Consider the following 230686-nt stretch of genomic DNA (forward strand, 5'->3'; position numbering starts at 1 on the left):
CGCTCGTAAATAACCTCCAACTGTTTCATCTCGGGAATGCCAAAAACTTTGTTTTCCAATCCGTGTTTAAAAATTTCAAAGGATTTTTTAAGCTCTCCGGCTTCCACAGTGCCCAATTCCTCATACGAAAAACTGCTGAGCCCTATTTCCAATTTTTCAAGATGTGTAAGTAGTTCGCGTGTTCCCAAGTTTACTTCTTTAACTAGTTAATACCTTTAAAAATCAGGAATAGAGGTAGCCATACCAATTTATTGTTCTGTAGTCACGGGTTTTTGTTGTCAAATTGCTTTATTTGTAGGTGTAAATAGCGAACCATGAAATATTTCTATATACTATGCAGCATCGCCTTATTTGTGGCCTGCGCTCAAAAAAAAGAGAATAAAACTGAAACTTTGGAAGAGAAAGCCCAACGAATCCATGATTCGGTCATTACCATAGACACGCATGTTGACATTAATGTGAACAATTTCACTGACAGTATCAACTATACCCAAAATCTCAATACCCAAGTAAACCTGCCCAAGATGGAAGAAGGTGGATTGGATGTGGCCTGGTTTATTGTGTATACGGGTCAGGATACACTAAGTGCCGAGGGGTATGCCGCTGCTTCCGAAAATGCAATTGCCAAGTTTGAGGCCATCCACAAACTTTGTGAGGAATTTGCGCCAGACCAAATTGAATTGGCATTGACCTCTGATGATGTGAGACGAATTACGGCTGCCGGCAAAAAAGTGGCCATGATTGGGGTTGAAAATGCGTATCCTTTGGGAGAAGACCTTTCAAAAATTGAAGAGTATCAAAAGCGTGGTGCCCGCTACATGTCGTTGGCACACAATGGGCATAGTCAATTTTCAGACTCCAATACCGGTGAAAAGGACAGCATTTGGCTACATAATGGTTTGAGCGAATTGGGAAAGCAAGCCGTAGCTGAAATGAACCGTGTCGGCATCATGATAGACATCTCCCACCCATCCAAGGAAGCCATGTTGCAAATGGTTGAGCTATCAAAAGTTCCCATTATTGCCTCACATTCCTCGGCCAGAGCGCTTTGTGACCATAGCAGAAATTTGGATGATGAGCAGCTACTATTGCTCAAGGAAAATGGTGGTGTGGTGCAGACTGTAGCCTTCACTTCGTATTTGAACACAGAAAAGGACGAGGCACGTTCAGCCTATATGAAAAGTATTTATGAAGAAGCCGCTGATTCGTTAGGCCTGAATTGGTACGAGCGCTCACAGTTTGGTTCCCTAACCAAGGAACAGCAAGATGAATTCATGGAAAATTATCCAAAAGTCACACAATTGGGGGATAAAATGGCGGCTACAAGAGCAGATGCCCCCCCCCCAGCCGTTAATGTATCCGATTTAGTGGACCATATCGATTATATGGTTAAATTAATAGGTATTGACCATGTGGGCATCAGCTCTGACTTTGATGGTGGTGGAGGTATTGAGGGTTGGTCTGATGCCTCTGAAACCTTCAACGTGACCTTGGAACTGATAAAACGTGGGTATACTGAGGAAGAAATCGCAAAGCTGTGGGGCGGAAACCTGCTAAGGGTTTTGGATGAAGTGCAGGCCTATGCCGCTTCACAAAATTAGGATTTAGCCTCTTCCTCCTTTTCTTTTTTGGCCAAACGGTCCTTAACAAATTCTATCTTGGTTTTGCCATGTGGTTTGGGATTGCCTTTATCATCTAGGTTAACCATGATTATGTTATCCACGGTAACAATGCTCTCATGGGTCATCTTGTTCCGTACCTCACAATTCAAGGAAATTGAAGTGACCCCAAATTTGATTACATCAATTCCAATTTCAATCACATCACCTTCTCTGGCGGTGCTCATGAAATTGATTTCGGACATATATTTGGTAACCACTTTTTTATTTTCCAACTGTATAATGCTGTACAGGGCTGCTTCTTCATCTATCCAAGCCAACACCTTTCCACCGAACAAAGTGCCGTTGGCATTTAAATCTTCAGGTTTTACCCATTTTCTTGTATGAAATCTCATTTTTTGTATTTGGGATTTTAGACAAAATTATATCAAAACATTCTTTAATTGTCTAGTTTTCATCAATTAACAAAAAGATTTAGATTATGATAAAAATTGTTAATCATAAAATAAAGTTTTCTTAATTGAAAGCCCTAAAAAAAATAATCCCGATAAATTCAAGTGTCAAATCAAACGAACCATTATGATGAAAACAATTACGGAATATTATTCGGATCCGGATTTTACGGTTTTAAAGGTGCCCCATTGGAGGGCCAATTACTACAAATTTTTATCTGTTTCACTTTGGGGAGCTATCCCAAGTAACCTTCAAAGAAGACTGTCTTCTTGGTACAGTTCCTTGTACGACAAGCCATTTTCCAAAAGAATTATTAAGCCCTATATCCGTCTGAATTATTCAGACAAGGATTATCTCTCTAAATTTAAACCCCCTCATGGGAAAAAGGATTTTGAAAGTTTTCAAGATTTCTTCATTAGGGAATTCAAAGAACTTCCAAAATATAAAAGCACCCATGTTTGGCCTTGCGAAGGTTTGTTGTGTGAGGAGCGGAAAATCAAAGACCTAAAATTGGTGAAGGTTAAGTCGGATGTACGTTCCGTAGCTACCGTTTTTGGACTAAATGACTCGGACATCCCGGAGAATTACACGTTTACGAATGTTTTTTTACACAATAAGAACTACCATCGAATCCATGCGCCTGTGAGCGGCACTATTACCAGAATTCAGCATATTCCAGGAGATTTGTTGGTATTGCGTCCATGGATTTACAAAGAAAATCCTTCGCTTCCTGCCTTTAGAAATGAGCGCTTCAACATTGACATTACTGATAACACCAACAAAGTTTGGCATTTGTCCATAGTTGGTGGCCCGGCAGTGGGCACCATTGAATTGGCCCATGGAGTAGCCGTAGGAAAAACTGTTCGCAAATTACAGGAGCTGTCTTTGTTCTATCTAGGCTCTACCTGCTGTATGGCTGCACCTACTGCCCCACGATACCATGAGGCAAATACGTTTGTGGAAATGGGAACTCCCTATTAAAAAAGCGTACCTGTACCAGATTGCCCCGATGTTTTAGGGATTTTTAGATGGGTATCCATAGCATGGTTGAGTTTTTTAATAAAATAAGCCGACAGCAATGGAGATTCCAACTCCATGTTTTGGTGCACAAAGAAATGGATGTTCTTCAATCCCATCCCTTTCCACGAAACCAATCGATGCACCCAATCCTCCAAACGTGGATAATCCGATTGGTGGTTGGCACCAACATAACGAATAAAGGCTTCATTGTTGGTCAATCGCATATGCATAAGGTCACGCTGCCCCGCCGTGTCCACCAAAACGTTGGCAATGTTGTTTTCTTCCAATAAATGATAAAGTTCTTGGGCCACTTGTTCATCGGTGAACCAATCTGTATGACGAAACTCCATGGCCAAAGGAAACTCTTTGGGCCAATATTCCACAAACCGCACTACCCTATCCCAATTTTTGGGACCAAAGTTGTTGTGCATCTGTAAAAAGATGGTGCCCAATTTTTCTTTTAAGAGCGATGTGACCTCCAAATAACGATCTGCTACTTCGTAGACCTTGTCATTAAGGCGACGCAAATGACTTACTTCATTGGTCATTTTGGTAAAGAACTTGAAGTCTTCAGGCGTCTTGTCGTACCATTTTTCATAGGTATCCGGTGGAAAGATGCGGTAAAAGGTTGCGTTCAACTCAATACAATTGAACTGTGAGGAATAGTAGGTCAGTTCATCCTTGGTTCCCCGGGGATAGAAGTTCTTCAAATCTTGTCGGTTCCATTTGGCACAGCCCACGAAGACTTTGGTTTCGCCTCCTTCTTTGTTTTTGGACAGTACCACTGGCGTATCTGGGTGGTCCGGTGGAATGGTAAAATCGATGAGCTCAGGATGGTCTACTTTGCCGAATTTCATGAAAGATGATTTAGAACCTTAAAAGTATAAAAATGCAATTATTGCCGCTATTTCCATAGCTTCTATCTTAAAAATCGGTAGAAAATCTCTACATTCAAGGGTATAACAAAACGACTAAAAGCAATATGAAAGGTGTTCTTCAAATTGTAAATAGCATTGCCTTTGTGTTGATGGTTTTTGTCAATTACCTATCGAATACAGGAGTAATAAACAATACAACCATTGGCGAAGTTTCCAATGGCTTAACCTCCCTCTTTACCCCTGCAGGGTATGCATTTTCCATTTGGGGACTTATTTATTTGCTGCTATTGGGTTTTATCGTGTATCAGGGCAGAAGTTTATTCACCACCGTTCGTGATGATGGTTTTATACACAAGATTGGGTGGAGCTTTGCCTTTTCCTGTATGGCAAATATTGCTTGGGTATTTTGTTGGTTGTACGGGTACACAGGTCTTTCCTGCGTATTCATTTTTCTATTGCTCATTTCACTTTTAAAGGTTGTACTGGACAATTCCATGGAATTATGGGACGCACCCATTAGTGTCATCGCATTTTTATGGTGGCCTTTTGTTTTTTATTCCGGTTGGGTAACTGTGGCATGCATTGCAAACGTCTCAGCATATTTGGTTAAGATAGGTTGGGATGGTTTTGGAATTTCCGAAGAGAACTGGACCCTAATTATGATTGTTGTTGCATTGGTGATAAATCTGCTTGTAACCTGGAAACGAAATATGCGCGAATTCGCCTTGGTAGGAGCTTGGGCCTTGGCAGCAATTGCCTATGCCAATTATGAACAACATCAAAACATTGTTTATACAGCTGGAGTGGCCGCATTGATACTAGTAATAAGTTCCAGTATTCATGGATACTTGAATAGAGATACCAACCCATTGATCAAATGTATGGAGTATAGAAACGGAAAAGCGAATAGATAAAATTAAAAACACATAGTATAAATACAACTATACAAAACCCCTAGTTTTTTTCAGGTTTATCTGCAACCGGATTTTACAGAGTTTATTTAACTTACCATCACTTCCCCCAGTTAACAAAACATATTCAGTATGGCCATATTTCTTATAGCGGTAGGCGTGATTTTTTTGGTATTGGTTTATAAAAATGTAAAAGCAGGGTTGGATAAAGATTGGTTGATATGGACTTTGGCCACTATTGGCATATTGGTTGGCGTTCTTTATCTATCCAATTATATCGACTGCGAAATGAACAACAGCGGTTACTGTGGCATGATTCCGACCATGATTTGGATGTATGCGGCCCCCGTAACGTTATGCTTGATGCAACTCCTTTATTTGAAAAAAGATAGAGCTTAAATTAGGATTGGCTTACAGTTCCCTAATCTTTATATCCCTGAACCATACCTCAAAATACCAATCCTGTAAAGCTATTTTCCCTTGGGTGGCTCTGCCAAATTCAGGATAATTTGCAAAGTGGGTATTCTTTATTTTTTCGGGCCATTCTGACGATGTAAAATCTTGGGTTGCGGTACGAACACCGTTCAGATAAAATTCTACTTTTCCATCCATTTGTTTGATGCGGGTACGGTTCCATTCCCCGTCATTGGTAATTGCCTCGTTTTCTTGCGGGGAAAACCCGTACAAACATCCAGATTTTTTTACCGCAACGTCAGAATCCATATGATCGGGGTCCAAAATTTGATATTCGGGTCCGGTCTGATAGGCCGTGCCCACTTCGGGCTTTTCTTGAACATTGATAAAAATCCCACTATTACCCCGGTTACCAATTTTCCACTCCAAAATCAACTCATAGTTTTCATAGACCTTTTCTGTGAGTAAATCCTCATTGTTCTGGGTCTCAATCTGAGGGTTGCGGTGAAGAGTTCCATCACTGACCTCCCAGACAGAGGGGGCACCAGCATTGTAAACATGCCATCCGTTCAAGGTTTTGCCATCAAACAACAACTCCCACCCCTGCTCTTTTTCAATGTCATATAAGGTATTATGGCTTTCGCTTGCTTCTGCCACTTTTTTGGTATGCCATTCTGTGGCTTTTTCTTTTGCATTCTGATTTTTACAGGAAAAAATAAAAGGGATAAGGCACAACAGGCCAACAAATTTTATGTGCATGATGTTTGTTTACGTATAAGCTCTAAAAATACTTAAATAAAATTTTTAGGGCCTAAATTTAATAAAGCAGGTTGGTAGTCTTGTTTATAACATCGTTAAAAACTATTGGCTGCATTAAAAATGCACCATTTTTGATTATGTAATTTTAATAAAACTTACAGCCATGGATTCACGATCCAAAAGTCTTTTGGAGATTCGTCCGGACATTTTAAAAGCACACTTTAATAACCAAATGGGTTTTGATGAACATTTTCAGAACAAAACCTTGCGTCCCGTAATTAAGATGCAAAACTTTTTATTGATTGAGGTTTTTCGGAACTACATCAATAAACACAAAGGGGTTTTTTACGGACTTACTTTGGAAAAACGCATGGATTATATTGAGCGGGCCATTCAAAAGGATATCAAATTTCGGAATTCCTTAAAAGGCATGATTATTGGCCAATTCACAGTGGAAGAATATCAAGACTATATTCAGAACTCTTCCGCTTTGAACAAACGCATGATGAACATGGTCATTGAACGGTTGAAGGACCAAGTACAATTGCTGGACAAGGAAGAAGTTCTGTTATAATAATGATTCGCCGTTCAGATTGGTGGTCAAAATATCGCTCATCAAATCAAAATAAGGTCTAATGGCACGGTAGGATTTGTCTACCTCTTGAAGAAAGGTGTCTGAAAGAACCTCTTTGTCCGAAAAGTTTCGAATAAAAATAAATTGCTTTTTTCGTATTAAATCAATATCGGGGTGCTCTTTATCAAAGCCTTTCGGTGCAGTCTTTACGGCATCACCAGCCAATTCACCCCATATGGCCTTGAAGGACTTCTCGCCAATGATCTCACGAAATTCAGAAGCGTCCATTTCCAATTCTTTTCGAATACGAAATAAATCCTCTTTGTTGGGGTCCCAAAAACCTGTGGCCAAAAAAGAATCGCCTGGCGTAAGATGGATGTAGTATCCACCTCGTAAATGGGCACCCAAACGCGCAAATGAAGCCGCCAAATGGGTTTTATAAGGTGTTTTATCCTTTGAAAACCGAACATCACGATAAATGCGGAACATTTTCATTTTTTCAATCTCATCATGGTGACTCAGGTTATTCTTGACGCTTTCAAAAAAAGATTTTACAGATTTCTCATGCTCCTTGAAAGTGGGTTTGTGCTGCTCAAACCATTCTTTGTTATTATTTTTGGAAAGTTCTTTTAAGAAATTAAATGCATCTTTTGAGATAATGGAATTGCTCACGGCCTTATATGATAATATGTTATTTTTAAACTAAAGTTAGCCTTTTATCGGAGTGTATGGTAAGGATTTGTCTAATTTTAGGACAATAAATCTAATATGGACAAGGAAAAAATAATTTCTGAGTTGAATAGGCACAAGAAGTTGCCTTATCTCGATTTCAGATTAAAACAGGAGACCGAAGACTTTACGGATACCCTTTTTTATACCCTTTTTGATGCCAATACGCCAGTTGCCGTTAACCTGGAAATGTTGGAGAAAAAGTTTAATACCCTCCTCGATATGGCCTGTTGGGATTTGGAGCGCCCTAGTACCGAGTTTTGGGATGGGTACGTAACCACATTACCCGGAATTTTGGAAAAGCTCAACCTGGATGCTGAGGCCATATTAAATTGTGATCCAGCATCTTTGTCCATTCAAGAGATTTATATGGCATATCCCGGTTTTTATGCTATTGCCATTTATAGATTGGCCCATGAACTTTATGCGCAGGATGTGCCCTTGATTCCACGGCTCATGACTGAATATGCGCATAGACAGACCGGTGTGGATATAAATCCGGGTGCCACCATTGGCAAGTCTTTCTTTATCGATCACGCAACTGGTGTGGTCATTGGCGAAACAGCAGTCATACATGATAACGTAAAAATCTATCAAGGGGTTACCTTGGGGGCATTGTATGTGGCCAAAAATCTGCAGAAGACCAAACGGCACCCCACCATAATGTCTAACGTAACCATATATGCCAACGCCACTATTTTAGGAGGAGATACGGTGATTGGTGAAAACTCGGTAATAGGAGGAAATGCATGGCTTACTTCCTCGGTACCCGCCAATTCAACAGTTTATCACACACCAGAAATTAAAATCAAGACAACACCAAATGTCTAAAAGCATACTTGACCTCATTGGAAACACCCCCATGGTGGAATCCAAAGTATTGAATACGAATCCCAATGTAAAATTGTTTTTTAAGCTGGAAGGAAACAATCCCGGAGGGAGTGTCAAGGACCGACCAGCCTTTAACATGATTAAAAGTGGTCTGGAACGAGGCGATTTCTCCAAAGATTCCAAATTAATTGAAGCCACTAGTGGTAATACAGGCATTGCACTAGCTATGATCGCTGGGCTATATGGTCTGGATATTGAATTGGTCATGCCCGAAAACTCAACAAAAGAACGCGTGCAGACCATGCGTGCCTACGGTGCCAAAGTAACCTTGACCCCTTCTGATGTTGGGATTGAAGGTGCCCGGGATTACGCCGAGGCCAAAGTGAGGAATGAAGGCTATACAATGTTGAACCAATTTGCCAACAATGACAATTGGATGGCCCATTACAAAACTACCGGACCAGAAATATGGAGAGACACCGATAAAGAATTAACCCATTTTGTATCCAGTATGGGCACCACCGGGACCATTATGGGTACATCAACTTTTTTGAAAGAAAAGGACCCATCTGTTCAAATTGTTGGGGTGCAGCCCACAGACGACTCCCGGATTCCTGGGATTAGAAAGTGGCCTGAAGAGTACTTGCCCAAAATCTTTGATCGAAAAAAGGTGGACACCATAATGGAGGTGAGTGAAGATGATGCCATAGCCATGGCCAAAAGATTGGCCAAGGAAGAAGGAATTTTTGCTGGTATGAGTAGTGGCGGTGCGGCCACAGTAGCGCTACGACTTGCCGAAAGCATGGAAAGCGGGGTCATTGTTTCCATTGTATGCGACCGGGGTGATCGCTACCTATCTTCGGATTTGTTCGATTAGAGTTATTGCTTCAATTCCATTTTCATGCCTTCCCAATAAGCTTCAAATTCATTGAGGTTGTTGTGGTTTCCATTGGGAATGGTGTATATTTTTTTATCGGTTTGTGGAATGGCATCGAACAATTTCTTTCCAGAATCATAGGAAACAACTGCGTCTTCGGTACCATGAAAAATACGAATGGGGCATTGGACTTCCTTGATAAATTGATACGAAGGCATCTTATAACGCAGCAGTTGTTTGAGTGGTAAAAAAGGAAATCTTGCCTTGGCAACATCCAACAAGCTATAAAAAGGAGTTTCCAACAATAGCTTATTACAGTTGTTTTTTGAAGCCAATTGGGTGGCAATACCTGTTCCTAGAGATCTTCCGTAAATAACAATGTCATTTGGGGCATATTTGTCTCCAAGATAGTTATAGAAGAGTTGGGCATCTTGGTACAAGGCTTCTTCACTGATTTCTCCAGTACTTTTTCCATAATTTCGGTAATCCATCACCAAAACATCATGGCCCATTTCCACAAAGGGTTGTACAATCCTCCCCCATCTTGATAAATCCCCCGCATTTCCGTGAAAATATAGAATTACCCCTTTGGGGTCTTCAACGTGAAAATGAAGTGCATTCAGGTTGGCTCCATCATCCGTTTTAAGGAAGATTTCATCAAAATCAGCTTGGAATGTGTAGGTATATTCCTGAGACAATTTTGTGGGCAAAAAAATCAATTTTTCTTGAAAAAAATATGCCATTGATAGAAGTAGGATAAAAGCAAAGCCCGCTAAAATACCAAACCGTTTAAGCTTTTGCATTGGCATGCTTTGATGAATGTTTGACATTGATGCTGGACCCCTCCAGATTAACCTTGGTGGGTCTGCTGGTGATAATCTCTCCTAGCATTTTGTGGTAGGACTCAAACGTATTTAGGTCTTTGTGTCCTCCTCCTATCACCGTATATAATGTAGTTGATTCTGGCTTTATTTTGGACAGTTTTACACTGGTTTTATAAGGAATAAGCCGGTCATCCGTTCCATGAATAATGTGGATGGGACAATTCACATACCTTAACCACTTGTATGTGGGCATTGGAAATTTTATCAGCAATGAAAGTGGCATAAAAGGGATAAACTTCTTGGCCACTTTGCTCAAGCTGTAATACGGTGCATCAAGAATAAGCATTCTTGGATTGTTCATGGAAGCCAATTTCGCAGCAAAGCCTGAGCCCATGGAACGACCGTATAAAATGATGTATTTTTCTGCCACCTGTTCTTTTATTTTATCGTACACCACTTGCATATCACGTTTTATGGCTTTTTGGGTTCTACGTCCCGTGCTTTTTCCAAAGCCACGGTAATCCACCATGATTACGTCGTAACCATGCCGGGTAAAGTCCACGGCAAATTTTCCCCAACCCTTAATACTTTTTGAATTGCCTTTCAAATAAAAAACAACCCCCTTGGGTTTCTGTGACTTGAACCTGAGGCCATTGATTGTGGCGCCATCCCGAGTTTCAATGTTGTACTCTTCAATTTCTTGGTTATCATAATGGAATTGAAAATCCTTGGACAATTTTTCAGGTTTGAACAAAAAATAATCTTGGAGATAAAACAACAAAACGCTCAACAAAATGTATATGCCAAGGATGACCAAAACGATGTAGAGCCAGTTTTGCATGGAAATTGAATTTATCCAAAATACAAAAAATACGAATACCCAAACCTTATGATCTTATGAATCAACCCTTTGAATACACCAATAGGTAAAAATCATGTCAGTTGTCTCAGAAAATCTTGATTTTATATCAGATTTTTCTGATTGTCCGGTTATACTAGCTCTTCATCGATTTGTTTAATTAATACCACGCAAAATCACGTCCTTTATATAGTATTTTGATTGTCCTAAATCTTGATTTATTATGAATACACTTGCACAAATCTTTAATTGGAAAAGGGCTATAATCGCCAGTGTAGTGGTACTTTTTTTACTTATAGTCTTTAACTTTTACGGTATTTACACCCATAAATTTTATTTCACTAATCCGAAAAACTTTTTGTTTCCTCTACTGACCACAGCTCATTTTCTATATCTGTATGTGTTATGGTTTAAAATATCGGAAGATGAACTTCCAGACCCAAAAATGAGGAATATTGAGTATGCACTTTACGCCATCTTGATCGTATATTGTTTCAAAATATATGAATCGGCTATGATGTTGGCCTCTTTGTCGACATTTACGGAGCATGTTATTCCTCCTACTTTTAAACCTATCGGAATAATAGCATTGAGTCTTTATTCGTTGCTACCTATTTTGACCTTTTACACTTTTTGGTTAAGGAAACGATATGTAGGAACCTATAATTTTGAAAATTATAACAACAACTTGAATATCTGGCAGTAAGCCTATAATCCTCTTATATAACTTCCGTACAGGTCTTTAAACTGAATCCCTTTGGTAAAACGATGCTTGCTCAGTTTTTTGTGGGCCACCAATCCCCAGAGTAAGAGTTCTTTCATAAAATAGGAATCTTCTTTTGAAACTGAGGGCTGATACTCTTTTAGAAGATTATTAAGTGGTCCTACCGAATCCAACTTGGATTTATAGTCATCATCCGAATCATCATCTAAAAGATCAAAACCTTCGCCGTCGAAAAACCAATGTATTAATTCATCGTACTCGGTTTCGGCTTCCTTTCGCTGTAGTTTGTCTATTTTGGGGAAATAATTCGGAAAAAGGGATTTTATGGCATCCTCAATCAAGGTTTCGGCTACAAAACCAGCGCCCTCCTGCTCCCCTTCATATACCAATTCAATTTTACCGGTGACGGAAGGAATCACACCCATAAAATCGCTCAAACGGACTGCTGTTTTCGTATCCCCTGAATGAACCGCCCTACGCTCTGCTGTACTTAGTAAATTTTCAAAAGCGGTGATGCTCATCCGAGCACTCACCCCACTTTTGGCGTCTACATATTCGCTGTTACGCGCCTCAAAACTGATTTGCTCCAATACATCCATAGCGATTTCTGGAACATAAATAGTATCTGATTGGCGCTGGTCCAATTGGGCTTCTTGTTTGGTGATTTTCTTGGCGATTTCTATGCTTTCTGGATAGTGGGTCAGAATTTGGGAGCCAATCCTATCTTTCAATGGCGTTACTATACTGCCCCGGTTAGTGTAATCCTCCGGATTTGCCGTAAACACAAATTGAAGGTCCAGTGGAAGTCGCAATTTAAATCCACGGATTTGAATATCTCCTTCCTGCAGAATGTTGAACAAGGCCACTTGAATCCGGGCCTGAAGGTCGGGCAACTCATTGATGACAAAAATGCAACGGTTCGCTCTCGGAATCATTCCAAAGTGAATTACCCGGTCATCCGCATACGATAGTTTAAGGTTTGCGGCTTTGATAGGATCCACGTCACCAATCAAGTCGGCCACAGTAACATCTGGCGTAGCTAGTTTTTCGTAGAACCGTTCGTTTCGGTGAATCCAATCGATTGGGGTTTTATCCCCTTTTTCTTTAATAAGTTCTATGGCATATCTACTGATGGGTTTCAATGGGTCATCATGCACCTCCGAACCCTCCACAATGGGCATCCATTCGTCCAACAATTGAACCATCAATCGCGCCAAACGGGTCTTGGCCTGTCCGCGTAGACCAAGAAGATTAATATTATGCCGGGAAAGAATTGCGCGTTCCAATTCTGGAATTACGGAATTTTCATAACCCCAAACGCCTTCAAAAACTTCTTCTCCTTTTGAAATTTTGTTCAGGAGATTTTCACGGAGCTCATCTTTGATACTTTTGGTTTGATACCCTGCTGATTTTAATTCTCCTAAGGTCCTTATTTTGGTATGATCCAATTTCATATAGTATTTTATCCTTTGATTCTTCGTTTTCTGTTCTGTTCGTAATCTTCAAAAATCATTTCGCCCAATCCCTTCAATCCCGTATAAAAGGCCTTGCCTTTGTTAGCTTGGGTGAATTCACGCACAAACTGCATCAAATAGGGGTCTTCCGCAATCATAAAAGTAGTGATGGGAATATGCAACTTGCGGGCCTGCTGGGCCATTGCATAGCATTTTTCTACAATGTACTCGTCCAAGCCCACACTATTTTTATAATAATCCCCGTTGGGAAGCCGCAAACAAGAGGGCTTACCGTCCGTAATCATAAAAATCTGCTTATTGGTGTTCCGTTTTCTGCGGAGCATATCCATGGCCAATTGCAATCCGGCCACGGTGTTGGTGTGGTACGGCCCGACTTTCAAATACGGTAAATCCTTTATGGGAATCGGCCAGGCATCGTTACCAAACACTAAAATTTCCAGAGTATCTTTTGGGTAGCGCGTGGTGATTAATTCAGCAAGGGCCATAGCCACTTTTTTAGCTGGCGTGATTCGGTCTTCGCCATACAAAATCATGCTGTGGCTGATATCAATCATCAACACCGTACTCATTTGGGCTTTGTAATGGGTATCTTCCACCACCAAATCATCCTCATTCAACGAAAAACTGTCCAAACCATGATTGACTTGGGCATTTCGCAGACTTTCGGTCATAGAAATACTTTCCAAGGAATCCCCAAAACGGTATTCCCTGAAATCCCCGGTATGCTCATCGCCCCTACCCGATTTTCCAGTGCGGTGATTTCCGGCACCACTTCGCTTCAATTTTCCAAAGATTTGTTCGAGAGCACGTTGCCGCAACATTCGCTCCAGTTTCGCGGTAATGGAGAGATTTCCTTGTCCTCTGCCCTCTTCATCACCTTCCTCGCCTTCACCAGCTTCGCGATCGTCCATATCAAACTCTTCACGAATGAATCCTTTTGCCTTCAAATCTTCGATAAAGTCATCAATAGTGTAGTCCTCATCGGTGAGTTCGTATTCTTTGTCCAGCTCACGCAGCCAATCCAAAGCTTCCTCAACATCACCGGAGGTATGTGTAATCAATTCTTGAAAAATCTCGAAGAGTTTTTCAAACGGGGTTTGGTCTGGGGCTTCGTAGGTAGTAAATCGAAACCCTTTTCTTGTATTCATAGCCATTACATAAAATTACGGTATTTCCGTGTAACGACTAGGCCTTTAAAAAAAACTTAACGCTCTTGTTTAATGGCGTTTTTGGAGCACTTGGGCGATATCATCCAATGTATACCCTTTAGCTTGCAACAAAATAAGATAGTGGAAAAGCAAATCGGCACTTTCATTTAGAAATAATTCCTCGTTGTCATCTTTAGCTTCGATAACGGTTTCCACCGCTTCTTCTCCTACTTTCTGGGCTATTTTATTAATACCTTTTCGGAACAATGAAGCGACATAACTATCTGGATTTTCCATGTCGTTTTTTCGTGAAGTGATGATGTCCTCCAAAGCGGATAGAAAACCATAGTCTTGAACATTTTTCTCGGCCCAACAGGTATCATCTCCCTTATGGCAAGTAGGCCCAACTGGATTTACAGTAACCAACAGCGTGTCATTATCGCAATCCACTTTAATGTCCACCAAGTTTAGAAAGTTGCCACTTTCCTCACCTTTGGTCCACAATCGCTGTTTGGTTCGACTATAAAAAGTGACTTTTTGGGTTTTTTGGGTTACCTCTAGGGCCTCTTGGTTCATATACCCCAGCATCAATACATTTTTTGTCTGCGCATCTTGAATAATGGCCGGCACTAGATTGTCTGGGTTTTTGTTGAAGTCTATTTTCATTTTTTAAATTCTAACAGGAATTCCCTCTTCCTTCAGTTCGTTCTTTAAATCGTTTATTTCAATCTCCTTAAAATGAAAAACGCTAGCGGCTAGCGCAGCATCAGCTTTTCCATTTTTAAAAGTGTCCGTAAAATGCGAAACACTTCCAGCACCCCCCGATGCAATCACAGGAATGTTGACCAAATCTGACAATTTGGCCAGTGCATCATTGGCAAAGCCGTTTTTGGTACCATCATGGTCCATGGAAGTGAACAATATTTCTCCGGCTCCCCGTTCTTCCACTTCTTTGGCCCAATCAAACAAATCAATTTCTGTGGGAACTTTGCCTCCCACCAAATGGACTTTCCAGCTTCCGTTGACTTGTTTGGCATCTATCGCTACTACAATACATTGGGACCCGAATTTGGCCACCAATTCATTGATAAGTTCAGGTCGTTTCACTGCCGATGAGTTGATGGAAACTTTATCGGCCCCATTTTTCAAAAGGATATCCACATCTTCCACAGAGGATATTCCACCACCTACAGTAAATGGAATATTGATGGTTTCGGCCACATGGTAGACCAATTCCGCCAGTGTTTTCCGTTTTTCTTCTGTAGCTGAAATATCCAAGAAGACCAATTCATCCGCACCTTCTTTTGCATAGATGGCTGCCAATTCCACAGGGTCGCCGGCATCCCTTAGGTCAACAAAGTTGACGCCTTTTACGGTTCTTCCGTCTTTAATGTCCAAGCAAGGTATGATTCGTTTTGTGAGCATAGTTTTTATTCGTCACCCTGAACTCGATTCAGGATTTTCAGTAAATTATTTATATCATTTGTATTTCAGCACGATACTTTATTGATGTGTCGTCACCCTGAACTTGTTTCAGGGTCCCATCAACTTTTTTTATTCATGATGTGATTCCGAAACGAATTCGGAATGACGTAGGACCTTATTTTGCCTATCGTCGCCCTGAATTAGTTTCAGGGTCGCACTTTTTAATAATCCAATGTTTCTAAGGTTGGATTTTGTTCCTTGATTAAATTAACTTTCCAATCATGATGCCAGTTTTTCAATTGTTTTTCTCTTGCAATGGCTTGGTCGATATCTGAAAAAATTTCAAAATACACCAAATCCATAAGATTGTACTTTTTGGTAAATTTTGAGCCCCTTCCTTCAAAATGTTCCACGATTCTTTTTGATAAATCAGCAGTGACTCCAATATAAAATGTTGTTCTGTACTTGTTGGTCATTATGTATACAAAACTTTGTTTCATCACTTCCTTACGTCACCCTGAACTCGATTCAGGGGTCGCATTTAAATTATTTTCTTTAAGATGTGATTCCGAAACGAGTTCGGAATGACGTCATTATTCATTTTTTGCATTAAGATTTACACCTTCATAGAAGCCTAAATCCTGATTGTTCAAGAGTTTTGTCCAAAGTGCTATTTGACCTGTATGGTAAGATAGGTGCTCCGTAACATGGATAATATTGGCCACTCCTGAAAAATGAAACCCCTGTACCGACCTTTTTCTCAACAATTCCTCCAAAGGAGCTTCGTAAAAAGCTCTTTTGGCCTCATCAATGGTATCGCTTAATTTTTGAATCAGTTCTTCTTTGGAATACCCTGAGGTGGCAGAGAATTCATCATCGCGTTTACGGTTGTCCTCCAAGTTTTGAATGGAAGCGATTCCATATTGGGTGATGTTGCCGCACAAGTGCAATATCAAATTCCCAATACTGTTTGCTGATTCATTCGGTTTTTGCCAAATGGCTTTTTCTGGAAGTTGGTCCAAACAGATTTTGATCATGCGAAGACTTTCATTCATGCGATAACCCGCATTCCAAACCAGTTCTTCCTGTAGTTCTCTTTCTTTATCCATTAGCCAGGATGTATTGTTCCAATTGTTTTAAACTGATTCTGTTTTCATAAATGGCCTTGCCAATTATAGTACCTTCACAACCTATTTCAGCAAGTTTGGGAAGTTCATCAAACGTAGAAATGCCTCCGCTAGCAACCAAATTGATGCCGATGGTTTCCACATCTTCCACTCCACTGCCTGTAACCAAAGTTTCATGCTTCATGGTCTTGGATAGGATTTTTTTATAGAGGTCAAAAGAGGGTCCTTCCAACATCCCATCCTTGCTGATGTCTGTACAAATCACATATTGGATACCCTTCTTTTGATAGGATTGGATAAAGGGAACCAATTCTTGATTGGATTCTTCCTGCCAACCGGATACGGCCACTTTCTCATTTTGCGCATCGGCACCCAGAATAATTTTGTTGGAACCGTAGGTTTCCAACCAACCCAAAAACGTTTCCTTGTCCTTTACGGCGATGCTACCGCCGGTAATCTGACTGGCACCACTTTCAAAGGCAATATGCAGGTCTTCATCGGATTTTAATCCCCCACCAAAGTCAACTTTCAAGTTTGTTTGAGATGCAATGGTTTCCAGTACTTTATGATTGACAATATGTTTGGACTTGGCACCATCCAAATCCACTACATGTAAATATTGAATACCGTGTGCCTCAAACTCTTTGGCAACCTCCAATGGATTCTCATTGTATATTTTTTTGGTGCCATAATCCCCTTTGGATAGGCGAACACACTTTCCTTCAATAATATCTATGGCGGGTATCAATCTCATGCTAATCGTATTTTGCTTTGTCCATTGCCATCCACATTTCAGAATCCCCAACTTTTGAAAAGCCAAGTGGTGCATATAATCCATGGGCATCCTTGGTTTTCAAAGCCACTGTAAAAACGCTTTTAATATCTGGATGTTCTAAAATATGTTTCACTAACATTTTCCCCAATCCTTTTCCTTTGTACGGTTCAAAAATCAGCACATCCATAATATAAGCAAAAACCACCTTGTCAGTGAGTGCTCTAGCAAATCCAACTTGCTCATCTCCTTGCGTGTACAATCCAAAACACAAGCAACTCTCAATGGTAGTTGTGGTCAATTCCAAAGTACGATACCCGCCCCAATAGGTGTTTTTAACCTGTTGGTGGATTTTAGGGATGTCTAATTTATTCTTATCTGTTGAAATGTAATAGTCCATCAAATCACCGTTAAAAAATTCTTTAGTATTTCACTGCCTACATCACTGCTTTTCTCTGGGTGAAACTGCACCCCAAAAAAATTATCTTTTTGCAATGCAGCACTATAGATCAGACCATAATCTGATGTGGCTATCGTTTCCACATCCAGCGGCGCATAAAAACTGTGTACCAAATAAATATAGGATTTGTCTGGGATTCCTTTGAATAAATCAGTTTTTATGCCGGTAATTTGATTCCATCCGATTTGAGGCACTTTCACCGTTTTCGGAAATTTCACCACATCCAAATCAAAGATTCCAAGTCCCAAAGTATTTCCTTCTTCTGACGATTTACACATTAATTGCATTCCCAGGCAAATGCCCAAAACCGGTTGTTTTAACTGGGGAATGATTTTATCCAAACCACTGGCCCGTAATTTGGCCATGGCAGAACTCGCTTCTCCAACTCCTGGAAAAATAACCTTGTCGGCATTCTGTATCTCCATTACATCATGACTCAAAACGGCCTCAAAGCCCAATCGTTTAATGGCAAATTTGATGCTTTGGATATTTCCGGCACCGTAATCGATGATTACTATTTTCATTTTCTTCTAATTCGATTGTCATTTCGAGCAAAGCGAGAAATCTAGATTCCTCAGTCGCAAGCTCTTCCAAAATGACAACGGTTTTATAACATACCCTTTGTTGACGGTAGAACCATTTTCTCCGCATCCCGTTTTACCGCCATTTTAATGGACTTGGCAAAGGCTTTGAATATGGCCTCGATTTTATGGTGTTCGTTGGTGCCTTCAGCCTTTATATTCAAATTGGCTTTGGCACCATCAGTAAAGGATTTGAAGAAATGATGAAACATCTCCGTAGGCATATCTCCAACTTTTTCCCGATTAAAATCTGCATCCCAAACAAGCCAGTTTCGTCCTCCAAAATCTAGGGCCACTTGGGCTAAACAATCATCCATGGGTAAGCAGAAACCATAGCGTTCAATACCGAGCTTGTTTCCGAGTGCTTTTGAAAACACTTCGCCCAATGCAATGGCCGTATCCTCAATCGTGTGGTGTTCGTCCACTTCCAAATCACCATCCACTTTTATGGTCAAATCCATTTGACCATGACGTGCCAATTGGTCCAACATATGATCAAAGAAAGCCAGACCAGTTTGTATGTCACTTTTCCCGGTTCCGTCCAAATTCAGCTTGATTTGAATATCCGTCTCATTGGTCTTTCTGGATATTTCAGCGATTCGGTTTTCGAGCTTCAAAAACTCATAGATCTTTTCCCAATCATTGCTTTCCAAGGCAATGTATGCATCCAACTCTTCCCGTTTTACGGTAATTTCCCCGGTCCCCAAATGGGTTTCATCATTGATGAAAATACCTTTGGCTCCCAAGTTTTTGGCCAATTCCACATCCGTTAGACGATCCCCGATTACAAAGGAATTCGCTAAGTCATATTCCTCGGAAAAATAAGCGGTAAGCAAACCTGTACCTGGTTTTCGGGTATTGGCATTGTCTTTTGGAAAAGTTCGGTCGATGAAGACTTCCTCAAAAACAACCCCTTCGTTTTCAAAGGATTTTAGGATAAAATTATGCACGGGCCAAAAGGTTTCCTCAGGGAAAATATCAGTGCCCAAACCATCTTGATTGGTAATCATCACCAATTCATAATCCAACTCCTTCGCAATTTTCCCTAAATACGTAAAGGCCTTTGGATAAAAAATCATTTTCTCAAAAGCATCAATCTGTTCATCCACGGTTTCCTTGATGATGGTCCCATCACGGTCAATAAAAAGCACTTTCTTGCCCATTATCCCAATTGTTTTAAAATGGCTATCAGTTTTTTGTTTTCTACTGGAGTCCCCACGGTGAACCGCAAGGTGTTTGCGCAAAGTGGTTGAGTACTTCGGTTCCTCACCACCACATGCCGCTCCAATAGTTCGTTGTATCGTTTGTTGGCATCATCCACTTTGGCCAAGACAAAGTTGGCGTCCGTTGGATAGATTTCCTGTACGAATTTCATACTTTTCAACGCCTCAATTAACGCATCCCGTTCTTGTAAAATCTGCGTCACCTCTTTTTCAACAGCCTCCTGATTCTTTACCCGTTTCAAGGCCTGTTGCTGTGTAAGCTGATTTACATTGTAGGGTGGTTTGATTTTATTCAAGATAGAGATGGTATCTTCCGATGCATAGCAAATCCCTAACCGTATCCCTGCCATACCATAGGCTTTGGAAAGGGTTTGGGTAACCATCAGGTTTGGATATTTCTTCAAACCAGAGAGCCAACTCTCCTGTTCCGAAAAATCAATATAGGCCTCATCAATGACAACCAATCCATTGAAATTCTCTATCAATTCCTGTACTTTTCCCCTAGAAAATGCATTCCCGGTGGGATTGTTAGGTGAGCAAAGGAACAGCAGCTTGGTATTTTTGTCCACTGCTTTTAGGATTTCAGAAACATTGGGCTCAAAATCCGAAGTCAGCAATACCTCCCTATTTTCAACCGCATTGATTCCTGATAGTACTTTGTACATACCATAGGTTGGTGGTAGGGTAATAATGTTGTCCTGATTCGGTTCGCAGAACGCCCTGAATATCAAATCCAACACTTCATCACTCCCATTCCCAAGCAGCATATTCGCTTCTGAAACTCGTTTTTGTTCGGCCAAAACGGATTTTAAACTACGCTGATACGGGTCTGGGTATCGGTTTACTCCATTTTCAAACGGATTCTCATTGGCATCCAAAAATAGCATTTCAGAGCCATCGGAAACGTATTCGTCCCGAGCGGAGGAGTACGGACTTAATTTTTTGACGCTTTCCCTTGTTAGGGTTTCTATGTTGAATATTTTATCCATTCTTGGAGGTTTTCCCGAAAGCTTTCGGGACTCGACCTGACATTTAATTATTTTTTAAACTGTTTAAGCGAAGCGTAACAGCGTTCTTATGAGCCTGTAAACCTTCTGCTTCCGCCATTAATTCAATCGCGTTGCCAATTTTGCACATGCCCTCTTCTGATATTTTTTGAAAAGTCATACTTTTCATAAAACTGTCCAGATTCACTCCGCTGTACTGCTTGGCATAGCCGTTGGTGGGCAAGGTGTGATTGGTGCCCGAGGCATAATCGCCAGCACTTTCCGGAGTATAGTTTCCAATGAACACCGACCCTGCATTTTGAATATTTTTCAAATAGAAATCCTCATTCTCCACGCAAACTATAAAGTGCTCAGGACCATATTCATTGATAAGGTCAATGGCCGTTTCATCATTCTCCACTACTATTAATTTGCTGTTGGCGATAGATTTTTGTGCGATTTCTTTTCGAGGTAAAACGCTAAGCTGTTCTTCTAGTTCCTTTTCAACAGAAGTAATCAATTTTTCTGAGGTGGAAACTAAAATAACCTGACTGTCCGTGCCGTGCTCTGCCTGACTCAATAAATCCGACGCCACAAAAGCGGGATTTGCCGTATCATCAGCCACAACCAAAAGTTCACTGGGCCCTGCGGGCATATCGATGGCCACATTGTGCTTGGTAGCCAATTGCTTAGCAACGGTTACGTATTGATTGCCCGGTCCAAAGATTTTATACACTTGCGGAATAGATTCCGTGCCAAACGTCATGGCAGCTATGGCCTGAATCCCCCCGACCTTAAAAATCTGCGTCACTCCACACAGGTTGGCAGCGTAGAGAATAGTAGGATTCACTTCCCCATCCTTATTTGGAGGGGTACACAGGACAATTTCCTGACATCCAGCAATCTTTGCAGGTACAGCCAGCATCAAAATTGTGGAGAATAAGGGGGCGGTTCCCCCAGGAATATAAAGTCCCACTTTTTGAATGGGCCTTTTTTCCTGCCAGCACTGTACGCCTTGCATCGTCTCCACTTCAATTCTAGCAGTTTTTTGGGCCGCATGGAATGCTTCAATATTGGTTTTGGCCAATGAAATCGCCTGCTTTAATTCTTCTGAAACCGAATCAGAGGCTTTGTTGATTTCTTCCTCGCTTACTAAAAATGAACTCAGCTTGGCTTTATCAAATTGCTCCGTATATTTTTTGACAACCGTATCTCCACCATTTTTAACTTCTTTAAAAATGGTGTTTACGGTCTGCTCAATATCCGCTACCGTTTGGGTAGGACGTTGAAGCAATTGTTCCCAACTGTTTTTATCTGGATTGACTATTTTATTCATCCTGCAATCGTTTGATCATGTGATAGCCCAATGGTTCATACCCATGGCTTTCCCAGAATTTCTTTCCTCTTGTATTTTTAGCATAGCAGTTGACCTCCGCCGTTGCACATCCTATTTCACGGGCATATTTGGCCAAGAAATCCATCATCAATTTTCCAATGCCCTTGCCCTGGTATTTAGGATCTATGATCACATTGTCCGCTTCTACATGTTTTCCGGCATAGAGCTTGTTCAATGCCCAGACCCCACAGATTCCGATGAGCTGCCCTTCATCGTATACACCAATGCATTTGTATCCCATGGGAATCATTTCGGTCAATCGATTTTCCAAAGTTTCCATTGAAAATTTTCCCTCGTTCAGCGTGTAAGCCAAAGGCAGGATACTTTTTAGATTTTCAGCGGGAATCCATGCTATGGTAAATTGCGTTTCCATGCACACTATTTTACATAACCATTTTTTCAATGGGACATACCAAAATTCCCTCAGCACCAGCCTCTTTCAAAGCATCAATAACCTCCCAAAACGTATCGCGTTTAATAACGGAGTGCACTGAACTCCAACCCTCTTCGGCCAAGGGCAACACGGTGGGGCTTCGCATTCCGGGAAGAAGGGAAATGATTTCATCCAATTTATCGTTCGGTGCATTCAAAAGCACATATTTATTTTGTCTGGCTTGCAGAACCGATTTAATTCGGAACTGCATCTTTTTCAGGATTTCTTTTCGCTCTTCAGAAATTAAGGGAGATACCGCTAGAACGGCTTCACTTTTTAAAATGACTTCAACCTCTTTTAGGTTGTTTTTGAACAAAGTACTTCCACTGGAAACAATATCGCAGATACCATCCGCTAAACCAATATTGGGGGCGATTTCCACTGAACCATTGATAATGTGCAAATCTGCCGTCACTCCTTTTGATTTTAGGTATTGCAGCACCGTATTGGGATAGGATGTGGCAATTTTTTTACCTTCAAAATCCTTTACAGAATTGTATTTTACGGTTTTGGGAATAGCCAAGGAAACCTTGCATTTTGAGAAATTCAGTTTCTCGGCAATGGAAATATCCTGACCTTTTTCAATCAAAACATTTTCGCCTATGATGGCGATGTCCACCACCCCATCTCTAAGATATTGGGGAATGTCTCCATTTCGCAAGTAAAAAACCTCCAATGGAAAGTTCATGGCCGTGGCCTTGAGCTGATCTTTGCCATTGTCGATACTAATACCGCAATCTTTAAGGATTTGGAGCGAATCTTCGTTTAATCGCCCACTTTTTTGAACCGCAATCCGAATTTTTGTCATGCCTTTTTTAAAAATTTAGTCCGGAAACCAAAACGGACTTAAAAACAAAACCCGTTTGATTTCTCAAACGGGTTAGAATATATTTTGGGATACAACAATACATTTCTATCTCGCTTGAGAGCAAGTATAAAAATGGTGATGATGTACGTTTTTGTTTCTCATTTCAGCCCAAAAATAGGATATATTTTTTTATCAAAAAAGCCTTATTTAGTTATTTCCCAAAATTAAGGGCAATCCATCTTGGCCAGAACCAACCACCACCACTTTAGCATTGGGCGATTCTGAAAGCTTTAAGGTGGCATCGATACCCTTGTCTTGAAGGATTTTATCCGTTAGGGAAGCACTAAGGATTCGGTTGGCGTCCGCCTTACCTTGCGCTTCAATACGCACTTTTTCAGCTTCTTTCTCGGCGGTGACCAATCGGAACTCGTACTCCAAAGATTCTTGTTCCTGTCGCAATTTACGTTCAATGGCGTCCTTAATGGTTGGTGGCAGGGTTACATCCCTCACCAACACTTCGTTCAACTGAATGTATTGGTCATCCACAATTTTTTGGGTCTCCTCAAATATTTCCTGCTGAATAGCGTCCCGTTTACTGGAATAGAGCTGCTCTGGGGTATAGCGTCCAACAACACTACGTGCGGCAGACCGAATGGCAGGGAGCAGAACCCGTTCAATATACTGCTCACTTTTTTCTTGATGCAACTTGCCAAGTTGGTCGTATTTGGGCTGAAACCACACTGAAGCCTCCAACTTAATATCCAATCCATTGGATGAGAGTACGTTCATTTTTTCTAGGCGTTCTTGTTGGCGAACCTCATAAATGTAAACGCGGTTCCAAGGGGCCACTAAATGAAAACCTTCACCCAGCGGTGGTTCATCGGTGACCACACCTCCTCCGAAATATTTGTACAAAACGCCGGCTTCACCCGAACCTATGGTTACGGTAGACCTCGACATAAATATGATGAGTACAATAATACCCGCTATGGCAGGCAATGCAATTTTTGGTAATCTGTCCATATATATAGTTTATATTAATCCGTTATATTTTCTGATAAACCATTCCGCGGTAAGAGTAAGAACAATCAGTCCCAATAAAATACGGAAATCTATTAAAGATACAACATTTTGACGGCTCTTTTGAACCGGAAGGTAGCGTTGCGAGGTTGATAGTTGATTCACAAGTTCGTCCAACGTATCTGGATAGTACAATTGTCCATTTGTTTTCTCTGCCAAGCGTTGTAATTTATTATGATTGGATGAGATAAGCTGTTTTTCTGGATTGAAATCCAAAATTTTAAAGGAACCGGAACGCTTCAGATTTTCCCCTGAAACGGTAACTGTAAATTGATACTCTCCTGCTTCCAAATCGCTCAGGTCCACTTCATAAAAGTTGCCTTTGAGCAACATCGGAGATTCCCGATTAAAATTGTTGTTTTTATTTTCAATTGCGATACTGATGTTGGCGCTTGGGTCAAACTGGTAGCTTTCATCAAAATAGGAAGCTCGTATTCGCGCCATGCTGGCATTATCGTAGACCAAGTCAAACTCCAGTTCCAATCGACTGCGTTGGTCGCTACTGCCCAGGTAAACCATAAGGTTGCCCATGAGTTCATCAAAATTGCTGAAAGACTCGGTATTGCGATAGGTCTGTGCGCGCCACCTCCAAATATTTTCACCAAAAAGAGCTGCTTCCCGCTGTTTCCCTTGGCTCAATACAGCAAATAGGGGTTGGTTCAAATCTACACCTCTTATCTGTTGATACAGAAGCGTCTCTCCATTTTTCAACAGGTCGATGTTTCCTAAATTTCCTTGTAATGGAGGAAAATCATCCACATTAAAATTTCCAAGACCAAAAATGCCAAAGGCATTGTTGAGTCTCGGCAGAATATCTTCGGACTGATTAACGCTTTCTTTTGCAAAACTCTGCTGGGTTCGATTTAAAAAATTCCAATCCGTTTTAGAACCCGTGATGGTAAAAATGCTTTTTCCCGAATTGGCAACATAATCATAAACCCCTCTGAAATTTCGTGTAGGCTGATACAAAATCAGGATATCGGCATCCTCCAAATCCGATATTGAAACATTTGGTTTTATGATACTCACGGAACGTTGTTGATTGGCCTCAATGGATTTTTTCAGCGCACCAATATCAGGGTGAAGGATATCTGAAACTATGATCACATTGGTTTTTTCATCAATGACTTCAATGGCAGTTTCCTTGCTGTTGTTGACACGATTTTTCTCATTTTCCAAGGCCTCTACCTCAATTTTCAGGGTCTTTACCCCTACACTTTGGGCTTCAATTAGGGTATTGAGGGTTTGGCTATTTTTGGATGCGTCAAAATTTAAGCGTTGTTGATGTACTCGGGTTCCATCCAAGCGAATGGAAACCGTTTTGGAAACAGGGAGTGAACCCCGATATAGAATGGTGGCCTCCACGGGAAACTGGTTTCGTAGAAAGGCGTAGGTGTTCGTATTGACCAATCCCACGGAAATATCTTCGTACGCTGTGGTGTCTCCAACCACTACTGGATTAACCGATAAATTCGTCCCAAGGTTGATATATTCATAATCCCGACCAAGAGTTTGATTTCCATCAGAAAACAAGACAACGGCGTTGGTGCCGTTTACAAAAATCTCATCAACGGTGGAGAGTGCGTTGGAAATATCTGTATTCTGTTGATCGAAATTGAGTGAATCCGTGGCCTGTACATTTGTGCCAAAGGCATATTGATGTATGGAAAACCGCTCATTCAAATCTTCATTGGTGGCAAGCTGGTTTACCAATTCGGATATAGGTGATGCAGTTTGGGCATCTTGCATGGAGGATGAATCATCCACCAATACGATGAGATTGGCCTTTTCCAAATAATAATCCCGATTGATGAATTTTGGGTTTATCAGCAATAATAACGCACAGAATAATGTAGTGAACCGCAATGCGGCCAGCACAAATTTTAGTGAACCCTTTCGAGTATTTTTATAGAAATACTGATAAAAAACAACAGTGAGCGCGGTAATCGCTGCAAGAATAATAAGGAGTACCGTGCTGAAATCCATCCACTACTACGTTAACATACCACCGTCCACGTTGAGCACTTGTCCGGTAACATAATCCGATAGGTCTGAAGCCAAATACAAGCATGCATTGGCCACATCTTCAGGACTTCCACCCCTTTTCAATGGAATGGCATCTCGCCAACCCTGAACGGTTTTCTCATCCAATTTATCGGTCATCTCGGTTTCAATAAAGCCGGGTGCAATGGCGTTGCAACGAATGTTTCGTGAGCCCAATTCCAACGCTACGGATTTGGTAAAGCCAATCATTCCCGCTTTGGAAGCGGCATAGTTGGTCTGTCCCGCATTTCCTTTTACCCCAACCACACTACTCATGTTAATGATGGACCCTTTTCGTTGTTTCAGCATGGTACGCTGAACGGCTTTGGTCATATTAAAAACGGATTTCAGATTGATTTCGATAACGGTATCAAAATCCTCTTCTCCCATTCGCATCAACAAATTGTCTTTGGTGATTCCCGCATTGTTGATCAACACATCAATTCTTCCGTCAAAATCTTCCAAAACTTGGGCCACCAACTTTTCAGCTTCATCATAACTGGCCGCATTGCTTTTGTAGGCTTTGGCAATAACACCCATGGCAGTCAATTCTTTTTCCAATTCCAAAGCTGGTGCTTCACTGGAACTGAAGGTAAAAGCCACATTGGCGCCATGTTTTGCGAAAACTTCGGCAATTCCCTTGCCTATTCCCCTACTTGCTCCTGTTATGATTACGTTTTTGCCTTCCAAAAGTTTCATGATGATGGTGTTTGAATGGTTATTAACCAAATATAGTTGTTGTTTTATGTTTTTAAAGAAAAAAATCCCGCATAAAACGGGATTTAGAATAGTTTTAACGGTTGATTATCCAACCACTTCTTTCACTTTAACGCCAATTTCTGCAGGCGAATCCACTACGTGGATACCGCATTCGCGCATGATTCTTTTCTTGGCTTGGGCTGTATCATCACTGCCACCAACAATGGCTCCAGCGTGACCCATGGTACGACCTGCAGGAGCAGTTTCACCAGCGATAAACCCAACGATGGGTTTTTTGCTGCCACTTTCCTTGTACCATTTTGCAGCATCAGCTTCCAATTGACCACCAATTTCCCCGATCATAACCACACATTCGGTTTCTGGGTCATTGATCAACAATTGCACGGCTTGTTTGGTAGTGGTTCCGATAATGGGATCACCACCAATTCCAATCGCCGTAGTAATGCCCAAACCTTGGCGAACTACTTGGTCGGCCGCTTCGTAGGTCAATGTTCCTGACTTTGAAACAATACCGACATTTCCTTTTTTAAAGACAAATCCGGGCATGATACCTACTTTGGCTTCTTCAGGGGTGATTACACCAGGGCAGTTTGGACCTACCAACGTGCAGTCTTTTCCTTTGATGTAGTCGTTGGCTTTCACCATATCAGCAACAGGAATACCTTCGGTGATGGTAATGATCACCTTGATTCCAGCATCAGCAGCTTCCATAATGGCATCCGCAGCAAACGCGGGTGGAACAAAAATAATTGTGGTGTCAGCACCAACTTCTTGCACTGCTTCTGCAACGGTGTTGAAAACGGGTTTTCCCAAATGTTCTTGACCACCTTTACCGGGCGTTACTCCACCAACTACATTGGTTCCGTATTCTATCATTTGTTCGGCATGAAAAGTTCCTTCACTACCAGTAAAACCTTGTACAATTATTTTTGAATCTTTGTTTACTAAGACGCTCATATATTTAACTTAATTAGGTGCAAAAATAAGATTTGATTGTGGTTTTGTCTATTGATTTTTAATTCTTTTTCAATTTTTCGAGGATTTCCGGAATCTTCTTTACATGTGCCATCTGCTTTAGTTTTTCCCTAGCCTCTTCAGCAGGGCTTCCAAAATAGGTGGTATGGCCTTCCAACGATTTGGCCACTCCAGATTGAGCGAGAATCACAGCTTTAGTTCCGATAGTGGCACCACTGGTAATCCCAACTTGCCCCCACATGGTAACCTCATCTTCAACAACCACACAGCCTGCAATTCCTACGTGCGAAGCAATCAAACATTTTTTGCCAATAACCGTATCGTGCCCAACTTGAATCTGATTATCCAATTTAGACCCTTCTTTAATGGTGGTATCACCCGTAACCCCACGGTCAATGGTACATGAGGCACCAATGTCCACGTTATCCTCAATCACAACCCTTCCCCCGGAAAGGAGCTTGTCAAATCCTTCTGGTCTGTTTTTATAATAAAAGGCATCGCCCCCAAGCACGGTGCCCGCATGGATGGTAACATGATTCCCAATGATGCAATTATCATAGATGGTAACATTGGGATGAATCACACAATTCTTCCCAATTTTCACGTGATTACCTATAAAAACGTTCGGTTGAATGATGGTTCCCTTTCCAATTTCAGCCGTGTCCGAGATGGACGCACTTGCTGTTTGAAAGGGTTTAAAATGTTGCGTCAACTTGTTGAAATCCCGAAAAGGATCATCGGAAATCAATAAAGCTTTTCCTTCCGGGCAGTCCACTTTTTTGTTGATAAGCACCACCGTAGCTTTGGATTGAAGGGCTTTATCGTAATACTTGGGATGGTCTACAAATACAATATCACCCTCTTCCACTACGTGGATTTCATTCATTCCAAAAACAGGAAAAATAGCGTCACCTACGAACTCAGCTCCGATGATGTCTGAAATTTCTTTTAAGGTATGGGCTTTAGGGAATTTCATTCCGTACTATTCTTTAGCACGTTCCATGTACGCTCCTTTTTCCGTATCAATCTTGATTTTGTCTCCTTCATTGATAAACAAGGGAACATTGATACGGGCACCGGTCTCCACAGTGGCGGGTTTGGTAGCGTTTGTTGCTGTATTTCCTTTTACACCGGGCTCGGTATGGGTCACTTCCAAAATAACACTGGCGGGCATTTCAACAGAAAGGGGCATGTTGTCCTCTGCATTGAAGATGATGGTCACAACCTCTCCTTCCTTTAATAGGTCAGGCGCATCCAATGCATCTTTTTGCAAAGCAATTTGGTTGTAATCGTCCGTATTCATAAAATGAAAGGTTTCCCCTTCTGGATATAAATATTGATAGGATCGCGTTTCTACGCGTACGTCATCAATCTTGTGACCCGCTGAAAACGTGTTGTCGATTACCTTACCAGTGGTTACACTTTTTAATTTGGTACGGACAAAGGCTGGTCCTTTACCCGGTTTTACGTGAAGAAACTCCACAATTTTGAATATGTCATGGTTGTATCGTATGCACAACCCTTTTCGAATATCAGACGTGCTTGCCATAAATTTAATTTGAACTAAAATAACCTTTCATAATTCCTCGTTGCGAATCGCGGATAAACTGAAGTATCTCATCGCGTTCGGGGGTGGCTTCCATTTCAGCTTCTATGATAGATGCCGCTTGGGAATTATTATAATTTTGTTGATATAGTATTCTGTATATATTTTGAATCTCCCGGATTTTGTCGGCTTCAAAACCTCGCCTCCGCAATCCAATGGAATTGATTCCCACATAAGAAAGAGGCTCACGGGCAGCCTTTACAAACGGTGGAACATCTTTACGCACCAAAGAACCTCCTGTTACAAAAGCATGATTTCCGATGGAAACAAACTGATGCACGGCGACCATACCTGCCAAAACTACATTTTGACCAATGGTAACATGACCTGCCAGAGTGGAGTTATTACTGAAAATACAACCATCCCCAACAATACAGTCGTGGGCCACGTGACAGTAGGCCATAATCAGACAGTTATTTCCGATTACAGTTTTCATTCGGTCTGAAGTACCTTTATTAATAGTAGCACACTCCCGAATGGTGGTGTTATCCCCAATTTGAACCGTGGTATCCTCACCTTGATACTTTAAATCTTGAGGCATGGCTGAAATAATGGCGCCGGGGAAAATGTTACAATTTTTTCCGATGCGCGCACCCTCCATGATGGTGACATTTGAGCCAATCCAGGTCCCTTCCCCGATAGTCACATTATTGTGAATGGTGGTAAAGGGCTCTATTACCACATTTTTGGCGATTTTGGCTCCGGGGTGTACATATGCTAAGGGTTGGTTCATTACGACTCGGTGTTTTTGGTTTTAACAATCTGCGCCATCAATTCCGCTTCTGAAACCAACCTACCATTAGCGTAAGCATAGGCTTGCATATGGCAAATTCCCCTTCGAATGGGTGAAATTAAATCGCATTTAAATATTAAGGTGTCCCCTGGTACTACTTGCTGTTTAAACTTTACATTATCAATCTTCATAAAGAAAGTCAAGTAGTTTTCGGGGTCGGGAACGGTGCTCAATACTAAAATTCCGCCCGTCTGCGCCATGGCTTCAACCTGCAGCACTCCTGGCATAACCGGTGCGCCTGGAAAGTGCCCCACAAAAAAAGGTTCGTTCATGGTCACATTCTTTACACCGACCACATGGGTATCTGAAAGTTCCAAAATCTTATCCACCAATAAAAAAGGGGAACGATGCGGCAACATATTCATAATTTGAGTGACATCCATCAAAGGTGTTTGATGCAAATCATAGGTTGGAACCTTGTTGCGCTTTTCTATCTTAATGATTTTGGAAAGCTTCTTAGCAAACTGAGTATTTACAAAGTGTCCCGGTTTGTTGGCGATGACCTTACCACGGATTCGGGTGCCGGCCAAAGCCAAGTCCCCTACCACATCCAATAATTTGTGTCGTGCCGCTTCATTGGGGTAATGAAGGGTAAGATTATCCAATATTCCATTGGGCTTAACGGAAAGCTTCTTTTTGTTGAAGGCCTTTTCCAATTTTTTCATGGTGGACTCCGAAATCTCTTTGTCCACGTATACAATGGCGTTGTTCAGGTCCCCTCCTTTGATCAAACCATGTTCCAAAAGCATTTCCAATTCATGTAGAAAGCTAAAGGTACGGGCATCGGCAATTTCCTTTTTAAAATCGGACATCCGTTCCAAAGTAGCATTTTGGGTGCCCAAAACCTTTGTGCCAAAATCCACCATGGTCGTAACCTGGTAATGATCAGATGGGATTACGGTGATTTCGCTGCCTGTGGTCTCATCTTTATAGGAGATGACATCCTTTACAATGTATTCTTCACGCTCTTGGTCCTGCTCCACTATCCCGGCTTCTTCCAAAGCCTTTACAAAAAACTTGGAGGAGCCATCCATGATGGGAGGTTCCGGAGAATCCAACTCTATCAGCACATTGTCAATATCCAGCCCCACCAAAGCGGCCAAAACATGTTCTGAAGTTTGGATTTTTACCCCATTCTTTTCCAAATTGGTACCCCGTTGGGTATTGACCACGTAGTTGGCATCGGCCTCAATAATGGGCTCGCCTTCCAAATCTACCCGTTTAAAAGCAAAACCGTGGTTTTCTTTCGCGGGAACGAAACTCATGGTAACATTCTCGCCGGTATGTAACCCTACCCCTTGCAAGGTTACTGTTTTTTCTATAGTACGTTGCTTGTTGCTAGTTTTGTTCACCTTCAACTTTTTTAGCTATGTTGGAGATTTGATTTACCAATTTTGGTAAATTTTTAAAGTGTACGTATGATTTATTGAAGTCGCCATAGTTTAATGCAGGTGATCCTTGAAGCACCTCATCGTCCTTAACGTTCCTTCCAATTCCTGATTGCGCTTGAATCTTGACCCGGTCACCGATGGTAATATGCCCTACAATGCCCACTTGTCCGCCAATTAGGCAATTTTTACCAATCTTGGTAGATCCAGCGATTCCCGTTTGCGCTGCAATAGCAGTATGTTCACCAATTTCAACATTGTGGGCAATCTGAATTTGATTATCCAGCTTAACCCCTCTTCTTAGTATTGTAGATCCCAAGGTGGCGCGATCAATTGTGGTTCCCGCTCCTACATCTACATTATCTTCTAAAATTACGTTGCCTGTTTGGGGCACTTTGCTGTATTCCCCATTGGCATTTGGAGTGAAACCGAAACCATCGGCCCCTATGATCACTCCGCTGTGAATGGTGCAGTTGTTACCAATGATGGATTCAGAATATATCTTGGCCCCAGCAAAAATAATTACCTCATCGCCAATGGTTACGTTATCCCCAATGTATACATTAGGGTACACTTTTACGTTTTTTCCAATCTTCACATTTTCACCCAAATACGAAAAAGCTCCCAAATAAAACCCTTCCCCGTAGTTTGCATTTTCAGAAATAAATGTAGGACTTTCAATCCCTACCTTATTGTTCTTTACTTGGTTGTAATATTCCAATAATTTGGAAAATGATTTGTAGGCATCATCCACTTTAATCAATGTGGTTGACAAGGATTGTTCTGGAATAAAATCTTTATTTACAATGGTGATGGATGCCTTTGTGGAGTAAATGTAAGAGGTGTACTTTGGATTGGCCAAGAAGGTCAATGAACCTTTTTCGCCTTCCTCAATCTTGGATAATTTATGAACAGCGATTTGAGGATTTCCCTCAACTTCCCCCTCTAGGATTCCGGCAATTTGGGTGGCTGTAAATTTCATTTGTGCAAAAGTAACAAAATTTGTCAAACGGCTTCCTTGGGGTAGCAGCTATAATATTTGGTCACGGTCGTGGACAATGCTTTTAAACTGAGTTGGTCAGATTCTTTGAGCACATCGGTTATTTTTCCATTCTTTTTGAGAATGTTAATGGCTTGTTGTTCTTCACTATAAGCCTTGTTCGAAATTTCTCCCTGGAACACAAAATTGGAGGCATCTTCTGGTGAAAGGTCGTACTTTTGAATGATTTCCTGTAATTTTTTGTCCATTTTTTGCGGGTCGGCGGGTCGCTTTTTTATTTTGATGTGCAAGAGTTTTCTATTAAGCAACATCCGGCACATTTTAGAAAGCACAAAGTCGGTATGGAATTGCCATGATTTTATTGCCCCCAAAATATCCACATCGTCCAATTGGGAGAAAATTGAAAGGACTTCAGCATCAAAATCAATCTTGCCGTTCTGTTTCAGGAAAAACAATAGCGGTTGGCTTCCTTCAAGCTGACTTCCTTCAGATAAAATCTTACGGGCCCGCTGCATTATCCTAACCAGCAATTGCTCCGCTACCAATCCCGTTTTGTGCAAATACACTTGCCAGTACATGAACCGCCGGGCCATCAAAAATTTCTCTACCGCATAAATACCTTTTTCTTCCACCACAAGATTGCCATCAACTACATTGAGCATGGAAATAAGCCGTTCAGAATTGATGTTGCCTTCAGTTACCCCGGTATAAAAACTATCCCGTTTTAAATAATCCATACGGTCCATATCCAGTTGACTGGATACCAATTGATTCATAAACGGTTTGGGATAATCTCCTTTAAAAATGGAAATTGCGGCGTCCAACTGACCACCAAACTCAGTATTGAGTTCTTCCATAAATTTGAGGGAAAGGGATTCATGGCTCAAATCTTTTGCCACAAAGCCTTCCAGGGCGTGAGAAAATGGGCCGTGGCCAATATCATGCAGCAAAATGGCACAAAGTAGCCCCGTCTCCTCCTCATCCGAAAAGAAAACGCCCTTCAATTTTAAGACTTGAATGGCCCTGTCCATTAAATGCATACTCCCCAATGCATGGTGAAAGCGGGTATGATGGGCGCCGGGGTATACGAGATAAGACATTCCCATTTGGGAAATTCGGCGTAGCCGTTGAAAGTAAGAATGCCCTATCAGCTTAAAAATAAGTTCATTTGGAGTTCCAATAAAACCGTAAATTGGATCGTTAAAAAAGTTAAGCTTGTTGGTTTTTACCAAGGAAGTTTGTTTTTATGCCACAAAGATAACTACTATATGAACAAGATTACAATTCTTTGGGTTGATGATGAAATTGACCTCTTAAAACCGCACATTCTTTTTCTGGAGAGCAAAAATTACAATGTAGTTACCAGCCAAAGTGGGCAAGATGCGCTGGAGGAGTTGCGGAATTCTTTTTTTGATATTGTTTTTTTGGATGAAAATATGCCTGGGATATCAGGTCTTGAAACCCTGAATGAGATAAAAAAATTCGACGCCTCCGTACCAGTTGTGATGATTACCAAGAGCGAGGAAGAATACATAATGGATGAGGCCATTGGATCTAAGATTGCCGATTACTTGATTAAACCAGTGAATCCCAATCAAATATTGTTGTCCCTGAAAAAGAGTTTGGACAACTCCAGATTGGTTTCAGAAAAGACCACCTCCAGCTATCAACAAGAGTTCCGAAAAATAGCCATGGACCTTTCCATGGTGAACAGTTGTCAAGAATGGTCCGAGCTCTATAAAAAACTGATTTATTGGGAGCTTCAATTGGAGGAGATTGAGGATTCAGGTATGTTTGAGATTTTGGAATCGCAAAAAGTGGAGGCCAATTCGCAGTTTAGCAAGTTTGTGGACAAAAATTATAAAAATTGGTTCAAGGGTGGCGATGCTCCCATTATGTCACACACTTTATTTAGGAGTAAGGTACAACCCGAATTGGAGGGGAACAAAACCCTATTGGTGGTCATAGATAATCTGCGGTACGATCAATGGCTTGCTTTTGAAGAAACACTGTCCATACACTATAAAAAGAAACAAGAAAGTGCTTACTTCAGCATTCTTCCCACAGCCACGCAATATGCACGGAATGCTATTTTTTCGGGGTTGATGCCCCTGGATATGGAAAAACAATACCCAGACTGGTGGAAGAATGATACCGATGATGGTGGTAAAAATTTATTCGAAGCTGATTTTTTAGGTGCTCAATTAAAGCGCCTGGGGTTAAACCTAAAATGGGAATACCACAAAATCAGCAACTTGAAGCAGGGAAAGCAACTTGCGCAAAACTTTAGATCGCAAAAAGATAATGACCTTACAGTTGTTGTCTACAACTTTGTGGATATGCTTTCCCATTCCAAAACAGAAATGGAAGTGGTAAAGGAGTTGGCTTCCAATGATAAGGCGTATCGTTCACTTACGTTGAGCTGGTTTAAGAACTCGCCGCTATTGGAAATCATTCAGCAAGCGCAAAGCCTGGGAATGAAACTCATTTTGACCACAGATCATGGAACCATCAATGTAAAGCAGCCCTCCAAGGTTATCGGCGATCGGGAGACCAGTCTCAATCTGCGGTATAAAACCGGACGCAGTCTTACCTATGAAGATAAGGATGTGCTGGCGTCTAAAAATCCACAGGATATTCACCTGCCGAACATAAATTTGAGCAGCAGCTATATTTTTGCCAAAAACGATTTATTTTTTGCTTACCCCAATAATTTCAATCATTATGTGAGCTACTACAGAAATACGTATCAACATGGTGGCGTTTCTTTGGAAGAAATGATAGTTCCTTTCGTAGTTTTGGACGCAAAATAGTACAACCTTGAAAAAAATATTCCAATTAGATCAGCTTCAAGAAGTGGCCAAGACCCTTATTAAAGAAGCTCGTGGCAAACAATTATGCTTTTACGGAGAAATGGGAGCGGGCAAAACCACTTTGATCAAAGCATTGGTCAAAGAATTGGGTGCTGTAGATAGTGGAAGCAGTCCAACTTTTGGCCTTGTTAACGAATATCATAGTTCAGAAGGAAAATTATTGGCCTATCATTTTGATTTTTATCGGTTGGAAGATGAAACCGAAGCCTTGGATATGGGACTGGATGACTATCTAAACTCCAATGCTTGGATTTTTATGGAATGGCCAGAAAAAATTAAGTCGTTCTTACCTGAAGATGTTGTATCCGTTTTCCTGCAGTTTATCGACGAAAAGACGCGTTCAATCGAGTTAAATATTCGTTAAAGGGCTTTCCTGCTATCTTCATCTCATTGATTTGTAAAATTGTGTTGAATCGATAAAATGTTGGTTTTAAACGTTAAAATGCAAATTTTGTCGACAAAACGTATTGCAAGTTGAAATATTTTCCTACATTTGTGATGTAGATGAATTCATTTATTAACCAAAAACTCTTTTACGATGAACACTAAAAAAGTTTTTTTTGGATTGCTTGCCGTTTCTTTTTTGGCAATGACTGCGGTTTCAACTGGTACTATCGACATTGATAAGGACCAAACCGTTAGCGTTAAGAAAAAAGACATTCCAAAGCAATAGGAAACAAAAAGTTATTCTTTTTAGACCCCTTTTTATAAGGGGTTTTTTTATACAATAAAAGCTCGCATCTGTAGTTATACATGTATGCGCAGCAAGAAAAAAGTAAGAAAACGATTTATCATTGAGGGGCTTATTACTTTGCTAATAGCACTTTCGCCCATCATGTTCTATTCCTATAAGTACATGCCCAATGATACTGAAACACTGAATTTTGTGTTGTTCACGGTAAAGGCAAATGAGTTCGCCGATGCACGAACAGCCATGTGGTTCTACCTTATTAAGCTCATTCCTTTAATGCTATTGATCATATGGTTCGTCACCAATAAACAGTGGTGGTACCATGCCATTTTGATTCCAATTTCCATGTTCAGCTTTCAATTGTACAGCCAAATCTTTGAACGTAGCGCCGAGGTTGATGAGAACGAGGTATTTTATGTAATTGCAGTGACCATGGTTGTGGTGCCCATTGTGTACTTCATTAGATTGAAGCTGGTTGATAAACACGTTCACGGTATTGATTTGGATGCCATGGACACCGAACTTCAAATTCTTAAAGAAAAAGAAGAGCTTCGAAAAGAGCGAGAGAAACTCGAAGAACGCCAGAAGACCCTTTCAAAAAAAGTGTAAATTTGTTTCCTTACCTTGATGTGGTATTGTGAACAGATTTACTGCGTATGAACCAACCCTCATCCCCGTTTAGCAAACAACAGCTATTACCCCAGGAAGAAACCTTAGAAGTCCTTAAGCAAAAGGGTGAACTTTTTATTGGTATTCCCAAGGAAAACCAATACCAAGAAAAACGGGTATGCCTTACACCAGATGCCGTGAATGCCATTACCGCACATGGACACCGGGTGTTGGTAGAATCTGGTGCCGGAGATGGGGCCAATTTTTCAGACCTTGACTATACCAATGCTGGAGCCCAAATAACCCGGGATGTAAAAAAGGTTTTCTCCTGCCCTATCATTCTTAAAGTGGAACCCCCTTCCCTAACGGAGATTGATTTATTAAATCCACAGACTATCATCATTTCTGCATTGCAGATAAAAACACAGCGTAAGGAATATTTTGAAATTATGGCCAAAAAAAGACTGACGGCCATCGCTTTTGAATATATCCGGGATGAGGACGGTAATTATCCGGCCGTGCGATCTTTAAGTGAGATTGCCGGGATTTCCTCCATACTAATCGCCTCCGAACTTATGGCCACTAGCAGCAAAGGTAATGGACTTATGTTCGGGAACATCAGTGGCGTTCCTCCTGTGGAAGTGGTTATTATTGGTGCAGGAACCGTTGGTGAGTTTGCAGCACGTTCTGCACTTGGCCTTGGGGCCAATATTAAGGTGTTCGACAATTCCATCAGTAAATTGCGAAGTTTGCAAACGAATCTCAATCGTACTATTTATACATCCACTATTCAGCCAAAAAATCTAATCAAAGCGTTAAAGCGATGCGATGTTGCCATCGGCGCTACGCGAGGGAAAGATCGTTCCCCAGTGGTAGTTTCCAGTTCCATGGTGGAAAATATGAAGAAAGGGGCCGTGATCATAGATGTGAGTATTGATATGGGCGGGTGTTTTGAAACCTCAGAGGTTACCAGCCATAACAAACCAACCATTGACAAATTTGGGGTTGTACACTATGGAGTGCCCAATATCCCTTCACGCTACCCCCGAACTTCTTCCATATCCATCAGTAACATTTTCACGCCCTATCTTTTAAAAATTGGCGAAGAAGGTGGTCTGGAACATTCCCTTCGCTTTGATAAAGGCTTGCGCAACGGGCTTTATATGTATCATGGCATTTTGACCAATAAATCCGTTGGCGACTGGTTTGGATTGAATTACAACGATATTAATTTCCTTATTTTTTAATTGAATGGCATTTTTACGGCGTTTGGGATGGTACTTGGTTGGATTGTCCATTGGAATTGTTTTTTTGGTGTTCTTTTTGAAGAAAAAATCTGGGGAAGAAGGGATTGAGTTCTGCTATTTCCCAAACTGCAGAGTCTTAAAAGATATGCGCTCCAAGCCATTGACCTTTGCTGAAGACTTCCCTGAAAAATATAGGGACACCCTTTTGATTCAATCTTTTTTAACTGATGGTGATGTGGATTTTGGAAGAAGTGACACAGAATCCCAGCCTTGTAAAACATACTTCATCTCACTTCCTCACAACGGAAAGGAACTATTGTTAAGGACACAAAACTGCGGGGACAAGATGGTTGCCGAAAATGTTGAGTCCAATTAAGAATCCAACTTCCTGCGCTTCCGCTCTTTCTGTATCAAAGCTAATTCCCGGGAAGTCTGCCCTGCAACCGAAGTGTTTTCCTCCGCCCTTCTAATCAAGTAGGGCATTACATCGCGAACAGGACCATACGGCACATATTTAACGGCATTGTAGCCGTGAGCCGCCAAATTATAAGTAATATGGTCACTCATGCCAAAAAGTTGCCCGAACCAAATATGGTCATCTGAAGGATCTAGGTTTCTTTCCTGCATGAGGCTTATCAATTTTAAAGAGCTTTCCTCATTATGGGTGCCAGCAAAAATGGCAATATGCTCTAAGTGTTCCATACTATAGGTCACCGCCGCATCGAAATTCGCATCGGTCTCCTTTTTGTTTTTGCAAATGGGACTTGTATATCCTTTCTCTTGAGCCCTTTCATTTTCCTTTTCCATATAGGCTCCACGGACTACTTTGGCTCCAATCTTAAAGTTTTCTTCGCTGGCAATTTTATGAAGTTTCTTTAGATAGTCCATCCGGTCCCACCGGTACATCTGAAATGTATTGTAAACAATGGCTTTTTCTTTGTTGTATTTTCGCATCATCTGCAACGCCAAATCATCAGCCGCATCCTGCATCCAGCTCTCTTCGGCATCAATTAATAGGGCAACCTCAAGGTCATGGGCCTTTTTGCACACCTTTTCATATCGATTAACAAGACGACCCCATTCTGCGGACTCACTTTCAGTTAGTTCTACGCCGGCACTTACCTTTTCGTACAATTTAAAACGTCCAAAACCCGAAGGTTTGAACACCGCAAATGGAATGGCATCTTTCTCCTTTACAAAATCCAAGATTTCCAGGGTCTTTTCCAGTGCTGAATCAAACTGGTTGTCCACCTCCTTGCCCTCAGCAGAATAATCTAAAATGGAATAAACACCTTTGGTATACATGTTGTCTATTACCGAAAGACAGTCTTCTTCACTGACTCCCCCGCAAAAATGATCAAAGACCGTAGCTCTTATCAAACCTTCCACGGGAAGATGTGCCTTAATGGCAAAATTCGTCATGGCGGTTCCAATTTTCACCAAGGGTTCGTTGGCAATCATTTTAAACAAAAAATAGGCCCGCTCCAACTGAGAGTCGGTTTTTAGCTCAAAAGCTATTGCAGTATTCTCAAAATTTGGTTGCATTTTTAGAAATCCATTAAAGAACCAAATATAAGTACGTATTCCATATCCATATCTATAAAAATAGTCTTTATTTAGTGGTCTAATTTGAAGTATGGAGTCTATAATATCACAATCCTACGAAGTTCATTTTGGAGATTTGGCCAAAGCTGCTCTAAAACAGCATATTGCAAAAAGTGATTATTCCAAGGTGTTTGTTTTGGTGGATGAAAACACCAAAAAATATTGTCTTCCATTTTTTAAAATGGAAATACTGGACCACCCTGTCAACGCAGTTTTTGAGATTGAATCTGGCGAGAATAACAAGAATATAGATACTTGTGTTAAAGTTTGGGAGCTGCTTTCCAATGAAGATGGGGACCGAAAGAGCCTTTTGATCAATTTAGGCGGCGGAGTACTCACAGATTTGGGTGGATTTGTGGCATCAACCTTCAAAAGGGGTATTGACTTCATTAACATCCCTACAACCTTGCTGTCCATCGTGGATGCTTCGGTTGGCGGTAAAACAGGGGTTGATTTAGGCGTATTGAAGAACCAGATTGGGGTGATTAACCAACCGGTAATGGTATTGGTATTCACTGAATTTTTAAAGACACTTGAACCCAGACAATTGGTAAGTGGTTATGCCGAAATGCTGAAACACGGGCTCATTTCGGATCAGGAATATTGGACCCAGCTGAAGGAGGGCGAAAAGTTTACCGATTCTGAACATATTCAAAAATCCATTGCCATTAAAAATAAGGTGGTTCTGGAAGATCCAACGGAAAAAGGATTACGAAAAATTTTGAATTTTGGGCATACTCTGGGCCATGCCATAGAATCCTACTGTTTGGACAATCCTGAGAAAAAAACTCTCCTCCATGGTGAAGCCATTGCCGTGGGAATGATTTTGGAAGGATATCTTTCACATGAGCTAAAGGGTCTTTCCAAACTTTCACTGGAAGAAATAAAAACCACTTTCTTGCACCACTTTGAGCGGGTTGATTTTACGGATGAAGACATAGAATCCATTCTTAAACTGCTCAAGTTTGATAAGAAAAACACTCATGGCGATATTAATTTTGTGCTGTTGCATTCTATTGGGGAAGCGGTTTCTGATGTAAAAGTTCCAGAGGAATTATTTGAAAAAGCATTTGCATACTACAAGGAATAACGGCTTCATATACTATTTTTTTACGTTTACAACTCTTTGAACACTACCTGTTTAAAAAGTAATAGTTTCAGGATAGGAATTTAAACCTAGCCATTATGAAACGTATTTTGATAGACTACAAGAAGCTGGACCACACTGTTGCAGCAGTTTTGATTGATTCCTACCCCTACGGGTACGGCGATGATGACATCATCACCCTTAAAAAACCTGACGGTGAAATCATAGAAGCTGTTGAAGTGAAAACAGAAGACACCATTTATCTGGTGAAAATCAGTAAGAGCCTTTCCAACTTCATTGCCAATTTTGAGGAAACCATTGAACGTGAATTGGACAAAGATCTAGAAAAGGAAACCGTTTTGGATGCGGATGAAACCTCATACAACGAATCGGATTTTGAGGCAGACCCTGATTCTGATCCAGAAAACGAAAGCTTATACTAGAAAACTACGCTACAAATACCTTTTACGGATAATGTTAACGTGATGGGCTTGATGACCTGAAATAATAAAGCCCAGTGCCCTAACACTCATGCGGGAGCCGCTGGCAACCCCTACACGTTTTAATACATCCTTATCAAAGGAATTGTATAAACAAAGTGTGGATTCCCGAATGGCGCTGTATTCCTTAACAAGGCTGGCCTTGGTCCTTGATGCAGCATTGGAGTGCGGAACATATTCATCTTGATCAAAACCTGGAAATGGTGTCTGGTCATTTCGTGCAAAGCACAATGCCCTGTATTGAAAAACACGCTCTGCATCCATAATATGCAATAAGACTTCAGCCAAGGTCCATTTACCTTCGCCATACGCATAGCCCAACTTGCTCTCTGGAATTTCTTCCAAAAGAGTAATGAGTTCATCCTTGCCCCTAGTTAATTCTTGAATCAGGTCTACATCACCCAAAGCCAATAAATAGGTATGGTAGAAAGGATTGTATTCAGAAGATGGTAACTCTGAACGCAACATACTATGTAAAATTGGGTTACAACTCGTTGAAAATGGTATGCATCAATCGTTTCTTATCGTTGATGCTTTCTTCCAATGAAATCATGGTTTCGGTCCTGCTGATACCATCAATATCATCTATCTTAAAAATAATATTCTTGGCATGTGTGGTATCCCTTGCACGAATCTTGCAGAAAATATTGAATTTTCCAGTGGTGATATGGGCTACCGTTACATAGGGTATTTGATTAAGACGCTCCAGCACAAACTTGGTCTGGTGCGTTTTTTCCAAGAAAATGCCTACATAAGCAATGAAAGAGTAACCAAGTTTAACATAATCCAAGGTTAGTGAAGAACCTTTTATGATTCCAGACTCTTCCATTTTCTTTACCCTAACGTGAACCGTACCAGCTGAAATCAACAGCTTTTTGGCTATGTCGGTGAATGGTGTACGCGTATTATCAATCAACATATCCAATATCTGGTGGTCGATTTCGTCTAGTTTTACTTTGTTCATTACGTTGAAATTTTCAGCAAAATTAGTTAAATAAGAAAATTAATGTAATAAAAATGGTTTTTTTTTAAATAAAACGCAAGAGCTTGACAAAAATAGTTGATCATTCCTCAGCTTGAAGGATTAAATCATACAGTTCTTTATTGGATTTTAGAGCATCAAAATCCTTGGAATCAGTACATTCAATAGTTCGGTGTCCAAAAAAACCGTCAAGTTTTTTAATATCGATGATTTCCGGTTTAAAACGAATGAGGTTATTTTCCAATAGTTCTTTGAACCGAATGCCAATAGTCAGCCCTTCCCCTATTTTAGGGTTTGCGAGGTGAGGGTCTTTGATCAAAATATCATAAAATAGCTTTCCATTGGCCGGGATATTAAAATAATCTCCTGTAGTAAAACGATCCACGGAGTCTGTGGCAATGGTTTTCAACGCCTCAATCAATGCCAAAAAAATAAATTCCCGTGTGCGTTCCCTCTCATAATCGTTGTGATAATGTCCAGCTTCGAACAATACCGTTGGAACGCCCAACATTTGAAAAGTATCGCCAACGCAATTATCATTAAAACCATCATCATACCGTCCTACCTGTCCCGGAATCTTTTCTTGGAGCATGGCATTCATGGCAGCGATGAGCTTCATGGCCTTTATTCGCGTTGGGGTTATGTCTCGGGCAGCATTATTGGATGGCGACAAGAAAGATACCGTAGCAGGCTTTTCCACTTGACCAGCACTGAATAAGGTCCGTTGTCCATGAAGGTTGAAGCAATAATCTGGTTTAAAATTATCAAACAATTTTCGGAGTGCAACGCTTTCGGGCTGCGTACGTTGTTTGGCATCTCGGTTTAAATCCACTTCATTGGCATTGACACGTGTATAGGCTTTTGCCCCATCTGGATTGAGAATGGGGACCACCATAAGTGTGCACTTATTCAAAATGGTTTTAGCCAAAACCTCATCGGAACGTAAAAAATTGGTCATGTCCCAAACCGCTTTAGTGGTGGTGGATTCGTTTCCATGCATTTGAGACCACATTAGAATTCGGTTGGTACCATTTCCTAAGGTAAAAGCCCGAATTGGTACCTTTTGTACAGATTCTCCAATTACTGAAGTTGACGCTAAGGGCAGTTTGGCAAAACATCCATGCAACATATCGTCTATAATGTACCTATTGATAATAGAGGTTTCTTTGAATCCTTTATGGTTGACCATTATTGCTATTCTTCTTTTGAGACTACAAATGTAATCTTTGATATGGTTACAATTGTATCTCCTTCAACATGAATTTTGGATACAAGTTTAAACAGCGGCATGTCGCTGTTTCGAAGATTCTGATACAAATGTGACTGATAGACATTAATTGGCATATAACCACCTTGTTAAGAGGTTTTTATACTGTTGTATGTTAACTATATGTTTAATCTTGGATTAGACTGTACACTTTCTTTTTGCCTGATTTGAGATATTGCCTTAATTTTGAACAATCATAATTTACAAATGTGAACAAAGGTATTGTAACAAGGATTAAAACAATCATTGAGCATTATGACATCAGTGTTTCAGCTTTTGCTGAGAGTATTGGCGTGCAACGCTCCAGCATCTCCCATCTCTTAAATGGACGAAACAAACCCAGCTTGGATTTTGTTTTAAAATTGACAGATGCGTATCCTGAAGTAGATTTGTATTGGTTGCTTCAAGGAAGAGGTGAATTTCCCTCTGATGAATCCAAAGAAGTGGAAAGCTCCCCCTCTCCAATATTGGAAAATAAACTGGAAAAGACTGATACCTCCAAGGAAGAACCTGCCAATTCCATATCAAGACCGATAAAAGAAAAAGATGAACCCGATAAAATTGTATTTTTTTATCCGGATGGAACTTTTACCGCATTCAAATCAAAAAATGATTGATGCTTTTACCATCTTTCCGTTACTTTGTTGTTATGGTAAAACAATTTCTTTTCGTAATATTGGCAGTTCTTATTTTTTCCTGCAAAAAGCCCCCAGAGCGTAACTGTACAGACTTTAAAACCGGTAAATTTTCTTTTACGGCCGTAGTAAATGGTGAAGAAAAAGAAACCACATTTTATAGAACATTGGAAGCAGAGGTGGATTATTTTGAAGGAAAGCGCGATACTTCTTCAGTGCGTTGGATCAATGATTGTGAATATGTACTGAAGAACATACATCCAAAAAATAAGTCTGAGGAAAAATCAATCCACATTAAAATATTGACTACCACAGATTCTTCGTACACATTTGAATACGGTGCTATTGGCGATAACCGGAAATTCAAAGGAACCGCTTACAAAATAGCTGACTGATCGGGGTTTATTTGAGCCTCAAACAAGAGAATTTAACTGCTTTATCAATTGGGTCTTTGATAAATCAATTCAGGGTGGGACTCTTTATATTCCTTAAAGAGCTTTTGTTGTTGTTTTACCGTCATGGTGCTGCCATCGTGGCTCCATCCTGGAGGGCCAAAGATGTACATGAGCTTATGGGATAGTTTATCCACCTTTTTTACATCGTTCCAAATATCCTTGAATTCATGTGTTAGAATAACCATGGGGTTATATGAATTTGGAGAATGAATGACCCCATATTTCACATCGATGTCATCATCAAGCTCTTTCCATGTCCCGAACATTTTATCAAAGATATTCAAGAATCCACCGTGGTTTTTATCTAAATACTCCACATTTTGGGCATGGTGTACCTGATGCATAGTGTGGGTATTGAAAATCTTTTCCAAGAATCCCAATTTTGGAACATATTGGGAGTGTAACTGAAATTGCCACAAGGCTTCAATCCCCAAGCATACCACTACCATTTCCGGGGGAAACCCAATAGCCACCATCCAAGCATAAAAGAAAGGTTTGTACAAAATGGTGAACCATCCGTTCCGGATTGCTGTCCCTAAATTAAAATTGTCCGAAGAGTGGTGTACAATGTGGGCGGCCCAAAGTAAGCGGATTTCATGATTGGCTCTGTGAAACCAATAGTAGGTGAAATCATCCGCCAATTGGCAGAGCAACCAAACGTACCAAGCATATCCGAAGGATTCGTACCCAAGAAAATTTTGTCTGACACCATCAACCATGGGATTGCAGAGTTCATATACCGTCTCAAAAAAGAGAATGGCAAACGCAACTTTGAACAAAGGACCCAAAATGGCGGATCCAATCCCCATAAAACCGCTAGCAGCTAAATCCTTCCATTCGTAGAGGTGATCATCTCCATGTGTTTTGCTGTAGGTAAGCTCGAATAGTATGAAGGCAATAAAAACTGGTACGCCATAGACCAGCGGGTTTGTAAAATCCATAAAGAGGTTTTAAGAAATGTGGTTTTGGTGTGTGTAACACAATTGCGACAAAATAGGCAGAAAAAGCATTAAAACAAAGAGGTTTGGTCAGAACCTTCATCTTTTGATTCAATATCAGTATTGGGAACATCTATACTTTCTTCATCAATAACTTCCATATCTTCCGCTGTTTGTTCTTCAGGCTCCTCAAATGGCAAGGAATCCAATACATTTATATTTTTTACTTTTTCTGCAGTTAGCTGATTTCCAATGGCTTTTATGCCTTTTATGCTGATAAAGTCTTCAACATCAACTTCCATGTTGGGCTTTGCGTCTTTGCCTCGTGGTTTTATGAATTCAATTTCTAGGACCGGTCGCCAATCGGTAGATACCAATTCCATAAATGATTTTGGGTGCTCCGAAATCACCAATTCTTCCTTATTTGGGTTTTCCACCAAAAAGCGCTTGAGGTAATAACGCTCTTTTTCGCCTTCATAATGTACCACGGAAATCGGTTTCTTTGGATTCCATTTCTCCAACACGATCATATCTTCATTGAAACGGGTCAATAAATCCGGCGCAATGGTTTTTACAATTCCTTTCTGGTCAATTACCAACAAGAGGTCGTCACCTTTGAATTCACCAAGCAACTCTCCCCTTCCATCCACATTGAGTCGGTTTACCACATCATCAAACCAAATTCTTCTAGGCTTTAATGTGGAGACACCCTTTTCTTTGAGTTCGATGCGCTTCACGGTATATTTGGTAACCAGATTTCCTTTTGAAGCTCTTCCTTTAATGAGGACATCTGCAAAATCCAAATCCCATTTTAATTTTTTGATGCTACCCGATTGACGTAGCAAAACGGTAACAACCTCAGCTTCACCATTGGGATTGGCGGAAAAATATAGTACTTCAGCCGAAGCTTTGTCACCAGCAAGCGGGTAGATTTTATCCCGGGTGATACTGGTTACATTAAATCGCTTTATGTAGCTTGGACCGCCCTTGCCGTCCTTATAAATCATATTATAAACGGTACGCTTGTCCTTTTTCTTAAAAACGGCAACGTGGATGATATTTTTTCCAACAAACACCTTGGAATCCACTTTGGTCACCATCATTTCCCCTTTTTGGGTAAACACGATGATGTCATCTATGTCGCTGCAATCCGTAACGTATTCGTCCCGTTTGAGAGAGGTTCCAATAAAACCTTCCTCACGGTTGACATAAAGTTTGGTATTACGAATAACCACTTTGGTCGCCTCGATGTCATCAAAAATTCGGATTTCGGATTTTCGCTCCCTGCCTGCGCCATATTTCTTTTTAAGTTCCTTAAAATAGTCAATGGCAAACTCCACCAAATGTGCTAAATGATGTTTGGTCTGGGCGATTCTTTCATCCAAACTTTCAATGAGTTGCTGTGCTTTTTCTAAATCAAACTTTGAAATTCGTTTGATACGGATTTCCGTTAGACGTACAATATCTTCTTCGGTAACGGCACGCTTTAGGTTTTGGGTGAAGGGTTTCAAACCTTTATCGATGGCCGCGATGACACCTTCCCAAGTTTCCTCTTCCTCAATATCGCGGTAGATTCTGTTCTCGATGAAAATCCGCTCCAATGAAGCAAAGTGCCATTGTTCTTCCAATTCCCCCAATTGAATCTCCAATTCAGCCTTTAGCAATTCCACTGTATTGTCCGTGGAGCGTTGCAACATTTCGGTCACGCCAATAAACAAGGGCTTATTGTCTTCAATGATACAACCCAATGGCGAAATTGACGATTCGCAGGCCGTAAAGGCATACAAGGCATCAATGGTTTTGTCCGGTGAAATGTTGGGGGGCAGATGTACCAAAATCTCAACTTCGGCGGCCGTATTGTCCTCTATTTTTTTGATTTTTATCTTGCCTTTATCATTGGCCTTAAGAATGGAATCAATTAAAGAAGAGGTGTTGGTTCCGTAAGGTATTTCATTGATTACAAGAGTGTTCTTGTCCAGTGTTGAAATCTTTGCTCTAACTCGCACCTTTCCACCACGTAGACCATCATTGTAATTGGTGACATCAATGATTCCTGCCGTAGGAAAATCGGGATACAGTTTAAAACGTTGTCCCTTTAAATGCTTGATGGAAGCATCTATCAGTTCAATAAAATTGTGCGGCAATATTTTGGTGGACAATCCAACGGCAATACCTTCCGCACCTTGGGCAAGCAATAATGGAAATTTTACCGGTAAATTTACAGGCTCCTTTTTTCTTCCATCATAGGACAGTTGCCACTCTGTTATCTTGGGACTAAAGACCACTTCCAAACCAAATTTGGAAAGTCGTGCCTCTATGTAACGGGGTGCTGCTGCGCCATCACCGGTTAGAATATTCCCCCAGTTTCCTTGGGTATCTATCAGAAGGTCTTTTTGCCCAATCTGTACCATGGCATCGGCAATACTGGCATCACCATGTGGATGGTACTGCATAGTATGCCCAACTACGTTGGCCACTTTATTATAACGACCGTCATCCAATTCCTTGAGCGAGTGCATGATTCTTCGCTGTACCGGCTTGAATCCGTCTTCAATAGCGGGAACGGCCCGCTCCAAAATCACGTAGGAAGCGTAGTCTAAAAACCAATCCTTGTACATCCCTGTTACCTTGACCAGGCTGTCTTGGGAATTGTCTTGGTTTTCCAAACCTTCATCATTCAGTTCTTCGTTCTCTTCCATCTAGAAGGGCGTGCATTTAATAGGTTTATAGTTGGTTTTCCTCAACCAAATCAAGTTCAACTTTAAGGTTATTTATGATAAATTCTTGTCGGTCTGGAGTATTTTTTCCCATATAGAACTGCAAAAGACTATCTATGCTCATGGCCTTGTCCAACATTACGGGTTCCAATCGAATATCATCTCCGATAAAATGTTGGAACTCATCTGGAGAAATCTCACCCAATCCCTTAAAACGGGTTATCTCTGGCTTTCCTGTCAACTTTTCAATGGCATTGCGCTTCTCCTCCTCGCTGTAACAATAAATGGTTTCTTTTTTATTGCGCACTCTAAAGAGTGGAGTTTGAAGAATGTACAAGTGGTTCTCCTTGATTAATTCTGGGAAAAATTGAAGGAAAAAGGTAATCAGCAATAATCTGATGTGCATTCCGTCCACATCGGCATCGGTAGCGATTACAATATTATTGTACCGCAAATCTTCCATGGATTCCTCAATGTTCAGCGCTGCTTGAAGCAGGTTGAATTCCTCATTTTCGTACACAATCTTTTTGGACATACCGTAGGAATTCAACGGTTTTCCTCGAAGACTGAAAACGGCCTGTGTATTTACGTCACGTGACTTTGTAATTGACCCGGATGCGGAATCTCCCTCCGTAATAAAAAGGGTGGTTTCCAACCGTCGGTCATTTTTCATGTCCTGCAGATGCACTCGACAATCTCGTAATTTTTTATTGTGAAGGCTTGCTTTCTTAGCCCGTTCCCTTGCCAATTTTCGGATGCCGGAAAGTTCTTTTCGTTCTTTTTCGGCTTGAACAATTTTGCGTTGAAGCGCTTCGGCGGTTTTTGGATTTTTGTGTAGGTAATTGTCCAGTTGGGTACCCACAAAATCATTGATGTAGGTACGGACCGTGGGCAGGTTCCCGCCCATATCCGTAGAGCCCAACTTGGTCTTGGTCTGGCTCTCAAAAACAGGCTCCATCACTTTAATTGAGATGGCAGAAATAATTGATTTTCTTACATCTGAAGCATCATAGTTTTTTCCGTAGAAATCGCGAATGGTCTTTACCACAGCTTCCCGAAAAGCAGATTGATGCGTTCCGCCCTGCGTGGTATGTTGCCCATTTACAAAGGAATGGTACTCTTCACTGTATTGGGTTTTACTGTGGGTCATGGCGACCTCAATGTCATCCCCTTTTAAATGGATAATGGGATATAAAAAATCCTCCTCATTATTATTGTCCTCCAACAAATCCTTCAATCCATTCTCTGAATGGAATTTTTCACCATTAAATACAATGGTCAACCCTGGATTGAGGTAAACATAGTTTTTGAGCATGCGTTCCACATACTCATTGCGGTATTTGTATTTTTTGAAAATGGACTCGTCGGGAATGAAACTCACCTTGGTTCCCCTTCGTCTCGATGTTTCCTCCAGCAATTCTTCGTTAGTGAGGTTGCCGGTTTCAAATTCTGCGGATTTGGATTGCCCATCCCGTGTGGACTCCACCCGGAAATAAGTGGACAGTGCATTTACGGCCTTGGTTCCTACTCCATTTAATCCTACCGATTTTTTAAAGGCTCGTGTATCGTACTTACCGCCGGTGTTCATTTTGGAGACCACGTCCACCACTTTTCCCAGTGGGATACCTCGACCAAAATCACGCACATGAACGGTATTATCCTTAATATTGATTTCGATGGTCTTCCCGGCGCCCATGACAAATTCATCGATACAGTTGTCAATGACTTCTTTGAGGAGGATGTAAATACCATCATCTGCCGAAGAACCATCGCCCAATTTTCCAATGTACATCCCTGGACGCATACGAATATGCTCCTTCCAATCCAGGGAACGAATGTTATCCTCGGTATACTGGGTTTGTGACATGAGTTAAGGGTTAATCCTTGCAATATAAAATTTCGGAGCAAAAATAAAAGTATTGGTGGCAGAAAGTAATCAACAAAGAAAAGGGTGTGATTGTTAATAGCAATCACCGCAAGGCCTTTCTTTTTCTGTTGAGCGAGAGATAGGTCACCCCAAAAATCACTATCAGCATTCCGAATAATTGCCAATAGGTGAGTTTTTCAGCCAGAAAAATATAAGCCAATAAAATGGTGGATACAGGTCCCAAACTCCCCAAAATGGAAAAGTTGGAAGCGCCCAGTCGTTCAATGGAAGCGGAAACCAGAAATGAGGGAATCAACGTAGCAAAAATGGCCATTGCAAAGCCGTAGCCATACACCGGTAACGGATACTTGAACAAGTCCCAATCGCCAGAAAATATATAATGAATCAGAATGCAAATGGTGGAAACAATCATGGCGTAGCAGGTAAATCGAAGTACCCCAAACTTTGGAATCAACCAACCGCTGCCCACCAAATACGAAGCATACGTAATGGCGCTTAGCAAAACCAAAAAGCCGCCGATCAAAGCTTCATTTCCTACAATTTCCAATTCGTTCCAAAAAGTAACAACCACACCAATATAGGTAATGACGATAGCCGTAGTTTGCACTTTGGTGATTCTCTCCCTAAAAAACAACCAACTCAAAAACACGACAATTGTAGGATAGACGAATAAAATGATACGTTCCAACCCCGCTTTGATGTAGTTGAGTCCCAAGAAGTCAAAATAGCTGGCCGAATAGTAACCTACAAAACCAAAGGCGACCAACCACAAATAATCCTTGGTTTTTATGTCAACAGAAGGACGCTTCTTTCGGATAATAAATAAGATGAGAATATAAAAAGGAAGCGACAGGAACATGCGGAACATGAGCAGGTCCAAAGTCTCCACCTGATATTGGTAGGCCAATTTTACCATGACCGCCTTTGAGGAGAACAGCACTACCCCAAGGATACCGTATAAAATTCCCAAGCCTTTTGTTGACATGGGATAAAGCTACATTAAGGTATATTTAATAATTTCTGGAGAATGATAAGATTACAATGCCCAGAGGCTAGACATTAAACCTAAAATGCATCACATCACCGTCTTTAACGATGTACTCCTTGCCTTCTACCCGCATACGGCCGGCTTCTTTTACTTTGGCCTCGCTACCGTATTTAATGTAGTCGTCATAGGCGATGACCTCGGCGCGGATAAATCCTTTTTCAAAATCGGTGTGGATAACGCCAGCTGCCTGCGGTGCCGTGGCCCCTACGGGAATGGTCCACGCACGGACTTCCTTAACTCCGGCGGTGAAATAGGTTTCCAAATCCAATAATTTGTACGCACCTCGAATCAATTTGGCAGAACCGGGCTCTGAAAGTCCTAAATCTTCCAAAAACAACTGACGTTCTTCGTAAGTTTCCAATTCGGTGATATCGGCTTCGGTACCTACCGCCAAAAAGATGACTTCGGCATTTTCGTTGGCCACAGCTTCTTTTACTTTTTCAACATAGGCATTTCCGCTAGCTGCCGCTTCTTCATCCACATTACAGACGTACATCACGGGTTTGTCGGTAATTAATTGCATGGGTTTTACATACTCGGCTCTGTCATCGTCACTAAATGGTATGGCACGTACTGAAGTTCCAGCTTCCAAACCTTCTTTTAAGGCATTCAGCACAGCCTCTTCTTTTTGGGCTTCTTTATTTCCGGTTTTGGCGGCACGTTTTACCTTGTCTAATTTTTTCTCAACGCTTTCCAAATCCTTTAGCTGGAGTTCCATATCAATGGTCTCTTTATCCCGAATAGGATTCACAGAACCATCAACGTGTACAATATTGTCATTGTCAAAACAACGTAGCACATGAAGAATGGCATCGGTTTCCCGGATATTTCCCAAAAACTGGTTGCCAAGCCCCTCTCCTTTGCTGGCACCCTTTACCAAACCGGCAATGTCAACAATCTCAACCGTGGCGGGAACCACACGTTCTGGATTGACCAACTCCTCTAACTTTTCCAAACGGGAATCAGGTACGTTTACCACCCCAATATTGGGTTCGATGGTGCAAAAAGGGAAATTGGCACTTTGTGCTTTCGCATTGGATAGACAGTTGAACAAGGTCGATTTTCCTACATTGGGCAATCCTACAATACCGGCTTTCATTGGCTTTTTCTTTAGGTCTCAGCTATCAGATTTCAGACATCTGAAGTCTGAGGTCTGAATTCCGGCTGCAAATATAAGTTGAAGTTTTGTTTTGGAAGTCTAAAATCCTTGAATCAAAAGATAGAGCCCAATAATAAACACAGCGGCAATACCTAGAATCGCGATCAGGGAAAGAATACAGCCCAACTGTTTCCAAAAACCATTGTATGCTTTTTCTTTTTTCATAAAAAAACCCCGACAACACGTTCGGGGCTAAAATATTGAATTTTTTATTGCTTTATCCGTCTGGGTGCATAAACTTCTGCTTGCCCAATAAGACTTCTTCACTCTCCACATGATCCTCATCGGGAACGCAACAATCCACGGGACAAACCGCGGCACATTGAGGCTCTTCATGGAAGCCCATACATTCTGTACATTTATCGGGAGCGATATAGTAAATTTCATCGCTAATGGGCTCCTGAACATCATCTGCATTCACAGCCTTTCCGCTGGGCAATACCACATCACCCGTCAATGAAGTACCATCACTATATCTCCATTCATCCGCTCCTTCATAAATTGCGGTGTTTGGGCATTCTGGCTCACAAGCACCACAGTTTATACATTCATCAGTTATGATAATCGCCATAATTTTCTTTTTCTATTGTGCCGAATTATATCAGCATGCTTACTTTTGGCAAAAATAAACCCTACCAAATTAGTATACAAATATAATGACCGTACATCTCCCAATATTGGAAGCTTTTGTTAAACTTGGAAATTATCTAACGGATTTTTGTGAAAATTCTTATGAAAAACCCTCCGATACCCATTCAAAATTTGAGATGGTCATTACCCAAGCCCAACACCAGAATGGGTGGTTTACCCGCGAAAACATTCTTTTTGCACTAAAACAGTGGGGGGATTTATTGACTGAAGAACACCTTACAGCTTGGCTGTCCGAATATACGCTTAAATACGAAGAATCTCCAAAGACCATCGGTATTGTAATGGCAGGAAATATTCCTATGGTGGGATTCCATGATTTTCTATGCGTTTTATGTTCCGGAAACAAGGTTTTGGCCAAGCTTTCTTCCAATGACAAGGTTTTACTGCCCTTCCTTGCCCAATATCTCATAAAGCAAGAGCCGTTATTGGCAGAGCGGATTGAATTCACTGAAGGAAAACTGGAAGGTTTTGATGCAGTCATTGCAACGGGAAGTAACAACACTAGTCGTTATTTTGAATACTATTTTGGAAAAAAGCCCAATATCATTCGCAAGAACAGGAATTCCGTGGCGGTGCTTGCTGGTGATGAGACCCAGGAAGAACTACAGGCTCTGGGCGAAGATATTTTTAGGTATTATGGATTGGGTTGCCGGAATGTTTCCAAAATCTATGTGCCATCTGACTACGATTTTGAACCGTTCTTTACTGCAATTTTTAAGTTCAGTGATATCATCAACCAACACAAGTACGCCAATAATTACGACTACAACAAGGCCGTATATTTAATGAGCAATTTTCAAATTCGGGATAACGGGTTTTTAATTTTGAAAGAAGATGAAGGTTTTGTTTCTCCTATTGCGGCGCTCTTTTACTCCTATTATGAATCGGAAGAAGCATTACGTAAATATCTTACGGAAAATGAGTTGCAAATCCAATGTGTGGTTTCAAAACAAAAAAACACGGATGATGTTCCCTTTGGAGAAACACAGAAGCCCAATCTCAACGACTACGCCGATGGGGTGGACACCCTGGAGTTTTTACTCGAACTTTAGGATAGAACCTTTGGTTTGAATCGTTTTTAGATCCAAGTTTTTTTAAGACCTTTATCCGCTCAAACCTAGCAAATGAAAAAGCACAATTTTAGCCCCGGCCCCTGTATTTTACCCCAAGAGGTAATGCAAAAGGCCTCTGAAGCCGTTCTGGAATTGGACGGTATTGGTTTATCACTCATTGAAATATCTCACCGAAGCAAGGAATTTGTAGCCATTATGGAGAAGGCACGCTCCCTTGCTCTTGAACTTTTGGGATTGGAGGGAAAAGGATATCAGGCCGTTTTTCTTCAAGGTGGAGCCAGTATGCAGTTTTTAATGGCCGCGTACAATCTTTTGGAGAAAAAAGCTGGGTATGTAAACACCGGAACGTGGAGCCAAAAAGCAATTAAGGAAGCCCGATTGTTCGGTGAGATTGTAGAAGTGGCCTCATCGCAAGAGCAAAACTTCAACCATATTCCAAAAGGGTACAAGGTACCTTCTGATTTGGATTATCTACACCTTACCTCCAACAACACCATTTTTGGAACGCAGATTAGAGAATTTCCAGAAACGGATGTACCGTTGGTGTGCGATATGAGCTCTGATATTTTCTCAAGACAGCTCGATTTTTCCAAATTTGATTTGATTTATGCCGGAGCCCAAAAAAATATGGGCCCAGCGGGAACTACATTGGTGGTGGTCAAGGAAGATATTTTGGGTAAGGTTTCACGAAAGATTCCGTCCATGTTGGATTATTCCGTTCACGTGAGTAAAGACAGTATGTTCAACACACCTCCGGTCTTTGCCGTGTATGTTTCCATGCTCACCATGCAGTGGCTGAAAGATTTGGGAGGAATTTCCGCTATTGAGGAAATCAACGAGCGTAAAGCCAATCTTATTTATTCAGAAATTGAATTGAATCCAGTTTTTTCCGGTTATGCTGCCAAAGAAGACCGTTCCATAATGAACGCCACATTCAACATCACTGATGATGCACTCAAAGATACGTTTGATGAAATGTGCAAAGAGGCTGGTATCAGCGGCATCAATGGTCACAGGTCTGTTGGCGGATATCGTGCTTCCATGTACAATGCACTACCAGTTGAAAGTGTTGGGGTTTTGGTGGATATTATGAGTGAACTGGAAAAGAAAGGATAGGTTTGTTGTCAGTTATCAGTTATCAGTTATCAGTTATCAGATGTCAGAAGGCTGATTTCTGATTTCAGTTGACGCCCTATATTATTTTTAGACCGAAAACTTATGAAAGTTGTATTAGCAAACGACGGATTAGCCCAATTGGGGATTGATGCTCTGGAAAAAGCTGGCTATGAAGTAATCACTACTCGGGTGGCCCAAGAGCAGCTGGTCAATTTCATCAATAAAAGCAACGTTGATGCATTGTTGGTAAGAAGTGCTACCGAAGTTAAAAAAAAGTTGATCGATGCTTGTCCAAAACTTAAATTGATAGGTCGTGGCGGCGTGGGTTTGGATAATATAGATGTGGATTATGCAAAATCCAAGGGAATCCATGTCATCCATACACCTGATGCATCCGCAGAATCTGTAACTGAATTGGTTTTTGCGCATTTGCTAACGGGCGTTCGGTTTTTACACAGTGCTAATCGAGATATGCCCCTTGAAGGTGATAGCCAATTCAAGCAATTGAAGAAAAGCTATGCCAACGGGAGAGAATTGAAGGGGAAAACTTTGGGCATCATTGGTTTTGGCACCATAGGACAAGCCACTGCTAAAATGGCCCTGTCACTAGGGATGAAAGTTTTGTTGAATGACCATCATGTGGAAAAGGAAACACTGACCGTTTCATTTTTTGATGGGCAATCAGTGGAATTCAAATTGGTGAACAGTGATTTAAAAACAGTACTCCAAGATTCCGACTTTATTAGTTTGCATGTCCCAGCACAAAACGGATATGTAATCGGCAAAAAGGAGTTGGCCCAGATGAAACAAGGTGCAGGAATCATCAATACCTCCCGTGGGGGTGTTTTGGATGAAGTAGCCCTAGTGGACGCATTGGATAACAATAAAATTGCGTTTGCGGGCTTGGATGTGTATGAATCAGAACCAACACCAGAGATCAAAATATTAATGCATCCCAAAATATCGCTTACGCCCCACATTGGAGCATCCACTCTAGAAGCCCAAGAACGTATAGGTCTGGAATTGGCCGACCAGGTTATTAAACTGCTAAAATAGATCGGTTGTAAGGGGAATAGGGTCACTTTTTTGTACATTGCCCTTCTAACCTTAACACTATTCGCATATGTCTGGATTAATGGATTTACTCAATAGCCCTGTGGGCAGACAACTAGTAAGCGGTGTTTCCAATCAAACGGGTGCACCTGAAAACAAAACAGCAGAAGTTCTGAGCATGGCCATGCCTCTTTTAATGGGAGCCATGAAAAAGAATGCTTCTACTCCAGGAGGGGCTGAAGGACTTATGAATGCACTTTCCTCTAAACATGATGGTAGCATTTTAAACGACCTAGGTGGTCTTTTTGGAGGTGGGGTTGATAAAGCTGTGATGGATGATGGAGCAGGAATTTTGGGTCATGTTTTTGGCTCCAAGCAGCCGCAAGTGGAAAACGCATTAAGCAGTAAATCTGGAATTGATGCCGGGAGTATTTCCCAAATACTTAAAATAGCCGCCCCCATTCTTTTGGGATATTTAGGGCAACAAACCCGTCAACAAAAAGTGTCAAATCCAGATGCGTTGAGTGGACTTCTTGGCGGACTAATGGGTGGAACCAAAACCGCAAACAAACAACAATCACTCATTGAGACATTTTTGGATTCTGATGGTGACGGCAGCGTTATCGATGATCTTGCAGGAATGGTTTTAAATGGTGGAGGTCGGAAAAAAAGTGGTCTCGGTGGTGTTCTGGGCGGGCTTTTTGGAAAATAACCATTCATTGAACCTTAACGTTATTTAACAAAGCCATTTGAAAATTCAAATGGCTTTTTTCGTATCTTAAATTCATGAAAAAGAGAATTTTACCCTTACTGATAGTCTTTTCGCTTTTGCTCTCATGCACAGCACAAAAGGAGGTTTTAGACATTTCAAAAGAGGAACAAGCTGCTTTTAATTCCGATGATGGACAGCAAGTGGAAATCAAAGATGAAGAAACCGAGTATGAGATTATCATCATTGACCCTGGCTTTTTTACCTGGTTGAACAGCATCGCCAGGCCAGAGGGGTATTATTCCCAAAGTTTTTTGGAAAACAGGAATGCCATTATGGTGACCAACTGGAATATAAGAGCAACGCAACCGCTCATATACAACCCTGACCTGTACCAAATGCCCATCAACTACGATCAAAACATCGACTATGGTTACGAAGTAAATTACAAACTCTATAATTACTTCATTTATTTCCAGAGAAAATACAATCAACGATTGGGTCCTTTTATCCCTAGAATATAATAGTGTAATTTTGCATCGGAATACTTTAACCAATGCAGAAAATAAAAAAGCGCTGGGAAATCTCTAAAAACTGGCAACTCATACATCCCTTCTTGGGCGCGGTCATGGTTATAGCCACTTCATATATGTTTGCCCGAAGACTGTTGCACCTATTTCAATTCAACAATACTGTTTGGGAATGGGTTTTGGTTCCCGTAATCGGTATAGCCCTTTATTTTCTCCTTATCCGGTTTTTTATGTGGTGTTTTAAAAAGCTGGAAAACAAATGGAAGGTCGCCCATAAATGGGAAATGATTGCCATTTTCATCGTCTTTGCCATCACGGGAAGTCTTTCTGGAAAATTGGCCGCCCCCCTCACCGAATGGATTGGCCTGGGAAGAAATACTGTCAATGGCTTTGTGTATTGGACCGCCAGAATTCTCTTAATATTTCCTATTTACCAAGTTATTTTGATTGTTGTCGGATGGTTGTTTGGGCAATACAAGTTCTTTTGGGCATTTGAGCAAAAGATGCTGAAACGCATGGGACTAGGCTTCCTATTTCGGTAGTTTATGGTTTTCTTAACACTGCGCTTTTCTGCAAATTGATTAGATTTGTGCTTCAATTTGTAGAATGAAGAGATTTGTTGGACTTCTTGTGATTCTAACCCTGATGTTGGTCAAGGTGTCCGCTTTTCATATCTATTCCCACCAAGATTGTGATTCCGATACCATTGAAAACTGTAATGATTGCTATTTGGCACTGGTCAGTCAAGCTTCAGATTTTGAAGCCCCAGAGGATATACAAGTAGTTGAAATCCTAGATTTTACAGATAACGGACAACAATTAAGTATTGTTGAACAATTCAATGGCCAGTCTTGTAATTTATTCTATTTCTCAAGGCCTCCCCCACACCATAAGGCCTAAGTACACCGCCCCGCAGTTTCCATAGGGAAAAATAGACCTTTAACTTTTATTTTTTGATAATGAAAGCACTGCTTTTTATAAGCTTCGTGATGATGTCGCATCTTTTTATGGTTGCCCAAGATTGCAATGCAACTTTAAAAGGCCAAGTGGTTGACTATCACAGCAAAATTGAACTCAACAACGCTAGTATTTTAATCGTCGAAAGCTCAAGAATGGCCACTACCGATTCATCTGGAATGTTTTCAATTGTGAATCTTTGCCCAGGAAAATATTTGATTGAAGTTTCGCATCCAGAGTGCACCACTGTACTAATGGATGTCGAGATACGTGGAACCACAAACCTTGATATTAAGCTGGAACATCATCTAGAGGAATTAGATGAGGTGAACGTTGTTGGTGATGCCATCAAAAACAAAACAAAGACCGCACAAGAAGAGCAGTTAAAGTTAAAGACCCTAGAGCTGTATAGCGCAGGAAATTTAGGCGACGCCCTAAAAGAGTTGGGTGGAGTATCATCACTGAATACGGGCGCCAATATAGTAAAGCCCACCATTCATGGACTCACTGGAAGTCGGGTTCTTATCCTAAATGACGGTGTTCGGATGCAGGACATGGAATGGGGTGCGGAGCATGCGCCAAATATCGACATCAATTCAGCAGGCTCCATTTCATTAATCAAGGGAGCATCAGCGTTACAATATGGTGGGGACGCCATTGGAGGGGTTATTATTATGGAACAAGCAAGGGTTCCCGCTAAGGACACCCTGTTCGGAAAAACGCAAGTGACCGGAATGTCAAATGGCAGGGGTGGAAATTTCAATTCTGAGTTGACCCGCGCTTTTGGTGGAGGATGGTTTGTTAAGGCCCAAGGTTCTTACAAACGCTTGGGAGACCATGAAGCACCAGATTATATATTGTCCAACACTGGAATACAGGAAATGGGTGCGTCCCTAAAATTCGGGAAAAATGAGTTTACCTGGGGATGGGATGCCAGATATTCGTATTTCGATACAGAAATTGCCGTTTTAAGAGCTTCACACATTGGCAATGTGGATGATTTGATACGCAGTATCAATAGCGGGGAGCCTTCAGTTATTAGGCCGTTTACATATGATTTACAAAACCCACGACAAAAAGTGAAGCACCATTTGGGTAAGCTTCGATATTACAAACGTTTTGAAGGACTTGGAAAATGGAACCTTCAATATGATTTCCAAAAAAATAGAAGGTTTGAATTTGATATTCGGCGTGGAGAAAGTGATGATCGCGCTTCCATTGATTTGGACTTGACCACTCATACCCTATCCACCGATTTCACATGGGATGCCAAACAAGAATACAACATTCAAGCGGGCCTATTGGCAAGGTACCAAGATAATTTTGCAAACCCTGAAACTGGGGTAAGACGGCTGATTCCAGATTACAACAAATATGATTTAGGCGCCTTTATTACGGGTGAATACAAAGCAACCGACAGATTACTGGTTGAGGCGGGCTTCCGTTATGATTTTACTAGGGTTGATGCAAAAAAGTTCTATAGAACCAGCAGATGGGAAGAACGAGGATATGATACAGAATTCCAAGATTTGATTATTGAAGATCGTGGCACTGACTTGTTGGTGAATCCAGTTTTTGACTATCACAATTTTTCGGCAACCACAGGATTGAGCTATTTTTTGGTGGACGGGTCCAACCTCAAGTTTAACTACGCACTGGCCCAGAGAGCCCCAAATCCATCTGAATTGTTCAGTGACGGACTACACCACTCAGCAGCACGGATAGAGCTTGGAGATTTGCGAATAGATAGTGAAACCTCACATAAATTTACCACTACGTACCACAAAGAATTTAAACATTGGGGCCTAACCATTGAACCGTATGTCAATTGGATTTCAGATTTTATCCTTTTGGAGCCCGCTGATGTAGAATTTACAATAAGAGGGGCTTTTCCAGTGTGGGAATATAGGCAAACTGATGCCAGACTTTTGGGATTGGACGTTAATGCCCATACCGATTGGACAAACAATCTAAGAACGGACCACAGCTTTTCACTGGTTAAGGGAAAAGATGTTGAAAACGAATCCGCCTTGATCAACATACCTGCGGCCAACTTTAGAAACAGAATCACCTACACCAAGACAGACTGGAACAACTTTGAGGTCTTTTTGACCAGTACGTATGTTTTTGAACAAAATGAAACCCCTGAAAACATTTTTGTTTTTTCACCGGAACAACAAGAAGAGGTGCTTCTGGAGATCAATACTGCCCCAGGAGCATACCATCTTTTGAGCTTGGGCTCACAAATGGAGTTCTCATTGGGAGGCAAAACCCGATTGACCACTGCCTTGAACATAACAAACCTTTTGGACACCAATTACAGGGACTATTTGAACAGACAGCGGTTTTTTGCTGATGATCTTGGGAGAAATTTCAGCCTACAACTAAAATTGAATTATTAACCTTTTATATACTAAATCTTAAAATTGATTACATCATGAAAACTATCAAAATTTTATCACTACTATTTGCAACAGGTCTTTTTATGGCTTCATGCTCCAATGACGATGAAACTCCTGAGGAAGTTAATGAGGAAGAAACCATAACCACAATGACAGTAGCTTTAATTCCTCAGGGTGGTGGTGCAAACGTTACTTTCGTATCCAGGGATTTGGACGGGGACGGTCCCGATGCACCCGTAATTACACCAGATGATATTGTTCTTGCCACAAATACAACTTATAGCGGTACTGTAAGCTTGCTGAATGAGACTGAAACTCCTTCGGAAAATGTAAATGAGGAAATTGAAGCGGAGGCCGATGAACACCAATTCATTTTTACTACTGGTGGTGGTTTAAATGCTAGTACGGCTTATGCTGACGAAGAATCTGACTACGTATCTGGTGAAACAGGGGAAAATTTTACCACCAACAACCCTGTTGGAATCCTCTTTACATTGACCACTACGGATGCAAGCACTGGAACATTCACGGTAACTCTTAGACATGAGCCAACAAAACCCAATGATGGAACTTTGGCAGGAGCAGGCGGTGAAACAGACATTACACAAACATTTGACGTGACCATAGAGTAATTTTTAATAATGGTTCATTAGCGTGCGTAGAAAAAAGAAACATAATGCCCTTGATCTAAGGCATACTGTACTAAGGGTATTGCTGGCAGCCATTTGGTTGTCGCAATTCCCTTTTTATGCGCACCACATCATTACCAATCATTCGGATAACCATACCGAAAACACGAATAATACCACAAAAAAGCAGGTCCATACGGGCACAACCAGTTGCGACCTTTGCACCCACTTTATATCCAAAATTGGACACATTGAATTCAGTATTGGATACCCTTTTTATTTTATCCCTTTTTTATTTATTACTATTAGATTCGAGGACTTACACCCTTCTTCAATAGCGCTAGGGCATTTTCTCAGAGGCCCTCCTACCCCACACTTGTAATTCCTTTTTTACATTTTTTGACCTATAGGTCAAAACCGGTTACCATTTGATAATCACTCAAACCTGTTTTGAGGTGTTTTTGTATATCTAACTCAAAGTATAATCTCATGATTAATACCAATAATCTAACCAAGCAATATGGTGAGCATGTTGCATTGGACCAATTGAACTTAAACATTCAACAAGGAGAAATCTATTGTTTGCTCGGTGCTAACGGCGCAGGAAAAACAACTACCATAAACTTACTACTGGGCTTTGTTCAACCCACTTCGGGTAGTGCGTTCATAAACCAATTGAACGTACAGGAGAATCCGAAAGCCACCAAACAGTTTTTGGCCTATATCCCGGAAAATTTAATGCTATATCCCAACCTCACTGCATTGGAAAACCTGGATTATTTCTCGGGCATTGCCGGGAAAAAATTATCGCAATCCGCTTTAAAAGAATTTTTGGAAGAATCTGGGTTACAATCGGAAGCCATCAACAGACGCATCTCAACCTTTTCAAAAGGTATGCGTCAAAAAGTGGGTATTGCTATTGCTTTGGCCAAAGATGCCAAGGTTTTGTTATTGGATGAGCCTACTTCAGGTCTAGATCCCAAGGCCAGTAATGAATTCGGACTGTTACTGCAAAATCTGCGAAAAAAAGGTGTTGCTACGCTAATGGCAACCCATGACCTTTTTAGGGCCAAGGAAATCGGAACCCATATCGGTATTATGAAAGATGGGCGATTGAAGCAGGAGTTCGTAGTAGAAGATATTTCCCTTAATCAGCTTGAGGATGTTTATCTGGATACAATGAACTACAAAGAAGTAACAGTATGATCTCCAAGACTTTTTTAAAAGAGACCAAAGAGTTGTTTCGGGAAGGCCGTGTTCGAATTTCATTGTTCATTGTGCTTTTGCTCTTGGGAATGGCGGTTTGGATAAGCGCTCTCCAATACAAAAATGTGAATGAACAATATGCTGCAGCCAAAACTACCGAGCGTGCCATTTGGGACAATCAGGGCGAAAAAAATCCACATTCTGCAGCACATTATGGCACGTATGCGTTTAAGCCTAAATATCCATTGTCTTTGGTGGACCAAGGCGTGGATAAATATGCAGGAACCTCCATTTTTTTAGAAGCCCATAACCGAAACGAGGCTCAGTTCAGTGCGGCGGCAGACCAAACAGGTTTGGCACGTTTTGGAGATTTGACCCCTGACTTTATTCTGCTGTTCATCATCCCCTTGCTCATTATTCTGTTGGGATATAACAGCTTTACCAAAGAGCGGGAAATGGGAACACTGACACTCCTTAAAAGTCAGGGTATTTCTCGTTGGAAATGGTTGTTGGGAAAATGGACAGCTCTCTTTACACCCATTTTTGTAATTACTACCGTGCTCTTTTTTGTAGCAGGTTTGGTTTTAGGCAATCTCAACGATTTTGGTGTATTCAATTGGAGTGCATTGTTGACGATGATGTTGGTTTACCTAGGGTACTACATCATTTTCATCAATATTGTGTTGTTGATATCATCATTGGCCAAGAAATCTGGTATTTCCTTAGTGATTTCATTAAGTGTTTGGATAATTACCTGTTTGGCGGCACCAAAAGCAGCCAGTAACATTGCGGAAAGCAAACACCCCTATCCAACACGTCAAGAATTTGCAGCCAATGTATTGAAAGACAAGGAAGATGGATTGGATGGGCACAACCCGTGGAGCAAAGAAGCTAAAATTTTAGAAGCACAGGTTTTAAAGGAGTATGGGGTTGACAGCCTTCATCAATTGCCCTTCAATTTTGATGCATATCGTATGCAAAAAGGAGAGGAACACGAAGCTGAGGTTTATTTAAAACACTATAACCATCTCAAAAACCAATATGCAAATCAATCTAAAGTATACCAAAGTTTAGCATTTATTTCTCCATTTCTACCTACACGATTTTTAAGCATGGCCATCGCTAATACGGACTACACAACCCATTGGGATTTTGCGGATGCTGCTGAAACCTATCGAGTGGCCACACAGAAATTTTTGAATGACAATTTCGCTGAAAATTCTTCCTATGGCGATTGGAGTTATCAGGCTGATGCCAGTGTTTGGAAAGATTTGCCCGTATTTGAATACGATCCACCCAATCTGGATACTATTCTTGGCAACAATGCATCAAACTTAAGCCTTTTAGGTATTTGGCTCCTAGCATCCTTTGCATTTTTATCGTTCACCTCTAAAACTGTCTAACCATGTTATCCTATAATTTTAAATATGAACTTAAAATGTTGCTCCGTAGTCGGTGGATTCAATTGTTGAGCATCATTTTGGTGTTGTTGTTCGGCTTTGCCACCTATAACGGCTCCCAAAAAGTAGAGAAACGTAAAAAGGACATTGCTGCTGCTCAAAAGGAGGTAAAGGATGATGATGTAAAAATGCTAAAACTGTTGGATTCAGTTGAACGAGGCTTGGAAGTGAGCGCTTCCAGTTGGACCATCCCTACCAGTCCCATGGCCGTAGGCAATTATCATCCAAGAGTTGCGGCAATGGAACCCCAGCCCCTGGCCTTTTTAGCAACCGGACAGGCAGACCTGTTTACGCATTACGTAAAACCAAAAGTGAGTGGTGATGATTTTGCCCTCAATTTTACGGAAATGACCAGCCCGGTACAGTTACTCTTTGGTAGTTTTGATTTGGCTTTCGTCTTTGTATATCTCCTGCCCCTGCTGATCATTGCCTTTTCGTACAATATTCTTTCTTCTGAAAAAGAGAGCGGCTCACTTAGATTGTTGGCAGCACAGCCCATTGGACTTCGGCTTTGGTTGCTGCAAAAAATGGGATTACGTTTTTTTTGGTTAGCTGTTATTGTGGTATTGGCACTGACTATCGCCTTTTTGGCCATAGGAATGAATCCCTTTGGACAATTCCAATCGTTTGTGGGACTGTTGGGACTGATACAGGCCTATATGCTTTTCTGGTTTGCTATTGCCTTTTTAGTGAATTTGATGGTGGGCAGCTCAGCTAAAAATGCAGTTGCATTGCTTGGACTTTGGGTGGTCTTTGTATTGTTGGTGCCCTCTGTACTCAACCAATTGGGCAATACGCTTTACCCCATGCCCTCCAGGACTCTTATGATCAATGAAATGCGTATCCTAAAAGCAGAAGCCACCAAAAAACAGGATGAAATTCTGGATAATTTCCTTCGAGACCATCCTGAATATGCTATCAACGATTCTACACAAAGACGCGGTTTTTACCACCGATACATGGCATCGCAAAAACTGCTGAAAGAAGAATTGGGGCCCGTAGTCAACACCTATGAGGAGCAATTACAACGACAACAGGATTGGATAGGTGCACTCAAATGGATTTCTCCCGCTATCATTATTCAAGAATCCCTCAATAAAATGGCAGGGACATCTACTCAAGATTATGAAAGCTATAGAAAACAGGTAGTTGCTTTTGCGGGTAAATGGAGAGAACATTTTATGCCCTTTTTATACAACAATGTTGAATTTTCCCAAGAAGATTATCCATCATTACCACGATTTCAATATCAACCCCTCAGCCAAAGGAACGTGCCAAGTAACATTCTTATGCTGTTGGTAATTTCAATGGTGATGATTGGGTTTGGCTTTGTAATGACTGGATCAAAAAAGGAAAAAGGAATATTGACCAACTAGAATTGGGCATAAATCAAAAACAACAGTTACTTATGAAAATAAAAAATCCATCTTACGATATCATCGCACTATCCAGTTCATTGATCTGTGCCATTCACTGCGCTGCAGTACCAATTGTCCTATCCTTCTCCTCGCTGGCGAGTCTCCATTTTTTGCACCACCCCCTAATTGAGTGGTCATTTATTTTAATTGGGATAGTTTTTGTCTTTGTTTCCCTATGGCCAAGCTACAAAAAGGTGCACCATAGCTCTAGGCCCCTATCGCTTGTGGCCCTTGGTTTTGGACTCATTGCCTTGGGCAGACTCGACTTCAATGAAATTTGGGAGGTTTTGAATACGGTTTCAGGGGCCATCTTGGTTTCTGCTGCCCATTATGTGAATTGGAAATTGTTGCGATCCGTGAAAGAACATGAACACTGAGAAATCACACAAATTCAATCGATTGAAAACTGGATGTATCAGCAAATGAACAAAAAAATACAGAATACATGAAAAAATTACCGGTTACTGTGCTCAGTGGTTTTCTTGGCGCAGGTAAGACCACCTTGCTCAACCACATATTACACAACAAAGAAGGCTTAAAAGTGGCCGTTATCGTAAACGATATGAGCGAGGTCAACATTGATGCCCAACTGGTGGAAAACGAGAACACCCTTTCTCGAACCGATGAAAAATTGGTGGAAATGAGCAATGGCTGTATCTGCTGTACACTTCGGGAAGATCTAATGATTGAAGTGGAACGATTGGCCTCGCAGAACCGATTCGATTATCTATTGATTGAAAGCACAGGCATAAGTGAGCCCATTCCAGTGGCCCAGACCTTTACGTTTGAAAGTGAGGATGGCAAAATTGACCTTAGCCGATTCAGTTACATAGACACCATGGTCACTGTGGTGGATGCATTCAACTTTCTGAAGGATTTTTCAAGTTCTGACTATCTGACCACACGTGAACTCACAGATATTGAAGGAGATAACAGAACCATTGTAAACCTGCTCACCGACCAAGTGGAATTTGCCAATGTCATTATCCTGAACAAGGTTGATTTAGTGACCGAAGAGCAACTAAAGGAGCTATATGCCATTCTCCAAAAATTGAACCCCGAAGCCCGTATCATTCCAGCCAAGGAAAGCAACGTTCCGCTTAATGAGGTAATCCACACCAATCTCTTTGACTATGAAAAAGCAGAAGCTTCTGCAGGCTGGATCAAGGAACTGAACAATGAGCATGTCCCGGAGACTGAGGAATATGGTATTGGATCAATAACCTTTAAAAGTAAGAGACCCTTTCATGCAGAGCGTTTCTTAAGCTTTGTCAACGAACAATTTCCACAAAACATTATCCGTAGCAAGGGGCTGTTCTGGTTGGCCTCTAGACCTAAACAGGCGTTGGTCTGGAGTTCTGCCGGTGGATCGTGCAAAGTAGATGCCGCCGGAGTTTGGTGGGCCTCCATGCCCTTTGGAGACCGAATCAGTCATTCAGCTTTTGTTCAAAATCAAGAGTATATAGAATCCATGTGGGATTCCACCTTTGGGGACCGAAAAATTGAGCTGGTATTCATAGGCCAATATTTAGAAAAGGACAAAATCAGAAAGGAACTGAACAATTGCCTCCTTACAGATACAGAGGTTGAATTATGGAAAAACGGTTTGCTGGAAGAGGAGGATCAATGGCCCATTCCAATTTATAGTTAATAACGTGTATGATACGAACCAACAATCTAGCTTTCAAATATGACCGAAACGGTGCGGGTTTCAATTTTCCCGATATTTCACTGGGACCTAAGGAAAACCTGCTGATTCTGGGGAAATCTGGTATTGGTAAAACCACGCTGTTGCACTTGTTAGCAGGACTTCTATCCCCTATTGATGGTTCCATAGAGATTGACGGAATCCCCACCCAAACACTTTCAAATAGGGGGTTGGATAGATTCCGTGGTCAAAACATTGGCCTCGTATTCCAAAAAAGCCATGCTATTCGGTCATTGAGTGTTACGGAGAATCTGCAGGCACGCCTTTTCTTTGCCAAAAAGGCCATTTCCCGCACGGTTATTCCCGATTTGCTTGAACATCTGGACCTTACAGACTGTAAAAACCAAAAAATCGCTACGCTCAGTGAGGGGCAGCTTCAACGATTGGGCATTGCCATGTCCGTTGTCCACCAGCCCAAAATTATACTGGCCGATGAGCCCACTTCCAGTCTGGATGATGAGAACTGTAATAGTGTGATGGAACTTTTAATCCATCAAGCCAAGGCCAACAATGCTAATCTTATTGTCATTACCCATGACCATCGGATAAAACCATTATTCACCAATACATTGATGTTATGAATATTTGGCATATCAGCATTAAAAATTTCCGGAATAAACCTTTATATACCTTTCTGAGTATCCTTATTCTTTCCGTCAGTATAGCCCTGCTTCTAGCAATACAACAGTTAGATACGACCTTTAAGCACCAACTGGATTCTAATTTGGGAGATATTGATATGGTGGTGGGCGCCAAAGGTAGCCCATTACAATTGGTACTCGCATCAGTACTCCATATAGACAACCCCACAGGAAACATTTCTTTTGCTGAAGCCAAGGCCCTGACAAGAAATCCCTTGATTGAAAAAGCGGTCCCCATCTCCTATGGAGATAATTACAAAGGATACAGAATTGTGGGCACCAATGATGACTTTCCTGCCTTTTACAATGCAAGTTTACAAGAAGGAAGAACCCCTGAAAAGCCTATGGAAATGGTTCTCGGAGTCACTGTTGCAGAACGGTTGGACCTTAAAATAGGCGATACGTTTTTAAGTTCCCATGGCTTGGCGGAAACAGGAGGTCATGAGCATGCGGAACCCCTAACCGTTGTGGGCATTTACAAACCTACCCACAAAGTACTGGACCGTTTAATTGTTACAGGCTTGGAAACCATTTGGGACGTCCACCACCATGAAGAAGAGACAAGTTCAGAAGCAGTTGGTACAAACGACCATCCTGAAGAGGTTGAAAACCACCATGACGATGAAAATGAAGCACATCGACACGATGAAACAGAATCCCACCTGGAAGAAGTGGAAGACCATCATCATGAGGAAGAAAGTGAAAAAGAAATTACCTCAATGTTGGTTTCGTTCAGAAACCCTGTTGCTCTTTTAACCATACCTCGAACCATCAATGAGAACACCAACATGCAGGCCGCGCTTCCAAAATTTGAACTGGAGCGTTTATACCAATTTACTGGGGTCGGGGTAAAAACCGTCACATGGATAGCCTACATAATTTTGGTCATTTCCAGCATTACCATCTTCATAAGCTTATATAGAATGGTGCGTGACCATGCTTTTGATTTGGCCCTACTTCGCACCTATGGAGCCAACACCTTTCAATTGGTGAAAATGGTGGCCTACGAAGGTTTCATGATTGCTGCCGCTGCTTTCATCATTGGGGTATTACTATCGCAAATAGGAGTTTACCTCATTTTTGAATTGATCATGGACCAATACAAACAAAAAATGCCTTTGGGGATGGCCTACCAAGAAGTTTTAAAAACTGGAGGAGTGGTATTGCTCATGGTGATTTTATCCATTGCCTTAGCCATAGCACCCATCATAAAAATGAACATATCAAAAATATTGGGCCATGAAAAATAATATCCTAGTTGTCTTTTGTCTGTTGCTCTCACTTTCTTGTTTTGCACAAAAGCAGATTACGTGGAACGACTTGGCCAGGATAACCTACACCGAAAAATTCTTCCCAAGCTATGATGCCTATTTTCTTTACCCCGAATTTGCGACGGATATAAAGTCCTTGGAAGGAAAAAAAGTTTCACTTGTAGGGTATTTTTTTGAACATAGACCCAAGCGGAAAACTGTTCATTCTCTCCAAGAACCCAATGGCATCCTGCTTTTTTTGTGGCATGGGCGGTCCGGAAACCGCAGTTGAACTACAGTTTGACTCCAAACCCGACTTTAAGACCGATGACGTCCTCCATGTGACTGGCACCCTTAAACTCAACGCCGACGACGTACAACATTTTAATTACATCCTAACCGATTGTGAGGCACAACTCATGAAATAAACCAAAAAATATATAAAGTGAAAAGAAGAAACTTTTTTAGAAATGGAACCTTGGGGGCAATAGGGGCTTCCCTCTTTACCCCTTTTGAATCTATCAGGGCATCCGATTTTGAGAGTAGTTGGAAGCGAAAAAAAGCAAAAAACATCATCATGCTCGTCAGTGATGGCATGAGTACCGGCACCCTAAATATGGCCGATCTGTACCTTTCCCGAAAAACTGGAAAGGGAAGTAGCTGGCTGAATCTCTATCGGGAAAATAAAGTATCCCGTGCCCTTATGGATATGGCATCGGCCAGCTCCATTGTTACGGATTCCGCTGCTGCCAGCTCTTCCTGGGGCGGTGGAGCCCGAATAAACAATGGTGGTTTGAACATGGGCGTCAATGGCGAACTCCATCTTCCCATTTGGCAAAAATTCAAAGCGGTTGGGAAAAAAACCGGCTGCGTCACCACGGTTCCCATTACCCATGCCACCCCTGCTGGGTTTTGCATCAATCAAAAATCCAGAAATGACCAAGCTTCCATCGCTGAAAAATATCTGGAGCACGGTTTTGATGTTTTAATGGGCGGTGGTAACGAATACTTTTCTCCAGATAAACGAAAAGACAAAAAGGACATGTATACTGCCTTCGCCAACAAAGGGTATGCTGTAGTCCATAATCGCAACGAAATGCTATCAGTACCTACAAACAACAAAGTTTTAGGGGTTTTTACGGATAGCGGCCTTCCCTTTACCAAAGACAGAGAGAACAATAAGGAGCTTCTAGAAAGTACGCCCAGCTTGGCCGAAATGACGCAAAAAGCCATTGAGATCCTGAAAGATGTTCAAAAAGGTTTTGTACTTCAGGTTGAGGCTGGTAAAGTGGACTGGGCCGCCCATGCCAATGACATTGCGGGACTCCTCTATGACCAGGTTGCCTTTGATGAAGCTGTTCAAGTAGCCATGGATTTTGCAGAAAAAGACGAGGAAACCCTGGTGATTATCACCACGGACCATGGCAATGCCAATCCCGGCGTCATTTCCGGAAACGATGCCAATGACAACTTCGATTCCATCCAAAAATACAAGCATACCAATGAATGGATTTTGAATGGAATTGGTAAGGAAACATCAGTCAACGGTGTAAAGGAACGTGTGGAATATGCCAATGGTTTTTCACTGACGGATGAAGAGGCAAAAACGCTTTTGTCCTACTACGATAGCTTACAGCCTGAAGAAGGGTTGTACAATCCAAGGAGATTGCCTTTTGGGGCATTGGCGGAAATCCAAAAGCAGCACAATTCCGTTGGATGGATCAGTATGCAACACTCGGCAGATTACGTTGAATTGGCCATGTATGGCCCCGGAAGTCAATCATTGAAACCCTTTATCAAAAATACGGAACTACATTATTTTATGCTGGAAGCAGCGGAGGTGGATAATACTTTTTGAAGCTAACCCAACTATCATCAATCATTATGAAATCAAAACTAGCTGTACTCAAAATTATCTTCTACCCTATTCTATTTTTATGGTCCGTGGGCCCTCTTTTTTCTCAAGAGGAGACTGCTAATTTTCCGCCACCAGAAAATCCCGTGAGCATTTCAGCGACCAGAGCCACCGGAAATTTGACCATTGACGGACGATTGGAAGAAGACGATTGGAATCGAGCAGAACCAGTCACGAATTTTTTTCGCGTGGAACCCGTTCAAGGCGGTCCAATAAAGAATCCTACCACGGTACGTGTGCTGTATGATGACAAAAATCTTTATTTCGGGATTTTCGCAGCAGATTCTATGGGCAAAAAAGGGGTGCGAATGCAAGATTTAAGACGTGACTTTGACAATGGGGACAATGATGTCTTTGGTATTCAAATTGATGCACAAAACACGAAACAGTATGCAGTTTCCTTTCAAACAACGCCTTATGGTAACCAATTGGATTTACAGAGTTTCAACGACAATAACAGGGATGAGGACTGGAATGCCTTGTGGCGGGTACGCGCGCAAAGAATGGATGATGGTTATTATGCTGAATTTGCCATCCCCTTTAAATCCATTCGGTATGACAAACCCAAGGAAGGTGTTCCGGTATCCTGGGGAATCACCTTCTATCGTTTGGCCCGAAAGGATTTTGAAAAAACGGTTTTTCCAGCCATTCCACAATCTTTTTCAGAAAATAGAATGGTTTATGCTGCCAAGCTTACCGGTCTTGAGGTGCCTCCTCCATCAGCCAATATTCGGGTTGAGCCGTATGCCCTTTACCAATACGATGAGAATAAAACCGGGAGTACAGTAACAGATAAATTGAGTGACCCAAAAATTGGGGGCGATGTCAAATGGGCCATTAATCCCAATGCTGTATTGGATTTAACCATCAATACCGACTTTGCCCAAGCTGATGTAGACCGAGCCGTGAACAACTTGGAGCGATTCAACATCTTTTTTCCCGAGCGCCGACAATTCTTTTTGGAAAACTCAGGCATTTGGGCGGGTGCAAGCAATTTTAGGGTTCGTCCATTTTTTAGCCGTACCATTGGGCTTTCCAATGCGTTTAATGCTACACCAGCGCCTTTGGATATTGGGGCGCGTTATACTGACCGGGATGAGAATAGAACAATTGCTGCCTTAGCTGTGAGACAACGAGAGACGGATGATAGTCCAGGGAGTACTTTTGGGGTTGCTCGGTATACTAAAAATTATGGCAAGGAAAACAATATTGGCGCCATGATAACGTACCGGAGAGATGATTCCATGGGTGTCTTGGGATTGGAAAATCAAGATAATACCACAATCTCCATAGATGGATTGATTCGTCCAAAACCAGATGTCACATTGACCTACCTGTTTTCCACATCCTTGGATAGTGAGACAGGGAATACAGGCTTTTCGGGAAGGATATCGGCTACTTCACGTACCAATGCCTACTATATGGGTTATATTTCCGATATAGTCAGTTCGGACTATACGCCTGGGATGGGGTTTGTTTTTCAAAAGGATGTTGTAACCCACAGTCCTGGAGGGTATGCCATTGTAAGGCCAAAGTGGCTGCCCTTTGTTCGACGTTGGGACCCAGGGGTCTTCTTTAATTATTTTCATGATTTTGAGGATTTTGGGAACTTCCAACAGGCCAATCTTTACATTTTTCCCATCTATACCTGGTTTAAGGACAATAGTTTTGTTGAGGCCTCATTTACCCCCACTTGGCAGAACATTAATTTTGATTTTGCCCCCTTGGGTTTGCAAATTGAAGAAGGGAATTACAACTATACCCGATATACACTTAAATACAATTCCGACCAATCTAAAAAACTTTCTGCCTCTTTTGGGTACGATTTTGGGAATTTCTATAACGGTACTCGAAATACGGCAACTGCTGGTCTGCGTTATGCACCACTTCCCCATATTTCGTTTACTGCAGATTATGAGCATAACAATATTAATGGTTTGGGGATTCTTCAAGAGGATTTGGATACAGAACTGTATACGGGAAGTCTACGTTTGGCCTTAAACCCAAGAGTACAGCTATCTACCTTTTATCAGTATAACAGTTTTGGTGAACAAGGCCGATGGAATGTACGCTTTAGTTGGGAGTACATGCCATTATCTTTCATCTATTTGGTGTTCAATGACACCCATACCAATATTTTTGACCCTGTACAGCAGAGTACCCAATTTATCAGTAAAATTACCTTGTTAAAACAGTTCTAAAAAAGCCGCAATATGTGCGGCTTTTAGATTTGTTTTGGAATGCACCATGGATTATTCAGGGGTCATGGTTTTCATACTATCAATTTTGGCCATGATGGCACCATGCTCTTCTTGCATCATCTCATGCTCTTTCTCCATATTTTGATGTTCTTGCATCAATTGTTCATGCATGGTCATCATTTCATTGATTTGAGCTTCCATTTCAGCTGCTGATTTTTCGCCAAAATCTGCTTTTAAGTCTTTATGTGCCTCAATAATTTCATCATGTCCTTTTAGCATGGCATCATGTTGCGCCAATATGGTTTCATGCCTAGCCATATCTTCGAGCATCATGGAGTCTTTTACTTCCATATTGTCCAACATTGCTTTGTATTCTGCATGTTTCTGTGACATGCTCTCGTGCACCGATTTAAACTCGGTATGTGTTTGGGCAATGCTATCGTGTTGAAGTTGCAGCTTGTCAAATTTTTCAGCAAGGGCTTGCTTTTCGGTATTACAGCTTACGATAAAGAGTGTAAGCGCTAAAGTGTAGAATATCGTTTTCATTTTTTTAGTTTTTCTAAAGTTTGAGAAAAAAAACGATATCCTATGACTGAAATACGATTTTGTTTGATGCAATCAAATCAAAAAACAATACATCTACACTATTTATTTCCCTTTAGAAGATAGGTATATATCCAAGTAAGTGTAAAAGTTGGGATGATGTCCAAACCCGGAATCAATTCTTCGGCAAAGGCAATCAAACCAGCCGCTTGCCCTACTCTACCTTTGTAGAGGCGGGTCATGAGCCATCCGGCTATTGGCGCCCAGATAACATCAGAAAACTCTCCTATGCCCGGAATCATAAAAGAAAGCATTCCTATACCATCCAACAACAATCCCAAAAAGAGGTTACGAAACTTTAGGTCTTTCTCTTCTGCCATTCAGGAAAATTAGGAAATCCGCATGAAATGGGAAAATCCTTAGGATAAATCGGAACTGATAAGCTTTAAAAACTCGTTACGGGTCTCAATTTTTTCAAACTGGCCTCTAAATCCCGAGGTTGTGGTCACGGAGTTTTGCTTTTGTACCCCACGCATCATCATGCACATATGGGCCGCTTCAATAACAACGGCCACACCTTTTGGCTTTAGGGTGGAATTGATACACTCCAAAATATCGTGCGTCAAACGTTCCTGCACTTGCAATCTTCGGGCATATACGTCCACTATACGGGGTATTTTGCTCAATCCCACTATATGTCCATTGGGGATATAAGCAATGTGCGCTTTTCCAAAAAAGGGCAACATATGGTGTTCGCATAGAGAGTACACCTCAATATCCTTAATGATCACCATGTCATCATATTCCTCGGCAAACATGGCGCCCTTCAGGATTTCCTCCGCGTTCTGTTTGTAGCCTTGCGTAAGAAACAACATCGCCTTTGCTGCGCGTTCTGGGGTTTTTATTAACCCTTCACGAGTGACATCTTCTCCAATATCATCAACAATTTTAGAGAAATGCTCCTTGACCTCGTTGGTAATTTCAATATTATACTCTTCCAGATTTCGATAGGGTGACATATTAATTTGTGGTATTTAACTTCTTTGAAAAATAAGTGTTCAGTTTCTTGATTTTTGGGTCGATAATGAATTGACAATACGGTTGTTGCCGATGATCATTGTAATAATTCTGATGTTCCTCTTCGGCCACATAGAAGGGCTTTTCTTCTGAAATGGCCGTTACAATAGGCGCCCCAAAGATGCCTTCTTTTTCCAAAAGGGCAATATATTCCTCCGCTTGTTCTTTCTGCTGAGCGGATGTATAAAAAATTTCGCTTCGGTATTGGGTGCCCACATCATTGCCTTGTCGGTTCAATGTGGTGGGGTCATGTGTGGTAAAAAACACTTCCAACAACTCAACATACGACACCTTTAGAGGGTCAAATGTAATTTTAATCGCTTCAGCATGTCCTGTCCTGCCTGTACAGATTTCCCGGTATGCCGGGTTCTTAATGCTGCCTCCCGTGTAGCCAGAAAGTACTTCCATTACCCCATTGAGCCGCTGAAAAACAGCTTCGGTACACCAAAAACAACCGCCAGCAAATAGGGCGGTTTCCATGTGTAATTTATTTTGTTCATTCATTATGCATCAAAGTTAAACAAAGTATTTGATTCTACCATTTAATTCGAATACTAATTCGTTGGCAAATAGTCGTAACACCATTGGAAAACTTATTTGAAAGACCCATCTTTGCTCACTGAGCAGTAATCCGTATTTTCACCACGAGAAGCATTTTCATGATAAAGGCAACGAATATTCAAAAAAACTACGGAGACCTTAAGGTCTTAAAAGGGGTCGACCTGGAGATTCAAAAGGGTGAAGTAGTTTCCATTGTTGGGGCATCTGGAGCAGGTAAAACCACCTTGCTACAAATTTTGGGTACGTTGGATTCGCCCACAAACCTTAGTGAAAGTAGTTTGTTCATCAATGATACCAATGTTACTGCATTGAATGATACGAATCTGGCCAGATTTCGAAACGAGCATATTGGTTTTATTTTTCAATTTCATCAATTATTGCCAGAGTTTACGGCCTTGGAAAATGTCTGCATCCCTGCTTTCATTAAAAAAACACCTAAGGATGAAGCTGAAAAACGTGCCAAGGAACTCTTGGATTTCTTGGGGCTTCAAGACCGCTATCACCATAAACCCAATGCTTTGTCCGGCGGAGAACAGCAGCGTGTGGCCGTGGCCCGTTCGCTTATGAACAGTCCATCCATAGTTTTGGCCGATGAACCCAGTGGAAACCTTGATTCAGAAAGCGCGGACAATTTGCACCAACTATTTTTTAAACTTCGTGATGAATTTGGGCAAACCTTTGTGTTGGTGACCCACAATTTAGAATTGGCTGATATGGCCGACCGAAAATTGACCATGGTTGATGGCCTTATCGTTTCCTAAAGCGTATGACCCAATCGGAATTAAAGGATTTTTTGGATGAAAAAGTGGAGCAGTACAACCATCCACGCTTTTTGGAGGATGATCCGCTTCAGGTTCCGCACCTGTTTTCCAAAAAGGAAGATATAGAAAATGAGAAAGATTGATTTTAATGAGTACAAGAAAGAATTATTAGAAGCTGGTATCCCGGAAAGTGAAATTTATGATTTTCAGGATAATCCTGTCTCCTCTTTTTATCAAAGATATTTTGATTGGTGTGTAGACAACATAAATGAATATAGTCAAATATTTGAAGTTAAGCCTTCATATTTTTACTTCTGGGATAGTCACATTATAAATGCTAGAGCAGGAAAAGGCAGAAACGTATACAGAATTAAATTCTCAAAATCCTATTTGGAAGCCTTGTATAAAAAATTAGGAAGAAAAGGACAATTTTTTGATAAAACAGATTGGGTAGCATTTCATAATTTACAGAAAATAACACCAGATAGCCTCGAATTTTTAATGTTTCAGGCTTCAACGATTTTTACATTTTACCACGAATTTGCTCATATCGTCCAGTATAAAGATAAAGACTTTACAATGAGTGAACATCCATCTAATGACAAATTTTCTTTTGAGAAACATATTTTTGAATATGATGCCGACCTAAATGGAAGTCAATTTGTAAGTGTATATTTTCAACAGTTTTTTCAAGAACAAATACCGAGGAAAGACCAGACACCAAATAACTACAAGAGATTAATGTATCTGGGGATTTCAAGCATAGTAATTACCCAACTATTATTTTTGTATGGAGGAATTTATCCTTTCCAACCTGATAAGGTTAACACAGATTTCTACACAAAGCGGCATTCTCACCCGCATACTTATGTAAGAGCAAAATATATTATCGAGCACTATGTAGGAGTTGCTAAAGCCAATGGAGTCCAAATTGATTTTGGTGACACAACACGCAATGTAACAGTAATCTGTAATGAGTTTTTTAAGGATTCCGGAATTTTCAGAGATTTCATAAAAGGTTTTCAAGATAATTTTGATGAAATAAATAGATACAGCTTAGAACTATACCTAGGTCAGAAACAAAATCATTCCTGCATAAAACATAAAATAGGTCTATTTGGGTTTAAATCATGAAATTAAGAGACTCAGAACTCAAGGATTTTTTGGATGAAAAAGTGGAGCAGTACAACCATCCCCGCTTTTTGGAGAATGATCCGCTTCAGGTTCCGCACCTGTTTTCCAAAAAGGAAGATATAGAAATCAGTGGATTTTTAACGGCGACCATTGCTTGGGGCAACCGGAAGAGCATTATCAACAATGCTAGAAAATTGTTGGGACTTTTAGATCATGCTCCTTATGACTTTGTACTGAACCACACGCCAGATGATCTGGAAAAGTTGGCTCCGTTTGTCCATCGTACGTTCAATGGATTGGATTTGCAGTATTTTTTGGTCAGTTTAAAAAACATTTATGAAAACCATGGCGGACTGGAGGCGGTTTTCAGTAAAAATCAGGAAAGCGACTCCTTGCAGCCTGCCATTTCCAAGTTCAAGGAAGTATTTTTTGAGCTTCCCCATTTGCCCAGGACCACAAAGCATATTTCGGACCCCAACAAAGGTTCTGCGGCCAAGCGCATCAATATGTTTTTGCGATGGATGGTTCGGGACAACAATACGGGGGTGGACTTTGGTATTTGGAAAAGCCTGAATCCCGCCCAGCTCTCCTGCCCTTTGGATGTGCATTCGGGCAATGTAGCCCGGAAACTAAAATTGCTCAAACGCAAACAGAACGATGCCAAAGCATTGTTGGAATTGGACAAAAAATTGCGAAAACTGGATTCTACTGACCCGGTGAAATATGATTTTGCCCTCTTTGGTCTTGGGGTGTTTGAAAAATTTTAATTTAGAATCCAGATTTTTCAAAATTCTTGGCTTAAGTGTACTTTTACCAAGGCAATAAATAATGGAATCAACTCGAAAGTCACCATATTACCCTGATATACCGCTTTTTTTGGTGCTCATTCCCTTTATTAGTGCCTTTAATTACTATCTCACCTACACGGATGTAAAATTGAATTGGTGGTTTGTTTTTACCTACACCATAGACACACTCACGGGATATGCCGCATGGCTTGCCGTTAGAAAAATCATTCTCTGGCTCGATAAAAAAATAGCGTATACCCAATTTGCGAAACGTGTCATTGTACAATTTCTACTCACCACTTTCGCTGGTCTTTTCACCATTAGTTTTTTGACGGAGCTCTCAAGCCTTATTGTAAAAGGAAAATGGGCCCATCCCAGTTTTTATGACTATGACCTGTTCATTATTGCCATTTGGTTCTTTTTTATCAATGCCATTTATGTGATGATTCATTATTACCACCAATGGCAAGGTACTGAGCAAAAAGTGTTACAGGAAAAACAAAAGTTGCAAACCGGCTTTTTGGCGAAAGAAGGTAAAAATGAGACACAGGTGCCTTTTGAAAACATTTTGGGGTTTTCCGTGGAAAGTGAATATGTGGTTTTGTATACTTCGGATGGAAAGCAATACTTTTTGGACACCCCTCTTGAAAAAATTGCTGATGAACTCCCATCCAGTTTGTTTTTTAGGCTCAATCGGCAGTTTATTATCCACCGAAACCAAGTTAACGGGTTTACCAAACTTGAAAATGGCAAAATCAGTGTTTCGCTTTTAGAAAATGACATGCTCCCATCAGAAATCCCGGTAAGCCGCACCAAAGCTCCTACATTTAAACGTTGGTTTCGGACATAGGGCTGACATTTCAACCTAAATTTTACTACATTTTAGGGATAAAGCCTTCTTTTTGCTTGAATCTAGATGTACTTCGCTCCTACTTTTGGGTCAACAAATCAATCAAAAATGAGAACAACAATTATAGCTCTTTTTTTGTGCGCGATAGTGATTCAATCTTCATGGTCACAGGCTAATGATGGGAACCATAGAAACTTTCCATTGATCATCAGTATTGAATTTCATTCCCTGTCGCTTCCCTTTAAAAACAAAAAAAACCTTTTCAAGAACATCGGGATTGGGTTGGGAACCGAGGTCAGCCACAACGGTAATCGAAATTGGGTACAGCAATTCAAAATGACCTGGTATGGCAACAAGTCTGTTGGCGGCGGACTATTGTTGCATACCCAAGCCGTGTGGCGGCCCGATGTGGTCAACGATGCGTTTTCCGAAATTAAACTCGGAGTAGGCTATCTCTACGCCAAACGCCCCAAGGAAGGCTACAGGCCCACAAAAAGTGGCTGGAAGAGCGCAGGAAAAAAAGGAAAGGGAATGTTGGTGATACCCGTTGGAATAGGACTGGGATACGATACCTATGATGCGGGCACCTATGTTTCTCCTTTCGCCAATTATCAGTTTTTATTGGCCACCAATTATAATGAGAGTATGCCAGTGGTTCCATTTACTTTGTTGGAATTTGGAAGCCGCATACATTTTTAATCCTTCAAAACCGAACAGCATGAAACAGATAATCATACTTGCTTTCTTATCATTTGGATGTTCCTTCGGGTGGTCCCAGATTGACTCGAATCCAAATCATCCCAAAGGCCAAGAAGTTTCCCCTATTTTAAAATCCTTAGCAGAAAATGGATGTCCCGGAGTCAGTTTGGCCCTATTGGACAGCGATGGATGGTGGTTGCAAAGTGAGGGGTTTTCCAACATAGAGGCACAACAAAAAATGGAAAATACCTTTTTACATTATTTGCAAAGTGTGTCCAAAACCTATATGGCCGTCGCCACACTACAGCTTTTTGAAGAAGGGAAATTACAACTGGACGATCCCATTGACCAATATTTGGCCCCAGAAGTATCAGAAATGATTGACAGGGCAAATGAAATTACCATTAAAATGTTGTTGAACCACACTTCGGGAATTCCAGAATACAACTTTCATCCAGCATATGCGAGCACTTTGCTACAACATCCTGAAACTGCTTTTACAGCGAAGGACTATATCAAGTTTATCGATGGAAAAAAACTGACCTTCGAGCCAGGGAGCCAATATTCATACAGAAATACAAATTATGTTTTGCTTGCATTGATAGCTGATTCAATTACAGGGGACCATGGTGTGTATATTAAAGAAAATATATTTAAACCTTTAGGTTTACAGCATACCTATTACCGTATTTCAGATGAAAAATTAAACGGTGAAACACTCTCAAGTAGCTACTGGGACCGTTACAGTGATGGGATTTTGGAAAACATATCCCATATCCAGAAACAAAATGTGACCTATATGGTGGGTGATGATGGCATAGTCACCACCCCCAAAGAAGCCATTCTATTCTTAAAAGGATTGTTGGAAGGCAAATTACTCAAGGAATCCACCCTAAAATTGATGATGACTTGGGTGAACAATTGGGAAGACAGACCTGTCTACGGACTTGGATTGGGCCACGGCAATATTCTTGGACATCCTTTTTATGGCCACTCCGGAGGTGGAATTGGCGCAGGTTGTGAGCTGCGCTATTCTCCAGAAACCAATCGCTATATGTTCATTGCCATTAATATTGGAACGGTTACCTATAGCCCTTTGCATATTCCACTGGAAGAACTGCGAAACCAACTTTTTTTGGCCATGGTTGAATAAAAACTTTCAAAAAAAGAAAAAGCTTGCCAGTTAAAACCAGCAAGCTTTTCCTGTTTTGTTCGTTATTTTACAAATGGATAGGTCTGCCCTAAAATAGTAATGGTAGAATTGGCATAGTTTATTTTGATGTCCTTAAAATCAGCAATATCAACATCTAAAATTCCTGATTCAATATTTCGGGGAAGCAGCACAAAATGTAAGGATTCTTCAACGGTCAGCGCATAATCGAGGCCTGTGGAACTGATTCCGTTTTGCGAACCATCCAACAGATATTCATCGTCCCAAATATTTAAGGGTGTATCTTTTCCTTCTATCCATGTTCTGGTGGAATTTTCTTGGTATTCAATCACAGAACCATCTTGCTTTGTGATTTTTCCATCGGCAATGGCAACACTATACTCCAAAAATCCATCTTCGTTTTCACCCAAATTCGTTACAAGGTGTGTTCCCTCAACTTTGTAATCGTTGTGGTAATAGTCGGTAAAAGTCGCTGTGTGAATACTGCCAGATTCTCTATACCAATTGGTGGAAACAATGGTGATTTTTCCTTTTCGAGTTACACCATCCACTCCTAAAACCCCTGTTTTAAAATCAACGGTTATGGTTTTGGGAAAGGTTGAAAAATCTGCTGGTGCTATTGTTATTTCGGTATCCATGGCCAAGGTTTCCCCCATTTTAGCTTGTGGAGTGGAAGCAGAATTTTCTGCTGATAGCACAGCATCGCCATTGGTGTTTCCAATATCTTGAAATACCTTATTTACAATGACATATTCAGATAAAGCATTCAGGGCATCTTCTGAAGAAGTCCCAGGTTTTGGGTCATCTTTGTCGCAACTACAGAACAGCACGACCAATGTAGGAATTAGTAGTTTTTTCATAATAGATAAGATTTGTTACTACAAAAAAACTCAATTTTCCTGGAATTTACGTGCTCAGAAGCATCTTTTTTTAACGGTACACTTTGGTTTATAGAACTTTAGCAAATGTGTATCAAATTTTCAAGGTGTTGGCAACCCTCCAAATCCGTAATCGGGTTCTAAGTCAAGCGTAACTTTTTGCCCACCTTTCGCTATGGATTCATAAATGGCTTCACAGATGATCATATCCCGTTTACCCATTTCACCTGGGGCAACATTCGGAGCATCAAAAAGTATGTGTTTCGCAAAATCATCCATTTGTAATTTTTGCTGACTTTCATGAGGGAACTCAATCACATCACCTGTGGAGGTTCTTCCGCTCAATGGGCCATAACTGTTCGCCGGTTGCAATTGAAACCATCCTCTTTCTGCGGATACATACATGCTATTGGCATTGATATTGTGCGAAGTCATGATATTTCCAACCGCGCCGTTAGGAAATGTAAACTGTGCCGTAATGGTCTCGTCGGTATCCTTAAAATATTCTGGACGGGTGCTATATTCTTGTGCGGTAACAGAAACAGGGTTCTGTCCTGAGCCATAAATGGCACTTTGAATGGCATAAACGCCCATGTTTAGCAAAGCTCCACCACCCGATAGCTCTTTGTTCAAGCGCCATTGGTCTGGATTACTGCCTGAGTAATACCCTGCATCAGCTGAAACATATCGGACATCCCCAAAGGTTTTTTCCCGAACAAAACGCTTCACTTCATTGGTATACGGCTCTGATTGCAACCGATACCCTATTCCCAGCTCTACACCAGCATTTTTACAGGCTTCTATAATGGCATCACATTCTTCAACACTGACCGCCATAGGTTTTTCACAGATGACATGCTTGCCAGCTTTGGCAGCTCTGATACAAAATTCGGCATGCATGCTATTCGGGAGGACCACGTAAACTACATCAATGTCATCGTTCTTGGCTATATCGTCAAAGTTCTGGTAGTTATAGATATTCTTTTTGGGGATGTTGTATTTATCCGCCCATATTTGTTCTTTTTCCGGTGTTCCTGTTACAACGCCAGATAGATAACAGTGCTGTGTATCTTGCAAGGCTGGTGCCAATTGATAGGTACTATAGCTCCCCAGTCCCACCAAGGCAACGCCTAATTTCTTTTTGTCCTGTCCGCTCCCCATGGCACAGGCCAACGGGGTTGCAGCCATGATTGCGGCTGTTCCCATGCCTTTGGCCATTAAGGTGTTGAAATTTCTTCTGGATAAATTTTTCATGGATAACATGTTTAGTCAGTGTGTCTTAAAGTTAACAATAAAGCAATAACATGCATACCCTACCATTCTTTTTAACAAAGTATGGGATAGTCATGCCATATCCAACAGAAAATCGATACAGTTGATTATTTTAAATCAGCATCGGTTAGGGATTTCATGAAGGCTATCAATGCTTTCTGTTCTTGCACTTCCAAGTTCAATGAATCTGGAGGTAAGGTTTGATAAGGCACATCCAGGCCCATACCTTGTCCGCCGCCAACATTATAGAAGGTGACCACTTCATCCAAGGTTTCATAAACCCCATTGTGCATGTAAGGTGCCGTCAATTCAACATTGCGGACCGTTGCCGTTTTGAAAAAGTTTCGTTTTTCTTCCACTCTATACGGATAATATTGACCTGGGTCATCATCTAGAATAGGATGCTCAAAACTAGCATTTTTAGGAACTCCAAGATTCTCGAACTCGGTTTCTTCATATTTTGGAGGGACCGTACCATTAAATGCGGGTGGAAAATGGCAGGTGGCACAAGCTGCTTTTCCCATGAAAAGATTGAATCCCAATTTTTCCTCATCGGTCAATGAGTTTTCCAATCCTTGCATATTCCTGTCAAACTTTGAATTGAACGGGGCCAAGCTTCGAATGTAGGTAGCAATGGCATGACGCACATTCAAATTGTTTACTTTACCGGCATAAAGACTATCAAATGATGATTTGTATTCCATATTTTCCATCACTCTTTTTTCCATGGTGTTTAAATCCATATGAAATTCATTTTCATCATTTACAACGTTTACAATTTGATCTTCCAGGCCGGTAGCCCTTCCATCATAGAATAAGGTGGTTTGATACACCGCATAGGATAAGGTGGGTGTATTTCGTTGTAATTCCACCCCGTTTATGCCCAATGCCTTTGGCTGCCCATCGGTAAATGCTTTTTCCTTGACATGGCATGTAGCACAGCTAATGTTGCCCGTGCTGGATAGGGACTCATCGTTAAAAAGCTTTCTGCCGAGCTCAATTCGCTCCTCATTGATGGCAGGTGAGCCTTGCAATGAGAAATTTTTAATGTTGAAGAAATCCTTTGAAAAAATATTCGTGGCCGTAGGATTTAAGGGTCTTGAGGTATTGAGTTGGATTCCCCAATCCTTTGCGGTACGATTTACAAGCTCCAATTGTTTGTTGGTATGATTTTTTATAAAACCGTAGCGGTCAAAACTATCAAAATCCGCAGATTGAAGAACCTGAATGGTCTTCGTAATTTCTTCGGACCATTTGTTGTAGAGGGTTTTGTCCTTAAAGGCTTCCTCATAAATATTCAATACCGTGGCCAGACTTTCATAGTTGTATATGGCTTCATTCAAGGAATTGGACAACATTGGTGAATCAAATCCGGTAATTCCCTTTGTGGCAATGTTGACGATGGCGTCCCTAATCATTTTTAAATGATGCCTATCTCTTTGCGTATAGAGAATATGATTCTTTCTGATAAAAGGTATACGAACCTTTAAGTACGTCAAGACAACATTCAAATCCTTGTTGGAGATGGAATCTTCGGCATATAAAAGTTCCTCCAATACTTGATAGCTTTTTGGCTTCAACCGTTTAATATCAGTGTAGTCATCTATCTCTACTTTAAGAAGATTTGGCGCATTCATGGACAAATAATTCTGATTGTCATAGGCAATCAGCATGGGCTCGGCCCTTTTGTACCACTCCCTACTCTTTAAAAAGTTGACCCTGTTCTCCTCTACTGTCTTGGAAGTGTCCAATTTTTGGATGTAAAAGGAAGCACTGTCCAACGTTTGAAAGTAATGGTTTCTGATGTCCTCATTAAATAGAGACTCCTTATCCATTGACGTCTCCCTTTTGATTTTCTCCTCTTTTTTGCAGGAAAAAAATAGGATTGATATAAGAAGTAAACAATATATGCTTTTGGGTTGGTGCCTCATTTGTGTGGATTTTTTAAGGAACAAAAAGGTTCCCTTGAATAGAGAACCTTATTGTTATCACGTAGTAGATTATTATAATAGTTAAGCTGGGCCTATCTTGGTAAACCGGTAATTTTGAAAATGACCGACCCTTCCAAGGTGGCAGCAGCTTCATCAATTGCTGTTGGATCTACAAACTTTGCGCCATCTGCTCTGTAGGTTGCAGGGTTGCCACTGTCAAATGACCATCCGTGTACTTGAGCACCACATATAAACACAGGCTCAGCTGAACCAAGAACATCAGTGACATCAATCATACCCGTAATTTCCCAGTAAGAGTCGGTATCTCCGATTCCAAGGGCAGCGGCGGCTACCTGATTACACTCCATAACCTCTATAAAGTCCCCGGTCATGATGTTATATTGCCATAGTTTGGCATATCCCTGAATATCAGCATTTAAATCAGCATATCCGTTGGGATCCTCTTGAATGTAGGCATAGTTTTCGGTTACAACAATGTTGTCGGGAGAATGCATTCCATCTCCTTTTCCACCTTCTAGATCGCCATCTATGATCACAGTAAGTTTGGCATCGCCTGTTGGGTCGTCTGGATTGAGCTCCAACTTGTACACTCTACCAAATGAAGTTCCTCTATTGGCCAAATCTGGATTGTCACCGCGTATTCTTCCGGTTGCGTTAAAGAATACATTTCTATTGTTCGCAGCAGAACCTCTTTGCCAATCGATGTCTTCAATTCTTTGGAATCCTATGGCAACTGAATCAATAGCTTCCTGGTTCAATTCTTCAAGGGTTCTTTCGGTCATTTCTACCCATTCCACATCATATTCGATGTCCTCGGCCATGCCCATTTCAAATTTAAGGCCACCTCCGCCAATAGCGGTTTCAGTGGTGTCCTTCCCACGCAGAACGTACAATTTGCCTCCATAAAGGTCACCCCTTGAAGCTACGTACATGCCAAAGTGGGCAGATGGATAAACATTTTGGCTGTCATCGTCACCCATAAAAACTACAGTTTGAGTGGGGTAAGCATCTTTTCCGATAACAACGGCATTCTCGGTGGACCACTCACCCAAAGCTGGCAATCTTTCGGCCTCTACCCGGTCATTTGTAGAACGGAACGGATTGATTTTGTATACTCCTTTTGCGTTTCCGCCCCATTCACCGCCGGAAAGATAAAGTGGGCCAAAACCATGCTCCTCAACCGTAATGGAAGAACCGGAGCATTGTGCAGTAAAGGCCGTGGCGGTAGAATTTACAATATAATCACCTTCTAAAGGACGTAAGTCTGAATCTACTCTAATTCTAGCAATGGAATAGTCTGCCTCCAAGTTGTTGATCAAGGCAAAAGTTCCATCTTCTGCTGGATAAAGCGCTGCTCCATCAGTGTACGACCCAAACACAAAAGAAGGGTCTGAAGGAAGAATATCTGCAGAGGACATAATCATCTCTAACTGAGCCGTACCAGCGTACGGACCTTTAAATTCAAACATAGAGTTTGGGGTTACGGAACTCATAAGTGGTTCAAGTTCGGCAATGGTAAGGTCTTCACCATCCTCTCCATCTTCACCGTCCTGACCATCAACTCCATCGGTGCCGTCCACGCCATCAACACCATCTATTCCATCGCGTCCGTCTTCTCCGTCACAACTAGTTAATCCAAAGCTGACCATGGAAACCAGTGCCACCCCAAGTAGTAATCTTTTCAAATTCATAATTGTATAGTTTTAGGTTTTCGTTTGATTCCAAAACTATTTAGGGCACTTTAGAGTTTGGTTATCTCAATATATTCATTGGATTAACGCTTTTTTAAGAAAAGGTTACAATGTAAAGTTTTGATGATGCTAATGTTCCTTAAATATCTATTAATTGTTAAGGTCGCATTCCGTCAGAGTTAAGAGGGAGTTTCAATCAAAATACTTACTTTTAGCGTTAGACTAATTCAACTTTATACAATGAGAAAAACTTATCTTGCTCTAAGCATAGCTTTATGCACAACCATTGCCATTGCCCAAAACAGAAAACTTCCCATTGATACCACGATTACCACCCAACATTCAGTTACCATAAAAGGTGTCAATATTAATTATACGGCCACAACTGGCACGCAACCGGTATGGGACGAAATGGGTGAACCTATTGCATCGCTTCATTATACCTATTATACAAGGGACAACGTAAAAAATAGAGCCGAGCGTCCCTTACTGATTTCCTTTAACGGAGGTCCAGGCTCAGGTTCGGTATGGATGCACTTGGCGTACACCGGACCTAGGGTTCTTAAAATTGATGATGAGGGATACCCCGTTCAACCCTATGGCGTGGCCCAAAACCCCTATTCTGTGTTGGATGTGACCGACATTGTTTACGTAAACCCAGCAAACACAGGATATTCCAGAACCATTCCGGAAACTGGTGAAAAGGTACAGCGTGATAAATTCTTTGGAATCAATGCGGATACGGAGTATTTGGCAGAATGGCTCAATACCTTTGTGACACGAAACAACCGTTGGAGATCTCCAAAATACATCGTCGGTGAAAGCTATGGAGGAACCCGGGTGATGGGACTTTCTTTGGCGCTTCAAAACCAACAATGGATGTACTTGAACGGTGTTATTATGGTCTCTCCTGCAGATTATAAGGTTTTCCGTGACAACGACCCGGTATCAAGCGCATTGAACCTCCCCTATTTTGCTGCTGCTGCTTGGCATCATAAAGCCTTGCCGGCCGCATTGCAAAGCAAGGATTTGTTGGAGGTATTGCCCGAAGTGGAAGATTACACCATTAATACGTTGTTGCCTGCCATTGCCAAAGGTGGGTTTATTCCAGATGCGGAACGAAACGAGGTGGCCAAGCAAATGGCCTACTATACCGGATTGAAGGAAAAGGACATTTTAGACCACAATTTAGATGTCCCCACTGATTTTTTCTGGAAGGCGCTATTAAAGGACAAAGGCGGGTATACCGTAGGAAGATTGGATAGTAGATATCTGGGGATAGACAGACAGCTTTTTGGCGACAGTCCAGATTATTCTCCTGAATTGACCTCGTGGTTGCACAGCTTTACCCCTGCCATTAATTATTACCTACAAGAAGAGCTTGGGTTTAAGACGGACATCAAATACAATATGTTCGGTCCAGTACACCCGTGGAACAATGACGACGATAATGTTCGGGAAGACCTTCGCCAGGCCATGGCACAAAACCCTTATTTGAATGTTTTGGTACAATCGGGTTACTATGATGGTGCCTGCACCTATTTCGCAGCAAAATATACTATGTCGCAGGTAGACCCCAGTGGCCGCATGAAAGACCGATTCGATTTTAAAGGCTACCGTTCTGGACACATGATGTATTTGAGGAGGGAAGACCTTCAAAAAGCCAATGACGATATTAGGGACTTTATCATACGAACCCAGGCTAATGGGAAGAGTGCCAAATATTAATTGATTGATTAAAAAATAAAAAGGCAGGTTTAAAACCTGCCTTTTTTGACATGATATTTTCCTATTTTTAACAAAAACAGCACATGTTAAAAAAACAAACAATACTTTGGCTTATGTTATCTTTTCTTGGACTTTCAGGCTCATCGGAGATTATGGCCCAAGACTGGCCCAACTTGGAAAAATATAAACAGGCAAATGCTGAATTGTCCGCTCCCGAAGAAGATGAAAACCGAGTGGTTTTCATGGGCAACTCAATAACCGAGGGTTGGTCCAATGCCAACCCAGATTTCTTTGCAAACAATCCCTATATCAATCGGGGTATTAGTGGGCAGACCACACCGCAGATGTTGCTTCGGTTTCGACAAGACGTCATTGAATTGGAGCCTAAAATTGTTGTGATTTTGGCAGGCACCAATGATATTGCCGGCAACACCGGTCCCATGACCTTGGAACAAATACGCGACAACATCCTCTCCATGGTAGAACTGGCGAAGGCCAATAACATCTCCCCTATTGTTTGCTCTGTACTTCCAGCTTACGATTATCCCTGGCGACCAGGATTGGAACCCAACATAAAAATTCCAAAGTTGAACCTTTTGTTGAAGGAAATGACGGATGAACAGAGCGTAATGTACCTCGATTATTTTTGGGCTATGGCTGATGAACGTAGTGGTCTTCCCAAGGAATTGACTACGGATGAGGTCCATTTGACCAAACAAGGCTATGCCGTAATGGAAAAATTAATTCAAGAAGCTATTGCAAAGGTCACCAGAAATGAAAACTAGTTTCTTTTTTGTCTTTTCACTTTGCACCCTATTTGGTTTTGGTCAAAATGAAATAGTGGTGAGCCCTGCCCTTGACGTGTTGAGGGAGTTTGACAAAGTCAGGGATTTTACCATGGATGCTTCCGGTTCCGAATCCTATTTTACCATTCAGTCCCAAACCGAGGATGTTTCGGTGATTTCCACTTCGTCAAAAACGGGAGATGCGTGGGGAAATCCCATGATTGCCTCTTTTTCAGGAACCTATAAGGACATGGAACCGTTTTTTGCCCCAGATGGGCTGCGTCTTTATTTTGTGTCGAACCGACCGCTGCATGATTCCATCAATACACCCAAAGACTTTGATATTTGGTATGTGGAACGCCTTTCCACCACTGCGGCATGGTCCCAACCCATCAATATGGGAACCCCAATTAATACAGAACATAATGAATTCTATCCGGCGGTAGCTGAAAATGGCAATTTGTATTACACCGGAGACCGTCCAGACTCCAAGGGAGAGGATGATATTTTCTTCAGTGAATTTAAAAATGGAACCTACTCGGAGCCCATTTCTTTGGGAGAAAGCATAAATACTGAAGGGTACGAATACAACGCTTACATTTCCAAAAACGACTCGTATTTGATTTTTGGCGGCTATAACCGGGCAGATGGACAAGGAAGCGGTGACCTTTATATTAGTTTCAAAAATACATCGGGCGAATGGTCAAAAGCCCAACCCCTTCCCCAACCCGTCAACTCAAAACAAATGGATTATTGCCCTTTTGTGGATGAAGCAACGAATACGCTGTATTTTACCAGCCGAAGAACTTCAAACCCAGATGGACCTATGCACAATATGCAATCCTTGGTTCAATTTCTTAATTCCTATGAGAATGGAAACAGTAGATTGTACAAAGCCAATATGGATGTTACCAAGCTTAGACCATAATTACAGGATTTTGGGCCATTTACAGGACCAGCGGGTCATAGTGTACAAAAAACTGAACATCCAGAAGCAAGTACCTGTTCACCAAAGATGATCTTTTGTATATTTGGCTTTCAATTGTATTTTAGGTGGAACTGGTTGGTAATAAGGAGACTACAATTGCTGTACTGCCCTTTCAGGTTATTGGGGCAGAAAGTTCTATGAGCCCTGTAATGAAAGGGCTAGCAGAGGATTTAATCATTAATTTTTCCAAATTTAACGGCTTATCGGTCATTTCGCAATATTCCACATTGGGTATTTCCGATATTTCTGATACAGAATCCATATCAAAATTAGGAGCCGATTACCTTATCACAGGAAGTTTTAGGCCCATTGAAAAAGGCTATAGAATCGGGGTTCAACTCATAAGGACCAAAGATAACAGAGTGGTTTTTGCAGGAAACCATGATGAAGCTTCAGAAACGGTCCTAAATGCGCAGGATACCATTACCCAACAAATGGTGAGCGTTTTACAGCAACAAATAGAACATGACCTTCTCTCCTATTCCTATAAAAAAGAATCAGTTGAGCTTGCCGCCTATGAAAATTGGTTGTTGGGCCTTAAAGAATTGAAAAAAGGTACGGTGGAGAGTGATTTGGTTGCGCGGAACTATTTTGAGACTGCCTTAAAAATAGACCCACAGTTCGCAAGGGCCTACACGGGGATATCCCTTTCCTATTTCAATGAGTGGAGTTGCCAATTGTGGGACCGATGGGAAGTCAGCCAAAAAGGAGCGCACGATTATGCACTTAAGGCCATTGATTTAGATGAGAATGATTATATCTCTCTCGCTGTACTTGGGCGAACCTTTCTATATCTGGGAGACTATGAAAAGTCTGAGCACCTTTTAAGAAAGTCACTCAGGATGAATCCCAATGATGCGGATAATCTCATTTTAATATCCAACTGTTTCGTCTGGCTTGGACATTTACAAGAAGCCGAAGAATTATACAACAAGGCACGTAACCTCAATCCGTTGCATCCTGAAGCCTATTTGCCCATTGGCATGTTGGTGTATTTTGAAAAAGGGGATTACAAAAAGGCCATTGCGTTGGGCGAAAAAGTTGCCCATATAGCCATTTGGACAGATTTCACTTCATTTTTGGCCGCGGCGTACTATCACCTTTCGGATTACGATAAAATGAATGTGTACTGGAAAAAATATCTGGAACTCTTCAAAAGGAACATCAATGAGGGAAAAGAACCTACCAACCAAGAAGCTGTTGATTGGCAAAAAGTGGTGAATCCATATAAGGTGGATAGTAACATCGAACCCTTTTGGAAGTTCATTGTTGGGGATTCTCCCAAAACTATCTCAGAAAAATCTACAAAATCAAAGTCCGTGTCCAATGGTAGCTTTATCAAGAATGGTGAGGTTTGGGAACTCAATTATTTAAATCATTCAGCTACTCTAAAAGATTCCAAAGGACTACAAGATATTGCCAAGTTGCTGGAACAGCCCGAAGAACAATTCCATTGTGCCGTATTAATGGGCGTGGTATTGGAAACCGGTGGAACCTCCATGATTGACGACCAAGCCTTAAAAGAATACAAAAGCAAACTTCGGTCGTTGAAGGTTGATATCTCTGATGCGGAGGAAATGGGACTTTATCAAAAAGCGGATGAGCTTAAAGAAGAATATGAGACCTTGGTGGAACATCTCTCACAAGTAACCGGATTATCCAACAAAATAAGAAAAACGGGGTCCTCAGTTGAAAAGGCACGTGCTGCGGTAACTTGGCGTATTCGAAGTTCCATCAAAAAAATTGAAAAAGTACATCCCCAACTGGCCAAGCATTTGACCAATTCAATCAAAACGGGAACCTGCTGCAGCTACGAGCCAGAGACCCCCCATGACTGGACTTTATAATCCGTAAAGCACTTTCCTTACAATGTAAGGCTAAAACTTTTGCCTTTAGGGGGAACAAACAATATAAAAATTATACAAATGCTTGAGATTATTAAAAGTTTGCCGAATCCATGGGAGGTACTCATAGACCCTATCTCCTTGATTGTATTGGGCATGTACGGTGTATTGATGCTCTGGGAGGCCCTTTTTCCTGCTCGAGAATTGCCAAAAGTAAAGAACTGGAAACTGAGAGGGATGGCCTCCTTTGCGGTGTTTTTTTATCTGTCCACTTATTTCCCTTTAATATGGGATACGTATTTGGTGGATTATCAAATTTTTGATTTAACTGCTCTTGGAGCGGGATGGGGCGCCTTTGTGGCCATCATGATTTATGAATTTGGACTGTATGTGTGGCATTATTCCATGCATAAAAGTGATACCCTTTGGAAAATATTCCACCAAATGCACCACAGTGCAGAGCGTATGGACAGTTATGGTGCTTTTTATTTCAGTCCCATGGATATGATTGGATTTACCTTGTTGGGAAGTCTTTGTTTGGTGGTCGTGGCTGGGTTTACACCAGAAGCCGCTACTCTATTTATTCTGATCACGACATTTTTGGCCATCTTTCAGCATGCCAATATAAGCACACCTAGATGGATAGGGTACATTGTTCAGCGACCCGAAGCCCATACCATTCACCATGCAAAAGGAATCCATGCCTATAACTATTCGGATATTTCCCTTTTTGATATCATCTTTGGAACCTTCAATAATCCAAAAGGATACTCGCATGAAACCGGATTTTACAATGGTGCATCAAAACGGGTCTGGGATATGCTGACCTTTAAAGACATCAACAAGGACAAAGCTTAAAATCCCAAAACTATGTCCTGTACCAATCCAAATCTGTGGTACGGTAAAAATCGTACCCATCATTCACAGTTCAGTGATTCAGAATTTGTTGAAGCTTTTGAACGAGGAAGTTTAGAACCTAAGCTTTTCAATCATGAAGCGCATCTAAGATTGGCATGGATATACATCCAAAACCATGGGGAGCAAATAGCCATTGAAAAATCATGCTCCAGCATCAAGCATTTTGATGCAATCCATGGTAAAGGGGATAAATTCCATACCACAATAACGGTTGCGGCTGTAAAGGTGGTCCACCATTTTATCAAGAAATCAAAATCAAACACCTTTGCTGATTTTATTGAGGAGTTTCCCAACTTGAAGACTGCTTTTAAAGAAATATTAAATCAACATTATGAATTGAATATTTTTTCCAGTGATGGAGCTAGGTCAGCATATATAGCACCCGATAAACTGCCTTTTAATTAGAATCAGGTATTTGCCTTGGGATTTAGTTTCTTTGCAGTATGCAAAATCCCAAGGTAAGTATTTGTATTCCCTTTAAGAATACCGCACATTTTCTTCCCGAATGTTTGGATTCCATCCTGAATCAAACCTACCAAAATTGGGAAATTCTTGCCATAAATGACCATTCCAACGATGCCAGTTTTGAGGTTTTGCGCACCTATGCGGACAAGGATGAGCGCATACAAGTCTTCAACAATAAAGGTCAAGGAATCATTCCCGCGTTACGAACAGCTTACGGGCAAAGCAGCGGAGAATTTGTCACCCGAATGGACTCTGATGACATCATGAAACCAAATCGACTGGAGTTCATGGTGAACTGTCTATTGAAATCCGGAACAGGCCATGTGGTTGTGGGGCAAGTCAAATATTTCTCTGACCGTGGTATCAGTAATGGATACGAACGCTATGAAACTTGGTTAAACCAATTGACTGCCAAGGGTGAAAACTATAATGAAATTTACAAGGAATGTGTCATCCCTTCCCCTTGTTGGATGGCGTATCGCAAAGATTTTGAAGCTTGCGGAGGGTTTACTCCTGACAGATATCCGGAGGATTATGACCTTACTTTCCGGTTTTATGAAAACGGATTAAAAATCATTCCCTGTGATGAAGTTCTGCACCTTTGGCGCGATTATGATACTAGAACCTCCCGCACCCATGAACACTACGCCCAGAATTATTTTTTAGACATCAAGCTCCATTATTTTCTGAAGTTGGATTACGATAAAAGTCGCCCTTTGGTCGTTTGGGGCGCAGGTTTCAAGGGAAAAACCATTGCTAAAAATCTCAAAAAACAGGAAATTAATTTTACGTGGCTGTGCGACAACCCCAATAAAATTGGAAAGAAAATTTATGGCAAGTCACTCGTTCATTTTAAAGCATTGGATAATTTAGACAATCCGCAAAGCATTGTAACCGTAGCCAATGAAGATGCCCAAAAAGAAATCAGGGCCTATTTTGATCAATTAAGCCAGCAACCCATGCACGATTATTTCTTTTTTTGCTGAGCGCCCTTTACCCATCATAATTCATCCATCACCTTTCACCATTAACCATTAACCATTAACCATTAACCATTAACCATTAACCAAATTTACGACTCCCTTAACAGCGAAAATTATCAGCCTGCACTATTTTAATCCCTATATTTGTTCAATCAAAGTTGGGAATGCAGTTTAAACATCCGGAAATTCTTTGGGCCCTCGCACTACTTGTCATTCCTATCCTCATTCATCTTTTTCAATTACGGCGATATAAAAAGACACCCTTTACCAATGTGGCCATGCTACAAAAAGTGGTCTCTGAATCCCGAAAAAGCAACAATTTAAAAAAGTGGTTGCTGCTATTGACACGATTGCTACTATTGGCTGCCATCATCATTGCATTCGCCCAACCGTTTTCATCCACCGAGACAGCGCTAAAAGAGAAAGAAGCTGTCGTGTACCTGGACGATTCATTCAGTATGCAGGCCAAAACCAATGGATTGTCATTGCTGGAAAAGGCCGTGCAGGAACTTATAAGGAATATTGATGGAGAAACCGTGTTTAGCCTGTTCACCAATGAAAGCACCTATACCAATGTTACTATAAAGGATATCCAAAATATACTGCTGTCATTGCCCTATTCCCATAAACAGTTGAATCTTGAAGAAATTAGATTGAAGGCGGCAACCTTATTCTCAAAATCGAATAGCAGTGTCAAGAATTTGATTCTCATTTCAGATTTCCAGCAGCGCATTGCCACGAACAATTCCCCCACAGATTCATTACTGAACACTTTTCTGGTTCCTGTTCAACCTAGAGAAGCCCAAAATGTGGCCATTGATTCCATTTATCTTGAAGATGAAGTATCGGAACAACCCAGACTGACTGTTTTACTTTCGGGGGGTTCTGAGGAGCAGAATCTGCCCATTTCGTTGTTCAACACGGATACGCTCATTGCAAAATCCGCAGCTAAATTCAATTCTAATGGTATTGCTGAAGTGGTCTTTTCCATTCCGGGAAACCAAAAAATCAATGGAAGATTGAGCATTACCGAAAACGGTTTGAGCTATGATAATCGGTTCTATTTCAACATCAATGAACGTGAAAAAATAAAGGTGCTGGCCATCAGTGCTTCAGAAAATGATTATTTGGAACGATTGTATCCCGACACCGAATTTGAATTCCAGAAGTTTCCTTTGAATCAGTTAGATTATAGTGCTTTGGATGAACAAAATGTGGTGGTTCTGGACCATCTTCCATCCATTCCCAATAGTTTGCAAAACGTACTCAGAACCTTCATGGATAATGGCGGCACTTTGATTGTGGTTCCTTCAAATGAAAGCGATATTACTTCGTACAATTCATTTTTGTCCGCTTTTTCACCCATTCAATTCACTGAAAAGGTGGCCAATAACACCAAAGTTACCTCCATTTCCTTCAACCACCCCCTCTATCAGAATGTATTTGAAAAGGAAGTGACCAATTTTCAATACCCAACGGTAAAGGAATATTTTAAGGTACAATCGCGAATGCCCAAAATCTTGGCTCTGGAGGGCAATGATGCCTTTTTAGTAGGAAATGATGGGTTCTATGTGTTTGCCGCCTCGCTGGAAACCGGTAATTCCAACTTTAAAAACTCACCTTTAATTGTGCCCACATTTTATAATATGGCTACTTTCAGTCTTCAGATTTCGGATATTTACCACACGTTAGGGGAAATCAGCACGGTAGATATTTCAACAAATCTGGGCAGTGATGAAATTTTAAATGTATCCAAATCGGATTACGATTTTATTCCGTTGCAACAGACCTACCCCAACAGGGTGCGATTGACCTTTGATGAGGACCCAACCTCAGATGGTATTTATACCATCAACCAAGAGGGACAGGCATTGCAAAATATAAGTTTTAATTACCCCAGAGCCGAGAGCAAGCTCAACTATTTGGATGTTGAAAGTATACCAAACTCCAGTACGCAAGATTCCATTGCCTCACTTTTTGAATACTTGGAGACGGAAAGCAATATTACCGCTTATTGGAAATGGTTTGTTATTTTAGCGTTGCTTTTGGCGTTGACCGAGGTAATCATCCAAAAATTCATTACATGAACATTCTGCTGAAGTCTGCAAAAATTGTGTGCCCAGACAACAAGGAGCTGCACTTGAAAAAGCGGGACATCCTTATTAAAAAGGGGATTATTGAAAAGATTGCCACTTCCATTGATACACCTCCAAATACGAAAGAAGTCTCCCTTAAAAACCTTCATGTTTCACTCGGTTGGTTTGATAGTGGTGTGAGTTTTGGTGAACCCGGCCATGAAGAACGGGAAACTATTGCCAACGGACTTCACGTGGCCAGTAAAAGCGGATTTACGGATATTGTCCTCTACCCCAACACCTATCCCGTGCCCGATACCAGCTCTGATGTGGTGTTTTTGAAAGAACGCAGTCTTGGTAAGCCCACCAATCTATATCCTCTGGGAACACTGACCAAAAATGCGGAAGGTGTTGATTTAGCCGAGTTGTTCGATATGAAAAACGCCGGTGCCGTGGGCTATTATGATTTTAAACAACAGATTACAAATCCCAATCTTTTAAAAATAGCTCTGCTCTACGCCCAAAATTTTGAAGGATTGGTGTTCTCTCATCCACAAGACAGCCAAATTAAGGGTAAGGGCATTGTGCATGAAGGCGAGGTGTCAACCCGATTGGGACTCAAGGGAATCCCTGCGTTGGCGGAAGAGCTTCAAATTGCTCGCGATTTATTTATTCTTGAATACACCGGCGGAAAATTGCACATCCCCACCATATCAACGGCGGAATCCGTAAAACTCATCGCCAATGCCAAGAAAAAGGGATTGGATGTGAGCTGCAGTGTTGCCGTCCACAACTTGGTCTTTACCGATGCATCGTTGGAGGATTTTGACACCAATTTCAAGGTTTCTCCTCCCCTGCGAACCAAACCCGATGTAAAAGCATTGATCAAAGGGGTAAAAGACGGCACAATCGATTTTGTCACCAGTGACCACATTCCTATTGATGTGGAAGGAAAACGGGTGGAGTTTGACAATGCCATCGATGGCTCCCTTGGTCTGGAATCAGCCTTTGGAAGTCTCAACAGCATTTTTGGTATAGAAGAAACAGTATCGCTGTTGACCAAAGGCCGTAATCGATTTGGGCTGGAAACCCCTATCCTGAAAGAGGGCGAAAAAGCCTGTTTAACCCTGTTCAACCCAGATGGAGAAAGCACCTTTGGTGTGGAAGATATTCTGTCCACCTCAAAAAACAGCATGTTTTTGGGAACGCAACTTAAAGGCAAGGTGTACGGAGTAATCAATAACGACAAAACATCAATTTAATATTTTGAGCAAGCCCAATCCCGGAAAAACCACAGCCATAGTAGCCTACATCACCATAGTGGGCTGTTTGATTGCCATTACCATGAACTTGGAACCCAAAAATGCCTTTGCACGGTTTCACATACGTCAGGCCTTTGGCATCCATTTGGTGTTTCATGTCTTGGCGATTGCATTGACCTTTATGGGCATTGTTTATCTGTCCATCCCCTTGTATCTTTTCTATTTGGTGCTTTGGGGTTATGGTTTTTTACAGGCGTTGAATGAAAAGACCCAACCCTTGCCCGTGCTAGGGTCTTATTTTCAAAAATGGTTTACCTTTATTTCCTAAAATTTTAAAATGTCCCCAACCCCACTCTCCTTGGAATACCTACTGCGTCCATCCACGCTTACATCAGGAAAAAAACCTGCCCTTTTTATGTTTCATGGGTATGGCAGTAACGAAGAAGATCTTTTTTCCTTTGCTTCTGAACTTCCAGAGGAATTGGAGGTGATTTCCGTTCGAGCGCCGTATGATTTAGACCCTTTTGGGCATGCCTGGTATGCCATAAATTTTGATGCGGAGTATGGCAAATGGAGCGATGACGAACAGGCCAAGGAATCCCGAGACAAAATTGTGACTTTTATGGATGAGGCTATTTCAGCTTTTGATTTGGATGAAGAAAACATTACACTACTAGGATTCAGTCAGGGCACCATTTTGAGTTACGCGGTTGCCCTCTCTTTTCCTGAAAAAGTGAAGAATGTGGTAGCGTTGAGCGGGTACATCAACGAACGGATTTTACGGGAAGATTATTCCAAAAAAGACCATACTAAACTCCATATCTACGCCTCACACGGGCAGGTAGACCAAGTGATTCCTTTGGAATGGGCCCAAAAAATACCTGATTTTCTACAAAAATTGAAGATTGACTTTACCTATGAGGAATTTCCCATTGGGCATGGTGTCTCCCAGCAAAATTTCTATTCGTTTCGGAAATGGTTGGTGGAAAGGGTTTAAAACGCTTTTTTTGTTGAGTCACTTATCGGTCTCGTATAACCCTCAGTTACGAGTTAAAATACGCGAACTTTTCGGTTTAGCAGAGACCTTAAATGTACGAAAAAGCCATTGACGAAGCACTTACTCCGTTATGGCTTATAATACATTGTTAGCAAACGTTTTTTATATTTTTCCATTTAAGGATTTTAATCTGTTCAACTCATCAAATTCCGCTACCACAATTTTATTATTTTTTAATCCTTCAATTTTGTTCTTGGAAATACATAATTCAAAATCACGGTCGATTAAATAGTTTTGGAATGCGTTTTTATGGTTCAAATCTATTCCGCAAATTAATTGAGGAAAATTTGTCATTACTTTTTCAAGTCTATTTTTGTCAATTTCTGGTATGTTATTGTCGTCAATAGTCACAACAAGTGTTCCTTGCCCATAATTTGCGCAATAGTAACTTTTGGCTTTAAACAACCCGCAAGCCAACATTCCAATTTTATGTTCAAAGCCTTCTTCAACATTATAGTGCCCGTCAACTAATTCTTGAATATTCTTATTTTCGCCAATTTGCTTTAATTGGTTGGATTGTTTAAGTAAATTTTCGGGTATTCCACTTTGAGTATTAGCCCATCCCCACATCCAAGAATTGTTGTCAAAAGCAAGTGAACCAATTATTTGTATTGGAAATTCTAGGTTTCCAAAAGAAATATTTCCTTTTCCCATATCCAATTTCCAAGCACTTGAACCAATAACATCACCAAAAATCATTTGCTTTTCAAATGAAAGTCCAGCATTTTGCTCTACCAAATCCTGAAAATTGTCAAAATCGGATTTTTCTACTTTAATGAATTTTAAATAGTCGATTTGAGGTTCATCTTTTAATTCTTCATCTCCAAATAGTTTTTTAAATATGCTCATCGTTTGTTTTAAATGTTTGCTAACGTTCTAGATATGATTCGTTTTTAAATGAATTATATCGACCGATACTGAAACGAGTTCAGCACAGGTCCCTGCCTGTAGGCAGAAAGGAGTGAAGTTCGGATTTTTTAAGGCTAAAATCCAGATACAATTGATGGATGCGGGATTTCAATTGATGAAGACTTTTATTGTTTCAATACAACAAAACCTTTACTCCTTCCGAAAGTGGTTGGTGGAGCATATTTGAATTGCAGGAATACTAAAAAGTAGCATACTGTCATTCTGAAAGTACGTTTAGTACTTGAAGAATCCATTGACCCTTTCTCAGAAAATGAGATTCTTCACTTCGTTCAGAATGACAAAAATGGGAAATTGCTAATTGCTTCGGGCGTAGAGCAAGTGGTCCAGTAAGGTAAAATCAATACTCAAGTCGTCCTTGAGTTCGTACTTGATGATCAAATCGCCCCAAAATTTTCCATCCGAAAAATCAGCAAGAATCCATTTGTGGTTCAACACCTTAATCTTATTGATTTTAAAATCACTTTCCATTCCTTCGTAGGGAATCAAAGGATTATCTCCCGATGGTTCATTGGTTTCCAAAAGTTTATCCTCAATATAGCGCGATGGATTCTCCAAGTTGAGATGATCGTAATAGGCCAAGGCATCATCATTGTTTTCCAAAGTAAAATACTGCATGTCCAAAATTTTAAGCTGACTCTTTTGAACGGAATCTTGCAGCTGTTCCACTTCGTTCTTTAGACCTTCAACATCAGCAGTCATGGCTTTTTGCATATTGTTTGTGCTGATAAATTGGTACAAAGCCACCAAAGCGGCAAACACAAATAGATAAAGGAAAATTTTGTTCTTCATGTCGTTTTAAATCTTCAATTGTAGGTTATCATATGCCAAATGTATGTTTTTGGGCAATTCTTTTTCCACTTCTTCATGAAATCCCATGATGTGGCTAATATGGGTGAAATAGGTTTTTTCAGCCCCAACCTCCTGCGCAAGTGCAATGGCTTCCTCCAAATTAAAATGGGAGTGGTGGGGCTCTTTCCGAAGCGCATTGACCACCAGTACCTTAGCTCCCTTCATTTTTTTGATTTGGTCCTCCTCCACCCGCTTTACATCGGTCAGGTATACAAATTCCCCAAACCGATAGCCAAATACCTGCAAGCGATTGTGGTAGGCTTCAATGGGAACCACTTCCAAATCTCCCAATGCAATGGGCGTATCCTTCTTTACCTGTACTACCTGGACCGCCGGTGCACCGGGATATCGGTTTTCGCCGGCAAAAATATAATCAAAACGTCTTTTTAAAGAGGTAATTACACGTTCATGGGCATAAATGGGAATATCGCCCTGGCGGAAGAAAAAAGGTCGAATATCATCAATACCTGCGGTATGATCGGCATGTTCGTGGGTGAACAAAATTCCATCCAGCTTTTCTATGGGATTCGTCAACATTTGCTGTCTAAAGTCAGGGCCGCAATCAATTACGTAGTTAAAATTTTTCCATGAAACCAAGACGGAGACCCGCAATCTTTTATCCTTAGGGTCCTTGCTGAGACAAACTGGATGATCGCTTCCGATAACAGGTATGCCCTGGGAGGTTCCCGTGCCCAAAAAGGTAATGGTCATCTTATCATCCATTAAAATCAAAATTATAACTTATTTATTTAATAGATTGAATGAAGAGTGTAACTTTGTTTATCACAAAACTCTCGGATATGCCTACCGTACCAAGCAAAGAGAATGCTTTTGAAAACATCCCTTCCATTAAGGCAAAGACCCTTAGAATAAATTTGAATCCGAATATCTACGGAACGTTTGCCGAGATTGGGGCCGGACAGGAAACAGCCCGGCATTTTTTTAGGGCAGGTGGTGCTTCGGGCACTATTGCAAAAGCGATGAGTGCTTATGATAAATCCTTTAGTGATGCCATTTATGGTATTGAAGAGGATGGGCGGTATGTGACCCAATCCCGTTTGAAAAAAATGCTGGACCACGAAATGAAATTGGTGGAAGAGCGAATCAGTCGAGAAAGCAATCCAAACTATTTGTTCTTTACCTACGCGAACACGGTGGCCACGATAGATTTTTCAAAACGCTACAAAGGTCATGGTTGGGTGGGAATCCGTTTTCAATTGGATCCAGACCAAAAGGAGTACGATGAGATTGTCCTGCATATTCGTTTTAAACAAAATGAAGCCCGGTTACAACAGGAAACCTTGGGTATTTTGGGTGTAAATCTTATGTATGGGGCTTATTTTAAGTTTCATAAACCCAGAAAATTACTAAAGTATTTATACGATCATATAGATAAGGACACTTTGGAAATTGATATGGTCAATTTTACGGGGCCCAACTTTAAGGAAGTGGATAACCGCTTGATGAGCTTGCAGTTGATCAAGAATGATATGACCGATGCGGTCATGTTCGGTCCGGATGGAAACAACCTCTTGCCAGCTGCGGTCCTTTATAAGAAAAACATTTTGGCTTTACGGGGAAGTTTTAGACCGGTGACCAAAGTGAACATGGACATGTTCAAAAAATCGTATGACATTTTTGTTCGGGAACAAACAGTGGAATATGAAAATACGATTGTGGTTTTTGAAATAACCCTTTCCAACTTAAAAGTATCTGGGGAAATCGATGAACATGATTTTATGGATCGTGCAGAATTGCTCTGTTCCATGGGACATACGGTGTTGATATCCAAATTTCAGGAATATTACAAGCTGGTGGAATATTTCAACAATTACACCAAGTCCAAAATTGGCTTGACCATGGGTGTGAACAATCTTGTGGATGTTTTTGACGAGAAATATTATCGCCATTTGAGCGGAGGTATCTTGGAAGCCTTTGGGAAATTGTTCTTTAAAGATTTAAAAGTATACCTGTATCCTATGAAGGATCCAGAGACCGGTCAGATTATGACCAGCAACAATATTAAGGTGCATCCACGGATGAAAGAATTGTACAAATTCTTTAAGTACAATGGAAAAGTGATGGACATTATCGACTATGATCCAGACATCATGCATATTTTCTCCAGGGATGTCCTCAAAAAAATCATCAATGGCGAAGATGGTTGGGAAGAAGAGTTACCAGAAGGTATCGCTGAAATGATCAAAGAGAAACAGCTCTTTACCCGAAAAGTGCTTCCTGAGAAAGAAGAGGCGTAAATGTCAGTTTGAGCGCAGTCGAAAGCCATTTTTAAGACATCTCGACTGCGCTCGATGTGACAATTGGATTTCTCAATCGCAACTATATTGATCATTTCGAAATGACATTTAGTCCTTTTTTAATGATGGTGTCATTTCGAACCCCTGTCCCGAGTATTCGAGGGAGCTAGGGAACGTGAGAAATCTCCAACTAGGTAATTATTTAAATAATAAACTAGACTATGCTTGTCTGCCTTTAAAGGTAGCCTTAGCAGAAAAGTGGTGGTCTAAAAATTTTAAAAAAAAGCGTCATTCTGAATTCCTGCCTGCCGGCAGGCAAGGTATTTCAGAATCTCATTCCAGTAATACAGGATTAACTATGGGAACCTGAACTTGGTTTAGGTTGACGCAAATTGTCTTTTTAGACCGCCTTTTTTCTTAATCCAATATCTGTGCTGCGTGGTCCTTGGTCTTCACTTTCTCTATGACTCGTTCCACAACTCCATCACCATTGATCAAGAAAGTGGTTCGGTGGATACCATCAAACTCCCTTCCCATGAACTTTTTTGGTCCCCATACCCCAAAAATTTCTAGAACTGTGTGGTCTTCATCGGCCAAAAGAGGAAAGGGAAAATCATATTTTTTCTTGAAATTGGCTTGCTTCTTTTCTGAATCCGCGCTCACTCCCAAAATTTCATATCTAGCGTCTTGTAAGGCTTTGTAGTTATCCCGTAAGTTACAAGCTTCAGCGGTGCAACCGGGTGTATTGGCGCGTGGATAAAAAAACACAACCAGCTTTTTTCCTTTGTAATCGCTCAGATTAATTGTGTTGCCATTTTGGTCTTTTGCAGAAAATTCAGGTACTTTATCCCCTACTTTTAACATATTCATATGCGTACAGTCTCTATTTTATTGTTTAATTATTTTTATTCAAAGCTAAACAAAAATGACTAAACAAGAAAAAGTTGACTTTGTTATTAGGACATTGGATGAAATTTATCCAACCATTCCCATCCCTTTAGACCATAAAGACCCCTATACATTGCTGATTGCCGTGCTGCTATCTGCCCAAAGCACGGATGTTCGGGTCAATCAAATCACTCCTATCCTTTTTGCCGAGGCCGATAATCCGTATGACATGGTTAAACTTTCGGTGGATGAAATACGGGAAATCATAAAACCTGTTGGGCTATCTCCTATGAAATCCAAAGGAATTCATGGTCTTTCCCAAATATTGATTGAAAAATATAATGGTAAAGTTCCGAGAAGTATTGAACTACTCGAAGAGTTGCCGGCTGTTGGCCACAAAACGGCTAGTGTGGTGGTTTCCCAAGCCTTTGGTATACCCGCCTTTCCAGTGGATACACATATTCATAGGCTCATGTACCGTTGGGGATTCAGTAATGGAAAAAATGTGGTGCAAACGGAGAGGGATGCGAAGCGTTTATTCCCTGAGGAAAGTTGGAACCGACTTCATTTACAAATTATCTGGTATGGAAGGGAATATTGCCCAGCTAGAGGCTGGAACTTGGAAAAAGATATCATCACGAAGACCATTGGGCGAAAATCCGTCATTAACGAATATTATAAAAACAAAAAGAGCCGCTAATTGCGGCTCTTTTTGCATCTGTTTTACAGCAACTTAGTTCAAAGTTACTTCAAATGGATGCTTTTTGTAGTTGACTACATGAATCGATTTTGAATAGCTAAGTAAGAAATTAATAGTTTCTTGGCTAGCTTTTACCGATTTAACGGCTTTTTGTTCTTCAGAGTAAATATTTTCCATATTCTAGCATTAATGTTTCAAATAGATAACGCCGCTAGAATTGAAATATTGTTGGTTTCGACAAAGTGTTAAATTAATTCGTCAAAACGATATTCTTACGATCAACGATTTTTCTAAGGTTAATCAGTGCATACCGCATTCTTCCCAGAGCCGTATTGATGCTAACCCCTGTGTTTTCGGATATTTCCTTGAAACTCATATCCTTGTAGATACGCATGATCAAAACTTCTCTTTGGTCTTCGGGCAATTCATCAATCAATAAAGTAAGATCGCTGTCAATCTGATCTTTGATGATTTGTTTTTCAGCATTTAGCTTATCATCCTTTATCACGGAGAAGATATTGAAGTCATCACTTCCTTCGAACTTAGGCATGCGCTTGTTCTTTCTAAAGTGATCAATAATAAGGTTGTGCGCAATACGCATTACCCATGGCAAAAATTTACCTTCTTCGCTATAAGAACCTTTTTTCAAGGTCTTAATTACCTTAATAAAGGTATCCTGGAAGATGTCTTCGGCAACATCCCTGTCCAAAACTTTGGAATAAATAAAGCTGGAAATTCGTTGGTTGTGCCTGTTGATGAGAACTTCTAGAGCCTTTTCATCACCAGCAATGTAGTTTTTAACTAGAATCGAGTCATTAATCTGTAGTTCCATACAAATTACTTTTTTTTGGTTAATATCACGGTCTTTCCTTTCCAAGAAAGACTTTAGGTATTTAGTTGAAATTTTAAAAAAGTAATTATTTCTGTATAGGCCTATCAGTTTTTTAATTACAACTCAAATATAGAAATTTAGGTAGGCGACCTAAAAACTATGTTGTGATTTGCTGTTTTTTATATGTTAACTGGTGCAATATACGTATTAAGTGTCCTGTATCGTATCTTTGAGGCCCTAATTTTAACAAATGGCAGCGATTACCAACGTAGACCCCAAGCAGAATATCATCATAAAAGGTGCCAAACTCCATAACCTTAAAAATATAGATGTTGTTATTCCACGAAACAAATTGGTGGTAATCACTGGATTGTCTGGTTCCGGTAAATCCAGTTTGGCGTTTGATACCCTCTATGCCGAAGGCCAACGCAGGTATGTGGAGAGTCTTTCCTCCTATGCCCGTCAGTTTTTAGGGAAATTGGACAAGCCCAAGGTAGACTATATAAAAGGTATAGCACCAGCCATTGCCATAGAGCAAAAAGTGAATTCCACAAACCCAAGATCTACTGTTGGAACCACTACCGAAATTTATGACTACTTAAAATTATTGTACGCCCGTATCGGAAAGACCATCTCCCCCATTTCTGGCAAAGAAGTAAAAAAGCATACCGTAACTGATGTCATTAATTATATAAAGCCCCTTGCTGAAGGAACAAAACTCCTTTTGTTGGCTCCTATTATAATTAAGGAAGAGCGTGATCCCATAAAATCGTTGCAACTTTTTTCCAAACAAGGCTATGCGCGTATTAAATATAAGGGTGAAGTCCTTCGTATAGATCAAGCTCCTGAAGATATTGGACGAGAATTTGATTTGGTCGTAGATCGGGTCATTGTTAAGGATGATGAGGATTTCTATAACCGATTGGCCAATGCGGTGGACAATGCCTTTTTTGAAGGAAAAGGTCAGTGCGGCATCGAGAACTTGGAAAATGGCGAAACCAAGGTGTTCAGCAATCAGTTTGAGTTGGACGGAATGAAATTTTTGGAACCCAATGTGCATCTTTTCAGTTTTAACAATCCCTACGGCGCTTGCCCCAAATGTGAGGGCTATGGTGATGTCATTGGTATTGATGAGGATTTGGTGATTCCAAACACAGCTTTATCTGTTTATGAAAATGCCGTTTTTCCATGGCGAGGTGAAAGTATGGGATGGTATCGGGATCAATTGGTGAACTCCGCCTACAAGTTTGATTTCCCAATTCACAAACCTTGGTTCGAGTTATCCGAAGCACAAAAACAGCTGGTCTGGGACGGCAACGAACATTTTATAGGCATCCATAAATTCTTTGAGCAGCTCGAAGAAAAGAGTTATAAAATTCAGAACAGGGTGATGCTTTCCCGCTATCGTGGTAAAACTAGATGTACAGTCTGCAAGGGAAAACGACTCCGTAAAGAGGCCAATTATGTAAAAGTGGGTGGCACATCCATTTCGGATTTGATAGAACTCCCCATAAAGAAGCTAATTCCCTTTTTTGAGCAGCTTCATCTTTCGGAACACGATACTACCATAGCCAAACGATTGATTACTGAAATCACAACTCGTTTGGATTTTTTAGATAAAGTCGGGTTGAGCTATCTCACCCTTAACCGAAAATCGAATACCCTTTCTGGCGGGGAAAGTCAGCGTATCAACTTGGCCACTTCATTAGGAAGCAGTTTGGTGGGCTCCATGTATATTTTAGATGAACCCAGCATCGGCCTCCACCCAAAAGACACTGAAAACCTGATTGAAGTCCTAAAGTCTCTTCGGGATTTGGGCAACACCGTAATCGTAGTGGAACATGATGAGGATATCATGAAAGCTGCCGACGAAGTCATCGATATTGGTCCCGAAGCAGGAACCTTGGGCGGCGAAGTAGTTGCCACCGGAAGTTTAGATGCGGTTTTAAAGTCAAATTCCTTAACAGCGGATTATCTCAATGGTTCAAAAGAAATAAAAGTACCGGCTGAGCGAAGAAATTCCAAACACTACATTCAGATTAAAGGCGCACGTGAAAACAATCTAAAAAATATTGATGTCACTTTTCCACTCAATATGTTAACGGTGGTCACTGGCGTATCAGGAAGTGGAAAAAGTACGCTGGTGAAGAAAATCCTTTATCCTACCATATTAAAGGAAGTGGGCGGCTATGGTGAAAAAGCGGGGCAGTTCAGTGCAATGGAAGGTAAATATGCCCACATAAAGCATGTGGAGTTTGTGGACCAAAATCCCATTGGGCGTTCCTCCCGTTCCAACCCTGTCACCTATATTAAAGCCTATGACGACATCCGAAGTCTGTTTGCTTCCCAAAAATTGAGTAAGCTACGCGGGTACCAAGCCAAGCACTTCTCCTTTAATGTGGATGGTGGTCGCTGTGAGAAATGCAAAGGCGAAGGCGAAATTACGGTGGAAATGCAGTTCATGGCCGATGTACATTTGGAATGTGATGCCTGTAACGGTAAACGCTTCAAAAAAGACATCTTGGAAGTGCAGTTTGAAGGCAAGAACATTGATGATATCCTTAATATGACCATTGATGATGCCATCAATCATTTTAAAATACATAACCAAGATAAGATTGTGGGCAAATTGCAGCCCTTGCAGGATGTAGGTCTGGGCTATGTTACTTTGGGACAGTCCTCCTCTACCCTTTCCGGCGGTGAGGCGCAGCGGATTAAACTCGCCTCCTTTTTGGTAAAGGGCAACACCAAGGAAAAAGCCTTGTTCATCTTTGATGAACCCACTACCGGTCTACATTTTCACGACATTAAAAAACTCCTCAAATCCTTTGATGAGTTGATTGCTAAAGGACACTCCGTAATCGTTATCGAGCACAATATTGAGCTCATTAAATGTGCTGACCATATAATCGATTTAGGTCCAGAAGGTGGTGAAAATGGTGGACATTTGGTGGCAGAGGGCACTCCAGAGGAAGTTGTAAAAAGTAGTCGGTCCCATACTGCCAAATACCTGAAAGAGAAGATATAAACCGCTTCTGCAACTTTCTTCAAAAGCATATCTGTACACAAACTACAGCACAAACTTCGATAGCCCAGAGACTTTCTGTCCAAACTTCAAAAAAATTCGTCAATTCAAACCCCTTTTTTATCAAGCCTACACCCCCATTTACAAATTGATCCCCTTGTAAAACCAAATATGGTCATAACATCGCGGTGCCAATAATTTGTTGCATTGGATTTTTAAGAGTATCCCTTGTTAGATTTTAGGATCTAATTGCAACAACAGGCATAACCAATACTTACGTTATGATTCTTTCCATTTCCAAAACCATTTGGCGGAAGGGGTTCCTTTTGGGATTTTGCCTTGCCGCTCTGCTAACCAGATCAAATGATGCCTTTGGGTTAAATTTCAATAGCAATTCTAAATTATATCATATTGAATCTTTCAACAGCATAGAGAATACGAAGATGGCAAGAGCCTCAATGGCTTATGCTCCTGGGATTGCACTCATAAAAACCGGGTTAACCTATGATGATATGGACAATGAAGAAGGATGTAGTTATATTGAGTTTACCTATACAGTGACCAACCAAAGTACCAATGGCGAGGTTTTAGAAAATATTGAAGTTGTTGACAATCCATTATTCGGTCCAAATCCAATTCCGGGGCCAATTTCTGGAGATGGAAACAACAATGGCTTTCTTGATTTGGATGAAACCTGGATTTTCACTGCTACATATATAATTACACAGTCAGATGTTGACAATACACAAATCGTAGGAAACGCCAACGTAACTGCCAACCTTTTGGGGCAGCCCAGTGTAAGTGTCAACGATATTTCTGATAATGAAGATATTTCAGGAAATGATCCAACCATCATTGACCTTACCCTATGTCAACCCAATGTTGCCTTGGTTAAGACGGGAATAGGTGTTAGCGGTGAAGGAGATCCTGAACAAGGTAATGCTGGATGCGATGCCATTGTGTACACTTTTGTGGTTACCAGCGAAGGTTTCAATCCCCCTACTTTGGAAAACATCCAAATTGAAGATCCACTCATACCAAATCTAGACATGGTGATAACAGGTCCAGATGGTGACACCAACAACAATAATCTCCTTGATCCCAGTGAAGCATGGGTCTATCTAGCGACCTATGATATTATTCCTGAGGACATAAGTAATGGTGAAGTGAGAAACCAAGCCACTGTAACCGCTTTTATGGAAGGTACAACAACTGAGTTATCCGATAATTCCCATCCCGAAAGTATTTTACAGGACGGAGACACCGTCACAGATCTTTCCTTGTGCCAGCCTAACATTGCTATGATTAAAACCGGTACAACCTTTCATGGTGTGGAAGAAGGGTCTGTATGTGTAACCATATTATATGATTTCTTGGTGGCCAGCAAAGGCATGGTGCCAGAAGTCCTTGAAAATATTGTGATTACCGATCCTTTGATACCCGATTTGGAGAGTATCATTCATGGTCCATTTAATGATGTAAATGACAATGGACTTCTTGAACCAGATGAAGAATGGCGCTTTACCGCTGAATATACCTTCACCCAAGATGACCTTAACATTGGTGAAGTTATAAATCAAGCTACCGTAACGGCTAATATTGAAGGTTCATCCATACAACTGGAAGATTTATCCGACAATGACAGCTATTTGGAGGATGATGAAACCGTTGTGGATATTTCACTCTGCCAAGAACCTGAGATTGGACTTGTAAAAACAGGTACTCTCATTGATATCGATAATGATGGCTGCAACGACCATATCCAATATACATTTACAGCATTCAATCTTGGTAATGTTGCCTTGATCAACATCAGTATTCAAGATTCACTTCTTGGTGAAGAAATAATACTGATTTCGGGTGATGTAAACGTTGATGGTATTTTATCCTTGGACGAACAATGGACGTATACCGCACTTTATGATTTGACCCAAGCCGATATCGACAATGGTCAAGTACAGAACATTGCGCAAATATTTGCGGCAACATTCAACGGCAGCGATGTAAGCGATTTCTCCCATTTTTCACAACCTGACCTTGATGACTTTACAGTTACAGTATTGAATGGAGATGAGTGTGATGATTACGGTAGCCCAATTGGGCTTATCAAACAAGGAACGCTACTGGATTTTGATGCAGATGGATGCGATGATCACATACAATATGATTTTAGCCTTATCAACAATGGCCCTTTACCTATTGAGCAGGTCATATTAAACGACCCGTTGTTCGGCGGTGAAATTACCGGCCCAGAATCTGGTGATGATAACGATGATGGAATCCTAGATCCAGGAGAAGTGTGGAGTTATATCAGATATTATGACATTCAACAATCAGATATTGACGTCGGCCAAGTGCTGAATCAAGCAGATGTTTCTGGAACCCTGCTGAATCTACAAGTGCAGGATCTTTCTGATGACGATAGTTATGCAGAAGACGATATTACGGTGATTGATGTAAGTGGAACCTGCGATGAACACAATGGTCCTCTCGGCCTTATAAAAATGGGTATGCTCATCAATAATGATTCGGATTGCTCCAACGTGATAGCGTACAGCTTTACAATTATAAATCAAGGCCCAGTGAATCTAAATCAGGTTACACTTCGAGACAATGGTTTGGGATTAGGTAATATTCAAGGTCCAGAATCTGGTGATGACAACAATGACGGAATTCTTTCCCCAAATGAAGAATGGGTGTATTCCGCGGAATATGGTATCACCCAAGCAGACATTGATGCCGGGGAAGTTATAAACCAAGCCGCTGTGAATGCCAGTCTGGTAAATCTTCAATTCAATGATTTATCCGACGACAATAGCTATGCAGAAAATGACCCTACCGTAACCGATTTGGATGGAGCTTGTATTCCTACTCCAAGTATCGGGCTTATTAAACAAGGAATATTGGTTGATAGCAATAACAATGGCTGTGATGACTCCATTAGCTATACGTTTACGGTATCCAATTTGGGCAATGTAAACTTGGAATCCGTGAGTTTACAAGATGATTTGTTGGGTATTACTTTAACTGAACCCAACGCTGGAGATGCCAACAATGATGGATTCCTAAATCTGGATGAAGAATGGATCTACGAAGTGGTTTATGGGATTACCCAAGCCGATATTGACGCCACACAGGTTCAAAATCAGGCCGAAGTAACCGCCATTCAAGTGGGTTCTCAAAACAGTGTTTCAGATCTCTCAGACGACAACAGCTATTCCGAAGATGACTTTACTATACTATCCGTAGCAGAAGCCTGTGTTGGTTCTAGCAATGCAAATTTTGAGATATTCAACGGAATCACCCCAAATGGGGATGGCCTTAACGACTATTTCCACATTGAAGGTATCAATAATTACCCCCTCAACACATTGCAAATATTTAACCGATGGGGCGTTCTGGTCTATGAAATCGATGAATATGGTCAAGGAAATAATCTCTTCCGGGGTATTTCCGATGGCCGGGCCACCATTGCCTCCGATAAGGAACTTCCTAGTGGAACCTACTTCTATGTGCTGACCTTCTCCGGAGAAAACCCAGGCCAAAACAGCTATTCAGGATATCTATATATCAACAGAGATTAATGCCAAACGGTAATTCATACAATCCAAAAGAAAAACAAATGAAACTAAATAAAACAATATTCCCATGGCTTGTGGCGACCCTACTGTTGGCAGTGACCTACCAGACTTTCGCACAACAAGACCCCCAATACACCCAATATATGTACAACACCCAAGTGGTAAACCCTGCCTACGCCGGTTCACGTGAAGCATTGAGCATTGGCGTGCTGGGTCGTACCCAATGGGTGAACCTAGAGGGCTCCCCTACCACGGGAACCTTTACCGTGAATTCCCCGATCGGACTTTATGACAATATGGGCCTTGGTTTATCCATTGTGCACGATCAAATAGGTCCCGCAACGGAGTCCAATATTGTGGTGGATTTTTCCTATTCCCTACTCTTAAAATCATTCAACAAGCTTTCGTTTGGACTAAAAGCCGGTGTTGATGTGCTGGATGTGGATTATTCTCGACTGTCCATTTTTAATGCCAACGACCCCTTTTTTCAAAATAATGTGGACAACAGACTTCAACCGCAGGTAGGTGCCGGAATCTATTACAATACCAATAAATTCTACGCAGGTTTCTCCGTTCCCAATTTTTTGAACTCCAAACACTATGATGAAAGTACATTGAACAACTCAGACCCCGGAAGTATTGCCATAGAAAGGCTACACTACTTTTTTATTACGGGATATGTTTTTGACCTCAATGAAAATCTAAAATTTAAGCCGGCATCCTTGGTGAAAATGGTAAGTGGGGCTCCGCTTCAATGGGACATATCAGCCAATTTTTTGATTCATGAAAAATTTACGTTGGGTGCTTCATACCGATGGAGTGCTTCTGTGAGTGCCTTGGCAGGATTCCAAATTTCAAATTCCATTTTTGCAGGAGTCGCCTATGACTATCAATCCACTGCAATAGAAAATTACAGTGATGGATCTTACGAGGTCTTTTTACGGTTCGACATTTTCAATAGGTCCGATAGAATGATGACTCCCCGATTTTTTTAAAACAGCACACATGAAATCAAGAATACTCATAAAAACACTATTGGCGCTTTCCGTTACCGTTGTACTGAGGGGCCAGGAAATCAAAATCAACAAAGCCAACCAAGAGTTCGACAACTTTTCCTATATCGACGCTCGAAAGATCTATTTGGATGTAGTGAAAGATGGATACGAATCCGCACAAGTATTCAAAAAATTGGGGGACACCTATTATTTCAACAGCGAATATGGAGAAGCGGCAAAATGGTACAAAAAATTGGTGGAACAATTCCCAAACCAAGTTGAACCGGAGTACTATTACCGTGCTTCCCAAGTTTTAAAAAGTACTGGGGAATATGAAGAGGCCAATAAAATGATGGAAAACTATAGGGCATCATCCAACCAAGCCACCATTGCCCAAAACTTTTTATCTATAGAGAGCCTTAAAAATTCAGAACAAAAAAGCTGGCAGGTCATCAACATTACAAACGGATTGTCCAGTTCAGATTTTGGTCCTTCTTTTTATGGAGATAAACTTGTTTATGCCTCTTCTTCCATAAATCCCGAAGGAAGCAAAATTCATGACTGGAATGGTCTCCCCTATTTAGACCTCTACGAAGCAAATATTGGACAGGATGGTCGGCTACAGGATCCTTTGCCATTGAACGGAGATGTAAATACACCCTACCATGAGTCATCTGCCGTATTTACCAAAGACGGAAGTACCATATATTTTACCCGCAACAATTATATCAATGGAAAGAAAAAAAGAACCAAAGATAGATTGGTAAGCCTAAAAATTTACAAAGCGGTCAAGAATGAAAATGGGTCGTGGAACAACGTTGAAGAATTGCCCTTTAACAATGATTCCCATTCCACAGCCCATCCTGCATTGTCACCAGATGAAAAACGACTGTACTTTTCTTCAGACAGGGAGGGAACTTTGGGTAGATCGGATATTTGGTACGTAGACATCCTGCCAAACGGGAATTACAGTGCCCCGGTCAATGTTGGGTCAAAAATCAACACCCAAGAACGGGAATCCTTCCCCTACATAAGCGATACTAATGACCTTTATTTTTCCAGCGATGGTCATCCCGGACTGGGCGGGTTGGATATTTTTGTGGTTTCCCTGGATACAAATGGGAAATATCAACAGGTTACCAATCTAAAAAGTCCCATAAATTCCAATCAAGATGATTTTGGGTTTATCATCAATAAAGAAAAGCTTGGGTACCTCTCCTCTAACCGCGAAGGTATAGAAGGTAGTATATCCGATGACATTTACTTGGTGACCGAAAACTGCAACATCATCATTAAAGGAATCGTTACCGATGCAAAAACCGATGCGCCCTTATCAGGTGCCCAAGTCACCCTACTGGATGAAAACAACAATGTAGTTGCCCAAACTACTACCAAAGTGGACGGTTCTTACAGCTTTGATGGCATGGCGAATTGTGGAGAATCACACTCCGTAAGAGCTACATTTGATGAAAATGAGTATGAACCTACTGAAGAAATGTTGGTAACACCCAACGGATCACAAATTGTGGAGGTTCATTTGGAATTGACACCCCCAGACTGCCCTGTGGATGATTTGGGATGCAGACTTGCCTTACAACCCATTTATTTTGATTTTGACAAGCACAACATCAGACCAGATGCTGAAGTGGAACTGGCCAAAATTCTGCAGGCCATGAAAAATTACCCACAGTTAAAAATCCATATTGAATCCCACACTGATTCTAGAGGGAATGACCACTATAACCAAAAACTTTCTGAAAGGCGGGCAAAATCTACCATGCAATGGTTAATCAATAAAGGCGTGGAATCCAGTAGGCTATCTGCCAAAGGATATGGAGAATCGCAATTGATCAACAAATGTGCCAATGGCGTTGATTGTTCAAAAGAAGAGCACCAGAGCAACAGAAGATCCATGTTTTTGATAAAGAATTAAGGAAAGTCATGGATAAAAAGTGAAAATCATGCCTATTTGTAAAATTTTAGTCAATCTAAAAGGCCCCTTCGTCAAACCATAACCCCCTTTCGTAAAGTTAGTAGCCTTGCATAGTTTAGAATTTAAAAGATTTGTTCAGGTATACCTATTCAAGGTATCCAGAAGAAATTAACATAATCCTGATTTGCCTCGGAACCATTTTTGCAATTTTTCAATTTCCGGGGCAAAATCATGGGTTTTAACCTATATATGATAACAACTTTTACAGAACCAAATCCCCTGCTATGCTCCTTGACTTACTACCCATAAAAAAACACAAAAGTGTTGCTATAGCTCTCTGTATCGGGGCACTTAGCTTTTTTGTACACCAACTATTCACCAATCATCGAGCCCAAGGTGAAAAAGTATCTATTGAAGAAAAGGATTTGTACCATGCCCATAACCTTGATTTAGCGGACTCTAAAATTTGGGATGATCTATATGTTCCCCGTATCTCTATCGTAAAATCTGCACCTGTATTTAATGGATCTGATTGTGGAGGCATTCCATTTACCTATACCATTAGGAATACGAGCACCAATGGAGAATCTTTTATCAACGTGGTTATTACTGATACCGATTTGGGCGGAATCATAGCCGGACCAAATTCAGGGGACTATACAGGGGATGTTGGCTTACTTGGTCCCGATGGGATTCTAGCTCCCGGAGAAACTTGGACGTTCAATTTCAACTATCCCATAACCCAAAATGACCTTGAGAATGGCTCTTTTGGTGAAGTACCAGCCAATGTCAATGCAGATGTACAAGGTCAAGGTATCTCAGTAGGTGATGTTTCCCATCCTTCAGACCCCAATGCTGATGGCCCCACCATTGTAGACCTTACTGCATGTAGAAATCCATCAATTGGGTTGGTCAAAGGCTGGGACTATGTGGACTTAGATGGAAACAATCCGCCTTGTGTTGAAAATTTTCTCTACACCTTTACTGTGAGAAACCTTGGCAATCTGGATTTGCATAACATTGTTTTGGAAGATGACTTATTGGGAGGGACAATTCCTGGGCCAACACCTGCTTCTGACCCCGAAAATGATGGGATATTAGCTCCAGGGGAGCAATGGCAATACCAAGCGCTGTTTTCTGCCGACCTTAATCAATCTGGGACCATTGTAAACCAAGCTACCATTTATGGAGAAACTACAGGTTTAGGGATTCAGGTTTCCGATGTCTCCGATAATAATGGTCGCACAGGTGTTGATAACGAAGGTACCTACGGAAGTGGGCCTGGAAGGGATGACCCAACAACTGCACCTTATGATGAGGTCTGCACAGGAGCGTTTGCACGAATAGGACTAATAAAAACTGCCAGTCCGTTGGACAATAATAATGATGGATGCCCGGAAACTATATTGTATACGTTCACTGTGCGAAATGTTGGGGATGTTGGCGTAGAAGAAGTAGAGTTGACAGATGACCTTTTGGGTGGTGTAGCCCCAACATTGATAAACAATGGTAATGGTGACGACATTCTTGCCGTTAGCGAGGAATGGACGTATGAGGCACAATATGCCGTAACACCAACAAACATCATAAATGGTTCGGTCAGCAATGATGCCATTGTAACGGCCAAAATTGTTGGGTTAGATATATATCTATTTGATCACTCCGATGACAACAGTTTTGATGAGAACGATAACACTGTTGAACAAACCAATGGATACTGCGCACCTCCCGGTATTGGGCTTATAAAAAACACAGGACCAAATTCAGGCGATTTTTTGGTAGATCTGGACAGTGATGGTTGCCCAGAAACCTTACACTATGGATTTACAGTAACGAACACGGGCGGTATGGACCTAAGAAACGTTGTCTTGGATGACCCCTTATTGGGTGGCCCCATCAACGGTCCTATCCCGAGCGGCAACAATGATGATATATTATCAGTTGGGGAAACTTGGACGTATGAAGCTTTTTATCCCTTGACCCAACCAGATTTAGATGCTGGCCAAGTTAACAATCAGGCTACAGTTACGGCCAATGAGACTATTACAGACTCACAAGTCTCCGATGTTTCTGACCACAGTAATTTTATTGAAGATCGGGAAACTGTCGCCTCAACCATCGGGGCTTGTTTACCACAAGCAGGAATAGGATTGATAAAATCCGCATCCGGCGCCCTATTGGATTTGGATAGCGACGCTTGTCCAGAAACCATAAGATATACCTTTACATTGGCCAACACTGGTAGTATTATTCTGGACAATGTAGTTTTAAACGACCCCAATCTAGGTGGAGAAGTTGTTGGGCCCATGCAGGGAACCGATGCTGGCGATGATGGTATACTTTCCATCAACGAAACATGGACCTATGAGGGGTTTTACCCCATCTCACAACTAGATATTGATGCTGGTCAGGTTACGAATCAAGCAACGGTTACGGCCCAAGAGCAAATTTCCAATACTCAGGTATCCGATCTTTCTGATAACGATAGTTTCAATGAAGATGAGGAAACTATCACATCGACCGCCGGGGCCTGTCCTAGCCAAGCAAATATAGGTTTGCTAAAAACATCAGGACCTTCTTTACTCGATGTAAACGGTGATAACTGCCCTGAAACTATTGCCTACAGTTTTGTGGTAAACAATATTGGAGCAATTGATTTGGAACAGATCGTGCTCAACGACCCCAACTTAGGAGGAGAAGTTTCTGGACCCATTCAAGGAAGTGATGTTGGTGAAGATGGTATTTTGTCGGCTGGAGAAGTATGGACCTATGAAGCTTTCTATCCAATTTCCCAACCAGATTTAGATGCTGGGCAAGTGGTCAATCAGGCTGAGGTTACAGCTGTTGAATTTGGAACTAGCAATCAAATCTCAGACTTGTCCGACGACGACAGTTTCGCAGAAAATGACAAGACCATAACTTCAACCGTTGGTGCTTGTGTAAGTGAAGCCAATATCGGGCTCATTAAAACTACTAATGGAGGGCTGTTGGATCTCGATGGAGATAATTGCCCAGAAACTATTGGTTATGAATTCACCGTTTCCAATACAGGTGTTAGCGATTTGGAACAGGTGACCCTAAACGACCCTATTCTTGGTGGTCAAATTAATGGCCCTGTTGCTGGAAGCGATACCAATACGGATGGTATACTTTCCACAGGCGAAACTTGGACCTATGAGGCATTCTATCCCATTTCCCAATCAGATATAGATGCTGGGCAAGTAATAAATCAGGCTCAAGTTACCGCTATGGAGGTAGGAACCAACAATCAGGTCTCTGACTTATCGGACGATGACAGCTTCGCAGAAAATAATCAGACCATAACATCAACGGTTGGTGCATGTGTGAGTCAAGCTAGGATTGGACTTATTAAAGCTACTGGTGGGTCCCTGTTGGATTTAAACGGGGATGGCTGCCCAGAGACCATTCAATATACCTTCACTTTGACCAATACAGGATCAATAGCTCTGGAACAAGTGGTTTTAAGTGATAGTATGGTACAAGGTAGCATAACCGGACCACTACCTGGAAATGATATTAACAACGATGCCATTTTATCCCCCAATGAGACGTGGATATTCCAAGCCCAATACCCTATTAATCAAATGGATATTGATTTGGGAATGGTTGCCAACCAAGCTCAGGTAACAGCCGTTGAGATGGTTTCAGATACTGTGGTCTCTGACTTTTCAGATGATAACAGTTTCAATGAGGATGACAGTACCATAACTTCGGTAGCTGAGGCGTGTATTGCCATGTCTGGCATAGCATTGGAGAAGTCCTCCCAATTAGTTGATCTTGACGGCGATGCATGCGCCGAAACCATACAATACAACTTTAGGGTTCAAAATACCGGTACCATTAATCTATATCAGGTCGCTATCATTGATAATGCATTGGATAGCACTACCATAACAGGCCCGCTTCAAGGGAACGACTTAAACAATGATGGTGTTCTTTCCATAAATGAAATTTGGAACTTTCAGGCGCAATATACCATAACCCAGACCGATATTGATTCAGGTTTCGTCGTCAATCAAGCGCAAGTAGAGGCTTTGGAACAAATTTCCAACAATGCAGTATCAGCGACTTCAAATGAGGTAAATACACCTATTGAAGATGGTTGTATCGACCCAACAAATCCTGTAGACCCCAATTTTGAAATCTTCAATGCTTTGACTCCCAACGGAGACGGTAAGAACGACTTTTTCCAAATTGATGGCATAGAAAACTATCCCAATAATGTACTGCGAATTTTCAATAGATGGGGCGTACTGGTCTATGAAGCTGAAAGTTATGGCTCTGGAAGCACACGTTTTAATGGTCAATCCCAAGGGCAGGGAACCATTGCCAAAGAGCGGGCCCTCCCAAGCGGCACCTACTTCTACACATTAACCTTTAGCGGTACCAATCCGGGACAGCAAAACTATTCAGGATACTTATACATAAGCCAAGAATGAGTAGAGACACATTTACTGGGAACCGCAGCAAATCGTATAAAATGACTTTGACCTTAAATTTTAAAGCAATAAAGTGGACATGTCTAATTCTTACAATACTGTCTACAGCAGTTGTTCAGGCCCAACAGGACCCGCAATACACGCAATATATGTACAACACCCAAGTTGTTAATCCAGCTTATGCCGGCTCACGGGAAGTACTAAGTTTTGGAGTACTTGGAAGAACACAGTGGGTGGGTCTGGACGGTTCACCCCAAACAGGAACCTTTACTGTAAATTTTCCTACGGGAATCTACAGGAATATGGGCTTGGGCCTTTCCATTGTACATGACCAAATTGGCCCAGCGGTAGAATCCAATGCGGTAGTGGACTATTCCTATTCCATTAATATGGCACCCTATACTATTAGCAAGTTATCTTTTGGATTAAAAGCTGGAGTGGATATGCTGGATGTTGATTATACCCGACTCAACCCAGAAGATGAAACCGATGCACTACTTCAAAACAATGTAGATCAAAGAATCAATCTGCAAGTCGGTGCAGGGATTTATTATAGGACTGAAAAATTTTATGCTGGGGTTTCCGTACCCAACTTTTTAAACTCAAAACACTTTGATGAAAGTTCGCTTGAAAACGAAAATATAGAGGGCATTGCGGTAGAAAGGCTGCACTACTTTTATATTATGGGATACGTTTTTGACCTATCCCCAAACCTAAAGTTTAAACCCGCCACATTGGCCAAGTTTGTAAGTGGAGCTCCATTGCAATGGGATGCTTCCGCCAATTTCCTGATTTATCAGAAATTGGCATTGGGTGCTTCATACCGATGGAACGCATCGATAAGTGCATTGGCAGGATTTCAAGTTTCTCGATCTTTTTTTATTGGAGTGGCTTATGATTATCAATCCACGGCAATCGAGGATTATAGCAATGGTTCCTATGAGGTCTTTATCCGGTTTGATGTATTTAACAGATTGGACAGGGTTCTAACTCCAAGGTTCTTTTAAAATTGAATGATAATGTCGACAAAATTTTCAATAGTATTTATATTTCTAGGACTTTTCGCTGTGGTATTACATGGGCAAAAAAGCGACATAAAAAAGGCAGATGAGGTCTTTGAAGCCTATGCCTATATTGACGCGAGGCAGATTTACTTAAAAGTTGTTGAGAACGGATATGAATCTGCCCAGATATACAAGAAGTTGGGCGACACCTATTACTTTAATAGTGAATATGCCGATGCAGCCAAATGGTACAAAAAGTTGGTTGACAACTATGCGGCCCAGTTAGAACCTGAATATTACTACAGGGCGGCACAGACTTTTAAAAGTATAGGCGAATATCATCTTTCAAAAAAAATGATGGGCATATTCGCTTCAAAGTCGTCGACTACAAGTTTGGCCCAGAATTTCATGGATAGCTACCCTGCGCTAGACAGTCTTGTGGACAATGAATCCAAAAGAATAGAGGTGGTCAATATCACCCCGGGAATGTCTGGCTCTGATTTTGGCCCTTCATTCTATCAAGATAAGTTGGTATACGCATCATCATCCAAAAACACTGAAGGCCGTAAAATTCATACCTGGACTGGATTAAAATATTTAGACTTATATGAGGCTGAATTGGACTCAGCTTTCAATATAAAAAACCCTGTGCCACTCAAAGGTAAAATAAACACCCCATACCACGAGTCCACCGCAGCCTTTACCAAAGATGGCAATACAGTATACTTTACAAGAAACAATTACATCAATGGCAAGCGAAAAATAAATGAGCAGAGAGAAATCACCCTTAAAATATATAAAGCTGAGAAAAATAAGAAAGGGGCTTGGTCAAATATACAGGAACTGCCTTTTAACAATGATGCCTACTCGGTTGCTCATCCTAGTCTCAGTCCAGATGAAAAACGATTGTATTTTTCTTCCAACATGGAGGGAACCCTAGGGGAATCCGATATTTGGTATGTTGAAATTGACTCTAACGGTTCCTTTGGAAAACCAATAAACCTTGGCCAAGAAATCAATACTGAGGCACGGGAAACCTTTCCATTCGTAAGTAAGAACAATAACCTTTACTTTGCCAGTGATGGACATTTGGGACTGGGCGGTCTAGACATGTTTGTGGTCTCTTTGGATAAAAATGGAGCCTATCAAAAAGTAACGAATTTAAAAAAGCCCATTAATTCCAGTAAGGATGACTTTGGACTTATCATAGATGAAGAAAAACAAATAGGTTTTCTCTCTTCCAACCGAAATGGTAATGAAGGTAGCGCTTCCGATGATATATACAGATTTAAAAAATCGTGTAGCGTAGAAGCGATTCAGGGAGTCATTTCCGATGCAAAAACCAACAACCCATTGCAAGGGGCACAGGTCTCTTTGTTGGATGAAGATAATACCATAGTGGCTCAGACCACTTCAGATGTTGCTGGGGTTTATGAATTTGATAATATTACCGACTGCTATAAACGCTATGGAATCCGCGGAGAATTATCTGATAAGGACTACGAGCCCACAGAAAAATCCATACTAATTGCTGGGGATAATGCCAATATGAAAGTGGACTTGCAACTCTACCCACCAGATTGTGCGCCAAATGACTTGGGGTGTAAATTAAATCTTCAACCTATTTATTTTGATTATGGCAGGCACAAAATAAGGCAAGATGCCGAAGTGGAACTTGCTAAAATTTTACAGGCCATGAAAGCGTATCCAGAACTTTCCATCCACATTGAATCCCATACCGATTCCAGGTCAAGTGCCACATTTAATCTAAGACTTTCTGAACGAAGGGCACAAGCCACTTTGGAGTGGCTGGTCAACAAGGGAATTTCCCGAAATAGACTTTCGGCCAAAGGATATGGAGAAAGTAAATTACTGAATCATTGCTCTAATGGTATTGACTGTTCAGAAGAAGAACATCAACTTAATAGAAGGTCGGTATTTATGATCGTACAGAAATAAAACATGTTTAATTTATTGGTTATTAAGCATTTACGTGGTTATATGAATTTTTGGCACGCTGATTGCTACTTGTTAGGTGGATGTAAATAAGTACATCTAGAACCTTAAACCTAGTAGTATGAAAAAGTTAGTACTCTTTATAGCAGCGGTCGCTTTCGGTACCATAGGTGCCCAAGCCGCCAAATTGGATGATAATGTGGCCATGACCACGAGATATGGAAACTCATTTATCTTCGTTGAAGATGGTGTAACTTTTTCAGTATACCCAGATGGAGAGTTTGATTTCTATATGGACAATAGGGTAAACGTTGGCGTTGGTGCCCAAATAGGAAACGTGGGTATCACCTTTAACTCAGGGTATAACTACAACCCTTTTGTACAATATGATGACTACGGAGCTGTAATTCAAGTTGAAAACACCCCTATCTTTTATGATTATTATGGTCGTGTATCACAGATTGGAAACGTAAATATCTGGTACAACAATGGTAGGGTCCGTAGAATTGGTGGATTGCATGTTTACTATAACGGTGGTGCGTTTAGTCACTATACTGGATTTATCAACATCTATAACAGACACTACGTATACCGCCCTTTTCACAGGTATTTTATTAGACCTGCAGTTGGATTCTGTAACGTATATGCAAGACCATACAGAAGGTACTATAGCCCTGTGAGATATACTTATTATGCTCCTTATCGATATAACCAAAGAAGGGCATATGCCAGAATTGGTAAAGTGTATAGAAATGACAATAGGTATAGAAGGGAAAATATCTATAGAAACGACAATAGGGTAAGTGTCCGTGATAATCGTAGCATTAGACGTTCAAACCAAGATTATGGTCGAAGTAATAGAACTGTTGCTAGAAACAATGATAGAAAAGGTAGCCCTAATGTGTATCGTTCCAATAGTAGTGTAAAAAGACAAGCTACGCCACAAAGGAGTGTTAGACAGAGTAATACCTATAGAAAATCAGAAGGTGCATCGAGAGGTAATAGAACTGTGACCCAAAAAAGGGTAACACGCACACCGGATAGAAAAACGGTTACCAAAAGAGAAGTTACCTCCTCACCTAATCGTAAAACGGTGTCGCGCACTACGACCACCTACAAAAGACCTGATAACAAAAGTAATTCAAGTAGGTCTGTTGTTAGAAAAAGTAATGCGCCAAAAAGAACCACTGTAAACCGCAGTAGTTCCAGAAAAACCGTAGAACGAAGTACAAGAACTTCTTCAAGCAGAGGAAACAGCAACGCTAGATATAGCAGAAGTTCAAGAAAGAATTAAACGATAGTTTTTAGGTTGGTTAGTTGTTTACCCCGTAGTTGGATTTATCCACTACGGGGTTTTCTTTTTCAACCATTTAGATAATATTCCAGAAACATCCTCGGAAATGTCAAATCTATACAAAATGCCAAGGTACATCACTACAATCAAGGCTGATTTCAATAGAATGTTCAAAATAGGGTGAAATGGGAATTGAAGCATATCAAACAAAACAGCAAGCAAAACCAAAACCGCCAAAACCTTAAAGGTTGCTTTGGTAAAAGGCTGGATTCCAAATTTTTGTCGTACAAAAACAATTTTGGTCAGGTTAAATATGAAAATAGAAATGAAACTCGCCAATGCAGCCCCCTCTAAACCAAGAACGGGAATCAGTAAATAATTCAATACTATGGTCAATGCAGCCAAGCAAACCCCAAACATTAGTACTGTTTTGTAGTATTTTGAATTGAACAGGATGGAGTTATTGTTTCCCAAAAGCGAATCGAACACTTTGGCTAATCCTACTAAAAAGACAATGGTATAGCCACTTCGGTAGGCTTCGGGCAACAAGCGATACAGGTCATTCAAATTCAATATGATAAGCACAAACAAAATCCCCGAAGCAATAAAAAGTGTCAAGGAGGTTTTTTGATATAAATCCTTCAAACCTGAATGGTTCCCTGAATTCAATTGCTCTGCAGTCAATGGATAGGTGATTTGATGCATGGCCCTTGATGGTACAATAATCACAGTTGCAATATATACCGCGACCCCATAATATGCCACGTTTTCTATATCGACAAACTGATTGAGCATCACCTTGTCTATCTCCAAGAGTATCAGCGCAGCCGAACCGCCCAAAATAATCAAAAAGGAATACGCCAAGATTTCTTTGGAATTGGAGGGAAACTTAAAATTCAACTTTGGAAAGCGCAACGAGTATGCATAAATTTTAATAATCACAGTTCGCAACAGATACAAACCAACCAAAAGCTTAAAGAACAAGTCCAAGGAAACAATATCAAAATAGAATAGGATGAGCAAGAGGGTTACACCTATCCGGCCAAAGACCTCCTTCATAAAATTACCGAACACGGATTTTAAATGTACTTTGCACCAAGCAAAAAACACCTCAAAATAAGCCATGGCCAGACCCACAAAAAAAACGTACCATAGATAGTTTTTTACGATGGGATTGACCTGGGATACTAAATTTCCCAAGGGTTCGTAAAAAAAGACCCCAATCAAGGCCACCGGAACAATTCCTAGAAGCGGCACTACGAGCATAAAACTCAAGAAAGAATCTTTATCCTCCTCTCCGTAATTGCTGTAAAATTTTACCAAGGTATTATGAACACCAAAAGCCATCAACGGCATTAAAATGGCGCCTGATGCCAAAATAAAGGTGACCAATCCGTAATATTCATCCTCCAAAATCGTGGTGTATAGAAACAGGGTGTTCACTGCACCAAACAAAAAACCTAGATAGGTGACCACAACATTTTGTATGGATTGTTTTAAAACGACTCCCATTAGATGAATTTAGCCAAGCTTTCGGTCAATGCTTTTCGGTGAAATTGCCCCACTCCTACCGAATTGCAGCGAAGTTCTCCGTTCTCATAGCTTTTGAACCAATCCAAAAGTACATTTTTTAAGCACTTTGAATCATTTTGTGTGAATACATTGCCCGATTGGGTTTGGATTACCAGTTTTCCAGCTTCCCAGCCTTCTGGGCCTATGGCCAAGATAGGTCGCTTGGCATTCAAATACTCAAATAGTTTTCCAGGGATGATACCCTTGGTTTCTTCGGAATCTATTTCCAGCAACAACAATACCTGTGATTTTTGCTGTACCTCCAAGACATCGTCATGGGACAAATACCCAAGGGACTTTACATAAGATTCCAACCCATATTCGGTAATGGATTGCAACACTTCTTCCCCCACTACCCCGGCTAATTGAATTTGAACTGCATTTTTAAACGCTTTATTCTCTTGAACCAATTCTTGAATGACTTTCCAGAGTGCAATGGGATTTCGACCTGTCAACAGAGAACCCATATGCGAAATCGTAAAGCCTGAATCCAAAGACACTGGTTTTAACTTATCATCGTAACCATTGGTAATTACTTTAATAGGTTTATCTGTGATGGTCTCAAACTCCTGTTTGGTCAGATTACTGGTCACTAAAATTTTATCTGCCGTATTCAAAACTTTGGCTTCCAACTGCTTGTGTTTTCTTTGGGATGACTTGGAAAGTCGCAGTTTTTTGTGATAGCCTATGGAGGTCCATGGATCCCTAAAATCAGTAATCCATTGTATGGAACAGTTCTCTTTCAACCCCAAACCTATCAAATGCAGGCTATGGGGTGGCCCAGTAGTGATAACGGTTTTGATATTCTCATCAGAAATTACCTTGGTCAAATAGCTTATTGATGGTTTTACCCAACTTTTTCGCGCATCTGGAATGAAAAAATTACCCCGAATCCAAAGCAATACCTTTTCCAAAAATGAAGGGTTCTTTTCCTGGATTATCCCAGAACTTATGGTTTTGGTTTTCTTTTTTGATAATAAACTTGCCCATCCATAAGGTTCTTGGATAGGTTGCTTTAAAATCTGAATGTCCTCTGGAATTTCGTTGATAAGATTTTCATCCACAATGGGGTAGCTCGGATTCTCAGGTATGTATACTATGGGCTGAAACCCAAACTCCGGCAAATACTTGGTGAATTTTAGCCATCGCTGTACCCCTGGTCCCCCAGCTGGAGGCCAATAGTATGTTATGACCAAGACTTTTTGCATCAGGATTCTTTGGATTTTTTCGGAACAAAGGAATATCCTACGCCACCCACTATAATCAAGCCCAACAAAATACAGGCTGCCAAAGTAATTTTACTTCCTGTTTCAACCACTTGAGGCTCAAACTTGAACTCGATAACGTGCTGGCCAGATGGAACTTTTATGCCTCGCAATGCATAATCCACCTTGTAATGTTGCTCTGGCGTACCATCAATATATGCATTCCAACCAGAAGGATAGTACATTTCAGAAAAGACCGCGAAGCCTTCATTGCCATTGCTTGATTCATATTTTAAGTAATTTGGGCGATAGTCTACCAAATTAATCTGAGCCAAGGAATCCGTTTGGTAACGAAGTTTGGTCAAACGAGGGTACATTTTTGTATTAACAACTGCTTGGGACTTCGAATTAAAATCTTTCAAGGCCTCAATTTCTTCATTAGCGGACGATACTGGCAGCAGCTGCTCCACAAACCAAGCATTTCCGTTGGCATCATCATTTACAGCAGGCACACTGTTCCCCTCCTCATCTTGTTGAAGCACATATTTTACATTCAACATATTCAATACCTGCAAATTGTTTTGATATAGATGATACTCAAACAAGTTTTGAATGCTTCTAGGTTTAGCGGCGTGATACCCCCCAATGGAGTTGTGGAAGTAGGAAGTCCTTGCCCCGTTCAATCCCTCTTGTGGGTCAAAAACCCGGTATATGGAATTGTCCTCTTGCAGGGCTTGGTCTAATTGACTTGCTTGAAAAGGTTCATTGATTTGACGTTGACGTACAAAATCGTCTTCATTCACATAGCGTAGTGCCACACCCACCAAATCAAATAACACCAACCCACCCAAGATGAGCACCATGGCATTCTTTCCTACCCTTTCCTTTACAAAAAACCATAGTGCCACTGCAGCCAAGGTCACATATATCAACGAGCGGATAGTATCACTTACATACACAGCCTCACGATCTCGTTGGATCATGGTCATGAGTTCATCGCCAAAGTAGCCACGGTACATCTCATCCCGCATGCCATCAAAATCAAAGAAAGCTTTTAGAATGAAAATAAAAGCAGCCAATCCCGCAGAAATAAAGAATGAGAGTTTAAGTGCTTTCAGCTTCTCTTTTGAATCCACAGATTTTTTGAATAGTTGTCGTAATCCCAAGATGCCCAACACTGGAAGACAAAGTTCCAATACCACCTGAATGGAAGACACGGCCCTAAATTTGTTGTAAAGAGGGAAATAGTCGATCATAAAGTTGGTCAGTACAGGGAAATTCTTTCCCCATGAAAGCAATAGCGACAATACGGCACCGCTCAAGAGCCACCATTTGTGTTTTCCTTTTACCAGAAACAAGCCTAGCACAAACAGAAAAAATACGATGGCTCCCACATACGCAGGACCCGCAACTATAGGTTGTTCTCCCCAGTACAAGGGCAAGCCGTTGGAAAGTTCCATGGCCTTGGATGGAGAAAGCCCTTGCCCCACCAAATACTCATAGGCTTTGGAGTTTTTACCCAAATCTTCATTTCCTGAACCGCCAAAAAGCCGTGGTACAAATAAGTTCAACGATTCTGCAATCCCATAACTGTATTGGGTGATATATTCCGTGTCCAATCCATTGGATATTTCCTTTGGCGTACCATCTGGGTTGATGGTCAATTCTGATTTTCCCCGGGTGCTCCAATCCGCATACTCCTTGGTGGCCATCAATCCAGTAGCGTTGGCTGCAATGGAAAGGGCAACTGCTCCGATTAAGATTCCTACTGAAAGGAAAAAGTGTTTTAGTTTTTTGTTTTTGATGGCATAGATCAACTGTACCAATCCCAGAATCAACACCAATAGCATAAAATAATAGGTCATCTGGTAGTGATTGGCGCTAATTTCCAGGGCCATGGCCAAAGCCGTTAAAATAAACCCGAGTAAATATTTCTTTCGAAAAACGAGCACTATACCTCCCAAAACCATGGGAATATATCCCAGAGCATGGGCTTTTGCGTTGTGCCCTACCCCCAGAATAATGATGAGATAGGTGGAAAAGCCAAAGGCCAACGCACCCAATGCCGCCAGCCGAAAATCGACCTTTAGGCAAAGTAAGAGAATGTAAAATCCAATAAAATAAAGAAAAAGATAGTCGGCAGGTCTCGGTAAAAACCGGATTAAACGGTCCAGTTTTTTGATATAGTCATTCGGGTAGTTCGCCCCTAATTGATAGGTCGGCATCCCGCCAAAAGCGCTATTGGTCCAGTACGATTCTTCACCAGTAAGCTCCTTAAAATCATCCCGCTCCTTAGCCATTCCCTTGTATTGAACAATGTCTGATTGATAAATGGCCTTACCCTGCAAAACGGGGTAAAAATAGGTCAAAGCTGCTATGAGAAATAAACCAATGACGCAAAAATGGGTAATAAGGGCTTTTGGAGAAAGCTTCATGGATAGGTTTTGAAAAGACAAATATTAGTCAATTTCCTCAAAATCTATGTATTCTCCAACTTTTTTTGAGGGATTGGATTTTCGGGTCGTGTTCTTATAAATGGTAGTGTCCCCTTCCGCTGTCGTATTTTCCCCAAAATCCTGATAACTGCCAAATTGCTGGCCAAACTTTTCCTCGGTCTTCTTCATGGCATATTGTATCAACCGCGGTGCCAACCACTTCAGCAGTAATTTCGCGGCGTAGTATACTAATATGAGGATAAATATCGTTTGTAGTACAACCATATAACCTAAACTATTGCATCAAAATTACACTGTAGGTAGCATAAAACGACCAAACGTATCTTAAAATACTATTAAAATCAGTTATATGGATTTTTCCTTTTTCAAAAAGACCCTTTTCCTTCTTGTCCTTACACCTGTTTTTTTGAACGCCCAATATACCGATGTCATCAATTCCAATAGACCCGGAAGGGCTGTTAGTGCCTATGCCGTGGGTAAAAATGTGGTACAGGCCGAAGCAGGATTGTTCTACGAACAACAGGACAATGTGGACCTGAATTCCGATTCCAATATTTTTGGAACTGATATGGCTTTGCGATACGGACTATTTTTTGAAGAGTTGGAAATCAATTGGGAAGGTTCCTTTATGAAGCAGAACATCAACTATCCTGATTTTGGCATTGAAGGAAAACTAGCTGATTTTTCCAGAAACAGACTTGGTGTAAAATATCTTGTTTACGACCCTTATAAAAACCCAGAACGCAATAAACCAAATTTGTACAGTTGGCGGGCCAACAACCTGTTCCAATGGAAAAACTTGATTCCAGCCGTTTCTTTATATGGTGGAGTGAATTTTGTTTTGGGTGATAACCCGTTTTATCCTGGGGAACCTACAACCTCGTACCGAGGAGCGGTAGCCACGCAAAGCAGACTTTCGCCAAGGTTTGTATTGATTTCCAATGTTGCCTATGATCGGATTGGAACTGATTTTCCAGAATGGCGGTACGCACTTTCCCTTTCGCATGCCCTTAGAGATCCCAGATGGAGCATCTTTTTTGAAGGACAGGGAATTTCAGGGGATCGCTATTCAGATGTCATTCTACGCACCGGGGTGGCCCGTTTGCTGAGTCCTGATTTTCAAGTAGATTTACATATGGGCTCAGGGTTTAAAAACGACCCTTCGCGACTCTTTGTAGTGCTTGGTGCTTCTTACCGCCTGGATTTTCATAAAGATAGCTTTAAGACCATTGACCCCATGAGCAGTGGTAATTCCAACGGAAAAATAAAGCGCAACTCCAATAAGAAAAAATCAAAAAAGCGAAAGAAAAAAAACAAAGATGAAATTGATTTCTAAGTTTTTCGCCCAACACTTTCATGCTGCACCTAATATTGTTAATATTGACCTGTAAATAATGATGTATGGTCACCATCAAACAGGTTCAATCAAAAGCGGATTTAAAACGCTTTGTAAAATTTCCCTTTTCCCTTTATAAAAATTCACAATATTGGGTACCCCCTATCATTAAAGATGAAATGACATCTTTTGATGAAACTAAAAACCCTGTTTTTAAAAATGCGGAAGCCCAATTCTATCTTGCCTATAAAGGTACTGAGATTGTGGGTCGGATTGCTGCCATCATCAACTGGTTGGAGGTGAACGAGCAACAGGTGAAGAAAATGCGATTTGGTTGGTTTGATTTTATCGATGACCTTGAAGTTTCCAAAGCCTTGCTGGACAAAGTTGCTGAGATTGGGAGAGAACATGGATTGGAGTACATGGAGGGCCCGGTTGGTTTTTCCAACTTGGATAAGGTAGGTGTTTTAATAGAGGGGTTTGATCATATCGGCACTATGATCACTTGGTATAACCATCCCTATTATCAATCCCATTATGAAAAGCATGGTTTTGTAAAGGAAAAGGAGTATTTGGAAAACAAGTTCTTGGCCGCTGCCGCGGACCCAAAACTTTTTAGCAAAGCCAATCTATTGGTAAAGAAGCGCTATGGGCTCAGGGAAATGAACTTTACGAACAGTAAGGACATTATGCCTTGGGTGGATAAGATGTTCGACCTTTTTAATGAGAGCTATGCAAAATTATCTTCATTTGTAAAAATCACTGATATTCAAAAGGAATATTTCAAAAAGAAATATATCAGTTTCATCAATCCGGAGTACATCAAGTTTGTGGTGGATTCCAAAGATAATTTGGTGGCGTTTGCCATTGTAATGCCCTCATTTTCCAAGGCATTGCAAAAAGCCAATGGACGACTGTTCCCTACGGGCATATTCCATTTGTTGAAGGCTAAAAAACAGAGTAAGGATGTCATTTTTTATTTGATAGGCATCCATCCCAACTATCAGAACAAAGGAGTAACGGCCATCATTTTCAATGAATATTACCACACATTCAAAGAAAAGGGAATTGTAAATTGTATCCGTACGCCTGAATTGGAGGACAATGTGGCCATTAGACAGATGTGGAAGCATTTTAACCCTGTAACCCACAAGCGGCGAAGAACGTACAGAAAGGAATTAAAATAGTTTCCTATCTACAAAACGCTGTGGAACTTTTGTTTTGTGGTAATATTTGCTGAAATTTAGAGCACTTCCCCCCTAATTAGCTCACTAAACCCATGAAACACTTTTTCGTCTGTATTGCCATTGCTTGTATTTGGGGATGTAATTCCAAAACTGAAGCCACAATTGCCTATGATCTTGTGATATCGAACATCAATCTTATTGATGGAACCGGAAAACCGATGCGGGAAGGGATTTCCATTGGCATAAAGGATGGAAAAATTGTTGCCCTAGATAGTGTGTTATCCGGTGATGGTACTAAACATATCAATGGGACGGGCAAATTTCTTATTCCAGGGTTGTTTGACTGCCAAACCCACACTGCCGATTATAATCGGGATTTTCCCAGATTTATGCATTACGGAGTTACATCAATTTTCGTAACGGGTGGAAGTTTATGTACAGATGAATATTACGCCGAAATGCGCAAACAAGGAGAACAGGATTCTATTCCAGCACCACGGATATTTCATACCAGCCAGCATTTTTCTATGGAGGGTAGACATCCTTCCAAAACCTATGCAAGTCCCAATTGGCAAGATGGTGAGTCTATTTTCTTTCTGAAAGACACCGTTCAGATTGAAGAATTGGTAGAGCGGGTATCCAAAAATCCAATTGTTGGCATTAAACTCACTATTGAAGATGGTCCAGCTCCCCCTTTTGTGGAACGGATACCTCAAGAATTCGTAAATAAAACAGTTCAGGAAGCGGCTAAACATAATTTGGAGGTGTTTGCCCATGTCAGCGACAATATGGAGTTGGAGATGGCCATTAATGCCGGCGTGCAAAATCTAGTCCATTATACAGGTGTGAACATTGACCCCTCCAATGAAAGACATCTTGAGCTTCTACAAAAATTTAAGAAGCAGGACCCTTCTTGAGTTACCACCTTGATGATCGATAAGTCCTTTTTATATCCTTTACATCCAGAATGGTTTAAGAATGAAGCAATGCTTCCTGAATATCAGCAAGCAGCCAAGGAGATTACCACAGGACAGGTTGCCCGTGCCAATATTTACGTGAATGTTTTAATGAGTGAGTATGGGTTGAGTGATAACAGTTTATCATCCTTTATAGTGCCGCAAGCAAAAGATATTCAATATCTATATAACAAAGGTTTTAATATGGTTTTGGGGACGGATACAGGAAATGATTTTAACTTTCCCGGTTATAGCCTTCACGAAGAAATGCAGCTCATGGAAATGGGTGGAATCTCAAATTTGGATATCATTACAATGGGAACGTTAAATGCAGCCAAAATGTTGGGTGTTGCTGACCAATTGGGTTCTGTAGAAGTTGGTAAAGTTGCGGACATCATCATTTTGGATGAAAATCCGTTGGAATCCATTAGCAATACACTTTCCATCAACACGATTTTAAAGAATGGGGTGGTTCAAAAGCGATTCGAAAATGAGTAATTGCGTTTTCTGGTCTCTTTCTTGAGCGAGAATTTTATTGGAAATTCGGACCATGCTTTGCATCCACACAGTTTTCCGGACCAATTATGCTATGTTTTGGTTATATTATACATAGTTTCATGTTTACCTTTCGTATAAAGCTGATATTTAGAAAAATACCCCATGCTATGAAATTCAGACTGTATATTCCTATTGCCCTGTTATTGACGGGAATTTCAATACATGCCCAAACTGCTGACTTTACCGGGACTTTTATGAATCAAGACAATAGTGTTTCATTACAGTTTAAAAGGGTTGGTGATGAAATACATGGCATGATGGCCACGGAAGGGACAAGTTTTGCCCTTCGTGCCATACAATCTGCAAACAATCTGCAAGGGCAGATTTTTGGATTGAACGGCCCCATAGATTTTGGTGCACAATTGAACGGAGCGAGTATGACTCTAACCGCGGTTGGACTCAATGAAATCTTTTTCAAAACATCATATCAGCATAGCTTGGGCGAATTTGATCTAACGCCTTATATGGTTGATTATGGTAGAGCAGGTAGTGTAAATAATATACCTGGTATTGATACCACCGCTGGTAACACCATAGCAAATGGTGATTTAGTTGTAACTTCTCCTTACCCCGATTTGAACAATCAAGAAGTTTTTACCATTGTCGCGGGAAGCCAACTGGTTTTTTACCAGCGAACATCTTATGTAAATGATAATACCGCTAGTTCTATCACTTATGTGAATTTCTGTGCCAATGGAACCTTCACCATAAATTATGATGGCTCTTTCAGTGTGGAAGGTGATTATGGAGGCAATGCACAGGGTGTTTCCAGCGGTAGTAATTCAGGATTTTGGAAATTGGTTTCCTATCAAGGTCAACCAGCGGTCTATCTACAGTATTACAATGGAGAGTCCAATGTAAATCCGTTCAATATCAACGATATTAAACAAGGGAGATGGCGAAGGGGAAATACCCAATATGCCCTGCAGCGAAATAAAGTATTCTGCAATTAAAAAATCTATGTGAATAAAATTGCTACGCTAAATTTGCAGCGGTTTTTCTGTCACCTTTACGGTTTCTACTCCCCCATAGCCGCAGCAACCGCAGCCGAAAGTCGCTTGTAGGTACCATTTTGCAGTCGTTCCCTAATAGACGAAAAAGCATCCAAGGTCTCAGCAATATCTTCCATAGTATGCGTAGCCGTAGGAATCAAACGCAGCAAGATTAATCCTTTCGGAATTACCGGATAGACCACAATGGAACAGAAAATACCATAGTTTTCACGTAAATCCTTTACCAAGGCCATGGCTTCAGGAATACTACCGTTTAAATATACCGGGGTAACGCAACTGGATGTTGTTCCAAGGTCAAAGCCACGCTCACGAAGTCCATTTTGTAATGCATTTACATTTTCCCAAAGTTTGGCCTTTAATTCTGGCATAGTGCGCAACATATCCAAACGCTTCAAGGCTCCTTTTACGTAGACCATGGGGAGCGATTTGGCAAACATCTGCGACCGAAGATTGTATTTTAAGTATTCTATGATTTCCTTATCTGCGGCTACAAAAGCACCAATTCCTGCCATTGATTTGGCAAAAGTGGCCAGGTAGACATCAATCCCATCTTGCACACCTTGCTCCTCACCTGCTCCAGCACCTGTTTTACCAAGGGTTCCAAAACCATGGGCATCATCTACCAACAACCTGAACTTGAATTTTTTCTTCAGCTCAACAATTTCTTTGAGAATGCCTTGCTCACCTCGCATTCCAAAAACACCTTCGGAAATCACCAAAATACCACCACCGGTCTCATTGGCCATTTTTGTGGCCCGCTCCAAGTTTTTCTCAAGGCTTTCTGGGTCATTGTGCTTAAAGGTGAAACGTTTCCCCATGTGAAGTCGAACACCATCAATAATACAGGCGTGGCAGTCAACATCATATACAATAATATCGTCTTTGGACACCAAAGCGTCAATCACAGACATAAAACCTTGATAACCGAAGTTTAATAGATACGAAGCTTCTTTGTGGACAAACTCGGCCAATTCTCGTTCCAGTTGCTCATGATAGTCGGTGTGTCCGCTCATCATTCGAGCTCCCATAGGGTAGGCTGAGCCGTGTTCGTAGGCTGCATCACCATCAACTTTTTTGATTTCAGGTAGATTGGCGAGCCCCAAGTAATCATTGATACTCCATGTAATTACATCCTTTCCTTGAAATTTCATTCTGTTTGAGATGGGCCCTTCCAATTTTGGAAATACAAAATATCCTTCAGCTTGTGATGCCCATTTTCCCAACGGACCCTTGTTCTCAATGATCCTATCAAATAAATCTCTCATCTACCTTAAAATTGATTCAAATGCAAAAGTATAGATTTTTGTGAACCTCGCATAACGATTTTTTCACATAAAAAAACGACAATGGTTTTCATTGTCGCTTTGCATTTATAACGTGTACGCCTCTTCTACTTGATATACTCAATCTTTTCAGGCACTTCGGCATTCTTAATATCAAAAAAGCCTTGGTTGTCCATCCATTCATTGCTGTAAACCTTGCTCATGTATCTTGAACCATGGTCTGGGAAAATAACGATGACGTTGCTATCCTCCGTAAATTCACCTTCGGTGTTCAATTGATACAAGGCTTGCATGGCAGCACCGCTGGTATATCCAACGAACATCCCTTCGGAATGGGCTATTTTACGGGCCATGTGGGCACTTTCGCCATCCGTTACCTTTACATAGCGATCAATAGTGTTGAAGTCTGTAGCAGCTGGAATCAAGTTCTTGCCCAACCCCTCAATGCGATAGGGATATACCTCATTATGGTCAAACTCCCCTGTTTCGTGATATTTTTTAAGCACTGAGCCATAGGCATCAACCCCCAACACTTTAATTTCTGGATTTTGTTCCTTTAAATATCGGGCAATCCCTGAGATGGTACCTCCGGTACCGCTGCACGCCACCAAATGAGTAATGTTTCCGTTGGTTTGCTCCCAAATCTCAGGGCCAGTGGTCTGGTAATGGGCCTCTATATTGAGTTCATTAAAATATTGGTTGATATAAATGGAATCCTTTGTTTCCTTGTGCAAGCGCTTGGCCACCTCGTAATATGATCTTGGGTCATCTGCGCTAACGTGGGCCGGGCAAACATATACCTTGGCACCCATGGAACGCAACATATCTATCTTATCTGGTGATGATTTTGAACTAACGGCCAAAATACACTTGTAACCTTTTACAATACTCACCATAGCTAAACTAAACCCTGTATTTCCAGAAGTAGTCTCAATGATGGTGCTACCCGGTTTTAGAATGCCTCTACGTTCTGCTTCCTCAATGATATAGACTGCAATTCTGTCTTTTGAGGAATGGCCTGGATTAAAGCATTCCAATTTGGCATAAAAATTTCCGGTAAGGGGGGCGGCGATTTTGTTAAGCTTAACTAAGGGGGTATTTCCAATTAAGTCAAGGATATTGCTGCACGCATTTATCTGTTTTTTCATAACTGGTATTAGGTAAGGAATGAATTTTAGTACGTACAAAAGTTCATTCGGCACAAAAATAGCATTTTATTTTTAATGGGTTTTGCCTTCTAGGTCTAAAATAAACGCATATTCTTTTGCGGTTTCCTTTAAAGCTTCAAATCTTCCTGACGCCCCACCATGCCCAGCATCCATATTGGTGTCTAAAAAGAGGAGATGGTCATCGGTCTTAAATTCCCTCAATTTAGCTACCCACTTTGCTGGTTCCCAGTATTGCACCTGTGAATCGTGTAGCCCCGTGGATACATATAAATTAGGATATGCCTTGGCCTCAACATTGTCGTAGGGGGAATAGGATTTGATGTAATCGTAATACTCCTTGTCATTCGGATTTCCCCATTCGTCATATTCTCCAGTGGTCAGTGGTATGGAATCATCCAGCATGGTTGTGACCACATCTACAAATGGCACTTCTGCAATAACGCCATTATACAGCTCAGGAGCCATATTGACTATTGCCCCCATTAAAAGTCCGCCAGCAGAACCGCCACTGGCATACAAATGCTCTGGACTGGTATAGTTCTGTTCAATTAAAAATTTAGAACAATCTATAAAATCAGTGAACGTATTTTTTTTATTGAAGAGTTTTCCGTCTTCATACCAAGGTCTTCCCAAATACTCCCCTCCCCTTACATGGGCAATGGCATAGATAAAACCCCTATCCAACAAACTTAATCGAACCGAAGAAAAATAAGGGTCAATAGTACTACCATAAGAGCCATAAGCATATTGAAACAGTGGGCTTGAGCCATCCAACGGTGTATCTTTTCGATACACTAAAGAAATAGGCACTTTTTTGCCATCACGGGCCGGAGCCCACAAACGCTCGGTTTTATAATTCTCTTTATTGAACTTTCCGCCCAAAACCTCTTGTTCTTTTAACACTTTTTTGGTTCGGGTCTTCATATTAAAGTCAATGATGGTATAGGGCGCCCCCATTTCATTATAATAATACCGAAGCTCATCCGTATCAAAATCTAAATTTACAGAAGCTCCAGCAACATAAGTTTCACTGTCAAAAGGCAAATAATAGCTTTCTGTGCCATCCCAGCGGGATATCTTCATTTGATTAAGTCCGTTCTCCCGCTCTGAAACCACGTAGTAGTCCCTAAAAATCTCCACATCTTCCAATAAAACATCTTGCCTGTGGGGAATGAATTCTTCCCAATGTTCTGATTCAGTGTTTCTCTCATCAGCTCGCATCAACTTAAAATTGGTGGCTTTATCTCTATTGGTCAAAATATAGAAGTTACCCTCATAATGCGCAATGGAATATTCTACACCTAAATCACGCGGAGAAAACACTTTAAAACTACCATTAGGGTCGTCCGCATTCAACGTCCTATATTCGGTGGTCATTGTGCTCACAGAACCGATTACAATATATTTCCGGGATTTGGTTTTGTAGACAAAGGTGTTGTAGGTGGAATCCTTTTCATGGAACACTAACTCGTCTTGCTCCGAAGAAGTTCCCAATACATGCTTGAAAATTTTATCAGAACGCAACGTTACGGGGTCTTTTTTGGCATAGAACAAGGTCTTGCCATCATTGGCCCAAACTGAACTTCCTGTGGTATTTTCAATGATATCAGGGTAGATTTCGCCTGTTTTTAGATTCTTGATTTGGATATTGTACTGCCGTCTAGAAACCGTATCTGTTCCAAAAGAGGCCAATGTATTGTCCGGACTCACGGAAATCCCCTTCAAGTTGAAGAATTCATGACCTTCGGCCATTTGATTGCAGTCAAACATGATTTCTTCGGCTGCATCTAGACTATCTTTCTTTCGAGAATAAATGGGGTACTCTTTACCCTCTTCATACCGATTGATATACCAATAGCCATCCAATTTATAGGGAACTGACGAGTCAACTTCTTTTATTCTTGACTTCATTTCCAAAAAAAGGTCATCTTGGAATTTTTTGGTATGAGCCGTCATCTTTTGGTAGTAGTCGTTTTCGGCATTGAGATAATCAATAACGGCTTCGTCTTCCCTATTGTTCATCCAATAGTAGTTGTCTATCCGTACATCGCCGTGTTTTTCCAATTTAGTCGGAATCTTTTTGGCCACAGGGGATTGTATTCGCATCAATTCTTCTTTATTGTTTTGGCAAGAGCCTGCAAAAATAAGGCATATTATGGGGATAAAAGGGATTGAATTGCTTCGTTTCATCCAGTTTGATTTCTGCCAATTTAGTATTTTTGAAGTCAACTACACACAAAAAATAGCAGCTATGTTTGGAGATATCATGGGAATGATGGGTAAACTCAAGGAAACCCAGAAAAAAGTACAGGAAACCAAGGAGCGATTAAACACGGTGATGATTGATGAGCAATCCTCAGATGGATTACTAGAAGTGACTTTGACAGCAAACCGTGAAATTAAATCAATCAGTATTGATGATTCCCTTTTGAAGGATAAGGAACAACTGGAAGATTATCTGGTTTTGACTTTGAACAAAGCGATTGAAAAAGCTACCAATGTAAATGAAACCGAACTGGCCGCTGTTGCCAAGGAGGGTATGCCCAATATTCCAGGAATGGATGCTTTTATGAAGTAAAAACATCCCTAAAGTCACCTCAAGGGGGACACTTTAAATTTGTCAGGTCGAGCGCAGTCGAGACTTTTTATAAATAGGAACTTTTAATAACTTCTCGACTGCGCTCGAAGTGACAGTTTTAGCGAATCACCCAATTGTTTGAAGGATTTTAAGGAAATGCTGGTGCATATTGTCTGTGTAATCCAAATGGGTAACGATGCGTAGTTTTCCCTGCCCCATTCCAATAATGGAAATTTGTTTTTCGGTAAGTTTAGCCAGAAAATCCGCCGATGTTATTTTGGATTCATCCAACTCAAAAATGATAATGTTGGTTTCAATGGGTTCTACTTTTTTAATGAAATCCAGAGTGGAAAGTAACTCCCCAATTTCAGCCGCTTTTTTATGATCTTCGGCCAATCGTTCTACATGATGGTCTATGGCATAGATTCCGGCTGCTGCCAAAAACCCGGATTGTCGCATTCCACCGCCTAAAACCTTCCTAACTCGCAATGCTTTGTCAATTAAATCCTTGCTCCCCACTAAAACGGAGCCTACAGGACATCCCATGCCCTTGCTCAAACAAACACTAATAGTATCAAAGAGGTTTCCGTACGCCTTAGGGTCTTCTCCTTTGGCCACCAGTGCGTTCCAGAGTCTTGCACCATCCAAATGGTATTTTAGGCCATGGTCATCACAAACATTTCTTATTTTATTGAGTTCCTCAAAATCCCAACAGGCCCCACCGCCTTTATTGGTGGTGTTTTCTATACAGACCAATGATGTCAAGGGACTGTGGTAAAAATCAGGAGGATTGATGGCTTCTTCCACTTGTTTTGCCGTCATCATACCGCGATGACCGTCCACAAGCTTGCAGGAAACCCCACTATTGAAGCTTACGCCTCCACCTTCATAATTATACACATGGGCGAATTTGTCACAAATCAATTGGTCCCCAGGTTGGGTATGAAGTTTAATCGCCGTTTGATTGGTCATGGTGCCACTCGGAAAAAACAATGCAGCCTCCATTCCAAAGTAATCGGCCACTTTGTCTTCCAATACGTTCACTGTGGGGTCGTTTTTGAAGACATCGTCCCCCACCTTGGCGGTCATCATGGCCTCCAACATTCCCGCTGTGGGCTTGGTGACCGTATCACTGATTAAATTGATTGTCATAAAAGTTCAATTTCCGTTTACAACCAGAATTCTACCCTCAATATTCATTAAAATATCTCCCTTGATGTTAATTCTAGTGTGAGTTAGGTTTGTGCTTGAGCTTGTACTTGAATTTGAACTTGCTCTTGAGCTTGCACTTGTCCTTATCTAATCCATGCAGTCCATTCCTATGGGAGAGCCATCAGGAATTTTGGGGACAGGTATCACATTAAAGCTGGTCGGTTTTTCCATAAACATATCGATACGCTTCACCATTTCCACTGCGATAGCTGTTTTTCCATTGCCCAACAATGCTGCTTTAAGTTCTTTTAAAGTGGCATTGGCGATAGCATTAACCTGGGGGTGGACTTCTTTATGGGCTGCCAAATTCATGATATGGTACAACACTCTAAAATTGATGGTCCGCTGTACCTCCTCCAAATACGTGTCTTTTTTGGATTCTTCAATGGTGCTGTTGATTAATTTATTCAAAACCTCTTCTAATCCCAGTTGGCCTTTATCCAGACTTTTTTGTTGAATCAATCGTGAAGCACGTTCTGGGTGAAGCAACAATCCCAACGTCATATCCGCGGCGGTTTCAGCAGCGGACAAAGCATCAAAACTTACGCCCGTTCTTCCCATCAATGATTCACGGGTTCGCGGATATCCGATGGCCCTAGGCGGAAATAGGTCTAATTTTTCCTTCGGAATGGCAACAACCTCGGCATCCAATGTTTGAAGAATGGACTCCAAGGCTTTCTCCTGTACTGCTTGATTCACCGGCTCCACTACCCGTTGCCCATCTCCTTTAACCGCATAGTTGTAGTCAAGCCCCCCAACAACTTTTGAAACGGCTTCAGTCTGGTACCGATGGAAAAAATATAATGGTGCAAATACATCTTCCAAAACAGAATTGGGCTCCCCAGTGCGGATGTTGTCCATGGAGAAGTTATTCATAGCCGTTTTTCGGATCTGTAGGACACTTTCCAATTCTTGACTGGCGTTTTTTCCATTATCCCATAAGTGGCCTAAAGCATGGGCACCTCCTGTAGGTCTTGCATCTTGATCGGAGATGTACCGCAAACCATCATCCTGGGCTTTCTTTAAAATAGCATTCAGTCCTTCTTTTTCAGAGGTTCCGCTTGGAAAATCTGCATACGAATACGCCACAGTAACTTTATCCCATTCACCAATACCTGTATCATAGGCGTTTGAAAAATCGATGGTATTTCCTTTTAGTTCAAATTGTGGATGTGGATAGTCCATCACCGAAGCCCTGTTGTTGGTGCTCGCGGCAAAATTGTGTGCAAAACCAAGGGTATGCCCAATTTCGTGTGCAGAGAGTTGACGAATTCGGGCTAAGGCCATTTCCAACATGGGTTGGTAATTATCATCCCGCTCAGCAAAGGGTTTGTTCATCAACGCTTGGGCAATTAAAAAATCCTGACGAATACGTAAACTTCCCAAACTCACATGGCCTTTCATGATTTCTCCTGTTCTTGGGTCGGTAATACTGCTACCGTAGCTCCAACCTCTTGTGGAACGGTGCACCCACTGAATTACATTATAGCGGACATCCAAAGGATCGGCATCATCCGGTAATATTTTCAGTTGAAAGGCATCTTTGTATCCAATGGCCTCAAAGGCTTGGTTCCACCATTTACCCCCTTCCAATAGGGCGGAACGAACCGGTTCAGGGGTTCCATTATCCAAATAGTAGATGATGGGCTCCACAGCTTCACTCACTTCAGCACCGGGATTCTTTTTTTCCAATCGATGGCGGGTAATGAAACGCTTTAATATAGGTTCTTGTACTGGAGTGGCATAATCATAATAAGTTATGGGATAGGAACCACACCGTGGATCAAACACTCTTTTCTTGTATTTATCATCGGGTAGTTCAATTAGAGAATGATGCTGAGCTACGGTCACCAAACTAGGGTTTGGTGTCACAGATTGAATCCAATCTCCTTCAGGATTACCTTTAAACGTCAAAGTAACATCAAACTCCACATTTTTAGGAAATGCTTTGGTACGCTCAAAGGCCAACGCACTTTTGGAAGCATCCAGACTATAGGACCCCTGCTTGGAATCTTTCAATCTATTGGCTACACCATGGGCATCCCGCATTAGAAAATCCGTGAAATCTATCAAATAGCTTCCTTTGGATTCTTCTTCAATCTTGAATCCGTGTAAAATGGATTTGGCAAAAGCTTGCTCCACCGACTTTCGTTCTAGCGCATTGTCCGTAATGGCGCGATAGGTCAGATTGGGTTGCACCAAAAGCAATTTGTTCCCTGCTTTTTTGAAGTAAACAACCTGTTCATTGCCCAGCTGTCCCCTATCCAAGCCAATATCGTTGCTTCCAATGCCACTGCTGAGGGAATAGACATACAAAAATTCCTTGTCCAGTTCATCGACTTCCAAATATATCTTGTCCGATGAATCATCATAATAGAAATTAAAGTAACCGTTGAATTTTTGAAAATCCTTGGCCTTGTCAAACGTTTGTCCGGATACGGCTGCACAAAAAAAGCCAAATACTGCAATGAGGGAAATTGTGTTCTTCATAGTTGCGTGGAAATTGGATTTAAAAATATGTAATTCATTTTAAAAAACCCCGTGAATCCTCCTTTTCCGTCCTAAAATATAAATTGATAAAAATAGCCGTCAATTTTTGCTTGATTCATTTTTATTCTGATGGATTTTTAACTGCTATTTATTTCATAAGAGACTGAAAATCCCTATTTTACCTAAAAACAAACTATGGGGTCAGCCACGGATAAAACCATCTTTTCAAGTTATGTGCGCAAAGATGGTCTTTTTGATGAAGTCTTTAAGAACAACGGAGATGTCAAATCCGTATACCAGAAGCTTTTAGACCTCTATGGATCCAGGTCCATTGAGGATTACGTCAACCTGAACACCAAGGCAAAATCGTCTTTTTTTAACCAAGGCATCACGTTTCAGGTCTATGGCGATAAGCAAAGTCAGGAGAAAATTTTTCCATTTGACCTTTTTCCTAGAATAATCGACACAAAGGAATGGGAAATCATAGAAAAGGGAGCCATTCAACGAAGTTTGGCCCTGAACCATTTTTTATGGGATGTCTATCACGATAAGAAAATTGTGAAAGATAAAATAGTACCGATTGAACTGCTAAGTTCATCTCCCAATTACTTGCATCAAATGATGGATGTGGACCCACCGAGCAAAGTGTACAATCATATTTCAGGAACAGATATCATTAAACATTCTGACGGCAATTACTATGTTTTGGAGGACAATATCCGATGTCCTTCGGGGGTAAGTTATGTCATCTGTAACCGTACTGCCCTTAAACGGGCTCTTTTTGGGGTATTCAATCATTACAAGACCCACACAGTGACCAATTATGCGGAAAATTTGCTTCATCTTTTGGAAAGTGTGAAGCCTTCCGGCGTGGATGTACCGGTTTGTGTGGTAATTACGCCCGGTATGTTTAATTCTGCATATTATGAACACTCCTATTTGGCCAAGGCCATGGGTGTGGAATTGGTGGAAGGGCGCGACCTTTATGTTGAAAACGACTTTGTCTACATGAAGACCACCCAAGGTCCTGTTCGTGTAGATGTGGTATACAGAAGAGTCGACGACCTATTCATAGACCCTATGGAGTTCAATCCCGATTCCACATTGGGCGTTCCTGGGTTGTTTGCTGCCTACCGAAAGGGGAATGTGACCATTGCGAACGCACCGGGTACCGGGGTAGCCGATGACAAGGCCATTTACACCTATGTTCCTGACATCATTAAATATTATTTGGATGAGGAGCCCATCCTTAAAAATGTGCATACCTATCATTGTAGCCGACCTGATGAATTGAAATATGTTCTGGAGCACGTAAAAGAGTTAGTAATCAAACCTGTTGATGAAGCTGGCGGGTATGGAATTTCTATTGGAAATAAACTGACCAAGGATGAGATCGAAAAAGTAAAGGCCGAGGTAAAGGCAAATCCTAGAAAATATGTGGCACAACCTATTATGTCGTTATCTGTTCACCCTACCTATATCGATGAAAAAGAATCTTTTGAGCAACGGCATGTAGATTTACGAACCTTTACGGTCCTAGGTCATGACGAACAGTTTGTATTAAAGGGTGGTCTTACCCGAGTAGCACTAAAAGAGGGCAATTTGATCGTAAACTCATCTCAAGGGGGTGGATCTAAAGACACTTGGGTATTAAAGAAATAAGAACTTTATGTTAGCACGAGTAGCCAATAATTTATTTTGGATGGGAAGGTATATTGAACGGGCAGAACACGTGGCCCGTTTTATGAACGTAAATTACTTTTCATCCTTGGATGCCCCCAACCAATTATCACAATCCAGACAGTTTGTACTGCGTTCCATGCTGTTCATGGTGGGTGACCCAGTGCATGATGATTCCATAAAGTTAAAGGAGGATGAAGTGCTGTACAACATTGGATTGAATCCTGAAAATAACTATTCCATCATCAGTAGTATTAAGGTAGCTCGGGAAAATGCGAACAGTTCCCGTGATTTGATTTCCACCGAATTGTATGAAAGTCTCAACAAGTTCTATCATTTTGTGATGAACTACCCTACGGAAACCTTTGTTAAGACCAATCTATACGATTTTACAGTGAACATTACGGAGATGACCGCTGTACTCCGTGGAAAAATTCGGGGTACCCTGTTACACGATGAAGTGTACGCTATCATCATGATGGGTGTGAACATTGAACGGGCCATACAAATTACCCGGATCATCAACACCAAATACAACGATGCCCTCATGGCCAAAGGCAGCTACGGGGATACCATTGGCAATAGTTTTGAATGGACAACCTTGCTTAAATGTGCTGAATCGTATGATATGATGCGCCGACTTTACAAAAAATCGCCCAACAGCATGTCTACCTTAGAGTTCTTGATTTTGAACGGAAGGTGCCCGCGTTCCTTTATGAACTGTATCAACCAAGTATACGACCATATTTTGGAAATTGATAAAAAAGTGGAATATGCCAAAAGCTCCACCGCCTTTATGGTTGGAAAAATTCGCGCGGAATATGAGTTCAAGCAGATTGAAGAGATACATGACGACGTACAGGGCAACCTTGATGTGATCCTTAACAAAATGTTCAAAATTAGTGAGAACATGGAGAAAGAATTCTTCCACTACTAGGGCAATTTAACTAACTTGGTCCGATTGAAATTTTGCCCATGTTCTATGAATATGAAATAGATTATGACACCCAAAACTCTTACGAAAAGGGGCTAAAAGAGGCATTTTGGCAGTTTTTGGTCATCCCAGAAGAGAATGATACACAAGAAGTAACCTATTGGCATTTTGAAAATGATTTGGGCGAACGAAACAGCGTTTCGGTAAATGGCCTAGGGTTTAAAACCGTTCAGGTCCGCTCTAAAAAGGAGATTGGCCACATCGAATTCAATGCGCATTTTAAGCTCGTAAAAAAAGAAATCAATCCGTTTGATTTTGAACTTCCGTTGGATTCAAAAAAGGAATTTGAAGAACTCCAAAGTTTGGATTTTAGAGTTGATCATGAGCCATTCCTAAGAAATACTCCACTGACCCATCTTCCGGAACAGTACGCATCCATTTATCTTTTTGATAATAAAATTTCCATTTTTGAGAATCTACAAGCATTGAATCAGTGGGTTTTTGAAAAAATCTATTTTAAACCCGGCGTTACCAGTGTAGACACCCTCATGGAAGAAGTCATTGAAAAAAGAAATGGGGTATGCCAAGATTTCACTCATTTATTCTGTGCCATCGCCAAGAAGAATGGCGTTCCTGCTCGGTATGTTTCGGGCTATTTGCACCAAGGCAGTGGATTTTTCGGGGATTCCCAAATGCATGCTTGGGCAGAGGCTTTTGTGCCCAATGTAGGTTGGATAGGGTTCGACCCCACCAATAACCTTTTGGTCAATCACAATCATATAAAAGTGTGCCATGGTAAGGATTATACTGACTGTGCTCCCCTTAAAGGTGTGGTCTATACCCTTGGAAAGAATGAGACCAAATACTCCGTATCGGTAAAAGCGGCCCAGCAACAACAGCAATAGATTATTTATAGAATGTGGTGAAAGAAACTTACTTTTGCCCAAAATTGAATACATGGTAACCACAGATCAGCAAAAAGATCTTATTGAGCGCCTTGGTGCGTTAAGGAGGTATCTTTGACATCGATGCCAAACTCATTGAAATAGAAAACGAGGAAGAGAAAACCCTCGAACCCAATTTTTGGGACAATCCACAGGAAGCCCAAAAACAAATGCAATCCCTTAAATCCAAGAAAAAGTGGGTGGAGGAGTATGAATCTGCCAAAACCTTGGTGAGCGATCTTGAGGTGTTGTCCGAATTCCAACAAGCTGGGGAAGTTTCCGAAGATGAAGTGACCCAACAATACACAAAAGCTCTGGATCTCATTGAAAATTTGGAGTTCAAGAACATGCTCTCTGATGAAGGGGACGAGCTTACTGCGGTGCTACAGATAACGGCGGGTGCGGGAGGTACGGAAAGCTGTGACTGGGCTTCCATGCTCATGCGCATGTATTTGATGTGGGCCGAAAAGAACGATTACAAAGTAAAAGAACTCAATTACCAAGAGGGTGATGTGGCTGGCATAAAGACAGTAACTTTGGAAATTGAGGGCGAATTTGCCTTTGGATGGCTCAAAGGTGAGAACGGGGTACACCGATTGGTGCGCATCTCCCCTTTTGATAGCAATGCCAAACGGCATACCTCATTTGCCTCTGTGTATGTGTACCCATTGGTGGACGATACTATTGAAATTGAAGTGAATCCGTCCGATATAGAGATTACTACGGCACGTTCCAGTGGAGCTGGTGGTCAGAATGTAAATAAAGTGGAAACTAAGGTACAACTCGTACACAAACCCACTGGTATCCAAATTTCATGTTCTGATTCCCGTTCCCAACATGATAACCGAGCAACGGCCATGAAAATGCTAAAGTCTCAATTATATGAGATTGAACTTCGGAAAAAGCAAGAGGCCCGAGCTGAAATAGAATCGACTAAAATGAAAATTGAGTGGGGCTCTCAAATCCGTAATTATGTGATGCATCCCTATAAATTGGTGAAAGATGTACGAACCGGAGAGGAAACTGGAAATGTGGACGCTGTAATGGATGGTGATTTGGATGCATTTCTAAAAGCCTATCTGATGATGATGGGGCAAAAAGAAGAATGACATCAGACATCAGACATCAGACATCAGACATCAGACATCAGACATCAGAAAATAATTAAAAATGATTAGAATATACCATAATCCTAGATGTAGAAAATCCAGGGAAGGACTGGAAGTATTGGAACAATCTGGGCAAGATTTTGAAATCGTAAAATATTTAGAAGAAATTCCATCTAAAGATGAACTAAAGACCTTAATAGGGTATTTGGGCATGGCTCCAGAGGAGTTGGTTCGCAAAAATGAAACCATTTGGAAGGAGAAGTACAAAGGAAGAACACTTACAGATGATGAGGTGATATCAGCTATGGTGGAAAACCCTAAATTAATTGAGCGCCCCATTGTTGTAAAGGATAAAAAAGCCGTGATTGGCAGACCTTCAGAAAAAATCAATACCTTGCTATAGTATTACGAACGTATTCATTAGGCCATGAAAAGTTTACAGACCCTCGTTTTCTTAACCTTTTTGACCACAATGCTATCCATTGGTGACCTAGCGGCGCAATATGGTTATGAATCTCCCTATGGAAACCGCTATGGAAGGCGCCAAAGTACCATACCCAGGGCCCAAGAAACCCCAAAAGAAGTGGAACCACCTACGGCCGAAGAGGTGGTGGATCAGCAAATGCCGTCCATATCCGAAGCACTTGGCCTCAATCCTTTTGAGGAGGCAGTGGTCCGTACCACATTGTTACAGTCTGTTCAACAACGAATTGAATTGCAAATTCTGCAACTGGAGCCCCTTAAAATGAAAGAGGAATATGAGAAGGTTTTGAAAAAGCAAAATGATGAATTAAAGGCTGGTCTTCCCGAGGATAAGTACAACGCCTTTATTGAGCTTCAAGAAAACAGTTTTAAACCCAAAAAGAAGAAGAAAAAGAAAAACAAAAAAGATTAACAATTCATTAAGGTCATTCACGGGATCAAGTGTGTTGTTGACGGGTATTAATTTCAGTTCTTCTTTATTTCCTATCAACTTTGCTGGTATAAAACCAAACTATGCAAAGAAACATTGTACTGCTGTTATTTCTTACGTTTATTTCAGTAGGAGGCCAAGCGCAGCAGAGTCCGAACTCCATTACCATTTCTGGAACTGTAATTGACCAAGATTCCGGTCAACCCTTGGAATACGCAACTTTTGTTCTTCAAGAAGCGGGAAATCCAGACAAAGTAACTGGAGGAATCACAGATTTGGACGGAAATTTTGAAATTGAAACCGCTCCCGGTCAATACAATATCCGCGTAGAATACATTTCGTACAAAACCTATTCTCTTAACAATCAGAGTTATACATCATCCACAAATCTAGGTAATATTATCTTGGCTCCCGATGTGGCCCAACTACAAGAAGTTGAGGTTGTTGGGGAAAAAACTACCGTTGAGGTACGTCTGGACAAAAAAATATACAACATTGGAAAAGATATCACCACAAGTGGTGGTAACGTCAGTGATGCCCTAAACAACATTCCTTCTGTTTCTGTTGATGTGGAAGGTGGCATAAGCTTACGAGGGAATGAGAACGTCCGCATTTTAATAAATGGGAAACCCTCTGCGCTAGCTGGATTTGGTTCCACCGATGTTCTACAACAGTTACCTGCTGATGCAATCGAGAAAGTAGAGGTCATTACCAGCCCATCTGCACGATATGATGCCGAAGGAACCGCCGGAATCCTTAATATTGTTTTGAAAAAAGAAAAAACATTGGGTATCAACGGCTCTGTGAATGCAACAGTTGGATACCCGTTCAATGCCAGGGCCACTACCAACTTCAACCTGCGTACCGATAAATTCAATATTTTTAATACCCTTGGTTATTTCCACAGGGAATCTCCCGGGAATGGATATAGTGACAATACCTATTCCCAAGGCGAATTTGACCGAATTATCGAGGATCGCGATATCAGCAGAAATGATGATGGCTTTAACCTTAACATTGGAATGGAATATTTCCTTACGGAAAAGTCATCCATAACCGGAAGCTTCTTCTACCGTATTTCTGATGAAAATGATTTAACCGAAAACGACAACCAGCGTTTTACAAATGCTACCTTGGCTAGTCGTACCTTTAGAACCGAAGATCAAGGGGAAGATGACAGTAGCTATCAGTATTCGTTCAACTACACGAATAACATCAACGATGATGGTCATAAATTGACAGCAGATTTCCAATACTCTTACGATGACGAGTCGATTTTAACGGTAATCCAAGAAAACAATACCGTTCCCAATACAGATTTGCTGGCCTTAGAAAATATCTACGAAGATCAGACCCAAGATGATATACTGGCTCAAGTGGACTACGTTTTGCCCATTGGCGACGCCCAATTTGAAGCAGGATATCGTGGGACTTTTGAAAAAGAGGTCAATGATTACCAGTTGGATCAATTTAACTTGGACACAGAAGAGTTTGAAACCAACACAGACCTGACCAACATCTTTACGTATCATGAAAATGTAAATGCGGTCTATACCCAATACGGTAATAAATTTGGAAAATTTTCCTTTTTGGCGGGATTGCGACTGGAAAACACAGAGATGAGAGGTGGTGTTGATTCGGATATAGACAGCGAAGCCTTGCAAGAGATTCTTGGCGAGGATGTGGATTTGAATTTTGACAAGAAATATCTTGGACTTTTCCCCACCATTAACCTGATCTACGAGTTTGGGGAAAACCAAAACCTTTCCCTTGGCTACAATCGAAGAATCAACAGACCCAGAGGATGGTTTATCAATCCATTTCCCTCCAGATCTAGTAGAACCAATGTATTCCAGGGAAACCCGGATTTGGATCCTGCTTTTGCCAATGCTTTTGATTTAGGGTACTTGAAGCGCTGGAGCAAGTTAACATTTACATCATCCATATACTATCAACGGGAGACCAATTCGTTTGAGCGTATTCAGGAGGAAACGGGAGAGGTTACTTCAGATGGTATCCGAATCATTCGTTCCATTCCAATCAACCTTTCCACCAATGAACGTATTGGAGCCGAAGCAGGTATGCTGTACAACCCTACAAAATGGATGCGTTTGAATGGTAGTTTCAATTTCTTTCGATTTACTTCCGATGGAACCTTTAATGGTGTAAACTTTGGTGCGGAAAACACAAGTTGGTTTGCACGGTTCAGCTCAAAATTTACCTTGCCCGCCAAGATAGATTTTCAGGCCAACTCGTTTTACATGGGTCCCCGCCAAAATGCCCAAACAGATACCAAAGGAATGTTCTCTTTGAACTTGGCCATGAGCAAGGACTTATTCAAGGATAACGCCACTATATCCTTGAACGTAAGTGATGTATTCAATTCTAGAAGGCGCCAATCGTTTACAGAAACCCAATTCTTTACTTCAGACAGTGAGTTCCAGTGGAGGGTGAGACAGGTCAACCTATCATTAATTTATCGATTCAATCAGCCCAAGGAACGCAGACAGCGAGGTGACCGAAATGGTGGTGACGATGATATGGAAGGTGAAGGTCAGTTCCAAGGATAACGATAGCAGTAGAAAAGAACCCGACGAAAACAAAAAAGAAGCCAAATTGGCTTCTTTTTTTATTCTTCAAGCTTGGCTCGTTTGGCCTCGCGTCTTTCTTTAAACATTTCTCGAAGGTTACCGATCAACCAATAGGGTACTACAAAGGTCAACAAGAAAATCATCAACCAAAAACCAATGGTCAAAATCGTTAAAAAAGCTAAAAAGCCTAAATACTGGTCAAATTCGAACATTATACTATCCTTTTTGTTGAACAAAGATACTTCCTTATTGTGAAAAAATACAAATCTGACTTTAAAAAAGTGTATTTGCCATTAACAACTACCATATAATTTTATGAACAATTACCTTTGTGGGTATAAATTTTGAAAAATGAGTTTTAGGATTGAAAAAGACACCATGGGCGAGGTAAAAGTGCCCGCGGACAAATATTGGGGAGCACAGACAGAACGTTCCCGCAATAATTTTAAGATTGGACCTTCTGGTTCCATGCCTTTGGATGTAGTTTATGGATTCGCTTATTTAAAAAAGGCCGCTGCCTATGCCAACCATGAACTCGGTGTGCTTGCTGTGGAAAAAAGGGACCTGATCGCCCAAGTATGTGATGAAATTCTGGCAGGGGAATTGGACGACCAGTTTCCATTGGTTATTTGGCAGACGGGTTCTGGTACACAAAGCAATATGAATGTCAATGAGGTGATTGCCAACAGAGCCCATGAAATTGCCGGAAAAAAGATTGGGGAAGGTGAAAAAACCATCCAACCCAATGATGATGTCAACAAAAGTCAATCCTCTAATGATACGTTCCCTACGGGAATGCACATTGCGGCCTATAAAAAAATTGTAGAAGTCACTATTCCAGGTGTTGAACAGCTCAAAAATACCTTGGCCAAAAAGTCCAAGGAATTCAAAGATGTGGTGAAGATTGGCCGTACCCATTTGATGGATGCAACTCCCCTAACCCTTGGTCAGGAATTTTCTGGATATGTGGCTCAATTGGAATATGGCCTGAAGGCTTTAAAAAATACCTTGGCACACTTGAGCGAGCTTGCGTTGGGCGGAACAGCCGTAGGAACTGGTCTCAATACCCCAAAAGGATATGATGTTTTGGTAGCCAAATATATTGCTGACTTTACAGGAATGCCATTTGTGACGGCTCAGAACAAATTTGAAGCCTTAGCAGCCCATGATGCTATCGTTGAAAGTCACGGCGCCTTGAAGCAACTAGCGGTTTCCTTAAACAAAATTGCGAATGATATTCGGATGATGGCGTCCGGACCGCGCTCTGGTATTGGGGAAATCATCATTCCAGCCAACGAACCGGGAAGTTCCATTATGCCAGGAAAGGTCAACCCGACCCAATGTGAGGCCATGACCATGGTGTGTGCCCAAGTGATGGGTAACGATGTCGCTGTTAGTGTGGGTGGTACCCAAGGCCATTATGAACTGAATGTATTTAAACCTCTAATGGCTGCCAACATTTTGCAATCAGCACAACTGCTTGGCGATGCTTGTGTAAGTTTTGATGAGCATTGTGCGGTAGGCATTGAACCGAATCACGAAGTAATCAAAAGATTATTGAATAATTCGTTGATGTTGGTCACCGCTTTAAATACCAAAATTGGGTATTACAAAGCAGCTGAAATTGCCAATACTGCCCATAAAAATGGAACCACGCTGCGTGAAGAAGCCATTAATTTAGGTTACGTTACCCCTGAAGAATATGATGCGTGGGTAAAACCAGAGGATATGGTGGGGAGTCTTAAATAATTTAATCAGAATTCAATCCATAAAAAAAGCCCGTTCTGTTGAACGGGCTTCCTTATTTAAATGGATAGTGTGAATTATTTCAATTCAAATTTAGAAGTACCCAACAATTTCAAATTGTTGTCATATACATTCACCATGTAGTTTCCGTCTTTGAAATCATCAGCAGGCTTGTTGATGTAATCACAAACGTCCAAAGAACTGTTCTCATAATAGAAGTTAGTTGCTTTGCTATACGTGATGGAAGCACCTTCCTCAGTAGATTTAGTGAAACTATCACCCAAAACATTTCCTTGAGGACCAAGAACTTCAATGAAGAACTCTCTGTCACCAGCTTCAGCAATTACGTTATCAGCAATGGTAAAGCAAACTTTGAACTTATCAGTAGCTCTAGCTCTAGAAGTAGAAACCAATTTTCCACTGTTTCTTTCTTTCACAGCATCAACACTGATGGTAGAAAGGTTAAGGGCAGAACCTCTTTCAACGGCATCGGCCAATTGCGTGTTCTGTACAATCAAAGAATCGTTAAAAACAGTTTGTTTCTCCAATTCGGTGAATGTACTGTCTCTTTGCATAGCCAACAAGCTGTTGGATTGCGTCAAAGAATCTACTTGCTTCAATAGTTTTTCACGTTCAGCTTTAAGAACACTTACTTGTCTTCTGTATCTTGAAAGTGAAGCAATATCAGCTTTCATACCTTGTACAGAGTCGATATACTTTGCGATGTTGTCTCTTGCAGCAACCAATTCTTCATTGGTAGCATTGCTTTCCAAAATAGCTTTGTCGTACTCAGATTTCAAATTGTTCAAATCCTCAACTACCAACTCCTTTTCTTGCGTTAAAGCTTGAGTTGTCTTTTTCTTGTCTTGATAAAGGCTTACGGTATAAATGATAGTTCCCAAAAGAACCACACCCAATAAACCAGCAATCACCTTCAAACTGTTGTTATTTTTTGTTTCAGTCATAACTTTTTGTATTAATTGATTCTCGTTTAGGTTTTTTAATCAATCGTGTTTGGTTTATATACGCTTTAGATCATGATTTGGATTATTTGGGTTGAAATAATCTCGAAAAAAATCTTCTTTATCCTTGATATGCCTTAATTTTAAAGGAATTCAAAAGAAAGTCATGAAAAGAAATTTTATATTGATGGTCATTGCACTGGCACTCACCATCGCTTGTAAACCGAAAAAAGAAGAGAAAAAAGATACTGCGGAGGTTGATACCCAAGTGGAAACTGAAGCACCGGCAAAGGTTAATATCATACCTATTGAGCATGCTACTGCAGTTTTGGAGTGGAATGATACCACAATATATATTGACCCTGTTGGAGGTAAGGCTGCTTTTGAAGGTCAAAATTCTCCCGACTTGATTTTGATTACCGATATCCATGGAGATCACCTTAGCCCAGAAACTCTGGAAGAGCTCAATCCGGAGAAAGCCATCATCATTGTTCCACAAGCAGTTGCTGACGAAATTCCGGAAGAATTTGCACTTAAAGCCGCCATTGAAATTATGGGCAATGGGGAATCCAAAACATTTTCCGGTGTTACCGTAGAAGCTATCCCCATGTACAACCTGCGTGAAGAAGCTAAGGATTTTCATGTAAAAGGAAGAGGAAATGGTTACGTGTTGACACTAGGTGATGAACGCATCTATTTTTCAGGGGATACGGAGGATATTCCAGAAATGCGTGCATTGGAAAATATTGACAAGGCCTTCGTATGTATGAATCTTCCGTATACCATGACCGTGGAAAGCGCGGCAGATGCCGTTTTGGAATTTCAACCAGATGAAGTTTATCCGTATCACTTTAGGGGACGTCCAGAAGTGAGTGATGTGGCCAAATTCAAACAACTGGTCAATGAAGGAAATCCAGACATTGAAGTGGTTCAATTGGATTGGTACCCCAATGATGAGTTTTGATAGAATAAAATAAAGGTACTATATTGGCGTTAAGGTAACAGACTATAACCAAATCAAATACTTGACCATGGCTCCCAAATCCCGTGTTTTAGTACTTGTGGCCGTACTTTTTGCCATAAATGCTACTTTCTCCCAACAATGTGATAATTACTATTCCAAAGTGACGTATGCCCTAAACCATTGCAAAAAAGCAATGGAGGCCACCAACTTTGAGCACCAAATGTATTATGCAGAACGTGCTTTGACCGCTCTTGAAAAAGCAGATGATTTCAAAGGTGATTGTGTATGCAAAAAGGCGTACGACAAAGCGTATGACACCAAACAAACTTTGAATAAGGCCATAGAACCCGTTGATTGGGAAGCTGGTCGCTTTTTCACTAAAAAAGCATTGGCCCAGGTCAACGAACTCATTACTTTTTTAGATGAGTGTACCCTTGGGGTTTCATCTGATGTTACCGTAGCTGATAGCGACAATACCACAATGGTGCATGAAGCCCATGCTGAAGAAGCTTCCACTCAAAATAAAACAGTTGTTGCAAATGACAATTCCATGGAACTTGAGATGATCAAGGTCTTTGAGAAGCACGCCAAAGATAAATTAACTGCCACCGAAAAGGCCGTTGCCCAATTGGTGGAACTCTCAAAAACCATTGGCACAAATACAACTAAAGGGAACAACGACCCCAACAGTTTGGCAGCTCACCAACAAGCTTATTTAAGAAAAGCTAAAAAAATCCTTGAGGAAGGCATCAAAAATCTCGGAGGAGAAGAATAATTCCTCAATTACCGAATCAATTTTTTATACTTGATACGCTTGGGCATGATATCCGTTCCCAAGCGTTTCTTTTTGTTCTCCTCATAATCAGAGAAAGAACCTTCAAAGAAATACACCTGCGAGTCGCCTTCAAACGCCAAGATGTGGGTACAAATCCTATCTAAGAACCATCTGTCGTGGGAAATGATCACTGCACAGCCTGCAAAGTTTTCCAAACCTTCTTCCAAGGCGCGAAGTGTATTTACATCCAAATCGTTGGTAGGCTCATCCAGCAGCAATACGTTTCCTTCTTCTTTTAAGGTCATGGCGAGATGAAGTCGGTTTCTTTCCCCACCGGAAAGCATACTTACCTTTTTGTTCTGCTCGCTTCCAGAGAAGTTGAACCGACTCAAATAGGCTCGGGAATTAACTTGCTTCCCTCCCATCATTACCAATTCTTGTCCATCGCTGAAGTTTTCCCAAATTGATTTTTCGGGGTCGATGTTGGAGTGGCTTTGGTCCACGTAGGCCAATTTAGCTGTGTCCCCAACAATAAACTCCCCTTTATCGGGGGTTTCTTCGCCCATGATCATTCGGAAAATAGTGGTTTTACCAGCTCCGTTGGGACCAATAATGCCAACGATTCCCGCTTGTGGCAAATTGAAGTTCAACTCTTCATACAGTAATTTATCACCATACGCTTTGCTTACACCTTTTGCTTCAATCACATTGGTTCCCAATCTAGGTCCATTGGGAATGTATATCTCCAACTTCTCTTCCAGTTGTTTTTGATCTTGACTGAGCAGCTTATCATAATTCTTTAAACGAGCTTTTTGTTTGGTCTGCCTTCCTTTTGCCCCTTGACGCACCCAATCTAACTCGCGCTCCAAAGTTTTCTGACGCTTGGAAGCTTGTTTGCTCTCCTGGGCCAAACGTTTGGCCTTTTGATCTAACCAGCTGGAATAATTGCCTTTCCATGGAATACCTTCTCCTCTGTCCAACTCTAAAATCCAGCCAGCTACGTTATCCAGAAAATAACGGTCGTGCGTTACGGCAATGACCGTTCCTTTATATTGTGCCAAATGATGTTCCAACCAATGCACAGATTCTGCATCCAAGTGGTTGGTAGGCTCATCCAACAATAGCACATCGGGTTCTTGCAACAACAAACGGCATAACGCCACCCTTCTGCGCTCCCCACCAGACAGTACTCCAATTTTCTTGTCAGATTCTGGAGTACGGAGGGCATCCATCGCGATTTCCAGTTTTGTATCTAGTTCCCAAGCGTTGGACGCATCAATCTGGTCTTGAAGAGCTGCTTGCTTGTCCATCAACTTCTGCATCTTGTCCGCATCCTCATAGACTTCAGGCAGACCGAACATATCGTTGATTTTATTGTATTCATCCAAAATGGCCACGGTTTCGGCAACACCTTCGCGCACCACTTCCATTACGGTCTTGTTCTCATCCAACTGGGGTTCCTGCTCCAAATAGCCAACGGTGTAGCCCGGAGAGAAAACAACATCACCTTGATAGTTTTTATCGACACCCGCTATAATCTTCAACAAGGTGGATTTACCGGAACCGTTGAGACCCAAAATCCCAATTTTGGCACCGTAAAAGAAGCTTAAATAAATGTTTTTGAGTACAGGGGTGTTGGCCGTTTTAAAGGTCTTGGTAACCCCAGACATTGAAAAAATGACTTTTTTATCGTCTGACATGTAGTTGTTCTTTAAATTGAAAAAAGGGAGAATCTAAACCCGGCCCTTGAGCGCGTTGAATACCCAAGCCACAGCAAAAAATCCGATACCTACCGCACCAAAACCGTAACCTGCAACTTCATCATATTTGAAAGCTCCAAGAGCTATCATTCCTATTCCTACAAAAATCATGATCCAAGTGGCCCAAGCGAGCACTGTGTTTTTGTTCATTCCCATATAAATCGTTCAGAAGAGCCTCAAATATCGTAAAAAATGAAATAATCCAAAGAATTGAATCGGGTTTATCCCTCAAAAGGAAAGGTAATTCCGCATTTTTCACGAATTGAGTCCAATAATTCGGCTACATCCAAGCTGTTTTGATGTGACCAAAGGTCACTTTCCAACTTCTTGGCTTTTAAACATTGGTGCACTTCCTCAATTTCATATACAAAACCATTCCCTTGACGGGGTAGTTCAAATTCTTGGGTTTTACCATCCTTTTCCAATCTGCAGCCATCCGCTTCGTGCCATCTGGGGTGGATAAAAATCTCCCCCTTGGTACCTGAGATTTCGGCTTCCATTTTGGATTTACTGGTCAAACCACTGTATAAAACGGCTTGCGCATTTTCATAATGAAATAACATGGACGTTTGCAACTCAGTCCCATTTTTATGAAAGTTTGATTTGGCCATAATTTCTCTGGGCATGCCCAAAATCAAATAGGCCAAAAAGATAGGGTAGATTCCAATATCGAGCAGGGAGCCTGAAGCCAACTCTGGATTCAACAGTCTGGAATCCATACTTCGGTTCAATGCATAAAATGCAAAGTCGGCATGGAGATAACCTACTTCCCCTATGGTTCCGTCATCCACCATTTGCTTTGCTTTCCGCACTGATGGATTAAATCGGGACCAAAGACCTTCCATCATAAAAACACCATTTGCTTTGGCCGCAGCAACAATTTCCTCTACTTCTGCTCTATTAACACCCAAGGGTTTTTCACAAAGTACGTGCTTACCCGATTCTATGGCCTGTATGGCCAAATCCTTATGAAAATTATGTGGTGTGGCCACATAGACAATATCCACCGTATCCGAATTGAAAAGCTCGTCATAATTTCCAAAAACATTGGGGATATTGTATTTATCCGCGAATTGCTGCGCTCTATCCAAACTTCTGGACGCCACGGCGGCGACATCTGCATCCGGTACAAGCTTTAAGTCTTCGGTGAAATCAGTGGCAATTTTTCCAGGGCCCACAATGCCCCATTTAATTTTTGTGTCCATATTCCATCAAAAGTAATGATTATAACTCCTTATCTTTAACCAATAGCAAGAAATTGAATAAGACCTATGGATATAGACTTCAACAAAAATGAAGACCATAATAAGTTGATGCTCTCTGACCTTCGGAAGAGATTGGCCACAGTAAAGCTTGGGGGCGGTAAAAAGCGCATTGAAAAGCACCATGAAAAGGGCAAAATGACGGCCCGAGAGCGAATTGATTATCTGTTGGATGCCAAATCTCCATCCATTGAAATTGGAGCATTTGCAGGAGATGCCATGTACGAGGAACACGGAGGATGCCCATCTGGTGGTGTTGTGGTGAAGGTAGGCTATGTGAAAGGCAAGCAATGTGTAGTGGTTGCGAATGATGCAACGGTAAAAGCTGGCGCTTGGTTTCCAATCACGGGCAAAAAGAACTTACGAGCCCAAGAAATATCCATTGAAAATAAACTCCCCATCATTTATTTAGTGGACAGTGCAGGGGTCTATCTGCCCATGCAGGATGAAATCTTTCCGGATAAAGAACATTTTGGTCGGATTTTTAGAAACAATGCCGTTATGAGCAGTATGGGGATAACCCAAATTGCTGCGGTCATGGGTAGTTGTGTCGCCGGTGGTGCTTATTTACCTATCATGAGTGATGAAGCTTTGATCGTGGACAAAACGGGAAGTATTTTCTTAGCGGGAAGCTATCTGGTAAAGGCTGCCATTGGGGAGAGCATTGACAATGAGACTTTGGGAGGTGCCACCACACATTCGGAAATCAGTGGGGTGACGGATTACAAGGCCAAGGACGACAAGGATGCCTTGGACAAAATCAAGAATATTGTTGATAAGATAGGGGATTTTGAAAAGGCTGGTTTCAATCGTGCTGAACCTAAAACACCATCGGAAAATCCAGAAGATATTTATGGAATACTGCCTGCTTCGCGAAGTGGCCAGTACGATATGTTGGAAATCATTAAACGATTGGTTGATAATTCCGAATTTGAACAATACAAGGAAGGCTACGGTAAAACCATTTTAACAGGCTACGCTCGAATTGATGGTTGGGCCGTGGGTATTGTCGCCAATCAACGGAAGGTCGTGAAAACCAAAAATGGGGAAATGCAGTTTGGCGGCGTTATTTATTCAGATTCTGCTGACAAAGCCACCCGATTTATTGCGAATTGTAACCAAAAGAAGATTCCGTTGGTATTCCTCCAAGATGTGACTGGTTTTATGGTGGGCAGTAAGAGTGAGCATGGTGGAATTATTAAAGATGGCGCCAAAATGGTGAACGCGGTGAGCAACTCTGTAGTGCCCAAATTCACCATTGTTATTGGAAACAGCTACGGGGCTGGCAACTATGCGATGTGTGGCAAGGCGTACGACCCAAGATTGATTGTAGCCTGGCCAAGCGCTGAACTCGCCGTGATGAGTGGAAATTCAGCTGCAAAGGTGTTATTGCAGATTGAAAAAGCCTCTTTGGAAAAAAGTGGTCAACCTATTGATGCTGAAAAGGAGAAAGAACTTTTTGATAAAATCAAACAACGTTATGACCACCAGATATCACCTTATTATGCTGCAGCCCGCCTTTGGACCGATGCCATTATTGACCCTTTGGATACCCGTAAATGGATTTCAATGGGGATAGAGGCGGCCAATCATGCACCGAGCGATAAAAAATTCAACATGGGGGTACTTCAAGTGTGATTATTCTACGGTAAACCGAGCCAATTCTTGCTCGTCCCCAGGTTCTTGTAGTCGAATCATAAAGTCTTCACTTTTTTGATTGGGCTTTCCAAAATTGTATTGTACCGTACATTTTAGGAATGTGGTCGCTTTATTCGCTGGCGTTCGGTTACTGGAATAGGTAGCATTCAATATCCATTCACCTTTGGTGTCCGACCCCACAATTTCAAATTGCTCATTGGAATTTCCATTTTGGATTTCTTCCAAAATTCGATTTCGATCGCCCACTTCGGTGTGTTCCCAAGTGAAAAATCGTTTTTGAGGGTTTACAAATTGCACTGAAAATTCAGCATCGGGCACATTCCAATCCAGAATCAATCGCGCATTATACGTAACATTATTGCGGTATTTGGCATCAACTTCATCAATTTTCAAATTTATTTTTTCCCGATTGACCATATTGCGTATTTCCGTACCCACCACTTTCTCCATAGACCTAAAATTCAACTGCGGGTTGGCTTCTCCGGTTACCATTCCATTTAAAATGGTGAGTGCTTCCTGGGTGTTCTCGGCATGCTTGTGGGCCATTGCCACATCAAAATAAGACTGCACCTTATTGGGGAACAGGGCCATTTTTTTATCGGCTGCAAATACGGCCATATTGTAGTTTTCCAAAACCATGTATTTTAAAAACATAGCTCGTAACGCTTCATATGAAGGATTTTCCTTTTCCAAAATATTGGATAAGATACGTTCTGCTATTTCTGGGCTGGAATCGAGAAAAAAGTTGGAAACATCTATAAAATACTCTGGAACCTCACTAAAAGCCATACGCTGTTCCAAATACAAGTCATAAGCTTCCTTTACATTTTTACCCTTCTTTAAATCCTTTAGATAAGGGGTCACCAATGCCTTATTGTTCACTTTAATCTTCTCTTCATAAATGTTGTTCTTCAAACGTGCAATGTCCGTTTTTTCTCCATTTTCCTTAGCATAGGTCGCAGATTTTGAGGTAATCAAGAGCACACCGTTCACGCCAAGGCTACCATATTTATTGGTGGCGGCCAATCCCTTTAACACAGTGATGTCAGCAATGTTTTCTGGATTGATGAAGTCCGTGCTAAAAACGGTTCCACTTCCCGAATCAGATTGGCGGAGTGGTACGCCATCAATTACAATAAGGCCGTATACATTACCATATAAAGTGTTTCTTGGTCGCATTCGCACCTGACTCAAATCATCATTTTGATTTAGATTGACCCCAGAAAACTTCCCTTGGATGGCCATGTTCATAGTTGAAGCTGCATCTGGAATATCCTCTTCAGAAATTGATTGGACGGCATAACCTACTTTGTCCCTGTTCTCCTCACCATAGCCCGTTGTAATAGTTTCTTGTTCAAGCTCTGTTTTCTTCTCGCTCACCACTACTTCCTGAAGTTGAATTCCCTGGTCTTCCAATGAAAAATTAAGCGTATTGGTTTTCCCCAACACTTGCTTTTCCAATTTGTTTCCATAAGCAACGACCAAGGTGTCGCCTACCATTCCATTTATAGAAAAAGTCCCGGTCTCATTGGATTTTACACGGTTACTTTGATTTCCCTGAACATAAATTTCAGCACCCTCTAAACCAACCGTTCCGCTATAAATAGTCCCGGAATATTGATTTGGTCTTTCACTTTCAACATTTGCATTACGTTTTTCATTAAAATCCACCAAGTTTCCATTGTTCACGATCGAGAGTAGATTTAGACTTGCCTTGTCAAAACTCTCACTACTATTTATGATGAAAAGCTCTCCATTAAAATTTGGCGTACCATTCCCCAAATTTTGTTTTCCATCCGTAAAAAGGAGGACGTCACCTGAATCTACATAATTGCTGAGCGATTCATAGGAAGTGGCTCCATCATACCGCAAATCATCCAGCTTAGCTTTAATGGAGGACCAATTACCTGATACGACCTGATAGCTATCTTTTGACAATACCCTGTTGCTGAAAGTGATGACATTTACCTTCGCATTCTGAACCGTTTTAAAGTAAGTGTCCAAAAAATAATAATCCTTTTCAATATCCCGGTTTTGCATGGAAAGGGATACATCCCAGCATAGAGAAACTATTTTTGATTCTTGGGCATAGCTACCGAATCCAACTAGGAAACAGCACAATAAGACAATATGAATCCGTGATTTCATACTTCAATATATCAATATTTTGTATTCCTTTCAATATGTGCGAAGGTAGGAATGGCATTCCCCATATAATTGTATAAAATCGACGTAAAAAATGTAATTGTGTTCTAGCGCGAGAATTTAGTACCCTTGCTGAGCTTTCACCCTAGGAATCAATAGAAGTTCTGTTTGTCTTCCATTGACGTATCGAAATCCTTCCTCTCCAAAAAAACCAGCTTCTTCCAACATAATTCGGATATCGCGATTCCACTCTGGAATGTTCACTGTGGCATTGAGTTCAATGGCGTAGACCGTATTGGGATTCAAGGGATAGTTTTCTCCATCATCCTTCATCACGCCGCCTTGGGAATCCCACATACCTATGGTGGTTCCTGCCGAATGGCCATACGTACCTAAGGGATGCGTATAAATAGCAGGTTGCAAGCCCGCTTCCCTGGCCTCTTGCAGCGATTTAGCCAAAATTTCATTTCCAACCCTTCCCTCTACCATATTTTTGGTTAAGAAATCCTGGACGCGGTTGCCATCATAGAGGGCATTTACCAAAAAAGAGGGAGCTTCGGTCTCTTCGGGTTTTAGCACATAGGCCAACTCTTGACAGTCTGTATTAAGACGGAGGTAGGTTATGCCAAAATCGCAATGTAGCAAATCTCCGGGCAGGATTACCATATCATCCGGTCTACCCGAAAAGGAATATAGATGGCTTACCAATTCTTCACTGGTTCGTTGTATGTCCACGGTGGGATGAAACCAAGTTTCAAGGCCCAAATCCGTAACTTTCTGACGCATCCACCACTCCACTTCAGTAGTCGTGGTAATACCGGGAGTAATCACTTTTTCGGAAAAGGCCTCGGCAATAATGTCATGGGTAATGTCCACCAACTGGTCAAAAATTACCATTTCCCGTTCAGTTCTTGTTTCTATCCATCGAACGGCCAATTGTTCCGCAGAGATAACTTTGGAATGGTATTTCTTAGGAAGGTTGACCATGAACTCGTCATAATCAGTTTTATCCAGACCATCCGCGATATTATGATCCTTGGAAAAATTAAGAGCAATTTTTTTGGGATTTCGCTCTTCAATAAGTTGCATTAATCGTTTCCATTGGTCAGGCTCTTTTTCTTTGTCCCAAGCAGAAATAATGCTCTTTCCAATATTGTAACGGGCCACGGCTAATTTTTCAATTGTATTTTTTTCTTTGTTCCGATAGAACAAAAGTATCGTCCTTCTTCTAGCATTCAGCCACGTAGCGGGAAGCATAGTACGTAGTACTGGGTCTTCATTGTACTCTCTTGAGATGAGAATCCACATGTCTATGTCCGTGTCATCCATAAGCTTGGGGAGCAAAACATTGAAGCGTTCTTCCAAAATTTCATCCACCACCTTTGCGCGTTCCACTTCGGGCAAGATTTGTTGGGCTTGGACATTGATAATTGAAATAAGAGCAAGAGAAAGTATAAGCTGTTTCATGAAGTTTGATTTACTCCGTCAAAATACAAAACTTACAGAATTTGTTCCATGATTTTTTTGCGATGTACCTTACCGCTTCCGGTTTCAACAAACGATTTTAAGGCATAAACTTCTTTTGGGATTTCATATTTATTCAAATCTGGCAACCTCTTTATTTTTTTGAGTAATTCCGGTGCATCAACCCGAGGTGCTTCAATAACCAGAATAAGCTTTTGCCCCAAAGCTTCATCGGGAGTTCCTGCAATAAAAAAACGGGATTGAATTACCGTGTTGAGCTTCTTCTCAATTTCTTCAGGAATCAATTTAACACCACCCGAATTTATTATGGAATCAAACCGCCCCAACCATTTAAATTGGTTGTCACCTACCAACTCCACCACATCATTGGTCACAATTTTGCCTTCTGAAATTTTAGGAGCATCAATGACCAAACACTCCCTTCCATCTACAGCAATATTTATGTTTGGTAAGGTTTCAAAATAAGGCTTCGGATCATTGTTTATTCTCTTAACCGCAATATGGGTTATGGTCTCCGTCATCCCATAAGTCTCAAAAACATTAGTGGATACCTCACTTAACTTTCTACGTAGATTTGAATCTACCGGAGCCCCTCCAATAATCAATGTTTGTACATCATCCAATTTATTTAAGGAGTTCTGCACTTGCAATGGCACCATGGCCACAAAATCGTAATTCGTATTGCTACTTGATAATGGGGTTGATGATGGTTCAACATAATCCAAATGTAAACCGAGGGTCATAGCTCTTACCAACATCATTTTTCCTGCAATTCCGGTACAGGGCAAACACAGAAGTGCAGATTGGCTTGGCCTTAGTTGAAAGTAGTCGCCTGTGGCCATCGCCGAATTGACCATATGCTCCTTTTTAAGTGCAATTCTTTTCGGCCTCCCCGTAGACCCAGAGGTTAAGACCTCTAAAGTAGGGAGGTCCGAAGTCCAATCCAAGATAAAATCACCAATGGGAACCTCAAAAGGTTCTCCCTCTTTGACCAAACTATACCCAATTTCTTTAAGGTCTTCCAGCTCATAGGAAACACCATTCAGTTTGAATTGTGGGTGAATGTTATGCCAAATTGGATTCTCCATCAGATACGGCCACGAATTGTTCTTTGGTCATTACTTTTCCAAATAATCGGTCTTTCCAGTTTTTCCAGCGATATTTTTTAGAGAAAAAGAGCAATAGCAAAGGAAAAATCACAAAAACGGGAATGAGGGCATCCCAGCCCAGTGATGGTTCCGAAATGTCCTTATAAATGGAATTGGTCTGAAAGGCTGTCCAATCTGCCGTGACCAGTAAGGCGGTAATCAAATTGTTAGCGGCATGAAAGCCTAGTGCCAGTTCCAAACCTTCATCCATAAGGGTTAAAATCCCCAAGAAAAAGCCTGTTCCAATGTAATAGATAAGAATTCCCAAGCCCAATTTCTCCACTTCCGGATTGGCAATGTGCATCAATCCGAACAATGTCGATGTCACTACCAAAGGTACCCAACGATTTTTGGCCAAAATGCCCAATCCCTGCATCATATGGCCCCTAAAGAGGTATTCTTCAAAGCTGGTCTGTAGCGGAATCAGCACAACAGCTATAATGGCCAAGGGAATGAATTTCATCAAATCAAAATTGAACACGTAATGCTCTGGGGAGAAATAAATATCAATCCCAACGAGGATTACGGTAATTAGGCTCCAAAGTCCAAAGGAAAAGAAGATGCGCCGCCAATCAATTTTCTTTCGTGAAGTGGTCAGCGATGTAATGGACTGTCTGTGGACAAGATACGCCCATCCCAGAACAACAAATAATCCTACTGCCAACGGTATCAGTAACATGATCAACACCAAATTGGACCCAAATTGTGCAATTATTTGTTCCATGGTATCTTCCACACTTACCGGTGAATTTACGGTTGCCACATAATTTGCAATCATAAATAAGATGAAGGCCGTTGGAATAATGAAATACTTCCACAAGCCGATTTCTCCTTTATATCCTTGTTCTATATACATAACTCTTCAATTAAATTTTCTTGCCAATTCTGTGCTTTTAGATACCGTAGTTCTCCATTGGAAACGTCCAATGGACTATCAAAATTATTAGTGTACAGACTTCCTGTCCCCAATCCTTGAGGCATGGTACTGTTCAACGTGTATGTCCACTGCGCAATAGCGTTGAGCCCAATATTGCTTTCCAAAGCGCTGGTTATCCACCATCCAATATTGTATTTTTCTGCAATCTGAATCCATTCTTCGCAACCGCCATATCCTCCCACCAAACTTGGCTTTAAGATAATATATTGTGGCTTTATGGTTTGTAGCAATCGTTCCTTTTCTGTTACAGAAAAAATACCAATAAGTTCTTCATCCAGGGCGATGGGCAAGGGTGTGTTTTGACAGAGCTCGGCCATTGCATCCCATTGTTTTGATTTGATTGGCTGCTCGATGGAATGCAATTCAAACGTGGATAATTGTTCTAGCTTTTTTAAAGCATCTGATGATGAAAATGCGCCATTGGCATCCACTCGAAGTTCAATTTCATTTGGTGTGAAGTTGGTTCGAATAGCTTTGAGAATAGAAAGTTCGGTCTCAAAGTCAATGGCCCCAATTTTCATTTTGATGCATTTAAAACCTTCCTTGAGTTTATGTTCCAGTTGGGAGAGCATAAATGCCTCATCTCCCATCCAAATCAATCCATTGATGGGAATTGGTGCTTCTTTTTGGGTAAAGTCCGAAGGAAATAATTCAAAAGGATTTTTGGAATTCAGAGATAAAAAGGCTTGTTCCACCCCAAATTGAATGGAAGGAAATTCCATCAATGCATTTCGTAAGGATTTTTGTTCCAAATGAATGTTTTCACAGACCCATTTCAGCTTTTCCTCATAATGGGGTACGTCATCAGCACTTAAACTTCTTAAAATGCCACACTCCCCAATTCCATGTCGGTTTCCATCGGTGAGTATCAAAAACCAGGTTTCTTTCCGGGTCAAAACACCACGCGACGTTCCACTGGGAATCTTAAAATCTAGGATATACTTTTTATAGGTAGCTTTCATCCAATGGTTTCAAATGTAACCATATTTAGGATGTTTCGAACAAAAAATGATTAGCTAAAGTTGAACCAAAACCGAACCCCCTCGGTTTGCTTTTCAATATTTAATTTGGACTGAAGCTGGTTCACCAATCGGTTCATGAGGCGGATTCCCATGGAAGAATGGGTGCGTTCTTCGGTGTCTTCCGGTAGGCCAACACCGTTATCGGTATATTCAAAATAGCCCTGATCGCCATTTTTACGCAGATGGATGTAGATTTTCCCATTTTCATCATTCTCTGGGAAGGCATATTTGAAGGAGTTGGAGACCAATTCGTTCAGTATCAATCCAAAAGGAATGGCGCGATCAATATCCAATTCGGTACCTTCAGCATCAATGGTAATGCTGATGTTGTGTCCTCCTTTTTTATAAACCGACTGCACGCTGTTGATGAGACTTTCAATATACCCCTGCATTTCAATCACGGACAAATCATCATTTTGATAGAGCTTTTGGTGAATCAAAGCCATGGCCTTCACCCTACTCTTTCCTTCTTCCAAAGCCTCGATAGCGGCCTTACTTCTCGTGTTTTTGGTTTGAAGGCTCAACAAACTGGACACCATTTGCAGGTTATTTTTTACCCTGTGGTGAATTTCTTTGAGCAGGGAATCCTTTTCTACCAAAGCATTCTCAATCATATGCTTTTGTTCGGCAATCAATCGTTGATTTTTGATACTTTTTAAATAGGCGTAGACCAACCCGGCAAAACCAAGTAAGGTGAATATCAAGGAAACAAAAACCAAATTCATACGCTCGTCTTTGGCCTTCATATCACTACGGGCCTGCTCATTGATACGTTTTTGCTCCTCGATTAATCGTTGGGAATTCTCCAAATCCTCATTGGCCACAATGGTCACCAATTGTTGTTTTATAATTGAAGATTGCTTCTGTGCCATGGAATCCTTGATACGCTCATTTCGCTTGTAGTACATTGCGGAGTTTTTGTAGTTCTCCACCCTGTCATAATAGGCAGCCAACAAGCTGTTTCGTTTTATGACCTGTAGAATTCCAATGTTGTCAAATTCAATATCCAGATTTCGTTTAGCGGCCAAAAATCGGTCAAGTTGCAAGTTGGCATCTGCCAAATAGAGGGTATTTTCTACCATCTCGCTCTTATGACTGTTTTTGGATGAGGTATCCAAAACCTCAATACTGCTCTCCAAAAGTGGAATGGCTTCTTCGTATTCCCCCAACATTACGTGGCACTTTCCAATATTTCCTTCTATTTCGGCCTTTAACAAATCGCTTTCAAAAAGCTCATCTTCACTTTTTTGAACGGAGATATCGTTGATATAAACATCCAAATAGGCTTTTGCCTTCTTTAATTCGCTCAAAGCTGTTGGGGCAGAATTATCCAAGCGCAAAAAGTTCCCCACTTTACTATGGTACTCTGCCAATTTGAAGGTTTCATTGTCGGCAATGGTAGGCTTTACCTCCATGATGTACTGGTTCCGGGCCACTCTGTACAATCCAAGGTTGCTATAGATATCATAGAAAGAGACATTATCGGTGATGCCCATTTCCTTTTTTTGCTTTCGGATTTCTATTTGCTTATCAAAAAGTTGAAGATTGGCATAGTTGTCGTCCAACACATCCAATACCGCTGTTTGTGATTCTACATCCAAAGAATCTTTAAAGGCATACAGCTCTTTTGCCAAAGTTGTGCTCTTATCGTATTCCCCCAGGTCATTGTAAATCTGCGCCTGCATTATCTGGTAGAGACGAAGCGCGGTGGTGTCCTCCGTTTTTTGGGCGTTGGCCAAATAGATTTTGATTGTATCCAACCAATCATAGGCTGAATTTTGATTGTAACGGTCAATGGAATTGAAGAATACATTGAAGCGTTCCCTGGGCGCGTCGGTGTCCTGAAATTCCTTAAGCACGCTCTGCTCACCATCCAACAAGGATTGCGCCGAACCGCTATAAAGAAAAACAAAGCAAAATGCAGTGAATAAAAATCTTACGTAACGTCCCATGAATTTACTATATATAGTACTTCAGGAAATTCCTGAACCTCTATACTATTGTTTGTGCCCTTTATTTCTATTCCCCGTAAGATGATTTCTGCGCTGGACGAATTAAACGATTCCACCTTTGGAATCAACGTATGGGGTATATAAAGAACGTTAGTTTGGCGTCAAAATTAAATGCAAAGGTACAGACTTGTTCAGTATTGTTGTGAAACTGCCGATTTCTGTTGTGAAACGTATTTAGGGGTATGTCAAACCACCTTTTGTCGATGTTTTGTGCATTTCATGGATTTTGCACACCTTATAAAATCAAAAAAGGCCTTGCTATTAAACAAGACCCTTTTACGAGAACACTATATGAAAATGAAAAAATTACTTTCTGAATTATTTACACTGCTAAAGTAGACCAGGCCTACAACAGTGGAAAAACATTGTTGTGAACCCTTAAAAAGTTGTGGTCAGTTCATCAGAAAAGTTTGTAGCATAAAAAAAGCGCCTTAAAAAAGACGCTTTTATTATTCGTATGTGCTTTCTATATCAACTGTTCATCGATGAAAGGATAAACTCCTTGAAATCCTTTGAAATTGGAATCAAGTTGTTGTTGATCATGATATCTTTTGAATTGATGGCATCAATATGATCTACATTTACAATATAAGATTTATGTGCTCTATAAAACTTGTTCTTTGGCAATTTCTCCAAATAATCCTTTAAAGGTGAGCGTACCAAAAACTTTTTATCCGCCGTGTTGACTTCCAAATAGACGTTATCTGCCTTTATGAACTGGATATCCGTAAACTGAATCCTGTAATAAAGGTGCTGTTTTTTAACGAAGATGGAGTCCTTCAATACGGAGTTGGAGGTGAAGCTTTCCCCTTCCTCTCCTTCTTCATCCCTAATTTCTCCCTTCTTGTTGTAGTTGAAATTGGAAAGTGCAATTTCTATGGAAGTATATAGGTCTTGTTGCTCAAAAGGTTTTACCAAATAACCATCAGGTTTTACCGTTTTTGCATTTTCAACTGTTGCCCTATCCGAGTTGGAGGTCACAAAAATGAAAGGAATGTTGTAGGATTCCCTAATATGCTTTCCTAAATCGATTCCAGTTTTGTCGGAAGCCAAGATGATATCGATCAGGACCAAATCCACATGATTGTTTTTCAATACCTCCACGGCCTGCTCATAGACGATTACATTGTCCACAATCTCATAGCCGATTTCTTCCAGCATGGACTGCATGTCATCAGCAATGATGACGTTGTCCTCTACAATTAAAATTCTAATCGGATGTTCCAAGTTCCTTAAAGTTTATTTGGTTGTATACCAAAATTACAAAAAATTATTGATAGCAATATAGAACAATATTGCGAGCGCAAAGGTGCTGAGTGCCAATTTTTTAAGTTCTCCATCAAGTTTACCCGGCTCTTGGGTTTTCAATACAGTTCCCAAATGAATCAAAATGGGTAAAAAAGCGAGCATGAAATAGGCGTTGAAGAGAGGTATGCTTTCTATCCAGATATAAGCGATAAAACAGAGTAAAGCTAAAGATAGCAAAGCAAAATGATAAAACTTTCCGTTTGCAAATCCCATTTTGACCACCAAGGTGTTCTTTCCAGATTTTTTGTCTGAAAACACATCCCTTAGATTGTTCAGATTGAGTACCCCTACGCATAACAACCCAATGGATACAGCCGGAAGCAATGAAGCCCAATCCAAGGATTTGGTGTATAAAAACATACTGCCCAAAACCCCCAAAAGCCCGAAGAACAGAAAAACGAACACATCACCAAGCCCTAAATACCCATACGCATTTGAACCAATGGTATATTTAAGGGCGGCCCATATGCTCAGGGCACCTAGAAGAAAAAAGAGCAGGACGTAAATCCAGTTTTCGGTGCCGAATGCCAAATAAATGAGTGCCAACGCCAATACCATGGAAATTAAACTCGAAATAATAATTCCTCTTTTTAACACAGGTCGGGACAATAAGCCACTTTGGAGTGCTCTCGGTGGGCCAATCCTGTCCTCATTGTCAGTGCCCTTTACTCCGTCACCGTAGTCATTGGCAAAGTTGGAGGTTACCTGAAAACCAATGGTGGTCAAAAGCGCCAAAACAAAAATGCCCAACTCAAAGAAACCTTGTTTTCTGGCCAAGGCGGTACCCACTATAATTCCAGATAGTGAAAGAGGAAGGGTCCGTAGTCTAGCAGCCTGTATCCAGACCTTACTGTTTCCCAAGATTAGTAGGGGTCTTCTATTTGAATTCGTTTTCCGTCTTGGTAGGAGGCTACAAAAGCATCCTTAAAGCCCATCTGTACCAATTGTTTTCTAAACGATTGTGCCTCATCCAAGGTTTCAAAATTTCCCAACGAATAGGCATAGAATGGATTGGTTTTTACGAAAAGGGTGTTCGTCAGTGCCTCGGAGGCCAATGTAACATTGTTGTCCACAAAGGATTTCACCTGCACGGAATATATTTTTTCTTTATCCAAGAACGCCTTGGCCAAATAGAACTCCCGTACCAGGCTAAGCTCTTCATTTTGGGCCTTTAGATTATCAATACGGGTTTTAACGGCATCCAAACTGTCTATGGAGACCAAAAGATGGTTATTCTGATTTTCGAATGAATTCTTACTGCTAAGCCCTGCCGTAAACGAAGTAATGGCCAGGACACCGATGACAAACAAACCGGTAATACCCAATAAAACATTGCGTTGCAGCCTTATTTTTCGGAGGTCTTTATTCTTATATTTTATTTGGTCCAGAAGTCGCTCGTTGATAATCTGGGCCTTATCTATGTCCTTGTGAAGGTCCAACAAGTCACTTTCTTCTATAAAAGGCATATGTCAAGTGGTTATAAATTTTTACAGCTCGCTAAAAGCATAGCTGTCAATAAGTTAAATTGAGATTATACAAATGTAAAATTTTTGCGTAAAGAAAAAAACTTAGAGGTATCAAAATAGTCCTGCAATCTCAACTATTTAATGAATGCTAATTTTTCCTCCGGCTAAATTAACGAAATGCCATCTTCCTGAATAGTGATCTTACGCTGTCTGTACAATATACCAACCCCTTTTTTAAAAGCCTTTTTGCTTAAATGGAGCTCTTTTTGAATTTCGTCCGGTGATGATTTATCGTGCAATGGCAAAAAACCGTTGTTCTGTTGTAATTTATCATAAATTATCTTTGCCGTGGGCTCCAACATTTTCGCTCCAATAGGCTGAAGTGAGATGTCAATTTTATTATCATCCCTTACATTTTTAACAAAGCCCTTCATTCGGCTTCCCACAGCAACTGGTCTAAATAGGTCACTGTCAAAAATGAGCCCTTTGTGCTTGTCATCCACAATAACCTCCCAACCCAAAGGCGTTTTTCGAGCTGCCATGATATCCACTTCATCATTGACCTCATATTGGACATTTTCGTTGGATAAGAATTTGTTTATTCTGCTAGAGCCCACCAACCGGAAGGTCTCCTCATCCAAATAACAATGTACAATATATTTGTTTCCTTCCTCCATGCGCTGGGCTTGCTCCCGAAATGGCACCAAAAGATGTTTTTCCAAACCCCATTCCATAAAGGCCCCAAAATCAGCTACTTCCGCAACTTTGAGAAACGCAAAACCATTACGTACAATGTGCGGTTTCAAGGTGGTGGCGATAGGCCGTTCATTATTATCAAGGTAGCAGAACACCTCCATTTCGGCATCAATCTGAAAATCCTCCGGAACATACTTGTTGGGTAGCAACACTTCCGTGCCCTCTTCATCTCCTAAAAAAAGACCAACACTTGTGCTTCTAAGTACTCTTAAGGTGTTATAATCTCCCAGTTTTATCATAATGCAAAGGTAGACTGAAAATACGGGTATAAAAAAAGCCATCCAAAAAGGACAGCTCTATTTTCATGTATGAGTCTATTAATTATAAACAGATTCCTTCCCAAAATACTTGGTCAACATGTAATAGATCACAGCACGGTACTTGTTTTTATCGGAGCGCCCATACCCATCAATAATACTATGTATTGCCTCCATTAATGCTGGATTGTCCGCAAGGCCCAATTTTTTTATCAAAAAATTGTTTTTTACGGTTTCCAGTTCTTTTTCATCGGAACCTGAAACGCGCGATGCATCCAGGTTGTATATGGCAGGACCCAACCCAACGGCAACTCTGGTAAGCAAGTCCATGTCCGGTGCCTGCCCAAATTTGCTTTTGATGTCCTCAGCGTACTTTGTGATCAACTCGTCTCTTTTGCTCATGATTGATTAGTGTTGTTTTTATGATTTATACCTTGGTTCTAAGATATAAAATCGAAGTACCCAAGCAAAATTTTATTGTTCACCAAGCGTGGTGTACGAATTTCTAATATTTTGGGCCTAAGCGAAGTAGTGTAAAAACCATCCAAGCCTTGAATTAGTTCTTCCTTGTTTTCTGCGATGCAATACTCAAACCCGTACATCTGTGCCAAATGTTCCGCGGTATAGGAATGTTGGGTCTCAAAAAAGGTGGAAAACTCGTCCGTATCCTCCTTTCCTGGGAGAATCCTAAAAATACCTCCCCCAGAATTATTGATGAGAATTATTCTAAAATCAGGTCGAATGTTGGCATTCCACAAACCATTGCTATCATAAAAGAAACTGAGGTCACCCGTAATCAACAGGGTAGGTTCTTCTGCATGGATTGAAGCACCGACCGCTGTGGACGTACTGCCATCGATACCACTGGTACCTCGGTTACAGAACACTTTCAAAGAAGCATCCATGGGGAACAATTGGGCATAGCGCACGGTGGAACTGTTGGCCAAATGCACCTGATACCCTTTGGGTATGTGTTGCATTACTTTATCAAAAACGGTAAAATCTGAAAACGGAATTTCATCTAAATAAGCTTCCCTCCTAGCTTCATACTGTTTCTTGACCGCTTGCCATTTGGTTTTGTAAGCGCTCTTTTGTGTTTCCGAAGGTAAAATAGCCTTGAAAAAATCACTTGGATTGACTTTTACGTGTTTGGAAAGGCAAAAGAACGTATCATACGCTTTTTTAGGGTCGATGTGCCAATGCTCTTTGGGTTGATATTTCCGAAGAAATGCCTTTATTTTCTTAGAAACGATCAGTCCACCAAAGGTTATCAATAGTTCTGGTTGAAGGGCCTTGAAGAGTTCTTCTCTATTTTCCGACTTTTCAATGGGCGCAATGATGCTGTCAATACTTGGGAAGAATTCCGGATGATGCAAGTTGGAAGTGGTTTCCGTAAACACCAAGGTATTTCCATCTTGGGCCAAGGACTGTAAAATTTCATTCTGCAAAGCGTTGGGCTGGTTGACCCCGACCAAAATCATTTTTCGGCCACTGGTCTTCCAAATTGATGCGTAATCAGACCAATCCTCCTGATTGGAATTGCCTGGGACATCCAATTTCTTTTCAGTAATTTGAAACATGGGGGCATCCAATACACCGTACAACGGCTCTTCAAATGGAATGTTGATGTGCACCGGAGTGCTTTTCCATCGTGCAATCTGTAAAGCATTTACCAGCTGTCTTTCGTTGTATTCTTGAATCTCTTCCTGAGTTTCGGTCAGAAGTGTTTTACCCCACTTAGCAACTGTTTCCGTAGCATGGGACACATCTTGCTTCAGATTGGCCGAATAGCCAATATGTCTTTCCAGCACATTTTCCTGTCGGATGGTCTGTCCATCCCCAATGTCTATTCGGTAACTGGGTCTATCCGCAGAGACCACAATGAGGGGAATATCACTATAAAAAGCTTCAGCGACGGCCGGATAATAATTTAAAAGCGCACTCCCCGAAGTACAAACCACTGCGACCGGCTCTTGTAATTGCTGGGCCATCCCCAGGGCAAAAAAAGCAGCACATCGCTCATCAACAATGCTGTAGCACTTAAAAAAAGGATTCTTGGTAAAACCAATGGTTAAGGGAGCGTTCCGTGAACCCGGAGAAATCACTATATGCTTAACTCCTCTAGACTTAAAATACAGCACCAATGTCTGTGCCGAGGGAATATCTGAATACATCATGGATTACAAAAATACACCTGAAAAGCGTATTCCCCTAAATTCCGAAGGATCAAATTATAGGATGTTGAGCATGGTCCTGCTTTTGTTTTGGGTCTCAATCCATTCACTTTCGGGTTGCGAAGCCGAAGTGATTCCGCCGCCGACAAAAATGGCAGCGGTTTTTCCCTGTAGTTCCATGCATCTTAGGTTCACAAAAAGTGCGGTCTCCCCTACTTTGCTCAAATTCAGTTCTCCTAAAAAACCGGTGTAAAAACTTCGCTCATAGTTTTCATTTTCCAGGATGAAGGACTTCGCGGCTTGAGTTGGAATCCCACAGACGGCTGGGGTGGGATGCAAAGCAGTAATGACTTTTTTTATCGCATTTCCGCTGGATAGCACCCCAGTTACTTCAGATCGCAAGTGCCAAAGGTTTCCAGCCCGCACCGATTCTGTTTGACCAATATGCAGTTCTTCCATGGCAGGTCCAAGGCGTTCTTGAATATAGTCCGAAACCATACGCTGCTCTTCAATTTCCTTTAGCCCCCACATGGGTTTTTTATCTCCCTGAAATGGCAAAGTGGCCGCCAAGGACATGGTTCTTAATTGCTTATCCTTGATTTCCACCAAAGTTTCAGGAGTGGCTCCGCACCATGTGCCAACTTTGGGATGATGAAAGAGATAGCAAAAAGCATTTGTGTAATGATTCAGGAGGCTTTGAAATATTTTGACCGGAGAAGTTGCGAACTCCACTTCCATTTTTCTGGACAGCACGACTTTTTTGAGATGGCCTTTTTCAATTTCAGAAATGCCCTTTCTCACCAAATTGATATGGGTTTCTTTTCCGCTTTCTGAAATTTCAATCATATTCTTTCCAACTTGGGATTCAGTTTTGAAGGTTCCCGTCAAAAGTTCATCCGGTTGAATTAATATGGCATTGTCTTTCAAATCGAATGGTGCAAAAACAAAACCTTCATCTTCAAAATCGATGGTTTTATGCAGCACATCATTTCCTTGAAAAACAGCAGTGACCTTTTCCTGTTTTGGTTTTCGGTATACCGCAAACGGCAAGCCTTTACCAAGCCACGCATCAATCTTAGCAAGAATGGTCGTAAATTCCTTATTTTCTGGGTAAGGCAATGGTGGTGAGTTTACAGTTGGAAATCAGTTTGCCCTCTTCGTCCGTTATTTTTATCTCCCAAAGCTGTGTAGTTCGGCCTTTGTGCAAAATGGAAGCCTTAGCGTAAACAAAGCCTTCTTTAATGGATTTTACATGGTTTGCGGAAATTTCGATGCCTCTCACAAAAAACTCCTTTGCATCTAAAAATATATAAGAAGCTGCACTGCCCACACTTTCGGCCAATGCCACAGAAGCTCCTCCGTGCAGCACACCATCTGGTTGGTGGACCTTGGGAGTGACGGGCATTCGGGCCAACAAAAAATTCTCCCCTACATCAATATAGGTAATGTCCAAGGTTTCCATCATTGTCCCTTTACAAATTTCGTTGCAAACGGATAGAATCTTTTCTTTGTGCGCTTCCATCGTTCTATTTTTTGTAAAATTACACAAAGCTAAAGCAATCGAACAACCTAGAAACGACTTTATGGGCCCAAGCGAAAAGACCGTAACCTACTCCTCCCAAAATACCTATCTAACCCTAAATCCTATTACCCAGAAAACCAAGAATGTATGGTTGGTATTCCATGGTATTGGATATTTGAGCCGCTATTTTGCAACTTATTTTGAAAGTTTAGATCCTCATGAGAACCATATCATTGTGCCCCAGGCTCCTTCCAAATACTATTTAAAAAATGAGTATAAATATGTTGGTGCAAGCTGGCTGACCAAAGAAAATACAGCAATGGAAATTGATAACGTGCTCAACTACGTGGATGCGGTCGTGGATTCAGAAAAAATTCCTGCGGATTTGAACTTGATTCTTTTTGGTTTTTCACAGGGAGTTTCCATTGCGATGCGCTGGGTGGTACATAGGAAGATTGAGCCCAAGGCTTTGCTTCTTTATGCCGGGGGAATTCCCAATGAACTAAAAAAGAAAGATTTTGAATTCCTCGACCTGAATACCACAACTGTAAAAATCGTCTATGGAGATTCGGATGAATTCTTGACGGCTGACCGTTTAAAGTCAGAAAAAGTCAAGATTGACACCCTGTTCAACGGCAAAGCCGAAATCATCACTTTTAAGGGCGGGCATGAGGTAAAACCCGAAATCATTCAAGGATTGCTCTAGCCTTGGTTGGGCTCGGCTTTGTCGACTTCCTTTGGATAGTATTTGATTACACGCGTTGTGTAGGTGTTTCCCGGAGTAACTATTTTTTTGACCCAGTTCTTTTCTCCGTGGCTATCAAACTGAAAAATATAATTTTCTACAGATTCTGTGTTCACCGTTTTAGTGACCACTTTGTCCAATACACCATTTACATAGTGATAGAATAGTTTCCTTTGGGATACAAACTCCTTTTCTTCAAAGTCATATTGAAAAAATTCGCTTGTCACCAGATTATCTGCAGCATTGAAAACTTCTTCTGTTGCCACGTTGGGCTCGCCATCAATATACTCCTTGGTCAGCACCACTTGTTGCGTTCCTTTGGCACTTTTGCGTTCTGAGTTTCTAATGGTCTTTTCTAAAATTCCATTTGTGAAAATACTGGTGGTGAGCTCATTTTTATACGGTGTATACTCAAAAGTGGTCTCATCCACTCCCTCGGAATTTGATGTGATTATCTTGGTCAACCTGCCCTCATCGTCATACAAATACTCCTGCTGCTCCAAAAATTCTTTGTCGTAAGAAATAATTTTCTCCAAAACTCTTCTTTGCGGAACCGTATCAATTTCATAAAAATTGGCCATAGAGGTAGCGGCATCCAGCACATTGTTCTTATAGCTCTCCATGCGCCGTTCCACGAGCTCACCGTTATTATATTTGTAATAGGTTATGTCTTGGTCGGTATCATTATATTGGGTCACTGTCTTGGTCAGGATTCCTTCTTTATTGAATTCAAAGGATTCCCGTCCGTAATCAGTAATTACCAAACACGATTTTACATTTCCACTCAGGTCAAAATCTTCGACCTTAAAAATCTGAATCTCTTGGGAACGTACTCCTGAGGCAAGGAAAAAACTAATAAAGAAAAGGGCAGTGTAGTTTTTTATCATATTGTAAAATTAATCCGATTTAGCGCAACTAAAAAATTTACTGCATACACTATGCCGAATTTAACTTAAAGAAAACAAGGCAATTAAAACTTTCGGTCCGGATCGAACGGAGATAAATCCATTGAGGTTGACTTTCCGGAAATCAACTCCGTGATCATTTTACCAGTCGCTGGGCCCAGACTCCATCCCATCATGGCGTGACCCGTTGCAATCGTCAGGTTTTTGAATCCTTTGGGGCGACCTATGTATGGTAATCCATCGGGAGATACCGGACGTAATCCACACTGGGCGTTATCCTTATCTTCTTCTGAAATCTTTAAACCTTTGTAATAACGCTCAGCGCCTTTGGCAATAGCTTCTACCCTTTCTTTGCGAATGATGTCGTTAATTCCTGAAAACTCCATGGTGCCCGCAAAACGGGTAAAGCCCTGCATGGGAGTAACTGCCATTTTAGCTTCCATTAAGATGGCTGGCATTGTAATGTTGGTGGGCGTTTCCACATTGATGCGATATCCTTTTCCTGCCTGTAACGGAAGGTCAATATCTATCTTTTTTGAAAGGTTTGAAGTCCACGAACCTGCAGCGAAAACTACTTCGTCCGCCTTGTATGTCTTTTTATTGGTTATGACTTCGGTTACAAAGCTCCTTTCCATGCTTATATCCAATACCTCTTCTTGTGTATAAATGCCCACCCCCGAACTGGACAGATATGCTACCAGATTCTTCATGATTTGTGGAGGTGTGGTATGCCGGTCACATTCGTAAAGAATGGCACCCATGGCGTTGAGCTCAATATTGGGCTCTATTTTCTTTAGGCCTTCTGCATCTAAATGACGGGCTTCCAACCCCATTTCTTGGGCTTTTTCCATCACGGCAAGTTCATGATCTCTTGCTTTTTCAGTCTGATAAACCATCAACAAGCCCTTTTCATCCAAATGAAAATCCCCCAAATCGCCAGAGGCCTTCATATCCTCATACAGTCTTCTGCTCAACAAATTGATATCTTTAATTATAGGCATAGCTCGCTCCACTTTGGCTTTTGTGGATGATTTTTTGAAGTACCAGGCCCATTTCATGAAATCGGGATCCAATCTGGGTTTCATGTAAAACGGACTTGATGAATTGAACATGTACCGGATTCCCTTAGAAATCATTCCCGGTGATGCCAAGGGAACAATATGGCTTGGTGTTAAGTAACCCGCATTCACAAAAGATGCCCCTGAGGAGATATCTGACTTGTCCAAAACGGTTACTTTATGACCATCTTTCTGTAAAAAATAGGCTGTTGAAAGTCCAACAATCCCACCACCAACAACGATCACGTTTTTGTTCTTACCCATATTCCCGTACTTGAAATCCCCGAATAAAGAAATTAATTGCTTCCCTTTTTCTCGCGGAAAGTGTTCAATTTTTCAGCAAATTTAGAATCTAAATGATTTCTACAAACAGAAGTGCCCTCTTATTTTTAACGATAAGATGAAAAATTGATGCTTTACTAATTTTTGAGTGGCCTTGGCATGCTTCGGGCCAAAAAAGTAGAATCTGTTTTCCGAGGAGAACCAGGTTACACGCCCACTTTAGAATTGACCAAATTGAGGATGCTATGTCTTGTGCGCATACCTTCCTCTATAATGGCCAATACCCGTTCTCTTTCTTTGCCCTGTAAGGGCAATCTTGGTAACCTGACAATTTCTGTACCAAGGCCAGTGGCAACTTCGGCCAATTTTATATTCTGTACCAGTTGCGGGCTTATATCCAATTCCAACAAGGGCATAAACCATCTGTATATAGTAATGGCTTCCTTTATTTTTCCAGCCTTGACCAATTCATAAATGGCCACTGTTTCCCTTGGGAAAGCACATACCAGACCGGCCACCCATCCATCGGCACCCATAACCATACTCTCAAGGGCCAATGTATCCACCCCGCAAAGAATCTTTACTCGATTACCGAATCTGTTTCGCATACGGGTAACATTGGTAATGTCCCGTGCGGAATCTTTCACAGCTTGAATGTTATCATGTACCAACAGCTCCTCGAGCATATCCAAGGTAACCTCAATTTTGTAATCTACCGGGTTGTTATAAATCATCATGGGCAATGAAGTGTTCTGGGCCACTGCCCTAAAATAGGCCACGGTTTCATAGTCTGTTGATTTGTATCGCATGGGCGGTAGTATCATAATGGCCTTGGCACCATATTTTTCTGCTTGTTCTGCAGCAAGAATAGCTCCTTTTGTGGTCTGCTCTGCTATGTTGATCACTACCGGCACTTTACCCGCGACCAAATCCACAGTGTGCTCAATAAGTGTTTGCTTTTCTTGTTGGGTAAGCGTACTTGCTTCTCCTAAGGTTCCTCCCAATATTAGGGCATGGACACCTGCCTCTAACTGGGCGTTAATGTTTTTTGAGAACATGCTCAAATCCAATTGGTCACCGTCAGTAAATTTTGTTGTTACTGCCGGCATTACTCCTGCCCAATTCATTTTCATTGTTGATAGGTTTTTAATAAGTGCGTAATATACACATATAAATGAAAGGTTAATCTCATCTTTATTGATCTTTTGAGTATTTTTGTTGGATTTAGATAAAATATTTTATTATGAACAAGTTCATTCTGTTTGCCATGGGTTTTATACTGGCCTGCAACTCTTCACAAAAAACCGTTGCAGAAGCTCCCAAAACCCTAGAACAAGCAGATCCTGTCATCTACGCAAAAACCATTACTCAAGACGAATTAAAAGAACATCTATATGTTTATGCTTCGGATGAATTTGAAGGTAGGGAAACTGGTGAACCCGGTCAAAAAAAGGCAGTGGAATATCTTAAAAATGAATATGAATCCCTGGGTATTCCAGCTGCAAAAGCTGATGGTGATTATTTCCAAGAAGTTCCATTGCAAGTGGCCAAGGTTCCTAAAGGTAACATCAGTATTAACAACAGTACTTTTGACCTTGGCGATGATGTCTTGGCATTTACTGTAGCCGAAGGGAGCTACAGTCAAATAGTATATGTAGGCTATGGCATAGAAGACGGTGATTATTCAGACTATGGGGGGCTTGATGTTGCTGGAAAGATTGTGTTCATAAAATCTGGGGAGCCCATACATAAAAATGGTAATTATCTCCTTTCTGGAACAACTGAAAAATCGGAATGGAGCAATATGTCAGAAGCCATGCAGAAAAAAGCTACGTTGGCTTTGGAAAAAGGCGCGAAGGGCATCCTGTATTTTGACCCAGTGAACTATCCGCGCTATAAAGGGTATTTTGAGTTTATGAAGACCAACAACAGCGGTAAGATGGAATTGGCTGAAGATAGCAACGATGGATTTCTTGTCTTGGTCAATGAAACATCAGCCAAAGCTCTTAAAAAAGATGTTGAAAATGACGCTAAGCCGCAAACCATTTCAGTTGACCTAAAGCTGAACATTTCCAGCGGAAGCGATAAAATAAGTTCAGAGAATGTGGTCGCCTTTTTAAGGGGTACTGAAAAACCTAATGAGTATTTGGTTATTTCTTCCCATTTGGACCATATTGGTGTCAACGCCAATGGTGAAATAAACAATGGGGCCGATGACGATGGATCAGGTACAGTGGCCATGCTTGAAATTGCAGAGGCATTTAAGAAAGCTGCAGATGCCGGGGATGGGCCAAAACGTTCCATTGTATTCCTTCATGTAACCGGAGAGGAAAAAGGTCTTCTTGGCTCTAGATATTATACGGACATAGACCCCATTTTCCCGTTATCCCAAACTGTGGCAGACCTTAATATTGATATGATCGGCCGCATTGATCCCAAACGAACGGGAGACCGAAACTACGTATACCTTATTGGTTCAGATAAGTTGAGTACGGACCTTCACAATCTTTCAGAGGAAATCAACGAAAAATACACAAACGTTGAGCTGGATTATACGTATAATGATGAAAATGACCCCAATAGATTCTACTACCGCAGCGATCATTATAATTTTGCAAAGAACAATATTCCCATAATTTTCTATTTTAACGGCACCCATGCGGACTATCACCGTCCCGGCGACACCCCGGATAAAATAAACTATGACCTTTTGGAAAACCGCACCCGTCTTATTTTCCACACGGCATGGGAAGTGGCCAATAGACCCAACAAGGTTTTGGTGGATAAGTTGGCAAAATAACAGCATATTTTTTTATAAAAACAGCTCTTGGGAACCAGAACTTTTTTTGGCAGGAAATTCCTTTCCTATTACTGGGTGAATTGTCCCATATGGGTCACCTATCAACCCAAACATCTCATTCATCAAATAGGGCAAAATTACGCGGAATCACCCCTCTACTTTTGAAGTGTATTAACCTCTTTAAAAGTAAATCTGATGAGAAAGAACAATTTTTTTGGACTATTGGCCATGATTATGGGCTTTGGTTTTTTGGCAATGGTCTCCTGCAGTAAAGACGATGAGTGCGTGAACAGAACTTATTATCTTGACAAGGATTATGACAATTTTGGTGCTGGAGCAGGAACAACGGCCTGTAAGCCCCCAACCTCCACCTCAGGACAGTATGTCCTAAAAAGTGGTGATACCAATGACGAAGATCCCAATGTCAACCCTGAATGCGCATTGGTGTTCTATATTGATGATGACGGTGATGGTTTTCCATCTCCAGAGCCTTTCTATTTTTGTGAAAATCCTGATGACACGAAGTATACCGAAGTAGGTGAAAACTTTGATTGTAATGATAATGATTCCAGTATCAATCCAGACGTGTTTATTACCTACTACCCAGATACTGACAACGATGGATATGGCGACCCCAATGGGCAAACAGTTGTGGTTCAGGGATGCGAATCTGCCCCCGCAGACCATGTAGCCAACAGCGATGATTGTGATGATACTGATGCCAACCGAAATCCCGAGGCGGCGCAAATCACCTATTATAATGATGGCGATGACGACGGTTACGGAAACGAAGACGAATTTGATGTACGGGATGCTTGTGACCCGGCACCAGGATTCAACTATGCCTTACAGGCGGGCGATTGCAATGATAACGACCCCAGCATCAACCCTGCTGCCGAAGAAAATCCCAATGATGGCATAGACAGTAACTGCGACGGGGAAGCAGAAGCCATTATTTGGACTGGACCGGACATGCAATTTAGTAAACCTGAAGGTGCCGACTGGACCGATTCTGATTATAGAGATGTTTTAACCCAAACCATCGCTATAACAAGGCACGAAAGTGGCAATGTTACCAATCTGGCTTGGTGGCTTGACGAAATAGGAGCAATCCCACAAGATAACGATCTGGAATGGGAATACTATGGAAGACAAAAAGAAGTTTCTCCAGTGGCCAACGTAGGTGACGCGGAGCCAAGTGCTGGGCCAAGTGGTATGCGCTGGGCCATTCTCGAACAGGGCGCGGACACACCTGCCTGGGATAATTTTGATTGGTATGGTGAATTGGGAGACCCAACACACTACTACAGTTTCAATAACATTCTTACCATTTGCGAACTCTTGAACTCTGACGAGTCCCCTATAACTATTATTGACGATTTTGGTCTGGACAACACCAATGAAATTCCTGGGGAAGCTTCAGATTATTCAAGTAGACAACATAAACATCTAGAGAATATTAAGTTAGGAGTGTGGTTGATGGAAGAAAACATCTACTTTACGCTTACTTTTACAAATTTACCCTATGCGTCTAACAATGCCATGACCTACACCCGCTCAACCCCTAACAATTAAAATCAGAACCAACCTAATCTGTTAGCCCTGAACTTTTGTTCGGGGCTTTTTTTATCTAGAAAACCTACGTAAACAAAAATCCATAACGTAAATATTTGAGATTTCTTTATGTGTGGACGATTTACCGAAAGACAGACAGAATTTTGAAAAGCTCCACATGATGTCACTTCGAGTGATTTTCGAAGAAAATTGCCTGCCTGCCGCTAGGCAGGTATCGAGAAGTCATTAGACAATGGGTATCATCCAAAAATTTCGGAATTCCCACGGTAAAAGCTTCCCACCCTCATTTCCAACCAAAAACAAAAATCCCGACCAAAAAACTTGATCGGGAATCTTATCTAAATTTTCGGGTGGAAGACCGGGTTCGAACCGGCGACCTCTGGAACCACAATCCAGCGCTCTAACCAACTGAGCTACAACCACCATTTTAAAAACCTTCTTAAAAACAGCTTTTGCTGAATTTTGTTCAGGCGGGTGCAAAAATACTTCTTTGTATTGATTCATCCAAAAGATTTTACCACTTCCCTAAATATGGAGGCAATTTTTTTTGGCCCACAGTATTTTATGATTTTATCAGGGTATCAACAAATGAAGCTCACCATTGGCATTTCGTATAAAACATCGATGAAATGCAACTTTTGTCAGATAAAACACACATTTATTCGCATTTCACAACATTTAATTCCTAATAGACCACTGCAAAACTATTTTTACCATCGTATATTTAGAGCAGTATGCCTCAACAAAAAACATGTTCTTTACCCCTTAGAATTTTGCTGGGAAAGTTAGCCTTTTTCCTTTGCATACTCTCTATTACTACCCCTTTAAAGGCACAACTTACCAAAAAGGACAGTCTTACATACAGATTAAAGCGTTTGGAATCCACTAAGCGGTTCAATCCAAAGGACACGACCCATATCAATTTATTGATTGATTTGGCTAAGTCCTACCAATATATAGACAATGATAGCCTAAGATCAATTTCTGAAAGGGTTTTACACCATAGTGAGAAAATTGACTACACAAAAGGCAAGGTAGAAGCATTGAGCGCGCTTGGCAATTATTATTACAACTCGGGCGAGCGTAAAAAGTCGATGCCAAAATTTGAAAAAGCCCTTGAATTGGCCAAACAAATAGATGATAGAAGGTTGGAACTGAACATCATCAATACCATGGCTCAAAACTACAGTTTTGAAGGCAATTACGCCGAGGCCCTTAATCTAAATTTAAAAGGAATAGATATTGCCAGACAGACCGATTGCAATAAAATGCTTTCCATTCTCAACGAGAACATTGCTGGTCTGTATGCAGAACAAAAAGATTTTAAAAATGCCCTGATCTTTTATGATACGGTGCAAAAAATCAATCGTAGAATAGGAGACGAAATCATCGATGCCGAAACCCAGAGTAACTTGGCTGCTTTGTATAAAGATGCAAAAAACTTCAAGTATGCCATGTTCAATATCAACCAGAGCATCAACACGTTTGAAAAAAACAAAATATATGATTGGTTGGCCTATGCCTTTGAGGTAAAGGGCGATATTTATCTTGAACAAGAGAAGTATCAGTGGGCCCTATACTGGTACGACCAAAGTAACATGCTCTTTAAGAATCAAATTGAGGATGACCGAATCCGCATTCAACTGCTGAATGGTATGGCAAAGGTTTATTTGGGTCTGGAGCAAGACAGTTTATCCATGGTTCATGCCAAAGAAGGATTGGAGCTATCTAAAAAAATAAAATCCCTACAAGGGCAAATAGACTGTTCAGAAACACTCTATAAACTCCATAAAAGAAATGAGGAACACGTTGCGGCCCTAGCCTACCTGGAAACTTTTAAAAAGCTTTCAGATTCATTGTTTAAGGACAATAACAAGCAAAGCTTGTCCTTATTGGAAACTAAGCTACATTATGAGCAGGAAAAGCAAGAACTAATTGAGTCCAACAAAATTGCTTTGGCGAAGCAACGGAACTACATCTATTTTTCCATCATTATTTTGTTCATTCTAAGTATCATCATTCTTGTTGTACGCCACAGTGCAAAAACACAGAAAAAGCTGAACAAAGAGCTTCAAGAAAAGTCACAGGCCGTAAGTGAACGAGAAGCACAGCTGAACGAAATCAACAAGACCAAAACCAAACTTTTCTCCATTATTGGCCACGACCTAAGGGGCCCCATTGGTGGCCTACAAGGGTTATTGAAGTTGTTTACCGATGGAGAAATCAGTAAAAACGAATTCATCAGCTTTATCCCCAAGTTAAAGGCGGATGTGGAAAACATTGCATTTACATTGAATAATTTGTTGACTTGGGGACAAAACCAACTCAATGGAGTGGTAACAAAGCCTAAAAGGATTTCACTGAATAAAATTGTGGAAAACAATATTCAACTCTTAACAGAACTCGCCTACAGCAAGTCCATAAAGATGATTAATCAGTTGCCCGAAAATCCACAAATTTGGGCCGATCAAAATCAAATTGATATTGTGGTTCGGAACCTTTTGAGCAATGCAATAAAGTTTACACCAGACAACGGATTGATCACTATTGAGGCCAAAGAAAAAGAGGGTATGTGGCAAATCTCGGTACGCGATACAGGAATAGGGATGAACAAGGAAATCCAGAAAAAAATCTTCGAGGATTCCACAAACATCACTACCTATGGTACCAACAATGAGAAAGGAACCGGTCTAGGGCTTTCGTTGTGCAAAGAAATGGTACTCAAGAACAATGGAGAAATTTGGGTGGAAAGTGTTCCTAGAAAGGGTACCTCATTCTTCTTCACACTCCCAAAGGCTGAAAACAAGTACCAAAAGGCCAGTTGATCAAATCAGGTCATCTAAACTATTCACTGCAACGTAGCGTTCCACAGTGTAGCCTTCTGCATGTTCCACACCAACCAGTCTTCCTAAATCACGAGAACGGTAAATTACGCTATCTGTAAAGTTTTTACTACTGATGGGCGTTTCCGGTTCGTTACTTTTTGGATCATAAAATTGTGATTCATAAGCTAAAATGGCTTCCCTCTTTTTTTCGATAAAACCAGATACATCCACTACAAAATCAGGTTCCAAATTTTTCCATTGGATAAAGTGATATAACCGTTTTGGCCGCCAAGGTTCCTGCTCCTGATCAGTGCCATTGAGTTGAGTACTAATTTTAACCAATCCGCTTAAAAAACAAGCGTCACTTACCAGCTGACTACCTTTTCCATGGTCAATATGTCTATCTTCAACAGCATTGCAGATGACGACCTCTGGTCGATACTTTCTGACCATTTTAATGATTTCCATCTGGTGCCATTTGTCGTTGATGAAAAAACCATCAGCAAATTCCATGTTCTCCCGAATCTCAACCCCCAGAATTTTAGCTGCCTTGGCAGCTTCTTTGTCCCTAATTTCTGCAGACCCACGAGTACCGAGTTCACCACGGGTCAAATCGATTATTCCCACTTTCTTTCCACGAGAAACTTCTTTGGCTATGGTAGCTCCTGCGCCAAGTTCGGCGTCATCTGGATGCGCTCCAAATACTAAAATGTCTAATTTCATAGGTTCTTTTATGCTGGCACGGACAACGATTTTACCTTTGCAATGGCTTGTTCCAAATCTTCAATCAAATCCTCAACTTCTTCTATTCCCAAAGAGAACCGAACCAAACAATCTTTAATGCCTTGCTTTTCACGGTCTTCGGGACTCATCAGTGCATGGGATGTGGTCACTGGCAAAATCACGGTGCTTTCCACTCCCGCCAAACTCATTACCGGTTTTATCAATTTGAGATGCTTAAAGAATAGGGATATATCCATATTGGGCAACTCAAAGGAAAGCATTCCTCCAAAGCCTTTCATTTGTGATTTGGCCAAATCATGATCCGGATGGGTTTTTAAACCTGGATAATATACTTGTCCAACATCCTCATTACCAACCAGATATTCAGCCATTTTTTGGGCATTGTCACTCTGCGCCTTTACTCTAATGGCCATGGTCTTTATGCTTCGTTCCAAAAGCCAAACGGTATATTCACTCAAGCTTCCTCCAAAACAGATGGCGGATTGAAAAACGGTGTCGATATGCTCTTGTGAAGCTGCAACAACTCCCGCACAAATATCTGAATGCCCGCCCATATATTTGGTGGCACTATGCAAAACCACATCCACACCAAAATCAATTGGATTTTGGTTGATAGGACTTGCGAACGTATTATCAATCATGGATACCAAACCTTTCTTTTTCGCCAATTGGGCCACTCCCGCTATATCAGTAATGGTCAACAAGGGGTTTGATGGTGTTTCCATATAGATCACCTTGGTGTTGGATTTGATTTCCTTCTCAAAATCTTCTACTTGCCATCCATCGGTAAAGGAATATTCAATGCCATATTTGTTCAATTGTGTTACCGCAAAGTGATAGGTGCCGCCATACATGGTCTGCTGGAGCACAATATGGTCGCCTGCTTGCAAAAAAGCCATCAACGCTGTACTGATAGCGGCCATGCCGCTACCAAAAATCAAAGCGGCCTCGGCATGTTCCAAGGCCGCCAGTTTTTTGCACAACGCCTCTTGGTTGGGCGTATTAAAATATCTAGGGTATCGTTTTATGTCAACATCGTCAAAGGCATAGGCCGTGGACATATACAAAGGAGAAACAACCCCTTTAAATTTTGTATCCTTCAAATCACCCTCGTGCGTGCACAGGGTGTTCAGCCCTTTTTTGTTGGATTTCATGTTCGTTTGCTTTAGAAAGCTAAAGATACGAAACCCGTTATACTTCCACCTGCTTCCATTTTCCTTTTTTGAACCAAACCATAGCAATGACGGCCAACAGCACTTCGGCTAAAGTAATGGCTATAAAAACACCCTTGGCACCCCATCCCAAAACCATTGCCGCTATGTAGGCCAACGGCAATTGGAACAGCCAAAATGAAATTAGGTTGATCTTGGTCGGGGTTTTAGTGTCCCCTGCTCCATTAAAGGCTTGACTCACTACCATGCCGTAGGCATAGAAGATATATCCAGCCGCAATGACCTGAAGGCACAAGGCTCCATTTTCCACTACACTGGGTGTGGTATTGAACCATGATATGATGCTTTTTGCAAAAATGAGATAGACCAAGGAAACCGTACCCATAAATATGGCATTGTATTTTCCGGTTTTCCAGACGGAAATCTCAGCCCTGTCCGGTTGTTTGGCACCCAAGTTTTGACCTACCAAAGTAGCTGCTGCATTACTCATCCCCCACGAAGGCATCAAGGTAAACATCATCACCCGAATGGCAATGGTATAGCCCGCAAGCACTTCGCTACCAAATTCAGACATGATTCGCATAAGAAATACCCAACTTGAGGTTCCAATCAAGAATTGGGCTATTCCTCCCAATGAAACCCGAACAAGATTGTGCATCACCTTGAGGTTCAAGACCAAATCTTTCCACATCAATTTAATTCTGCCCCATCCAAAGAACAATATTCCCAATTGAAACAGCACAGCGGTACCTCTACCAATATTGGTGGCTATTCCGGCTCCGGTGACCCCGTAGGCCGGAATGGGACCCAACCCGAAAATGAAAATAGGGTCCAAAATAATATTGAGTCCATTGGAAAGAACCAATGTCCACATAGCAATGGATGCATTTCCCGCGCCTCTAAAAATGGCGTTGATGAGAAACAAAAGCATGATGGTGATGTTCCCTCCAATCAAAAATTGGGTATAACCGTAACCTTCTGCAATTAAGTCGGGTTCACCGCCCATCAAGGCCAAGATTTCCTTCGCAAAAATAATTCCTACTATGCCCAAAACTATAGAAACCAAAACACCCAAACCAATGGCTTGTACAGCGGCTTCCTTGGCACCTTGGACATCTTTTGCTCCAATTCTTCGGGCCACAACCGCGGTTGCAGCCATACTAAGACCTATTGCCAAGGCATAGATCAATGTGATAACGGATTCGGTCAATCCAATAGTTGCCACAGCATTAACACTAACTTTTGATACGTAAGCAATGTCCACCAAGGCAAAAATTGATTCCATCAGCATTTCCAAAATCATAGGAATGGAAAGCATGAAGATGGCCTTGCGGATACTTCCTGATGTAAATTCTGTTTCCTTACCGGATACAGCAATCCAGAAATAACTGAAGAATTTTTTTAATGAAAATGTATTGTTTGAATGTGTCATTTTTTAAGAATTATGTGTAAAACAAAAGGGGAAATGTCAACTGACCGAAGAAGAGTTTCGGTTACTTTTTTGGCATGGTGCCAAATGTGACATCTATCGTGGACATAATTCTTATAACTTCATGATGAAGCAAATATGCAACTTTTTTTTGAAGTGCAAACCAAAAAATCAATTATTTGGCATAGTGGACCTTATACCTCCAAAGGCTTATTCCTCCCAAAATAAAGACTCCCAGCACGGTATACCAGATAAAACTAGGGGTTATCACTTGATCTCCACTGGCATAACTGTGCAGCCCAACCAAGTAAAAATTCACACCAAAATAGGTCATCATTATGCTGGCAAAGGCAAGAATACTGGCAAAGTTATAGCTCCATTTTCCTCTTAAACCAGGCACCAAACGCATGTGCAGTACAAAAGCATAGACCATAATGGAAATTAAGGCCCAGGTTTCTTTGGGATCCCAACCCCAGTAACGTCCCCAACTTTCATTGGCCCATTGGCCACCCAAAAAGTTACCTATAGTGAGCATGACCAAACCAGCGGTTAGGGCCAGTTCGTTGATCACGGTAAGCTCCTTAATATTCAAATCCATACGTTTTTTGTTCTTTTCCGTGGTTAGCACCATCAGCAACAAGGCCACCACACCCAGAATCATCCCTACCGTCAATGGACCATAACTTCCTACAATAACAGCCACATGGATCATCAACCAATAACTATCTAGAACCGGAACCAAATTGGCAATGGCGGGGTCCACCCAACTCTGGTGGGCAATCCACAGCAGCATTGAGGTCACAAAAGCACTGGCTGCAATGGTGAGTTCACTTTTTCTCCCTAAGGCCAAACCAATGCCCATGGTAGCCCACGAAACGTATAGGATACTTTCATACGCATCACTCCAAGGGGCATGTCCAGATATATACCAACGTAAAATAAGACCTGCTGTGTGCCAGATAAAGAATAGTATTATAGTTCCTTTAAGTAAGTAGGCTCCGGCCTTTAAAATCTCCCTATCCTTAAAGATTCGAAGAATCAGAACAATAAACAGCAGCACCCCAACCATTGCATAGTATTTATACAGCCGATTGAACAAGTCCAACTTATTATAGATGATTTCCGTTTTTATCTTTTTTTCTGAGGGCAAAACCTCAGCCCCATGGTTCAGCTGGTTCTGTTTAAAGGCTGCCAACAATTGATCGGGTTGGGAATAATCTCCACTGGCTACTGAACTTTGAAGAGACCCCAAATAGTACGGCATCGCATTTCGAACAAAATTGGAGTAGAGCGAATCCTGGATTTGGTATTGTCCGGAACGATATTCCACAGCAGAGACCCACTTGTTGTTTTCATCGTTCAATAATGGGAATATCTTTACTATCTGTCCGCTCAAGGCTATGTTCAACAAACTAAGTCTTTCCCCTACCTTTTTAAAATCCTTTTCAAAATTTGAAGGGTCGTTGGTTGATGTAGCCTTTTCCAGATAGGATTGAAGTTTGTACGAACCTTTCGTATCGAAGAAGTCAGTTGCCTTTACATATTCAGTGCCTTCAGGAACACCAATGATCTTGCGTATGCTATCATTCTCCTTCTTACCCAGATTAATGAATTCCACATTGTACCAAACCCCTGGGTTCATCATCATGGAAAGAAACACTTGATTTTCGGATAAATCCTTGTAGTGGTCATCACCACTCAATTTTCGTAAAAGTTCTGAAGCGAACGTATTAATGGGTTTCATTCGTCCTCCTTCATCCTGAATGACCAACGCGCCAAATTTTTCAGCGTGTTCCTTGGCCACCACTGTGGATTGGATAATGGAATCTACCTGTTCCTGTGTGGGCATTCCCGAATGCTCGTGGTCAGTACTGGTTTCTTGCGCGCTTATCAAAGTGGTGGCAAAAAATAGGGACACAGCGGCCAAAGCTGCCTTTTTTGACTTGATTTTTTCCAACATCTGCTGCAAATCCCTAAATCTGGTCTTTCCGAAGAACATAATGCCCATCAAACCAATGTAGAGCAAAAAGTAACCAATATAGGTAATCCACGTTCCCCAAAAATCATGATTGACCGAAAGTATGGTTCCTTTCTCGTCTGGATGAAAACTGGATTGAAAGAATCGATACCCTCTGTGGTCCAACACATGGTTCATATAAATGTCGTAGTCAAAAATTCGCTCACCTTGAACAGTAATACGACTCATAAATGACGCATATCCTGTTTCGGTACCGGGGTATTTTTCTGCGATAAAATCATTCAACTTAATGGAAAATGGAAGCTCATACACTTTTGACCCGTAGCTCAGGGAAAAATCCAATCCGCCTACGTCAATCTTGTCTGAAAAATTGGAAGTTCCTTTACCGCCCAACAGTTTTACTTCTTTGGTCTCGCCGTTGGCAGAAACCGAAACCACCAAAGCATCTTGGGTAGCTTCCGTAATTTCTTCGTTGGGTACTTTAACAATACCATAACTTCCTTTCACCAAAGGTTCGGGGATTACAAACTGCATTCCCGCCATGTTATAAAGCGACCTCAACTGTAGGGTTTGCAGACTATCTTGTGACACCTCGCCCTGAAACTGGTCCGCCATTCGCATAAAATTACCTTCAAATGGTGACTTTATCTGATACCCAGTACTATCTGAATAAAAAATATTTATGGCTCCGTCTGTTTCCTTATTTAAGGCAAAAAGTATGTTATGAATACTGGCCACTTGTCCGTTTTCAAGATAGTGTTCATGACGCTGGCCATTTCCTGCTTCAACAATTTGAAGGTATTCCTTTCCATTTTCATCTGGAATCAACCCTTCCTCTGCCCCGTTGATAAAATCAACATACGAAATGGTAAAGGGTTGTCCATTAAAATCTGATTTCCACGGCAAACTGGAACGGGAGCCTTCGGGCGTGACGAGAATATCATCTTCCAACACCCTTCGCTTGGTTTCACCGTTTATATCACCATCAATGTAAGCGGTCAAATAGGTTTTATCCGAAAAAAATTGATTCTCCGTGGCTCCTTCCCGAATGGGCATCATTCCTTCATAGCTAATATATCGGGTAACAAAAGCACCTAGAATGATCAAAATCCAAGAAAGGTGGAGCACAAGAACAGGCCACTTTTTCCAACTGAGCAATTGATAGCGGAAAATATTACCGATGAAATTGATTACAAAAAACACCATTATGACCTCAAACCAAGTGGCGTTATAAATATAAATTCGGGCTGTTTCTGTGCTGTACCAACTTTCCACAAACGTTCCAAAGGCCATTGCTGTTGCAAAAACCAAAAAAAGAACGGCCATAAGTCTAGTGGAAAAGAGCGTCTTTTTGAGAATGTCAATCATTGAATTCCGATGTGCTATTCAGCTTGCAAAAATACGGCCTTTTTATAACTTCCCAGTTCACAACTTGTATAAAAATCCAAGAGATTTGTTAATTCTTTCTTTGATGCATCCCTCTCTAAATTTGTAGTTTTGTGCCATGCTTTCCATTGTCATTCTAGGAACCGGAAATATCGCAAAGCATTTGGTAGGCGCACTCTCCAAAGTAAAGGAGGTTCGGTTGGCCCAGGTTGTGGGCAGAAACCAAGAGCAATTGTTGTGGTTTTCAGGATTCTCACCCATATCCACTGATTTTGAATCGGTTATGGAGGCCGATGTTTACCTCATTGCCGTAAAAGACGACGCCATCGTTGAGGTTTCCAAACATCTTTCCAATAAGAAGGGAATTGTGGCCCATGTATCTGGTGCCACACCTATGGATGATATTCCTCACGAAAACCGTGCGGTTTTTTATCCATTGCAAAGTTTTACCGAAGGTAGACCGTTGAATTTTAAAACCATTCCGTTTTGCATTGAGGCGCATCGCGAAGAATCAGCAGAAATCTTAAAAGGATTGGCAAGACATCTTTCTGATCATGTGTACGACATTGACACCCATCAGCGGAAAAAGTTGCATCTTGCAGCCATGTTCGCGAGTAATTTCTCCAACTATCTCTACGGGGTTGGGGAAAAATTATGTTTGGATGAAGGACTGCCTTTTGATTTGCTGAAACCCCTGATTCTAGAGACCGCTGAAAAAATTCAAATAATGTCTCCTAAAGAAGCACAGACCGGTCCGGCACGAAGAGGCGATATGAAAACCATGCAAGCACATTTGGCCCTTTTGGGTGATGAGAAACAAAAAGAAATTTATTCACTGTTAAGCGAGGCGATAAAAAAGGTATATGAAGAAAAATTATAAAGAACTCCTCAGTAGCATTACCACCTTTGTATTTGATGTGGATGGCGTATTTACCGACGGAACGGTTTTGGTTACCTCCAATGGGGAATTGCTGCGCAGTATGAGCGTAAAAGATGGCTATGCCATTAAAACCGCAATAAAAAAGGGGTATAACGTCTGCATTATCACAGGAGGCACCAATGAGGGAGTGAAGGAACGCCTGAAGGGCCTTGGAGTAACGGATTTTTATATGGGTGCGCACCACAAACAAGAACCTTTGGAAGAGTATCTGGACATCTATAACATTGACCCAAAAACCGTGCTTTATATGGGTGATGATGTTCCCGACATTCCTCCCATGAAAATGGTGGCCTTGGCTGCTTCCCCCCAAAATGCAGTGCAGGAAGTAAAGGCTATTTCGGACTATGTTTCGCACAAAAATGGTGGTGATGGATGTGTTCGTGACATTGTGGAGCAAGTACTCAAAGTCCGTGGCGATTGGAACGATAATTTCAGTGCCAAAAATGACTAATCCGCTTCAAGAGAAACTCAAGGGATACAAGCTTATTTTAGGTTCTGGGTCTCCCAGACGGAAAACGTTTCTGGAGGAGATGGGTTTAGATTTCGAGGTTCGACCCAAATCCGTGGAGGAAATCTACCCAGACCACTTGCAAGGAAAAGAAATTTCCGATTACTTGGCCAAGTTGAAAGCTTCTCCCTTCAAAGCCGAATTGCAACCCAATGAAATTGTAATCACTTCCGATACAGTGGTTTGGCATAAGGGCATTTCATTGGCCAAAGCAGCAAACCCAGAGGAGGCATTTGATATGCTCAAAACCTTAAGTGGGGATTGGCATGAGGTAATTACATCGGTCTGCTTTACCACCTTGGACACCCAAAAAACCGTGAATTGCACTACGTTGGTCAAGTTTATGGAATTCACCGAGGAAGAAATCAACTTCTATATCGATCAATGTCGCCCTTTTGACAAAGCTGGTGCCTATGGCATTCAAGAATGGATAGGAATGATTGGCATTTCGGAAATAAAAGGTTCCTACACTAATGTGGTTGGCCTACCCACTCATCTGGTTTACAAAACGTTAATGGACATGGTTTCCTGAGTTGCGATGCGTAACTTTACGAAAAACCAGTTTATGAAAAAGATATACCCTTACGGCTCTTTGAGCTTATTTCTAACATTTTCTCTATTGATATTACTGTCCTGCGGTGAAAAAGGCAAAGCTCCAGAAAGTGAAATGGCCATGAACAGTGCAGCAAAAGAAGCGACTCCAAAATATCCCAAAAAACCACTTTCTGAAGATTTTAGAGCCTATTGGTATGCCGGAGATGCCGAAATTACATCCTATAAATTGGAGCAAGCACGCTATGGTGAGATGCGGGATGGTCACGCTGTCTTAATCTACGTGACTGAACCCTTCTTGCCGGAAAAACAAGTAAAAGCTGACCAAAGCAATCCTGATAATGTTTCCGTTTTAAAGTTGAATGCCACCAAAAAATTTCTAACCGGAATCTACCCCTACTCTATCATGGGAAGTACATTTTATCCCGTACACGACAACCAACATGCAATAAAGACCAGTTTGTCTGTTCAGGAGTGGTGCGGACATGTCTATTCCCAAATCAACAATAGAGATCAATTTGAGTTTACCTCTCACTCCTATTTTGAAGGTGAGGCCGACCAAAATTTTGAGCTGGACAAACAAGTTCTTGAGAATGAAATCTGGACAAAGCTTCGGATTCATCCCGAAGAATTGCCCACAGGGAATCTTAACGTAATACCCGCTTTGGAGTATCTGCGACTGGCGCATAAAGAAGTAAAAGCTTATGAGGCCAATGCTTCGGTTTCTTCGGAAAATGGGATTACAACCTACACTTTAACATACCCCGATTTGGAACGAAGTTTGAAACTTAATTTCACAACAGAATTCCCATATTCCATAGAAAGTTGGTCGGAAGAATTCAAAAGTGGTTTTGGTCAAAATGCAAAAACCTTAACCACCAAGGCCACAAAAATAAAATCAATCAAAACCGCTTATTGGAGGCAACACGACAATGATGATTTGGTTTTACGGGATAGCCTGGGATTGTAAAAAGTTCTATCCAGTGGCAAGGAACCCTGTTAAAGATGTTCTAAATTGAATATTCACTGATTTATATCTTTCTATATTTGGCACAACCACTTAAACAACCAATTATGCGATACTTTTGGGTTTGCACGCTGGCTTTATTGAGCACATTTTTCAAACTTTCTGCCCAACAACCCCAAAAACCATCATCCACAGAAATTTACCACAACCTTCAAAAGCTTAATTTTTTGGGTAGCGCACTTTACGTAGCTGCCCATCCAGACGATGAAAACACGAGGTTGATTTCATATTTATCCAATCATGACAAAGCGCATACCGTTTATCTTTCCCTAACCCGAGGAGATGGCGGGCAAAACCTTATCGGTTCCGAATTGCGGGAACTCTTGGGCGTTCTTCGCACACAGGAACTGTTGGCTGCCCGACGTATTGATGGTGGACAACAACTTTTTTCCCGTGCCAATGATTTTGGATTTTCCAAGCATCCCAAGGAAACCCTTAAAATTTGGGACAAAGAAGAAGTTTTAGGTGATGTGGTTTGGGCCATTCGGACCCTGAAACCAGATGTTATCATCAACCGTTTTGACCATAGGTCGCCTGGGACTACGCACGGGCACCATACCGCATCTGCCATGTTGAGCATGGAAGCTTTTGATTTGACCAATGACCCCAATGCTTATCCGAAACAACTGCAATTTACTTCTACTTGGCAACCCAAGCGCATATTTTTCAATACCTCTTGGTGGTTCTATGGAAGTCCCGAAAATTTTGAAAAAGCTGACAAGTCCAATATGATCAAAATGGATATTGGCGCTTATTACCCTCTTTTGGGGCTTTCCAACAACGAAATTGCTTCTTTGGCCAGTAGCCAGCATTTGTGCCAAGGTTTTGGACGATTGAGTCAAAGAGGTTCAGAAGAAGAATATGTGGAATTCTTAAAAGGTGATAAACCAAACAGCAATAATCTTTTTGATGGAATTGACACTTCTTGGTCACGCGTAAAAGGTGGTGATGCAGTGGGCGCCATTTTATATAAGGTCGAAGAAAATTTTGATTTTAGAAACCCTTCAAAACATATCCCTCAATTGATTGAGGCGTACCAACTCTTGCAACAGATTGAGGATGAGCACTGGAAAACGTTAAAATCACAAGAGCTTAAAGATCTTATTCAAGCTTGTGCCGGTTTGTATTTGGAAGCAAATGCTACTACTGCCTCTGCGAGCCCCGGAAGTGAGGCTAAAGTAAATTTTGAGATACTCAACCGAAGTGCACAACACATCATCCTTAAAAAAATCCAGTTAACGGAAACCGATGCCACAATTTCTCCAAACCAAGTGTTGACCGACAATGAAAAAAAGAATTTTGATGTTGAATTCACAGTTCCAAATGACATTGGCTATTCCAGTCCCTATTGGTTGGACGAACCTGGAACGTTGGGTATGTACAAGGTCGATGAACAAAGGTTGATCGGCAAACCTGAAACTCCTGCTGTTTTTCATGCCAAGTTTACGTTGGAATTTGATGGTATGGAAATGGAGTTTGAGAAACCGGTCATCCATCGATTTTCCAAACCGGACAAGGGGGAACTGTACGAACCGTTTGCAGTGCTTCCTGTAGCCACTTCAAAAATTGATGAAAAGGTATTGATTTTTGCGAATGCTTCAACCAAAGATATCCAGGTAAAGGTCAGAGCAGGAAAGAATGATGTCTCCGGAACGGTAACCTTGGACCATCCCTCTGGTTGGAAGGTTTCCCCACAAAATTTTTCATTTTCAATTCCCCAACAAGGGCAAGAAAAGACCGTTACTTTTCAAGTAACACCTCCTTCCGTGGAAAGTGAAGGCAAAATTGCACCTGTCATCACCATTGGGAACAAATCCTATAAAAAAGAACTTGTAGAAATCAATTACGACCACATCCCCAAGCAATCCATTTTATTGCCTTCTGAGGCCAAAGTGGTTCGCATGGATATTCAAAAGTCTGGTGAACACATTGGCTATATCATGGGTGCTGGCGACAAAGTTCCTGAAAGTTTGGAGCAAATTGGTTATCAAGTGCATACCATAGACCCGAATGATATACAAGAAGGTGAACTGGATAAATACGATGCCATTGTGGTGGGCATTCGTGCTTATAATGTGGTAGATGCCTTAAAATTTAAACAACCCATCCTTTTCAATTATGTGAAAAACGGTGGGAACATGATTGTGCAGTACAATACGGCTGGAAGATGGGCCGAACAATTTAGTAATATTGCTCCTTATGATTTGACCATTTCCCGTGATCGGGTAACCGATGAAACTGCAGAGGTGGACATTATTGCACCAAATAATCCGTTGGTTAATTATCCCAATGCCATTGATAAAAGTGATTTTGATGGCTGGGTCCAGGAAAGAGGACTCTATTACCCCAGTGAGTGGAGTGCTGAGTTTACCCCAGTTCTGTCCATGCATGATGAAGATGATGAACCCTCTAAAGGAAGTCTTTTGGTAGCGCCCTATGGAGAAGGTCACTATATTTACACCGGGTTGAGCTTTTTCAGGGAGCTCCCTGCCGGGGTTTCCGGGGCCTACAAACTTTTTGCAAATATGCTTTCCATTGGAAAAGATGACGTAAAAAAAGAAGATAATGTCAAAGGATAACATGAATACCAAATTTGAATGGAAAAAGGAATACAGCATTGTCATTCTTTTGAATGCCATTTATATTTTGGCCTTTTACCTCATCATGATATTAAATAACTAAAACCTTAATGGCTTTATTAGATTGGATCATTCTTGGGAGCACACTGTTGTTCATTGTTGGATTTGGCGTTTGGAGAACCCGCGGAAGCAAAAACGTTGATGACTACGTCCTCAGTGGCAATGATGCCCAATGGTGGACCATTGGACTTTCGGTGATGGCCACCCAAGCCAGTGCCATTACTTTTTTATCCACACCTGGGCAGGCGTTTCATGATGGGATGGGATTTGTACAATTCTATTTTGGATTACCGCTGGCTATGATTGTCATCTGCGTTGTTTTTATTCCCATTTATAAAAAACTCAAGGTCTTTACCGCATATGAAATGCTAGAGGACCGCTTCGATTTAAAAACCCGTACCCTTACCGCTATATTATTTTTAGTACAGCGCGGATTAGCAGCGGGAATCACCATTTTTGCACCTTCCATAATCTTATCAGCAGTTTTGGGATGGGACTTGCGCACCCTGAACATCATAATTGGAATTTTGGTAATCATCTACACGGTATCAGGTGGTACCAAGGCGGTAAGTGTTACCCAAAAGCAACAGATGTTCATTATTATGACGGGCATGTTTTTTGCCTTTTTCTTTATTCTAGGGTCCCTTCCTACGGGAGTCTCCTTTGGAGAAGCATTGAAGATTGCCGGTGCCAACAATAAATTGCAGATACTTGATTTTACTTTTGATACGGATAACCGCTATACCTTTTGGAGTGGTATCACTGGGGGCTTCTTTTTAGCCTTGGCGTACTTTGGCACAGATCAGAGTCAGGTACAGCGCTATCTTTCCGGAAAATCAGTGCGGGAAAGTCAATTAGGCCTCATTTTCAATGGTATCCTTAAAATACCAATGCAGTTTTTTATTCTTTTGGTCGGAGCGATGGTTTTTGTGTTCTACCAATACAATGCTTCCCCTTTAAATTTTAATCCTGCGGCCACCCAAGCTGTCCTTGAATCCGAATATGTTGATGACTACAAGGCTTTGGAAAGAGGTCATTTGGAGTTGGAAATGGAGAAGAAAATTGCTCAAAATACATTTTCCGCAGCCCTTAAACTGAAAGAGTACAACGCCATTGAACAGGCAAAGCGCGATATTATAAAAATAAACCAAAAAGAAAGTGCAAGTCGGGAAGCTGCACGGGAGTTGATTGCCAAAGCTGATTCTGTAGTAGAGACCAATGACAAGGATTATGTCTTTATCCACTTTATTTTGAACAATTTACCTGTTGGTCTCATTGGATTGCTACTGGCCGTAATTCTATCCGCAGCCATGTCATCAACCGCATCTGAATTGAATGCGCTGGGTACCATCACTGCACTTGACCTTTATAAAAGGAACAACAAAAAAGAACATAATGACAAGCATTACCTTAGGGCCACAAAAGGATTTACCTTGCTTTGGGGTACCATTGCCATTCTTATAGCCTGCGTGGCCAACCTTTTCGACAACCTAATTCAGTTGGTAAATATCATAGGCTCCATTTTTTATGGAAATGTTTTAGGAATTTTCCTCCTAGCCTTCTTCTTTAAATTTGTGCGTGGAAATGCAGTTTTTGTTGCGGCAATCGTAACCCAGGTTATTGTAATCATTGGATGGTATTTGGATTGGATGTCCTATTTATGGCTCAACGCTTTTGGTTGTGTTCTGGTCATTCTTTTGGCTATGATCACTCAGGCATTTGATAATTTTTTAGGCAACCCCCACCCCGAAATTAAATCATAAAAAACCCGCTTAAAAAGCGGGCTTCAGGTTTTTGTTGTTGAGAAGGTCTTATTGCCCCTCCCATTCTTTCAAAGAATCCTTGTTCATTTTAACATAATCCATATTACCGGCAGCCTGAGCCAACACCATGGATTTTTTAGCTGCTTCAATGGCACCTTTGGTATCACCCATTTTAGCATGAATCAATGATTTTAATCTGTGCATCCAGAAAGCTTCATCATTCATGGAAACCGCTTTGTCTATCCATTCTTTGGCTTTACCCATGTTCATACCTTCTTGATAGTAATATTGTGCAGCGGCAAAATAATCATTGACAGAAATATCGGAACCTGACATTACTTTGTCGATACTTGCAGTGGCTTTAGCAACTGTAGGAACAATAAATTTAACCCCTACGTATACCTTCTCCCACATCAACCCCAAAGTTGCACCATTGTTGTGCATATCATCTATGGTGATGGTAAATGTTTCAATAGGCATAGGTATGGGGTAAACCTCCACTTTTAGCGTAGCGGCCACTTTAGAAGCATCCCATTCTTGGGGCAATCCGCCATTTTCTGAATCAGTATAGAAAATAACCTCCCAAACTGCCTCTTGGGGTCTGGTATAAATGGCGTATGTTCCCGCTTTTAGCTCTTTGCCCTCAACCGTTACGTCATCGCTGAACGTAATTTTGGTATTCATATTGGCTCCCGTTCTCCACAGGGCATCATAGGGTACCAAATCCCCAAAAATGGTTCTTCCTTTCATGGAAGGCCTTGAGTATTCCACAGTAACTTCAGTTAGTCCCACAGTCTGTTTTAAAACAGAAAATGGACTAGGTGCTGGTGTTTGAATCTGTGCCTCCAATGATACGGAAAGCAATGCAACAAACACAAATAATACAGATTTTTTCATAGGATATAGTGTTTAAGATGTTAGTATAGCAAAGCTAACTAGATTGAAAATTAGATTTGTTAATATATTCCTAAAAAGGAATGGATTAAACCTTAGGGATACCCCAAGACTTTTCATAAAACGAATTATTTTTGTTTAACATATTTCAAATATAATTAAACATTTTGTATTTTTGAAGAAATTAATCAAGATGAGATTGTATCAACTTCATGCCAAACAACAGTTGCCTATATCAAGAGACGAAGCATGGCAATTCTTATCCAATCCTAAAAATCTAAAGACCATAACTCCTCCACATATGGGTTTCCATATTCTATCTGGTGGAGACAAACCCATGTTTGCTGGACAAATCATTCAGTACATGGTAAAACCTTTTCCATTTTTGTCCACCAAATGGGTCACGGAAATTACGCATGTGGTGCAGGGTGAGTATTTTGTGGATGAGCAGCGATTTGGCCCCTATGCGCTTTGGCACCACAAACATTTTATCTATGAAACTTCCAATGGGGTGGAAATGGAAGACATTATTGATTACAAACTTCCTTTTGGTTTCCTGGGAACTTTGATGTACCCCATTTTGGTAAAGTCCCAGCTCAAAAAAATATTTGAATACAGAAAAACAAAATTGGAATCGCTTTTTGGAGCCATTGCCGAAAAAAATACGATTCTCGAACTAAAATCCATTTAAATTGAGAAATATATTGCTCATTGGTGGGTCACACGGAATTGGCCGTGAGATTGCCAACCAACTTTCAAAACAAAATAACGTATACGTAGCTTCACGTACCTCAAAAGACTTGTCTGATTTGAATGTAAATCACATTTCCTTTGATGTGCTGTCAGATACTATTGAAGACCAAGACATACCTGATGAAATCCATGACTTTGTGTTCTGCCCTGGAAGTATCAACCTAAAACCCTTTAAAATGTTGGATATTCAAGATTTTAAAGAGGATATGGAAATAAACTTCTTCGCCATGGTCAAAATGGTTAAAGCAATAGTTGGTAGGATGGCCGAAGGTTCAAGTATGGTGTTTTTCAGCACAGTTGCCGTAGATTCAGGCATGGCTTACCACACCAGTATTTCAGCGGCCAAAGGAGCCATTGAGGGTTTTGCGAAAGCACTGGCTGCAGAGTATGCACCTAAAATAAGAGTGAACGTAATTGCGCCCTCACTTGTGGATACTCCATTGGCTTCACGCTTGTTGAGCAACGACAAAAAGAAAGAGCAAATAAGCGAGCGACACCCTCTTAAACGTGTAGGAAGTGTGAAAGATATTGCCAATATGGCCACATTTTTGCTACATCCAGAAAACTCGTGGATTACCGGTCAGGTGATTGGTGTTGATGGCGGAATGTCCACATTAAATACAAATTCGTGAGCGATACAGTTTCTATTTTTTGGTTTCGGCGGGATTTGCGATTGGATGACAACATTGGGTTCTTGCAAGCGCTGAAAGGTGACCATCCCGTACTTCCCATTTTTATATTTGATACGGAGATTTTGGACAAATTACCAAAAGATGACGCGCGGGTCACATTTCTGCATGAAACACTTCAAAAAATGCGAAGCCAACTACAGGACGATCACAAAAGTTCCATCGCAATTTACTATGGCAGACCCAAAGCTATTTTTGAACAGCTCATCAAGGATTTTCAAATAAAAAGTGTATACACCAATCATGATTACGAGCCTTACGCAAAAGAGCGTGACGAAGAGATAAAAGAGCTACTTTCCAAAAACGATATCGAATTCTATACCTTCAAGGATCAGGTTATTTTTGAAAAGGACGAAGTTGTGAAGGATGATGGCGACCCCTATGTAGTCTATACGCCATACAAAAACAAATGGAAATCCATTTTCAATGAGGATAATTTAAAAATTCATTATACCAGTCAATATCTAGACAATTTAATTGAACATTCAAGGTTACCAAATCTATCACTTTCCGATATTGGCTTTGAAACTTCTTCCATAAAAATCCCGGATTATACCGTTACCCCTACCCTCATTCAAAATTATGAAAAGACAAGAAACTTTCCTGCCAAGGAAAACGGAACCTCCCGTTTGGGTCCCCATCTTCGGTTTGGTACCGTCTCCATCAGGAAAATGGTAAAAAAAGCCATTGCAGAAGAGAATGAAGTGTTTTGGAGTGAGCTAATTTGGCGCGAGTTTTTTATGCAAATTCTATGGCACTTTCCAGAAACGGTCCATAATGCGTTTAAACCCAAATATGACCGTATTGAATGGCGGAACAACGAAGAAGAATTTGAACTTTGGAAATCGGGCAAAACCGGATATGCCCTAGTTGATGCCGGTATGCGCCAACTTAACGCCACGGGCTACATGCACAACCGGGTACGGATGCTGGTGGCTAGTTTTCTTTGCAAGCATTTGCTGATTGATTGGCGTTGGGGCGAGGCCTATTTTGCCGAAAAGTTATTGGATTATGAAATGGCCAGCAATGTAGGCAACTGGCAATGGGCCGCAGGAAGCGGTGTGGACGCTGCACCCTATTTTCGCATCTTCAATCCCATGACACAGGTTGACAAGTTTGATAAGAGCAAGGCATACATCAACCAATGGGTGCCTGAACTACAAGAATCTACCTACCCTGAAAAAATGGTAGATCATAAAGAAGCCCGGGAACGCTGTCTAAAAGTCTACAAAGAGGCGGTGGGTTGAAGCATTTTCCTTATTTTTAGTATTCGCTTTAGACTTTCAGGTTTTCCAACGAAAGGTTTAAAGCAATAGATAGCTAACTCAAATGTTTTTTAAAAAATGAAGAAACTCACCACCGTATTCCTATTGGGCCTCATTTCAATGAGCCTCACCGCTCAAAAATTGACCAAAGATAAAAAGGCAATCATTGCCTCTGTAGAAAATCACAAGGAAAACCTAATTATGCTCAGCGATTCCATCTGGGCTTTAGCCGAAACAGCTTTTGAAGAATCTAAATCCGCAGAGCTCTTGGCCGACTACGCAGAAAAAAATGGGATGACGGTTACACGCGGAGTTGCCAATATTCCCACTGCATTTACAGCCACATACGGCTCTGGAAAGCCTGTGATAAGTGTGCTGGGGGAGTTTGACGCGCTACCGGGACTTTCTCAAAAAGCAGTGCCCACTAAGGACCCAAGAATTGAAGGTGCGCCTGGGCATGGTTGTGGACACAACATGTTTGGTGCAGCGAGCTTAGGAGCTGCAATCGCCATAAAGGAGCAGATTGAAGCTGGTACCATCAAAGGAACGGTGAAATTTTTAGGCACTCCCGCTGAAGAAAAATATTTTGCCAAAGTTTGGATGGTAGAAGCTGGACTTTGGGACGACGTGGATGTTAATGTAAGCTGGCACCCAGGCGCCAATATTGAGGCTGATGTACAGAGTGGCCTCTCTTTGGTGGATTTTATTGTGGAATTCTACGGACAAGCTGCCCACGCATCTGGAGACCCATGGAATGGACGAAGTGCTTCTGACGCTTTGGAACTTTACACCAATGGAATCAACTATTACCGAGAGCATATTAAACCCACATCACGAATTCATTATCATATCCAAGACGGTGGACAGGTAGTTAATGTGGTTCCCGACTATGCGAGATTATGGGTACGCGTTCGCGACCCCAAGCGTAAGGTGATGCTTCCCACTTATGAGCGAGTCAAAGCAATGGCCGAAGGAGCTGCCATCATGGCCAATGTAGATTACAAAATATCATTGGTCTCAGGAATCTACGAAGTGTTGGTCAACCGTGCAGGAGGTGAAATCATGCAAAAAAACTTGGAACTGTTAGGGCCTATCACTTATACGGATGAAGAAATAGCTTTTGGCAAATCCATCCAAAAAGCCACAGGAAAACCTGAGGTGGGCATGGACAGCGAGATTAAACCTCTAAAAGAAACCGAAGAATTGCCCGGAGGTGGTTCCACCGATGTTGGCGATGTAAGTTGGAACGTGCCCAACATCAACCTTAGCGTAACTGTGGCGCCCAAGGATACACCATGGCACTCTTGGGCCGTTGTGGCCTGCGGAAGCATGAGCATTGGCCACAAAGGGTTGGTCTATGCATCAAAAGCTATGGCTATGACCATGTTGGACCTTTTTGATGACCCGAAGCTGGTTGAAGAGGTCAAAGAGGAGTTCAAAACCCGAAAAGGAGATGAGAAATACGAACCAATGATTGATGGTCCTCCACCCATCAATGGAATTGGAGGATAATTGAACATTATGAAAAAGATACTACCGATAAGCCTGCTCCTTGCAGGCTTTTTCAACCTACACGCCCAGAAATCCGAGCTTGCCTTTTTTGAACCGCTTTTGGGTAAAACATGGAAAGCTGAAGGGAGTTGGGGAGATGGCTCCAAATTTAAGCAAGAGACCGTGTTTAAATATAGTTTGGACAGCACCTTGGTTTTGGCTGAATCCAAAGGGTTTACCAACCAGGAACAAACGAAATATGGGCCAAGAAACCACGGTATCCGAAAGTTTGACACTGAAAGTAGTTCCTTCAAATTTTGGGAATTCGATGTATTTGGAGGTGTTACCTCCGGAACCATAAGCACCAAAGGAAAAGACATTATCTACACCTATGAGTATGGCGGTTCCGTGGTCACGGATTATTGGAAATATGTGGATGCCAACACCTATGATTTCACGGTAGGTAACTATGAGAATGGAACTTGGAAGCAAACCTATTTACAAACCCAGTTCAAGGCAGAAAAAGCTGATTTTGGGTTTCAGTACGACCATTATTCCATAGTGGTTACAAAACTTATGGAAACAGGTGATTTTTATCGGGATATCCTTGGGCTGACCGAAATTCCGCATCCTGATAGGTCCCCTGGATTCAGGTGGTTTCAGATAAAAGGGAACACCCAATTGCATCTGATCAAGAAAGATATTGCTGATTTCAGCAAGAACAAGAGTATGCATCTATGCTTGGCTACCCAAGATTTGGAAGGTTTCATAGAACATTTAATGGCCAATAACATCAATTTTTATGATTGGCCCGGAAACAAGAGTTCAATCACCGATCGTTCCGATGGCGTAAAACAAATCTACATTCAAGACCCCGAAGGATACTGGATTGAAATCAATACCGCAACACATTAATTATGAGCAACCCCATATTACAAACATTTCCGTTAGGCTTTCCTTGGCAGACCCAAGACCCGTTTTTATTCTGCGTATACCATTTGGACCATTTTCCCAAAGGAAATGGAGAAATGGGTCCCGACCCCGCCCTTCTTGAGGGAAGAAGTCTTGGTAATGATTTTAATCCCAACCAAGCATGGCGCATGTACCACGGGCAGACCATTCCAGGGTTTCCGTACCATCCTCATCGTGGATTTGAGACCATTACCATTGTCAATAAGGGATACTGTGATCATTCAGATTCTTTGGGGGCCGCTGGTAGGTTCGGAGAGGGTGATGTACAGTGGATGACTGCCGGTCGGGGCGTACAGCATTCAGAGATGTTTCCGCTTTTACATGACGCCTCGGATAATCCATTGGAATTGTTTCAAATATGGTTAAACCTTCCAAAGGCCAGCAAGTTTGTTGAGCCGCATTTTAAAATGTTGTGGCATGAAGATATTCCTATTGTAAAAGAGGAAAATGCACAAATTAAAGTGGTTGCGGGCAACTACAAAGGTACGCAAGCCATTCCTCCTGCTCCAGATTCGTGGGCAGCTGATGGAGTCAACGATGTCGCCATTTGGAATATCCATGTCGAAGCTGATTCTGAGTATACCCTTCCAAAAACAAGTTCCGGGGTGACCCGTACCCTCTACTTTTATGAAGGGTCGGAAATCTTTTTTGAAGGTGGAAAAATCATTCCAAACTTTGGGGTTGAACTGGACCCGTCTCAAGAAGTTACCTTTAAAGTAGGGAGAGATAAAGCTCATTTCTTGATGCTCCAAGGAAGACCCATCGAAGAACCAGTAGCCAAGTACGGCCCTTTTGTTATGAACACCGAAGAAGAAATTCAAAAGGCCATGGAAGAATATCGTTTGACCCAATTTGGGGGATGGCCATGGCCCTATCCAGATAATGCACATGATAAAGACAGGGGTAGGTTTGCACTTTATCCTGATGGCACATTAGTGGAAAAGGATACATTGTAAGAAGTTAGAATATTGAACTAAAGATTAATCTACGCCATTACCGCTCAAAATGCAATATCAAAGGTACAATGTAGTATTTGTGTTAGGTTTATCTTACCTTAATGGGTAAAATGAAACCATGAGATTTCCCCCATTTTTTTCTTTATTGCTTTTGGTTTTCTTGTTTGCAATACAAACAGGTTCTGCACAAACAAAAAAAATTGATAGCCTTCAAAATCTTTTAAAAACAGCGTCTGACACCACAGAAGTCAATTTACTAAATTCTCTAGGTGTTAATTTAAGGTCCTTCGACAAAGAAAAAGCACTTGATTTATTTGAGGAAAGCATAGCCAAATCCAAGGAAATAGGTTATTTAGAAGGTGAAACCCAAGCATTATATTCCATTGGTCTTACGTACGGAATGACGGGTGATTATGTAGAATCCCTTGATTATTTGAACCAATGCCTTGTCATGGCAAAACAACATGAGGACTATGAGCGTATAAACTTCATTTACAACGCTATGGGAATCGTGTACAAACGCATTGGCGATTATCCCAAAAGTCAAAGTTATTATCTAAAGCGTATCAAGCTGGTAGATTCACTTCAACTAGACCAGAACCTGTCATCTCCTTATATTAACTTAGGTGTACTTTATAGTTTAATGGGCGAACATGACAAAGCTATAGAGAGTTATGAGATGGCCTTAGAAACTTACAAAGGACCTGATCGTAAATCGTTAGAGAACAATGTGCTGTACAACTTAGGGGAAATAGATTTTGAAAAAGGAAACTATGAAGCGGCTCTGGATAAACTTTTACGAGCAACGACGTACTTAGAAAAAGTAAACAACAACATTGAATTGTGCTCCCTGTATTTAAACATTGGAAACTGTTATCAAGAATTGGGCCAATGGAAACTTGCACAAGACTATTATATAAGGTCCTTAGCACTCGCTGAGCAGCTATCCATAAAACAAGAAATAGCAAGAATTCAATCCGGACTGGCCAATTTGATGTTCCTTCAAAAAAGGTATGATGAGGCTATGACTTATTCCAATGAAAGTTTGGGGGCATTGGACAGTCTGAGCGGTTATAAACTAAAACACGACGCCCATGAAATCGCTTACAAAATCTATGAAGCTAGAGGACAGTATACAAAGGCCATCCACCATCTCAGCCAATCCATAGCTTATAAAGACAGCCTATTGAACGAGACCAAGATCAAGGAAATCCAGAACCTGCAGATTCAGCACGATGTATATCTCAAGGATAGGGAAATCAAGGAAAATGAGCTGCAGCTTGAACTATTGAATACATCGGTATCCTTGAACAACAAACGAATGGTCTATTTGTCCATAATCCTAGTGCTATTATTGTTCTCGGCCGGCTTGCTTTATTTCCGGTATCTAAATAAGAAAAAATCCAACCGAATTCTTCATGAGAAAAACAATCTGATTTCGCAGCAAAAGGAAGTTATTGAGAGAATGAATTCCCAACTGGAGAAACGCATGCTGCGTGCCCAAATGAACCCACATTTTATTTTTAATTCCCTCAGTTCCATTCGGTATCTTGTAAGTTCGGGAGATAAGGAGGCGGCATTGACATACTTGAACAAGTTTTCAAAATTGTTACGGCAGGTCTTGGAAACTTCGGTCAATGTTAGTTTGGTACTTCATGAGGAAATTGAGCTCCTTAAGATTTATGTGGAGTTGGAGGCCCTCCGTTTTGATAATTCCTTTAGTTATTCCTTCAATATTGACGAAAATCTGGACCTCCATCAACATGAAGTTCCCATGCTTTTGGTACAACCCTACATAGAAAATGCCATTCTACATGGTCTTTTGCCCAAAGAAGGACCGAAAAAGTTATCGGTATCATTTAAAGATAAAATGAATCACATTGAGAGCATCATTGAGGATAATGGTGTGGGGTTTGATTCATCAAAAAATCAACGGAATACAAGGGAAAAATCACGGGGTATGTCCATTACAGCCAAGCGAATTGAAGTCCTTAAAAAATTCTCTAACGAGGAGTTGGTTAAGATTGAAAATTTAAATGAAGGAAAGGAAACAGGTACCAGAGTAACTATCCTCATTCCAAAGGAGTAGACAAAACCGTATATCCTAAATCAAATTAGTGTATTTTGAGAAGCTCCACTAAACTCTAACAATTTTTGCTCCTATGGCACGCAAACGCTCGTCAATATTTTCGTAACCCCTATCTATTTGTTCAATATTATGGATGGTTGAAGTACCTTTTGCCGATAAAGCGGCTATCAACAATGATACGCCTGCCCTAATATCTGGGGATACCATGGTTGTTGCCTTCAGCGTTGATTTAAAATCATGTCCAATTACAGTAGCACGATGAGGGTCGCACAAAATAATCTTTGCACCCATATCTATCAACTTGTCCACAAAGAACAATCGGCTTTCAAACATTTTTTGATGAATTAGCACCTCTCCCCTTGCTTGAGTAGATACTACCAAAATAATGCTCAAAAGGTCGGGAGTAAGTCCCGGCCAAGGTGCATCGGCAATGGTAAGAATAGAACCATCAATGAAGTTTTGGATTTGGTATCCTTTTTCGTGTTTGGGAATGAAAATATCATCATCCCTGCGCTCCACTGTTATTCCCAATTTCCGGAATACTGTTGGAATAAGTCCTAAATCATCCCAACTGACGTTTTTAATTGTCAGTTCGCTTCGGGTCATAGCGGCCAGACCAATCCAGCTTCCAATTTCAATCATATCGGGCAACATGGTATGCTCCGTTCCACCTAAACGCTCAACCCCTTCAATGGTCAATAAATTGGAGCCAATGCCCGTAATCTTTGCGCCCATTCGGTTCAACATTTTACACAACTGCTGCAAATAGGGCTCACAAGCAGCATTGTAAATGGTCGTTGTACCTTCGGCCAAAACAGCGGCCATAACAATGTTTGCAGTTCCGGTTACGGATGCTTCATCCAAAAGCATATAAGTGCCTTTGAGTTTGTTTGCTTCAACACCGTAAAAATGTTCCTCGCGGTTGTACCTGAATTTTGCCCCAAGCTTGATAAAACCCTCGAAATGGGTGTCCAAACGGCGGCGTCCAATCTTGTCGCCCCCTGGTTTAGGGATGTATCCCTTGCCAAATCGGGCTAAAAGTGGACCTACCAACATAATGGAACCTCGTAAGCCACGGCCATCTTCCTTGAATTTTGAAGATTGGAGGTACTCTAAATTGATGTCATCAGACTTAAACGTATAGGAGCCCCTACCTTTTTTTTGGATTTTCACGCCCAAATCCTCAAGTAAGGAGATAAGCTTGTTGACATCCAAAATGTCTGGAATATTGTTAATGGTGATTTTTTCTTCGGATAGCAATACGGCACAAAGAATCTGAAGTGCCTCGTTCTTTGCCCCTTGGGGTGTTATCTCACCGTGTAATTGGTGGCCACCCTCTATTCGAAATGTTCCCATGGATTGCTTTGGAGTTTAATACCTTTTTTTTCTGCCGCGTTTTCCCTTCTGGTTATTGCCACCACTTCTGTTGGACTTGGATTGTCTGTTTTTGAGGAACTGACCACTTTCGGTAAGGTTTTCGCCATCACTGGACAGGTCAATCTGTCCATCACTCAATTCCTTTAAATGACCAAAAATGACGGAATCTTCCACCGAATCCTTGTTCCAGGTCAAGTAACATTTTTTCATATGGTTGGCAATGGCGTACTCCAAGCCAGAGCGCATATCTCCCTTTTCCCATTTTACGGCCACATCTACCATACGCTTGATGTTGTTCCCGTAAAATCGGTATTTTGGGTGATTCTGAGGGTATTCCAAAGGTTCTGGCCTTTGTTGAAGTACTTCTTTGGAGGTAATTGGGAATAGGGAGTCCACATCCAAATTAAAGTCTGACATGATGAACAATTGGTCCCACAGCTTATGTTGAAAATCCGGCACGTCCCTTAAATGAGGTTGAAGGTTCCCCATAACACTGATAATGGCCTGTGCAACCTTGTTGCGCTCTTCCCTATCTGAAATGGAAACTGCATGGTCCACCATTTTTTGGAAGTGTCGACCATATTCTGGAATGATGAGCTGAGGACGCTCTGTATTATATTCTAGGTTTTCTACTGTATTCAAATTAAAATATTTTATGAAATAATAGTCTTGGGAAGTATATCCAATAACGCTTGCAAAATAATAAAATTATGGCAAACCACGGGGTTAGAGCGAAATTACTCCTTCAACAACGGCCACTTCCTTGTATTTTTGAATCACTTCATCTGGATTTTTAAGATGCACCGTGATGGACAGACTGGTGTAAGTTCCTTTTTTGGATTGCTTGGACTCAATGACGGCTCCCGTATTATCAAAGATTTCATGGATTTGTGCAATGCGTTTGTCGTCCGTAGGAACAATAAACTTATAAAGATAGGTCGAAGGCCAATTCGTATTCTCCAATAACTGCTCCTTGAGCCGCGCGTAAAATTCATCTGTGTTCTCCTTCTCCATGCCTATTTTTTTTACAAATATATGGGTTACCCTGCAATTTTTTTTCCTTGAGCCTATTTCATTACTTTGTAGTGTTAAATAAAGGGCTTGGGCAAGAAAAAAGTAGTCATTACAGGAGCTCCCGGAACGGGAAAGACATCCATTGTCAATGGATTGGAAAGTATGGGTTTTCATTGCTTCCATGAAATTATACGAGATATGACCTCAAAGGCCAAGCAGGAAGGGGATACCGAGGTTTTTGAATCGAACCCGTTGGTTTTTGTGGATGACGCCATGCAGTTCAACAAAGATTTGTTGTATGGTAGGGCAAAACATTTTAAAGAATCATTGGACATCCAGGTTCCCGTTAGTTTTTTTGACAGAGGCGTTCCAGATGTGCTTGCGTATATGGATTTTTTTGGACAACCGTATGGTAAGGAATTTATTGATATCTGCATGAATCATCGGTATGATACCGTTTTCATTGTACCACCGTGGGAAGAAATTTATGTTTCCGATGGTGAACGATTGGAAACGTATGAGGAAGCAGAAAGTATACATCTAGCTTTGATGAATACATATACCCAATTTGGCTATCACCCCATTTCAGTGCCAAAAGACGTAATCCAAAAAAGGATTGACTATATTTTGGAAACACTTAATCAACTTTAGTGCAGAAAGAGACCAAAGCTATTTTAAAGGAATTCTGGGGGTATGATGATTTCAGGGGCTCCCAGAAAACCATCATAGACACTGTGCTTTCGGGAAAGGATGTCTTGGCATTGATGCCCACAGGTGGGGGAAAATCCATTTGTTACCAAGTTCCTGCACTTTCTAAGGAAGGCTTGTGTATTGTGGTGTCACCTTTGGTGGCTTTGATCCAAGACCAAGTAAGCCAATTAAAGTCCCGGGGCATAAAAGCCATTGCGCTCACAGGCGGAATCCCTTTTACTGAACTCAACGATCTCTTGGACAATTGCCTCTATGGAAATTATAAGTTTCTCTATCTCTCCCCCGAACGATTGCAACAATCGCTAATACAAGAACGAATCCAAGAAATGGATGTGAACCTTATCGCCATAGATGAGGCCCATTGTATTTCGCAGTGGGGGAATGATTTTAGGCCCGCCTATTTGGAATGCTCCATTTTGAAGGAACTCATTCCCAACACCCCCATGATAGCCCTTACGGCCACAGCAACGCCCAAAGTGGTGGATGACATCGTTCAAAATCTAAAATTGGAGAATGTTGCCGTTTTTAAAGATTCATTTTCCCGGTCCAATATTATATTCAAGGTAAAACGAACAGAGGATAAGCTGTACCAGCTAAGAAAATATATTGGCAAGATTCCCGGAAGTTCCATTGTGTATGTCCGTTCCCGAAAAATGTCGGTTTCCCTTTCGGAATTTTTGAACAAGAACGGATTTAAGGCCTCCTTTTTCCATGGCGGAATCTCAAAATCTGAAAAGGAAACAAGACTAAAGGAGTGGTTGGAGGGGAAAGTCAACGTCATGGTGGCCACCAATGCCTTTGGAATGGGAGTGGACAAGCCCGATGTTCGTTTGGTGGTGCATTATCAGATTGCCGATAGTTTGGAAAGCTACTTTCAAGAAGCGGGAAGGGCAGGAAGGGATGGAAAACCGTCCACAGCCATAATTCTTAGTACCAAAGAAGATGAGGAATTGGCCAAACAGCAGTTCTTGTCCAACCTCCCGGATGTTTCCTTTATTAAGAAAGTATATTCCAAACTCAACACCTTTTTTCAAATTTCCTACGGTGAATCTGTGTTAGAACCCATGTCCTTTAAGTTCAATGCGTTCTGTAAACGGTACGAGTTCCATCCAAATATGGCTTTCAACGCACTTCGAATCTTGGACCAAAACTCGGTAATTGCATTATCTGAGAACTTTCAGGAAAAGACCAGCTTGCAATTTGTGGCTTCCAAAGCTGGAATTTTCGAGTATTTGGATAAAAACCGAAAAACGGCTCCCATCATTCAAACTATTTTACGGACTTATGGGGGCATTACGGAGTACGAAACCAAAATCAATCTTCATTTGCTCTCCAAAAAAACGGGGGAAAATGAAAAGTCCCTCAAAAAAATACTGAAGCAACTCCAAAAAGATGGCATTGCAGAATATAAGAATACCACTAGCGATTTGGAAATTACCTTTTTGGTGCCGCGCGAAGATGACCACACCATAAATCCGTTTGCCAAAAAAGTGCAGGATTTTAATCAGGTGAAGCAAAATAACATGGCTGCCATGTTGGGTTACATTAAAAACAAGAAGATTTGCCGGAGTGTTTATTTGTTGAAATATTTTGGTGAAAACACAGCTGAAAAATGTGGTACATGCGATATTTGCACCAAGAAGGAAAAAAAGGGCTCCCCTGTTAACCTGGAAGAGCGAATCATTGGCCTATTGAAGATAAGTCCCAGCACCTCCAGAAAGTTAGAAAAGGCAACAGGAGCGGATGAAAAGGCCCTTTTGAAAGCCTTGCAACAACTGCTTGACGATGAAGTAGTGGAACTAAACCAAATAAATGAGTACATCCTTAAAGAATAATCCCTTGCGCATTGTATTTATGGGCACTCCAGACTTTGCCGTTGCAAGTTTAAAAGCCCTCGTAGAAGCTGACTTTGATATCGTTGGGGTTATCACAGCACCAGACAGACCTGCTGGAAGGGGCAGAAAAGTGCAGGAGTCTGCGGTAAAACAATTTGCTACACAACATAGTCTAAAGGTGCTGCAGCCCACCAATCTTAAGGATGAAGGTTTTTTGGAAGAACTCAAAAGTCTTAATGCCAATTTAAATGTGGTGGTTGCTTTTAGAATGTTACCTAAGACCGTTTGGCAAATGCCCGAGCACGGTACCTTTAATTTACACGCCTCCCTCCTTCCCCAATACCGTGGTGCGGCTCCCATTAATTGGGCCATCATTAACGGAGAGACAGAAACTGGTGTAACCACCTTTTTTATTGACGAGGAAATTGATACGGGGAGTATCATTCTCCAAAAGACGGAGCAAATAACAGATGAGGATAACGTGGGCAGTCTGCATGACCGTTTGATGGAACTCGGCGGTGAACTCGTGGTGGAAACCTGTAGACAAATTGCTTCGGGACAAGTATCCAGTACACCACAAAAGAATTTTGATAATCTAAAGCCTGCTCCCAAAATCCACAAGGAGACTTGTCAAATTGATTGGAACGCTTCTTTGGATGCTATCCATAATCTTATTCGCGGATTGAGTCCGTACCCAGCCGCGTGGAGTGTTTTTGTAAATCATGGTAAGGAAGAGACCATCAAAATTTACAAGACCAAAAAAGAATTCGTCCAACATACCGATGAAGTTGGAAAACTGATTGCGGATAAAAAAACACTAAAAGTTGCAGTTGCTGAAGGCTATCTTCAATTGTTGGAAATACAACTCCCTGGTAAGAGAAAAATGGAAACTTCAGCCGTTTTAAATGGGCTAGACTTGGATAAAAATGCCCACCTTCGCTAATCCCTTGCTATGCTTGGGCTAGCTAAAACATGTCATTTTTTTCCGACTTTATCAACAAACGTTTCAAGTTATTAACAAAAACCCCTATTTCCCTAGGTTTTACTTGCGTTAATAGCAAATCCATATAAATTTGTTCAGCATTAAAATTATTTTAACAACAATTAATTTAATTCCATTATGAACAAAACAGAATTAATCGATGCTATGGCAGCTGATGCTGGCATCACTAAGGCAGCAGCCAAAAAAGCATTGGAATCTTTCTTGGGAAATGTAGAGGGATCACTTAAAAAAGGGAACAGAGTTTCCCTAGTTGGTTTTGGTTCTTGGTCAGTTTCCAAAAGAAGCGCCAGAGAAGGTAGAAATCCACAGACTGGACAGACCATCAAGATTGCCGCTAAGAACGTTGTAAAGTTCAAAGCTGGTGCAGAATTGAGCGGTGCTGTAAACTAATCAATTATTTTTTTAATATACAGAAGCACTTCCCAAAAGGAAGTGCTTTTTTATTTTGGCAATGCTTTAGGTTTTTGGAAAAATTGTATATTATACAACGATTAGAGGTAACAGTGTTATGAAAATGGTAAGTCATAAGCCTAAAAAAGGTAAGTTACTTGTTGCGGAACCTTCACTTACCGGAGATGTTTCCTTCAATAGATCTGTGGTGTTGCTTGCAGAGCATAACCATGAGGGTTCTGTAGGATTTATTCTTAACAAACCCTTGGACTATACCATATGTGATCTTATTTCTGAAATCACTATTCCTTTTAAAGTATTCAATGGCGGCCCTGTGGAACAGGATAATCTATATTTTATCCATAAGGTTCCAGACTTAATCCATGATAGTATTGAGATTTCCGATGGCATATTTTGGGGCGGTAATTTTGAAAAGACCGTAGAACTCATCAATAAAGGTGTGATTACGGAACAGGATATCCGATTCTTTTTGGGCTACTCGGGTTGGGGCTCCCAGCAATTGGACCAAGAACTGATGTCCAAATCTTGGGTGGTCATCAAAAACGAATATGAAAGTGGTATTTTGGAGAAATCCTCATCCGCTTTTTGGAAGGAAAAAATGGTGGAATTGGGCGGAGATTACCTGTTGTGGTCAAATTCTCCTGAAAATCCATCCCTCAACTAGCTACCCATTCTGGCCCTAGCATTTAACTTTCCCACTAATTTTTTGGCAATCGTGTTAGAGAACACTTTCTTTCGGTATTTAGAGATGGGTTGAATACCAACAACACTATTGGTGATAAACAACTCATCTGCCTTTTGCAGTTCAAAAGGTGATATGGATTCCTCAACCAATTGAAACTCCTCCGAGGCTTCAATAACTTCCATTAATTTTTTCCGGACAATACCATTTAAACAGCCGTCCGCCAAAGGTGGCGTTTTGACGGTATCCCCTTTCACCACAAAAAGATTTCCATTTATGGCCTCCACCACTTGTTTGTCCGTATTCACCAGAAGACAGTTGGCATACCCATTCTCTTGGGCATAGACACTGGCCACCACATTTAAAATCTTGTTGGTGGTCTTAAGGCTGGACAGCATATCCTTGTTTACGTAGTAATCTTTGAAGAGTTCCACTTCATAATCCCCTTCATTGATGACATAAAATGGAGAGTCTAGGAGCTTGGTTTCTATGATATAGGAGACATCATTGGTTTCAGGGGCATACAACCCACCTTCATTCCTAAAAATGGTCAACCTAACCCTAACAGCCTTGTCGGCACCATTATTCTCTGCGATGGTTCTTTTGATTTCTTCCTCTAAAAACTCCAAGGTGAATTCCATGGGAATTTCCATTCTTAGAATCCGCATGGAAGCCATCAACCTAAAATAGTGGTCTTCCCAAAAGAAAAGGGTTCCGTTCACACACCGTACCGTTTCAAAAAGGGCATCACCGTATTTTAACCCTCTATTGGAATGGGTCAAAATTTCTTGATCTTCTGGATAGAGTGAGCCGTTACAATTGATCATAAAAAATCCCGATTTTAATCGGGATCAAAGATACGGTATAGTTGAGAATCCTTTCTAGGTAGACCCCAAGACTTGCTTTAAATCTGAGATTTGGTTTTGCCAAAGCATTTTGGCCTCGTCCACTTCATCCTCATCTGCAAAATCGGTAATGAAAAGAGAAACATCCTTGGTAATCTCATCCACTATGATACGCATTTCAAAAAAAGAATCATCCTCGTTCTCAATCCATGTAAACTTTACAAACTCCTCACTTTTCCGTTTTAGCATTTTAGCCTGTTCCTCGGCCCCATCCCATATAAACGTAAAAATCTCACTACGTGAATTTACGTTATCGGCATACCATTCAGATAGACCAGACGGGGTAGAAATATATTGGTAAAGCAACTGTGGGGAAGCTTGGATAACAAATTCAATTTCAAATTTTACCTTATCACTCATTATAGCGCACAATTAATCCTTTTCAACAATTGATATAATTTGGGAAGATAAAAAAATAAATATCAAATAATAAATTAATCCTGAATTTTGATTCAGCAAAAATTAAACTCTATATTTGCACCCGCTAAAACGAATCATGGCGAGGTAGCTCAGCTGGTTAGAGCGTCGGATTCATAACCCGGAGGCCGGGGGTTCAAGTCCCCCTCTCGCTACAAAAAAAGACCATTTTGTGAAATGGTCTTTTTTTATGTCTAAAATCTTTCCAGACTTTTTAAATCAGCCTAATAACTTTATCTTTTCTGTCTTACATAGTGGTAGTTAAAAGCTTAAAATGTGCTATAATAAAGCAATTGGGGAAACGTACAAATTTTTCATAGCAAGGAGCAAATGCCTAATTTTAAAGAACAGATAAAATCATCTTGAAATTGGAGCAATCGCATAAACTGATTATTGATAACGTTAGCAGGTTTATTGATTTAACCGAGATCGAAAAACAGAAGTATATTTCTTTGTTAACAGCAGTCAAAGTTAGAAAGAAGGAATTTTTGCTTCAAGCTGGTGAAATTACAAAATATGAATACTTTATCACCAAGGGCTGCTTAAAAGTGTATACCTTGGATGAAGCAGGGGTTCCTCATATCTCCATGTTCGCGATTGAAGATTATTGGACGGGAGACATGTCCAGTTTTATCACTAGGGAACCATCACGCTATTTCATTAAAGCTACTGAAGACTCAGAACTGTTGGGTATCTCAAGGGTTAATTATGATTTACTTTTTCAAGAAATACCAAAATTTGAACGATTTTATCGCATTCTATATCAAAGGTCACTCATAAGTTATATAAGACGTTCCAATCATGGTATTTCTTTAACTGCTGAAGAAAGGTACATCGAATTCAAAAAGAAATACCCGAAAATTGTCAATAGAATTACACAGAAAGACTTGGCAGGCTACATTGGCATTACGCCAGAATTTATGAGTAAAATTATCTCTAAGGTCAATAGGATGTAAAAGTCTTAAACTAGTTCATTTTTTTTCATGCGTTCCTCTCGGAATTTTGAAGCATGAAAAAAATACTCACCATAACATCTCTTTTAACCATTGTCTTTGCAAATGATCTGCAGGCGCAATTCACCCAGACAGAACTGTTTTCTGGCTTTGATAAAACGGATTTTACACTGTATTCAAGTTATCCGATCAATGAAAAAAATACTCTGAGCATTGCGACCCTTGCATTCTTTCAAAGATTCAACAAAAAAGAGAATGCGGATTTTGATGAGGTAGGCGTCCAACCCACTTTATTTTGGAATATTAATAAGACCATTTCCGTTGGCCCCTCAGTTTATTACAATAGCATTTCGGGGTATTCAGGGCGTTTGTCGGCTAAATTCACATTGAAAAGTTCCAGACTGTTACTTGTGGTCATTCCTACCGTGGGGCGCTATCAACAAACCAAAAATACTTACGCTGAAACCTTTGCGCAAATCCAGTTTAACACCCCTATAAGTGATAAAATATCGCTATGGCTCAACGGTCAGTTTTTAACCGTCTGGGATGAGTTTAGGACACATTCAAGAAGTTTTCTGCAGGTGCGGGCGGGCGTATCATTCAATGGGCACCAATTTGGTCTTGGTGTGGACTTTGACGAGTATGGATCTAATCCTATAGAAAAATCATCATTCGGTGTGTATTACCGAAAAACTTTATAAACAATTATTAAATCTTAAACATTATGAAAAATTTAGTGCAAGTTTCACATTGGGTAGCCTATGCGTATTTGATTTATTCCTTTGGTTATGCGAGTCTTTTTAAAGTTTTCCAAAAACAAAGCATGATGGAGAACATGAGCAATTTTGGTTTCGGAAAAATATGGACCCTATTTATTGGTTATGGTGAATTGTTAGGAGTAATTGGTTTGGTTGTTGGGTTTTGGATGCATCAAGTTAAAAACCTATCGGTTCTATGGTTATTTCCATTCGCAATTGGTGCATTGATAACTCATTTTGCACATAATGACTACGAATACTTTTACACTGCTTTGTATTGTTGTATTGCTTGTATTGTTGTACTAGGTACAGATAAAAATTTCAAAGTAATACTATAGTGATTTAATCTTCGAAGTTTTAAATGAACGCATGGTTTTTTCATGGACTGGTTCGAGAATCAATCTAGTGAAGGTATCTAATATTCTCTTTTGGCAATCAGTCTTGTCTTAACCGCAGTAATAAATGGCATTATAAAATGGCCAATGGACTAATCTATTAAAAAAAACAAACATGAAAAAAATAATCACAATTGCAGGGAGCAATAGTCAAAAATCCATCAATAAAAGTTTACTGACCTATACCAATAGTTTATTGGAGAATGTAGAAATTATCACAATTGACTTGAACAATTATGTTTTGCCCATTTTCGGTGTAGATTTTGAAGTTGAAAATGGCATTCCAACTGCGGTTAAAAGATTAAACGAATTATTCAATACCACGGATGGATTCATCGTATCCCTAGCTGAACATAATGGGTCTTACGCAGCGGTCTTCAAAAACACCGTGGACTGGTTATCCCGCTTAAATACGAAAATATGGAGAGACAAACCCATGCTCTTAATGGCTACATCACCAGGTGGCAGAGGTGGCGCAACCGTATTACAATCTGCGAGTACCTACTTCCCTTTTATGGGAGCTAGCATCACTGATACTTTTTCGTTACCCTCGTTTTATGATAATTTCAACAACGGAGAAATTAGTGATGAAAGTTTGAAAAAGGAGCTTCAATCCAAGGTTGACAAATTCCAAATAACAATTGAATCAAGAAAGAAACAATACCAAGCCTAGATGAATAAATCAAAAAGACCATTTTAAAAATGGTCTTTTTCTTTTTTTCACTGTTACTTATATTACTAAATCTACAAACTTTCCTCAATAATTTGCTCTACCACCTCAGGGTTCAACAAAGTGGAAATGTCCCCCAAATTATCAGTTTCCTTGGAGGCTATTTTTCGGAGGATACGACGCATGATCTTTCCACTGCGCGTCTTGGGCAAACCTGGTACAAATTGAATCTTGTCCAACTTGGCAATCGGACCAATGTGCTCCGTAATCATTTGGTTGATTTCCTTTTTTAGGTTGTCCCGGTCTCGGGATTCCCCTGTTTCCTTCAAAATCACATAGCCATATAGCGCATTTCCCTTTACATCATGGGGGAAGCCAACAATGGCCGATTCTGCCACCGCAGGGTGTTCGTTTATAGCATCTTCAATGGGTGCGGTACCCAAATTATGCCCGGAAACAATAATCACATCATCTACCCTACCTGTAATACGGTAATAACCAACTTCATCCCTCAAAGCACCGTCACCAGTAAAATATTTTCCTTCAAAAGCTGAAAAGTAGGTGTCTTTATAGCGTTGATGGTCGCCCCATATCGTCCGAGCTATCGAAGGCCATGGGAATTTTATGCATAATCGCCCATCTACTTGGTTCCCCTTGATTTCTTTTCCATTTTCATCCATTAATGCAGGTTGTACCCCTGGCATGGGCAAAGTAGCGTAAGTGGGTTTTGTTGGTGTTGAAAATGGAATGGGTGAAATCAGAATACCTCCTGTTTCCGTTTGCCACCAGGTATCCACAATGGGACATTTTTTATCTCCAACATGATCATTGTACCAATGCCAAGCTTCCTCATTAATAGGCTCTCCCACAGTACCCAATACTTTTAAACTGGAAAGGTCGTATTTCGTCACAAAGTCCAAATTTTCCTTGGCCAAAGCCCGAATGGCCGTTGGTGCCGTATAAAATTGGGTGACTTTATGTTTTTCCACCACTTCCCAGAATCGACCAAAATCAGGATAGGAAGGAACTCCCTCAAACATCACCGTGGTTGCTCCATTGACCAAAGGTCCATACACAATATAAGAATGGCCTGTAATCCAACCAATATCTGCCGTACACCAATAGATATCATCTTCTCGGTATTGAAAAGCATTCTTAAATGTATATGCGGTGTACACCATATATCCGGCCGTGGTATGCATCATTCCTTTTGGACGTCCTGTAGAACCTGAGGTGTACAAAATGAACAGTGGGTCTTCCGCTTCCATAATTTCTGGGACACAATCCGCATAGGCTTTGTCTAACAGTGGTTGTAGCCAATGGTCACGTCCTTCCATCATATCAATCTTCGCTCCAGTTCGCTTGGCCACCAATACACTTCCAATACCTGGGCATTGTTTCAATGCCTCATCAACAATTCCTTTTAGGTCAATCGTTTTATTTCCCCTAAATGAACCATCTGAGGTAATGACAATTTTTGCTTCACAATCATTGATTCTAGTTGCCAATGCAGTGGATGAAAATCCTGCAAAAACAACCGAATGTATAGCACCAATTCGAGCACAGGCTAAAACCGATACCGCTAATTCAGGTATCATGGGTAAATAAATTACTACCCTGTCCCCTTTTTTAACGCCTTGATCCTTGAGGACATTGGCAAACTTACAGACTCTTTCATGCAAGTCGTGATACGTAATATGTTGTGCTTCTTCCTTGGGATCATTAGGTTCAAAAAGGATGGCTGTTTTATCGCCTCTACTCCGCAAATGTCTGTCGATACAATTTTCGGTAATATTGAGTTGGGCACCATCAAACCATTTGATTTCAGGTTTTGTAAAGTCCCATTCCAAAACCGAATCCCATCTTTTACGCCAGAAAAAGTGCTCCTCTGCCACTTCTTCCCAGAACGCCTCTGGGTTTCTTACGGATTTACGATAGACCTGAAAATATTCTTCCAAATGTTTAATATGGTAGTTGCTCATTTAGTATGCTTAATTTTTAATGTGACTTTAAAATTATGAAAAAGGGGGCAATTTTTGGATTTATCAATGTTCAACGGCTTCTCCAGCCCCACTTGGAATACGGATATTTTCCACAATTTCCTGAACATCTTCAGGAGGATCATTGGTAAAAGTGTTCACTGCTATGGCCACAATAAAGTTGACTACCATTGCGATGGTCCCAAATCCTTCTGGCGAAATACCAAACCACCAATCACCTTGTAAACCAGCAACAGCATCCTGTCCTCCATCAAAAATTCCAAATTTAAATTTCATCATGTAGAAAAGCATAAGACAAAGCCCTACTACCATTCCTGATATCGCCCCTTGACTGTTCATCTTTTTATAAAAGATGCCCAAGATAATCGCAGGAAAGAATGATGCCGCCGCAAGTCCAAAGGCCAATGCTACCACCGCTGCCACAAAACCCGGCGGGTTGATTCCAAAATACCCTGCAATGATTACAGCTACGGCAGCTGAAATCCTAGCCGCCCAAAGCTCGCCTTTTTCGGAAAGTCCTGGATTAAGGACATTCTTGATCAAGTCATGGGATACGGACGAGGAAATGACCAATAACAATCCTGCGGCGGTTGACAACGCTGCCGCCAATCCTCCAGCGGCAATTAAACCAATTACCCAAGCCGGCAAATCTGCTATTTCTGGGTTGGCCAATACCATAATGTCACGGTCCACGGTAAGTTCGTTTACTTCCGGTGCTGCCACATATTGAATCTTACCATCACCATTTTTATCCTCATGCGCAATGAGTCCGGTAGTTTCCCATCGGCTGAACCATTCAGGCATTTCGTCATATTCTTTCCCACTTACGGTTTCAATGAGGTTTGTTCTTGCAAACACGGCCACTGCTGGCGCTGTGGTATACAAAATAGCAATGAACAACAAGGCCAAACCTGCAGATTTTCTAGCATCTCTAACCCTCTTCACAGTAAAAAAGCGAACAATTACATGTGGTAAACCTGCCGTGCCCACCATCAAGGCCAATGTAATTGCAAATATGTCGATTGTACTTTTTGAGCCCGAAGTATACTCCGCAAAACCGAGTTCGGTGGAGAGACCGTCCAATTTATCCAAAAGATAAGTTCCAGAACCATCGGATAAGGTGTCACCAAAGCCCAATTGTGGGATGGGGTTCCCTGTCATCTGAATTGAAATAAATATGGCAGGCACCATAAAGGCGAAAATCAATACGCAGTATTGTGCCACTTGGGTATAGGTGATTCCTTTCATTCCACCAAGGACGGCATAGAACAAAACAATCACCATACCGATGACCACTCCTGTGTTGATATCAACCTCCAAATATCTTGAAAAAACAATGCCAACGCCTCGCATTTGACCCGCTACATAGGTAAAAGAAACAATAAGGGCACAAAAAACCGCTACTACCCGCGCTGTTTTGGAGTAATACCGCTCTCCAATAAAATCAGGTACGGTGAACTTTCCAAATTTTCTAAGGTAAGGTGCCAATAACAGGGCTAAAAGCACATAACCTCCAGTCCATCCCATTAAATATACAGCCCCATCGTAGCCCGCAAAGGAAATAATCCCCGCCATTGAGATAAAAGAGGCCGCCGACATCCAATCTGCTGCCGTGGCCATTCCGTTGGCCAATGGGGAAACCCCACCTCCGGCTACGTAAAATTCTTTGGTGGAACCCGCCCGCGACCAAATGGCAATTCCTATATAAAGACCAAATGACAATGCGACCAATACATAGGTCCAAATTTGAACATCACTCATGATTGCGTTTTAGAGGGTTGGTTATTCTTCGTTGTAGCCGTATTTCTTGTCCAGTTTGTTCATGAGCCGAACGTATACAAAAATGAGGATTACGAAGACGTAGATGGAGCCTTGTTGCGCAAACCAAAAGCCTAGTTTGAAGCCGCCCATTCGGATGGTGTTAAGTTCATCAACCAATAGGATTCCAAAGCCGTAAGAGACCAGAAACCAGATTGCCAGTAAAATTGAGAGGTATTTAAGATTTTCTTTCCAATACTTTTTTCGAAGGTCGGTGTTCATTTGTTCGGTTTGATTGAAGAAATATATGAAATCCTCAGAAAAAACCATCAAAAATTGAAAAGACCAACACTTTTATGGAAGACTGTTCAAATAATTGGAAACATTGATACCAATGCGTTCATGGATGTTGGACACATCTGCTTTTATGAAGTCTTCACCCGTAATACTTTCATACAGTTCAATGTAGCGCTCTGAAACGGATTCGATGTAATCATCACCCATTTTTGGGACAGTTTGTCCTTCCAAACCTTGAAATCCATTGGAAATCAACCATTGGCGAACAAACTCCTTGGACAATTGTTTTTGTGCTTCACCTTTAGCCTGACGTTCTTCATAGCCATCAGCATAGAAATAGCGTGATGAGTCTGGTGTATGGATTTCATCAATCAAAACGATTTCGCCATCCTTGGTCTTTCCAAATTCGTATTTGGTGTCCACTAAAATCAACCCGCGTTTTGCCGCAATTTCAGTTCCTCTTTGGAAAAGCGCTTTGGTATATTTTTCCAAAACTTCATAATCGGCTTGGGAAACGATACCTCTTTTTAAAATGTCTTCTTTGGAAATATCCTCATCATGGTCGCCTTTTTCCGCTTTTGTGGCCGGCGTGATAATAGGTTCTGGGAATTTATCATTTTCCTGCATCCCTTCGGGCATAGGCTCACCACACAACATCCTTTTCCCAGCTTTGTATTCGCGTGCAGCGTGACCAGAAAGATACCCGCGAATCACCATTTCAACTTTAAAGGGGTCACACGCTTTTCCGATGGCAACATTGGGGTCTGGCGTGGCCATCAACCAATTGGGGACAATATCTTCTGTGGCCTGCATCATTTGGGTGGCTATCTGGTTCAGAATCTGGCCTTTATAAGGAATACCTTTGGGCATGACAACATCAAACGCAGAAAGACGATCTGTGGCCACCATCACCAAAATATCATTACCTAAGGTGTAAACCTCTCGTACTTTTCCTTTATAGACTGATTTTTGACTCGGAAAATGAAAATCCGTGTCCATAAGCGTGTTCTGCCCCATCTTAAAATTGGTTTTGGTGCTCTATGTTCTTGTATGCGTCGATGACTTTCTTGACCAGTTTGTGACGAATTACATCCTTGTCATCCAAATAAATAATGCTGATGCCATCCACATTTTTAAGGATAAGCAAAGCTTCCTTCAAACCGGAAATCACCCGTCTTGGCAAATCAATTTGGCCAGGATCGCCGGTCAGTAAAAATTTGGCATTCTTGCCCATTCGGGTGAGGAACATTTTCATTTGGGCGTGGGTGGTGTTCTGGGCTTCATCCAAAATCACAAAGGCATTGTCCAACGTACGACCGCGCATAAAGGCCATGGGAGCTATTTGAATGGTCCCATCCTCAATATACTTGGCCAGTTTTTCTGCGGGAATCATATCGCGGAGTGCATCGTATAACGGTTGCATGTATGGGTCCAATTTTTCTTTGAGGTCGCCAGGAAGAAATCCCAAATTTTCCCCAGCTTCCACCGCAGGTCGGGTCAAGATAATTCTACGGACTTGTTTTTCTTTCAACGCTTTCACGGCCAAAGCCACTCCAGTGTACGTTTTCCCAGTACCTGCAGGCCCAATGGCAAAGACCATATCGTCCACCTTACAGGCATCCACCATTCTACGTTGGTTAAGGGTCTGCGCCTTTATCAATCGCCCACTAACACCGTGTACCAAGACATCGCCACTGCTTTTTGATGCCGTTTCCTCTTGCCCATCGGTAGTAAGGACACGTTCGATCATGTTTTCATCCAGTTTGTTGTACTTGGCAAATTGGCTGGTGAGCATGTCGAACCGTTTGTCAAACTCTTCCAAGAGTTCTTCATCACCGTAGACTTTAATTTTGCTACCTCGGGCAACAATCTTTAGCTTTGGGAAATATTTTTTTAGAAGTTCAATATTCTCATTCTGTTGCCCAAAAAAGTCTTGTGGGCTGATATCCGTGAGTTCAATGATCAGTTCGTTCAAAAAATGCGGGGTATTTTATGTTGTTTTTACAAGAATTGTATTCTTTCTTTTTTAATGTAATTTTACTTCACAAACTTAACCAAAAATCAATTTGAGCAGGCAAAAACATATCAACAGTATTGCATGGCAATCATAACCTTAACTACGGATTTTGGAAGTAAAGATCACTTTGTTGGTGCTGTGAAAGGGACTATTCTGAGTAACCTTCCCGATGTGACCCTTGTTGATATTTCCCATGCCATTAGTCCATTCAACATCCAGGAATGCGCTTATATCCTTAAAAATGCCTATCGTTCCTTTCCTGAAGGGACCGTGCATATTGTTGGAGTAGATTCTGAACTTTCCCCAGAAAATCAGCACATTGTGGTGCAGGTTGATGGTCATTATTTTGTGAGCGCCAATAGTGGGGTGATTTCGTTGATCACATCAGAAGTAAAGCCGGAAAAAGTGGTTGAAATCCAAATTCCCAATGTGGTCTCCGGGTCATTTCCCGTGCTGAACGTTTTTGTTCAAGTGGCCTGCCATATTGCCCGCGGTGGTAAATTGGAGGTCATTGGAAGACCTTTTGATGCGTTGCGTGAACTTCGGGAGTTTGAACCTAGAATCATCAATGACGGAAAAACCATTTCTGGGAATGTTATTTATATTGACAACTATGGCAATGTGGTGACCAACATCCAAAAAAACCTTTTTAATGCCTACCGAAATGGTCGTGATTTTGAGATTATGGCACGCACTACCAAGATCAAGGAAATCCATAGCAGTTATAATGGCATCATCAATTTTAATTTGGATAAAAGCCAACGAAAAGGTCCCGGTGATGCTTTGGCCCTGTTCAATTCCGCAGGCTATATAGAGTTGGCCATTTATAAAAGTGACCTGAATTCGGTAGGTGGAGCTTCCTCCCTTTTAGGGCTGAATTATAGGGATACCGTAACCATAAATTTTCTATAAATGTTGATACGTATCGTGAAACTCACTTTTAAACCCGAAAATATTCCTAGTTTTGAGCGAATTTTTAAAGAATCAAAAAACGGAATCTTGGCGTTTGAGGGCTGCAATTTGGTAGAGCTGTACCAAGACCTCAAAAATCCTTGTGTGTTTTTTACGTATAGTTTTTGGGAAAACGAATCGGATTTGGAAAGATATCGGACATCGGATTTTTTTAAAGGTGTGTGGGGAACCACCAAACAACTGTTCAGTGAAAAACCCGAAGCTTGGAGTGTCAACAAAGTTGAATCAACAAACCCATCTTAATGTTCGCGATTTTTAAGAGAGAGGTTCGGTCATTTTTCACTTCGCCCATTGGGTATTTAATCGTAGGGTCATTTTTGTTGCTCAACGGGCTTTTTCTATGGGTTTTTCGAGGCGAGTACAACATCTTTGACTACGGCTTTGCCGATTTGGGCAACTTCTTTTTGCTTGCTCCCTGGATTTTTATCTTTTTGGTCCCTGCCATCACCATGAAAAGCTTTTCCGAAGAACGCAAAATGGGAACTTTGGAGCTGTTGCTGATCAAACCCATTTCGGTTTGGAAATTGGTCTTGGGCAAGTTTTGGGGTGCTGCGTTGCTATGCATCATTGCCGTGATTCCAACTGTAATCTATGTTTTCACCATTTCCGGTTTGGGTATGACCGAAGGCAATTACGACCTCGGGATGGTTCTCGGTTCCTATTTTGGACTCTTATTTTTGATTTCGACCTATACGGCGATTGGGCTGTTTGCCTCTACCCTATCGGATAATCAAATTATCGCCTTTTTAGTAGGTATTTTATTATGTTTTTTGATGTTCAACGGATTTGATGCCGTTTCTTCACTGTTTTCAGATGGGGAGTCCCAGCAATTGATTCAAGGAATTGGAGCAAAGTCCCATTTTGACAGTATCGCAAGAGGCGTCATAGATACTCGGGATTTGGTGTATTTCATTTCAATGACACTACTCTTTTTATACCTCACGTTTCAACGTCTAAAACAACTGCCCCGATGAAAAAATTTCTTATTTCAGTAGCGGTGGCACTTGTTGCCGTTGTGGTAGTAAACATCTTGGCTAGTTTTGTGTACACACGTTTCGATTTAACCGAGGACAAACGCTATACGCTATCCCAACCTGCCATTGACGTTGCCCAAAAATTTGATTCCCCTGTCGTAATCGATGTGCTTTTGGATGGAAATATTCCACCCGAGTTTTCCAAACTCAAGACAGAGACCATACAACTCTTGGAATCTTTTGCTTCAAAAAACAAGAACATTGCCTATAACTTGGTTGACCCGTTGGAAGATGAAAGTCTGGCCCAACAAACCATTGCAGAACTGCAAAGCTTAGGGCTTCAACCTGCCAGTGTAACCGTTGAGGAAAACGGAAAAGTTTCACAAGAATTGGTCTTTCCATGGGCCATGGTAAATCATGGTGACCGAACCGTAAAAGTGGCCCTCCTCAAAAATAAAATTGGTTCCTCTGCGGAGGAGCGCATCAACAATTCCGTGCAACAATTGGAATATGCCTTCGCCGATGCCTTTACCAAATTGAGCATCACCGAGAAGAAAAGTATCGCCGTCATTAAAGGTAATGGGGAGCTCCAAGATAGGTATTTGGCTGATTATTTGACCAGTATTCGCGAGTACTACAATATTGCCGCCATTACCTTGGATTCCGTGGCTTCTAACCCTCAAGATGTGTTGGACCAATTGAAAAGTTTTGATATGGCCTTGATTGCCAAGCCCACCGAACCATTTTCCGACCAAGAAAAATATGTGATGGACCAATACGTGGTGAATGGCGGAAAATCCATTTGGTTGGTCGACCAGGTGGCCATGGAGATGGACAGTATTCTAGCGGGTGGTGGAAGCGCCTTTGCCCTGCCCCGAGAGCTCAATCTCAAGGATTTCTTCTTTAAATATGGGGTTCGCATCAATCCCGTATTGGTAAATGACCTATATTTCACCCAAATTGTTCTTGCCACAGGAGAAGGAAACGATTCCCAATTTGACCCGGTTCCGTGGTATTACAATCCTATGGTGTTTTCCAAAAACGACCATCCCATCAATACCAATATTGAGGCGGTTCGGTATCAGTTTACGAGTCCAATGGATATTTTGGAAAATGATTACGACAAGACGGTCCTTCTACAAAGCTCTCCGCTGTCCAAAACGGATGGTACTCCACGACAAATCAGTCTGGACATTTTGAACAATCCACCTGACCAAGAAACCTATACTCCAGGAAATATGCCTTTGGCGGTGTTGATCGAGGGCGATTTTGTCTCGATGTACAAAAACCGGGTAAAACCCCTGAAATTGCAGAATACCATCGAGGAAGGTACTGCCAACAAGATGATCGTTATTTCGGATGGGGATGTCATCAAAAATCAACTGCGAAATGGCAGACCACTGGAACTGGGGTACGACAAATGGACCAGTAGTTTCTATGGGAACAAGGAATTTTTGGTCAATTGTACCAATTATCTTTTGGACAACGCCGGACTTATAAACATTCGAAGCAAAAAAGTATCCATCCCATTATTGGATGTGAAGAAAATCGCAACCGAAAAAACCAAATGGCAAATCATAAACATTGGTGTGCCAGTTATATTGACTTTACTTTTTGGTGTTTTCTTCGGCTATTACAGAAAGCGAAAATTTGCGGCTTAAGTGTTGATAAATTTGTTTCTTTGCTTCGCCGTTTTAAGATATATTTGTTTTTATCGATTTATACGCCCAGTTTTACCGACTTCAAGTCAAATGGGCAACAATACTAAAGGATTTCTTTGATGAAGTTTATCGTATCCAGTACATATTTACTGAAACAATTGCAGGTTTTGGGAGG

Annotated in this window: 212 protein-coding genes, 2 tRNA genes and 1 pseudogene (2 of these 215 running past the window's edge); 114 read left to right on the plus strand and 101 right to left on the minus strand. The window is 41.2% G+C overall.

Annotation, left to right across the window (positions count from 1 at the left end; genetic code table 11):
* Nucleotides 1-188: the start of a hypothetical protein gene (locus ACFOWS_RS08995; protein ID WP_379763685.1), read on the minus strand. 598 nt of this gene lie to the left of the window's left edge; only the first 188 of its 786 coding nucleotides appear in the window; its start codon is at nucleotides 186-188; its stop codon lies beyond the left edge, outside the window.
* 126 nt (nucleotides 189-314) lie between these two features.
* On the opposite strand from ACFOWS_RS08995, the gene ACFOWS_RS09000 reads away from it, so the two are divergent.
* A complete protein-coding gene (locus tag ACFOWS_RS09000; protein WP_379763687.1) occupies nucleotides 315-1601 on the plus strand; it encodes a dipeptidase in 1287 nt (428 codons plus the stop codon).
* Here the strand turns inward: ACFOWS_RS09000 and ACFOWS_RS09005 are convergent.
* A complete protein-coding gene (locus ACFOWS_RS09005; RefSeq protein ID WP_379763689.1) occupies nucleotides 1598-2014 on the minus strand; it encodes an acyl-CoA thioesterase in 417 nt (138 codons plus the stop codon). The genes ACFOWS_RS09000 and ACFOWS_RS09005 overlap by 4 nt on opposite strands.
* Before the next feature lie 184 nt (nucleotides 2015-2198).
* Here ACFOWS_RS09005 and ACFOWS_RS09010 point away from each other — a divergent pair, with 184 nt between their 5' ends.
* Nucleotides 2199-3053: a phosphatidylserine decarboxylase gene (locus ACFOWS_RS09010; RefSeq protein WP_379763691.1), complete on the plus strand. Its 855-nt coding sequence runs from the start codon at nucleotides 2199-2201 to the stop codon at nucleotides 3051-3053.
* Here ACFOWS_RS09010 and ACFOWS_RS09015 read toward each other — a convergent pair.
* Nucleotides 3050-3949, minus strand: coding sequence for a DUF72 domain-containing protein (locus tag ACFOWS_RS09015; RefSeq protein WP_379763693.1), 900 nt, complete (start codon nucleotides 3947-3949; stop codon nucleotides 3050-3052). The two genes, ACFOWS_RS09010 and ACFOWS_RS09015, sit on opposite strands and share 4 nt — an antisense overlap.
* A gap of 125 nt (nucleotides 3950-4074) precedes the next feature.
* Between ACFOWS_RS09015 and ACFOWS_RS09020 the strand changes: the two genes are divergently transcribed.
* Nucleotides 4075-4884: a tryptophan-rich sensory protein gene (locus ACFOWS_RS09020; protein WP_379763695.1), complete on the plus strand. Its 810-nt coding sequence runs from the start codon at nucleotides 4075-4077 to the stop codon at nucleotides 4882-4884.
* Between the two features lie 129 nt (nucleotides 4885-5013).
* On the plus strand, nucleotides 5014-5280 hold the full coding sequence (locus ACFOWS_RS09025; protein WP_366589094.1) for a hypothetical protein: 267 nt from the start codon (nucleotides 5014-5016) through the stop codon (nucleotides 5278-5280).
* A gap of 12 nt (nucleotides 5281-5292) precedes the next feature.
* On the opposite strand, the gene ACFOWS_RS09030 is transcribed toward ACFOWS_RS09025, so the two are convergent.
* Nucleotides 5293-6054 carry a 3-keto-disaccharide hydrolase gene (locus ACFOWS_RS09030; RefSeq protein ID WP_379763698.1) on the minus strand — a complete coding sequence of 254 codons (762 nt, stop codon included), beginning with the start codon at nucleotides 6052-6054 and terminating at the stop codon, nucleotides 5293-5295.
* Between the two features lie 163 nt (nucleotides 6055-6217).
* Here ACFOWS_RS09030 and ACFOWS_RS09035 point away from each other — a divergent pair, with 163 nt between their 5' ends.
* Nucleotides 6218-6628 carry a glyoxalase gene (locus ACFOWS_RS09035; RefSeq protein ID WP_366589089.1) on the plus strand — a complete coding sequence of 137 codons (411 nt, stop codon included), beginning with the start codon at nucleotides 6218-6220 and terminating at the stop codon, nucleotides 6626-6628.
* On the opposite strand, the gene ACFOWS_RS09040 is transcribed toward ACFOWS_RS09035, so the two are convergent.
* Nucleotides 6623-7300: a DUF2461 domain-containing protein gene (locus ACFOWS_RS09040; RefSeq protein ID WP_379763700.1), complete on the minus strand. Its 678-nt coding sequence runs from the start codon at nucleotides 7298-7300 to the stop codon at nucleotides 6623-6625. The genes ACFOWS_RS09035 and ACFOWS_RS09040 overlap by 6 nt on opposite strands.
* Before the next feature lie 96 nt (nucleotides 7301-7396).
* On the opposite strand from ACFOWS_RS09040, the gene epsC reads away from it, so the two are divergent.
* Nucleotides 7397-8188: a serine O-acetyltransferase EpsC gene (epsC, locus tag ACFOWS_RS09045; RefSeq protein WP_379763703.1), complete on the plus strand. Its 792-nt coding sequence runs from the start codon at nucleotides 7397-7399 to the stop codon at nucleotides 8186-8188.
* Nucleotides 8181-9065 (plus strand): cysteine synthase CysM, encoded by an 885-nt coding sequence (gene cysM / locus ACFOWS_RS09050; RefSeq protein ID WP_379763705.1) that lies wholly within the window; start codon nucleotides 8181-8183, stop codon nucleotides 9063-9065. Before epsC ends, cysM begins: the two co-directional genes overlap by 8 nt.
* A gap of 2 nt (nucleotides 9066-9067) precedes the next feature.
* Here cysM and ACFOWS_RS09055 read toward each other — a convergent pair whose 3' ends face one another.
* Together ACFOWS_RS09055 and ACFOWS_RS09060 are read right to left on the minus strand one after the other, a co-directional pair.
* Nucleotides 9068-9868: an alpha/beta hydrolase gene (locus tag ACFOWS_RS09055; protein WP_379763707.1), complete on the minus strand. Its 801-nt coding sequence runs from the start codon at nucleotides 9866-9868 to the stop codon at nucleotides 9068-9070.
* The gene (locus ACFOWS_RS09060; protein WP_379763709.1) at nucleotides 9855-10730 is read right to left on the minus strand and encodes an alpha/beta hydrolase; all 876 of its coding nucleotides are present in this window, start codon (nucleotides 10728-10730) and stop codon (nucleotides 9855-9857) included. The genes ACFOWS_RS09055 and ACFOWS_RS09060 overlap by 14 nt, the downstream gene beginning before the upstream one ends.
* A 241-nt stretch (nucleotides 10731-10971) precedes the next feature.
* Here ACFOWS_RS09060 and ACFOWS_RS09065 point away from each other — a divergent pair, with 241 nt between their 5' ends.
* Complete coding sequence (locus tag ACFOWS_RS09065) at nucleotides 10972-11454, plus strand: hypothetical protein (RefSeq protein ID WP_379763711.1); 483 nt, start codon at nucleotides 10972-10974, stop codon at nucleotides 11452-11454.
* Between the two features lie 2 nt (nucleotides 11455-11456).
* Here the strand turns inward: ACFOWS_RS09065 and ACFOWS_RS09070 are convergent, their stop codons facing one another.
* The 24 genes from ACFOWS_RS09070 to ACFOWS_RS09185 all read right to left on the minus strand — a co-directional run bounded on the left by ACFOWS_RS09070 (nucleotide 11457) and on the right by ACFOWS_RS09185 (nucleotide 34143).
* Complete coding sequence (locus ACFOWS_RS09070; RefSeq protein WP_379763714.1) at nucleotides 11457-12926, minus strand: magnesium chelatase; 1470 nt, start codon at nucleotides 12924-12926, stop codon at nucleotides 11457-11459.
* 8 nt (nucleotides 12927-12934) lie between these two features.
* Nucleotides 12935-14101 carry a vWA domain-containing protein gene (locus ACFOWS_RS09075; protein ID WP_379763716.1) on the minus strand — a complete coding sequence of 389 codons (1167 nt, stop codon included), beginning with the start codon at nucleotides 14099-14101 and terminating at the stop codon, nucleotides 12935-12937.
* 63 nt (nucleotides 14102-14164) lie between these two features.
* A complete protein-coding gene (hisIE, locus tag ACFOWS_RS09080) occupies nucleotides 14165-14761 on the minus strand; it encodes a bifunctional phosphoribosyl-AMP cyclohydrolase/phosphoribosyl-ATP diphosphatase HisIE (protein WP_379763718.1) in 597 nt (198 codons plus the stop codon).
* A gap of 3 nt (nucleotides 14762-14764) precedes the next feature.
* Nucleotides 14765-15520: an imidazole glycerol phosphate synthase subunit HisF gene (gene hisF / locus ACFOWS_RS09085; protein WP_379763720.1), complete on the minus strand. Its 756-nt coding sequence runs from the start codon at nucleotides 15518-15520 to the stop codon at nucleotides 14765-14767.
* Nucleotides 15521-15741: 221 nt separating this feature from the next.
* Complete coding sequence (locus ACFOWS_RS09090) at nucleotides 15742-16020, minus strand: GIY-YIG nuclease family protein (protein WP_379763722.1); 279 nt, start codon at nucleotides 16018-16020, stop codon at nucleotides 15742-15744.
* A gap of 93 nt (nucleotides 16021-16113) precedes the next feature.
* Entirely contained in the window at nucleotides 16114-16629 is a 516-nt protein-coding gene (locus ACFOWS_RS09095; protein ID WP_379763724.1) for a DinB family protein, read from the minus strand.
* A complete protein-coding gene (locus tag ACFOWS_RS09100; RefSeq protein WP_379763726.1) occupies nucleotides 16622-17401 on the minus strand; it encodes a 1-(5-phosphoribosyl)-5-[(5-phosphoribosylamino)methylideneamino]imidazole-4-carboxamide isomerase in 780 nt (259 codons plus the stop codon). The genes ACFOWS_RS09095 and ACFOWS_RS09100 overlap by 8 nt, the downstream gene beginning before the upstream one ends.
* 1 nt (nucleotide 17402) lies before the next feature.
* Nucleotides 17403-17819, minus strand: a complete 417-nt coding sequence (locus ACFOWS_RS09105; protein WP_379763728.1) for a GNAT family N-acetyltransferase — start codon at nucleotides 17817-17819, stop codon at nucleotides 17403-17405.
* Nucleotides 17819-18403, minus strand: a complete 585-nt coding sequence (gene hisH / locus ACFOWS_RS09110) for an imidazole glycerol phosphate synthase subunit HisH (protein ID WP_379763730.1) — start codon at nucleotides 18401-18403, stop codon at nucleotides 17819-17821. The genes ACFOWS_RS09105 and hisH overlap by 1 nt, the downstream gene beginning before the upstream one ends.
* Nucleotides 18404-18486: 83 nt before the next feature.
* Nucleotides 18487-19623: a bifunctional histidinol-phosphatase/imidazoleglycerol-phosphate dehydratase HisB gene (gene hisB, locus ACFOWS_RS09115; RefSeq protein ID WP_379763732.1), complete on the minus strand. Its 1137-nt coding sequence runs from the start codon at nucleotides 19621-19623 to the stop codon at nucleotides 18487-18489.
* Complete coding sequence (hisC, locus tag ACFOWS_RS09120; RefSeq protein WP_379763735.1) at nucleotides 19623-20672, minus strand: histidinol-phosphate transaminase; 1050 nt, start codon at nucleotides 20670-20672, stop codon at nucleotides 19623-19625. Before hisC ends, hisB begins: the two co-directional genes overlap by 1 nt.
* A gap of 43 nt (nucleotides 20673-20715) precedes the next feature.
* Entirely contained in the window at nucleotides 20716-22005 is a 1290-nt protein-coding gene (gene hisD / locus ACFOWS_RS09125; RefSeq protein WP_379763738.1) for a histidinol dehydrogenase, read from the minus strand.
* A complete protein-coding gene (locus ACFOWS_RS09130) occupies nucleotides 21998-22438 on the minus strand; it encodes a GNAT family N-acetyltransferase (protein ID WP_379763740.1) in 441 nt (146 codons plus the stop codon). The genes hisD and ACFOWS_RS09130 overlap by 8 nt, the downstream gene beginning before the upstream one ends.
* Nucleotides 22439-22448: 10 nt before the next feature.
* A complete protein-coding gene (gene hisG, locus ACFOWS_RS09135) occupies nucleotides 22449-23306 on the minus strand; it encodes an ATP phosphoribosyltransferase (protein WP_366589047.1) in 858 nt (285 codons plus the stop codon).
* 207 nt (nucleotides 23307-23513) lie between these two features.
* Nucleotides 23514-24329, minus strand: a complete 816-nt coding sequence (locus tag ACFOWS_RS09140) for a prohibitin family protein (protein WP_366589045.1) — start codon at nucleotides 24327-24329, stop codon at nucleotides 23514-23516.
* Between the two features lie 9 nt (nucleotides 24330-24338).
* Nucleotides 24339-26372, minus strand: a complete 2034-nt coding sequence (locus ACFOWS_RS09145) for a VWA domain-containing protein (RefSeq protein WP_379763743.1) — start codon at nucleotides 26370-26372, stop codon at nucleotides 24339-24341.
* Nucleotides 26373-26378: 6 nt separating this feature from the next.
* Nucleotides 26379-27128 carry a 3-oxoacyl-[acyl-carrier-protein] reductase gene (gene fabG / locus ACFOWS_RS09150; protein WP_379763745.1) on the minus strand — a complete coding sequence of 250 codons (750 nt, stop codon included), beginning with the start codon at nucleotides 27126-27128 and terminating at the stop codon, nucleotides 26379-26381.
* A 105-nt stretch (nucleotides 27129-27233) separates the two neighbouring features.
* Nucleotides 27234-28106 (minus strand): succinate--CoA ligase subunit alpha, encoded by an 873-nt coding sequence (sucD, locus tag ACFOWS_RS09155; RefSeq protein WP_379763747.1) that lies wholly within the window; start codon nucleotides 28104-28106, stop codon nucleotides 27234-27236.
* Nucleotides 28107-28164: 58 nt separating this feature from the next.
* Nucleotides 28165-29100, minus strand: coding sequence for a UDP-3-O-(3-hydroxymyristoyl)glucosamine N-acyltransferase (locus ACFOWS_RS09160; RefSeq protein WP_379763749.1), 936 nt, complete (start codon nucleotides 29098-29100; stop codon nucleotides 28165-28167).
* Nucleotides 29101-29106: 6 nt separating this feature from the next.
* The gene (gene efp, locus ACFOWS_RS09165; protein WP_366589034.1) at nucleotides 29107-29673 is read right to left on the minus strand and encodes an elongation factor P; all 567 of its coding nucleotides are present in this window, start codon (nucleotides 29671-29673) and stop codon (nucleotides 29107-29109) included.
* A gap of 4 nt (nucleotides 29674-29677) precedes the next feature.
* Entirely contained in the window at nucleotides 29678-30463 is a 786-nt protein-coding gene (lpxA, locus tag ACFOWS_RS09170) for an acyl-ACP--UDP-N-acetylglucosamine O-acyltransferase (RefSeq protein ID WP_366589030.1), read from the minus strand.
* Nucleotides 30463-31875, minus strand: a complete 1413-nt coding sequence (locus tag ACFOWS_RS09175) for a bifunctional UDP-3-O-[3-hydroxymyristoyl] N-acetylglucosamine deacetylase/3-hydroxyacyl-ACP dehydratase (RefSeq protein ID WP_379763752.1) — start codon at nucleotides 31873-31875, stop codon at nucleotides 30463-30465. Before ACFOWS_RS09175 ends, lpxA begins: the two co-directional genes overlap by 1 nt.
* A complete protein-coding gene (gene lpxD / locus ACFOWS_RS09180; RefSeq protein ID WP_379763754.1) occupies nucleotides 31862-32893 on the minus strand; it encodes a UDP-3-O-(3-hydroxymyristoyl)glucosamine N-acyltransferase in 1032 nt (343 codons plus the stop codon). The genes ACFOWS_RS09175 and lpxD overlap by 14 nt, the downstream gene beginning before the upstream one ends.
* Before the next feature lie 23 nt (nucleotides 32894-32916).
* Nucleotides 32917-34143: an HD domain-containing protein gene (locus tag ACFOWS_RS09185; protein WP_379763757.1), complete on the minus strand. Its 1227-nt coding sequence runs from the start codon at nucleotides 34141-34143 to the stop codon at nucleotides 32917-32919.
* A gap of 36 nt (nucleotides 34144-34179) precedes the next feature.
* On the opposite strand from ACFOWS_RS09185, the gene porX reads away from it, so the two are divergent.
* From porX to ACFOWS_RS09215, 6 genes are all read left to right on the plus strand, one after another.
* Nucleotides 34180-35724, plus strand: coding sequence for a T9SS response regulator signal transducer PorX (porX, locus tag ACFOWS_RS09190; RefSeq protein ID WP_379763759.1), 1545 nt, complete (start codon nucleotides 34180-34182; stop codon nucleotides 35722-35724).
* A 7-nt stretch (nucleotides 35725-35731) separates the two neighbouring features.
* Complete coding sequence (gene tsaE, locus ACFOWS_RS09195) at nucleotides 35732-36148, plus strand: tRNA (adenosine(37)-N6)-threonylcarbamoyltransferase complex ATPase subunit type 1 TsaE (protein ID WP_379763761.1); 417 nt, start codon at nucleotides 35732-35734, stop codon at nucleotides 36146-36148.
* Between the two features lie 174 nt (nucleotides 36149-36322).
* Nucleotides 36323-36457, plus strand: coding sequence for a hypothetical protein (locus tag ACFOWS_RS09200; protein ID WP_379763763.1), 135 nt, complete (start codon nucleotides 36323-36325; stop codon nucleotides 36455-36457).
* Nucleotides 36458-36541: 84 nt separating this feature from the next.
* Nucleotides 36542-37084, plus strand: a complete 543-nt coding sequence (locus ACFOWS_RS09205) for a hypothetical protein (RefSeq protein WP_366589014.1) — start codon at nucleotides 36542-36544, stop codon at nucleotides 37082-37084.
* A gap of 47 nt (nucleotides 37085-37131) precedes the next feature.
* On the plus strand, nucleotides 37132-38331 hold the full coding sequence (locus ACFOWS_RS09210; RefSeq protein WP_379763765.1) for an alanine dehydrogenase: 1200 nt from the start codon (nucleotides 37132-37134) through the stop codon (nucleotides 38329-38331).
* A gap of 4 nt (nucleotides 38332-38335) precedes the next feature.
* The gene (locus ACFOWS_RS09215) at nucleotides 38336-38707 is read left to right on the plus strand and encodes a DUF4258 domain-containing protein (protein ID WP_379763767.1); all 372 of its coding nucleotides are present in this window, start codon (nucleotides 38336-38338) and stop codon (nucleotides 38705-38707) included.
* Here the strand turns inward: ACFOWS_RS09215 and ACFOWS_RS09220 are convergent.
* Entirely contained in the window at nucleotides 38704-39876 is a 1173-nt protein-coding gene (locus ACFOWS_RS09220) for a proline dehydrogenase family protein (RefSeq protein WP_379763770.1), read from the minus strand. The genes ACFOWS_RS09215 and ACFOWS_RS09220 overlap by 4 nt on opposite strands.
* Before the next feature lie 91 nt (nucleotides 39877-39967).
* On the opposite strand from ACFOWS_RS09220, the gene aroB reads away from it, so the two are divergent.
* Together aroB and ACFOWS_RS09230 are read left to right on the plus strand one after the other, a co-directional pair.
* Entirely contained in the window at nucleotides 39968-41026 is a 1059-nt protein-coding gene (gene aroB, locus ACFOWS_RS09225; RefSeq protein WP_379763772.1) for a 3-dehydroquinate synthase, read from the plus strand.
* A 95-nt stretch (nucleotides 41027-41121) separates the two neighbouring features.
* Nucleotides 41122-41466, plus strand: a complete 345-nt coding sequence (locus tag ACFOWS_RS09230; protein WP_366589001.1) for a hypothetical protein — start codon at nucleotides 41122-41124, stop codon at nucleotides 41464-41466.
* Nucleotides 41467-41475: 9 nt separating this feature from the next.
* Here ACFOWS_RS09230 and ACFOWS_RS09235 read toward each other — a convergent pair whose 3' ends face one another.
* From ACFOWS_RS09235 to ACFOWS_RS09245, 3 genes are all read right to left on the minus strand, one after another.
* Nucleotides 41476-41991: a DinB family protein gene (locus tag ACFOWS_RS09235; protein WP_379763775.1), complete on the minus strand. Its 516-nt coding sequence runs from the start codon at nucleotides 41989-41991 to the stop codon at nucleotides 41476-41478.
* Nucleotides 41992-42007: 16 nt separating this feature from the next.
* A complete protein-coding gene (locus ACFOWS_RS09240; RefSeq protein WP_036384670.1) occupies nucleotides 42008-42487 on the minus strand; it encodes an Lrp/AsnC family transcriptional regulator in 480 nt (159 codons plus the stop codon).
* Between the two features lie 100 nt (nucleotides 42488-42587).
* Entirely contained in the window at nucleotides 42588-43694 is a 1107-nt protein-coding gene (locus tag ACFOWS_RS09245; protein ID WP_379763778.1) for a M14 family metallopeptidase, read from the minus strand.
* 287 nt (nucleotides 43695-43981) lie between these two features.
* Here ACFOWS_RS09245 and ACFOWS_RS09250 point away from each other — a divergent pair, with 287 nt between their 5' ends.
* Nucleotides 43982-44389 carry a helix-turn-helix transcriptional regulator gene (locus tag ACFOWS_RS09250; RefSeq protein ID WP_379763781.1) on the plus strand — a complete coding sequence of 136 codons (408 nt, stop codon included), beginning with the start codon at nucleotides 43982-43984 and terminating at the stop codon, nucleotides 44387-44389.
* Nucleotides 44389-44802 (plus strand): DNA topoisomerase IV, encoded by a 414-nt coding sequence (locus tag ACFOWS_RS09255; protein WP_379763783.1) that lies wholly within the window; start codon nucleotides 44389-44391, stop codon nucleotides 44800-44802. Before ACFOWS_RS09250 ends, ACFOWS_RS09255 begins: the two co-directional genes overlap by 1 nt.
* 44 nt (nucleotides 44803-44846) lie before the next feature.
* Here the strand turns inward: ACFOWS_RS09255 and ACFOWS_RS09260 are convergent, their stop codons facing one another.
* From ACFOWS_RS09260 to ACFOWS_RS09285, 6 genes are all read right to left on the minus strand, one after another.
* The gene (locus ACFOWS_RS09260; RefSeq protein WP_366588990.1) at nucleotides 44847-45803 is read right to left on the minus strand and encodes a sterol desaturase family protein; all 957 of its coding nucleotides are present in this window, start codon (nucleotides 45801-45803) and stop codon (nucleotides 44847-44849) included.
* A gap of 68 nt (nucleotides 45804-45871) precedes the next feature.
* The gene (locus ACFOWS_RS09265) at nucleotides 45872-48499 is read right to left on the minus strand and encodes a DNA gyrase/topoisomerase IV subunit A (protein ID WP_379763786.1); all 2628 of its coding nucleotides are present in this window, start codon (nucleotides 48497-48499) and stop codon (nucleotides 45872-45874) included.
* 25 nt (nucleotides 48500-48524) lie between these two features.
* Nucleotides 48525-50384 carry a DNA topoisomerase IV subunit B gene (locus ACFOWS_RS09270; protein WP_379763788.1) on the minus strand — a complete coding sequence of 620 codons (1860 nt, stop codon included), beginning with the start codon at nucleotides 50382-50384 and terminating at the stop codon, nucleotides 48525-48527.
* Between the two features lie 103 nt (nucleotides 50385-50487).
* Nucleotides 50488-51390 carry a DMT family transporter gene (locus ACFOWS_RS09275; protein ID WP_379763791.1) on the minus strand — a complete coding sequence of 301 codons (903 nt, stop codon included), beginning with the start codon at nucleotides 51388-51390 and terminating at the stop codon, nucleotides 50488-50490.
* Between the two features lie 67 nt (nucleotides 51391-51457).
* On the minus strand, nucleotides 51458-52552 hold the full coding sequence (ychF, locus tag ACFOWS_RS09280; RefSeq protein WP_379763793.1) for a redox-regulated ATPase YchF: 1095 nt from the start codon (nucleotides 52550-52552) through the stop codon (nucleotides 51458-51460).
* A 277-nt stretch (nucleotides 52553-52829) separates the two neighbouring features.
* Nucleotides 52830-53183, minus strand: a complete 354-nt coding sequence (locus ACFOWS_RS09285; protein ID WP_379763795.1) for a 4Fe-4S dicluster domain-containing protein — start codon at nucleotides 53181-53183, stop codon at nucleotides 52830-52832.
* An 85-nt stretch (nucleotides 53184-53268) separates the two neighbouring features.
* On the opposite strand from ACFOWS_RS09285, the gene ACFOWS_RS09290 reads away from it, so the two are divergent.
* The 19 genes from ACFOWS_RS09290 to ACFOWS_RS09380 all read left to right on the plus strand — a co-directional run bounded on the left by ACFOWS_RS09290 (nucleotide 53269) and on the right by ACFOWS_RS09380 (nucleotide 73531).
* Nucleotides 53269-54315, plus strand: a complete 1047-nt coding sequence (locus ACFOWS_RS09290) for an acyl-CoA reductase (RefSeq protein ID WP_379763797.1) — start codon at nucleotides 53269-53271, stop codon at nucleotides 54313-54315.
* Between the two features lie 72 nt (nucleotides 54316-54387).
* A complete protein-coding gene (serC, locus tag ACFOWS_RS09295; protein WP_379763799.1) occupies nucleotides 54388-55452 on the plus strand; it encodes a 3-phosphoserine/phosphohydroxythreonine transaminase in 1065 nt (354 codons plus the stop codon).
* Nucleotides 55453-55554: 102 nt separating this feature from the next.
* The gene (locus ACFOWS_RS09300) at nucleotides 55555-56508 is read left to right on the plus strand and encodes a D-2-hydroxyacid dehydrogenase (RefSeq protein ID WP_379763802.1); all 954 of its coding nucleotides are present in this window, start codon (nucleotides 55555-55557) and stop codon (nucleotides 56506-56508) included.
* Between the two features lie 67 nt (nucleotides 56509-56575).
* Nucleotides 56576-57217 (plus strand): DUF937 domain-containing protein, encoded by a 642-nt coding sequence (locus ACFOWS_RS09305; protein ID WP_366588967.1) that lies wholly within the window; start codon nucleotides 56576-56578, stop codon nucleotides 57215-57217.
* 74 nt (nucleotides 57218-57291) lie between these two features.
* Nucleotides 57292-57738 (plus strand): DUF6146 family protein, encoded by a 447-nt coding sequence (locus ACFOWS_RS09310; RefSeq protein WP_366588965.1) that lies wholly within the window; start codon nucleotides 57292-57294, stop codon nucleotides 57736-57738.
* Between the two features lie 32 nt (nucleotides 57739-57770).
* Nucleotides 57771-58286 carry a DUF6787 family protein gene (locus ACFOWS_RS09315; RefSeq protein WP_379763805.1) on the plus strand — a complete coding sequence of 172 codons (516 nt, stop codon included), beginning with the start codon at nucleotides 57771-57773 and terminating at the stop codon, nucleotides 58284-58286.
* Between the two features lie 64 nt (nucleotides 58287-58350).
* Nucleotides 58351-58644, plus strand: coding sequence for a hypothetical protein (locus tag ACFOWS_RS09320; RefSeq protein ID WP_379763807.1), 294 nt, complete (start codon nucleotides 58351-58353; stop codon nucleotides 58642-58644).
* 59 nt (nucleotides 58645-58703) lie between these two features.
* Nucleotides 58704-61103 (plus strand): TonB-dependent receptor, encoded by a 2400-nt coding sequence (locus tag ACFOWS_RS09325; RefSeq protein WP_379763809.1) that lies wholly within the window; start codon nucleotides 58704-58706, stop codon nucleotides 61101-61103.
* 35 nt (nucleotides 61104-61138) lie between these two features.
* Nucleotides 61139-61735, plus strand: coding sequence for a type 1 periplasmic binding fold superfamily protein (locus tag ACFOWS_RS09330; protein ID WP_379763811.1), 597 nt, complete (start codon nucleotides 61139-61141; stop codon nucleotides 61733-61735).
* Between the two features lie 486 nt (nucleotides 61736-62221).
* Nucleotides 62222-62938, plus strand: coding sequence for an ABC transporter ATP-binding protein (locus ACFOWS_RS09335; RefSeq protein ID WP_379763813.1), 717 nt, complete (start codon nucleotides 62222-62224; stop codon nucleotides 62936-62938).
* Entirely contained in the window at nucleotides 62935-64341 is a 1407-nt protein-coding gene (locus tag ACFOWS_RS09340) for an ABC transporter permease (RefSeq protein ID WP_379763815.1), read from the plus strand. The genes ACFOWS_RS09335 and ACFOWS_RS09340 overlap by 4 nt, the downstream gene beginning before the upstream one ends.
* A 2-nt stretch (nucleotides 64342-64343) precedes the next feature.
* Nucleotides 64344-65774, plus strand: a complete 1431-nt coding sequence (locus ACFOWS_RS09345) for a DUF3526 domain-containing protein (protein WP_379763818.1) — start codon at nucleotides 64344-64346, stop codon at nucleotides 65772-65774.
* A gap of 32 nt (nucleotides 65775-65806) precedes the next feature.
* A complete protein-coding gene (locus ACFOWS_RS09350; protein ID WP_379763820.1) occupies nucleotides 65807-66193 on the plus strand; it encodes a MerC domain-containing protein in 387 nt (128 codons plus the stop codon).
* A gap of 68 nt (nucleotides 66194-66261) precedes the next feature.
* A complete protein-coding gene (locus ACFOWS_RS09355) occupies nucleotides 66262-67467 on the plus strand; it encodes a GTP-binding protein (RefSeq protein ID WP_379763822.1) in 1206 nt (401 codons plus the stop codon).
* A gap of 8 nt (nucleotides 67468-67475) precedes the next feature.
* Nucleotides 67476-68105 (plus strand): ATP-binding cassette domain-containing protein, encoded by a 630-nt coding sequence (locus ACFOWS_RS09360; protein WP_379763825.1) that lies wholly within the window; start codon nucleotides 67476-67478, stop codon nucleotides 68103-68105.
* The gene (locus tag ACFOWS_RS09365; protein WP_379763827.1) at nucleotides 68102-69415 is read left to right on the plus strand and encodes an ABC transporter permease; all 1314 of its coding nucleotides are present in this window, start codon (nucleotides 68102-68104) and stop codon (nucleotides 69413-69415) included. Before ACFOWS_RS09360 ends, ACFOWS_RS09365 begins: the two co-directional genes overlap by 4 nt.
* A gap of 194 nt (nucleotides 69416-69609) precedes the next feature.
* On the plus strand, nucleotides 69610-69843 hold the full coding sequence (locus tag ACFOWS_RS09370; RefSeq protein WP_379763830.1) for a hypothetical protein: 234 nt from the start codon (nucleotides 69610-69612) through the stop codon (nucleotides 69841-69843).
* Nucleotides 69844-69860: 17 nt separating this feature from the next.
* Nucleotides 69861-71273 (plus strand): alkaline phosphatase, encoded by a 1413-nt coding sequence (locus ACFOWS_RS09375; RefSeq protein WP_379763832.1) that lies wholly within the window; start codon nucleotides 69861-69863, stop codon nucleotides 71271-71273.
* A 26-nt stretch (nucleotides 71274-71299) separates the two neighbouring features.
* On the plus strand, nucleotides 71300-73531 hold the full coding sequence (locus ACFOWS_RS09380) for a carbohydrate binding family 9 domain-containing protein (protein WP_379763834.1): 2232 nt from the start codon (nucleotides 71300-71302) through the stop codon (nucleotides 73529-73531).
* Nucleotides 73532-73582: 51 nt separating this feature from the next.
* Here the strand turns inward: ACFOWS_RS09380 and ACFOWS_RS09385 are convergent, their stop codons facing one another.
* From ACFOWS_RS09385 to msrA, 4 genes are all read right to left on the minus strand, one after another.
* Nucleotides 73583-74077, minus strand: a complete 495-nt coding sequence (locus ACFOWS_RS09385) for a hypothetical protein (protein WP_379763836.1) — start codon at nucleotides 74075-74077, stop codon at nucleotides 73583-73585.
* Nucleotides 74078-74175: 98 nt separating this feature from the next.
* Complete coding sequence (locus ACFOWS_RS09390) at nucleotides 74176-74454, minus strand: hypothetical protein (protein WP_379763839.1); 279 nt, start codon at nucleotides 74452-74454, stop codon at nucleotides 74176-74178.
* Nucleotides 74455-74493: 39 nt separating this feature from the next.
* Nucleotides 74494-75093, minus strand: a complete 600-nt coding sequence (gene folE, locus ACFOWS_RS09395; protein ID WP_379763841.1) for a GTP cyclohydrolase I FolE — start codon at nucleotides 75091-75093, stop codon at nucleotides 74494-74496.
* A 1-nt stretch (nucleotide 75094) separates the two neighbouring features.
* Nucleotides 75095-75631: a peptide-methionine (S)-S-oxide reductase MsrA gene (gene msrA, locus ACFOWS_RS09400; protein WP_379763843.1), complete on the minus strand. Its 537-nt coding sequence runs from the start codon at nucleotides 75629-75631 to the stop codon at nucleotides 75095-75097.
* Between the two features lie 179 nt (nucleotides 75632-75810).
* Between msrA and ACFOWS_RS09405 the strand changes: the two genes are divergently transcribed.
* From ACFOWS_RS09405 to ACFOWS_RS09435, 7 genes and pseudogenes are all read left to right on the plus strand, one after another.
* On the plus strand, nucleotides 75811-76473 hold the full coding sequence (locus ACFOWS_RS09405; RefSeq protein ID WP_379763845.1) for an ABC transporter ATP-binding protein: 663 nt from the start codon (nucleotides 75811-75813) through the stop codon (nucleotides 76471-76473).
* Nucleotides 76474-76478: 5 nt separating this feature from the next.
* A pseudogene (locus tag ACFOWS_RS09410) lies at nucleotides 76479-76601 on the plus strand (TIGR02757 family protein); the annotation flags it as partial.
* 1 nt (nucleotide 76602) lies between these two features.
* Nucleotides 76603-77607: a hypothetical protein gene (locus tag ACFOWS_RS09415; protein WP_379763847.1), complete on the plus strand. Its 1005-nt coding sequence runs from the start codon at nucleotides 76603-76605 to the stop codon at nucleotides 77605-77607.
* Entirely contained in the window at nucleotides 77604-78374 is a 771-nt protein-coding gene (locus ACFOWS_RS09420; protein WP_379763849.1) for a TIGR02757 family protein, read from the plus strand. The genes ACFOWS_RS09415 and ACFOWS_RS09420 overlap by 4 nt, the downstream gene beginning before the upstream one ends.
* Nucleotides 78375-78435: 61 nt before the next feature.
* Nucleotides 78436-79245 carry a LytR/AlgR family response regulator transcription factor gene (locus ACFOWS_RS09425; protein WP_379763852.1) on the plus strand — a complete coding sequence of 270 codons (810 nt, stop codon included), beginning with the start codon at nucleotides 78436-78438 and terminating at the stop codon, nucleotides 79243-79245.
* A 108-nt stretch (nucleotides 79246-79353) separates the two neighbouring features.
* Entirely contained in the window at nucleotides 79354-79944 is a 591-nt protein-coding gene (locus ACFOWS_RS09430) for a hypothetical protein (RefSeq protein ID WP_379763854.1), read from the plus strand.
* A 19-nt stretch (nucleotides 79945-79963) separates the two neighbouring features.
* Nucleotides 79964-81097, plus strand: a complete 1134-nt coding sequence (locus ACFOWS_RS09435) for a serine hydrolase domain-containing protein (RefSeq protein WP_379763856.1) — start codon at nucleotides 79964-79966, stop codon at nucleotides 81095-81097.
* Nucleotides 81098-81159: 62 nt separating this feature from the next.
* Here the strand turns inward: ACFOWS_RS09435 and ACFOWS_RS09440 are convergent, their stop codons facing one another.
* The 4 genes from ACFOWS_RS09440 to ACFOWS_RS09455 all read right to left on the minus strand — a co-directional run bounded on the left by ACFOWS_RS09440 (nucleotide 81160) and on the right by ACFOWS_RS09455 (nucleotide 86908).
* Nucleotides 81160-81975 carry a hypothetical protein gene (locus tag ACFOWS_RS09440; protein WP_379763858.1) on the minus strand — a complete coding sequence of 272 codons (816 nt, stop codon included), beginning with the start codon at nucleotides 81973-81975 and terminating at the stop codon, nucleotides 81160-81162.
* A 120-nt stretch (nucleotides 81976-82095) separates the two neighbouring features.
* Nucleotides 82096-83247 carry a Gfo/Idh/MocA family protein gene (locus ACFOWS_RS09445; RefSeq protein WP_379763860.1) on the minus strand — a complete coding sequence of 384 codons (1152 nt, stop codon included), beginning with the start codon at nucleotides 83245-83247 and terminating at the stop codon, nucleotides 82096-82098.
* Nucleotides 83248-83372: 125 nt separating this feature from the next.
* Nucleotides 83373-85100: a cytochrome-c peroxidase gene (locus tag ACFOWS_RS09450; RefSeq protein WP_379763862.1), complete on the minus strand. Its 1728-nt coding sequence runs from the start codon at nucleotides 85098-85100 to the stop codon at nucleotides 83373-83375.
* 188 nt (nucleotides 85101-85288) lie between these two features.
* On the minus strand, nucleotides 85289-86908 hold the full coding sequence (locus tag ACFOWS_RS09455) for a phosphatase (protein WP_379763864.1): 1620 nt from the start codon (nucleotides 86906-86908) through the stop codon (nucleotides 85289-85291).
* A gap of 240 nt (nucleotides 86909-87148) precedes the next feature.
* Between ACFOWS_RS09455 and ACFOWS_RS09460 the strand changes: the two genes are divergently transcribed.
* The 11 genes from ACFOWS_RS09460 to ACFOWS_RS09510 all read left to right on the plus strand — a co-directional run bounded on the left by ACFOWS_RS09460 (nucleotide 87149) and on the right by ACFOWS_RS09510 (nucleotide 98953).
* The gene (locus tag ACFOWS_RS09460; RefSeq protein ID WP_379763866.1) at nucleotides 87149-88636 is read left to right on the plus strand and encodes a S10 family peptidase; all 1488 of its coding nucleotides are present in this window, start codon (nucleotides 87149-87151) and stop codon (nucleotides 88634-88636) included.
* Nucleotides 88637-88749: 113 nt separating this feature from the next.
* On the plus strand, nucleotides 88750-89421 hold the full coding sequence (locus ACFOWS_RS09465; RefSeq protein WP_379763868.1) for an SGNH/GDSL hydrolase family protein: 672 nt from the start codon (nucleotides 88750-88752) through the stop codon (nucleotides 89419-89421).
* A complete protein-coding gene (locus tag ACFOWS_RS09470) occupies nucleotides 89411-90349 on the plus strand; it encodes a hypothetical protein (RefSeq protein ID WP_379763870.1) in 939 nt (312 codons plus the stop codon). The genes ACFOWS_RS09465 and ACFOWS_RS09470 overlap by 11 nt, the downstream gene beginning before the upstream one ends.
* Before the next feature lie 125 nt (nucleotides 90350-90474).
* Entirely contained in the window at nucleotides 90475-92256 is a 1782-nt protein-coding gene (locus ACFOWS_RS09475) for a tetratricopeptide repeat protein (protein WP_379763872.1), read from the plus strand.
* A 78-nt stretch (nucleotides 92257-92334) separates the two neighbouring features.
* Nucleotides 92335-93111: a sterol desaturase family protein gene (locus ACFOWS_RS09480; protein ID WP_379763874.1), complete on the plus strand. Its 777-nt coding sequence runs from the start codon at nucleotides 92335-92337 to the stop codon at nucleotides 93109-93111.
* Nucleotides 93112-93123: 12 nt separating this feature from the next.
* The gene (locus ACFOWS_RS09485; protein WP_379763876.1) at nucleotides 93124-93576 is read left to right on the plus strand and encodes a hypothetical protein; all 453 of its coding nucleotides are present in this window, start codon (nucleotides 93124-93126) and stop codon (nucleotides 93574-93576) included.
* Between the two features lie 38 nt (nucleotides 93577-93614).
* A complete protein-coding gene (locus ACFOWS_RS09490; protein WP_379763878.1) occupies nucleotides 93615-94622 on the plus strand; it encodes a glycosyltransferase family 2 protein in 1008 nt (335 codons plus the stop codon).
* Nucleotides 94623-94783: 161 nt separating this feature from the next.
* Nucleotides 94784-96706 carry a BatA domain-containing protein gene (locus tag ACFOWS_RS09495; RefSeq protein ID WP_379763880.1) on the plus strand — a complete coding sequence of 641 codons (1923 nt, stop codon included), beginning with the start codon at nucleotides 94784-94786 and terminating at the stop codon, nucleotides 96704-96706.
* Nucleotides 96703-97956 (plus strand): dihydroorotase, encoded by a 1254-nt coding sequence (locus ACFOWS_RS09500; RefSeq protein WP_379763882.1) that lies wholly within the window; start codon nucleotides 96703-96705, stop codon nucleotides 97954-97956. The genes ACFOWS_RS09495 and ACFOWS_RS09500 overlap by 4 nt, the downstream gene beginning before the upstream one ends.
* Nucleotides 97957-97960: 4 nt before the next feature.
* The gene (locus ACFOWS_RS09505; RefSeq protein WP_366588902.1) at nucleotides 97961-98284 is read left to right on the plus strand and encodes a hypothetical protein; all 324 of its coding nucleotides are present in this window, start codon (nucleotides 97961-97963) and stop codon (nucleotides 98282-98284) included.
* 9 nt (nucleotides 98285-98293) lie between these two features.
* Nucleotides 98294-98953 carry an alpha/beta hydrolase gene (locus ACFOWS_RS09510; protein WP_379763884.1) on the plus strand — a complete coding sequence of 220 codons (660 nt, stop codon included), beginning with the start codon at nucleotides 98294-98296 and terminating at the stop codon, nucleotides 98951-98953.
* A gap of 162 nt (nucleotides 98954-99115) precedes the next feature.
* On the opposite strand, the gene ACFOWS_RS09515 is transcribed toward ACFOWS_RS09510, so the two are convergent.
* From ACFOWS_RS09515 to ACFOWS_RS09525, 3 genes are all read right to left on the minus strand, one after another.
* On the minus strand, nucleotides 99116-99862 hold the full coding sequence (locus ACFOWS_RS09515) for a DUF6882 domain-containing protein (RefSeq protein WP_379763887.1): 747 nt from the start codon (nucleotides 99860-99862) through the stop codon (nucleotides 99116-99118).
* 375 nt (nucleotides 99863-100237) lie between these two features.
* Complete coding sequence (locus ACFOWS_RS09520) at nucleotides 100238-100732, minus strand: hydrolase (RefSeq protein WP_379763889.1); 495 nt, start codon at nucleotides 100730-100732, stop codon at nucleotides 100238-100240.
* Between the two features lie 6 nt (nucleotides 100733-100738).
* Nucleotides 100739-101515, minus strand: a complete 777-nt coding sequence (locus tag ACFOWS_RS09525) for an MBL fold metallo-hydrolase (protein ID WP_379763891.1) — start codon at nucleotides 101513-101515, stop codon at nucleotides 100739-100741.
* Nucleotides 101516-101592: 77 nt separating this feature from the next.
* Here ACFOWS_RS09525 and ACFOWS_RS09530 point away from each other — a divergent pair, with 77 nt between their 5' ends.
* Entirely contained in the window at nucleotides 101593-103050 is a 1458-nt protein-coding gene (locus tag ACFOWS_RS09530) for a TonB-dependent receptor (protein ID WP_366588890.1), read from the plus strand.
* Between the two features lie 417 nt (nucleotides 103051-103467).
* On the opposite strand, the gene bcp is transcribed toward ACFOWS_RS09530, so the two are convergent.
* The gene (bcp, locus tag ACFOWS_RS09535) at nucleotides 103468-103920 is read right to left on the minus strand and encodes a thioredoxin-dependent thiol peroxidase (RefSeq protein WP_379763893.1); all 453 of its coding nucleotides are present in this window, start codon (nucleotides 103918-103920) and stop codon (nucleotides 103468-103470) included.
* A gap of 55 nt (nucleotides 103921-103975) precedes the next feature.
* On the opposite strand from bcp, the gene ACFOWS_RS09540 reads away from it, so the two are divergent.
* Nucleotides 103976-104638, plus strand: coding sequence for an endonuclease III domain-containing protein (locus ACFOWS_RS09540; RefSeq protein WP_379763896.1), 663 nt, complete (start codon nucleotides 103976-103978; stop codon nucleotides 104636-104638).
* 250 nt (nucleotides 104639-104888) lie between these two features.
* Here ACFOWS_RS09540 and ACFOWS_RS09545 read toward each other — a convergent pair whose 3' ends face one another.
* A complete protein-coding gene (locus ACFOWS_RS09545; RefSeq protein ID WP_366588883.1) occupies nucleotides 104889-105470 on the minus strand; it encodes an RNA polymerase sigma factor in 582 nt (193 codons plus the stop codon).
* A 250-nt stretch (nucleotides 105471-105720) separates the two neighbouring features.
* Here ACFOWS_RS09545 and uvrA point away from each other — a divergent pair, with 250 nt between their 5' ends.
* The 8 genes from uvrA to ACFOWS_RS09585 all read left to right on the plus strand — a co-directional run bounded on the left by uvrA (nucleotide 105721) and on the right by ACFOWS_RS09585 (nucleotide 123718).
* Nucleotides 105721-108498 carry an excinuclease ABC subunit UvrA gene (uvrA, locus tag ACFOWS_RS09550; RefSeq protein ID WP_379763898.1) on the plus strand — a complete coding sequence of 926 codons (2778 nt, stop codon included), beginning with the start codon at nucleotides 105721-105723 and terminating at the stop codon, nucleotides 108496-108498.
* 440 nt (nucleotides 108499-108938) lie between these two features.
* The gene (locus ACFOWS_RS09555; protein ID WP_379763900.1) at nucleotides 108939-112079 is read left to right on the plus strand and encodes a gliding motility-associated C-terminal domain-containing protein; all 3141 of its coding nucleotides are present in this window, start codon (nucleotides 108939-108941) and stop codon (nucleotides 112077-112079) included.
* A 38-nt stretch (nucleotides 112080-112117) separates the two neighbouring features.
* A complete protein-coding gene (locus tag ACFOWS_RS09560) occupies nucleotides 112118-113071 on the plus strand; it encodes a PorP/SprF family type IX secretion system membrane protein (protein WP_379763902.1) in 954 nt (317 codons plus the stop codon).
* 10 nt (nucleotides 113072-113081) lie between these two features.
* Complete coding sequence (locus tag ACFOWS_RS09565) at nucleotides 113082-115004, plus strand: OmpA family protein (RefSeq protein ID WP_379763904.1); 1923 nt, start codon at nucleotides 113082-113084, stop codon at nucleotides 115002-115004.
* A gap of 284 nt (nucleotides 115005-115288) precedes the next feature.
* On the plus strand, nucleotides 115289-119464 hold the full coding sequence (locus ACFOWS_RS09570) for a gliding motility-associated C-terminal domain-containing protein (RefSeq protein ID WP_379763907.1): 4176 nt from the start codon (nucleotides 115289-115291) through the stop codon (nucleotides 119462-119464).
* A 41-nt stretch (nucleotides 119465-119505) separates the two neighbouring features.
* Nucleotides 119506-120471, plus strand: a complete 966-nt coding sequence (locus ACFOWS_RS09575) for a PorP/SprF family type IX secretion system membrane protein (protein ID WP_379763909.1) — start codon at nucleotides 119506-119508, stop codon at nucleotides 120469-120471.
* Nucleotides 120472-120483: 12 nt separating this feature from the next.
* Complete coding sequence (locus ACFOWS_RS09580; RefSeq protein ID WP_379763911.1) at nucleotides 120484-122427, plus strand: OmpA family protein; 1944 nt, start codon at nucleotides 120484-120486, stop codon at nucleotides 122425-122427.
* Between the two features lie 118 nt (nucleotides 122428-122545).
* A complete protein-coding gene (locus ACFOWS_RS09585; protein WP_379763913.1) occupies nucleotides 122546-123718 on the plus strand; it encodes a hypothetical protein in 1173 nt (390 codons plus the stop codon).
* Between the two features lie 51 nt (nucleotides 123719-123769).
* On the opposite strand, the gene ACFOWS_RS09590 is transcribed toward ACFOWS_RS09585, so the two are convergent.
* Genes ACFOWS_RS09590 through ACFOWS_RS09605 form a run of 4 tightly spaced genes read right to left on the minus strand, consistent with a single transcriptional unit; the run spans nucleotide 123770 to nucleotide 129215 of the window.
* Nucleotides 123770-125230, minus strand: coding sequence for a lipopolysaccharide biosynthesis protein (locus ACFOWS_RS09590; RefSeq protein ID WP_379763915.1), 1461 nt, complete (start codon nucleotides 125228-125230; stop codon nucleotides 123770-123772).
* Complete coding sequence (locus ACFOWS_RS09595) at nucleotides 125230-126498, minus strand: glycosyl transferase family 1 (protein WP_379763917.1); 1269 nt, start codon at nucleotides 126496-126498, stop codon at nucleotides 125230-125232. The genes ACFOWS_RS09590 and ACFOWS_RS09595 overlap by 1 nt, the downstream gene beginning before the upstream one ends.
* On the minus strand, nucleotides 126498-128930 hold the full coding sequence (locus ACFOWS_RS09600; protein WP_379763919.1) for a YfhO family protein: 2433 nt from the start codon (nucleotides 128928-128930) through the stop codon (nucleotides 126498-126500). The genes ACFOWS_RS09595 and ACFOWS_RS09600 overlap by 1 nt, the downstream gene beginning before the upstream one ends.
* A 24-nt stretch (nucleotides 128931-128954) precedes the next feature.
* Nucleotides 128955-129215, minus strand: a complete 261-nt coding sequence (locus ACFOWS_RS09605) for a DUF4834 family protein (protein WP_379763921.1) — start codon at nucleotides 129213-129215, stop codon at nucleotides 128955-128957.
* Nucleotides 129216-129300: 85 nt separating this feature from the next.
* On the opposite strand from ACFOWS_RS09605, the gene ACFOWS_RS09610 reads away from it, so the two are divergent.
* From ACFOWS_RS09610 to ACFOWS_RS09630, 5 genes are all read left to right on the plus strand, one after another.
* Nucleotides 129301-130287: a transporter gene (locus ACFOWS_RS09610; RefSeq protein WP_379763923.1), complete on the plus strand. Its 987-nt coding sequence runs from the start codon at nucleotides 129301-129303 to the stop codon at nucleotides 130285-130287.
* A 65-nt stretch (nucleotides 130288-130352) separates the two neighbouring features.
* The gene (locus tag ACFOWS_RS09615) at nucleotides 130353-131474 is read left to right on the plus strand and encodes a GTP cyclohydrolase (RefSeq protein WP_379763926.1); all 1122 of its coding nucleotides are present in this window, start codon (nucleotides 130353-130355) and stop codon (nucleotides 131472-131474) included.
* Nucleotides 131475-131566: 92 nt separating this feature from the next.
* A complete protein-coding gene (locus ACFOWS_RS09620; protein ID WP_379763928.1) occupies nucleotides 131567-132391 on the plus strand; it encodes an amidohydrolase family protein in 825 nt (274 codons plus the stop codon).
* Nucleotides 132392-132403: 12 nt separating this feature from the next.
* The gene (locus ACFOWS_RS09625) at nucleotides 132404-132928 is read left to right on the plus strand and encodes an amidohydrolase family protein (RefSeq protein WP_379763931.1); all 525 of its coding nucleotides are present in this window, start codon (nucleotides 132404-132406) and stop codon (nucleotides 132926-132928) included.
* Between the two features lie 167 nt (nucleotides 132929-133095).
* On the plus strand, nucleotides 133096-133941 hold the full coding sequence (locus tag ACFOWS_RS09630; RefSeq protein ID WP_379763933.1) for a hypothetical protein: 846 nt from the start codon (nucleotides 133096-133098) through the stop codon (nucleotides 133939-133941).
* A 65-nt stretch (nucleotides 133942-134006) separates the two neighbouring features.
* Here the strand turns inward: ACFOWS_RS09630 and ACFOWS_RS09635 are convergent, their stop codons facing one another.
* From ACFOWS_RS09635 to ACFOWS_RS09645, 3 genes are all read right to left on the minus strand, one after another.
* Nucleotides 134007-135266, minus strand: a complete 1260-nt coding sequence (locus tag ACFOWS_RS09635) for an aminotransferase class I/II-fold pyridoxal phosphate-dependent enzyme (RefSeq protein ID WP_366588842.1) — start codon at nucleotides 135264-135266, stop codon at nucleotides 134007-134009.
* 125 nt (nucleotides 135267-135391) lie between these two features.
* On the minus strand, nucleotides 135392-136432 hold the full coding sequence (locus ACFOWS_RS09640; RefSeq protein WP_366588840.1) for a PLP-dependent cysteine synthase family protein: 1041 nt from the start codon (nucleotides 136430-136432) through the stop codon (nucleotides 135392-135394).
* 72 nt (nucleotides 136433-136504) lie between these two features.
* Nucleotides 136505-138559, minus strand: coding sequence for a S9 family peptidase (locus ACFOWS_RS09645; RefSeq protein ID WP_379763936.1), 2055 nt, complete (start codon nucleotides 138557-138559; stop codon nucleotides 136505-136507).
* Between the two features lie 145 nt (nucleotides 138560-138704).
* On the opposite strand from ACFOWS_RS09645, the gene ACFOWS_RS09650 reads away from it, so the two are divergent.
* Entirely contained in the window at nucleotides 138705-139031 is a 327-nt protein-coding gene (locus tag ACFOWS_RS09650) for a YbaB/EbfC family nucleoid-associated protein (protein ID WP_379764510.1), read from the plus strand.
* Between the two features lie 126 nt (nucleotides 139032-139157).
* Here ACFOWS_RS09650 and ACFOWS_RS09655 read toward each other — a convergent pair whose 3' ends face one another.
* Nucleotides 139158-140183 carry a threonine aldolase family protein gene (locus ACFOWS_RS09655; protein WP_379763938.1) on the minus strand — a complete coding sequence of 342 codons (1026 nt, stop codon included), beginning with the start codon at nucleotides 140181-140183 and terminating at the stop codon, nucleotides 139158-139160.
* A 147-nt stretch (nucleotides 140184-140330) separates the two neighbouring features.
* Complete coding sequence (locus tag ACFOWS_RS09660) at nucleotides 140331-142733, minus strand: zinc-dependent metalloprotease (protein ID WP_379763940.1); 2403 nt, start codon at nucleotides 142731-142733, stop codon at nucleotides 140331-140333.
* Nucleotides 142734-142928: 195 nt separating this feature from the next.
* Between ACFOWS_RS09660 and ACFOWS_RS09665 the strand changes: the two genes are divergently transcribed.
* The 7 genes from ACFOWS_RS09665 (at nucleotide 142929) to ACFOWS_RS09695 (ending at nucleotide 150883) form a co-directional block, all read left to right on the plus strand.
* On the plus strand, nucleotides 142929-144395 hold the full coding sequence (locus ACFOWS_RS09665; protein ID WP_379763942.1) for a circularly permuted type 2 ATP-grasp protein: 1467 nt from the start codon (nucleotides 142929-142931) through the stop codon (nucleotides 144393-144395).
* A gap of 7 nt (nucleotides 144396-144402) precedes the next feature.
* Complete coding sequence (locus ACFOWS_RS09670; protein WP_379763944.1) at nucleotides 144403-145350, plus strand: alpha-E domain-containing protein; 948 nt, start codon at nucleotides 144403-144405, stop codon at nucleotides 145348-145350.
* A gap of 38 nt (nucleotides 145351-145388) precedes the next feature.
* The gene (locus ACFOWS_RS09675) at nucleotides 145389-146252 is read left to right on the plus strand and encodes a transglutaminase-like domain-containing protein (protein ID WP_379763946.1); all 864 of its coding nucleotides are present in this window, start codon (nucleotides 145389-145391) and stop codon (nucleotides 146250-146252) included.
* A 52-nt stretch (nucleotides 146253-146304) separates the two neighbouring features.
* A protein-coding gene (prfB, locus tag ACFOWS_RS09680) for a peptide chain release factor 2 (protein ID WP_379763949.1) occupies nucleotides 146305-147400 on the plus strand; the annotation gives its coding sequence in 2 pieces (ribosomal slippage) (nucleotides 146305-146367 and nucleotides 146369-147400; 1095 coding nt in all).
* Nucleotides 147401-147461: 61 nt separating this feature from the next.
* Entirely contained in the window at nucleotides 147462-147803 is a 342-nt protein-coding gene (gene arsC / locus ACFOWS_RS09685; protein ID WP_379763951.1) for an arsenate reductase (glutaredoxin), read from the plus strand.
* A gap of 24 nt (nucleotides 147804-147827) precedes the next feature.
* The gene (locus ACFOWS_RS09690) at nucleotides 147828-148295 is read left to right on the plus strand and encodes a hypothetical protein (RefSeq protein WP_379763953.1); all 468 of its coding nucleotides are present in this window, start codon (nucleotides 147828-147830) and stop codon (nucleotides 148293-148295) included.
* 101 nt (nucleotides 148296-148396) lie between these two features.
* Nucleotides 148397-150883: a TonB-dependent receptor domain-containing protein gene (locus tag ACFOWS_RS09695; RefSeq protein ID WP_379763956.1), complete on the plus strand. Its 2487-nt coding sequence runs from the start codon at nucleotides 148397-148399 to the stop codon at nucleotides 150881-150883.
* Between the two features lie 59 nt (nucleotides 150884-150942).
* Here ACFOWS_RS09695 and ACFOWS_RS09700 read toward each other — a convergent pair whose 3' ends face one another.
* The gene (locus tag ACFOWS_RS09700) at nucleotides 150943-151116 is read right to left on the minus strand and encodes a hypothetical protein (protein WP_366588818.1); all 174 of its coding nucleotides are present in this window, start codon (nucleotides 151114-151116) and stop codon (nucleotides 150943-150945) included.
* 139 nt (nucleotides 151117-151255) lie between these two features.
* Here ACFOWS_RS09700 and fumC point away from each other — a divergent pair, with 139 nt between their 5' ends.
* Nucleotides 151256-152653 carry a class II fumarate hydratase gene (fumC, locus tag ACFOWS_RS09705; protein ID WP_379763958.1) on the plus strand — a complete coding sequence of 466 codons (1398 nt, stop codon included), beginning with the start codon at nucleotides 151256-151258 and terminating at the stop codon, nucleotides 152651-152653.
* A gap of 74 nt (nucleotides 152654-152727) precedes the next feature.
* Here fumC and ACFOWS_RS09710 read toward each other — a convergent pair whose 3' ends face one another.
* On the minus strand, nucleotides 152728-153615 hold the full coding sequence (locus ACFOWS_RS09710) for a hypothetical protein (RefSeq protein WP_366588812.1): 888 nt from the start codon (nucleotides 153613-153615) through the stop codon (nucleotides 152728-152730).
* Nucleotides 153616-153778: 163 nt separating this feature from the next.
* Here ACFOWS_RS09710 and ACFOWS_RS09715 point away from each other — a divergent pair, with 163 nt between their 5' ends.
* Nucleotides 153779-154576 (plus strand): MBL fold metallo-hydrolase, encoded by a 798-nt coding sequence (locus ACFOWS_RS09715; RefSeq protein WP_379763961.1) that lies wholly within the window; start codon nucleotides 153779-153781, stop codon nucleotides 154574-154576.
* Between the two features lie 67 nt (nucleotides 154577-154643).
* On the plus strand, nucleotides 154644-155351 hold the full coding sequence (locus ACFOWS_RS09720) for a hypothetical protein (RefSeq protein WP_379763963.1): 708 nt from the start codon (nucleotides 154644-154646) through the stop codon (nucleotides 155349-155351).
* Nucleotides 155352-155359: 8 nt separating this feature from the next.
* Here the strand turns inward: ACFOWS_RS09720 and ettA are convergent, their stop codons facing one another.
* The 3 genes from ettA to ACFOWS_RS09735 all read right to left on the minus strand — a co-directional run bounded on the left by ettA (nucleotide 155360) and on the right by ACFOWS_RS09735 (nucleotide 158316).
* A complete protein-coding gene (ettA, locus tag ACFOWS_RS09725) occupies nucleotides 155360-157051 on the minus strand; it encodes an energy-dependent translational throttle protein EttA (protein ID WP_379763965.1) in 1692 nt (563 codons plus the stop codon).
* Nucleotides 157052-157084: 33 nt separating this feature from the next.
* The gene (locus tag ACFOWS_RS09730; protein WP_231562643.1) at nucleotides 157085-157261 is read right to left on the minus strand and encodes a CAL67264 family membrane protein; all 177 of its coding nucleotides are present in this window, start codon (nucleotides 157259-157261) and stop codon (nucleotides 157085-157087) included.
* A gap of 71 nt (nucleotides 157262-157332) precedes the next feature.
* Nucleotides 157333-158316, minus strand: a complete 984-nt coding sequence (locus tag ACFOWS_RS09735; RefSeq protein ID WP_379763967.1) for a Gfo/Idh/MocA family protein — start codon at nucleotides 158314-158316, stop codon at nucleotides 157333-157335.
* 66 nt (nucleotides 158317-158382) lie between these two features.
* Here ACFOWS_RS09735 and ACFOWS_RS09740 point away from each other — a divergent pair, with 66 nt between their 5' ends.
* Complete coding sequence (locus tag ACFOWS_RS09740) at nucleotides 158383-160011, plus strand: acyl-CoA carboxylase subunit beta (RefSeq protein ID WP_379763969.1); 1629 nt, start codon at nucleotides 158383-158385, stop codon at nucleotides 160009-160011.
* On the opposite strand, the gene ACFOWS_RS09745 is transcribed toward ACFOWS_RS09740, so the two are convergent.
* The 14 genes from ACFOWS_RS09745 to ACFOWS_RS09810 all read right to left on the minus strand — a co-directional run bounded on the left by ACFOWS_RS09745 (nucleotide 160012) and on the right by ACFOWS_RS09810 (nucleotide 176264).
* Nucleotides 160012-162180: a TonB-dependent receptor plug domain-containing protein gene (locus tag ACFOWS_RS09745; RefSeq protein WP_379763971.1), complete on the minus strand. Its 2169-nt coding sequence runs from the start codon at nucleotides 162178-162180 to the stop codon at nucleotides 160012-160014.
* Between the two features lie 117 nt (nucleotides 162181-162297).
* Nucleotides 162298-163644 (minus strand): M24 family metallopeptidase, encoded by a 1347-nt coding sequence (locus ACFOWS_RS09750; RefSeq protein ID WP_379763974.1) that lies wholly within the window; start codon nucleotides 163642-163644, stop codon nucleotides 162298-162300.
* 32 nt (nucleotides 163645-163676) lie between these two features.
* Complete coding sequence (locus ACFOWS_RS09755) at nucleotides 163677-164750, minus strand: AMP-binding protein (protein WP_379763977.1); 1074 nt, start codon at nucleotides 164748-164750, stop codon at nucleotides 163677-163679.
* Nucleotides 164728-165666 (minus strand): CPBP family intramembrane glutamic endopeptidase, encoded by a 939-nt coding sequence (locus tag ACFOWS_RS09760; protein ID WP_379763980.1) that lies wholly within the window; start codon nucleotides 165664-165666, stop codon nucleotides 164728-164730. Before ACFOWS_RS09760 ends, ACFOWS_RS09755 begins: the two co-directional genes overlap by 23 nt.
* Nucleotides 165657-166709, minus strand: coding sequence for an o-succinylbenzoate synthase (locus ACFOWS_RS09765; protein WP_379763983.1), 1053 nt, complete (start codon nucleotides 166707-166709; stop codon nucleotides 165657-165659). The genes ACFOWS_RS09760 and ACFOWS_RS09765 overlap by 10 nt, the downstream gene beginning before the upstream one ends.
* Before the next feature lie 50 nt (nucleotides 166710-166759).
* Nucleotides 166760-168721, minus strand: coding sequence for a sensor histidine kinase (locus ACFOWS_RS09770; protein ID WP_379763985.1), 1962 nt, complete (start codon nucleotides 168719-168721; stop codon nucleotides 166760-166762).
* A 531-nt stretch (nucleotides 168722-169252) separates the two neighbouring features.
* The gene (locus ACFOWS_RS09775; protein ID WP_366588784.1) at nucleotides 169253-170008 is read right to left on the minus strand and encodes a LytR/AlgR family response regulator transcription factor; all 756 of its coding nucleotides are present in this window, start codon (nucleotides 170006-170008) and stop codon (nucleotides 169253-169255) included.
* Between the two features lie 33 nt (nucleotides 170009-170041).
* Nucleotides 170042-170950: a 1,4-dihydroxy-2-naphthoate octaprenyltransferase gene (gene menA, locus ACFOWS_RS09780; protein WP_379763987.1), complete on the minus strand. Its 909-nt coding sequence runs from the start codon at nucleotides 170948-170950 to the stop codon at nucleotides 170042-170044.
* Nucleotides 170951-170952: 2 nt separating this feature from the next.
* Complete coding sequence (locus ACFOWS_RS09785; RefSeq protein WP_366588779.1) at nucleotides 170953-171555, minus strand: SPOR domain-containing protein; 603 nt, start codon at nucleotides 171553-171555, stop codon at nucleotides 170953-170955.
* Between the two features lie 164 nt (nucleotides 171556-171719).
* On the minus strand, nucleotides 171720-172550 hold the full coding sequence (locus ACFOWS_RS09790; RefSeq protein ID WP_379763991.1) for a CvfB family protein: 831 nt from the start codon (nucleotides 172548-172550) through the stop codon (nucleotides 171720-171722).
* 78 nt (nucleotides 172551-172628) lie between these two features.
* The gene (locus ACFOWS_RS09795) at nucleotides 172629-172970 is read right to left on the minus strand and encodes a DUF2853 family protein (RefSeq protein ID WP_379763994.1); all 342 of its coding nucleotides are present in this window, start codon (nucleotides 172968-172970) and stop codon (nucleotides 172629-172631) included.
* 38 nt (nucleotides 172971-173008) lie between these two features.
* A complete protein-coding gene (gene menD / locus ACFOWS_RS09800) occupies nucleotides 173009-174745 on the minus strand; it encodes a 2-succinyl-5-enolpyruvyl-6-hydroxy-3-cyclohexene-1-carboxylic-acid synthase (protein ID WP_379763996.1) in 1737 nt (578 codons plus the stop codon).
* Between the two features lie 54 nt (nucleotides 174746-174799).
* The gene (locus tag ACFOWS_RS09805) at nucleotides 174800-175861 is read right to left on the minus strand and encodes an isochorismate synthase (RefSeq protein WP_379763998.1); all 1062 of its coding nucleotides are present in this window, start codon (nucleotides 175859-175861) and stop codon (nucleotides 174800-174802) included.
* Nucleotides 175842-176264, minus strand: coding sequence for a PaaI family thioesterase (locus tag ACFOWS_RS09810; RefSeq protein WP_366588768.1), 423 nt, complete (start codon nucleotides 176262-176264; stop codon nucleotides 175842-175844). Before ACFOWS_RS09810 ends, ACFOWS_RS09805 begins: the two co-directional genes overlap by 20 nt.
* A 61-nt stretch (nucleotides 176265-176325) precedes the next feature.
* Between ACFOWS_RS09810 and ACFOWS_RS09815 the strand changes: the two genes are divergently transcribed.
* Nucleotides 176326-176970 carry an alpha/beta hydrolase gene (locus ACFOWS_RS09815; protein WP_379764001.1) on the plus strand — a complete coding sequence of 215 codons (645 nt, stop codon included), beginning with the start codon at nucleotides 176326-176328 and terminating at the stop codon, nucleotides 176968-176970.
* Here ACFOWS_RS09815 and ACFOWS_RS09820 read toward each other — a convergent pair.
* From ACFOWS_RS09820 to ACFOWS_RS09830, 3 genes are all read right to left on the minus strand, one after another.
* Nucleotides 176967-177896, minus strand: coding sequence for a hypothetical protein (locus tag ACFOWS_RS09820; protein ID WP_379764004.1), 930 nt, complete (start codon nucleotides 177894-177896; stop codon nucleotides 176967-176969). The genes ACFOWS_RS09815 and ACFOWS_RS09820 overlap by 4 nt on opposite strands.
* A gap of 83 nt (nucleotides 177897-177979) precedes the next feature.
* Nucleotides 177980-179236 carry an NAD(P)/FAD-dependent oxidoreductase gene (locus ACFOWS_RS09825; RefSeq protein WP_379764006.1) on the minus strand — a complete coding sequence of 419 codons (1257 nt, stop codon included), beginning with the start codon at nucleotides 179234-179236 and terminating at the stop codon, nucleotides 177980-177982.
* 224 nt (nucleotides 179237-179460) lie between these two features.
* Nucleotides 179461-180387: a dihydrodipicolinate synthase family protein gene (locus ACFOWS_RS09830; RefSeq protein ID WP_379764008.1), complete on the minus strand. Its 927-nt coding sequence runs from the start codon at nucleotides 180385-180387 to the stop codon at nucleotides 179461-179463.
* Nucleotides 180388-180497: 110 nt separating this feature from the next.
* Here ACFOWS_RS09830 and ACFOWS_RS09835 point away from each other — a divergent pair, with 110 nt between their 5' ends.
* A complete protein-coding gene (locus ACFOWS_RS09835; RefSeq protein ID WP_379764011.1) occupies nucleotides 180498-182054 on the plus strand; it encodes a M28 family peptidase in 1557 nt (518 codons plus the stop codon).
* Nucleotides 182055-182249: 195 nt separating this feature from the next.
* A complete protein-coding gene (locus ACFOWS_RS09840) occupies nucleotides 182250-183629 on the plus strand; it encodes a putative metal-binding motif-containing protein (RefSeq protein WP_379764013.1) in 1380 nt (459 codons plus the stop codon).
* A gap of 348 nt (nucleotides 183630-183977) precedes the next feature.
* On the opposite strand, the gene ACFOWS_RS09845 is transcribed toward ACFOWS_RS09840, so the two are convergent.
* A tRNA-His gene (locus tag ACFOWS_RS09845) sits at nucleotides 183978-184053 on the minus strand.
* Nucleotides 184054-184402: 349 nt separating this feature from the next.
* Here ACFOWS_RS09845 and ACFOWS_RS09850 point away from each other — a divergent pair.
* Entirely contained in the window at nucleotides 184403-186454 is a 2052-nt protein-coding gene (locus ACFOWS_RS09850; protein WP_379764015.1) for a tetratricopeptide repeat-containing sensor histidine kinase, read from the plus strand.
* Here the strand turns inward: ACFOWS_RS09850 and bshB1 are convergent, their stop codons facing one another.
* The 4 genes from bshB1 to ccsA form a co-directional block, all read right to left on the minus strand.
* Nucleotides 186455-187177 carry a bacillithiol biosynthesis deacetylase BshB1 gene (bshB1, locus tag ACFOWS_RS09855; protein WP_379764017.1) on the minus strand — a complete coding sequence of 241 codons (723 nt, stop codon included), beginning with the start codon at nucleotides 187175-187177 and terminating at the stop codon, nucleotides 186455-186457.
* Between the two features lie 8 nt (nucleotides 187178-187185).
* Nucleotides 187186-188352 carry a trans-sulfuration enzyme family protein gene (locus ACFOWS_RS09860; RefSeq protein ID WP_379764019.1) on the minus strand — a complete coding sequence of 389 codons (1167 nt, stop codon included), beginning with the start codon at nucleotides 188350-188352 and terminating at the stop codon, nucleotides 187186-187188.
* Nucleotides 188353-188389: 37 nt separating this feature from the next.
* The gene (locus ACFOWS_RS09865) at nucleotides 188390-189802 is read right to left on the minus strand and encodes an MATE family efflux transporter (protein ID WP_379764021.1); all 1413 of its coding nucleotides are present in this window, start codon (nucleotides 189800-189802) and stop codon (nucleotides 188390-188392) included.
* A 172-nt stretch (nucleotides 189803-189974) separates the two neighbouring features.
* Nucleotides 189975-193145, minus strand: coding sequence for a cytochrome c biogenesis protein (ccsA, locus tag ACFOWS_RS09870; protein ID WP_379764023.1), 3171 nt, complete (start codon nucleotides 193143-193145; stop codon nucleotides 189975-189977).
* 136 nt (nucleotides 193146-193281) lie between these two features.
* Between ccsA and ACFOWS_RS09875 the strand changes: the two genes are divergently transcribed.
* The 6 genes from ACFOWS_RS09875 (at nucleotide 193282) to ACFOWS_RS09900 (ending at nucleotide 200592) form a co-directional block, all read left to right on the plus strand.
* On the plus strand, nucleotides 193282-194043 hold the full coding sequence (locus tag ACFOWS_RS09875; RefSeq protein WP_379764025.1) for a Rossmann-like and DUF2520 domain-containing protein: 762 nt from the start codon (nucleotides 193282-193284) through the stop codon (nucleotides 194041-194043).
* Nucleotides 194027-194554, plus strand: coding sequence for a KdsC family phosphatase (locus ACFOWS_RS09880; protein WP_379764027.1), 528 nt, complete (start codon nucleotides 194027-194029; stop codon nucleotides 194552-194554). Before ACFOWS_RS09875 ends, ACFOWS_RS09880 begins: the two co-directional genes overlap by 17 nt.
* Nucleotides 194547-195143 (plus strand): Maf-like protein, encoded by a 597-nt coding sequence (locus ACFOWS_RS09885; RefSeq protein WP_379764029.1) that lies wholly within the window; start codon nucleotides 194547-194549, stop codon nucleotides 195141-195143. Before ACFOWS_RS09880 ends, ACFOWS_RS09885 begins: the two co-directional genes overlap by 8 nt.
* 33 nt (nucleotides 195144-195176) lie before the next feature.
* Nucleotides 195177-196133, plus strand: coding sequence for a septum formation inhibitor Maf (locus tag ACFOWS_RS09890; protein WP_379764031.1), 957 nt, complete (start codon nucleotides 195177-195179; stop codon nucleotides 196131-196133).
* Nucleotides 196134-196237: 104 nt separating this feature from the next.
* On the plus strand, nucleotides 196238-198769 hold the full coding sequence (locus ACFOWS_RS09895; protein ID WP_379764033.1) for a PIG-L family deacetylase: 2532 nt from the start codon (nucleotides 196238-196240) through the stop codon (nucleotides 198767-198769).
* Nucleotides 198770-198879: 110 nt separating this feature from the next.
* Nucleotides 198880-200592 carry a sodium:solute symporter gene (locus tag ACFOWS_RS09900; RefSeq protein WP_379764035.1) on the plus strand — a complete coding sequence of 571 codons (1713 nt, stop codon included), beginning with the start codon at nucleotides 198880-198882 and terminating at the stop codon, nucleotides 200590-200592.
* Between the two features lie 48 nt (nucleotides 200593-200640).
* Here the strand turns inward: ACFOWS_RS09900 and ACFOWS_RS09905 are convergent, their stop codons facing one another.
* Nucleotides 200641-201489 (minus strand): DUF2911 domain-containing protein, encoded by an 849-nt coding sequence (locus tag ACFOWS_RS09905; protein WP_379764037.1) that lies wholly within the window; start codon nucleotides 201487-201489, stop codon nucleotides 200641-200643.
* A gap of 190 nt (nucleotides 201490-201679) precedes the next feature.
* Between ACFOWS_RS09905 and ACFOWS_RS09910 the strand changes: the two genes are divergently transcribed.
* The 7 genes from ACFOWS_RS09910 to ACFOWS_RS09940 all read left to right on the plus strand — a co-directional run bounded on the left by ACFOWS_RS09910 (nucleotide 201680) and on the right by ACFOWS_RS09940 (nucleotide 209701).
* Nucleotides 201680-202177, plus strand: coding sequence for an SRPBCC family protein (locus tag ACFOWS_RS09910; RefSeq protein ID WP_379764039.1), 498 nt, complete (start codon nucleotides 201680-201682; stop codon nucleotides 202175-202177).
* Nucleotide 202178: 1 nt separating this feature from the next.
* Entirely contained in the window at nucleotides 202179-202871 is a 693-nt protein-coding gene (locus ACFOWS_RS09915) for an SDR family NAD(P)-dependent oxidoreductase (RefSeq protein ID WP_379764041.1), read from the plus strand.
* Nucleotides 202868-204175, plus strand: coding sequence for a cryptochrome/photolyase family protein (locus ACFOWS_RS09920; protein WP_379764043.1), 1308 nt, complete (start codon nucleotides 202868-202870; stop codon nucleotides 204173-204175). The genes ACFOWS_RS09915 and ACFOWS_RS09920 overlap by 4 nt, the downstream gene beginning before the upstream one ends.
* 96 nt (nucleotides 204176-204271) lie before the next feature.
* Complete coding sequence (locus tag ACFOWS_RS09925) at nucleotides 204272-205705, plus strand: amidohydrolase (protein ID WP_379764045.1); 1434 nt, start codon at nucleotides 204272-204274, stop codon at nucleotides 205703-205705.
* A 9-nt stretch (nucleotides 205706-205714) separates the two neighbouring features.
* Nucleotides 205715-206599 (plus strand): VOC family protein, encoded by an 885-nt coding sequence (locus ACFOWS_RS09930; RefSeq protein ID WP_379764047.1) that lies wholly within the window; start codon nucleotides 205715-205717, stop codon nucleotides 206597-206599.
* 2 nt (nucleotides 206600-206601) lie between these two features.
* Nucleotides 206602-207612 (plus strand): pirin family protein, encoded by a 1011-nt coding sequence (locus ACFOWS_RS09935; protein ID WP_379764049.1) that lies wholly within the window; start codon nucleotides 206602-206604, stop codon nucleotides 207610-207612.
* 118 nt (nucleotides 207613-207730) lie between these two features.
* Nucleotides 207731-209701: a tetratricopeptide repeat protein gene (locus tag ACFOWS_RS09940; RefSeq protein WP_379764051.1), complete on the plus strand. Its 1971-nt coding sequence runs from the start codon at nucleotides 207731-207733 to the stop codon at nucleotides 209699-209701.
* 48 nt (nucleotides 209702-209749) lie between these two features.
* On the opposite strand, the gene murA is transcribed toward ACFOWS_RS09940, so the two are convergent.
* The 3 genes from murA to ACFOWS_RS09955 form a co-directional block, all read right to left on the minus strand.
* Nucleotides 209750-211057, minus strand: a complete 1308-nt coding sequence (gene murA, locus ACFOWS_RS09945; protein WP_379764053.1) for a UDP-N-acetylglucosamine 1-carboxyvinyltransferase — start codon at nucleotides 211055-211057, stop codon at nucleotides 209750-209752.
* A gap of 15 nt (nucleotides 211058-211072) precedes the next feature.
* Complete coding sequence (locus tag ACFOWS_RS09950) at nucleotides 211073-211720, minus strand: DUF4290 domain-containing protein (protein ID WP_379764055.1); 648 nt, start codon at nucleotides 211718-211720, stop codon at nucleotides 211073-211075.
* Nucleotides 211721-211804: 84 nt separating this feature from the next.
* Nucleotides 211805-212092 carry a DUF493 family protein gene (locus tag ACFOWS_RS09955; protein WP_379764057.1) on the minus strand — a complete coding sequence of 96 codons (288 nt, stop codon included), beginning with the start codon at nucleotides 212090-212092 and terminating at the stop codon, nucleotides 211805-211807.
* Nucleotides 212093-212179: 87 nt separating this feature from the next.
* Between ACFOWS_RS09955 and ACFOWS_RS09960 the strand changes: the two genes are divergently transcribed.
* The 5 genes from ACFOWS_RS09960 (at nucleotide 212180) to ACFOWS_RS09980 (ending at nucleotide 216716) form a co-directional block, all read left to right on the plus strand.
* Nucleotides 212180-212743, plus strand: a complete 564-nt coding sequence (locus tag ACFOWS_RS09960) for an AAA family ATPase (RefSeq protein WP_379764059.1) — start codon at nucleotides 212180-212182, stop codon at nucleotides 212741-212743.
* Entirely contained in the window at nucleotides 212743-214638 is a 1896-nt protein-coding gene (locus ACFOWS_RS09965) for a RecQ family ATP-dependent DNA helicase (protein ID WP_379764061.1), read from the plus strand. Before ACFOWS_RS09960 ends, ACFOWS_RS09965 begins: the two co-directional genes overlap by 1 nt.
* Nucleotides 214616-215581, plus strand: a complete 966-nt coding sequence (fmt, locus tag ACFOWS_RS09970; protein WP_379764063.1) for a methionyl-tRNA formyltransferase — start codon at nucleotides 214616-214618, stop codon at nucleotides 215579-215581. Before ACFOWS_RS09965 ends, fmt begins: the two co-directional genes overlap by 23 nt.
* A 177-nt stretch (nucleotides 215582-215758) precedes the next feature.
* Nucleotides 215759-216031: an HU family DNA-binding protein gene (locus ACFOWS_RS09975; protein WP_207098436.1), complete on the plus strand. Its 273-nt coding sequence runs from the start codon at nucleotides 215759-215761 to the stop codon at nucleotides 216029-216031.
* Nucleotides 216032-216155: 124 nt separating this feature from the next.
* Nucleotides 216156-216716, plus strand: coding sequence for a YqgE/AlgH family protein (locus ACFOWS_RS09980; protein ID WP_379764512.1), 561 nt, complete (start codon nucleotides 216156-216158; stop codon nucleotides 216714-216716).
* On the opposite strand, the gene ACFOWS_RS09985 is transcribed toward ACFOWS_RS09980, so the two are convergent.
* On the minus strand, nucleotides 216713-217561 hold the full coding sequence (locus ACFOWS_RS09985) for an aminotransferase class IV (protein ID WP_379764065.1): 849 nt from the start codon (nucleotides 217559-217561) through the stop codon (nucleotides 216713-216715). The genes ACFOWS_RS09980 and ACFOWS_RS09985 overlap by 4 nt on opposite strands.
* 54 nt (nucleotides 217562-217615) lie before the next feature.
* The gene (locus ACFOWS_RS09990; RefSeq protein WP_366588690.1) at nucleotides 217616-217999 is read right to left on the minus strand and encodes an START-like domain-containing protein; all 384 of its coding nucleotides are present in this window, start codon (nucleotides 217997-217999) and stop codon (nucleotides 217616-217618) included.
* 138 nt (nucleotides 218000-218137) lie between these two features.
* On the opposite strand from ACFOWS_RS09990, the gene ACFOWS_RS09995 reads away from it, so the two are divergent.
* From ACFOWS_RS09995 to ACFOWS_RS10015, 5 genes are all read left to right on the plus strand, one after another.
* Nucleotides 218138-218211: transfer RNA gene (locus ACFOWS_RS09995), tRNA-Met, on the plus strand.
* Nucleotides 218212-218424: 213 nt separating this feature from the next.
* Nucleotides 218425-219012 (plus strand): Crp/Fnr family transcriptional regulator, encoded by a 588-nt coding sequence (locus ACFOWS_RS10000; protein ID WP_379764068.1) that lies wholly within the window; start codon nucleotides 218425-218427, stop codon nucleotides 219010-219012.
* 53 nt (nucleotides 219013-219065) lie between these two features.
* Nucleotides 219066-219710, plus strand: coding sequence for a hypothetical protein (locus ACFOWS_RS10005; RefSeq protein ID WP_379764070.1), 645 nt, complete (start codon nucleotides 219066-219068; stop codon nucleotides 219708-219710).
* A 23-nt stretch (nucleotides 219711-219733) separates the two neighbouring features.
* Nucleotides 219734-220105 carry a DoxX family protein gene (locus tag ACFOWS_RS10010; protein ID WP_379764072.1) on the plus strand — a complete coding sequence of 124 codons (372 nt, stop codon included), beginning with the start codon at nucleotides 219734-219736 and terminating at the stop codon, nucleotides 220103-220105.
* 172 nt (nucleotides 220106-220277) lie between these two features.
* Entirely contained in the window at nucleotides 220278-220835 is a 558-nt protein-coding gene (locus ACFOWS_RS10015; RefSeq protein WP_379764075.1) for an NADPH-dependent FMN reductase, read from the plus strand.
* A 71-nt stretch (nucleotides 220836-220906) separates the two neighbouring features.
* Here ACFOWS_RS10015 and acs read toward each other — a convergent pair whose 3' ends face one another.
* The 5 genes from acs to ACFOWS_RS10040 all read right to left on the minus strand — a co-directional run bounded on the left by acs (nucleotide 220907) and on the right by ACFOWS_RS10040 (nucleotide 226862).
* Nucleotides 220907-222814 (minus strand): acetate--CoA ligase, encoded by a 1908-nt coding sequence (acs, locus tag ACFOWS_RS10020; RefSeq protein ID WP_379764077.1) that lies wholly within the window; start codon nucleotides 222812-222814, stop codon nucleotides 220907-220909.
* Nucleotides 222815-222877: 63 nt separating this feature from the next.
* A complete protein-coding gene (locus ACFOWS_RS10025; RefSeq protein ID WP_379764079.1) occupies nucleotides 222878-224593 on the minus strand; it encodes a sodium:solute symporter family protein in 1716 nt (571 codons plus the stop codon).
* A gap of 21 nt (nucleotides 224594-224614) precedes the next feature.
* Nucleotides 224615-224872, minus strand: a complete 258-nt coding sequence (locus tag ACFOWS_RS10030; RefSeq protein ID WP_366588672.1) for a DUF4212 domain-containing protein — start codon at nucleotides 224870-224872, stop codon at nucleotides 224615-224617.
* A gap of 72 nt (nucleotides 224873-224944) precedes the next feature.
* Entirely contained in the window at nucleotides 224945-225904 is a 960-nt protein-coding gene (locus ACFOWS_RS10035; RefSeq protein WP_379764082.1) for a phosphoribosylaminoimidazolesuccinocarboxamide synthase, read from the minus strand.
* Between the two features lies 1 nt (nucleotide 225905).
* Complete coding sequence (locus tag ACFOWS_RS10040; RefSeq protein WP_366588668.1) at nucleotides 225906-226862, minus strand: PhoH family protein; 957 nt, start codon at nucleotides 226860-226862, stop codon at nucleotides 225906-225908.
* Nucleotides 226863-226985: 123 nt separating this feature from the next.
* Here ACFOWS_RS10040 and ACFOWS_RS10045 point away from each other — a divergent pair, with 123 nt between their 5' ends.
* From ACFOWS_RS10045 to dnaN, 5 genes are all read left to right on the plus strand, one after another.
* On the plus strand, nucleotides 226986-227816 hold the full coding sequence (locus ACFOWS_RS10045) for an SAM hydrolase/SAM-dependent halogenase family protein (RefSeq protein WP_379764084.1): 831 nt from the start codon (nucleotides 226986-226988) through the stop codon (nucleotides 227814-227816).
* Entirely contained in the window at nucleotides 227817-228119 is a 303-nt protein-coding gene (locus ACFOWS_RS10050) for a putative quinol monooxygenase (RefSeq protein ID WP_366588662.1), read from the plus strand.
* A complete protein-coding gene (gene gldF / locus ACFOWS_RS10055) occupies nucleotides 228119-228850 on the plus strand; it encodes a gliding motility-associated ABC transporter permease subunit GldF (RefSeq protein WP_379764087.1) in 732 nt (243 codons plus the stop codon). The genes ACFOWS_RS10050 and gldF overlap by 1 nt, the downstream gene beginning before the upstream one ends.
* On the plus strand, nucleotides 228847-230511 hold the full coding sequence (gldG, locus tag ACFOWS_RS10060) for a gliding motility-associated ABC transporter substrate-binding protein GldG (RefSeq protein ID WP_379764089.1): 1665 nt from the start codon (nucleotides 228847-228849) through the stop codon (nucleotides 230509-230511). The genes gldF and gldG overlap by 4 nt, the downstream gene beginning before the upstream one ends.
* 119 nt (nucleotides 230512-230630) lie before the next feature.
* Nucleotides 230631-230686: the 5' portion of a DNA polymerase III subunit beta gene (gene dnaN / locus ACFOWS_RS10065; RefSeq protein WP_379764091.1), read on the plus strand. The gene runs 1063 nt beyond the window's last position; 56 of the gene's 1119 nt are visible here — the first part of the coding sequence; its start codon is at nucleotides 230631-230633; its stop codon lies off the right edge, out of view.

The sequence above is a fragment of the Flagellimonas marina genome (assembly GCF_042651185.1).
GTDB lineage: Bacteria > Bacteroidota > Bacteroidia > Flavobacteriales > Flavobacteriaceae > Flagellimonas > Flagellimonas marina.

Bases quoted from the DNA above. Each gene is read 5' to 3' on its own strand.
- ACFOWS_RS09000 (WP_379763687.1), top strand. From the start codon at position 315: ATGAAATATTTCTATATACTATGCAGCATCGCCTTATTTGTGGCCTGC.
- ACFOWS_RS09005 (WP_379763689.1), bottom strand. From the start codon at position 2,014: ATGAGATTTCATACAAGAAAATGGGTAAAACCTGAAGATTTAAATGCC.
- ACFOWS_RS09010 (WP_379763691.1), top strand. From the start codon at position 2,199: ATGATGAAAACAATTACGGAATATTATTCGGATCCGGATTTTACGGTT.
- ACFOWS_RS09015 (WP_379763693.1), bottom strand. From the start codon at position 3,949: ATGAAATTCGGCAAAGTAGACCATCCTGAGCTCATCGATTTTACCATT.
- ACFOWS_RS09020 (WP_379763695.1), top strand. From the start codon at position 4,075: ATGAAAGGTGTTCTTCAAATTGTAAATAGCATTGCCTTTGTGTTGATG.
- ACFOWS_RS09025 (WP_366589094.1), top strand. From the start codon at position 5,014: ATGGCCATATTTCTTATAGCGGTAGGCGTGATTTTTTTGGTATTGGTT.
- ACFOWS_RS09030 (WP_379763698.1), bottom strand. From the start codon at position 6,054: ATGCACATAAAATTTGTTGGCCTGTTGTGCCTTATCCCTTTTATTTTT.
- ACFOWS_RS09035 (WP_366589089.1), top strand. From the start codon at position 6,218: ATGGATTCACGATCCAAAAGTCTTTTGGAGATTCGTCCGGACATTTTA.
- epsC (WP_379763703.1), top strand. From the start codon at position 7,397: ATGGACAAGGAAAAAATAATTTCTGAGTTGAATAGGCACAAGAAGTTG.
- cysM (WP_379763705.1), top strand. From the start codon at position 8,181: ATGTCTAAAAGCATACTTGACCTCATTGGAAACACCCCCATGGTGGAA.
- ACFOWS_RS09055 (WP_379763707.1), bottom strand. From the start codon at position 9,868: ATGCAAAAGCTTAAACGGTTTGGTATTTTAGCGGGCTTTGCTTTTATC.
- ACFOWS_RS09060 (WP_379763709.1), bottom strand. From the start codon at position 10,730: ATGCAAAACTGGCTCTACATCGTTTTGGTCATCCTTGGCATATACATT.
- ACFOWS_RS09065 (WP_379763711.1), top strand. From the start codon at position 10,972: ATGAATACACTTGCACAAATCTTTAATTGGAAAAGGGCTATAATCGCC.
- ACFOWS_RS09070 (WP_379763714.1), bottom strand. From the start codon at position 12,926: ATGAAATTGGATCATACCAAAATAAGGACCTTAGGAGAATTAAAATCA.
- ACFOWS_RS09075 (WP_379763716.1), bottom strand. From the start codon at position 14,101: ATGGCTATGAATACAAGAAAAGGGTTTCGATTTACTACCTACGAAGCC.
- hisIE (WP_379763718.1), bottom strand. From the start codon at position 14,761: ATGAAAATAGACTTCAACAAAAACCCAGACAATCTAGTGCCGGCCATT.
- hisF (WP_379763720.1), bottom strand. From the start codon at position 15,520: ATGCTCACAAAACGAATCATACCTTGCTTGGACATTAAAGACGGAAGA.
- ACFOWS_RS09090 (WP_379763722.1), bottom strand. From the start codon at position 16,020: ATGAAACAAAGTTTTGTATACATAATGACCAACAAGTACAGAACAACA.
- ACFOWS_RS09095 (WP_379763724.1), bottom strand. From the start codon at position 16,629: ATGGATAAAGAAAGAGAACTACAGGAAGAACTGGTTTGGAATGCGGGT.
- ACFOWS_RS09100 (WP_379763726.1), bottom strand. From the start codon at position 17,401: ATGAGATTGATACCCGCCATAGATATTATTGAAGGAAAGTGTGTTCGC.
- ACFOWS_RS09105 (WP_379763728.1), bottom strand. From the start codon at position 17,819: ATGGACTATTACATTTCAACAGATAAGAATAAATTAGACATCCCTAAA.
- hisH (WP_379763730.1), bottom strand. From the start codon at position 18,403: ATGAAAATAGTAATCATCGATTACGGTGCCGGAAATATCCAAAGCATC.
- hisB (WP_379763732.1), bottom strand. From the start codon at position 19,623: ATGGGCAAGAAAGTGCTTTTTATTGACCGTGATGGGACCATCATCAAG.
- hisC (WP_379763735.1), bottom strand. From the start codon at position 20,672: ATGGATAAAATATTCAACATAGAAACCCTAACAAGGGAAAGCGTCAAA.
- hisD (WP_379763738.1), bottom strand. From the start codon at position 22,005: ATGAATAAAATAGTCAATCCAGATAAAAACAGTTGGGAACAATTGCTT.
- ACFOWS_RS09130 (WP_379763740.1), bottom strand. From the start codon at position 22,438: ATGGAAACGCAATTTACCATAGCATGGATTCCCGCTGAAAATCTAAAA.
- hisG (WP_366589047.1), bottom strand. From the start codon at position 23,306: ATGACAAAAATTCGGATTGCGGTTCAAAAAAGTGGGCGATTAAACGAA.
- ACFOWS_RS09140 (WP_366589045.1), bottom strand. From the start codon at position 24,329: ATGGACAGATTACCAAAAATTGCATTGCCTGCCATAGCGGGTATTATT.
- ACFOWS_RS09145 (WP_379763743.1), bottom strand. From the start codon at position 26,372: ATGGATTTCAGCACGGTACTCCTTATTATTCTTGCAGCGATTACCGCG.
- fabG (WP_379763745.1), bottom strand. From the start codon at position 27,128: ATGAAACTTTTGGAAGGCAAAAACGTAATCATAACAGGAGCAAGTAGG.
- sucD (WP_379763747.1), bottom strand. From the start codon at position 28,106: ATGAGCGTCTTAGTAAACAAAGATTCAAAAATAATTGTACAAGGTTTT.
- ACFOWS_RS09160 (WP_379763749.1), bottom strand. From the start codon at position 29,100: ATGAAATTCCCTAAAGCCCATACCTTAAAAGAAATTTCAGACATCATC.
- efp (WP_366589034.1), bottom strand. From the start codon at position 29,673: ATGGCAAGCACGTCTGATATTCGAAAAGGGTTGTGCATACGATACAAC.
- lpxA (WP_366589030.1), bottom strand. From the start codon at position 30,463: ATGAACCAACCCTTAGCATATGTACACCCCGGAGCCAAAATCGCCAAA.
- lpxD (WP_379763754.1), bottom strand. From the start codon at position 32,893: ATGAAATTTACAGCCACCCAAATTGCCGGAATCCTAGAGGGGGAAGTT.
- porX (WP_379763759.1), top strand. From the start codon at position 34,180: ATGAACAAGATTACAATTCTTTGGGTTGATGATGAAATTGACCTCTTA.
- ACFOWS_RS09200 (WP_379763763.1), top strand. From the start codon at position 36,323: ATGAACACTAAAAAAGTTTTTTTTGGATTGCTTGCCGTTTCTTTTTTG.
- ACFOWS_RS09205 (WP_366589014.1), top strand. From the start codon at position 36,542: ATGCGCAGCAAGAAAAAAGTAAGAAAACGATTTATCATTGAGGGGCTT.
- ACFOWS_RS09210 (WP_379763765.1), top strand. From the start codon at position 37,132: ATGAACCAACCCTCATCCCCGTTTAGCAAACAACAGCTATTACCCCAG.
- ACFOWS_RS09215 (WP_379763767.1), top strand. From the start codon at position 38,336: ATGGCATTTTTACGGCGTTTGGGATGGTACTTGGTTGGATTGTCCATT.
- ACFOWS_RS09220 (WP_379763770.1), bottom strand. From the start codon at position 39,876: ATGCAACCAAATTTTGAGAATACTGCAATAGCTTTTGAGCTAAAAACC.
- aroB (WP_379763772.1), top strand. From the start codon at position 39,968: ATGGAGTCTATAATATCACAATCCTACGAAGTTCATTTTGGAGATTTG.
- ACFOWS_RS09230 (WP_366589001.1), top strand. From the start codon at position 41,122: ATGAAACGTATTTTGATAGACTACAAGAAGCTGGACCACACTGTTGCA.
- ACFOWS_RS09235 (WP_379763775.1), bottom strand. From the start codon at position 41,991: ATGTTGCGTTCAGAGTTACCATCTTCTGAATACAATCCTTTCTACCAT.
- ACFOWS_RS09240 (WP_036384670.1), bottom strand. From the start codon at position 42,487: ATGAACAAAGTAAAACTAGACGAAATCGACCACCAGATATTGGATATG.
- ACFOWS_RS09245 (WP_379763778.1), bottom strand. From the start codon at position 43,694: ATGGTCAACCATAAAGGATTCAAAGAAACCTCTATTATCAATAGGTAC.
- ACFOWS_RS09255 (WP_379763783.1), top strand. From the start codon at position 44,389: ATGCTTTTACCATCTTTCCGTTACTTTGTTGTTATGGTAAAACAATTT.
- ACFOWS_RS09260 (WP_366588990.1), bottom strand. From the start codon at position 45,803: ATGGATTTTACAAACCCGCTGGTCTATGGCGTACCAGTTTTTATTGCC.
- ACFOWS_RS09265 (WP_379763786.1), bottom strand. From the start codon at position 48,499: ATGGAAGAGAACGAAGAACTGAATGATGAAGGTTTGGAAAACCAAGAC.
- ACFOWS_RS09270 (WP_379763788.1), bottom strand. From the start codon at position 50,384: ATGTCACAAACCCAGTATACCGAGGATAACATTCGTTCCCTGGATTGG.
- ACFOWS_RS09275 (WP_379763791.1), bottom strand. From the start codon at position 51,390: ATGTCAACAAAAGGCTTGGGAATTTTATACGGTATCCTTGGGGTAGTG.
- ychF (WP_379763793.1), bottom strand. From the start codon at position 52,552: ATGAAAGCCGGTATTGTAGGATTGCCCAATGTAGGAAAATCGACCTTG.
- ACFOWS_RS09285 (WP_379763795.1), bottom strand. From the start codon at position 53,183: ATGGCGATTATCATAACTGATGAATGTATAAACTGTGGTGCTTGTGAG.
- ACFOWS_RS09290 (WP_379763797.1), top strand. From the start codon at position 53,269: ATGACCGTACATCTCCCAATATTGGAAGCTTTTGTTAAACTTGGAAAT.
- serC (WP_379763799.1), top strand. From the start codon at position 54,388: ATGAAAAAGCACAATTTTAGCCCCGGCCCCTGTATTTTACCCCAAGAG.
- ACFOWS_RS09300 (WP_379763802.1), top strand. From the start codon at position 55,555: ATGAAAGTTGTATTAGCAAACGACGGATTAGCCCAATTGGGGATTGAT.
- ACFOWS_RS09305 (WP_366588967.1), top strand. From the start codon at position 56,576: ATGTCTGGATTAATGGATTTACTCAATAGCCCTGTGGGCAGACAACTA.
- ACFOWS_RS09310 (WP_366588965.1), top strand. From the start codon at position 57,292: ATGAAAAAGAGAATTTTACCCTTACTGATAGTCTTTTCGCTTTTGCTC.
- ACFOWS_RS09315 (WP_379763805.1), top strand. From the start codon at position 57,771: ATGCAGAAAATAAAAAAGCGCTGGGAAATCTCTAAAAACTGGCAACTC.
- ACFOWS_RS09320 (WP_379763807.1), top strand. From the start codon at position 58,351: ATGAAGAGATTTGTTGGACTTCTTGTGATTCTAACCCTGATGTTGGTC.
- ACFOWS_RS09325 (WP_379763809.1), top strand. From the start codon at position 58,704: ATGAAAGCACTGCTTTTTATAAGCTTCGTGATGATGTCGCATCTTTTT.
- ACFOWS_RS09330 (WP_379763811.1), top strand. From the start codon at position 61,139: ATGAAAACTATCAAAATTTTATCACTACTATTTGCAACAGGTCTTTTT.
- ACFOWS_RS09335 (WP_379763813.1), top strand. From the start codon at position 62,222: ATGATTAATACCAATAATCTAACCAAGCAATATGGTGAGCATGTTGCA.
- ACFOWS_RS09340 (WP_379763815.1), top strand. From the start codon at position 62,935: ATGATCTCCAAGACTTTTTTAAAAGAGACCAAAGAGTTGTTTCGGGAA.
- ACFOWS_RS09345 (WP_379763818.1), top strand. From the start codon at position 64,344: ATGTTATCCTATAATTTTAAATATGAACTTAAAATGTTGCTCCGTAGT.
- ACFOWS_RS09350 (WP_379763820.1), top strand. From the start codon at position 65,807: ATGAAAATAAAAAATCCATCTTACGATATCATCGCACTATCCAGTTCA.
- ACFOWS_RS09355 (WP_379763822.1), top strand. From the start codon at position 66,262: ATGAAAAAATTACCGGTTACTGTGCTCAGTGGTTTTCTTGGCGCAGGT.
- ACFOWS_RS09360 (WP_379763825.1), top strand. From the start codon at position 67,476: ATGATACGAACCAACAATCTAGCTTTCAAATATGACCGAAACGGTGCG.
- ACFOWS_RS09365 (WP_379763827.1), top strand. From the start codon at position 68,102: ATGAATATTTGGCATATCAGCATTAAAAATTTCCGGAATAAACCTTTA.
- ACFOWS_RS09380 (WP_379763834.1), top strand. From the start codon at position 71,300: ATGAAATCAAAACTAGCTGTACTCAAAATTATCTTCTACCCTATTCTA.
- ACFOWS_RS09385 (WP_379763836.1), bottom strand. From the start codon at position 74,077: ATGAAAACGATATTCTACACTTTAGCGCTTACACTCTTTATCGTAAGC.
- ACFOWS_RS09390 (WP_379763839.1), bottom strand. From the start codon at position 74,454: ATGGCAGAAGAGAAAGACCTAAAGTTTCGTAACCTCTTTTTGGGATTG.
- folE (WP_379763841.1), bottom strand. From the start codon at position 75,093: ATGTCACCCTATCGAAATCTGGAAGAGTATAATATTGAAATTACCAAC.
- msrA (WP_379763843.1), bottom strand. From the start codon at position 75,631: ATGGAAACCGCCCTATTTGCTGGCGGTTGTTTTTGGTGTACCGAAGCT.
- ACFOWS_RS09405 (WP_379763845.1), top strand. From the start codon at position 75,811: ATGATAAAGGCAACGAATATTCAAAAAAACTACGGAGACCTTAAGGTC.
- ACFOWS_RS09415 (WP_379763847.1), top strand. From the start codon at position 76,603: ATGAGAAAGATTGATTTTAATGAGTACAAGAAAGAATTATTAGAAGCT.
- ACFOWS_RS09420 (WP_379763849.1), top strand. From the start codon at position 77,604: ATGAAATTAAGAGACTCAGAACTCAAGGATTTTTTGGATGAAAAAGTG.
- ACFOWS_RS09425 (WP_379763852.1), top strand. From the start codon at position 78,436: ATGGAATCAACTCGAAAGTCACCATATTACCCTGATATACCGCTTTTT.
- ACFOWS_RS09430 (WP_379763854.1), top strand. From the start codon at position 79,354: ATGAGAACAACAATTATAGCTCTTTTTTTGTGCGCGATAGTGATTCAA.
- ACFOWS_RS09435 (WP_379763856.1), top strand. From the start codon at position 79,964: ATGAAACAGATAATCATACTTGCTTTCTTATCATTTGGATGTTCCTTC.
- ACFOWS_RS09440 (WP_379763858.1), bottom strand. From the start codon at position 81,975: ATGAAAAAACTACTAATTCCTACATTGGTCGTGCTGTTCTGTAGTTGC.
- ACFOWS_RS09445 (WP_379763860.1), bottom strand. From the start codon at position 83,247: ATGAAAAATTTATCCAGAAGAAATTTCAACACCTTAATGGCCAAAGGC.
- ACFOWS_RS09450 (WP_379763862.1), bottom strand. From the start codon at position 85,100: ATGGATAAGGAGTCTCTATTTAATGAGGACATCAGAAACCATTACTTT.
- ACFOWS_RS09455 (WP_379763864.1), bottom strand. From the start codon at position 86,908: ATGAATTTGAAAAGATTACTACTTGGGGTGGCACTGGTTTCCATGGTC.
- ACFOWS_RS09460 (WP_379763866.1), top strand. From the start codon at position 87,149: ATGAGAAAAACTTATCTTGCTCTAAGCATAGCTTTATGCACAACCATT.
- ACFOWS_RS09465 (WP_379763868.1), top strand. From the start codon at position 88,750: ATGTTATCTTTTCTTGGACTTTCAGGCTCATCGGAGATTATGGCCCAA.
- ACFOWS_RS09470 (WP_379763870.1), top strand. From the start codon at position 89,411: ATGAAAACTAGTTTCTTTTTTGTCTTTTCACTTTGCACCCTATTTGGT.
- ACFOWS_RS09480 (WP_379763874.1), top strand. From the start codon at position 92,335: ATGCTTGAGATTATTAAAAGTTTGCCGAATCCATGGGAGGTACTCATA.
- ACFOWS_RS09485 (WP_379763876.1), top strand. From the start codon at position 93,124: ATGTCCTGTACCAATCCAAATCTGTGGTACGGTAAAAATCGTACCCAT.
- ACFOWS_RS09490 (WP_379763878.1), top strand. From the start codon at position 93,615: ATGCAAAATCCCAAGGTAAGTATTTGTATTCCCTTTAAGAATACCGCA.
- ACFOWS_RS09495 (WP_379763880.1), top strand. From the start codon at position 94,784: ATGCAGTTTAAACATCCGGAAATTCTTTGGGCCCTCGCACTACTTGTC.
- ACFOWS_RS09500 (WP_379763882.1), top strand. From the start codon at position 96,703: ATGAACATTCTGCTGAAGTCTGCAAAAATTGTGTGCCCAGACAACAAG.
- ACFOWS_RS09510 (WP_379763884.1), top strand. From the start codon at position 98,294: ATGTCCCCAACCCCACTCTCCTTGGAATACCTACTGCGTCCATCCACG.
- ACFOWS_RS09515 (WP_379763887.1), bottom strand. From the start codon at position 99,862: ATGAGCATATTTAAAAAACTATTTGGAGATGAAGAATTAAAAGATGAA.
- ACFOWS_RS09520 (WP_379763889.1), bottom strand. From the start codon at position 100,732: ATGAAGAACAAAATTTTCCTTTATCTATTTGTGTTTGCCGCTTTGGTG.
- ACFOWS_RS09525 (WP_379763891.1), bottom strand. From the start codon at position 101,515: ATGGATGATAAGATGACCATTACCTTTTTGGGCACGGGAACCTCCCAG.
- ACFOWS_RS09530 (WP_366588890.1), top strand. From the start codon at position 101,593: ATGCCTACCGTACCAAGCAAAGAGAATGCTTTTGAAAACATCCCTTCC.
- bcp (WP_379763893.1), bottom strand. From the start codon at position 103,920: ATGAATATGTTAAAAGTAGGGGATAAAGTACCTGAATTTTCTGCAAAA.
- ACFOWS_RS09540 (WP_379763896.1), top strand. From the start codon at position 103,976: ATGACTAAACAAGAAAAAGTTGACTTTGTTATTAGGACATTGGATGAA.
- ACFOWS_RS09545 (WP_366588883.1), bottom strand. From the start codon at position 105,470: ATGGAACTACAGATTAATGACTCGATTCTAGTTAAAAACTACATTGCT.
- uvrA (WP_379763898.1), top strand. From the start codon at position 105,721: ATGGCAGCGATTACCAACGTAGACCCCAAGCAGAATATCATCATAAAA.
- ACFOWS_RS09555 (WP_379763900.1), top strand. From the start codon at position 108,939: ATGGCAAGAGCCTCAATGGCTTATGCTCCTGGGATTGCACTCATAAAA.
- ACFOWS_RS09560 (WP_379763902.1), top strand. From the start codon at position 112,118: ATGAAACTAAATAAAACAATATTCCCATGGCTTGTGGCGACCCTACTG.
- ACFOWS_RS09565 (WP_379763904.1), top strand. From the start codon at position 113,082: ATGAAATCAAGAATACTCATAAAAACACTATTGGCGCTTTCCGTTACC.
- ACFOWS_RS09570 (WP_379763907.1), top strand. From the start codon at position 115,289: ATGCTCCTTGACTTACTACCCATAAAAAAACACAAAAGTGTTGCTATA.
- ACFOWS_RS09575 (WP_379763909.1), top strand. From the start codon at position 119,506: ATGACTTTGACCTTAAATTTTAAAGCAATAAAGTGGACATGTCTAATT.
- ACFOWS_RS09580 (WP_379763911.1), top strand. From the start codon at position 120,484: ATGTCGACAAAATTTTCAATAGTATTTATATTTCTAGGACTTTTCGCT.
- ACFOWS_RS09585 (WP_379763913.1), top strand. From the start codon at position 122,546: ATGAAAAAGTTAGTACTCTTTATAGCAGCGGTCGCTTTCGGTACCATA.
- ACFOWS_RS09590 (WP_379763915.1), bottom strand. From the start codon at position 125,230: ATGGGAGTCGTTTTAAAACAATCCATACAAAATGTTGTGGTCACCTAT.
- ACFOWS_RS09595 (WP_379763917.1), bottom strand. From the start codon at position 126,498: ATGCAAAAAGTCTTGGTCATAACATACTATTGGCCTCCAGCTGGGGGA.
- ACFOWS_RS09600 (WP_379763919.1), bottom strand. From the start codon at position 128,930: ATGAAGCTTTCTCCAAAAGCCCTTATTACCCATTTTTGCGTCATTGGT.
- ACFOWS_RS09605 (WP_379763921.1), bottom strand. From the start codon at position 129,215: ATGGTTGTACTACAAACGATATTTATCCTCATATTAGTATACTACGCC.
- ACFOWS_RS09610 (WP_379763923.1), top strand. From the start codon at position 129,301: ATGGATTTTTCCTTTTTCAAAAAGACCCTTTTCCTTCTTGTCCTTACA.
- ACFOWS_RS09615 (WP_379763926.1), top strand. From the start codon at position 130,353: ATGGTCACCATCAAACAGGTTCAATCAAAAGCGGATTTAAAACGCTTT.
- ACFOWS_RS09620 (WP_379763928.1), top strand. From the start codon at position 131,567: ATGAAACACTTTTTCGTCTGTATTGCCATTGCTTGTATTTGGGGATGT.
- ACFOWS_RS09625 (WP_379763931.1), top strand. From the start codon at position 132,404: ATGATCGATAAGTCCTTTTTATATCCTTTACATCCAGAATGGTTTAAG.
- ACFOWS_RS09630 (WP_379763933.1), top strand. From the start codon at position 133,096: ATGAAATTCAGACTGTATATTCCTATTGCCCTGTTATTGACGGGAATT.
- ACFOWS_RS09635 (WP_366588842.1), bottom strand. From the start codon at position 135,266: ATGAGAGATTTATTTGATAGGATCATTGAGAACAAGGGTCCGTTGGGA.
- ACFOWS_RS09640 (WP_366588840.1), bottom strand. From the start codon at position 136,432: ATGAAAAAACAGATAAATGCGTGCAGCAATATCCTTGACTTAATTGGA.
- ACFOWS_RS09645 (WP_379763936.1), bottom strand. From the start codon at position 138,559: ATGCGAATACAATCCCCTGTGGCCAAAAAGATTCCGACTAAATTGGAA.
- ACFOWS_RS09650 (WP_379764510.1), top strand. From the start codon at position 138,705: ATGTTTGGAGATATCATGGGAATGATGGGTAAACTCAAGGAAACCCAG.
- ACFOWS_RS09655 (WP_379763938.1), bottom strand. From the start codon at position 140,183: ATGACAATCAATTTAATCAGTGATACGGTCACCAAGCCCACAGCGGGA.
- ACFOWS_RS09660 (WP_379763940.1), bottom strand. From the start codon at position 142,733: ATGAAGAACACAATTTCCCTCATTGCAGTATTTGGCTTTTTTTGTGCA.
- ACFOWS_RS09665 (WP_379763942.1), top strand. From the start codon at position 142,929: ATGGGGTCAGCCACGGATAAAACCATCTTTTCAAGTTATGTGCGCAAA.
- ACFOWS_RS09670 (WP_379763944.1), top strand. From the start codon at position 144,403: ATGTTAGCACGAGTAGCCAATAATTTATTTTGGATGGGAAGGTATATT.
- ACFOWS_RS09675 (WP_379763946.1), top strand. From the start codon at position 145,389: ATGTTCTATGAATATGAAATAGATTATGACACCCAAAACTCTTACGAA.
- arsC (WP_379763951.1), top strand. From the start codon at position 147,462: ATGATTAGAATATACCATAATCCTAGATGTAGAAAATCCAGGGAAGGA.
- ACFOWS_RS09690 (WP_379763953.1), top strand. From the start codon at position 147,828: ATGAAAAGTTTACAGACCCTCGTTTTCTTAACCTTTTTGACCACAATG.
- ACFOWS_RS09695 (WP_379763956.1), top strand. From the start codon at position 148,397: ATGCAAAGAAACATTGTACTGCTGTTATTTCTTACGTTTATTTCAGTA.
- ACFOWS_RS09700 (WP_366588818.1), bottom strand. From the start codon at position 151,116: ATGTTCGAATTTGACCAGTATTTAGGCTTTTTAGCTTTTTTAACGATT.
- fumC (WP_379763958.1), top strand. From the start codon at position 151,256: ATGAGTTTTAGGATTGAAAAAGACACCATGGGCGAGGTAAAAGTGCCC.
- ACFOWS_RS09710 (WP_366588812.1), bottom strand. From the start codon at position 153,615: ATGACTGAAACAAAAAATAACAACAGTTTGAAGGTGATTGCTGGTTTA.
- ACFOWS_RS09715 (WP_379763961.1), top strand. From the start codon at position 153,779: ATGAAAAGAAATTTTATATTGATGGTCATTGCACTGGCACTCACCATC.
- ACFOWS_RS09720 (WP_379763963.1), top strand. From the start codon at position 154,644: ATGGCTCCCAAATCCCGTGTTTTAGTACTTGTGGCCGTACTTTTTGCC.
- ettA (WP_379763965.1), bottom strand. From the start codon at position 157,051: ATGTCAGACGATAAAAAAGTCATTTTTTCAATGTCTGGGGTTACCAAG.
- ACFOWS_RS09730 (WP_231562643.1), bottom strand. From the start codon at position 157,261: ATGAACAAAAACACAGTGCTCGCTTGGGCCACTTGGATCATGATTTTT.
- ACFOWS_RS09735 (WP_379763967.1), bottom strand. From the start codon at position 158,316: ATGGACACAAAAATTAAATGGGGCATTGTGGGCCCTGGAAAAATTGCC.
- ACFOWS_RS09740 (WP_379763969.1), top strand. From the start codon at position 158,383: ATGGATATAGACTTCAACAAAAATGAAGACCATAATAAGTTGATGCTC.
- ACFOWS_RS09745 (WP_379763971.1), bottom strand. From the start codon at position 162,180: ATGAAATCACGGATTCATATTGTCTTATTGTGCTGTTTCCTAGTTGGA.
- ACFOWS_RS09750 (WP_379763974.1), bottom strand. From the start codon at position 163,644: ATGAAACAGCTTATACTTTCTCTTGCTCTTATTTCAATTATCAATGTC.
- ACFOWS_RS09755 (WP_379763977.1), bottom strand. From the start codon at position 164,750: ATGGAGAATCCAATTTGGCATAACATTCACCCACAATTCAAACTGAAT.
- ACFOWS_RS09760 (WP_379763980.1), bottom strand. From the start codon at position 165,666: ATGTATATAGAACAAGGATATAAAGGAGAAATCGGCTTGTGGAAGTAT.
- ACFOWS_RS09765 (WP_379763983.1), bottom strand. From the start codon at position 166,709: ATGAAAGCTACCTATAAAAAGTATATCCTAGATTTTAAGATTCCCAGT.
- ACFOWS_RS09770 (WP_379763985.1), bottom strand. From the start codon at position 168,721: ATGGGACGTTACGTAAGATTTTTATTCACTGCATTTTGCTTTGTTTTT.
- ACFOWS_RS09785 (WP_366588779.1), bottom strand. From the start codon at position 171,555: ATGCCTTTTATAGAAGAAAGTGACTTGTTGGACCTTCACAAGGACATA.
- ACFOWS_RS09790 (WP_379763991.1), bottom strand. From the start codon at position 172,550: ATGATAAAACTGGGAGATTATAACACCTTAAGAGTACTTAGAAGCACA.
- ACFOWS_RS09795 (WP_379763994.1), bottom strand. From the start codon at position 172,970: ATGAGCAAAAGAGACGAGTTGATCACAAAGTACGCTGAGGACATCAAA.
- menD (WP_379763996.1), bottom strand. From the start codon at position 174,745: ATGATGTATTCAGATATTCCCTCGGCACAGACATTGGTGCTGTATTTT.
- ACFOWS_RS09810 (WP_366588768.1), bottom strand. From the start codon at position 176,264: ATGGAAGCGCACAAAGAAAAGATTCTATCCGTTTGCAACGAAATTTGT.
- ACFOWS_RS09815 (WP_379764001.1), top strand. From the start codon at position 176,326: ATGGGCCCAAGCGAAAAGACCGTAACCTACTCCTCCCAAAATACCTAT.
- ACFOWS_RS09820 (WP_379764004.1), bottom strand. From the start codon at position 177,896: ATGATAAAAAACTACACTGCCCTTTTCTTTATTAGTTTTTTCCTTGCC.
- ACFOWS_RS09825 (WP_379764006.1), bottom strand. From the start codon at position 179,236: ATGGGTAAGAACAAAAACGTGATCGTTGTTGGTGGTGGGATTGTTGGA.
- ACFOWS_RS09830 (WP_379764008.1), bottom strand. From the start codon at position 180,387: ATGAAAATGAATTGGGCAGGAGTAATGCCGGCAGTAACAACAAAATTT.
- ACFOWS_RS09835 (WP_379764011.1), top strand. From the start codon at position 180,498: ATGAACAAGTTCATTCTGTTTGCCATGGGTTTTATACTGGCCTGCAAC.
- ACFOWS_RS09840 (WP_379764013.1), top strand. From the start codon at position 182,250: ATGAGAAAGAACAATTTTTTTGGACTATTGGCCATGATTATGGGCTTT.
- bshB1 (WP_379764017.1), bottom strand. From the start codon at position 187,177: ATGAAATTAGACATTTTAGTATTTGGAGCGCATCCAGATGACGCCGAA.
- ACFOWS_RS09860 (WP_379764019.1), bottom strand. From the start codon at position 188,352: ATGAAATCCAACAAAAAAGGGCTGAACACCCTGTGCACGCACGAGGGT.
- ACFOWS_RS09865 (WP_379764021.1), bottom strand. From the start codon at position 189,802: ATGACACATTCAAACAATACATTTTCATTAAAAAAATTCTTCAGTTAT.
- ccsA (WP_379764023.1), bottom strand. From the start codon at position 193,145: ATGATTGACATTCTCAAAAAGACGCTCTTTTCCACTAGACTTATGGCC.
- ACFOWS_RS09875 (WP_379764025.1), top strand. From the start codon at position 193,282: ATGCTTTCCATTGTCATTCTAGGAACCGGAAATATCGCAAAGCATTTG.
- ACFOWS_RS09880 (WP_379764027.1), top strand. From the start codon at position 194,027: ATGAAGAAAAATTATAAAGAACTCCTCAGTAGCATTACCACCTTTGTA.
- ACFOWS_RS09885 (WP_379764029.1), top strand. From the start codon at position 194,547: ATGACTAATCCGCTTCAAGAGAAACTCAAGGGATACAAGCTTATTTTA.
- ACFOWS_RS09890 (WP_379764031.1), top strand. From the start codon at position 195,177: ATGAAAAAGATATACCCTTACGGCTCTTTGAGCTTATTTCTAACATTT.
- ACFOWS_RS09895 (WP_379764033.1), top strand. From the start codon at position 196,238: ATGCGATACTTTTGGGTTTGCACGCTGGCTTTATTGAGCACATTTTTC.
- ACFOWS_RS09900 (WP_379764035.1), top strand. From the start codon at position 198,880: ATGGCTTTATTAGATTGGATCATTCTTGGGAGCACACTGTTGTTCATT.
- ACFOWS_RS09905 (WP_379764037.1), bottom strand. From the start codon at position 201,489: ATGAAAAAATCTGTATTATTTGTGTTTGTTGCATTGCTTTCCGTATCA.
- ACFOWS_RS09910 (WP_379764039.1), top strand. From the start codon at position 201,680: ATGAGATTGTATCAACTTCATGCCAAACAACAGTTGCCTATATCAAGA.
- ACFOWS_RS09925 (WP_379764045.1), top strand. From the start codon at position 204,272: ATGAAGAAACTCACCACCGTATTCCTATTGGGCCTCATTTCAATGAGC.
- ACFOWS_RS09930 (WP_379764047.1), top strand. From the start codon at position 205,715: ATGAAAAAGATACTACCGATAAGCCTGCTCCTTGCAGGCTTTTTCAAC.
- ACFOWS_RS09935 (WP_379764049.1), top strand. From the start codon at position 206,602: ATGAGCAACCCCATATTACAAACATTTCCGTTAGGCTTTCCTTGGCAG.
- ACFOWS_RS09940 (WP_379764051.1), top strand. From the start codon at position 207,731: ATGAGATTTCCCCCATTTTTTTCTTTATTGCTTTTGGTTTTCTTGTTT.
- murA (WP_379764053.1), bottom strand. From the start codon at position 211,057: ATGGGAACATTTCGAATAGAGGGTGGCCACCAATTACACGGTGAGATA.
- ACFOWS_RS09955 (WP_379764057.1), bottom strand. From the start codon at position 212,092: ATGGAGAAGGAGAACACAGATGAATTTTACGCGCGGCTCAAGGAGCAG.
- fmt (WP_379764063.1), top strand. From the start codon at position 214,616: ATGAGTACATCCTTAAAGAATAATCCCTTGCGCATTGTATTTATGGGC.
- ACFOWS_RS09975 (WP_207098436.1), top strand. From the start codon at position 215,759: ATGAACAAAACAGAATTAATCGATGCTATGGCAGCTGATGCTGGCATC.
- ACFOWS_RS09980 (WP_379764512.1), top strand. From the start codon at position 216,156: ATGGTAAGTCATAAGCCTAAAAAAGGTAAGTTACTTGTTGCGGAACCT.
- ACFOWS_RS09985 (WP_379764065.1), bottom strand. From the start codon at position 217,561: ATGATCAATTGTAACGGCTCACTCTATCCAGAAGATCAAGAAATTTTG.
- ACFOWS_RS09990 (WP_366588690.1), bottom strand. From the start codon at position 217,999: ATGAGTGATAAGGTAAAATTTGAAATTGAATTTGTTATCCAAGCTTCC.
- ACFOWS_RS10005 (WP_379764070.1), top strand. From the start codon at position 219,066: ATGAAAAAAATACTCACCATAACATCTCTTTTAACCATTGTCTTTGCA.
- ACFOWS_RS10010 (WP_379764072.1), top strand. From the start codon at position 219,734: ATGAAAAATTTAGTGCAAGTTTCACATTGGGTAGCCTATGCGTATTTG.
- ACFOWS_RS10015 (WP_379764075.1), top strand. From the start codon at position 220,278: ATGAAAAAAATAATCACAATTGCAGGGAGCAATAGTCAAAAATCCATC.
- acs (WP_379764077.1), bottom strand. From the start codon at position 222,814: ATGAGCAACTACCATATTAAACATTTGGAAGAATATTTTCAGGTCTAT.
- ACFOWS_RS10025 (WP_379764079.1), bottom strand. From the start codon at position 224,593: ATGAGTGATGTTCAAATTTGGACCTATGTATTGGTCGCATTGTCATTT.
- ACFOWS_RS10030 (WP_366588672.1), bottom strand. From the start codon at position 224,872: ATGAACACCGACCTTCGAAAAAAGTATTGGAAAGAAAATCTTAAATAC.
- ACFOWS_RS10035 (WP_379764082.1), bottom strand. From the start codon at position 225,904: ATGGGGCAGAACACGCTTATGGACACGGATTTTCATTTTCCGAGTCAA.
- ACFOWS_RS10045 (WP_379764084.1), top strand. From the start codon at position 226,986: ATGGCAATCATAACCTTAACTACGGATTTTGGAAGTAAAGATCACTTT.
- ACFOWS_RS10050 (WP_366588662.1), top strand. From the start codon at position 227,817: ATGTTGATACGTATCGTGAAACTCACTTTTAAACCCGAAAATATTCCT.
- gldF (WP_379764087.1), top strand. From the start codon at position 228,119: ATGTTCGCGATTTTTAAGAGAGAGGTTCGGTCATTTTTCACTTCGCCC.
- gldG (WP_379764089.1), top strand. From the start codon at position 228,847: ATGAAAAAATTTCTTATTTCAGTAGCGGTGGCACTTGTTGCCGTTGTG.